Genomic DNA, 225,342 nt, shown 5'->3' with positions numbered 1-225,342 from the left:
GGACAACGTCATGCGGATGCGCCAGCTGAAGGACGGCATCGCCATTGCGGCGGGCGAGACCGTGAAGCTCGAGCCCGGCAACCTGCATCTGATGTTCCAGAAGGTGAAGACGCCGTTCAAGCAGGGCGACACGGTGCCGGTGACGCTGACCTTCGAGAAGGCCGGCAAGATCGACCTGGTGCTGCAGGTGCTGTCGGCTCAGGGCAAGTGAGTGGAAACTGATCAAAACAGAAAGGCCCGCGACGCGGGCTTTTCGTTGGAGGCAGCTGCTTCAGAAATCTTCGTAGGATTGCAGCGCCTGCTTCAGGCCGGCCTGCGGCTGGCGGTTGCCCTTCGTCATCAGGTCGAGCGCCACTTCGGTCGATTGAATGATGCTGGAGGGATCGTCCACCCCTTCGGTGCTTTCGGCCTTCAATTGCCGGTCCGCGAGACGGCGAGATTCGCGCGCGGCGGTGCTCGTCGCAACACGCTGCGGTATTCTCAGCGTTTCTGCGGCAAGGGCGGCGGTGTTTGCCGAAATGGAAAGGAGCTGGGTCATGCCGGCACAGTATCGGCAGGATCTTGGCGCCAGCATAAGAAAACCTCTGGCATTTTACTGAATTATAAGAATTTATTCCGTCACGATTGAAAGCGTTCTCAAGTCAGGATGTTCCGCCCATGATCCAGGCTCTCCTCGTCGCCATCGGCGGCGCCATCGGTTCCGTGCTCAGATACTATGTCGGCCGATGGGCGCTGAAGCTCATGGGTCCGGCCTTTCCCTGGGGCACGCTCGCTGTCAATGTCGTCGGCTGCTTCGTCATCGGCGTCTTCGCCGAACTGATCGCCCGAAAATTCAACGCCTCCGTGGAACTGCGCCTGCTGCTCATCACCGGCTTCCTCGGCGGCTTCACCACTTTTTCGGCCTTCTCGCTCGACGCCATCTCGCTGTTCGAGGGCGGCGAGGCCGTCGCCGGCGGCATCTATATCGCAGCCAGCGTCGGCCTTTCTATGGCGGCGGTGTTCGCCGGGCTCGCCATCATGCGCGCTTTGGTCTGATTCCGGTTTCCGTTTTCGATGAAAATGCTCTAAAGGCTCCGGCAAGAACGCCGGCTTGGCCGCGCTGCAATTTCCGAAAGGCCGTTCATGGCTGGCATAGAACATATCAAGGTTGAACCCGACGAAGCGGGCATGCGGCTCGATCGCTGGTTCAAAGTGCATTTTCCCGGGCTTGGCTTCGGGCCGCTGCAGAAGCTCTTGCGCTCCGGCCAGGTGCGCGTCGACGGCGGACGTGTGAAGTCGGATGCGCGCGTACAGCCCGGCCAGATGGTGCGCGTGCCGCCGCTCGATGTCGATGCCAAGCTGAAAACCGGGCCGATCGCCGGCAAGGATCTCAAGCATTCGTCCGATTTCGAACTGCTGTCGCGCATGGTGCTGCATGAGGACGACAAGGTGATCGTGCTCAATAAGCCGCCCGGCATTGCCGTACAGGGCGGCTCCGGCGTCGCCAGGCATATCGACCAGATGCTCGAAGCCTGGACCAGCCCGAAGGGCGAAAAGCCGCGGCTCGTTCACCGCCTCGACCGCGATACATCTGGTGTTCTCGTCATCGCCCGCACCCGCGGCGCCGCACAGAAGCTGACGGCCGCCTTCCGCGAGCGCGACACCAAGAAGACCTATTGGGCGCTGGTCAAGGGCGTGCCACGTAAGCACGAGGACAAGATCTCGACCTGGCTCGTCAAGGAACCGACAGCCGATGGAGACCGCATGCGCATCGCCAAACACGGCGAGGACGGCGCCGATCATGCGATTTCCTTCTACCGCGTGATTGAGACGGCGGCTCAGAACCTCGCATGGCTGGAGATGGAACCTTATACCGGCCGCACCCACCAGCTGCGTGTCCATGCCCTGCATATCGGCCATCCGATCATCGGCGATCCGAAATATTTCGACGACGATCCGAACTGGCCTTTCCCCGGCGGCATCCAGAAGAAGCTGCATCTTCACGCGCGCCACATCGACATCCCGCACCCCTCGGGCGGGCGGCTGCGCATCAGCGCGCCGCTGCCGCCGCATATGGTGCAGACCTGGAACCTTCTCGGTCTCGACCTTGCCGGCGCCGAAAGGGATAGCGAATGAAGCTCGCTCTCTTCGATTGCGACGGCACGCTGGTCGACAGCGCCGGGCTGATCCACGAAACCATGCGCCGCACCTTCGCGAAGTTCGGCAAGCCGGAACCGCAATTTGAGGACACCAAGGCCATTATCGGCCTGTCTCTCGATATCGCGATCGCCCGCATGCAGAGCAAGCCGCATGTCGAGCAGGAAGATATCGAGATGACGGCGCATTACAAATCGCTGTTTTCGGTCGTGCGCCAGGATCTCGACTACAGGGAGCCGCTGTTTCCCGGCATCCGCGAGATGATCGACGCGATCTGCAGGCGCGAGGATCTGCTGATCGGGGCGGTGACCGGAAAATCCCGGCGCGGGCTGAACCTCGTGATGGAGACGCACGGGTTCGACAAATATTTCACCGTTGCGCGCACGGCCGACGACTGCCCCTCCAAGCCGCATCCGGCCATGGTCACGGAATGCTGTGACGAAACCGGCATGAATGCGCGCGATGCCATTGTCATCGGCGATGCGGTTTACGATATGCAGATGGCAAAGGCTGCCGGCGCCAAGGCGATCGGCGTTGCCTGGGGCTATGCCAGCGTGGATGAGCTGATCGCCAACGGCGCCGATGCGATCGCCTATCATCCGAACGAGATATTGCGCCATTTTTCCTGAGGTGACGCCATGCGCGATCTTCTGAACGATCTTTCCGAGGGACTGAGCCATCCCGATCCCATCCGCCGCGCGCAGATCCAGATGAAGAAGCCGCTGCCGAAGCGTTTCTATTCCGAGGTCGCCGTCGCCGAGCACGAGGATGGTTTTGCCATCACACTTGACGGCAAGCTGGTGCGCACGCCGGCGCGGCAGGCCCTCGCCGTGCCGACGGAGGCGCTTGCCAGGCTCGTCGCCGCGGAATGGGAGGCCCAGAGCGAGGTCATCGACCCGGTCACCATGCCGGTCACGCGGCTGGTCAACACCGCAATCGACGGGATCGCCACCAATACGCAGGCGATCTTCGAGGATATTCTGCGCTTTTCCTCGACCGACCTCATCTGCTACCGCGCCGAAGGGCCGGAACGGCTGGTCGAGCGTCAGGCCGAGCGCTGGGACCCCGTAATCGACTGGGCCGCCAACGATCTCGGCGCCCGCTTCATCCTCGTCGAAGGCGTGATGCATCACGAACAGCCGCGCGAGGCGACCGCCGCCTTCGCCGTCACGCTCAAGCGGCATGAGAGCCCGATGGCGCTCGCCGCCCTTCACACGATCACGACGCTGACCGGCTCGGCGATCCTGGCGCTTGCCTTCGCCGAAGGCCGGGTGACGATGGAGGAGGCGTGGTCGCTTGCCCATCTCGACGAGGACTGGACGATCGAGCATTGGGGAAGCGACGAGGAAGCCGAGGAGCGCCGCGCCAAGCGCTTTGCCGAGTTCAAGGCGGCGACGGATGTTTTTTTCACCCTAAGCGCCTGAAACATATTGCCTTCCCGGGCATTATGACGAAATCTGCGACTCCAATGGGGAGTGCGGGATTTTGCAATGAATTGGCTGAGGTCGTGTTTCTGCCGGGCCGCACTCATTTGTATTGCGCTCACGGCCTGCGTCAGCCTCTCGGCCAACAAGCCGGAGGCGCCGCTTTACGACGTGCGAAGCGCCGTCGTTCTCTCGGGCCCGAACATGCCCGCCGAATTGCTTTCCGGCATCAATGACCGCGTCAATGCCGCAATCAACGCAACCGTCCGCGACACCGTGCTGCCGAGGGTGGTGCTGACGATCCGCGTGGTATCGATCCAGAAGGGGCTCGGCTTTCAGAAAGACCGCAATGTTGCCTCGATCAGCATCGACGCGGCCTCAGTCGAAGACGGCTCGGTGATCGCCGTCAGCGCCTTCGACGTCACCAGCATGGCCGCCGACCCGAAGCTTGCCGACGAGATCATGGCCGAGGATGTCGCCGCACGCATTCGCTCGGTTTTCTCACTCAGCGGACGCAACCGCTAACCCACATCGACCACGGAGCGGCGAGGGGAGATCGCATGAAGGAAATTCTCGAAGAACTGGAACGCCGCCGCGGCGTCGCCCGCCTCGGCGGCGGCAAGGAGCGCATCGACGCCCAGCACAAGCGCGGCAAGCTGACGGCACGCGAGCGCATCGACCTCTTTCTCGACGAGGGCTCCTTCGAGGAATTCGACATGTTCGTCGAACATCGCTCCACCGATTTCGGCATGGACAAGAGCCGTATCGCCGGCGACGGCGTCGTTACCGGCTGGGGCACGGTCAACGGCCGCACGGTCTTCGTCTTCGCCAAGGACTTCACCGTCTTCGGCGGCTCGCTTTCGGAAGCGCATGCCGAGAAGATCATCAAGGTGCAGGACATGGCGCTGAAGAACCGTGCGCCGATCATCGGCATCTACGACGCCGGCGGTGCGCGCATCCAGGAGGGTGTCGCCGCACTCGGCGGCTATGCCGAAGTCTTCCAGCGCAATGTGCTGGCCTCAGGCGTCATTCCGCAGATATCCGTCATCATGGGACCCTGCGCGGGCGGCGACGTCTATTCGCCTGCCATGACCGATTTCATCTTCATGGTGCGCGACACGTCCTACATGTTCGTCACCGGTCCCGACGTGGTGAAGACCGTCACCAACGAGACCGTGACGGCAGAAGAGCTTGGCGGCGCCACCGTGCATACGACACGCTCGTCGATTGCCGACGGCGCCTATGACAATGATGTCGATACGCTCCTACAGGTGCGCCGGCTCATCGATTTCCTGCCGCAGTCGAACACGTCGCCGGTGCCGGAAATCGAATGTTACCAGTCGGTGACCGAGACGGACAATTCGCTTGACACGCTGATCCCGGCCAACGCCAACAAACCCTATGACATCAAGGAATTGATCCAGAAGGTGGCGGACGAGGGGGATTTTTTCGAGATCCAGGCGAGCTTTGCCAAGAACATCGTTTGCGGCTTCGGGCGCATCGAAGGATCGACGGTCGGCTTCGTCGCCAACCAACCGATGGTGCTCGCCGGCGTGCTCGACAGCGACGCGTCGCGCAAGGCGGCGCGTTTCGTGCGCTTCTGCGACTGCTTCAACATTCCGATCGTCACCTTCGTCGACGTGCCGGGCTTCCTGCCCGGCACAGCGCAGGAATATGGCGGGCTCATCAAGCATGGCGCCAAGCTGCTCTTCGCCTATGCTGAAGCGACGGTGCCGAAGCTTACCGTCATCACCCGCAAGGCTTTCGGTGGCGCCTATGACGTGATGGCGTCGAAGCATCTGCGCGGCGACTTGAATTATGCCTGGCCGACGGCGCAAATCGCCGTCATGGGCGCCAAGGGCGCGGTCGAGATCATCTTCCGCAAGGATATCGCCGATCCGGAAAAGATCGCGGCGCATACGAAGATGTACGAGGACCGGTTCCTCTCGCCCTTCGTCGCGGCCGAGCGCGGTTATATTGATGAGGTGATCATGCCGCATTCGACCCGGCGGCGGCTGGCGCGCGGCCTGAAGATGTTGCGCAACAAGGATCTCGCCAATCCCTGGAAGAAACACGACAACATCCCGCTTTGACATTTGTCGGTGAATAAAACCGTCCGCTCAAGTGTTTACCTGCTGTCGAACAGGTCTTTCCCGCTGTCGAAAAAGTGAACGGCCGTCAGTGATCCGTGTCTTCAAACCTTACCGGGGACAAGCTAACGCTCGGCTCTTATTCTTTTAAGGAGAGGTTTAATGTCAAGTTTCGAGCGTCTTTCCGCCTATCGCCCCCATGCGCTGGCCGCTCTCAGAATCATCACCGCGCTCTTGTTCATCGAGCACGGCACGATGAAGCTTTTCGGTTTCCCGGCTTCGCAGATGTCAGGCCCGCTGTCGCCGCTGATGATTTTCGCGGCCCTTCTGGAACTGGTCGGCGGCCTTCTAATTCTCGTCGGCCTGCTGACGCGCCCGGTCGCTTTCCTGCTGGCCGGCGAAATGGCGGTCGCCTATTTCATGGCGCATGCTCCGAGCAGCTTCTTCCCGGCCGTCAACCAGGGCGACGCCGCGATCCTGTTCTGCTTCGTTTTCCTTTATCTCTTCTTTGCCGGTCCCGGCGCTTTTTCCGTCGATAACCGCAAGACGGCCTGAACGATAAAACGAGGGGCGTCGGTGACGCCCCTCGGATCCCATCAAGCTGTAAGCTTGAGACCGGCGATACCGGCGACAATCAGCATGATGCAGGCAAGGCGGGAGACACTTGCCGAATCGCCGAGCAGCCAGATGCCGAGAATCACCGTGCCGACCGTGCCGATGCCGGTCCAGACCGCGTAGGCGGTGCCGATCGGCAGGTGCTTCACCGCAAGACCGAGCAGCACGATGCTCACCACCATGGATATGACGGTCAGCGTCGTCGGCAACGGCCGCGTGAAGCCTTCGGTGTATTTAAGACCGACTGCCCAGCCACATTCGAAAAGACCAGCGAGAAAAAGCAGAATCCAGGCCATGCGCCTCTCCTTGTTAAAGAGCGAGGCCGTCCCCGCGACGTTGCATCCTGAGATGCCGCAGTCGTCTGCGATGGCATCTATATGCGCGAGGAGACGGCCGTCTTCAAGGTAGGAATCGGCATGGCTGCCATGCCACCCGTTTCCTGGCGCCTTGCAGGGCCGGGCATCATCGCGGCCCGCCGGCCTCGCTGGAAAGACTCTTGGCGCGGCGGCAAAGGCGGTCGAAGGTTTCGAGGAAGCGCGAGCGATCCTTGGGGCTGAAAGCGGCGTTGTAGCCCTTGCTCTCGCCGGTTTCACGCAGGTGCGCGCCGAGATCGCGCATGGCGCTCGCCATGCCGATATTGGTCTCGTCGAAGACGCGCCCGGTCGGACCGCTGACGAAGGCGCCGCCGGCAACACAGCGCACGGCGAGCGGCACATCGGCGGTGACGACGACATCGCCCGCGCCGACGCGCTCGGCAATCCAGTTGTCGGCGGCATCGAAGGCGTTGGAGACGATGACGTTATGGACCATCGGATCGCGCGAAGGCCGCAGGCCGGAATTGGCGACGAAGGTGACTTCGAGGCCATGGCGCTCCGCGACTTTCAGGACTTCCGGCTTCACCGGGCAGGCATCGGCATCGACGTAGATCATGGCGATATCCTCATGCCGGCTGAGCGGCCGGCTGGCGGACCATATCGATATGGGGAATGCCGTCTTCCAGATATTCCTGCGATGTCCCGATAAAGCCGAAGGATTCGTAGAAGCGGCGCAGATGGGCCTGCGCCGACAAGGCGATGGGGTTTTCCGGATAAAGCCGCTCGCAAACGGCGATCGCTTCGCTCATCAGCGCGTCGCCCAGGCGCTTGCCGCGATGGGCAGGCGAGACGACCACGCGGCCGATCTTCGACGCATCCCGCGGTTCACGCGGTTTCAGGATCCGCGCCGCGGCCAGCAATTGCCCACCCTCCAGCAACCGCAGATGCAACGCATCGATATCCTTGCCGTCGAGCTCCGGATACGGGCAGTTCTGCTCGACGACGAAAACGTCGACGCGCATTCTCAGGAGATCATAGAGTTCCCGCGCGGAGAACTCATCGAAACCCTTGAGGTCGGTCGTGTAAGTCGTCGGAGCCATGAATAGAAACCACGCTTGGATGCCTCGCCGGAATGCACGAGGTCGAGGTTATATGTACGACGGGGCTGCTGACTTCAAGCGAGGAAGTGGCGGGCTGGCCCGCCCTGCCTCAGGCGAACTCCATGATCACGGCATCGACGGCCAGGCTTTCGCCGGGGGCGGCGTTGATCCTGGACACGACGAGATCCCGGTCGGCGCGCAGCACATTTTCCATCTTCATCGCCTCGACGACGGCGAGCGTTTCGCCGGCCTTGACCTCCTGGCCCTCGGCAACCGCGATCGCGACGACCAGCCCGGGCATCGGGCAGAGCAGCAGCTTGGAGGTGTCGGGCGGCAGCTTCACCGGCATCAGCCTGTCGAGCTCCGCATGGCGCGGCGAAAAGACCTTGGCGACAACCGAAAGCCCCTGCCAGGCAATGCGCAGGCCGTTCAAAACCGGGCGGATCTGCGCGGTGACATCGACGCCGCCGACCTTGCCGCTCCAGACCGGGTCGCCCGGTCTCCAATCGGTGACAACGCCCGAAGGCTCGCCCTCTATCGCCATCTCCATATCGAAGGGGATGGTGACGAGACCGTCGAGCAACTTGGCGGCGACATAATTTTCCCCGAGCTTGATCACCCAGTCCTCGCGCAGCGCGCCCGAGGCAACACGCAGACGATCGGCGAAACGCTCGCGGCGGTTCGTCTCGATCAGGAAGGCGGAGAGGGCGATTGCCGCAAGCACGGCCTCTTCGTCCCGATCCGGCGTCATCGGCGCGAAACCGTCGGGATATTCCTCGGCAATGAAGCCTGTGGAAAGCCGGCCCTCGCGCCAGCGCGGATGTTTCATCAGCGCCGACAGGAAGGGAACATTGTGCTCGATGCCATCGACGACGAAGCCGTCGAGCGCCTGACCCATGGCATCGATCGCTTCGCTGCGGGTCGGCGCCCAGGTGCAGAGCTTGGCGATCATCGGATCGTAATACATCGAGATCTCGGCGCCTTCGAAGACGCCGGTATCGTTGCGAACGACGACATCGCCGGTCCTGCCCTCCGCCGGCGGACGGTAGCGCGTCAGGCGGCCGATCGACGGCAGGAAGTTGCGGTAAGGATCTTCGGCATAGAGCCGGCTCTCGATCGCCCAGCCGTCGAGCCTGATCTCCTTCTGGGTGAAGGGAAGGGGCTCGCCTGCGGCGACGCGGATCATCTGCTCGACGAGATCGATGCCGGTGACGAGCTCGGTGACGGGATGCTCGACCTGCAGGCGGGTATTCATTTCGAGGAAATAGAAGTTGCGGTCGCGATCGACGATGAATTCGACGGTGCCGGCGCTCTGGTAATCGACCGCCTTAGCCAGCGCCACCGACTGTTCGCCCATGGCCTTGCGGGTCTTTTCGTCGAGGAAGGGCGAGGGCGCCTCTTCCGCCACCTTCTGGTTTCGCCGCTGGATCGAGCATTCGCGTTCGCCGAGATAGACGACGTTGCCATGCGCATCGGCCAGCACCTGGATTTCGATATGACGCGGCTCAACGACGAATTTCTCGATGAAGACGCGATCGTCGCCGAAGGAGCTTTTCGCCTCCGAGCGGGCGCGCTCGAAACCGTCGCGCACTTCCGCCTCGTTCCAGGCAATGCGCATGCCTTTGCCGCCGCCGCCAGCGGACGCCTTGATCATGACGGGATAGCCGATCTCGCCAGCGATCGTTTCGGCGTGGGCGGCATCCTCGATGATGCCGAGATGGCCGGGCACGGTGGAAACGCCGGCGGCACTGGCGAATTTCTTCGATTCGATCTTATCGCCCATCGCCATGATGGCCTTCGGCTTCGGGCCGATGAAGGTGATTCCCTGCTTTTCCAGCTCGGCGCAAAAGGAGGCGCGCTCGGAGAGGAAGCCGTAACCGGGATGCACTGCCTCGGCGCCTGTCGCCTTGCAGGCCGCAATGATCTTCTCGGCGACGAGATAGCTCTCGGCGGCGGCGGCAGGACCGATATGAACGGCCTCGTCGGCCATCTCGACATGCAGGGCATCCCGATCCGCATCCGAATAGACCGCGACGGTCAAAATACCCATGCGGCGCGCAGTCTTGATCACGCGGCAGGCGATCTCGCCGCGATTCGCGATCAGGATTTTCTTGAACATCGAGACTCCACCCAGAAATGCGTTCCGAAGTTTTACGCATAAAACACCGGAACGCACAATCGGGCTTGAGGCAGGCGCGCCAAAGGCAGCAGATTGCGCTTCGAAGGTCAGGCGACGGCGGCGGCCGAGACGGATTCCTCGTCGACGATGCGCAGCCAGCGGCTGCGCCGCGGCTCGGGACGATCACGCAGCTCGACGGCGGCCATGATGCCGGTCCAGTGCGGGTGATTCGCGCCCGGCAGGGTCGCCTGCTCGATCTGCTGGAGCACGCCATATTCGGCCGGCGAGACGGGGATGACACCGCCTGCCGAGATGCTTCTGAAGATGCGCATCGCGAAATCGACATCCTGGCGGGCGATACTCCTGCGGTCGACGGCGCGCGTCAGGTGGTAACCGCCGATGCCGTCGGTGATCGCCAGACGAAGCTGATCGAGGGCAAGCGCTCTCAGTTCACCCGGGACTTCGGCCGAAATCTCCATGACGTGGAGAATGAGCTCGAGCTCCAGCGCCGAGTTGACGACGCCGTCGGTCGTGAACATGCGCATGATCCAGGCAACGTTGATTTCATCAAGCGAGCCTTGCGGATAGGTGTGATTGACGATGAAACCGGCGAGTTGCTCCACGAAGAAAGCATTCCACTCGGCACATTTTTCAGGACATGAATTGTTGAGCGCCAACATCGCCACGACATCCTGGGATGTCCGGATCCCCTCGGGAAAAGCATGTTTGCGCAGCAGCACTATATCTTCGGCCGTCAGCCGATGCTTGCCGGCCACGACACAGGCCGGAAAAGCGAGACGGAATTCGCTCATGTTTTAACTCCAGGCTTCATCATGAAGCCGGCAACAGTTTTACCGCCCGCGAATTGACGATCCCTCAAGAAGGGGAGTTAACCCTCCCTTCCGCAAGTCAGGAAGATTTTAACGATCGCGCCTGCAGCCGCTCGCGCCAGATGATGAAGAGGCCGGAGGCGACGATGATGAAAATGCCGATCCATTTGGAGAAATTCGGGAAATCGTTGAACAGGGCATAGCCGAGCACTGTCGCCGAGATAATCTCGAAATACTGGAACGGCGCAAGCAGCGACAGCGGCGCGAGCCGGAAGGCCTTAACGACCAGGATATGCGCATAGCCCGAGATCGAGCCGAGGATGAGAAGCAGGACGAGGCCGAGCGCGGAGGAGGGCAGGGAAACGGCAAAATCGGCATTGCCGACACCGCTTCCGACGAGCAGGGCCGCGGCCATGAAGGCCGTTCCGCCGATGCCAGCCATCGTCTGCATGGTCAGCGGCGAATCGGCGACGCCGATCGCGCGGTTAAGGAAGAGATAGAGCGAGAACAGAAAGGCGCAGGCCACCGGCAGCAGTGCCTTCAGGCCGAAAATCTCGTAGCTCGGCTGAATCACGATCATCGCGCCGCCGAAGCCGACCACGATCGCCATCCAGCGCCGCCAGCCGACCTTCTCCCCGAGAAACAGCGCCGACATGGCGGTCAGCATGAAGGGCTCGACGAAATAGATGGCGAAGACATCGGCAAGCGGCATGTATTTGACGGCGACGAAGAACAGCAGGCTCGCCGCGCCATGCAGCACACCGCGCAGCAGGTTCATCCACGGCCGTTTGGCCGAAAGCGCCTTTCGTCCGAAAAGGGCGAAGAGAATCGGCACAGTACAGGCGATCTGGAAGAAGAAGCGGTAGAAAGTGACCTGGCCCGGCGACATCGCTTCGAAGGTCGCCATATATTTGGCGATGGCATCCATGATCGGCAGGACGAGCATGGCGCCGGACATGATGGCCATGCCCTGCAGGGTATTTTGATGGGCTGGATGCTCTGCCATGGCTGCCGATTCTTGCGGGGAACGGCCCCATCAATCACGGGAAACCCAAGCAGATCAAGCCACGGTTTCGCCGAAAACCGCCTCGAAAGCGGCGCGCAGCCGGATATCGACATCCGACATCATGACGGGCAGGCCGAGATCGACGAGGCTGGTGACGCCATAGGCGGATATACCGCAGGGCACGATGCCGCTGAAATGATCGAGATCGGGATCGACGTTGAGCGACAGGCCATGGAAGGTCACCCATTTTCGTAACCTGATTCCGAGGGCGGCGATCTTGTCCTCGGCCATGGCGCCATCCGGAAGCAGCGGCTTCTCAGGGCGGCGCACCCAGACGCCGACGCGATCCTCGCGCCGCTCGCCGCGCACGTTCATCATGTCGAGCGTGCGGATGACGACATCCTCCAGGGCGGCGACGAAGGCGCGCACGTCCTGGCGCCTGCGCTTCAGGTCGAGCATGACGTAAGCAACGCGCTGGCCGGGTCCATGATAGGTATATTCACCGCCGCGCCCCGTCGCAAAGACCGGAAAGCGGTCCGGCTGAACGAGATCGCTCGCATCGGCGCTGGTGCCGGCGGTATAGAGCGGCGGATGCTCGACGAGCCAGACGAGCTCGTCGCCGCCATCGGCGATCGCGGCCACCTCGCGCTCCATCGTCTCCACCGCTTCCTCATAGGGAACGAGTCCCTCGGCAATGCGCCAGCGCACCGGACGGGCGCCGGGTTTCGGAAGCATGGAGAATTCGAGATCGGTGCGAAGCATGGCCATTCCTTGCCGCCTCCTCGAAATGCCTGAAAAAAAGGGGCGGCAGAAGACCTATATGGACGCGTTTGGGCGGCAATTCAAATGCTGTGAAAGGTTTTGAAAAAAACTGTCATATCGCCCTTGTGCACCCCAAATGCTTTTGCTACATGCTGCCCCGCCGACGCAAATCGGCACCTACCACGATGCGGTCGTGGCGGAATTGGTAGACGCGCAGCGTTGAGGTCGCTGTGGGGCAACCCGTGGAAGTTCGAGTCTTCTCGACCGCACCATCTCCTTTCAGGAGAGCAATCGCCGAGTGATAACTCCGGCAGATCCCCCTCTATCTGATATGCTGCAACGGTGGCTGCCGACCTGTTGCCGCGGCCGCCTTCTGCGGCCGAAACGAAGTAACCAATCATCGCCATCGTGAGAATCGAGTCGGTTGCCTTAACCGACGATTAGCTGTCGCAAAGATATAGGTCAGCTTATTCCTATGGATGCGAAAGTTTGCGAACAATGAAAAAAAAGGCGGCGTCAAGCTGGTCACTCCTCGACGTCCATTTCGCTCTCGATATCGTCGAGAAGGTGCTTATCAGCTATTTCTTTGTCGCTATCGTCATGCGCGTGCTGCCGCAAATGCAAGACAATCGTGCAGTCATCGATTGCCTGCTGCTCATTTCCGAGGGCGCGGCCGCCTTCCTGATTCTGATGCGCCGGCCGACGAGAAATACGTCGCTTCGTCTCTTCGACTGGGCGGTCACGGCCGTCGGCACGCTTTTCCCGCTGCTGGTTTCGCCTTCCGCGACGCAGCCGCTCGCGCCTCTTACGCTCTGCGTGATGGTGATGGCCTTCGGCCTCGCTCTGCAGATCTCTGCAAAGCTGACATTGCGGCGGAGCTTCGGGCTGGTGCCGGCCAATCGCGGCGTCAAGATCGGCGGACCCTACAAGTTTGTCCGCCATCCGATGTATGCCGGTTATCTGCTAACCCATATCGGCTTCTTCCTAGCTCACCCGAGCCTTTGGAATTTTGCGATCTACGCGACGGCTCTCGTCGCGCAGTGCCTCCGCCTGCTGGCGGAAGAGCGTCTGCTCAAACAGGATGCTGCCTACACGGCCTTCATGGCCACGACGCGTCACCGACTCGTTCCATTCGTGTTCTGAGGCGCCAGCGGATAATCATCGACAAGAAAAAGGGCCGATTTCCGGCCCTTTCCTCCCGATCACGTGTCGCGGTCGATCAGTGGGTCGCACGGCATGCTTCCGTACGGGAAGCGCCGCTGTCGGCACCCTTGGTGTGGGAGCCGCGCGGGCCGATCATGCTGTGGCAATCGGGCAAGGACTTGATGCTGGCGGTTGCCGTCTTGTCGACGGAAGGAGCCGTCATGGCGACGGGGGCGAATCCATCGCTGTCATTGGTGTAATCGCTGGAATAGGCCGGGGCCTTGTGGTTGCTGCTGTAGTGAACGGGGGCAGGCTGCGCCATCTTGCTCGGCGCAAAGCCATCACTGTCATTGGTGTAGTCGTCGGAATAGGTCGGCTGGGCGAAGGCAGCGCCTGCAAGGCTGACAGCGAACAGGGACGCGGCGAGGGCAAATTTGATGCGCATGGTTCATCTCCTCAATCTGCTGTTGAATTCAACAACATAAACCAACCCCTGGCGCTTCAAAGTTCGCGCCCCAATTCTGGCAATTTTGTGAACGAAAAACGCGCGGCCCGCGACCTTTTGTCCAAATGAAATCACAGTCTTGTCAAGGATTTTGACGTTTTCGTTACAGGGACCACCTGGCGAAAGCAGGCGGCCATCGGCAGCTTTAGCCACAATCTGAAATTGTTAACTTTTGGTAATGTGGAAAGCGGATATCCGGGAGGCAGCGGAGTGCCTCCCGTTTAAGATTCTTGCTTTTTCCGGGGTGGGATCAGTCCTCATTCGGAATGTGCGCATCGACGCCGGTCAGCTGCAATTTGTTGCGGACATGATGAACGCCGTCGACCGAAAGCGCCCCGAGCTCGACCTTGCGAGCCATGCCGATCGTCTCCACAGAGCCCTCCAAAGTGACGACATGGCCATCGGCGTGAACTTCGATACTATCGATGTCGATGCCGGGGATGTTCTCGATATTGTCGTTCACCCGCGCCTCGAGATCGTCGCTTTCGTCGCGGTCGATCATACCGGCGCGCAGCGAATCCTTCAGACGGTTTTCGTTGCCGTCCTCATCCGTGCCGTCGATCCGGAAACCTTGGGTGGGATCGCTTTCGAAATTGGCCGCCGTCTCGCCATAGGGACGGTTGACAGGGTCGCTGGGGCCATTGCCGTCGGCATAGGGCCAGCCGTCATCGAGATTGCGTTCCTCAAGATCGCGATAATCTTCTTCGCGCGAAAGCTCCAGCTTTTCGCGAGAGGGCGAAGTCTTTTCACCTGTTCTTGCCATTGCATTCGCTCCTTGTTTCTCTGCTGGAAACGCCGGCAGCTGCGAATGGTTCGGCATGGAGCGGGCGATTTGTCAGCCCTGCGCCTTCTCCCATTTCTTGACGAGGCGCTCGCGTTTCAGCCGGGAAAGGCGCTGCAGCCAGAAAATGCCGTCGAGCTGGTCGACCTCATGCTGAATGCAGATGGCGAGAAACCCTTCGGCAGCATCCTCATGCACGGCGCCTCCGGCATCCTGATAGCGGAAGCGGATCGCCCGCGGGCGCGTAACCTCGTCTGTTGCGCCGGGCATGGAAACGCTGCCTTCGGCATGGCTCATCGTCTCCTTCGAAAACCATGTAATCTCCGGGTTGACGTAGAGGCGCACGCCGTCGTCCTTGTCGAGTTCCAGCACCGTCACGCGGCTCGCGACACCGATATGCGCGGCGGTGATGCCGACACCGGGAGCGGCGCGCATCGTCGCCAAGAGGTCTTCGGCGAGCTCGGCGAGCGACGAATCGAAGGCCGTCACCGGCGCGCAGACAGTCTTCAGGCCAGGATGCGGATAGCGCAGAATCGGACGGATGGGCATGTGACGGGCTCTCTCTGCATGGATGGCGGCGGAAACTATCGCCGGCCGCGGGCATTGTCATCACGAAGCATGGTTTGCCGCTTTACGACAAGCATGCTTTGAGCTAGCAGGAGCAGGAATCCGGCTGCGGGAACCCCGCGTAGGATTTGCTTATCCGCTTGTTGATAATGTGTTTTCCGCCGACATTTGCGAATGCGGGCGGCAGTCGTTGAAATTCGAACCATGCGAGGGCGGCAGATGACGACGACCGACACGGACGACCGCACCCGCAGGCGTCCCGACGACGAGGAAGCCGATATCTACGATGAGGACGGCAATGTCCGCAGCGATTTCCTGGCGCTCGTCGGCGCCGCGATCGCCGACCGCGACACGCTGTTCCTGCGCGAGAACGTCGCCCGCCTGCATGAATCCGAGATAGGCGACCTGCTGGAATCGATCCAGCCGGATCAGCGCCTTGCGATGGTGCGCCTGCTCGGCGACGATTTCGACATGACGGCGCTGACCGAGGTCGACGAGGCGATCCGTCGTGAAATCGTCGACCAGATGCCGAACGACCAGATCGCCGCGGCGATCGGCGAACTCGATTCGGACGATGCGGTCTACATTCTCGAAGACCTCGACAAAGAGGATCGCGAAGAGATCCTCGCCCAGCTGCCGTTCACCGAACGCGTGCGGCTGCGCCGGGCGCTCGACTACCCCGAAAGTTCGGCCGGGCGCCGCATGCAGACGGAATTCGTCGCCGTGCCGCCGTTCTGGACCGTCGGGCAGACGATCGACTACATGCGCGACGAGGAGGATCTGCCCTATTCCTTCTCGCAGATTTTCGTCATCGATCCGACCTTCAAGCTGCTCGGCGCCGTCGATCTCGACCAGATCCTGCGCACCAAGCGGCAGACGAAGATCGAGCAGATCATGCGCGAGACCAACCATCCGATTCCCGCCGAGATGGACCAGGAAGAGGCCGCGCAGCTCTTCGAGCAATACGACCTTCTCTCGGCCGCCGTCGTCGACGAGAACGGCCGGCTGGTCGGCGTGCTGACCATCGACGACGTCGTCGACGTCATTCATGAGGAGGCGGACGAGGACATCAAGCGCCTCGGCGGCGTCGGCGACGAAGAGTTGTCTGACAATGTGCTCTCGACGGCGCGCTCGCGCTTTCTCTGGCTGCTGATCAACCTCGGCACGGCGATGCTGTCGGCGAGCGTCATCGGCCTGTTCGACGCGTCGATCGAGAAGATGATCGCGCTGGCTGTGCTGATGCCGATCGTCGCCTCGATGGGCGGCAATGCCGGCACGCAGACGATGACGGTGACGGTGCGCGCACTCGCCACCCGCGATCTCGACATCTACAATGCCGGCCGCATCATCCGCAGGGAGGCGGGCGTGGGCATCCTGAACGGCATGGTCTTCGCGACAATCATGGGCGCGATCGCCGGCACATGGTTCCACGACTACCAGCTCGGCGGCGTGATCGCGGCGGCGATGATCATCAACCTGATGGCGGCGGCGCTTGCCGGCATTCTTCTGCCGCTGCTGCTCGACAAGATGGGGGCCGACCCGGCGATCGCCTCTTCCGTCTTCGTCACGACGGTGACCGACTGTACGGGCTTTTTCGCCTTTCTCGGCATCGCCACATGGTGGTTCGGCATCTAAGCCGGCTGCACAAATTGACTATTACGTAAAAGTCAATATTATGCCCCATGCAGATGGGGAATAAATGCCTGTGAACAAATATTATAGCATAACGGAGCTGACGCGCGAATTCGGTGTATCCACGCGCACACTTCGCTTCTACGAAGACGAGGGACTGATCCATCCGGAGCGGAGAGGGCGTACCCGTCTCTTCCGGCCCGCCGACCGGCGGCTCATCGCCGAAATCCTCCGCGGCCGGCGCATCGGTTTCACCATCGCGGAGATCCGCGAAATCATCCAGGTCTACAAGGAGCCGCCGGGCGAACTCGGCCAGCTGAAGCTCCTGATGAAGCGCGTGGACGAGAAGCGCGAGGACCTGCGCCAGAAGCGCAAGGATATCGACGACACGCTGACGGAACTCGACAATATCGAAGAGGCCTGCCTCGGCCGCCTCGCCGAAATCGGCGTCACCACCTGAATGCTCTCGAGCGCTCGCCGCCCTTTATTCCGCTTCCGCGCTGCATTGCGCGGCAATCGTCTGTACGCGATCGTCGTTCTGAACGTCGATCGTACCCGCCTGCAATGGTGTGAGCAGAGCCTGCGACTGCAATTTCTGCAGCGTGCATTCGCAGAAGCTGCGGCAGAGCGCTTCGCCCTGCTGCATCACGCAGGCGGCGTTGCATTGCTTTAGGTAAGTCTCGACCGGATCAGGCTTGGCCGGCGGGACCACGAGGGAAAGCCCGTAGGCAATGGCGATCAAAACCGGCTGGTGGATGAGGTAGAAGGCAAGGCTGTGACGGCCGAGCCTTGCCGGCCACGAGGAGCCGGTGCCGATGGCGGCAAGCCGGTGTGCGAACCCGGTTCTGAGCGCGATCGAGGCGAGGCTCAGCCCGACGAAAAAGGGCGTCGCCCAGGGAAAGAGCGGCACATAATCGTTGGACCGCTCGGGCATCTCGGCAAGACCGATCCAGGCAAGATATCGGGGATCGAAGAAGGATGACCGAAGCAGCCCCGGCGTTCCGAAATTGTCGGTGATCCAGGCGGCAAGGAGGGCGACCGTCATGACCAGCGTGAAAGCAAGCGGCAGCCGCACAAAGACCACGCCGATAAGCGTGAGCACCGCAATGCAATGCAGGATGCCGAAATAGATCCACTCGTTAGGCATGGCGATGCGCGTGGCGACTGAAATGAGCGCGGCCGCCGCCGCGATCATGCCGAAACGTTTCCAGAAGGAGCGCCAGCGGATCTCGGGCGTGCTGGAGAGCACCAGACTGATGCCGACGATGAAGATGAAGGTCGTGGCGATCGCCCGGGCATAGATCTTCAGCCAGCCGGTCTCCGCCGCGCCGGCCGGGAGATAGCCCATGAACTCCATGTCCCAGCTGAAATGGTAAGTCGCCATGGCGATCAGCGCGACACCGCGCGCGGTGTCCAACAGACCGATGCGCGGCGGCCTGGCCGCCGCGTCGGCTTCAAGTGCCGGCAATGTCATCAGAGGCCCTCGGGCAAATCGTTTCCGTCGCGCGACGGCATATCGCGGCGAATAGCAGAAAGGTGGAGATTTGATGGCGGGCCGGCATCCATGATCGCCAGTCTCGCCTCGGAAAAGAACTGCCGGCGTGCCAGCACGAAGATGACGACCGCCGTCGTCAGGATGAAGACATAGGGATTGATGAACCAGCCGAGATAACCGATCGACAGGAAGATCGCCCTGAGCCCCTCGTTGAAATTGCTGCCGGCGATGACATTCATGCGGATGACGCGTTCGGCGGCCCGCTCGGCGGCGATGACGTCGCTCTCGGTGTCGCGCATCATCGGAATGGAGCCGAAGAGGATCGTGCAATAGTTGAACAGCCGATAGGACCAGCCGAACTTGAAGAAGGCATAGCCGAAAAGCGCCGCCAGCCCGCCGACCTTGAGCTCGAACGCGGCGTGACCGCCATGGAAGACGAAGGGCAGGTCGGCGAAGACAGCGTCGACCTTCTCGGTCGCACCGAGCAAAGCAAAGCAGCTGCCGAGCGCAAAGATCGAGGTCGAAGCAAAAAAGGCGGTGCCGTTCTGCAGGCCGGACATGATCTGCGTATCGATCATTTTCAGGTCGCGGCGCAGCGAATTGTAGATCCACTCCCGGCGCCGTTCGGTCATCGCATGCGTCAGGCTGGTGCGTCCGAAGAAGGTGCGGCCCTTCAAAAGCCATGAATAGCCCGTCCAGACACAGGCAAAGAAGGCCAGAGCGAGGTAATCCGCCGTCGTCATCAGTGATTCAGTCTCCGCATGAACGCCGGCCACTCTACATATGCATTGAAATGCTGCAATGACTGGTAAGGCGGCTCGCCTGCATTTAGTGTTCAGCCGGAATGTCGCACCGGCTCCATGCGATGTCGGTACGCCACCCGGGTCGAAAACCGGCCTCGCTTAAGCTTACATCCTCCTGTTCAGAAAGCGCATCCATGTTTCTTTCGGTATTCGATGTCTTCAAGATCGGTGTCGGGCCATCGAGCTCCCACACGATGGGTCCGATGTCGGCGGCCAACCGGTTTCTCGAGCTGATCCTGTCGAACGAGTGGCCGCGTCCGTCATCGGGCGCGCAGGTCGCCGCGATCAAAGTCAGCCTGCACGGCTCGCTCGCCCATACCGGCATCGGCCACGGCACGGGCAGGGCCGTGATTCTCGGGCTGATGGGCGAGGCGCCCGACAGCGTCGATCCCGACAAGATGGACGGCATCATCGATACGGTGGAGCGCACCGGCCGCATCACGCCGGCCGGCCATCCCGGCTATCAGTTCCAACCGAAGACCGACCTGATCTTCGACAAGAAACAGCCGTTGCCCGGCCACGCCAACGGCATGTCCTTTTCCGCCTTCGACAAAGATGGCCGGCTGCTCGTCAAGCGAATCTATTATTCGGTCGGCGGCGGCTTCGTCGTCACCGACACCGAACTCGAGCAGATGCGGGCGAAGAAGAACGCCGCCGGCGGGGCGCGCGTACCCTATCCCTTCTCGACCGCCAAGCAGATGCTCGACATGGCCGAGCGCTCCGGGCTTTCGATCGCCCAGATGAAGCGTGCGAACGAGGAGAGCCAGCGCTCCCGCGAGGAGCTCGACCAGGGACTCGACCGCATCTGGGAGGCGATGCGCTCCTGCATCGAGCGCGGCCTCAAGGTCGAGGGCATCATGCCCGGCGGCCTCAACGTCAAGCGCCGCGCGCGGCGAATTCACGACAAGCTGCAGGAGGAGTGGCGCAGCAACCGTATCAATCCGCTGCTCGCCAATGACTGGCTGAGCGTCTACGCAATGGCCGTCAACGAGGAGAATGCGGCCGGCGGGCGCGTCGTCACCGCGCCGACCAACGGAGCGGCCGGTGTCATCCCGGCGACGATCCGCTACTACGAGCATTTTCACGAGGATTGGGACCAGAACGGTATCCGCGACTATCTGCTGACGGCCGCCGCCATCGGCGGCATCATCAAGCACAATGCCTCGATCTCCGGCGCCGAGGTCGGCTGTCAGGGCGAGGTGGGCTCGGCGGCCGCGATGGCGGCTGCGGGGCTTGCCGCCGTCATGGGGGGAACGCCCGAGCAGATCGAAAACGCCGCCGAAATTGCGCTGGAACACCATCTCGGCATGACCTGCGATCCGGTCGCCGGCCTCGTCCAGGTTCCTTGCATCGAGCGCAACGCGCTCGGCGCTGTCAAGGCGGTCACCGCGGCCTCACTCGCCGTCAAGGGCGACGGCCAGCATTTCGTGCCGCTCGACGCCTGCATCGAGACGATGCGCCAGACCGGCCACGACATGAGCGAGAAATACAAGGAAACCTCGACCGGCGGGTTGGCCGTCAATGTCGTCGAATGCTGAGTGTGTGGAGACTTTCGCTTCACACTTGACGCCCGCCGCCAAAAGGATTTCAACGGCGGCATGGCATTGCATCTCATCAAACTCTGTGTCGGCGCCGACTCGATCGACGATCTGCGCGAATGGGTGGCGGAACGGTCGCTGCGCGCCATCGCCGCCGGGCTAGAGCCGCATTCGGTGCACACGACGCGCATGGTGCCTAAGCGCATGGAGGAGCTGCTCGACGGCGGCTCGCTCTATTGGGTGATCAAGGGGCAGGTGCAGGCGCGCCAGAAGCTGCTCGACATTGAGACCTTCACGGACGGCGAGGGGATTTCGCGTTGCCGCCTGATGCTCGGACCGGAGGTCATCGAGACGGCGGTGCAGCCGAAGCGCCCTTTCCAGGGCTGGCGCTACTACGTGCAGGACGACGTGGCGCCGGACCTGACGAGCCTTGGCGCCGGCATTGCAGAAATGCCGGCCGACCTTCGCCGCGAGCTTACCGAACTCGGCCTGCTCTGAAACTCAGCGCAGGCGCAACTGCACCGGCGCGCTTCCGTCCGGCGAGGTCACGTGCAGATGGATGCGGGCTTCCGGCTGGGAATAGCGCCAGGCGCGGGCGCCATGGCAAAGCAGCAGATTGATGAGATCCCGGGTCTTTGGCGATTTCGCCCTTGGCCGCTGCAAACCGATTTCGGCGAGGCGCATAGCCGCCTCGTGCAGAGGATGCAAGGATGAACGCGTCCTGGCCGCAGCGCGGCGCTCTGAAGGCGTTCCCGGAACATTCTCATTGATCGCCATTGTTTTCCCCGTAAGCAATACTGATCGAGTTCAAAAATGGTGGCCGGAAACGCAAACACCGATTCCGGCCGTCACCGATGCCGCCGGCACTTCTGTGGGCAGCATCGAATTCCTCATTGGGCAGCCGCCCAGCACTTGACGCCGGCCTTCTTCAAGGCCTTGCAGGCGTTGACGGCATCACGCTGATCGTCGAAGCCGCCGAAGCGCGCACGGTATACCTGGTCGCTGCCGGCGCCGTAGGCGACTGCGAAGGGCTTTGCCGAGGCCAGCGCCTTGCCGCCCTTGCTCTTGGCGCCTTCCAGCAGGTCCATCGCCATCTGCCGGCTCGGCGAAACGCCTACCTGCACGACCCAGCCGGTCGGGCCGGCATTCGTCGAAGCGGCGTTGGTCGAAGCGGTCGTGACGTGGTCGACGCCGCTATCGCCCTGTTCCGTTGGAGCTGCGGCCGGAGCCTGCGGCTTGAAAGTGGTGGTCTTGACCTTGGTCGGCGCGGGCATCGCCTGCGTCACCAGCGGATTGTCCGATTTCGGAGCAGCGGTCTCGGCATAGGCGACTTCGGTCTCGGCGACCTGGTAGCGCGCATCCGGCAGCGGCCCCTTATGCGGCAGGCTGAGATCGGCGGCGGCTGCCGAAACCGGCGGCTGCGCCGATGTGATCGTCTTTGCGACCTGCTGCGGCGCCTTCTTCGGCATAACAGGGGCGGGCGTTTCGATGATCGCGAGCGCCGGGGCAGGGGCGGTCTGCGCGATCAGCGCCGAGGAGCCGCCGCGGCTCGATGCCTTCGGCAGATAGGTCGCGATCAGGTTGCGCATCTGGGCGTCGCGGGCAGGCGTGGAGGTGCCGCCCATCACGACGCCGACGATCGACTTGCCGTCCACCTGCACGGAGCTCACCAGATTGAAGCCGGCAGCGCGGGTATAGCCGGTCTTGATGCCGTCGACGCCGCGCACAGAACCGACCAGGCGGTTGTGGCTGCGGATCGTGCGGCTGCCGAACTTGAAGGCGCGGGTAGAGAAATAGCCGTAATATTGCGGGAAATGCTGGCGAAGGGCGATACCGAGACGAGCTTGGTCGCGCGCCGTCGTCATCTGCGCCGTGTTCGGCAGGCCGTTGGCATTGCGATAGGTGGTGCGCGTCATGCCGAGAGCATGTGCCTTGGCGGTCATCAATTGAGCGAAGCGATCCTCGCTGCCGGCGAGCATTTCGCCGAGGGCAGTCGAGGCGTCATTGGCGGACAGGGTGACAAGGCCGAGAATACCCTGTTCGACGGTGATGGTGCCGCCGGCGCGCACGCCGAGCTTGGTCGGCGCCTGGGCTGCAGCATGAGCTGAGAAGGGAACCGGCGTATCGAGACGGATGCGCCCCTGCTCCAATGCTTCAAAAACCAGATAGAGCGTCATCATCTTGGTCAGCGAAGCGGGATATTGCAGCCGATCGGCATTCTCGCTGTAGAGAACGTTGCCGGTCTTGGCGTCGACGACGATGCCGGCATATTTCGGATTGGCCGCCTTCGCTTCGGCGCCTGCCGAATCGACCAGGACGATCGTGACAGCCACCGAAAGGATCGCCAGCAGCTTTGCGACAAAACTGCCGGATCGGGACGATGATACGGAGGAGACTGACCTTGACACTATTCCACTCTTCGCTTGCATTTCAGTTATTTGGCGGGAACCGCACACACCCCCCGCCGCACAGTCCGTCTTTTGAAATTACCGATTGGGCGTTACCAATCCGTTTATGATGAATCGTTTATTTCACTGTCCGGGAGGCATTTAGGGACTTGTCGCAGAACGGTTCATAAGACGCGCCTCCACAAAGGTCCGGATAGCGGCATCAATATGTTCCCAGTCGCTGAGATGGCTGCTTGAGAAGCGGTAAAGCACACTAAGATCCTTGCCGACCTTGATATCGCGCTGGCAATCTCCGCTCGCAGCCTTGTCGGGGGCTGAAGGCAATATGCAGCGCACGACGTAATCCGGCCCATCCTTGACGGGGGCCGTCAGCAGCACCTCGTCGCCATAGCCCGCGTCGGCGCGCAGACGATGCAGCGTCAAACCGTCGCGAAAAAGCTCGGCCGCGCCTTCGAGCAGATGGGAATAGATCGGCTCCAGGCGTCCCGACATGTCGCGCGACATCGTGCTCTGGGCGATCTGCAGGAAGATCAGGCCTGAGGATTGGGACACATCATCGAATCGGAGATGGTTTTCCTTGCCGTAGCCCCGCATTTCCGGCCAGGCGAGATAGAGGTCGACGCGTTCGGCGGCGCCGTCATGTCTCTGGCTTGGAAAGCGGATGGCGTTCTCGGGGAATTTCACGGTGTCACGGCCGATAGTCAGCGTGATTTCAGCGGTGCTGTCGGTGTTGCCGGCAAGCGAGATGTGCCGGCCGAACCAGCGCCCGCCGATGCTGATCGCAACGGTCAGCACCGCAAGGACGGCGATCACCGCCATGGTGCGGAGGAGGAAGCCCATGGAAAGAAGCGGCTGCTCGTCGGGTGCGCTCTGCACGGCGTGGCTCATGGCGGTTCTTCGCGTTCCGGCCCGCCGCAGGAAGAACATGAGCCGCCGGCGCCGATGATGAATCTCATCGGAATGATCGGACCGGCAGGGTTAATATTTCGCTAAGATTTCAAGGAGCAGCCGTACGAGGAATGAAACGCCTGCGCCAAAAAAAAGGGCGAGCCGTTCCCGGGACAGCGGGAACGGCTCTTGGGCACCGGTCGGGGACGGGATGCGGGGACTGACCGGGCCGAGGCCTTCTGCCGGTATTGCCGGCGGCCTGTTCTTACTTGACGCTACCGACCGCCTCGGCGCGGCCGTCCTGAAGCTTCGACCAGCGGCCTGGATCGCTGGCCGACTGGCGCTTCAGATAGGTATATTCGGTATCCGACCAGAGCAGCACCTTGTTGCGCATATTGTCGAGGATGAAGTCGCCGTGATCGGTGCGGACCGTCAGCACGGCATGACCTTCGCCGTTCGGCTGCAATACGACGGTGATCAGCGTGTCGGACGGCGAGAAACCGTCCTCGATCAGCATCTTGCGCTTCAGCAGGACATAATCCTCGCAGTCGCCGACGGTGGTCGGATAGGCCCAGCGCTCTTCGACACCGTAGATCTGTTCGTCCGTTTCCGGCTGGATCGACGAATTGACGGTGTAATTGACCTTGAGGATTTCCTTCCAGCGGTCCTCGGTGAGGATTGCCGGCCCGGCATCGCCGCCGGAATAGGCGCATTCCTTCGGGTTCGCCTTGCAGAATTCGTAGTGTCCGATCGGCGGGCTGGCATTGCCTGCTAGGGCCATGCTGGCGGGCGTCGCCTGTCCCGAACCCGCCATTGCCATCATGATCGCACCGGCCAGAAAGCCGCCTTTCAGGATATTCGCACTTGTCATTGCCGTCTCCCCGTAAGTTGGGACGACAATGGCACACACGTTTTTATCTCACGGAAAATTACGCAATAGAATTAAAGGCTTAGTTGATTCAAATGCGGATAAATCTTGACTAAAAACAATCTCGAATGCGCATAAAATTTGAAGCTGATTTGTCTCGAATTCGATTAAAATTGAAACATACGCAACAAGGCTTTCCTTCGTGAAAGGCTTGCACTGCCATTCCCGCGTTAAGGATTTTGCTGAGCCGGATAAAATGCCGGTGCGCCGCCGATGGCAGCTGACAGGCGGGCGATATTATCGAAACAGACCGATTCGGCCGGTTCGGAACCGGAATATCGCTCACATCCGTGGTTTCGGCGGAAAATTATTTTTGAGAAAAATCGCGAAATCGATCGGTGGCGGCGACGATTGCCGCACTCATATCCGGATTTGATGTGGAATGGGCGGCACGCGGAAGGATCCTGAGCTCACTCTGCGGCCAGGCGCGCGCCAGTTCCCATGCGGTGACAAGCGGCGCTTCGATGTCGAATCGCCCCTGGAGGAGGATGCCGGGAATGCCGGCGAGCCGTCCGGCATTCTTCAAAAGTGCGCCTTCTTCCAGCCATGCGCCGTGCACGAAATAATGGGTGATGATACGGGCGCGCGTCAGCAAAAAGGCCGGATCGGACCAACGGGACGGCAGGCCTGCGGGGTCGGCAAGCAGGATCGGGGCTGCTTCCCATGCATGCCAGTCGCGCGCCGCCTTGAGACGCGTCTCTGGGTCCGGATCGTTGAGAAGACGGTAATAGGCGGCAACCATATCGTCCTCTCGCCCTCGATCGTCCAGCGGAATGGCCTCACGGAAACGGTGCCATTCCTCGGGAAAGAGGGGCGCCATGCCGCGATAGAGCCAATCGATTTCCGAGCGACGCGTCGTGGTCACGCCCGCAATCACAATGGCAGCGACGCGCTCAGGGTGGGTTTCGGCATAGGCGAGCGCCAGCGTCGAGCCCCAGGAATTGCCGAGAAGAAGCCAGCTGTCGATGCCGAGATAGGTCCGCAGCCGCTCGATATCGGTAACGAGATGCCAGGTGGTGTTGAGGGCGAGGTCGGTTTCCGAGTCGGCGGCACCTGGCAGGCTGCGGCCGCAATTGCGCTGATCGAAGAGGATGATGCGATAGGCGTCGGGATCGAACTGACGCCGCGCCGCGGCCGAACAACCGGACCCCGGTCCGCCATGCAGCACGAGCGCCGGTCTGCCTGCCGGATTGCCGCAGGCTTCCCAATAGATCAGGTTGCCGTCGCCCGTATCGAGCAGGCCTTGATCATATGGTTCGATCTCAGGATAGAGAGGTGACATCGGCGCGCCCGAACGAGGAGACGAGCCTTATCCGCCATATCGGTGACGATTGAAAGACAACTCAGAGGAATTCGCGCAACGTCTCGCGGGACTGGATCGAGAGGAATTCGATCGCGACGCCTTCGACGAAATGGCGCACGACACGGCCGCGCATATTGCCGAGACGCACCGCCGTGCCGATCGAAGGGCGCATTTCGACGTCGATGGCTGCGCCCGACAGCGAGAGGTCCATGATGCGGCAGGAATAACGCGTGCCGTCATCGAGCGTGAGTTCGGTCTTCACGTCGCGCGGCGTCAGACGGTCGTGGCGGCGATCCTCGGGCAGGCCGAGTTCATGTTTGTTGGCAAGCCAGGTGAGCTGGGCGGCGAGCTTCTCACGCTTGCGTTCGGTGGCGTTGATCGACATGGTGAAGCCGCGGCCATCGAGCGTCTGGACATAACCTTCGACGCGGCCGAGATGGTCGATATAGGCGACGACTCGCTCATTGGCGCGCGGCCGGCCGATGCAGGTGACGTACATGTCGCCGGGCGACATGTCGATCACCATGCATTCGAATTCCTCGTAGTTCGCAAGCATCAGCCGGCCCTGCATATTGATGGGCACACGCTGGAAAACGCCCTGTTCAGGGCGCGGCGCAGGTCGTTGCGTCTGTGCTGGCTGGAACGAGTGCATCAAAGGGCTTCTTCATCAAATCTGAGAGTCCGATCATTACCCGCAATCCATTAACAGAAGGTTGTTCCGCCTTATTTCCGTATAGCCGAAAACGAGTATGCCGGATGTTCCGAAACGGGACTGTCAGCGCGCCTCCGCGCTCAGCAGATGCGACACCATGCGGCGCATGACCTGCCCGAAACGGGCGCTTTTGCCGGCGGCGATCTTGTTGATCGGACGCATCTCAACCGACGCAGTCTTGCCGAAACGTGCCGGCAGCAGACGGCTGCGGTCGAGCGCCAGGAATTCGAGCGGCACGATCTCCAGCCAGCTCGCGGCCGCCGCCGGCGTGATTGCGCCGAGCAGCCGGTCGCAGGCGCCGTCCTGCGAACGCAGGGGCATCATGACGATCTCGAAGGAGGCCTGGTGACCAACGGTGCTGTAGCCGGTGGCATTGAACAGCGCCGGCATGGCATGGTCCATGACGCCCATCGCCGTGCGTTCGATATCCATATGCTGGCCATGCGCCCATAGCGACGAGAAGCGCTCGCCGCGCAGATCGCGTCCGAAGAGATCGCAGATGCGGGTGCCGGCAAGCCGGAAGCGGATGTCTCTCCCTTCGCGCATCTCCAGGATGAAGAGGCTCTGGAGAAGATGGGGGACGGCAGAGGGTTCGACTTGTGACTTCAACGGCGCATCCGCAGTGCCGCGGATGCGATTCCAGTAGTCGAAGATTTCGATGGTCGTTTGTAAACGCATTTCACACCAACCTGTCCCATTCCGGAGCAATTTCAGGCCCTCATGGCCCTTACAGGCTTTACCATGCGGATTTCATGCCAAAGCGGCGCCGGTAAGGTTAACGAATGGTTTCGGTTGAGCTGCGATGCCCGTCGTGACACTGTTTCACATCGCTTCGACTTTCGAAGTTCTGCACAGCCTGACCGGGCCAAAGTCTTTCCTTGGAATCCCGGTATGCCGTCCGACACTCCGGGCGGCTTTTTTTTTGACAGGCGCTCCTGTATGGCTGTGGCCTCAACGAGGCGAAATACAGATGAACGAGCAGACGGCCGAGCCGAATACGGCGCCCGAACTTCCAAGGGGCCAGCCGCCGGCACCGCCACCGCGCGTACCGGTCTTCAACCTTCCGCCGGCGCTGTTCTTCAGCCTTTGCCTGCTGGTCGCGATCTATGCGGTGCAGGCGCTCGTGCTGTCCGACGGTGCGGTGGAGTGGCTGTTCTTCACCTTCGGCTTCATTCCCGCACGTTATCTGATCCCGCTGTCGCAGCAGGGGCCGGAACTGTTCTGGACGCCCGTCACCTATTCGCTGCTGCATGGCGGCGTCGAACATATCGTCTTCAATGCCGTCTGGCTGATGGCCTTCGGCGCGCCGGTCGTGCGCCGCATCGGCACGCTGCGTTTCGTGCTCTTCTGGCTGTTTTCCTCGATTGCGTCCGCCGCCCTGCATGCGGCGCTGAACTGGGGAGACATATCGCTGCTGATCGGCGCGTCCGGCGTCATTTCCGGACTGATGGGAGCCGCATGCCGATTCGCTTTTCCGCCCGAACGGCAGCCGATGCAGCCGGCGCATCTCAATGCGCGGCTTTCCATTTTCGAGGCGATGAAGAGCCGCACCGTCGTCATCTTCATGCTGTTCTGGCTGTTCGGCAATGCGCTGATTGCCGTCGGCGTCCCGCTCGTCGGCGACGGCAGCCAGGAAATTGCCTGGGATGCGCATATCGGCGGCTTCGTCTTCGGCTTCCTCCTGTTTGCGTTTTTCGACCGGGCGCCGCGCCCGCCTGTGGAACCTGCCGAAGCGGAGAAGGATCTGTTGCAATCCTGAGCCCGGCGGTGCACCATCGAACAATCCGCGATGGGGGGAGAAACTGCCGCGGATGCCTGTGACAAGTGTTTCACGGACATAGGAGGTTCGAATGACCAGTTCAGTCAAAGCAATCCTCGACCTGAAGGGTAGGGACGTCGTCACCGCCGCGCCGAATACCACCGTTGCCGAGGCGGCCGCGATTCTAAGCAAGAAGAAGATCGGCGCCATCGTGGTCGTCGGCATGGAAAACCGGATTTCTGGCATGTTCACCGAGCGCGATCTCGTGCATGCCATTGCCAAGCACGGCAAGGAGAGCCTCGATCAGCCGCTCTCCCAGGTCATGACGTCGAAGGTCTATCGCTGTCACGAGGAGACGACCGTCAACGAGTTGATGGAGCTGATGACCAGCCGCCGTTTCCGTCACGTACCAGTGGAAAGCAACGGCAAGCTTGCCGGCATCATCTCGATCGGCGACGTGGTGAAATCGCGCATTGCCGCGGTCGAGCGTGAGGCCGAGGAAATCAAGGCCTATATCGCCGGTTGAGGTTTCGTTACCTCGTTGCGTGCCGTTGTCCCAAGCCGCCTTGGGACGACGTGTGCATCAGGGATGGCTGGCGTAGACTTCCTGCATGCGCTTGATTTCGGGGAGCCTCGCCCTGGCTTCCTCATAACCGCGTTCGATCGCTTCACCGGCCCGGTGAAACTCGGAAAGGCCGATGTCGCTCAGACGCGGCTGCAGCGAAATATCAGGCGGGTCGCCGGCAAGGCGGGCGCGGGCAATCCTATCCTGGATGATGTTGAAGGCCTGCACCATGACGCCGGTCATGCCGAGCCGCGCATAGGGCGCCTCTTCCTGCTTCTGAACTTCCTGCGGCGAGAGGCTGGCATTATGCCGGACGACGGCAGAACGGCCGTAGAGATCGTAATTGAGATTGACGGCAACCACGAGCAGCTGCTCGTAAGCGCGGCAGACGGAGACGGGAACGGGATTGACCAGCGCTCCATCGACCAGCGTGCGGTGATTGCTGCGCACCGGCTCGAAAATGCCGGGCAGGGCATAGGAAGCCCTGAGCGCCGTGATCAGCGAACCGTTGGCGATCCAGACTTCATGACCGGTATTGACCTCGGCCGCGACCGCGACGAAAGGCCGGTCGAGATCCTCGACGTTGAAGCCTTCGAGATGTTCCTGCATGCGTTTGGTCAGCCGCATGCCGCCGAAGAGGCCGCTACCGCCGATCGTGAGATCCAAGAGGCTTGCGATGCGGCGCATGGTCAGCGAGCGGGCGAAACTTTCGAGCTCATCGAGTTTGCCGGCGAGATAGCAGCCGCCGACCAGCGCTCCGATCGAGGTGCCGGCAATCATGCCGATCTCGATTTTGGCCTCGTCAAGGGCGCGCAGCACGCCGATATGGGCCCAGCCGCGAGCCGCTCCGCCGCCGAGCGCAAGCGCGATCTTGATTTTTTTTGCAGGCGCGGGGGGAGGGATCGTTTCGAGTGTGGTGGACATGCCGGAGCCGGAACCCTCGCCTTCAGAGCTTTGACGATGCAGACTCCAGCTCAGCATGGCGCTCTCCCCTCCCAGCAGAACACGTGATTTCCGATAGTGTGCCTGATCCGTTTCCAAATCGTATATAGAGGCGGTTTCTGGCGCAATAAGGGACAAATGTCCGGGAATTCGGCCTATTTTCCGTAGATGTCCTTGGGATCGAAATGACGCTCGTCGTCAACGATATCGAGCATCGGTTTTCCGTCCTGAAGGGTGACCGTCCGGTAGAAGCAGGAGCGCCGGCCGGTGTGGCAGGTGGCGTCGTGACCGGCGACCCCGACCTTCAGCCAGATGGCGTCCTGATCGCAATCGGTGCGGATTTCCTTGACCGTCTGGAGATTGCCGGAGGTCTCGCCCTTCTTCCAGATCTTGCCGCGTGAGCGGCTGAAATAATGGGCCGTGCCGGTCTGGATGGTCAGCGCCAGCGCCTGGGCGTTCATATGCGCCACCATCAAGAGCTCGCCGTCGCCGGCATCGGTCACGATCGCGGTGATCAGGCCGCGATCGTCGAAACGCGGCGTGAAATCACCGGCGTCTTCCAAGGCGGACTTGTCCTCGGACGGTTGATTGAAGATCAGTTGCCCCATCGCGGCCCTCCTGAGGGAGCCGGTATCAGCGGCTCCGCACCATGCTCATGAAACGGGCCTGGTCGGCCGGCTCGGTCTTGAACGTTCCCGTAAATGTCGTCGTCAATGTGGTCGAGCCCTGCTTCTGAACGCCGCGCATCGCCATGCACATATGTTCAGCCTCGATCATCACCGCGACACCGCGCGGATTAAGGGTATCATCGATCGCCCGGGCGATCTGCGCCGTCATGGTTTCCTGCGTCTGGAGACGGCGACCGAAAATCTCGACCACGCGGGCAATCTTCGAAAGGCCGAGCACGCGGCCATCGGGCATGTAGGCGACGTGGGCCTTGCCGATGATCGGCACCATGTGGTGTTCGCAATGCGAATAGAAAGGAATGTCCTTGACGAGGACCATGTCATCGTAGCCGGCGACCTCTTCGAAGGTGCGTCCGAGCACGTCTTCCGGCGCCATGTCGTAGCCGGAGAAAAGTTCGCGATAGGATTTGACGACACGGGCCGGCGTTTCGAGCAGGCCTTCGCGCGTCGGATCGTCACCGGCCCAGCGCAGCAAAACGCGGACGGCTTCCTCCGCCTCCTGCTGGGAGGGGCGGTCGGACTCGCGGTTCGTCTGCGGAAAGTTCTTCACGATGGCGTCCATGATCAATGGTCTCCTGGTCCGCACTGCGGACCCATCTGTCGGAATTGCCACTGGTCAGTCCCATTCGGGAATTCTTGCACCTTTGGCAGGCTCCGGGGCTTTCAGGGCCATTCAGCCCGTCCGGCACGGTTTCCCAATCAAACTTACACGAGGCCATTGCATTTTCATGGCCTTCGAACGACATACATATAGGAAGACGGCCGTGCTATGTAAGTATCCTTAGAGGACACGGTGTGTTTTTTGTTTCAACGACAATAACAGGCTGAAAAACGGCCAATCCGCAGCGATTTTGGAGCGGAATCCAGCATGGACGACATCTACAACAGCAAAATCCTCGAATTCGCCGGCAATATTCCACTGACCGGGACGCTCTCGGACGCCGATGCGAGCGCCCAGGCCCATTCGAAGCTCTGCGGCTCTAAGGTGCGGATCTGGCTGAAGATGGACGGCGATACCGTGACGGGTTTTGCCCATGACGTGAAGGCGTGCGCGCTCGGGCAGGCCTCTTCCTCGATCATGGCCCGCCATGTCGTGGGGGCGACATCGGACGAAGTACGCCAGGCGCGCCAGGACATGCTCGCCATGTTGAAGGCGGATGGGGAAGGTCCCGTCGGGCGGTTCGAAGATATGCGCTACCTGCTGCCGGTGCGGGATTACAAGGCCCGCCACGCTTCGACGATGCTGACCTTCGATGCGGTCGTCGACGCGATCGGGCAGATCGAGGCGAAACGGACGGAAGTTGTCGAGGCGTAAGCGAGATGTGCGAGTTCTGCGCCCAGCAGATCAGCGATGAGGACGACGGCGGCGCCGCCGGCCCAGAAAAGCCGCGCAAAGCGCCGGCACAGCGTTCCCGCAACTATGCCGGCCCCTTCCGGAAAACTCCCGACCGCCTGCTCGGCATGGGGCTCATCCGTTTCTATCAGCTGACGCTCTCCGGCTTTGTCGGCAATTCCTGCCGCCATATCCCGACCTGTTCCGAATATGGCTACGAGTCGATCGCCCGCCACGGCCTTTGGGCAGGCGGCTGGATGACGCTCTTCCGCGTCGGCCGTTGCGGCCCGGGCGGCACCAGCGGCCTCGACCAGGTGCCCGAGACGCTCAGCGACGATTTTCCCTGGTGGACCCCGTGGCGCTATCTCGCCCTCGGGCGCAAGAGAGGGTGAGGGCGATGAGCATGTTCGTGGCGCTTCTGCACAGCATCGTCCTGACGCCCGACCGGCGCGTCATCATGGAAGATTTGCGCGAACTTGCCAAAGAGCTTGGTTATCGCGACCCGCGCACGTTGGTTTCGACGGGCAATCTCGTCTTCGAAGCCGACGACGTGCGGCCGCACGAACTCGAGGTCGCGCTAGAAGAAGGCTTCGAAGAGAAGTTCGGCAAGCATGTCGATATCATCGTGCGCAGCGACTGCACCTGGATGGCGCTCTGCGGCACCAATCCCTTCAGGGATGGCAGCGGTGATCAGGTGATCGTGCGGGTGATGCGCCTGCCGATCGATCCCGAGAAGGTGGAGGCGCTTAAACCGCTGATGGCGGAGGGACAGCGCATCGCCGTCGTCGGCGGCGATCTCTGGATCGATTTCGCCGGCAAACCGAGCCAGTCCAAGCTGCTTTCGGCGCTGACGACCAAGCGGCTCGGCATCGGCACGATGCGCAATTGGAATACGGTCTGCGGCCTCGCTCAGATGATCATGTAGGCCGGCTTCTTCTTTACTCCCGCGGCAAATCTCAGTATCAGGCGACAGCGCATCCCACAGGGATGACGCTTCCATTTCAACCACCCGCATTCGTTGGCGGGACTGGACAAGGAGAATTTCGATGTCCCAATCCGTTTCCCTGACATTTCCCGATGGTTCGGTGCGCAGCTTCCCGGCTGGCGCGACCGGCAAGGATGTCGCCGAATCCATTTCCAAGTCGCTTGCCAAGAGCGCCGTCGCCATTGCGATCGACGGCACCGTGCAAGACCTTTCCGATGCCGTCACCGACGGCAAGATCGAGATCATCACCCGCAAGGATGGCCGCGCGCTGGAGCTTATTCGGCATGACGCCGCGCACGTGATGGCAGAAGCCGTGCAGGAACTCTGGCCCGGCACGCAGGTGACGATCGGCCCCGTCATCGAGAACGGCTTCTACTACGACTTCGCCAAGAACGAGCCCTTCACGCCCGACGATCTGCCGAAGATCGAAAAGAAGATGAAGGAGATCATCGCCCGCAACGCGCCCTTCACCAAGCAGGTCTGGTCGCGCGAGAAGGCCAAGGAAGTCTTTGCCGCCAAGGGCGAGCAGTACAAGGTCGAACTCGTCGACGCGATTCCCGAAGGGCAGGATCTGAAGATCTACCATCAGGGCGACTGGTTCGATCTCTGCCGCGGCCCGCATATGGCTTCCACCGGCCAGGTCGGCACCGCATTCAAGCTGATGAAAGTTGCCGGCGCCTATTGGCGCGGCGACAGCAACAACGCGATGCTGTCGCGCATCTACGGCACGGCATGGGCCGACCAGGCCGATCTCGACAATTACCTGCATGTGCTGGCGGAAGCCGAGAAGCGCGATCACCGAAAGCTCGGCCGCGAAATGGACCTCTTCCACTTCCAGGAGGAAGGCCCGGGCGTCGTTTTCTGGCATGGCAAGGGCTGGCGCATCTTCCAGACGCTCGTCGCCTATATGCGCCGACGGCTGGCCGCCGACTATCAGGAAGTCAACGCGCCGCAGGTGCTCGATACCTCTCTCTGGGAAACCTCGGGGCACTGGGGCTGGTATCAGGAAAACATGTTCGCCGTGAAATCGGCGCATGCGATGACCCATCCGGAAGACAAGGAAGCGGACAACCGCGTCTTCGCGCTGAAGCCGATGAACTGCCCCGGCCACGTGCAGATCTTCAAGCATGGCCTGAAGTCCTATCGCGAACTGCCGATCCGTCTGGCGGAATTCGGCCTGGTGCATCGCTACGAGCCCTCGGGCGCGCTGCACGGGTTGATGCGCGTGCGCGGCTTCACGCAGGACGATGCGCATATCTTCTGCACGGACGAGCAGATGGCCGCCGAGTGCCTGAAGATCAACGATCTGATCCTGTCGGTCTATGAAGATTTCGGCTTCAAGGAAATCGTCGTGAAGCTTTCGACCCGTCCGGAAAAGCGTGTCGGTTCCGACGCGCTCTGGGATCGCGCCGAAGCCGTCATGACCGATGTGCTGAAAACGATCGAGGCTCAGTCGGAAGGCCGCATCAAGACCGGCATTCTGCCGGGCGAGGGTGCCTTCTACGGTCCGAAGTTCGAATATACGCTGAAGGATGCGATCGGCCGCGAATGGCAGTGCGGCACCACGCAGGTCGACTTCAACCTGCCGGAGCGTTTCGGCGCCTTCTACATCGACAGCAACTCCGAAAAGACGCAGCCGGTGATGATCCACCGCGCCATCTGCGGCTCGATGGAGCGCTTCCTCGGCATCCTGATCGAGAACTTCGCCGGCCACATGCCGCTCTGGGTATCGCCGCTGCAGGCGGTGGTGGCGACGATCACCTCGGAAGCCGATGCCTACGGGCTTGAGGTGGCCGAGGCGCTGCGTGATGCCGGTCTCAACGTCGAGACCGACTTCCGCAACGAGAAGATCAACTACAAGATCCGCGAGCACTCGGTGACCAAGGTTCCTGTTATCATCGTCTGCGGCAGGAAGGAAGCCGAGGAGCGCACGGTCAATATCCGCCGCCTCGGCAGCCAGGATCAGGTTTCGATGGGGCTCGACGCCGCCGTCGAGAGCTTGGCCCTCGAGGCGACACCGCCGGACGTGCGTCGCAAGGCCGAAGCAAGGAAAGCCAAGGCGGCTTGAAAATAGCCGCAATTCGACAGCGCCGAACCTCGGCGCTGTCGAATAGGAAAGCGGGCATCCGAGACCGGCTGCTCTTCGAAGTATCTTCCAACCAGTGATGGAAATCGGCGCTTAAAGCGCTGGCCGATCCACGCGATCTTTCACGCGTCCAAGGCGCGCAGCAAAATCAATCCAGGCTGGCTCCGTCGCCGCCTTGCGGTGCGAGCTCTTCATAGGAGGGCAGCGGCGCTTCCGGTGCCGGCTGGACACCCGGCGGCGGCGGTGTGCCGGCCGGCACCTGCTGTACGGTGCGCGCCGCACTCTCCGGCTGCTGCGGCTGCTGGTCCTTCATCAGAACCTCGACATCGGTGTTCCTGCCGGCGACCACTTTGAAATCGCGCTGGTAGATCTTGTCCTTGTTGCGGGCGACGGCGGAATATTCGCCCTCGGCGAGAACCATGGTCGGAAAGGCGCTGACGCTTTCGCCGACACTGTCGCCGGCTGCCGTCAGGATCGACCAGGCCGTATCGGCGATCGCTTCGCCCCCGGTCTCCGAGACCAGCTTGAAGGTGATCTGGGCGGCGCGATGCTGGATCGTCGCTTCGGTGAGCTTGCCGGCCTCGACCTGGATGTCGGCGCGGATGACGGCGTTGACGCTGCCATATTCGGAAACGATGTGATAGGTGCCGGCATTGAGGCGTACCATGGTGTTCGGCGAGACATCGGCCACTACGAGACCACGCTCGCCATCGTCGCGCACTTCCGAAGAATAGATCGAGAAACTCAACTGATCCGGACGGATGCGGGAGTCGGTGCCGGAGACGGCGTTGAGCAGGAGACCGCCGGCATCGAGCACCATCACCTGCTTGTCGACCTCACCGTCGGCAGGCACGGTCAGCTTCTTGGTAACGCCGGCGCGGCCGAAGGAGACGTTGACGAAGTAGTCGCCGGGAGCAAGTTGAAAGGCGGCGGGTCCGCCCTTGGCGCTGGCGATCAGCGGGAGCTTGCCGTCCGTTCCGGCGATCGGGCTGAAGACGTACCAGGAAAGGCCATCCTCGACAGGCGTGCCATCGGCCGTCAGCTTGGCTTCCATGGCGACGTCGCGCAGCTTGGTGCCTTGGGACGCAGTGCCAGGCGCGATGAAGGCGTTGAGCTTCGGCATCTTCGATGTCGAATCGAGCTGTTTGAAATCCTTGAAGGCATCCTGCGCGCCGGCGCCGAAGGGCATCAGGACCATCAGGGCGATGGCGAGGCCGGTGCGTGCAAGAGGCGAAATGCCAAACATCTGTTTCGTGAACCGATTGACTTCTGAAATCGCAAAGGCCACTTCAAGACCAACGCGGTGGCAAATTCAAGACCCACCCTTTGCAGCAGCATAAAAATGAAAGTTTCTCCCGTATGAAATCCGATATCAAGCTGATCGACTACCTCGCGGTGCGCCGCTCCATCCCCGCTTTCCAGATGTGCGAACCAGGGCCCGAGAAGGCCGAGATCGAGGAGATCCTGCGGCTTGCCTCGCGGGTTCCCGATCACGGCAAGATCGCGCCCTGGCGCTTCATCGTCTTTCGCGGGGAGCAGCGCGCCGAACTCGGCGAAGAACTTCTGAAGCTCGCGCTCGAGACGAAGCCCGATCTGTCCGAGGAGATGATCCAGGTCGAGCGCACCCGTTTCACCCGCGCGCCCGTCGTCGTCGCCGTCGTCAGCAAGGCAGGGCCGCATATCAAGATCCCGGAATGGGAGCAGCTGATGTCGGCCGGCGCGCTTTGCCTCAATGTCATCCTCGCCGCCAATGCCAATGGCTATGTCGCCAACTGGCTGACGGAGTGGTTCGCCTATGACGAGCGCGCCTACCCGCTGCTCGGCGTCGAACCGGGCGAGAAGGTTGCGGGCTTCATCCATATCGGCTCGACGACATTTCCGGCGATCGAACGGCCGCGGCCGGAGCTTGCCGATACCGTCACCTGGGTCGGCGGAGAAGACTGATGTTCTACACCACCGACAGCAACCGGCACGGGCTCGCGCATGATCCCTTCAAGGCGATCGTGTCGCCGCGCCCGATCGGCTGGATCGGCAGCAAGGGCAGGGACGGGTCGATCAATCTTGCGCCCTATTCCTTCTTCAATGCCGTTGCCGACCGGCCGAAGCTGGTGATGTTTTCGTCCGCCGGACGCAAGGACAGCCAGCGCAATGCGGCCGAGACCGGGGTTTTCACCTGCAATTTCGTCAGCCGCGATCTTGCCGAGAAGATGAACCTCTCCTCGGCGGCGCTGCCCTATGGCGAGAGCGAATTCGGCTTTGCCGGGCTGACGCCGAAGCAGGCCGAACTGATCGACGCGCCTTATGTCGGCGAGGCTTTTGCGGCGCTCGAATGCAGGGTCACCGAGATCATTGAGCCGAAGACGCTGTCTGGCACGCCGTCCGAAAACGTCATCGTCTTCGGCGAGGTGGTCGGCATCCATATCGATGAGGCGATCGTCAGAGACGGCCGGCTCGATATGTCGATCGCCCGGCCTGTCGCGCGCATGGGCTATATGGATTACAGCGAAGGCAGCGATGTTTTCGAGATGTTCCGGCCGCAGATGCCAAAAGTGAATGTCTGAGAAGGCATACAAAGGCTTAAGAAATATGGTGAACCAATCTTAAACCTTTTGCCGCTACGGTCGCAGCAATGAAAGGAACGCGAAGGAATCGCGTTCAAGTGCTGGGGCGTCGCGTGATCGTAGAAGCTTTCCTTCGTTGGATCGAAACCGCCAAGACCGGCGACCGGGCTCGGGCAGCCAATGCACTCGGGCGAGCCTATCTGCAGTCCGAGATGTCCAGCGATGAAAAGAAGGCCGCCGAGATGGCGATGACCTTCCTGCTCGACGATCCGTCGCCGCGCGTGCGGCTTGCACTTGCCGAAGCGATCGCCTGGTCGCCGGATGCGCCGCGCGGCCTCGTGCTTTCGCTCGCCGAGGACCAACCCGAGGTCGCCTGCCATGCCATCACCTGTTCGCCGCTTTTGAGCGACGCCGACCTTGTCGACCTCGCCGCGCGCGGCAACGGCGCCACCCGCATGCTGATCGCAGCCCGAGCCCATGTCACGCGCCCGGTCGCTGCTGCCCTTGCGGAAGTCGGTGACGAAGAGGAACTGCTCTGCCTGCTCGAAAACGACGGTGCGGCTATCTCCAGCCAATCGCTGAAACGCATCGCCGAACGGCTCGGCGACAGCTGCGACATCCGCAACCTGCTGCTCGACCGCAGCGATCTTCCGGCTGATGCCCGCCAGCTACTCACCCAGCATGTCAGCAATGCGCTGGTCGGCTTGCCGTTGGCGCAGGCCGCGATCGGCCTGCAGCGGCTCCAGCGCATCAGCCGCGAGGCGACCGAGGCTGCCATCGTTTCGATCGCCGGCGACATCGCGCCGCGCGAAATACCCGATCTCGTCGAGCACCTGCGCCTCAACGGCCGGCTGACGCCGTCCTTCCTGATGCATGCGCTCTGCGCCGGCAAGGTGGATTTCTTCGCGGCTGCGATCGTCGACCTGACGGGTTGCGGCGAGCGCCGGGTGCGCTCGATTCTCGCGACCGGACGCATGCATGCGGTGCGCGCGCTCTATGAATCCGCCGGCCTGCCGCGAGACATCAGCGTCATCTTCGTCGAGGCGACGCTGCTCTGGCGCGACGCCGCCAGGAAAGCGCCGGGCAGCGTGCTCGGCAATGTCTGCGGCCGCCTGCTCAAAAAATTCCGCCATCCCGAGGGCGCACATGGCGCGATCGGCGAACTGCTCGATATGGTGGAAAAGCTGCATCTCGCTGAACAGCGGCAATCGGCCCGCGTCTATGCGGCGCTTGCTGCGGCCTAATTCCGCTACGGCAGCCGAACAAACCCTCGTCCATCGGCCAGATGGTAAAAATTGTTTCCAGCGTACGCGTCCACGTAAAGCCTGCCTCCGACCGAGCCTTTCGCAGATGACTTCAAGTCAGCGGTGGCGAAGAGCGGCGCAGAACGGACGACAACCATCATTGGATATTTTGGGCCCTCGCTCAATTGATCTGCAACCGTTCGGATCTGATCATCGTTCAACAATACAAAGCCATCGCCTCCCGATAAACGGAACCAATCGTCGCCTGCGTTGAAATCAACCCAGATTCTACCTCCAGCGGCACCTAGCGGCTGCGATTTGTCTGGGGACTGATAACGTTGAATGGACGGAACGACCAGCGGGATGGGCGCGGTAAAAAGTCCGGACTCTATTTCATTTGCTTTGCCGTCGTCGTTTTGAAGCCCTTTTATCTCATTTTGGGTGAGTTCTTGCCTTACTCTAACACTTTGATCTTGGCCGAGAGACGTCACTTCAATATCTGGCTGGATGACATTGGATGATATGAAGAAAAAAGCGCCATTGCTTACGCCCAGGTCCCGGAGTTGTGGCGTCAATGCGCGCTTCCAGTGAGCGGCCGCCTGCTCAAGCGCAACTTTGGTCTGTATATACTCGATAAGGCGGTGGAGACTTACGACTTCTCCCGGTGGAGCTGCTCCGCCTTTCGCTCCAGAAATAAAGGCATCTGTGAAGAGACTTCCATTCCAACGGCTGCCCGCTATCACCTCTTCTGTGCTTGTACCCGCAGTCAAAAGATGCCGAGATGGCTGTGCAAGCTGGTCCAATCTTGTCTGATTTGGTGGAGCGGATTTTCTCTGCAGGCCAGCTAGACCACTAAGGCATGCATCCAACACAAACAGAGCCTGTTTTGCGTCGAGATAGTTGTTCCAGCGTACGAGATCATCCATGCTGACCATGCTCGAAAACGCGCCCACTTTGGAATTGGCCAGAGGTAGGAAACCAAAGGCAATTCCCCCATCCGAACGAACGCGCTGGTCACCATGGCCCGACCAATAAAAAAGGAATCGATCGCGCTTCCCGACGACGTTCGGAATTGTATCCGTCATCAATTCGTCAATTCGTCAATTCGAGCCTTCGTGGCGCGTTCTTCAGTGAGCAAGTAAACATAGTCGAATCCGGCGCTATTTAATAAAAAGTCTTTCATTTTTATTGGGTCTTGCGATACTGTGTCTATTCTGGGGTAGCCGCCTTTGCCAGCACCCATGTATTCACTGATCCCCACGACCACTGCATAACTTTTAGCCGTTTGGAAGAGGCTGCCACTGGCTCTATTCCAATCGGGACTGGGGTTTCTATTCGTAATTAACTCATCAATTCCCGCCCCGAAAGTTGCCGTGGCGTATTCGGATAGTAGAAACAGCGCGAGAACTAGGCGAATTACGGCGTGCATAAGTCTGCTCCGCTCCAGCCGGTCATGGTATGCTATTACCGTCGAGTTCTTCGATTTCTCAGCTGTGCTATTCCTGTCAACAGTGCAGCTATGGCCCCGACCAGAGCAGCGATCGACGTAATCAGGGCAGCCAATGCTTGCACATCTTCAGACGTTCCTTTAGGCTCTACATTCGGAACGGGTAATTTCAAATAGTAGTAGTAGACTATTACCAGAAGAGCGACTATAGCCAAGACAAGCGCAACAAGAAACGGCTTCGGCAAATTTACCCTCCTCTTCAACCCAGAAAAAGAATATCTCAATCTAAATCGAATGCAAGTTTTACTTGCGGCCGGTCGACGCACCAACATGTTTTCAGCTAAGGAAACCGCGTCGGAACGCCGACGCTACAGCTCGACGGGTCCAAGCGCCTGCAAAATTATAGCGATTCGAAGCCGCCGAATTCAGTGCTTCTTGCGTTCATTCAAATGACCGCGTGGAATTTTGACTGAGCATTATATGTGTCTAATATTGCGCCCTCAGGAGAGTGCGACGTCGGTGTCACGTTCGATAAGCCTATTGGCTTTTCTAATCAGCGAGCCGCGTCACCACCCAGGAATAGCTGGCCGATACGAAGTGCACGGGCTTCGATAGGGTTTCTTTGACGTCGCGGCCGGATGGAAGATGCGCGCGGACCTGGCCGGCGATGTTTTCAGCGAAGCCGGCCAATCTTCCCACGGGCTCTTCGGCAGGCTCGGGAGCAGCTCCTGCCGCGGGCAAGGGCGCAGGTTTCGGCGGCTCGGCGGCGGCAAGCGCTTTCGGCGCCTCGCAAACGGCGATGACCGAGGGATAGCTGACATTGGCATAGGCTTTCAGCCGGCGTTCGGCTTCGGCATCGCAAGCGGCAACACTTTCCCAGCGCTTATCGACCGTCGCGACATAATTGCACTGGGTAACGGAATCGTCGCAACCGAGAATGGTCATCGCGATGAGCACCGCTTGCATATTCTGTTTCCTCGATTATTGAACCTGACATCGCCTTAGACGGCGCAATTCCAACCGAAACAAGGCGGTGACATTAACTCTTCGTCATGTCGGGGAAAAATTGCGCCTCTTGCAAACACCGGGAATCAGCATGTCCGTCACCATCGCCCAGGAGCCGCCGCGCCAGGACGGCGTCATTCGCCTTCTCGATCTGTCCGATGCCTATGCGCAATCGCTCTATCCCGCCGAAAGCAACCATCTGGTCGATCTCTCATCGCTGGAGAAGCCTTCGGTGAGCTTCTTCGTCGCCCGCAACGAGGGTGCGATCGTCGGATGCGCTGCGCTGGTCGAGGCAGGCGACGGCACGGCGGAGATCAAACGCATGTTCGTCGATCCCGGGGCGAGGGGATTGAGGATCGCCAGCGGGCTGATGAATGCGCTGGAGGCGATCGCGGGAGAAAAACAGCTGACGGCGATCCGGCTCGAAACCGGCATCTATCAGCCCGAGGCGATCGCGCTATACCGCAAATACGGATATCGGGACATCGAAGCTTTCGGCAGCTATCTGCCGGATCCGCTCAGCCTGTTCATGGAAAAGCGGCTGGGATAACGCTCGGCGGGGGCGGCTCAGCCTTCGGCGACCCGGGGAATCGGTTTGGACGGGGGCGGCGCCTGCTCGTCGATGAGGACTTGCGGTCCCGTGTCGATCTTTTCGGCATTGCGCGCTTCGTGGATCCATTCACGCCAGATCGCGACGATCAGCGCCATCAGCACGGGACCGATGAAGAGGCCGAGGAAGCCCATCGTCTTTACGCCGCCGACGAGGCCGAAGAAGGTCGGCAGGAAGGGCAGCTTGATTGGGCCGCCGACGAGTTTCGGCCTCAGCGTCTTGTCGACGATGAAGAGCTCGACGGTGCCCCACACGAAGAGGCCCACGCCGGCGACATGCGAGCCGCTCGCCAGGAGATAGATGGAGACCAGCGTGAAGGAGAGCGGCGCACCGCCCGGAATCAGCGCCATCACGCCGGTGAGCACGCCGAGCGTCACCGGCGACGGCACACCGGCGATCCAGTAAGCCACGCCGAGCACGATGCCTTCGCCGATCGCGATCAGCGTCATGCCCATGACGGTGGAGCTGATCGTCGCCGGCACGACACGGGAAATGCGCTCCCAGCGATTCGGCAGGATGCGCTCGCCGAGCATGTCGATCTGTTTGGAGAAGGAAAAACCATCGCGATAGACGAAGAACAGCGCGATCAGCATGAAAAGCAGCGTCAGAAGAAGGTGGAAGGCGCCGCCGCCGGCCGCCAGCACGGCGCGATAGATATTGCCGATATGGGCGCCGCTGACCGCCTGGATAAGTTCACCCAGCGCGCCGGGGCTACCGATATATTTTGTCCAGAGGTCATCGAGATAGGGGCCGGCAAACGGCAGCGCGACGATCCAGTCGGGCGTCGGCGCGCCGGCGCGGTTGGCATGGATCGCCCAGGCGAGCCAGGTGCGGACTTCGCCCGTCGTATAGGTGACCGCGAGCCCGATCGGAATGACCAGAAAGGTGACGATCATGACGATGGCGATGGTCGCGGCGATCGTCGTATTGCCGCCGACACGAGCGAGAAGCTTGCGATAGAGAGGCCAGCTGGCAAAGCCGATGACGAGGGCGGCAAGCACCGGCACGAGGAAGCCGTAGAAGAAATAAACGCCGGCCGCGACGACCAACACCAGCAGCCAGCGCGCCGCCGAGATGGATGGAATCAGCGGCGTGCGCGTTTGCGCTGACGACCCCAGCCATCGCGGTTCATGATTGGTTTTCTGACGATCGAACACACCCACGCGCGCCTCTTCTTTTTATACTCTGGTTATGGGCCATGATCCCGGCGGTTTCAAGGTGCGTGGCGTGAAAGCGTATACAAAGCGTCGCTATCCGTCCGTCAGACAGAGCATCTTACTGCCGCGGACGGCGCAGAACCTTGAAGGCGTAAAACTGCGTTTTCTGAGCGGCCGAGAAGTTGTTGTCGGAGCCAAGGATGAGAACGTCGGTGCCGTCCTTGCCCTTGCCGAGCGACATGGCCTCGATATTGTCGGGGACGAGACCGATCGCCCTCAGGTCGAGGACCTGGCTCTTGCGGACGGGGACGACGCGCTGGTCGTTCTTGGCGAGCGAGGCGATGGCGGATATGTCGGTCGCGTCGGCGAGATCCATCATCATGATCTTGACGTTATTGCCGAAGCCTTCGGCATAGCTGCGCTCGACGGCGAGCAGGCGGTGATCGTCGAGAGCGAGCATTTCCGACATGCCGTTATCATTGCCGCCGTCGGCCTTGGGGGCGGCCTGCGGAATCGGCGAGACAGGGTAGACATACTGCGCCTTCGGCTCGCCGGTTGCGCCGTCATAACGGATGATGCGCGACAGGCTGCCCGTCGTCAGCGACGGCTTCGGGCCATCCTGGTAGAGGGCGGCTTCGACGCCGACGAAAACATCGCCCGAGGGCGCGACGGCGAGATCCTCGAAGGCGAGGTTGTCGCGGATGCCGGTCGACTTGTCGACGGTCGGAGCAAAACCTTCCGGCAGCTTGAATTCACGCACGAACGACCCATCCGGTGCGGTGACGCGGACGAAGGGCGGCAACAGCACCTTGGCGTCGCCCTCGCTGCCCCAATAGATGCCGTCCCTGCCGAGGCGGATTGATTCCGGATCGACGGTCTTGGCCGCGAAGGGCTCGCCGGTCTTGTCCTTCAGCGTCACGTGCTTGACGACGGAAACACCCTTGAGACCCGATGCATCGACATCGACGTCGAGTTCATAGAAGCGAGCCGGGGCCTTGTCCGAACGATCGTCGCTGATGGCGATATAGTGGCCGGTGGCGGCATCGAAATCGAGGCCGGAAATACCGCCGAATTCGACGCCGTTTTCCATCTGGCCTGTGGGGATGACGAATTCACCGAGATAGGAGAGCGAAATGCCGGCGGCGCAATCGCCGAAAGGGCAGGCGGTCTCAAAGGTGGCGCCGATCTCGGTGGCGTTGACGGTGACGGTGCTGGACAGGAGAACGAAAGCGGCAGTCGCAAGAAAACGCTTGGTCATGACAAATATCCGGCAAGGGGTTGAAAAACGGTTCGAACGGGCGCGGACGTCACTCCAGGGAGGCCGCGCCGACCGCTTCATGCGCCGGTTGTTTGACGGAGTTGTTACGGTTCTTCGTCAGTTCCGTGAAATCGCAAATGCTAAAATGTAGCGCGCCGAACCGTACCAGTCCGGCTGTTCGGCGCGTCTATAACATTTAAATATCCAGGTTTTCGGCGAAAGCCGCACGCTCCTGGATGAAGCGGAAGCGGGCTTCCGGCTTGGTGCCCATCAGATCGTCGACGGCGCTGCGTGTGCCCTCGAAATCCACCTCGTCGATCAGCACCCGGAGCAGGGTGCGCTTGGACGGATCCATGGTGGTTTCCTTGAGCTGGGCGGGCATCATCTCGCCGAGACCTTTGAAGCGGCTGATCTCGACCTTGGCCTTGCCCTTGAATTCCGTCTGCATCAGCTCGGCGCGATGATTGTCGTCGCGCGCATAGGCGGATTTTGCCCCTTGCGTGATCTTGTAGAGCGGCGGCACGGCGAGGAAGAGATGGCCGCCGCGCACCAGCTCCGGCATCTCCTGATAGAAGAAGGTGATCAGCAGCGAGGCGATATGGGCGCCGTCGACGTCGGCATCGGTCATGACGATGATGCGCTCGTAGCGCAGGTCTTCCTGACGATACTTCGAGCGCGTGCCGCAGCCGAGCGCCTGGATGAGATCGGCGAGCTGCTGGTTGGCGCCGAACTTCTCGCGGCCGGCGCTGGCGACGTTGAGGATTTTGCCGCGCAGGGGAAGGATCGCCTGATTGGCGCGGTTGCGCGCCTGCTTGGCCGAGCCACCTGCCGAATCACCCTCGACGATGAAGAGTTCGGCGCCTTCGGCGGTGTTCTGCGAGCAGTCGGCAAGCTTGCCGGGCAGGCGCAGCTTGCGCACCGCCGTCTTGCGGTTGACTTCCTTTTCCTTGCGGCGGCGCAGCCGCTCCTCGGCGCGCTCGATCACCCAGTCGAGCAGCTTGGCCGCCTCGTTCGGGTTATCGGCGAGATAATGGTCGAAGGGGTCGCGCAACGCATTCTCGACGATGCGCTGGGCCTCGACGGTCGCAAGCTTGTCCTTGGTCTGGCCGACGAATTCCGGCTCGCGGATGAAGATCGACAGCATGCCGACGGCCGAGATCATCACGTCATCGGTGGTGATCTGCGAGGCGCGCTTGTTCTGCGTCAGATCTGCGTAGGCCTTCAGGCCCTTGGTCAGTGCGATGCGTAGGCCGGCCTCATGCGTGCCGCCCTCGGGGGTCGGGATGGTGTTGCAATAGGAATGCACCTGCGGATCGCCGCCATACCAGGTGATTGCCCATTCCATCGAGCCGTGGCCGCTCGCCTTCTCCGTCTTGCCGGCGAAGATTTCGCGGGTGACGGTGAACTCCTTGCCCATCGTCGCCTGGAGATAATCCTTCAGGCCGCCGGGGAAGTGGAAGACTGCCTTATCAGGCACTTCGGACCCTTCCGGCAGCACACCCGGCTCGCAGCTCCAGCGGATCTCGACACCGCCGAAGAGATAGGCCTTGGAGCGCGCCATGCGGAAGACGCGGGCGGCGTCGAACTTCATGTGCTCCCCAAATATCTGGGGATCGGGATGGAAGCGCACGCGGGTGCCGCGGCGATTGTGGACGTCGCCCAGCTCTTCGAGCCCGCCCTGCGGCAGGCCGCGGGAGAAACGCTGGCGGTAGAGCTTGCGGTTTCGCGCCACCTCGACTTCGAGGAAGTCGGAGAGCGCGTTGACGACCGAAACGCCGACGCCGTGCAGACCGCCCGAGGTCTCATAGGCCTTGCCGTCGAATTTGCCGCCGGCGTGCAGCTTGGTCATGATGACTTCGAGCGTCGATTTGCCCGGCACTTGCGGGTGGTTCTCAACCGGGATGCCGCGGCCGTTGTCAGTGACGCTCAGATAGCCCTGCAGATCGAGATGCACCTCGATGAAATTGGCGTGTCCGGCGACGGCTTCGTCCATCGCATTGTCGATGACTTCGGCAAAAAGGTGATGCAGCGCCTTTTCGTCGGTGCCGCCGATATACATGCCGGGGCGCATGCGCACCGGCTCGAGCCCTTCGAGGACGCGGATCGACGAGGCGCCGTAATCATCCGCATTCGAGGCGGCGGGCGCGGGGCGGGGGGAGGCGGGCGGTGCAGCCGCCGGCGCGCGTTCGGTCGCCGCGGCGGGCTTTTGTGCCTCCTCGCGTTTTTCAGAAAGGGGCATTCCGGAAAAAAGGTCGTTGCTATCGTCCATGGAGCCGTTCAGATCTTCATCCTGTCTTGCGCTGGCGCCGCCGGCCCAAAATCACCGCATTTCACGTCACGTTTGCGAATCAGGCAGATTCTGCCAGAAAGCACCTCTATACGCGACACCGCCTCATTTGGCGGGCTTTTCAGAAATGATTTGCGTTGCCGGGCGCGGAATGGCAAGCGGCGGCAGGCTTCAGGAAACCATCCGCATGCGAATGTCCACAAGTCATTGCACTGTTATATCAGCAATTGCGGCCTTTTTGCTGTCCGCAGCTCTCCTTTCCGCCGGCGGACCGGCGCGGGCGGCCGATGCGCTGCCGCCGTTCAAGGACGATCTCTTCTCGAAACAGACCGTGCTGCAGACAAGCGATGACGGCGCTTTCGAGGTGATCGACTATGACGAGATGCGCGATATCAACGGCCGCGACCAGATCCCGGAGAAGCGGGCGCAGCAGAAATATGTTTCGCTCGGCATCCGCAAAGCCCAGGCCGACGAAACCCTTTCTCTCGACGGCATCAGGCTCGATGTCACCAGGGTGGGACCGGCTCAGAATGCCGCGTTCACGGTGATCTTCATCCACGGCCGCGACGGCGACCGCCGGCTCGGCGCGAACGATTACAGCTTCGGCGGCAATTTCAACCGGCTGAAGAACCTCGTCGCTGGCAATGGCGGCGTCTATTATTCGCCGACGGTCAGGAGCTTCGACAGCAACGGCGTTGCCGCGATCGAAGGCCTCATCCGCTATGCAAGCGGGCAATCACCCGGCCGGCCGATCATTCTTTCCTGCGCCTCCATGGGCAGCCAGGTCTGCTGGGGCGTTGCGCGTGACGGCGACAGCGTCAAGCGGCTGAAGGGCATGTTGATCATGAGTGGCGTCACCGATCCCGATTTCACGAGGAGCGCCTTTTACAAGGCCAAGCTGCCGCTCTGGTTTGCGCATGGCAGCCGTGATCCGGTCTATGCCGCCAGCGATCAGCAGGCGCTGTTCGAGAGCCTGCGCAAGGCGAAATATCCGACGCGCTTCACCCTGTTTCAGACCGGAAACCACGGAACGCCGATCCGGATGATCGACTGGCGCAGGGTGCTGAACTGGATTCTTGCCCGCTGAAGACGATTTCGGCAGAAAATATGCGCGAGATCGCAGAGATTCCCGTTACGTCAAGGGCATAATGCTTTTCATTGCCGCAGGCTTTTGATAATGCGGCCGGGGATATGAAGTTAGGAAGGCCGGCATGACACCTGACGTGCGCCCGCTGGTGGCGGGAAATTGGAAAATGAACGGCACGCGTGCCTCGCTCGATCAGATCAAGGCGATCGCAGAGGGCGTTCGCCCGCCGCTCTCCGCCAAGGTCGAGGCATTGATCTGCCCGCCGACGACGCTGCTCTACGTGGCAACCGCGCTCTGCACCGACAGCCCGCTTGCGATCGGCGCGCAGGACTGCCACCAAAAGCCGTCAGGCGCGCATACCGGCGATATCTCGGCCGAGATGATCGCCGACAGCTTCGGCACCTATGTGATCGTCGGCCATTCCGAGCGGCGCACCGACCATGCCGAGACGGACCATCTGGTGCGCGCCAAGGCCGAAGCGGCTTTTGTCGCCGAGCTCACGGCGATCATCTGCATCGGCGAGACGGCCGACGAACGCCGCGCCGGGCAGGAGCTCGACGTCATCAAGCGCCAGCTTTCCGCCTCGGTTCCGGATACCGCGACTGCCGAGAACACTGTTATCGCCTATGAGCCGATCTGGGCGATCGGCACCGGCGTGACGCCGACATCGGCCGATGTCGAAAAGGCCCACGCCTTTATGCGCGCGGAACTCGTCGCCCGCTTCGGCGATGAAGGCCGCAAGATGCGCCTTCTCTACGGCGGCTCGGTCAAGCCCGCCAATGCCGTAGACCTGCTCGGCATCGCCAATGTCGACGGAGCGCTGATCGGCGGGGCGAGCTTGAAAGCCGCCGACTTCCTCGCCATCTACCGGGCCTATGAGGCGCTGCTCGCCTGATGCATTGTTTATTCCCGGGTTTATTCCTGGCCGAAGGGCTTGGAATAGGCGAGAGCCTCATGTAAAGAGCCGCCAGAATTCTTACTTATGTCCGTCTCCAGGCGGGCAGGACTGGACCCATGCAGACAGTATTGATTGTCATCCATCTCATGATCGTGCTCGCCCTCGTCGGCGTCGTGCTCATCCAGCGCTCTGAAGGCGGCGGCCTCGGCATCGGCGGCGGATCGGGCTTCATGTCGGCCCGCGGCACGGCCAATGCGCTGACGCGCACGACCGCGATCCTGGCGACCCTGTTCTTCCTCACTTCGCTCGGCCTCGGCATACTGACGCGATATGAGCGCCGTCCGACCGACATTCTCGACCGCATTCCGGCGACGAGCGGCCAGGGCAACGGCATTCTCGATTCGCTCGGCGGCGGCCAGGCTCCGGCAACTCAGCCGGCCGGCAACGGCGTTCCGAACGGCGGCGCTGCCGCTCCGGCACCGGCAGCCCAGGCTCCCGCAACGCCTGCGCCTGCAACCCAGGCACCGGCTGCCACTGCACCTGCGGCGACCGCACCGGCAGCTCCTTCGGCGACTGCTCCGGCAACGCCCGCTGCTCCGGCCACGCCGGCACCGGCTCAGCCCTCCGGCGTCCCGACGGGACAGTAACCCGGGCTTCGACATAAACCGCCGGCAGGCCCTCGGGTCTGCCGGTTTTCTTTTGTTCAGATTCCCGCGGCACGCTCCGAAAGTTCTGGAAAAGAATTTTTGGGCTGGTGGAATCGTTTTTGAAAAGGTATCCGGTGAATCCCATGGCGCGATACGTATTCATCACTGGCGGCGTGGTTTCCTCCCTCGGAAAAGGAATCGCGGCCGCGGCTCTCGGAGCGTTGCTGCAGGCCCGTGGATATCGGGTGCGGCTTCGCAAGCTCGACCCCTATCTGAACGTGGACCCGGGCACGATGAGCCCGACCCAGCACGGCGAGGTCTTCGTCACAGACGACGGCGCGGAAACCGATCTCGATCTCGGCCACTACGAACGCTTCACGGGGCGTTCGGCGACCAAGACCGACAACATCACCACCGGCCGCATCTACAAGAACATCATCGACAAGGAGCGGCGCGGCGACTATCTCGGCGCGACGGTTCAGGTCATCCCGCACGTCACCAACGAGATCAAGGATTTCGTCATCGAGGGCAATGACGACTATGATTTCGTCATCTGCGAGATCGGCGGCACGGTCGGCGATATCGAGGCGATGCCCTTCATGGAAGCGATCCGCCAACTCGGCAACGACCTGCCGCGCGGCACCGCCGTCTATGTCCACCTGACGCTGATGCCCTATATTCCGGCGGCCGGCGAACTCAAGACCAAGCCGACGCAGCATTCCGTCAAGGAACTGCAGGCGCTCGGCATTCATCCCGATATCCTGCTGGTGCGCGCCGACCGCGAAATTCCGGAAGCCGAGCGCCGCAAGCTCTCGCTGTTCTGCAACGTTCGCCCGTCCGCCGTCATCCAGGCGCTCGACGTCGCCAATATCTACGACGTGCCGATGGCCTACCACAAGGAAGGTCTCGACGACGAAGTGCTCGCCGCTTTCGGTATCGAGCCGGCGCCGAAGCCGCGTCTCAACCAGTGGGAAGAGGTCTGCAACCGCATCCGCACGCCGGAAGGCGAGGTGACCATCGCGATCGTCGGCAAATATACCGGCCTCAAGGATGCCTATAAGTCGCTGATCGAGGCGCTGCACCACGGCGGTATCGCCAATCGCGTCAAGGTCAAGCTCGAATGGATCGAGTCGGAGATCTTCGAGAAGGAAGATCCCGCACCCTATCTAGAAAAGGTCCACGGCATTCTCGTGCCGGGCGGCTTCGGCGAACGCGGCTCCGAAGGCAAGATCCTTGCGGCGCGCTTCGCCCGTGAGCGCAAGGTGCCGTATTTCGGCATCTGCTTCGGCATGCAGATGGCCGTAATCGAAGCGGCCCGCAACCTGGCCGACGTTGAGGCCGCATCGTCGACCGAATTCGGCCCGACGAAGGAGCCCGTGGTCGGCCTGATGACCGAATGGGTCAAGGGTAATGCGCTGGAGAAGCGCACGGCAGCCGGCGACCTCGGCGGCACGATGCGCCTCGGCGCCTACAAGGCGGCGCTGAAGAAGGGCACGAAGATCTCCGAGATCTACGGTTCGACCGATATTTCCGAGCGCCATCGGCATCGCTATGAAGTCAATGTCGATTACAAGGACCGGCTGGAAAACTGCGGCCTCGTCTTCTCCGGCATGTCGCCCGACGGCGTGCTGCCGGAGACCATCGAATATCCCGATCATCCCTGGTTCATCGGCGTACAGTACCACCCGGAACTGAAAAGCCGTCCGCTTGACCCGCATCCGCTGTTTGCCAGCTTCATCGAAGCGGCGACGGAACAGAGCCGTCTCGTCTGACGCATATGGTTCCAGATCGCGCGGTTACGCGCGATCTGGTTTCGACCAGTCAATCAACCTTCAGGCAGCGGCCGGCAACGGCCCGATATAGACCGAGCGGGGGCGGATCAGCCGGCCGTCGAGAGCCTGCTCGCGCGCATGCGCCAACCATCCGACCGTTCGGCCGATCGCAAAGACGCCGGTGAAAGCTTCACGCGGAAAGCCGAGCGCTTCGAGCAGCAATGCGGTGTAGAATTCCACATTGACGTCGAGCGGCCGATCCGGCTTGCGCGCCTTCAGGATCGCCAATGCGGCGGCCTCCACGGCCTCGGCCAGTGCGCCGCGGGCGCTGTCGACCTGTCCTGTCGCGATCAGCGGCTTCAGTGCGCCTTTCAGCGCGTCGGCGCGCGGATCGCGGACGCGGTAGATGCGGTGGCCGAAACCCATCAGCCTTTCGCCGCGATCGAGCGCTTCGCCGAGCCATTGGCCGGCATTCTCCGCCGTTCCGATCGCATCCAGCATGTCGAGCACCGGACCGGGCGCGCCGCCATGCAGCGGTCCCTTCAGCGCGCTCAGCGCCGCCAGCACGGAGGAGGTGAGGCCGGCCTGGGTCGAGGCGATGACGCGCGATGCGAAGGTCGAGGCGTTGAGGCCGTGGTCCGAAATCGTCACGAGATAGGCATCGAGGGCGGCCGTCTGCTCCTTGCTCGGCAGGTTTCCGGTCAGCATGCGCAGAATATCGGCCGCCTGTGACAGCGAGGCGTCGGGTGCGATCGGCTGTTCGCCGCGCTGAAGGCGCAGGATCGCAGGCAGGAAGACCGCCGGCGCGGCCAGAAGGGCGAGCGCTGTCTCGAAATCTTCGCCATCCGGCAGCCGGGCGATCAGCGCCCGCATTGCATCGACCGGCGGCAGCGTGAGCAGCGAAACATCGGCCGCCTTTACATGGTCGAAAACCCTGGTTCGCGCCTTCGCCAGCCATTCGCTCAACTGCGCCGCGTCGAAGCTTCGTTCCACCAGCCCGTCGAGCAACAAGGCGGCGACGCCCTCATAGCTGCTGCCCGCGACCAGCTGATCTAGCGATATGCCGCGGATGATCAGCCGTCCCGCTTCGCCGTCGACATCCGAAAGCTGCGTTTCGGCGGCAATGACATCTTCCAAGCCGTTTTTCATGATGTTTTCTCCTTTACGACAAGGATGATCCGATCTAGCGTTATTGACGTCAATCTTGATGCAATTGATCAATATGAGGCCCCGATGTCGTGGCTGACCTCCGAGGAGGCGCTGCAGGCGCTGAAGACCAAGCCGCAGACGCTCTACGCCAATGTCAGCCGCGGGCGCATTCGCGCCAAGCCCGATCCCGCCGACCCACGCCGCAGCCTCTATCAGGCCGCCGATGTCGAACGGCTGGCCCAGCGCCATGCCGGTCGCCGCAAGTCCGAGACCGTCGCTGCCGAGACGATCCGGTGGGGTGACCCGGTTCTCTCATCGGCGATCTCGACCATCATCGGCGGGCGCCTGTTCTATCGCGGACGGGACGCTGCCGATTTTGCCGCGGCGGCGACGCTGGAACAGACGGGCGCCTTGCTCTGGAACGGGGCGGAATCAGCTTCCTCGAACACCGCTGGGGAAAATGCGCCTCCATCGCTTCAGGCGGCCTTTCTGGCGCTGGCCGGGCGGGTGACGGCGGATCTGCCGTCGCTCGGCCGATCGCAGGCAGCACTTCGGCGCGAGGCGCATGGTGTCCTCTCCACGGTCGCCGATGCGTTGGCCCCAGGACCTTCGGACCAGCCGCTGCATGTCAGGCTGGCCGCAAGCTGGCAACGGCCGCAGGCGGCCGATTGTCTGCGTTGCGCCTTGGTGCTGCTTGCCGATCACGAACTGAATGCCTCGACCTTCGCGGCGCGGGTGACGGCATCGGCGGGTGCTGCCCTTTCGGCCTCCGTGCTTTCCGGCCTTTCGACGCTGACAGGACCGTTGCACGGCGCTGCCTGGCAGGGTGTCGACGCATTGATCGAGGCGACGGCTGCCCTAGGGGCGGAGCAGGCGATCCGCCGGACCCTTGCCCAGGGCAATTCCCTCTCGGCCTTCGGCCATCCGCTCTATCCCGATGGCGATGTCAGGGCCTCGACGCTGCTGTCGCATTTCCCTCTGCCGGCGAAATTCATCGAGCTCCGGGAGACCGGCGAGGCCATGGTCGGCGAGAAGGTCAACATAGATTTCGCGCTTGCCGCGATGGCCGCCGCCTTCGACCTTCCCAGGGAGGCGCCGATCATCGTCTTTTCGCTTGCCCGCACCACGGGCTGGCTGGCGCATGCGATGGAGCAGATCGAAAGCGGACAGCTGATCCGGCCGCGGGCGCGTTATGCCGGACCGGCGCCCGAAACCGTCGCCGGCCGCTAAGAGTTTGGGTAGTTTTTTCGCATGGGGAAATATCCGAATTCAGCTATCATGCCCCAAATGGAAGAAGACGGTTGGCGGACACTCTCGTAAAGCTGTTCCGCACGGTCAAAGGGGCTTTCCATGAACAAGATGCTTCGCAGTCTATTTGCCGCGGCACTCGCCGTCGGCCTGGTTCCTGAAGCGACCGCCTTTGCTCAGTCCGCCGGCTGCTCGGTGTCGCGCGATGCCAGCTCCCGTCAGGTCCTCGCTTGCCCGGGCGGCGTCAAAGTGACGGCGGAAGCTGGCGCGTCCTTCCGCTTGACCGACCGCAATCGCGACGGCAGCCCGGATTCCCTGTCGCTGCGCAGCAAGGCCGTCCTCGTCGATGTCGACAGCAGCCAGCATGCGGGCGGTTTCCAGGTCGTGACGCCGCAGGCGATCGCCGCTGTGCGCGGCACGCGATGGGCTGTCGACGTTGCAAGCGGCAAGACCTCGGTGCTGGTCGTCAGAGGCAGCGTCGCCGTCCGCCGGCCGGCCGGTGAGCCGGTGGTGCTGTCGCCGGGCGAGGGCGTCGATGTCAGCGGTGGAACCGAGCCGCTCGTCGTGCGCCGCTGGCCGGCGGAGCGTGCATCCGCGCTTCTTGCCCGCCTGGGCCAATAAATCCATGAGTCATCGCCTGCTGACGACGATCATGCTGCTGCTCGCCGGCCTTTGGGGGGCTGCGCTCGGCTATCTCAATCTCAATGGGGGAATCGGCCTTCTCGACCGGATGGAAGCTTCGCTCGCCGACATCCGCAGCGTCGTCGTCGGAGCGAAAGCGCCGCCGCCTATCGTCTCGATCGTCGCGATCGACGACCGCACCGCCGCCGCACACGGCTATCCGCTCGACCGGGCGACGCTTGCACGGCTCGTCGGCGCGATCAACGCGCTGAAGCCGAAAGCGGTGGCGCTCGACATCCTGCTCGTCGATCCCGGACCGGAGGAGGGGGACACCGCGCTCGCCTCCGCCCTCCGCGAGGGGCCTTCGGTGATTGCAGCGGCGGCCACTTTTGCTCGAAGCAGCCAGCAGGTTACGGATGCGGCCGGCGATCCGCTTGCCGCCATCCCCGAGGCAAACCATCTTCTCTTGCCGCTTCCTCGTTTTGCCGGGGCAGCCGCAGTCGGCGTTGTCAATGTCGCCACCGACCAGACCGGCACGCCGCGCTTCATTCCGCTGATCTCGCGCGCCGCCGACCGACTGGATCCGGCTTTTCCGCTGCGCGCCGCTTCGGTGGCGCTCGGCGTCGATCCCGCGATCGAACCCGATGCCATCATGCTCGGGAACCTGCGTATTCCGACAGATATCGGCCAGCGCCTGCCAGTGACCTTCTATGGCGGGCATGGCAGCATCGCCACATTCAGCGCCGTCGATGCGCTGGATGGCAAGCTGCCGGCGGATGCGGTTTCGGGCCGCGTCGTCGTCATCGGCTCCACCGTCACCGGCGGCGGCGATGTCTTCCCGACGCCGTTCGATCCCGTCATGCCCGGCGTGGAGGTGATGTCGACGGCGATCACCCATCTCATTGCCGGCGACGGCATGGTGCGGGACCACCGGATACGGCTGATCGACGCCGGCATCGCTGTCGGGCTGTCCGTCCTGCTCGTTTCGCTGATCGCATGGCGGCGCAGCGCTGCCGGCTATGTCGTCATCGTGCTGACGCTCATCGTCTGGGCGATGCTCAACCTGTCGGCCTTTGCGCATGGCTATTGGCTGAGCGCGGCGCTGCCGATCGCGGCAGCATTGCCGCCGGCCCTGATCTTCGGGGCGGCCGAGCTTTGGCTCGACCGCGGCCGCGCCCGCCATTTCGCGGCTCAGAGCGCGCTGCTGCAGCGCATCGAGGCCCCCGGCCTCGGAGAGTGGCTGGCGCACAACCCGGATTTTCTTGCCAAGCCGGTGCGCCAGGACGCCGCCGTCGTCTTCATCGATCTCTCCGGCTTTACCGGCCTCAGCGAAGACCTCGGGCCGGTAAAGGTCAGCGAGGTTCTGAGCGGCTTCTTCGAGCTGATCGACGAGGAGGCGCGCGCGCATGGCGGCGCCATCACCAGCTTCATGGGTGACGGAGCGATGATCCTGTTCGGCCTGCCGGAGCCCGCCGAGGACGATGCCGCCCGTGCCGTCGCCTGCGCGGTCCGCCTCTGCGACCGCACGCGGGCCTGGCTTGGAAAACATGCCGGTTTCGCCCAGAAGAAGATCGGCTTCAAGGTCGGCGCCCATTGCGGGCCGATCGTCGCCTCGCGGCTCGGCACCGGCGACCGGCAGCAGATCACGGCGGCGGGCGACACCGTGAATGTCGGCAGCCGCCTGATGGAAGTCGCCGCCCGTCACGGCGTCGAGCTAGCGCTCAGTGCCGAAATCGTTGCCGCCGCAGGCCAGGACAGCGTGCTCCTTCAATCGGGCCAGATCGAGGGCCCACTGGAAACGGAGCTGCGCGGCCGTACAAGCCATATCGATGCCTGGCTGTGGCGAAGCAGCACGCTTTGACAATCGCTGCGGGAGCGGCTAGGAACGGCGCAAATATCCCGCCGGCTGGCTCCGGCCATGGCGCAGTTCGCGCCTGACAGCTCCGAAAGATCGAACCCATGACAGAATTCAACGGCGTCGTTCCGGCGATCGCCAAGGCGTTGCAGAAGCGCGGTTACGCCGAACTCACCCCGGTGCAGCAGGCGATGCTCGATCCCGGCCTTGCGGCATCCGACGCGCTGGTTTCGGCCCAGACCGGCTCCGGCAAGACCGTCGCCTTCGGACTGGCGCTGGCCCCGACGCTGCTTGAGGGCAGGGAGCGCTTCGGCAGCGCCGGCGCGCCGCTCGCCCTCGTCATTGCGCCGACGCGCGAACTCGCGCTGCAGGTGAAGCGCGAGCTGGAATGGCTCTACGAGATGACCGGCGCGGTGATCGCCAGCTGTGTGGGCGGCATGGATATCCGTAGCGAACGCCGCTCGCTCGAACGCGGCGCTCATATCGTCGTCGGCACGCCCGGCCGCCTTTGCGACCACATCCGCCGCAATGCGCTTGATATGACGGACCTCAAGGCCGCCGTGCTCGACGAGGCCGACGAGATGCTCGATCTTGGCTTCCGCGAAGACCTGGAATTCATTCTCGAATCGGCGCCGGACGAGCGCCGCACGCTGATGTTTTCGGCGACCGTGCCGGCGGCGATCGCCAAGCTCGCCAAGAGCTATCAGCGCGATGCCGTGCGCATCAGCACCGCGGCCGAGGAAAAGCAGCATGTCGATATCGAATATCGCGCACTGGTGGTTGCTCCGAGCGACCGCGAGAACGCGATCATCAACGTGCTGCGCTATTACGAGGCGACCAATGCCATCGTCTTCTGTTCGACGCGCGCTGCCGTCAATCACCTGACCGCGCGCTTCAATAACCGCAATTTTTCCGTCGTGGCTCTCTCCGGCGAGCTGACGCAGAACGAACGCAGCCATGCGCTGCAGGCGATGCGCGACGGGCGCGCCCGGGTCTGCATCGCGACCGACGTCGCCGCCCGCGGCATCGACCTGCCGGGCCTCGATCTCGTCATCCATGCCGATCTGCCGACCAATCCGGAAACGCTGCTCCACCGCAGCGGCCGCACCGGGCGCGCGGGGCGCAAGGGTATCAGCGCCCTGATCGTGCCGCTGAACGCCCGGCGCAAGGCCGAACGGCTGCTTGAGAATGCCGGCATTTCCGCCACCTGGGCACGGCCGCCGTCGGCCGAGGAGGTCAGCGAGCGCGACGACGAGCGGCTGCTCGCCGATCCGATCTTCCACGAAGCGCCGCAGGAGGAAGAGCAGGGGCTGGTGCAGCAGTTGCTTTCGAGCCACGGCGCCGAAAAGCTCGCGGCCGCCTTCCTGCGTCTCTACCGCACCAATCATTCGGCGCCGGAAGACCTGATCGAGGTCACCGTGTATGACGACCGCAGCCGCAAGCGCCGTGACAATGCAGCACCCTACGAGCCGGCGCAGAAGGGACCTCGCGAAGATTTCGGCCCCAGCGTCTGGTTCTCCGTCTCGGTCGGGCGCAAGCAGAATGCCGAGCCGCGCTGGCTGATCCCGATGCTCTGCCGCAACGGCAATGTGACGAAGCGGGAGATCGGTGCGATCAAGATGCAGCCCGAGGAAACCTATGTGGAGATCGCCGCAGCGAATGCCGATAGCTTCCAGGAAGCGCTTGGTCCGAACAAGACGCTCGAACGCGGCATCCGCGTGACCCGGCTTGCCGGCACGCCGGATTTCAGCCGCGCGGCCTCGCCGAAGCCCTATGCCGGCAAACCGTCGCGTGACGAACGGCCGGGCGACTCCTTCCGGGACGAGCGACCGAAGAAGAAGTTCGGCAAGGGTTCTGGCGGCGGCTATGCCGCAGCCGACGCTGGCGGCCAGGAGAGGCGGGATGCCAAGCCCTGGAGCAAGAAACCCGGCAAGCCCGGTTTCGATGGCCCGAAATCCGATAAGCCCAGATATGACAAGCCGAAATTCGAGGGCGGCAAATATGAGGGCAAAGGCGGTGCCGGGGCGAAGGGCAAGTTTTCGAAGAATAAGCCCGGCTGATTTCGTCAGCTGCGATGACGAATCATCGGATTTCATGACCGGTGGAATGAGATGGTGATGAAACGCCCCGGCACGCTGCGTCCCGATCCGGCCACCTTCATCCAGGCCAATCTGCCGATCTCGCCGGTTCCCTCCATCCCCGAGATCCGGCTTCACACCGCGGGGCCTGCGAGCGGGCTTTGGCGGCTTGCCGGCCGTGGAGAAACCGATCCGCCGCCTTACTGGGCCTATCCCTGGGCAGGCGGCGCCGTCCTTGCCCGCCATCTGCTCGACCGGCCGGAAACGGTCGCCGGCCGCCGCGTCCTCGATTTCGGCGCCGGCTCCGGGCTCGTCGCCATCGCGGCAGCGAAGGCCGGAGCGCGCGCGGTGACGGCGGTCGATATCGATGCCAATGCGATTGCCGCGATCGGCCTCAACGCGGCGATCAACGATGTAAGCATCACAGCCATCGCTGCCGATATCATCGAGGAGCCGCCGCCTGAGACGGATGTCCTTGTCATCGGCGATCTGTTCTACGATCCCGCGCTTGCCCTACGGGTGATGGCCTTCTTGCGGCGTTGCCAGGCAGCCGGCATCCAGGTGCTGATCGGCGATCCCCTCCGTGCTCACTTGCCGCAAGGCGAACTCAGCCGAATTGCGAGCCATGCAGTCACGGATTTCGGCGCAGGCACGCGTGGCGGAGCGGTTCAGGCGGGCGTCTTCTCACTCTCGGCAATGACTGCGGACGCAACTAAACGAGAAGGTCCGGCCGCAACAGCATGACCGGGCAGGGCGCTCCGGCCGGCAGTTCCGGTGCGTGCGGCGGGCGGATGATGAGGCAGTCCGAACGGGCAAAGGTTTTCATCATCGAGGAATCCTGCTTGTCGAAGGGCTCGACCAGCCGGTTTCCGGCAGCGGATTTCGAAAGTTTCGCCCTGATATAGTCCTGCCGGTGGTCGTTGGCACGCAGCGTCACGGCCGCCTCCACCATTGTCTCTCGCTGCACCGGCGGCAAAGAGGCGAGCTTGCGGACCAGCGGCTCGAGGAAGAGCAGGGAACAGACGAGGCTCGAGACCGGATTGCCGGGCAGGCCGAGCACATGCGTCTCGCCGAAGCTGCCGACCATCAGCGGTTTGCCGGGGCGCATGGCGATGCGCCAGAAATCGAGTTGCATGCCGGCCTCGATCAGCGTCGCCTGCACCAGATCATGATCGCCGACCGAAGCGCCGCCGAGCGTAACGATAACATCCGCCTTGGCGCTCCGCGCAGCGTCGATCGCCGCGGTGATTCTGGCCTTGTCGTCGGGCACGATGCCGAGATCGAGCACCTCCGCGCCGGCTCTGCGGGCGAGGGCTGCGATACCGAACGTGTTGGATGCAATGATCTGCGAGGGGCCGGGCGTGCTGCCGGGCGGCAGCAATTCGTCGCCGGTTGCGAGAATGGCGATCAGCGGGCGGCGCAGCACCTCGACATCGGGCCGGTTCATGCCGGCGGCAACCGTCAACCGCGAGAAATCGAGCACGCTGCCGGCAGGGAGCACGGCTTCGCCTTCGACGAAATCCTGGCCTCGGGGACGCACATGCTGGCCCTGGCGGACGGGGAAATTGGTTCGGATGCCGCTTTCGGTCTTTTCAGCATCCTCCTGCAACAGGACGCTATCGGCGCCTGCGGGAACAGGGGCGCCGGTGAAGATGCGGACGGCTTCTCCCTGGCCGACGCTTCCCTCGAAGCCGTGCCCGGCGGAGGAGGTGCCGATGACCTTCAGCACGGCGCCCGGCTCCGGCGCATCCTCGCGGCGCAGCGCATAGCCGTCCATGGCGGACGCGTTGAAGGGCGGTTGGGTCAGGCCCGCCGTGAGATCGACGGCAAGGACGCGGCCTTCGGCCTCGGCGAGCGGCAGCGTCTCGGATACCGCGATCGGTTTTGCGCGGGAGAGCAAGCGGCTCAGTGCCTCGGCGACCGGCAGAAGGTTCATTTCGCCTCCGGATGGCGGAAATCGCCGGATTTGCCGCCGGACTTTTGGAGCAGCCTGATACCGCCGATCTCCATTGCTTTGTCGGCGGCCTTGGCCATGTCGTAGATCGTCAGGCAAGCGACCGAGACGGCGGTCAGCGCTTCCATCTCCACGCCGGTCTTGCCGGTCAGCTTGGCGGTGGCGGTGACGCGGAGACCCGGCAGGGCGGCGTCCTCCTCGATCTCGACCGTGACCTTCGTCAGCATCAGCGGATGGCAGAGCGGGATCAGATTGGCGGTCTGCTTGGCGGCCATGATGCCGGCAAGGCGCGCCGTCCCGATCACGTCGCCCTTCTTGGCATCGCCTTGACGGATGAGGGCAAGCGTTTCCGGCGCCATCTTCACATAGCCTTCGGCCGTGGCGATGCGCACGGTCTCGGCCTTGTCGGAGACATCGACCATATGCGCCTCGCCGGAGGCGCCGATATGGGTCAGGCCAGGCTTTTCGCCGCTCATGTCACTCGGCCGCGATGGCGGCTTCGCCCAGGAGCAGCGCGCGGGTGGCAGCCGCCACGTCGTCCTTGCGCATCAGGCTTTCGCCGACGAGGAAAGTATTGATGCCGGACACCTGCAGGCGCTTGCAATCCGCATTGGTGAAGATGCCGCTTTCGCCGACGAGGAGCCGGTCGTCCGGAACCATGGAGGCAAGCGTCTCGCTGACCGTCAGGCTGACCTCGAAAGTCCTGAGATTGCGGTTGTTGATGCCGACGAGCGGCGAGGAAAGCTTCAGCGCCCGTTCCATTTCCGGCGCGTCGTGAACCTCGACCAGCACGTCCATGCCGAGCGAAAAAGCTTCGTCCTGCAGGCGCTCCGCATCGTCATCCGTCAGTGACGCCATGATCAGGAGAATGCAATCGGCGCCCCAGGCGCGTGCCTCATGGACCTGATAGGTCTCGAACATGAAATCCTTGCGCAAAGCGGGCAGGACGCAGGCGGCCCGTGCCGCCGTCAGGAATTCCGGCGCGCCCTGAAAGCTCGGCGTGTCGGTCAGCACGGAAAGGCAGGCGGCGCCACCGGCTTCGTAGGCCTTTGCCAAAGCCGGCGGATCGAAATCCGGGCGAATGAGCCCCTTTGACGGGCTCGCCTTCTTGATTTCGGCAATCAGGCCGAAATTGCCGGCGTCGCGCTTGGCGGTAAGCGCCTTGTGGAAACCGCGCGGAGCGGACTGATCGGCCTGCATCGCTTTCAGCTCGGCAAGCGACACGGCGGCCTTCGCCGCAGCGATTTCCTCGCGCTTATAGAGTTCGATCTTCTTCAGGATATCGGTCATCGGCCAATCCTAGTCGATATCGTTCGAAACGGCGACGAGTTTGTCGAGGGCAAGTGCGGTGGCGCCGCTGTCCAGCGAATGCGCGGCAAGCGCCATGCCGTCGCGGATCGTCTCGGCCTTGCCGGCGATGACGAGCGAGGCGGCGGCATTGGCAAGCGAGACGTCGCGATAGGCATTCCTTGCGCCGCCGAGCACCTCGCGAAGCGCTGCGGCATTGGCGACGCCATCACCGCCCTTGATGTCGGCGAGAACGCAAGGGCTGACGCCGAAATCGGCGGGCGACAGCTCGAAGGTGCGGATCTTGCCGTCTTCGAGGGCCGCGACCTGCGTCGTTCCCGTCGTGGTGATCTCGTCGAGGCCGTCGCCGTGGACCACCCACACGCATTCGGAGCCGAGATCGCGCATGACTTCGGCCAGCGGCACTAGCCATTGCGGCGAGAACACACCGAGCAGCTGGCGGCGGACGCCGGCCGGATTGGAGAGCGGCCCGAGCAGGTTGAAGATGGTGCGCGTGGCGAGCTCGACCCGGGAGGGGCCGACATGGCGCATGGCCGAATGATGGAGCTGGGCGAACATGAAGCCGACGCCGGCTTCCGCGATGCAGCGAGAGATAGTCTCGGGACCAGCATCAATGTTGACGCCCAGTGCGGCCAGATTGTCCGCCGCGCCGGATTTCGAGCTCAGCGCCCGGTTGCCATGCTTTGCCACGGGCACGCCGGCACCGGCGACGATCAGCGCCGCCAGCGTCGAAATATTGTAGGTGCCGCTGGCATCGCCGCCGGTGCCGACGATGTCGATCGCATCGGCCGGCGCTTCGACGGTCAGCATTTTCGAGCGCATGGTGGTGACGGCGCCGACGATCTCGTCAACGGTTTCGCCGCGTACGCGCAGCGCCATCAGGAAACCGCCGATCTGCGAGGGGGTCGCCTGGCCCGACATCAGGATGTCGAAGGCAGCGCGGGCCTCGTCACGCGTCAGCGGCTCGCGGCTCGCGGCCTTGGCCAGGAACGGCTTCAGATCGGTCATGCGGTTTCAAGCCTCCCAGAGCATGATGCCGAAAAGTGTGAGCGGCTTTCGGCATCATGCTCTAACTCTCTAATTTAGAACAGAATTCAGATTTTAGGCCGACCTGGCCTAAAATCATCCTGTCCTAGCGGACGGTCGCCTGTTCGGCGAGCGTCTGGTTGATCTGCGCGCCATACTGCGTCTGCAGCAGGTTGACCATCTGATCGAGAATATCGTCGCCGGCGGCATTGGCCATGGCGGTGATCTGGGCGTCGCGGTTGTTCAGCACGTCGCCGGTCGGCTGGGAGTTGACCTCCGTCACCTTCATCAGGATCTGCGTGGAAGGATCGGCGCCGACGGCACTGGCCACCGTATCGATGGGACCAGAGAAGGCGGCGTTGATGCCTGCGCGGCCGAGAACCGGATCGTCGGTGGAGCGGGTGAAACCGCTCTTGCTTTCGACGGCGATGCCGAGCGGGGCTGCGATATCGGCAAGAGCGGTGCCTTTGGCCGCCTCGGCCTTCAATTCTTCGGCCTTCTTGGCGAGCGCAGCCTTCTGCTGTTCGGCCGTCCAATCCTCGACGGCCTTTTCGCGCACTTCGGCGACAGGCCGCTCGCGGTCCGGCGTGATTTCGCGGACGTTGAACCAGACATAGCCGTCATTGCCCATCGGGAGCGGCGGCGCATCGACGCCGACCTCGGTCTTGAAAGCTTCGCCGAGCAGCTGTTGCTTGATCGGAATATCCTTGACCTCGTTGCCGTCCTTGCCGGCGCCGGTCATATCGACGGCATCGACGGTCACTGCCTTGAGCTTCAGCTGGCCGGCGATATCTTCGAGCGTCGAGCCGCCGGCACGCATATCCTCGATGCGGTCATGAACGTTGATCACTTCCTGAGAGGCATTGGCGAGCGCCAGCTGCTTGCGGATATCTTCCTTCACCTCATCGAAGTTCTTGACGGTCTCAGGCTTGATATTGTTGATGCGCAGGATGACCGGGCCGAAGGAGCCGTCGACGACCGGCGTGGTGCCGCCATCCTTCGAAACCGCGAAGGCGGCATTGGCAACGGCCTGATCCGGGACCTTTTCCTTGGTGAATTCGCCGAGCAGCACGTCGCTCGCCGTCTTGCCCTGGTCGGAAACCAGCTGATCGAAGCTGGTGCCGCTCTTCAGCGCCGTTTCGGCTGCGGTGGCGAGATCCTTGCTCGCGAAGGTCAGCTGTTCGATCGTGCGGCTTTCCGGCGTGCGGTAGGCATCCTTGCCCTTGTCGAAGGCTTCGCGGATCTGATCGTCGGTGACGGTCGCAGCGTCGGCGATATCGGCGGGCTGCAGCTTCAGATAGATGATCTTTCGATATTCCGGTGCGCGATAGCGCTGCTTGACGCCTTCGAACCAGGCGGCCAGCACGTCATCGGCGGGCGCCTTGATCGGCTCGATATTGGCATTGGTGAGCAGGAGGTAGTCGACGCTGCGGCTTTCATCGCCGTAGAGCTTGAGCGCGTCGACCAGCGTCTTCGGCGCCGTGAAGCCGTTGGAGACGGCATCGACGATCTGGCTGCGGACCGCGACCTTGCTGCGCTCCTTGATGTAATCCTCCTGGCGGATCCCGGCATTGCGCAGGCGCGAAATGAAGAGCTCACGGTTGAACTTGCCGTTGACGGCCTTGAAGGCCGGATCGTCGCCGATCAGTTGGGCGAGGCGATCCTCGGACAGGCCGAGATTCATGTCTTCGGCGAGCTGATCGAGCGAGGCGCCGGCGACGAGCTGGGCGAGCACCTGCTGTTCGACGCCGAAGGCGCGGGCTTGCTCGGGGGTGAGGCGCATGCCGAACTGCTGGCTGACGCTTTGCACCTGGCGCTGATAAGCGAGATGGAATTCATTGACGCCCACCTGCTGATCGCCGACGGTCACGACCGTGGTGCTGCTGCCGCCTGTCAGCAGCTCTCGCGACACACCCCAGATGCCGAAGGAGGCGACGAGGAGAAGCAGGAGCAGCTTGGCAACCCAGGTCTGAGCAGCTCTTCTCAGAAAATGGAACATGAAAACGCAAACCTCGCAGTATCATTGACCCGCACGACGGGCAGACATTCGTCGTTCCTTAAAACAAACCCGACAGGAAATGAAGGGTTTGTCGCGCGAAAAGCTGCGTGGGGCGATGACCGGCGTAAACGGCCCTGGCGGGGAACAAAAGATCGGCTGGAGCGGAACCTTTCTGGCCGCCATTTCGTTGAAGCGGCATCCCATGAAACAGGAGCAGACCATGGCAGAATTGAAAACCGCTTCCGCCGAATCCACCGCTGCGCGCGTCAAGGCCGATATCGCAGCAGACGATCTGTCGGCGCAGGTCACGGCGCTGCGCGAAGACCTCTCCAGACTGACGGAAAGCGTGCGGGCGCTGGGGCAGGGGGCAAAGTCGGTGGTAACCGATGAGGCTTCGCTGATGACGGAACGGCTGCGCGACAAGGTACGCGAAGAACCGCTCATGGCGCTCGCGGTGACGGCGGGCGTCGCCTATCTTTTCGGCCTGCTGAGCCGCCGCTGAATTCGGAAATCGGACAAGGAAAAGCCGGACGCCATAAACGCCCGGCTTTCAGTCGTGTCTGTGACCAATTGGGTCAGCGGCGGATGACTCGCCCGAGCGCGATCAGGATGCACGCACCGACGAAACCGGTGATCAGGTAACCCAGCCAGCCGGCCAGCGGCTGAATGTGCAACAGACCCAGGATCCAGTTGGCGACGATTGCGCCGACGATGCCGAGCAATATGTTCATGAGCAGGCCCATATTGCTGCTCATGACCTTTTCCGCCAGCCATCCGGCGATACCGCCGATGATGATGGCCGCGATCCAACCCACGCCTGCGTTTTCCATATAATTTCCTCCTGATGAAATGCCTCGTCACTATGCACGAAATGAAAAAAAGTTCCACTCCTGGAGGAACTTAAGCATTCACGGCTGCAGCAGGGTGACCGGCGTTTCCAGCGCGTAAACGGCCAGCTGGAAAAGAAGGCCGGCAATAGCGAGCAGGGCGAAGCCGACCGGCATGATGAGGCTTTTGCTAAACATCTTCTTCTCCCCTTTTTTATGAAGCATAAACCCAAGAGGGAGACGCGCAAGGCTATTATTAATAGTTAGTTAAGCCTGGTTTTTAAGTAAAATTTAAATTATCAAAATGGCACATGGCGTTATTTTTCAGGACAATCGAATAATCACTGCGACAATTTGTACGGCTGTCTTTGCACTGAGTTGGAAATGTCTTTATCTGCCTGCACAGACGCGTTCATGGCGTAAAAGTCGTCAACTAATACTAGCCATTCCGGATTACCGCGTTGCAGACGTGCGGCCGGTGGTGCTGCAGACACAGCGGCGACAGGTGCCACAGTCCCTCTGGATAAAAAATTCCGGGAGCCGAAGAATGTGCCGAAGCTGTTCGGCAGCGGACTGAGATCCGGCAATTGCGCAGTCTTCACGTTCTGTGGATGAGCAGCATGAAGAACAGGAAGGATGCTGTTGCGACGGTTGCGGCGAAGGCGATTTGATAGTCCATATCGTTGACCCCGGTGGATGGCTCTCCTAAACGCCCGCGGCGTCACCGGGTTCCATGCCTGCGCTCGTGCTACCCCATCGGCGGATTGATTTTGCCGTGGAGTGTATCATTTTCTTCAGATCGCAATTCATCCGGGGAACAGAATTGATGCCAAATGCTGCCATCGCCATTGCCTGCATCTGCCTGCTGACGCTTTCCGGCTGCGGCAATACCGCATACGGACTGAAGAAGGATGGGCAGCAAACCAGCCACGCATTGGACAATGCGACACATCGGGTGCTTTCGGCCGGCGCCAAGAAGTGATGCCGCGCGACGGAATGACCGCGAAAAAAGCCCGCCTGGGGTGAGGCGGGCTTGCACTAACAGAGAGAAATAGCGGATAAACCGCTAGGAACCTAATAAAGCATCTCCTTAATCGCTGAGCTTTACGTCATTCGACGTAACCGCGACGCGATCGCCGGTATCAGGTCAGAAGTTGCCCCAGTTTTGAGCGCGGGCACGAGCGCGAATAATCCGGTATTCGCGACCGCCATAGAGCGAACCGATTGTCAGCAGAAGCGTAAGAACGTCCCAGATGATATGCATCGTACCCTCCTAAGGTTGGACGGCCCTGCCGTCGATCGGTGAAGCTACAATAGCAATCTTTCGAATCTGCTTATATGACAAGAAATCGGGATAAGCGCAGAAGCGGGCAGGGCGCTTCCAAGGGAGAGGCGGCATAGCCGCCTTGGAGCAGCAACGTGAACAGATTGCGGGGCGGCCCCCCATGACAATTTTCACCGTCCGCCATATCACCTCCTATCGCTACCTCAGAGAGGTCTATTTCGGCCAGCATCGCCTGATGTTTCGGCCACGCGACAGCTTCGACCAGCGGCTCCTGGAGGCGTCGCTGACGACCTATCCGGAGCAAAGCCGGGTGCGCTGGATCCACGACGTCTTCGGCAATTGCGTCGCGCTCATCGATATTCCGACACCCTCCGCCGAGCTTCGGTTCGAAACCTGGATCACGCTCGATCACACGCCTCAGGTCGCACTCGATCTCCGGGTCGACAATGCCGCCCTGACCTATCCGTTCCCCTACGACCAGGACGAGATCGCCGATCTCGCGCCCTCGGTACAGCGTCATTATCCCGATCCGAACAACGAGGTCGGGCGCTGGGCAAAGCGGTTCGTACGGCAGGGGCGGCCGACAGAAACCGGACATCTGCTGATGACGCTCTGTTACGCCATCCGGGAAAGCTTCGTCTATTCGCGGCGGCTGGAGCATGGGACGCAGCCGCCTCTCCAGACCTTGCAGCTTCGCTCCGGCACCTGCCGCGATTTCGCGCTTCTGATGATGGAAGCGGCACGCGCGCTCGGCCTCGCGGCGCGCTTCGTCACCGGCTATGTCTATGTTCCCGACCGGGACGGCTCCACCGTGCTCGGCGGCGGCTCCACGCATGCATGGTGCCAGATCTATCTGCCCGGCGCCGGCTGGGCGGAGTTCGATCCGACCAACGGGATCGTCGGCAACCGCGATCTCATTCGCGTCGCCGTCGCCCGCGATCCCCGCCAGGCAGTCCCGCTGAGCGGCAGCTACGACGGGGGGCAAGCGGATTTCGACAGCATGACGGTGCAGGTCAACGTCACGACCAGTTAGCCGCGGGGAGACGCCCGCAGCCCTTGGAACCGCGCCGCGCCGAGCAACGTTGATAGGCAGCCGCACATGCGCAATCGCGACGAGGAAGCCACTATGAGGATACGCGCCGGGTTTCATTTAGGGTACGAATGCGTACAGCCGACACCCATGCTGCTCGTCCTCAACATTCATCCTTCCCGGCGCGCCGATCTTTTAAGCGAGCAGGTACTGACATTCGACCGGCCGATCGAGGTCTGGGAGTATATCGACGTGTTCGGCAATGCCTGCAGCCGGATCGTCGCGCCGCCGGGACTGACGACGATTTCCACCGCGTTCGAGATCTACGACACCGGGCAGCCCGACATCGTTCCTGAGAATGCCGTTCAACACGCGATCAAGGACCTGCCCGACGAAGTGCTCGTCTTCCTGCTCGGCAGCCGCTACTGCGACACCGACAGGCTCTCGGATTTCGCCTGGGCAAACTTCTCGTCGACGCCGCTCGGATGGGCGCGGGTCCAGGCGATCTGCGATTTCGTCCATAACCACATTACCTTCGACTACCAGAAGGCCGACGTGCTGAGGACCGCGCATGGCGGCTTTACCGACAAGAGCGGCGTCTGCCGCGATTTCGCTCATCTCGCGATCGCGCTCTGCCGGTGCCTGAACATCCCGGCCCGCTACTGCACGGGCTATCTCGGCGATATCGGCGTTCCGATCGATCCCAATCCGATGGATTTCAGCGCCTGGTTCGAGGTCTTTCTCGGCGGCCATTGGCATACGGTCGATGCCCGCCACAACACGCCGCGTATCGGCAGAATACTGATGGCGACCGGCCGCGACGCCACTGACGTCGCGATGTCCACGGCCTTCGGGCCGGCGACGCTTTCCCGTTTCGAAGTGATCACGGAGGAAGTGCCGCAGGAGACCCCCGACGATCCTATGCCTTCTTCAGGAATTCCGTTTTCAACACCAGGCCCTTGACCTGCTTGGTGTTGCACTCGATCTCGCCGGGATTGTCGGTCAGACGGATACCCTTGACGAGCGTTCCGCGCTTCAGCGTTTCCGAAGTTCCCTTGACCTTGAGATCCTTGATCAGCGTGACGGAATCGCCGTCGTGAAGCTGGCTTCCGTTGCTGTCCTTTACAATGATGTCGGTCATGATGTCCTCGCTTGGTGATGCGAGAGGGGAAATCACGGCAGCACGGGATAGTCAACCGCTGGCACAGGGTCACTCTCGGGCTTCCAATCACGTTGCGGCACAGGCATCGCGAAGGCAGCCGCGCAGCCAGCGGTGGGCGGGATCGGCATCCATCCTCGGATGCCAGAGCAATGAAACCGTGATGTCAGGCATCGAGACGGGGAGCGGAAAACTGTGCATTCCCGCGCGCAAGACGCCGGTATGCCGTTCGGGAACAGCGGCGATCAGATCGGAAGCCCGCGCGAGAGCCAGAGCAGTCGAAAAGCCGCCGACGATCGTGACGATCTGCCGTTCCAACCCGAGCAGGTCGAGCGCCTCATCGATCGGTCCTTTCTCAAGGCCGCGCCTGGATACGCTGACATGCCGGCCGGCCGCATAGCGGGAGAGCGTCATTTCACCCTGGCAAAGCGGATGTCCCGCTCGCACGACACCGACGAAGCGATCCCGAAACAAGGCTTGCGCCCGCACTTCGGGTCCGGTCGTCTTGCCGACAACACCGGTTTCCAGATCGACAGTGCCGTCGCGCAAGGGGGCGCTGTCTCTATCCGGCTTGGCCACGAAGCACAGCCGTACGCCAGGCGCTTCTTCGCCGATCCGTGCGATGAGATCCGGCCCGAAGTTCTCGACGAAGCCTTCGCTGGTGCGCAGCGTAAATGTCCGGTCAAGCCGTTTCAGGTCGAGCGCCTCGACGGGACGCAACACGGCTTGCCCCTCCTCGACGATCCTGCCGACCCGCTCGCGCAGTTCGAGCGCCCGCGGAGTGGGAACGAGACCGCGTCCGGCACGGACCAACAGCGGATCACCTGTGGTTTCGCGCAATCGCGCCAATGCGCGGCTCATCGCCGAGGGACTGAGCCGCAATCTGCGGGCCGCGCGAGCAACGCTGCCTTCGGCAAGCAGCACATCGAGAGTGACAAGCAGGTTGAGATCGGGTGTCGACATAGGTCGACGATAACACGGCTTGTTCATGATGTGGCGTCAAATGCATCAATGAAATGCAAATCGTGCGCCTTCCGCCACATCAGGCCGGTCACTAGGCTTCGACGCTCCATTCCGGAAATCGCGAAAACGAGGTCATGATGAAACAGATCACTGCGGAACGAGGCGAGGCAATTGCCGGGCAGGCGCCCTCCGCCCGATGGACGCTCGCCAGCCTTTCCTTCTCCATGCTGCTGCCATCACTCGGCACGAGCATCGCCAATGTCGGCCTGCCGAGCCTGGCGCAGGCCTTCAACGCCGCCTTCCAGGATGTTCAGTGGATCGTGCTTGCCTATCTCCTCGCCATCACCACGCTGGTCGTCAGCGCCGGGCGGCTCGGTGATATCGTCGGGCGCAAACGGCTGCTGCTCATCGGCATCCTGCTCTTCACGATGGCTTCCATCCTGTGCGGCCTCGCGCCTACGCTGTGGGTGCTGGTTGCGGCGCGCGCCGTGCAGGGCCTGGGCGCGGCCATGATGATGGCTCTCACCATGGCCTTCATCGGCGAGACGGTGCCGAAGGTAAGGATCGGCAGCGCCATGGGATTGCTCGGAACGATGTCGGCGGTGGGAACCGCTCTCGGCCCTTCGCTCGGCGGCGTCCTGATCGCCTCGTTCGGCTCGCCGGCGATCTTCCTCGTCAACGTGCCGCTCGGCGTATTGACCTTCGCTCTCGCTTTTCGCCATCTGCCGGCTGATATCAGTGGAAGCAAGACGGATCGAGCGCGCTTCGACATTGCCGGCACTTTGCTGCTTGCGCTGACGCTTTCGGCCTATGCGCTTGCCATGACGATCGGGCACGGCAGGTTTGGTCCGCTGAACGCAGCCCTGTTGCTGGCCGCCGCTTTCGGCATCGGTTTCTTCGTCTTCGCCGAGGCGAGAACAGCATCGCCGCTGATCCGATTGGCGGCGTTTCGCGACCCGGCGCTCAGCGCCAGCCTCGCCATGAACATCTTCGTTTCGACGGTTATGATGGCCACGCTGGTGGTTGCGCCCTTTTACCTTTGCCGTACGCTCGGGCTCGACGAAGCCTTCGTCGGCATCGTCATGTCGAGCGGCCCCGTCATCTCCACTTTGAGCGGCGTGCCGGCCGGTCGCCTTGTCGACCGCCTTGACGCGCCCTTTGTGATTGTCGCAGGGCTCATCGCCATGGCGGCAGGCTCGATCGCCTTGGCCGTGCTTCCCGGTATTGCCGGCTACATCGCCGCCATCGCCATCCTGACGCCGGGCTACCAACTGTTCCAGGCGGCCAACAACACGGCCGTCATGGCGCATGTCCGGCCCGACCAGCGAGGCGTCATCTCGGGCATGCTCAACCTGTCGCGCAATCTCGGCTTGATCACCGGCGCATCCGTGATGGGCGCTGTGTTCGCTCTTGCATCTGCGACATCCGATATCGCCACGGCGCGCCCTGAAGCGGTCGCATCAGGAATGCGGATCACCTTCGCGGTCGCCGCGGCGCTGATTGCCGTTGCACTCGTCGTGGCGGTTGCGGTCTACCGTCACCTCCCACGCGCTGAGCGGCGATAGCGTGGGTCAAATCGTCGAAACTGAGACCAAGGTCCGATCCATCCCGGACTTCGTGCCCATACCAAACCGTGGATCGATGAAATAGATTTTCAGCGGGGCGCGTGGATTCGGAGTTTTTCAATGACAAAAGTCATCGTCCTTGGTTTGATACTTACGCCTATTGTCTTTTGGGGCTCCGTCGGCCTACTGATATACTCATTCCTGTCGTAAACATTCTTCATTTCCTGAAATATAAAGTGACCTTGAAGATGGCGCAGCGCCGATTTTGCGCGCTTGGGCGGGCCATGTCACGGAATGAGAATGATAGACCCTTGCGTTCGGCGCGCTTCCAAATCTTCGTGCACTCTGACCGCATCGCTGAGCCTGTATCTCGATATAGCAGGCGCCTTGACGATGCCGGCCTCGATGGCGCCGAAGAGATTGCTCGCGGCCGCCTCGTATTCGCGGCGGTCGGCCGTGTAATGGGCGATGGATGGACGCGTGACGAACAGCGATCCTTTTGCGCCCAGCGACGCAATGTTTAAAGCCGCAATCGGACCGGAGGCTTCCCCGAAACTGACAAGAGTACCGCGGGGGCGCAGGCAATCCAGAGATTTGGCAAACGTGTCGGCGCCGACCGAATCGTAGACGATACGCACGCCCTTGCCGTCGGTGATCTCGGCCACGCGGGCCTGGAAATCCTCCTTGGTGTAAACGATCGTGTGATCGCATCCATTGGCATGCGCGATCCTGGCCTTTTCCTCCGAGCCGACAGTCCCGATCACCGTCGCTCCGAGATGCTTCAGCCACTGGCAGGCGATCGATCCGACCCCGCCTGCGGCGGCATGGAAGAGGACGACGTCGCCTTTTGCCACCGGCGCGCAGCGATGGATCAGGTACTCGACGGTCAACCCCTTGAAAACCAGAGCCGCGACGGTTTCGCCGTCCAGCCCGTCCGGCACGGGTAAAGCGCGCGCGGCAGGCAAGTTTCGATGCGTGGAATAACCGTTCGGGGGTCCGCCGACATAGGCCACGCGGTCGCCGACACTGAAGGTTTTAACGCCGTCGCCAAGCGCGGTGACGATACCGACACCTTCCACGCCCAGCCCACTCGGCAAGGGAAGCGGCGCCGCGAAGACGCCTTTGCGGTGATAGATGTCGATGTAATTCACGCCGATCGCCAGATGCCGGATCTGGATTTCGCCGGCAGCGGGCAGGGCCAGCTCGATGCTTTCCTGGCGCAGGACGTCAGGCGGGCCGAATTCAGAAAATCGGAAAGTATCTGTTCTCGTTGTCATGCTCTGCCTCGCGAGAGAAGAATTAAGCGGCGGGTCAGTTCGGCCGGCCAAGGAAGATATCGACGGCGGCGGCGACCAGCGCGGCATTGCCGCTCGCGATGGTTCCATCTGGAAGATGCTTGCCATCTTCCAGGCCGATGCGGGTGGAAAAGCGCCGCTGGCGGGCCAATTCGACGAACGGCCAGACCGTTGCATCGAAGCCGTGCAGAAGAACGGGCCGGGTCACGCCGCCACGTTCGAGCACCTCGAGAATGCCGTCCTGAACAGCGCGGGCCCTTTGCCAATCCTGTTCGTGATCGAGTTCGATGAGCACGCGAAGCACCCGCTGGTGGTCTTCGAGGCTGACATAGCGCTCGGCATCGGCGACCGATGCCAGCCCGGCTTCGATCCCGACGCCCCTGTCGCGAAGCAGCTGCATTATAGCGGGCGCATCGTCTTCGGAGAGGTTCACCGACGCGTAATCCGGCAATACCAGCCATTGGCGGATGGCTTCCCGCGTCCGTTCCCGATCGCCCTCGATCCAGGCGCCCGTGGAAACGCCGACCAGCGTCCCCGGACAGACCCGGCGGATCGCGCTGACGGTTTCGTCGACAGCCGCGAGGCTTTCCTGGCCGTCGGCGCCGCGCGGATGAAGGTGAAGTTCGGCAGCGCCGGCAGCGACAGAAGCCGCAGCGTCGCGCGCCATGGCTTCCACCGTCAGGGGAATGTGCGGATGGAAATCGCTCGGCCTTGCGCCGTTGATGCAAGCTTGAACGATCATGAGAATTGCCTCGCGCCTTGTTGCGGAAGCACGGCGCTCTCGGATAGGTGCCGAAAACGCCGGGCGTAGCAAATTTGGAAAACCGAAGGATTGGAGGATGCCGCTCCTGCAACCATCCTGTTGCCGTTTCTGCTCCGATGATATCAAATCGGCGACAATAGACGACTGCCGTTTTGGGCAAGCGTCATTCCAAAAATGGAAAGCCTCATGGATTGGAATGACCTGAAATTCTTTCTTGCCGTCGCGAACTCCAGGTCGCTCAGCGCGGCAGCGCGCCGGCTGGGCGTCAGCACGTCCACCGTGTCGCGCCGAATAACGGCGCTCGAGCAAGCACTGGGGTCGACGCTGTTTCGGCATCACTTCGACGGATACGAGCTGACCGAAGCAGGCATCGATCTTCTGGCGCCGGCAGAAACGGCCGAAGCGTCTTTAAAGGCGTTCGAAAGGTCGGCCAGAGACAGCAGCGATAGTGTATCGGGCACTGTCCGCATCGACGCGCCCGAACTGCTGGGCCAGCAGATCCTCATCCCCAATCTCGGGGGCCTCATGCAGGATTACCCCGGCATTCAGCTCGACATCAGATCCAGCGTCCGGCCGGCGGCGCTCGCGACCCAGCAATCCGATATCGCCCTTCGGATCGTGCCGCCCGAGCGAGGCAGCTACCTCATGCGCACGGTGGGGAAGGTCATATTCGGCTTCTACATCAATCGCAGCTATCTGGAGACACATGGCAAGCCGTCGAACGAGCGCGACCTCCACTCCCACCGGGTGATCGGATGGAGCGACGATCTGCGTTATCTCTCGATGTCGATCTGGCTGGAAGAGATTTTCGCCGATTGCCAGCCGGCGATGCGGCTCAGCTCGTTCACCGCGCAGCTGACGGCGGTGGAAAACGGCCTCGGCATCGCGGTCCTGCCTTGTTTCGCCGCTTGCCGAACCGATCTCGTGCCGGTGCTGGAAGACGTGCCCAGGCTAACGCTCGATCTGTGGCTTCTCGTGCAGGACCAAGCGGCCCGGACGCCGAGGGTCCAGATCGTGAAGGAGCAATTGATAAAGATACTGACGGAGAACGCAGCCCGGCTGGAGGGCTGAAACGGCGCGATCGGAGAAATACGGCCAAAATGGCGGAAGAGGTGGGATTCGAACCCACGGTACGGTTTCCCGCACGCCGGTTTTCAAGACCGGTTCCTTAAACCACTCGGACACTCTTCCAGGCAAATTGAGACGCCCAAGGAAATTCCGTTTCGGCATTTCCGTTGGATCGGCGTTTTCGCCGATGTGCGACCCATTCACTCACAGGCCGGCTTTGTAGCAGCTTTGACCGCAGCGTCAACTTGTTCTGAAGCACTTGCTTCGGGGTAGGAAGCGGCTTTGCGGGCCGCTTGCCTGATGTTCTCAGACGAGGACGGTGAAGTTGTCGAAGGCGAGCTGCGGGAAGCCTGTGGGCTCCACGTCCGGGTCGATATCGAAGCGGACGAAGTCGACTGCGCCCAGCGCTTCCAGTGAAATATGCTGGCCGTCGGCAATGGTGTCGCCATAGACCTTGACGGTCATCTCGCTCACCTTGTTGCCATCGATGTAACCCTCGAAGGTGACGAGGGCATCGACCCCTTCGTAGCCGGGATCGAAAACGGTCGCGACGTCGACGCCCTCTACCTTGAAGAGCTTACCGTCGACACGGTCGAAAAAGGGATTGTAGGGATTGGTGACGACGTATTCGTTACCGCCGGCTTCTGCGACCGCCCAAAGGTTGCCGTCGACCTTGTCGCCGAACTTGAAGCCCGCGTAACCCGAAGCGATGTCCGGCTGCCCGGGATACTCCGTCGGCGCATTTTCGAAATCGATCGAATAGAGCCCTTGCGGCGGCGTGTTGACGGCGATGTGAAAGTTGGCGACGTCGGTGCCGCCTTTTCCATCGGAGACCTTAAAGGAGAATTTTTCGGAGAAGACTCCACCGGGCTCGAGGCTTCCCGGGTCAGTGACCGTGTAACTATAGCTGCCGTTGCTCCAGATGGTCAGCGTGCCGTGCTCGCCTTCGATGGTCAGATATCCGGGTTCACCTGCCTTGTTGGGAATTCTGACCCCATTGACGAACTGAACCTGAAGCAGATCGCCATCCGGATCCGATGCGCCGTCGAGAAGGCTTCCTTCAATGGCTTCCGTCGGCGAGTAGTCGCGGATCGACACGCTGGGCACTGCTGGTTTGTGATTTGCCATGACTCGTCCCCCTGAAGATGAACGTGGAAAGGACGCCGGGCTTCACCCGAACGCCCGCAACTAAACTTTCTACTTCACTTTGAGTCAAGCAACAAACTACACGGTGCAAGGGAAGCGTCGTCCATACGGCGGCGGGCCAGCAAGAACTTCAGAGCGATCGATTTAAAAGAAAACTACCAGTGGCTGAAACCCTCAACCTCTACCGGCACCCTTGATCGAAGGCCTTTTTGAGCGCGCAAATCCCCTCGGCTGTTTAATATGTGTCACGTATCGGCACGGCAATTCCGGGCCTCATTGCAGCGGCGGACGGGCAGGGCGCAGGTCCTATTGTTAGCAATTTATAAACCATAATTATCGGAATTGGCGCTATCGCTGCGAAATCGTTCGTAAATTTGCCACGAAGCTCACAAGATTAAAGTCTCGTTAGGCGGGTGGGGATAAGGCGCTATTGACCCATTATCGGGCAGGGTTCCTTAACCATATGAGCGGCGTGGGACATATGAGACTGGATTACGGGGCGGCGTCATTCGCAACGGCAGCGCGGTGGCTAGCGATATCGGCGATGTGTGCGACGGTTGCGGCGTGCGGCACGACGCAGGCGGTGCCGAAGAAGAAAGCCCACGGCAAGGAATATTTTTCCGAATCCGAATATGGCGTGAAGGCGAGCCCGCGGGTCGCCACCGGCAACAACATCCCGAAGGGCGGCGGCCGCTACATGGTCGGCAATCCTTACGTGGTGAAGGGTAAATGGTATTATCCGAAGGAAGACTTCTCCTATAGCAAGGTCGGCATCGCTTCCTGGTATGGTTCGGCCTTTCATGGACGCCTGACGGCGAACGGCGAGGTCTACGACCAGATGCATCTCTCCGCCGCGCATCCGACTTTCCCGCTGCCGAGCTATGCTCGCGTCACCAATGTAGAGAACGGCTCATCCATCATCGTGCGCGTCAACGATCGCGGTCCCTATCACGAAGGACGCATCATCGACCTTTCCAACAAGACGGCCAACATGCTGGATCTGCAGCACAGCGGCACCGGCAAGGTGCGCGTGCAATATGTCGGCCGCGCTCGTATGGACGGCCATGACATGCCTTATCTGATGGCATCCTACGTTCCGAAGGGCAGCCGCATTCCGGCAATCAATCCCGAGGGACAGATCGCAACCGGCGTGATGGTCGCCTCCAACAGCCGCAAAATGACGCGCGACCAGCTGCAGAGCTCGGACAGCTACGAGACGCCGGCCAACGTGCCGGTGCCGATGTCGGCGACCTCTTATGCGGGTTCGACGCCGAGCGCGCGCTACAATGCAGCGCCGGCGCTCGCCGCTCCTGCCAATGTTCTGGTCGCGCCGTCCGCGCAGTCCGCAGGCAATGGCGCTCCGGCCTTCGAACAGATGGTCGTGCTGCCTGAGATCGGGCCCATGCCCTATGAGCGGCCCTATGGCGGGCGTCAGGGTTCGCTTGCGCTCGGCTACCAGAACGAGGCGGTGAAGACGGTGACGGTCGATCTCGCCTTCGACGCGGTGATGGTGCGCAATGACGGGCTGACGCAACAGTCGATCCTGGCCTCTACCAAGCGTCAGCAGGCAAAATCCGCGGCGCGCTAAGCATGGCAATTGCAACGGATTCCCTCTCGCTCTAACCTCCTGAAATCCGCCGCTCGATCGATGGAAATTGCGATGCTGAAGCCCTTGCTTCGCCTTTTTGCATGCCTGATACCCCTGGCCACCGGCGCGCTCGCGGCCGATGGCGGCGCTGGCGGATTTGCCACGAAGGCCGCGCAGGCCTACATGATCGAGGCCTCCACCGGCACGGTGCTTCTCGCCAAGAACGAGGACCAGGGCTTTTCGCCGGCCTCGCTCGCCAAGCTGATGACGGTGGATCTCGCCTTCGAGGCGGTGACCAAGGGCCAGATCACGCTCGAAACCGAATATCCCGTTTCGGAATATGCCTGGCGAACGGGCGGCGCCCCGTCGCGGACGGCAACGATGTTTGCCGCGCTCAAATCGCACGTGCGCGTCGACGACCTGCTGAAGGGCATTACCATCCAGGGCGCCAATGACGGCTGCATCGTGCTGGCCGAAGGCATGGCGGGAAGCGAACAGCAATTCGCCGAATCGATGACCCGCCGCGCCCGCGAACTCGGCATGGATAAGGCGGTATTCGGCAATTCCACCGGCCTTCCCGATGGCAAGAGCAAGGTGACGGCGCGCGAAATGGTGGTGCTCGCTGCCGCCCTGCAGCAATCCTATCCGAGCCTCTATCCCTATTTCGCGCAGCCGGAATTCGAGTGGAACAAGATCCTCCAGCGCAACCGGAATCCGCTGCTCGGTCTCGATCTCGGCGCCGACGGGCTGGCGACCGGCTTTGCCGAGGGCGAGGGCTATTCGATCGTCGCCTCGGTCGAGCGCGACGGCAGGCGGCTGTTTCTGGCGCTTGCCGGCATCGCCTCAGACAAGGAACGGACGGAGGAAACCAAGCGCGTGCTCGAATGGGGACTGACGGCCTTCGAGAACCGGCAGATCTTTGCCGAGAAGGAAGTGATCGGCTCGGCCAGCGTCTATGGCGGCACAACACGCACCGTCGATCTCGTCGCCAAGGCGCCGGTCAGCGTCTATATCCCAGTCAGCAATCCAGACCGGCTCTCGGCACGCATCGTCTATCGCTGGCCGCTGATGGCGCCGGTCAAACCGGATTACCAGGCGGGCACGCTGAGGATTTTCGCGGGCAGCCGGCTGCTCCGCGAAGTGCCGCTCTATACCGTGCAGGCGGTGGAGGAGGGCTCGCTCAGCAGCCGGGCCGTCGACGCCATGCTGGAACTCGGCGAATCGCTGTTCTTCTCCTGGCTCTGGGATAAGTCCGCGCCCGGCTGAACACCTTCTTTCCGATGCGATTTACCGGGAAAGGTGAATATGTCGCCGCGGCGAAAGGTTTTCCTCTCTGGCATCTTCGGATAGATAGAAGGAACGAGGCGCGTATGGCGCCTGGAATGCGGGAAGCTGTCATTGTCGTCCGGTACGGGATTGTTCGTTACGTTTGAAGGCGGGGAAGGCGCTGGGAAATCCACGCAGATCCGCCGCCTCGCCGAGGCGTTGAAGAGCGAAGGCCACGACGTGCTGGTGACGCGGGAGCCGGGCGGATCGCCGGGCGCCGAGGCCGTGCGCCATGTGCTTCTTTCCGGCGCCGCCGAAGCGTTCGGCACGCGGATGGAGGCGATCCTGTTTGCGGCAGCGCGCAATGACCACGTAGAGGAAGTGATCCGGCCCGCACTTGCCGAAGGCAAGGTCGTACTCTGCGATCGATTCATGGATTCTTCCCGCGTCTATCAGGGCATCACCGGCAATCTCGAGCCGGATTTCATCGAGACGCTGCAGCGCGTCGCCATCAACGGCGTCATGCCGGATTGCACCGTGATCCTCGACATCCCCGCGAGGGTCGGACTGGAGCGGGCGCAGAAGCGCGCCGCGGCGGTGGGTCCCGACCGTTTCGAGAAAGAGCAGCTCGAAACGCATGAGAAACGGCGCGAAGCCTTTCTCGATATCGCCGCCCGCGAGCCGGAACGCTGCCACGTCGTCGATGCTCTGCAGACGGAAGAGGCGATCGCCGCCGAGATCCTGGCGATCGTCAGGCAGTTGAGGTCGTCGCCCGCAGGCCATGCCCGCACGCCGGAAGCCGCCCACCATGAGTGAGGAGAGGCCCGGACTGCTCGACGGCGCGATCTGGCCGGCGGAAAATACCAGGCTGTTCGGCCATGAGGAGGCGGAGGCATTTCTTGCCCAGTCCTACCGATCCGGCAAGGGCCACCACGCCATACTGATCGAGGGACCGGAAGGCATCGGCAAGGCGACGCTCGCCTTCCGCTTCGCCAATCATGTGCTCTCGCATCCCGATCCCCAAACAGCGCCGGAGACGATCGGCGATCCCGACCCGGCCTCGGCCGTCAGCCGGCAGATCGTCTCCGGCGCTTCGCACAATCTCCTGCACCTTGCCCGGCCGGTGGACGAAAAGACCGGCAAGGTGAAATCGGCGATCACGGTCGACGAGGTGCGCCGCGCCGGCAAGTTCTTCTCTCAGACCTCCGGCACCGGCAATTGGCGGATCGTCATCATCGACCCGGCCGACGACATGAACCGCAATGCGGCCAACGCCATCCTGAAAATCCTCGAAGAGCCGCCGAAGCGGGCGCTGTTCCTGGTGCTCTCGCACGCGCCGGGACGGCTGCTGCCGACGATCCGCTCCCGCTGCCTGCCGCTGAAACTGGCGCCGCTTGCCGACGACGCGCTCGTTTCCGCCCTTGGTCACCTCGGCATATCGGGCGAGGGCGGGGCAGTGCTTGCGGCCGCCAAGGGCAGCGTCGGCGAAGCGCTGAAACTCTTGAACTACGGCGGCGGCGAAATCATCGCCGCCTATGACGACATGCTTTCATCCGAAGGGCCGGCCGCGCGCAAGGCGATGCATCGATTGGCCGATGCCCTGTCCGGCAAGGAAAGCGACACGATCTTCGATTTCTTCGTCAGCCATATCGGCGACGACATCATGAACCGCGCCCGCGCGGCAGCGGCAGAGGGACAGATCGCGGCAGCCGAACGGCTGGCACGGCTCTATTCCGAGATCACTGAACGGCTGACCGTTTCCGATGCCTACAATCTCGATCGCAAGCAGACGATCATCAGCATTCTTTCCGACATCAAGCAGCCGGGCCTCTGATCAGCCGATCAACAGCTTCGATGCGACGACTGCCAGCGTCACGGCAAGGACGATGCGGATGGTGCGCTCGTGCAGCTTCGGCGCCAGAAGGCTTCCGGCGATGATGCCGGGGATCGAGCCGATGAGCAGGGCAAACAGCATCGACCAGTCTATCTCGCCGATGAACCAGTACCCCATGCCGCCGATCAGGGTCAGCGGCACGGCGTGGACGATATCGGAACCGACGATCTCGCGCACATCGAGCCTGGGATAGAGGACCAGCAGAATGGTCACGCCGAGCGCGCCGGCGCCGACCGAGGTCAAGGTGACTAGGACACCGAGAAGAAAACCCAGAACGACGGTGAAGGCGACGATGGTCGCCGGCTTTGGCGGCGTGCGGTCACCGATGGCGCGACGCGCCATTTCGAGTATCGGGCCTCGAAAGACCAGCATGATCGCGGTCATGACGAGAAGCCAGCCGAGCGCGGTGGTGATGGTGTTCGTTACGCCGATGCTCTTGCGATCGACGCCGGCCAGCAGCCAGAGCATCAGCAGGGCGGCCGGCACGCTGCCGGCAGCCAGGCCGCCGACGATCTTCCAGTTAACGCGCCCGTGCATGCCGTGAACGGCGGTGCCGGCCGTCTTGGTGATCGCCGCATAGAGGAGATCGGTGCCGACGGCGGTGGCGGGATGGACGCCGAAGAGAAGCACCAGCAGCGGCGTCATCAGCGAACCGCCGCCAACGCCGGTGATGCCGACAAGGGCCCCCACAACCAGGCCCGAAAGCGAATAGAGAGGCTCGAACGTCAATCAAGCGTCTCCGACGGCGCACGTCTACGGCGATTCCGATAGGTGAAAACTGGCACTTCGTTCTTGTCCCGCCCTCTTTTCCAAGACGGGTAGATTGCGTGCGAAGCTGAGTCAAGTTCACGAGCCCGTGTCCCGGAAATCATTGACGACTGGAAAGTTGAGGTTTCGCTTGACGGTGACATGCGCTAAGAGCGGCTGACCATTTATATAGAGTAAGCCGGACATTGGCCGCCATGACAGACAAGACACCTTTCTATATCACCACCGCGATTTCCTATCCCAATGGCAAGCCGCATATCGGCCATGCCTACGAGCTGATCGCGACGGATGCGATGGCGCGCTACCAGCGCCTGGACGGCCGGGACGTGTTCTTCCTGACCGGCACCGACGAACACGGCCAGAAGATGCAGCAGACGGCGCGCGCCGAGGGAATTGCGCCTCAGGCGCTCGCCGACCGCAACTCCGGCGAATTCCAGGCAATGGCGAAGCTGCTCAACGCCTCGAACGATGACTTCATCCGCACCACGCAGGAGCGTCATCACGAGACATCGCGCAACATCTGGAACCTGATGGCAGATAGCGGCGACATCTACAAGGACAGCTATGCCGGCTGGTATTCGGTGCGCGACGAGGCCTATTACCAGGAAAACGAAACCGAGCTGCGCGCTGACGGCGTGCGCTACGGGCCGCAGGGCACGCCCGTCGAATGGGTGGAAGAGGCAAGCTACTTCTTCAAGCTTTCCGAGTACCAGGACAAGCTGCTGAAACACTACGAAGAGAACCCCGACTTCATCGGCCCGGCCGAACGCCGCAACGAGGTGATCTCCTTCGTCAAATCCGGCCTCAAGGATCTCTCGGTCTCACGCACCACCTTCGACTGGGGCATCAAGGTGCCGAACGATCCGGCCCATGTCATGTATGTCTGGGTCGACGCGCTCACCAACTACATCACCGCGACGGGCTACATCGAGGACAGGAACGGTCCCAGGGCGAAATACTGGCCGGCGGATGTCCACATCATCGGCAAGGATATCATCCGCTTCCACGCGGTTTATTGGCCTGCATTCCTGATGTCGGCGAAGCTGCCGCTGCCGAAGCGCGTCTTTGCCCACGGCTTCCTGCTCAACAAGGGCGAGAAGATGTCGAAGTCGCTCGGCAACGTCGTCGATCCCGTCAATCTCGTGAACCACTTCGGCCTCGACCAGGTGCGCTATTTCTTCCTGCGCGAAGTCTCCTTCGGCCAGGACGGCAGCTACAGCGAAGAGGCGATCGGCACGCGCATCAATTCCGACCTTGCCAATGGTATCGGCAACCTCGCCAGCCGCTCGCTGTCGATGATCGTCAAGAACTGCGACGGCAAGATTCCAGAATGCGGGCCGCTGACCGAAGAGGACAAGGCGATGCTGGCGCAGGCCGACGCGCTGCATGCCTCGACGCGCGAGGATATGGGCAAGCAGCTCATCCACCGGGCGCTCGCCTCGATCATCGCTGTCGTTTCGGAGGCCGACCGCTACTTCGCCGGCCAGGCGCCGTGGGCGCTGAAGAAGACCGATCCGGCGCGCATGGGCACCGTGCTTTACGTCACGGCTGAGGTCGTGCGGCAGATCGCGATCCTGCTGCAACCCTTCATGCCGGAATCATCGGGCAAGCTGCTCGACCTCGTCGCGGCACCCGAGGACAAGCGTGACTTTGCCGCTCTCGGCGAAGCAGGCCGCCTCGTTGCCGGGACTGCGCTCGAAGCGCCTGCGCCGGTCTTCCCGCGCTATGTCGCTCCGGAGGCCTGAGTCCGTGCTGATCGATACGCATTGCCATCTTGATTTCGCCGACTTCGAGGCGGAGCGCGACGAGATCGTCGCGCGCGCCCATCAGGCCGGGGTCAAGCAGATGGTGACGATCTGCACGCGGGTGCGCAAGCTCGACGGGCTGCTCGCCATTACCGAGAAATATCCTTCGGTCTTCTGCTCGGTCGGAACGCATCCGAACAATGCCGGCGACGAGCTGGATATCCGGACGGACGATCTGGTGCGTCTCGCCAATGCCCATGAAAAGGTGGTTGCGATCGGCGAGGCCGGCCTCGATTACTTCTACGATACGCAGAAGCCCGAGGACCAGCAGACCGGCTTTCGCCGGCATATTGCCGCGGCCCGCGAGACGCAGCTTCCGCTCGTCATCCACAGCCGCAGCGCCGACGAAGACATGGCCGATATCCTGACCGAGGAGACAGGGAAGGGGGCCTTCCCCTTCATTCTTCACTGCTTCTCGGCTGGCACCGAACTGGCGAGGACCGGCGTCGAGCTCGGCGGTTATATCTCTTTCTCGGGCATCCTGACCTTCCCGAAATCGGAAGAGCTGCGCGATATCGCCAAGACCATCCCGCATGAGCGGCTGCTGGTGGAGACCGATGCGCCTTATCTCGCGCCGAAGCGCTGGCGCGGCAAGCGCAACGAGCCGTCTTATGTGGTGAACACGGCGGAAGTGCTCGCCGATACGATCGGCCTTTCCTATGCCGACGTCGCGCGGATCACGACGGAAAACGCTTTCCGACTGTTCTCGAAGATGCCGAGGATCTAGCGCGTGCTCTATCGGCGGCGTTTCACCATCCTCGGCTGTTCGTCGTCACCGGGCGTCCCGCGAATTACCGGCGACTGGGGCGCCTGCAATCCCGACAATCCAAAGAACCGACGCACGCGCGCCTCCTTCATGGTGCAGCAATTCGGGCCTGACGGCGGCGTGACGACCGTCGTCATCGATACCGGACCGGATTTTCGCGAGCAGATGATCAGGGCAAGGGCCGACCATGTCGATGCCGTGCTCTACAGCCATCCGCATGCCGATCATATCCATGGCATCGACGATCTGCGCGGCTATTTTCACAATACGCGCCGGCGCGTGCCGATCTTTGCCGACCAATTTACGATGGACAGGTTGCGAGATGCCTTCGGCTATTGCCTGGAAACGCCGCCCGGCAGCAACTATCCGCCGATCGTGCTGCCTATCGTCATCGAAAACCTCGATGAACCCGTCGAAATCCGTGGTCCCGGCGGCAGGATAAAATTTCATCCCCACATTCAGCAGCACGGGGATATTCACTCGCTCGGTTTCCGGATCGGCGATGTCGCTTATTGCAGCGATATCAGCGACTTCCCGCCGCAGACGGTCGAGAAGCTTCAAAATCTCGACGTGCTGATCATCGATGCGCTGCAGTACACCTACCATCCCAGCCATCTGTCGCTGGAACAGTCGCTCGACTGGATCGGCCGACTGAAACCGAAACGGGCGATCCTCACGCACATGCACACGCCGCTCGACTACGACGCGGTGATGGCGCAGACGCCGGACCATGTGGTGCCGGCTTATGATCAGATGAGCTTCGAGACCGAGTTCAGGACCGAGGGCTGAATCTACGACATCGCGTAGGGGCATCGGCCCGCAGCAAGACGCACGGGGCGTCAGCCCCGTTGCGTCATGCGAGCGTCAGCTCGCTGTTTAAACGTAGGGCATAATCTCGACGGCACCGCGATAGATCATGTCGAGCGAGACGTAGAGGATGATCAGCAGGCCGACATAGGCAATCCAGCGGTGGTTGTTGAGCAACCGTGCGATCAGGTTTGCGGCAAGGCCCATCAGCGCGATCGACAGGCCGAGACCGATGATCAGAACGCTCGGATGTTCGCGCGCCGCGCCGGCAACGGCGAGCACGTTGTCGAGCGACATCGAAACGTCGGCGATGACGATCTGGGTCGCAGCCTGGAAGAAGGTCTTTTTCGGCGCGCCCTGGGCGCTCGCCGATTCGTGATGCTCGCCGTGGCCGGCGCGAAGCTCGCGCCACATCTTCCAGCAGACCCACAGCAGCAGCAGGCCGCCGGCCAGCAGCAGACCGACGATCGCCAGCAGATAAACCGCGACGCTGGCGAAGAGGATGCGCAGGACCGTCGCGGCCAGAATGCCGACGATGATCGCCTTGCGGCGCTGTGCAGCTTCAAGGCCCGCAGCTGCGAGACCGATGACCACGGCGTTGTCGCCGGCGAGAACGAGGTCGATAGCAATGACCTGCAGCAGAGCCGTCATAGCGGCTGCCGAAAAGAAATCCATGATGAATTATCCCCGATACGTTGAAAGCGTGCTAGCGCCTCGAAGGTTTGACGTCAACCGCTGACGGCCCGCATCAGGCAGCGCAATCCACGAGACTTCATATCCGAACGAGAGCTCGGTACATTATGGAACCCAAGGCGAGGGCAGCTGATCGCCCGCGCCCTTGGAACATTCACCGCATCCGCCGGTTTTTCGAGTCAGGAAGCCAGACGTCCGATCGGCGGCTGGATCTGCACATCGAGAGGAGAGTCCCGTGAGCAGCATTTACAACGATACCAATCCGGCCTTTTCAGGTCCGACAGGCGGCAGCAGCCTTACCGCATTTTTCGATAGCCGGTCAGAAGCCGAGTCCGCCGTTTCGCGTCTTGAAGACGCCGGCGTGCCGGTTGCACGGATACGGCTGCTGCCGGGATATGAGGCCGACGGAAAAAAAGCCGGCACGATGAGTGACGACCGCAGCGGCTTCTTTGGCGCGCTGGCAGACTTCTTCTTTCCCGACGAGGATCGCGCGGTCTATGCCGAAGGGCTGCGGCGAGGCGGTTTCCTTGTCCAGGTCAATGATATCGACGACGCGCTCTATGAGACCGTCCACGATATCCTGGACGATGAAGGCAGCATCGACATGGATGAGCGGGCGGATCTCTGGTCGTCGGAAGGCGCATTCCAGGGCGCTTCGAACACCGGCTATGCCGGGTCGGCCCATGGCGGCAAAGCCTCGGAAAATCTCGCCGTATCGGAGAGCGCATTCGAGGATCCGCGTCCGGTCGCCACGCGCGATACCACGCATGGAAGCGCCAAGGTGCGTGCCTATACCTTTACCGGCTCGGCGCCTTCGAGCGATGCCGATCGGCGGTCGCAGACCCAGTCACAAGGCGGATCGCAGCAGAGCCAGGGTTTCCGGCGCGATCACTGATCTCCATGAGGCCCTGCGGTAACGCGGGGCCTCAATTCGTCCTGCTCGCATTTTCGAGGAAACGTCCATGCAATCATCCATCAACCGCCACGGCCTTCCGCCCGATCCCGACGAATTGATTGCCGAAGGCGAGCCGCCTTTTGCCGATGCCGCGCGCGACAACGCCGACGAGAGCCTGACCGCTTTGCGGCACGAGGTAAGACTGCTGCGCGCCCGCATCGGCATGCTGCGCGAAGATGCGGAAGCAGCGCTGAAAGCCAAGGCGACATCGATCGATGCAAACGCTCACGTCCAGCTCGGAGACTATCCCTGGGCAAAGCTTGCTCTGGCCACGGGCGCGGCCTTCGTTGCAGCCAGGATCATCCGAAGCCTTCCGCTCGGCGTCGTGCTTGCCGGCTTGGCGGGGCATATCTCGGATGCCAGACGGCGGTGACAAGTCGCGCGCATCGAATGTGGCTTCCGATGCGGATGACAAGGGAAAGAATTCGGCACAGTCGGCCGGCCAGTTCAGGGCAGAATGCTGTAAACACTGACCTATCTGGCATGGGCTGGCGTTCCATAATCTATCTTATGCGATATTTTGATGTAGCCGGGGTACGTTCTAATTTGAAGTGCAACATGCCCGTACAGAACGCCTTCCCGTTGGAGCTTTTGGAGTCTCCTGATGCTGTCCGCAACTGACCCTCCCCGTTGTTTTAGCGTTGCTTTAAAGAAGCTGTGCAAGGATACGGGCTTGTCATCGATACCGGCGAGCACCATACAGGCGCATTTGCTCCGGCGATCTTTGCGGCAATCATTGCGATAATCGTCGTCTGCATTGCAACGAACTGGCGGCTCGAACGATCGCTGGCCAATGAACGTTCGGTTGTCGCCGGTGAGCTTGCCACCATATCATCTCGGCTTCAGACGAACCTCAACAGCGATGTGAAGCTGCTGCAAGGCTTGGCGGCTGGTATCGCGGTCGATCCCGAGATGGGCCAAGAGGCTTTTTCCAAACTTGCCGCGCAGATCCTGCAGCCCGATTCACAATTGCGGAGCTTCGCCGCGGCGCCGGACATGGTCGTCAGGTGGGTTTATCCGGAAAAAGGAAACGAAAAAGCCATCGGGCTCGACTACCGGACGAACGAGAAGCAACGGGCTGCCGCCATGCTGGCGCGCAACACCCACAATATCGTTCTGACAGGCCCCGTGGAGCTCGTCCAAGGCGGAACCGGTTTCGTCGTCAGGTGCCCGGTTTACATCAATGACGGAAAAGGCCAGAAATTTTGGGGGCTGCTTTCTGGAATCATAGATATTCCAAGGCTTTATGGCGATAGCGGCCTTGGATCGAGCGAGCTTGAGGTTGCCATCAGCACCGTACCGGAGCCAAACTCGCCCAAACAGGTATTTTTCGGCGCCTTGGACACCTTTTCGAAGCAGCCGGTCGTCACGTTCATCGACATGACATATGGCCGATGGACCCTCATCGCGGTGCCGAAGCACGGATGGGGCCAGAATAGCGGGATTGGCGTCTTTGAGTTCTATGCGAGCCTGCTGTCATTCTGTGTCGTCGCGCCGATCATCTGGGTCGGCTTCCTGACAAAATCGCGCCAGAGAACCATCGAAAAGCTTCGCCTTCATAAGGAAAAGCTCGTTCGGGCGCGGCAGAGGCTGGAATATCTGTCCCTACACGACGCATTGACGGGGCTTCCAAACCGGCGCTTCGTCGATCAGATGATCCTGCAGCCGCCGAGACCGGCTCCAGAAGATTGTCTGATCCTCATTCATATCGACCTCGATCGATTCAAAGAGATCAACGACACTAAAGGGCATGCCGGGGGTGACATGGTCTTGCAGGCAACGGCTTCGCGCCTTGCCGACCTGGCCGGCCCACACGATGTAGCGGCCCGGATCGGCGGTGATGAATTCATCTTCGCCAGCTGGAGCGCCGATCCCGCACCCAAAGCAACCGAGTTGGCCAAACAGATTGTCGATGCGCTCGAGCAGCCCCTCCTCGTTGAAGGGACGGAGTGGGTGGTCGGAGCAAGTGTCGGTGTCGCTTGGGAGACCGACCCTGCTCACGGGCGCGAGCTCGGCCAATTGCTTCTGAATGCCGATCTGGCCCTCTACGAGGCGAAGAAGACGGGCCGCGGCCGGGCGGCCATTTTCACCGAGGAACTCCGCAGCGCGGCTATCCAGTCGAAAGAACTGGCGGACGAATTCGATCGAGCGCTCGACCGTGATGAACTCGTTGCATATTTCCAGCCGCAATTCGACGCCAATACATTGGCTATTTCAGGCGTCGAGGCGCTTGCCCGGTGGGATCACCCGCGAAAAGGCCTGCTCGGCCCGAACAGCTTTCTGGAGGTCGCGGAAAAGCTGGGACGTACCGGCGATATGGACACGCTGATCCTGCAAAAGGCCCTGTTCGAGCTTACGAGATGGGACGGCCTGGGGGATGCAGATCCCCCACGTCTCGGTCAATATTTCAGCCCGGCGGCTGGCGCAGACCAATCTGCTTGCCGAGCTGTCCGAGCTTCCCATTGCGAAAGGCCGCCTGTGTTTCGAGCTGCTCGAGACGATCTCCTTCGACGATCTTCAGCCTGCCCTCACCGAGATAATTCCGGCAGTCAAAGCGCTTGGCATTGAAATCGAGATCGATGATTTCGGCACCGAACATGCCAGTATCGTCAGCCTGCTTAGATTTGAGCCACGAAGACTGAAGATCGATCGGGAGATCATCAAGCCGATTATCGCGTCTCCATCTCAACGCCGCCTGGTCTCCTCCATTGTCGAAATCGGCCGCTCGCTGAACATCGATATCGTTGCCGAGGGCGTGGAGACGATGGAGCATGCGCGGATCCTGAAAGATCTCGGCTGCCATCTGCTGCAAGGTTACGCTCTCGCGCGGCCAATGACCTCGGAACAGCTGATCGAATTTTGCCGGATGAAGGAAGGGGACTTCCAGAGGCAGGCCGATCGCTGAACCACCCTGCTCCCATACATCGTCATTGCCGATTTTCGATAGCGGAGGCGAAAGCGCGTCCTCACCGCCCCGCCCTTCCCTTGCAGTCCGCGTCGGGCCGAATCCTCTTTGGCGTCAAACCTGTGGCGCGGTCAGATTGTCCGCCCGAGTGTCGACAGCGCATCATATAGTCTGAGGGTCGCCAAGGCCTTCGTCGCCTCTTCGGGAGGCCACCCAGCCTCCACGGCAGCGGCAAGAAGCGTCGACTCCGTCTGCATTTCCAGCTTCTCGTACAGCGGCTCGAGAGCCTCGCGGGCTGTAACGACGTGTTCATCAGGTGGCGTCACCTGCGTCGCTGCGAACGTAGGCATGAAATCCTCCTCTTCTTAACACCGAAGAGCGACAACGCGGACAGCGTGGACTTGTTCCGCACGCGATTGCTTTTTCTCACAATTGCAGCCGCAGGTGGTTTCCTCGCGCGCAACGCGGCCGTAACAAGCAAGAGAAGTTGCCTGAAAGGAGAGGTCGAGGCGGCATCCAAGCCCCGGCGTCGATCGGCCGCTCGTTTAATGCTTGCGGGCGCGAGGCAGCAGGTTCATGCTGGTCTCCGTTGAGGCCCACTGGTTGCGGCTGAAATTGCGCAACGCATCGGGTTTCGTGAGACGCGTCCGATGGAGTGTGCCGGCTGCGGTTTCGATATTCAGAGCGATTTTGCTTTCTGTCCGCGGTGCGGCGCAAGGCAACCGCTCTCCTGTGCTGCCTGCGGCTACCCCTGCCAGCCCGATTTCGCTTTCTGCCCAAGATGCGGCGCTTCGATATCAGGCAAAGTCCAACCTGCATCGAAGCCGAACATAGTCACGCTACAGCCCAGCTCGGACGGCGATGCCGACCGTCGGCCGGTAACCGTGCTCTTTGCCGATCTCTGCGGCTTCACGACGCTGAGCGAACAGATCGATCCCGAGGTCATGCGGGTGCTGCAGAACGAATTGTTCGAAGAGATGACGCAGGCGGTCGAGGCCTATGGCGGCTTCGTCGACAAGTTCGTCGGCGATGCGCTGCTGGCGCTGTTCGGTGCGCCGGTCGCCCATGAGGACGATCCGGTGCGGGCGCTGAGTGCCGCCCTCGACATGATCGACCGGGCCAGTCAGGTCGGCAAGCGCTGGCATACGCGCGCCGGCGTGCCGCTGCGCCTGCATATCGGCGTCAACAGCGGCCCCGTCGTCACCGGCGGCTTCGGTGCGGTCAGCACAAAATCCTACTCGGTGACCGGCGACACGGTGAATACCGCACAGCGGCTGCAATCGATGGCCGGCGAAAACGATATCCTCGTCGGGCCGCTGACCTACCGCCTCACCCGCCATGCCTTTGCCTTCGACAGTCTCGGCGCGCAGACGCTGCGCGGCAAAAGCGGCAACGTTCTCGTCCATCGGCTGACGGGGCTTCTGGAAGCGCCGCATACGGCCCGCGGGCTCGAAAGTTTCGGCCTTCAGGCGCCGATGATCGGGCGAGACGCGGAGCTCACGCGGCTGCTCGCATGCCTCGATCTTGCCTGCGGCGGCGCGGCGCAGCTTGTCCGCCTGATCGGCGAAGCGGGCATCGGCAAATCACGGCTGGCGAATGAATTCGTGACGATCGCCGGCGATACCGGCCGCTTTCCGGGCCTCGCCATCCGTAAAGCCACCTGCTCCCCCCTCGGCGAACAGTCCTACGGTACGCTCGCTGCCGTCGTGCGCAGTGCCTACGGCATCAGCGAGCGGGACGATCCCGACAGGACGCGGCAATTGCTGGCGACCGGCTTTCGTGCGCTCGATCTCACCCAGGAGGACGTCGAGGGACTTTTGCCGCTCTTCCTGCATGTCCTCGGCCTCGGCGATCCCGATGGCACGCTGCGGCACATCGAGCCGGAGCAATTGCGGCGGCAGATCTTCTATGCGGTTCGTACCGTCTTCGAGCGGCGGCTGGCGCAAGGCCCTCTGCTGCTCGTCATCGAGGACCTGCATTGGGCGGACGCCGCCTCGCTAGAAGTGCTTCGCTTCATGATGGACCGGCTGGAGCGCAGCCGGCTGATGCTGCTGGCGATCTACCGGACGACATCGCAAACCGACCCGCTGAATTCCGATCGCGTCAGCGTCACCGTACAGCGTCTCGGCCCGCTCGCAGCGGCCGACGGGCAGAAGCTGCTCGCCGCCTTTTTCGGCGAGAGCCATGCCAAGCTGCCGGTTGCGATGCGCAGGCGCATCCTCGAGCGCGCCGGCGGCAATCCGCTTTTCATCGAAGAATTCCTTCGAGGGCTGATCGACATGGGCACGCTGCGCAATGACGGTCAGCGCTGGCATGTTGCAGCCGAGGACACGGATGTCGATATACCGGTCAATCTGCATGCCCTGCTTCTTGCCCGCGTCGATCGTCTGCCGCAGGAGATAAGACGGTTGGCCCAGGAGGCGGCGGTGGTCGGCCCGAAATTCGACACCGCCCTGCTCCGCACCGTCGTAACCGATCCGGCCGCCATCGACGCCGCTTTGGATTATCTCTGCGATGCCAACATCATCGAGGAATTGCGCGGCCCCAGCGCCGGTCAGTCACGCGGCTATCGCTTCAGCCAGACGCTGATGCACGACGTCATCTACCACAATCTCCTCCAGCAGCGGCGCATGGAGCTCCATCGGCGGGTCGGCCAGGTTCTGGAGCGTCAATATGGCGAAGCGCCCGACCGGCCCGAGCATCTGGCGCAGCTCGGCCACCACTTCAGCCTGACCACCGAAAAGGCCAAGGGGGCGGCCTATCTGATGGCGGCCGGCGATCTGGCGCGCAAGGCCTACGCCAATGACGATGCAATGCGGCTCTACCGTCAGGCGCTTGCGGCCTTCGCCGACGAGGCGAAGGCGCCCCCGGAGCAATTGGCCCTGCTCGAACGTCTTGCCGATCTCTGCGGTCCCGCAGGCCTGCGCGAGGCCGCGCTGAACCACTATCAGCGCGCGCTCGCGATCCACCGCAGCAAGGACGACCCGATCGCGGCGGCGAGGATATTGCGCAAGATCGGCCGCTTGCACCTCGATGCGGGCCGCCGCGATCAGGCGGAGACGCATTGCGCCGAGGCCGAAGCGATGATCGCGACGATCGATGCGCCGGTCGAGCGTGCGCATGTCCTGCAGGAGCGCGGCCATCTGGCCTTCCGCATGGGAGATCAGGCCGCGGCCGCCGAATGGGCGACGCAGGCGCTGCAATGCCTGCAAACGCTGCCGATCGACGCAACGACGGAGGCCGGACGGGAGACCGCGCGGGCGATGGCGGAGGCGCTGAACACCAAGGGCGCCGCCTTTGCACGGCTCGGACGCCGCCGCGAGGCGGTGCAGGAGGTGGAGCGCAGCCTTTCCGTCGCCGAAAAGGCCGATCTGCAAAGTGCTGCCTGCCGCGCCTATTCCAATCTCGGCGTGCTCTACACGATCGTCGATCCGGCCACCGCCATCAGGATCTGCCGGCGCGGACTGGAGGTCGCCACCCGTATTGGCGATCTCGGCTTCCAGGCGCGCCTTCTCGCCAATCTCGCGGTTTCCTGCTGCACCTTCACCGACCGCTGCGCCGCGGAGGGCGTGCCGGCGGCGGAGAAGGCCGCCGAGATCGACCGGGCGCTTGATCAGCGCGACCATCTCTCCGTGCCGCTGATTGTCCTCGGGCAGATTCATCAATGCCACGGACAGCCGAAGCTAGCTCGTAAGTATTACGAGGAAGCCCTTGAGCTTGCGAAGGAAATTGACGAGCCGCAACTGCTCTTTCCGTGTTATGATGGCCTGGCGACGCTGAGCCTCGAACATGACGACATGGACGAGGCGGAACGGTATTTCACGCTGGCACAGGATGTGTGCATGCGCCACAACCTCGACCCCGGCACACTCGTCGTCTTGCCGTTTCTCGATTGAGCACCCTCGCCGCGATGTTCGATCGATATCGATTAGATCAAGCGATTCAGATAGATAAAGGGAGGAACGAACAATGCAGGAGAACCACGCCGATAGACCACTACAGCCTGGGGATCGCGCGCCGAATGTGGTGCTGGATGCGATCACCCGTCAGGGCAAGATCGCCATCGACGATTTTCGCGGCCAGAAGCCGGTGTTCGTCGGCCTGTTCCGCGGATTGCATTGCCCCTTCTGCCGCCGGCAGATCGCCGCCATGGCCGAACTTACCGATGCGTTGCAGGAGAAAGGCATCGACAGCCTGACCGTCGTCAATACGCCCATCGAACGCGCCCGTCTCTATTTCCGCTACCACCCGCTTCCCAATCTGCTGGCGGCCTCCGACCCGGAACGGGTATCGCACAGGGCCTTCGGCCTGCCGATGCTTCAGATGACCGAAACCGAGAATGACTGGCCGCGTAAAGTCAGCAGGAGCACGATGATGTCGACGCGCATCGACATGCCCGGCGAGCTTCCAGCACCCATGGACCTGCCGGCGGCGGTGGAATACCTCGATAGGGCGGACGGCTATGAATTCACCGAGGATGACATGAAGATGATCGCCACCGGCGAAGGACAACTCGTTGGTGAATTCCTGCTCGACCGCGATGGAGTCGTGCGGTGGTCTTTCACTGAAGTCGAAGACGGAGGCCGCCATATGTTCGGCGCCCCCGCCCCTCGGGAGGTGATGTCGGCAGCGTCGAACATGGCGGTCTGGCACTGACTATCGTTTGCTGGGCCAGGCTCGGAGTTTCTATTCCGGAAGACCGGCTTTGCGATAGCCGTCGACGAAATGTTCGAGCGTCCGAGCGTCGCGGAATGGTTCCGTCTCAGCCCAGTGGCGGGCCGAAAATTGCGGATTGGCGACAAGGAACAACTCGGCCTCGGCGCGCGCCTCGTCGAGCCGGCCGAGTTGGGCGAGGCTTGCCGCCAGGAAGCGGCGCGAGCTCGTGCGATAGGTCTCTTCGCTGCGAAGCGTTTCGACCGCGGCTTCGTATTGCCCTGCGGCATATTGCGCCTGACCGAGCGTCAGATAGTACCAGCTTGCCGGGAACGGGTTCAGCCGGAACGCCTTGCGAATGTGCTCAAGCGCCTCCTCGACCCGTCCGGCCAAGACCGTGATATCGGACAGTGCCGCGAAGGTATCGGCCTCGTTCGGGTCGAGTTCGATCGCCCGGGCGAATTCCGCATCCGCCTCGGCGAAGCTGCGCTCATAGGCAAGCAGGTAGGCCAGAACCCAGCGGCAGCCGGCGTCGCTGGGATCGATCGCCACGGCCTTGCGCGCCAATTCCAGGGCGAGGCGTCGGGTCGCATCCGTTGGTCCGCCGCTATGGACCCACCCCATCCAGTGGTTCATGGCAAGCCAGCGATAGGCCTCGGCATAATCGGGATCCAAGGAAATCGCCCGCGTCAGCAGCAGATGCGCTTCCTGCGCCGCCTGCGGGGCATCGTCCATCAGCTTGCGCGCCCGCACGCAGAGATCGTAAGCCTCGACGCTCTTCGGCCGATTGCGCGGCGGCGGCGCGCGCAGCCGGCCGAGCAAGGCCTCGACGATCTTGGCCGTCACCTCGTCCTGAACGGCGAAGATATCGTCCAGGCTGCGATCGAAGCGTTCGGCCCATAGGTGATCGCCGCTCATCGCGTCGACCAGCTGGGCGTTGATGCGGACGCGCCCCGCGGCGCGCCTTGCACTGCCTTCCAGCAGGTAGCGCACGCCAAGCTCCTCGGCGATCGCGCGCACATCCATCGCCTTTCCCTTGTAGGCAAAGGCCGAATTGCGGGCGATGACGAAGAGACCCGGTACCCTGGAGAGGTCGGCGATCAGGTCTTCCGTCAGCCCGTCCGCGAAAGATCCCTGCTCCGGATCATTGCTGATATTCAGGAAGGGCAGCACGGCGATCGACGGCTTGTCCGGCAGCGGCAGAGTTTTTCGCTTTGCGCCGGGGAGCTGATGTGTGGCGCCCGTAAAGCGGTAGCCGATGCGCGGAACCGTGGTGATCCATTCGCCGCCGCCGGCGGCCGGCCCAAGCAGTTTGCGCAGCTGCGCGATCTGGACGGTGAGATTGCCCTCCTCGACCGCCATGTCCGGCCAGGCGGCATCCATCAGCTCTGCTTTGCCGAGAATTTCACCAGGGCGTTCGACAAGCGCCACGAGCAACTTTATGCCGCGATGGCCTATGGCAACGGGCTCATCGTTCCGAAGGAGCGTCCCCGCATCCGGATCAAGCACGAACGGACCAAAGGCAAGACGCGATCCCTGCATAAGCGGATCTATAGTCCGTTTGGAAGTTTTTGAGAACTTTTTGGAAGCGCTTAATTACGCCGCCCCCTGTCTTCCGCAAAATCCATCCTCTCGCAGGCCGAGGGCTCTGCCCCTCCTATCATCCCGAGGATATCAGCATGACTGCCGCAAGCATGACATCGCCGAGAGAGGAGCGGATCGCATGGGCTGCGATGGCCGGGATCATCGCCACCGTGACGGTGTTCGCTGTTGCCCAAGGGCTGACCTACCCGCTGCTCAGTTTCATCCTGGAGCGGCAGGGAACGGCATCAAGTCTGATCGGCGTGTCGGCGGCGATGACGCCGCTGGGTTTCATCCTGTCCGCGCCGTTCATTCCGGCGCTTTCGCGGCGCCTGGGCGGCGCACGGCTGGCGATTGCCTGTTCGATGCTCGCCGCCCTCGCCCTGGTCGCGATTGCCTGCACAAGGGACACCCTGGTGTGGATGCCGCTGCGTTTCCTCCTCGGTTTCTTTGCCAATCCGCTCTACGTCGTCAGCGAAACCTGGCTGATCTCGATCACGCCGGCATCACGCCGGGGCCGCATCATGGGCCTCTATTCGTCGATCGTTTCGGCGGGCTTCGCTCTCGGCCCGCTATCGCTCCGCCTTGTCGGCACCGAGGGTTGGCCGCCCTTCCTGATCGGCATTGCCGCATTCGTTCTCTGCGGCCTGGTTGTGCTCGCGGTCTCCCGGCGCCTGCCGGATATTCCAGAGGACGGCAGGGCATCATCCGTCGGCGGCTTCCTCGCACAGGCGCCGCCTCTGCTGTTTGCGGTCTTCACCGCCGCTGCCTTCGAGCAGATCCTGCTTTCGCTGTTTGCGGTCTATGGCGCCGCGTTCGACAGCGCCGAAGAGCGCATCGCTTCGCTTATCACCTGTTTCATCGCCGGCAATGCCATGCTGCAGATCCTCCTCGGACGCATTGCCGAGCAATGGGGCGCAACACGGACCATGCTGTTCTGTGTCCTCGCTTGCCTGACCTCATGCCTTCTACTGCCGCTCACCTTCGATATATGGCTCATCTGGCCGCTGATTTTTATCTGGGGCGGGGTTTCGTTCGGGATCTACACACTGTCGCTGATCCAGCTCGGCGAGCGCTTCACCGGTCAGGCCCTCATCGCCGGCAACGCGGCTTTCGCGTTTGCCTGGGGCATTGGCGGCATCGTCGGCTCGCCCGCCGCGGGCTTGGCGATGCAAGCGGTTGGGCATCACGGCCTACCCTTCTCCCTCGGCCTGCTCAGCTTTGTGTTGGCGCTGTTGCTGGTGGTTCGGAGACGGCGGCCCTGATCAAGGGATTTGCCGCGTCCCAGCCTGCCCCAGGCTCGGCTACAGCCCGGCAAAGAATTGCCGATAAATACATAACATGTTATATAATGGCCAATGCAATGGAGGATCGGGATGGTCGAGGATGTGGTCCGGGCACTCGGATTTCTGTGCATGGGCAGCCGCCTGCGGCGGATCGGCGAGAGGCTGCAGGCCGACACGCAGCAGATCATCGACGCGGCTGGTCTCGGCATTCAGGCGGGCCAGTTTCCGTTTCTTGCCGCGATCGACCGAGCCGGGCCGCTGACGATCGGTGAACTTGCGCAGGCGGTGGGCATCACCCAGCCCGGCGCAACCCGTACCACGGGCCAGCTTCTCGAACTCGGCTTCGTCCACATGCAGCGGGCGCCGGATGATCAGCGCCGCAGGCTGGTCTCGCTGACCGAGAAAGGACAGGAACTGGTCGACGATGCGAAGAGATCGGTCTGGCCGCGTGTCGCGGCAGCAGTCGCGGATCTCTGCGGCAATCTCGACGGGCCGATCCTCGAACAGCTCGCAGCCATCGAGGACCGGCTTATCCAGGCGCCGCTCACGTTTCGCGGCGCGGCCAAGGAGGAAATAGGATGAGGCATGTTCTCGACCGGCCGATCTGGAGCGCGCTGGAAACCGCGCATGCGGATCTTGCCGAAGGCAATAAGCACGCGCGGCGATACCCGCCTTCAATCGTCCCCTTCGCCGCCTCCGCCGACGATACGCCGGAGAGCCTCGGCGCCCTGGAGAATCTGCCCTCGCCGGGAGAGAGCATGTTTCTCGTCGAAGCCGGACCGATCGCCATTCCACCGGGCCTTGTGGTCACCACGGAGGCATCGGTCGTCCAGATGGTTGCTGCGCGGCTCCACGAGCGGATTTCGGATTCCCGCATTCAGCCGCTGACGGAGGCCGATGCCGCCGACATGCTGGCCTTGGCGACATTGACCAAACCCGGTCCGTTCACCCTAAGAGCCCAGAGCCTTGGCAGCTTCTGGGGGATCAGAAGCGAAGGCCGCCTCGTGGCGATGGCGGGTCAGCGGATGCGACAGACGGGCTTCATCGAGCTCAGCGGGCTCTGCACCCATCCCGAATTCCAGGGACGCGGCCTCGGCAGCCTGCTCTTCCGCTTCGTCGCCGGCGAGATCGCGTCAAGCGGCGATACTGCCTATCTGCATGCCTATGCGGCAAACAGATCGGCGATTTCGCTCTACGAAACCCAGGGCTTCTCCGTCCGCTCGCAGATGAATATGCGCGTGGTCAAGCGCCGCTCCTGAGCGAGCATCACCCGACCTGTCAGATCACTGTCATCGAAAGCACCTAAGGAATTGCGCCTTGACGCAATCAAGGAGACGTTTTCGATGGCGACATTGGAGCAGGTCGCTTTCCGCGCAGGCTGTTCGCTGGCGACCGCGAGCCGCGTTCTCAACCGCAACGGGCCCGCCAGCGATCTAATGGTGCGCAAGGTGCGCCGGGCCGCCGCCGAACTCGGCTATCACGCCGCCGGCCGGCTCGGACGGCGACCGGTAATCGGCGTGCTGATCCCGAGCATCACCAATCCGGTCTTTGCCTCGTCGCTGTCGAGCATCCAGAACCGCATGCTGGTGGCCGGCCACGGCGTGCTGATCGCCCAGTCGAACTACGATCCGGCGCGCGAAGCCGATGCCGTTGCGGCACTCCTTAACGACCGGCCGACCGGGCTGATCCTCACCGTCTGCGATCCGTCGACCAGCGACGCGCTGCTGGCCCGGCTGCCGCCGACCGTGCTCCTCCACAACCTGCCGACAGCGCAGTTTCCGGCGGCCGTCACCGCCGACAATCGCGGCGCAGGGCGTGAGGTCACCACCTTCCTGATCGGCATGGGCCATCGCCGCATCCTCTTTCTTTCCGGCAATTTCGCCGCTTCCGACCGTGCGCGCCTTCGCTACAAGGGTTATCTCGACGCCATGGCGGAGAGCGGGCTGGAGCCACTCGATGCCGTGCAGATCCCCTTCGTCGGCGGCTACGACCAGCTCGATCTCAGTGATGTGATGACCTCGCTTTCGCCGACGGCCATCATCGCCTCCAACGATTTGCTTGCGCTCGGCGTCATCGGCGCGCTGAAACGAGAGGGGCTTTCAGTGCCCGGGGATGTTTCGGTCGCCGGCTTCGACGGCATCGCCATCGGCCGGCTGATCGATCCGCCGCTGACGACGATCGAGATGCCCGACGCCAGCATGGGTGCGACGGCCGCTTCGCTGCTCCTCGACATGGCGGAGAATGCCGCCCCTGCCCGCCATCTCGATGTCGCCTATACGCTGCGCCGCGGCGGCACGGTGCGCGCCATCTGAAAAGCCTCGAAAAGAAAAGACCGCCACGCGCTCGGCATGGCGGCCCTGCCCTCGTCCGGACGAGGATTATCAGCTGCGCGGCAGCATGCCCGCGACATCGGCGGCCGCGTCGTCAAGCGCTTCCTTCGGATCGGCCGACTGGTCGACGATGCGCGAGAGATTGTCGACGATCGTCTGCGTGACCTTGACGCCGTTGGAGCCCGGGAAAGCATACCAGGGGATCATCACCGGCATCTGGCTGAGGCCTGCCTGGAACAGCGGGTTCTGCTTGTAGAAATCGCCGAGATATTCGGGCGACTTGGCGGCAAGCTCGTTGTTCGGGACATACCCGGTGCCGGGCACGACCACCGAGGCGCCATAAGGGCCGGCGGCGAATTTGGCGAACTTCCAGGCGGCCTCCTGCTTGGCGGCGTCGTGCGTCAGGATGACGACCGCGTTGCCGCCCGTCGGCAGGCGGCCGTTCACCGGATCGATCAGCGGGATCTTGGCGGTGCGCAGATCGAACTTGTCACCGACATTCTTGATCGTGTTGCGCAGCGCGCCCGTCGTCTGGAATTCGAAGCCGACCTTGCCGGCCGCGAAGGCCTGCTCACCGGCAGGTTTGGTGAAGACGGGCATGCCGCCTTCGGTGGCGAGACGATGCAGGACTTCGACAGCCTTCTGGCCTTCCGCACCGTTGAAGGCGACCTTGCTTTCATCATCGCTCAGCATCTTGCCGCCGGCGCCGAAGAGCAGCGCGGAAAACATCCAGTCGTCGCCCTGCCAGCGGAAATCGATGCCGTCGACGCCGTTGCCGAGCGCCTTGATCTTGCCGCCGAGCGCGATGACCTCATCCCAGGTCTTCGGCGGATTGTCGGGATTGCCGCCGGCTGCCTTCACGAGATCGGCGTTGTAATACATGATCGGGTTGGACGTGGCGAAAGCGAGGCCGAACTGCTTGCCCTTGACCTGGGCGAGCTTGAGGATCGTGTCGGAGAAGCCCTGTTCGGCCATGTTGCCGTCCGTCTGGACGAGCGGGCCGAGATCGACGGCGACGTCGCGCTCGTCGAGCATACGCAGGCGGTTCAGGCCGATGAAGGTGATGTCGGGCATTTCGCTGGTGCCGGCTTGGCGAAGGATCGTCTGGATGCCTTCCTCATAGGTCGCGGACGGGCTGGCGAACTGGATCTTGATGTCGGGGTTTTCCGCCATGAACTTCTTCGAGATCGTGTCCATCACGTCCTTGAAGAATCCCGGCATCGGGTAATGAATCGTCAGCGTCGTCTCGGCATGCGCGGGAAGCGCGATTGCCAAGGATACGGCCGCTGCGGCGAGAAGCTGGGTGATATGTTTCATCGCTCGTTCTCCTGGGTTGAAGCCGGTCAGCCTTTGAGACCGGTCATGGTGATGCCCTCGACGAAACGCTTCTGCGCAAGCAGGAAGGCGGCGACGAGAGGAAGGGTAATCATGAGGGTGGCGGCCATCAGCGCGCCGTAATCGTCGCCGGCTTCGGCGGCGCGGAAATACATCAGCCCAAGCGGCGGCGTGGCGTAATCCTGCTTGCTGATGACGACCAGCGGCCAGTAGAGATCGTTCCAGTGCGCGACGACCGAGAAGATGGCGAAGGCGGTGACGGCCGGCCAAGCATTCGGCACGATGACGCGGGCGACGATGCCGAGCTCCGACATGCCGTCGAGACGCGCGGCATGGATGAGGTCATCCGGCATGGCGCGAAAGAACTGCAGGAACATGAAGATCGCGAAGACCGAAATGGTGAAGGGCGCAACGAGGGCGGCGTAGCCGTTGAGCAGCGAGGCGCGGTCGAAGGCGACATAGAGCGGCAAGGCGGTGGCATGGATCGGCACAAGCAGGCCGAGCATGACCAGCACCATCATGGCGCGCGCCGCGCCGAAACGCAGCTTCGCCATGGCATAGGCGCAAGGGATCGCCACCAGCACCTGGAAGAAGAAGATCAGCCCGCAGACGACGACGCCATTCCACAGGAGCCGTGCCATCGGCACCCGGCTCAGGGCCTTGGCAAAATTCTCCGCATAGGCGAAGTGCGCCGGGATCAACGACAGCGACGAAGTGAAAATATCGCTCTGCGCCTTGCCCGCCGCCGAAATCATGAAGACGTAGGGCGAGAGGAAGATGATCGCGCCGAGGGAAAGCAGCGTCAGGCGGATGATCCGGCCGAGGGAAAAAGCGCTCGTCATGTGTAATGCACCCGCCGATCGAGGATGCGGTACTGCAGGAACATCAGCACCACGAGGATCAGCAGAAAGACGACGGTCATCGCCGAGGCGTAGCCGACGCGCAGGTAGACGAAACCTTCCTGGTAGATCGTGAAGAGCAGCACCTCCGACGCCTTGTTCGGGCCGCCTTCCGTCAGTGTCTTAACCGTCTCGAAGACCTTCACGGCGTTGGTGATGCTGATGGTGATGACGAATAGCGTGGTCGGTCCGAGCATCGGCCAGGTGACGAGCAGAAAGCGATCGAGGGCGGATCTGGCGCCGTCCACTTCGGCGGCTGCGTAAAGCTCGCGCGGGATCGCGGTCAGCCCGGCCAGGAACAGCACCATGCTGAAGCCCGCCGACTGCCAGACGCCGATGATCGAGAGGCTGTAAAGCACCGTGCCGGAGCTGCCGAGCCAGTTCGGGCCAGGCAATCCCGCCAATGCCAGAAGCGCATTGATCGGGCCGATTGTGGGATGAAACATGTATTGCCAGACGGTCGCCATGGCGACGATCAGCGAGGCGACCGGCAAGAAATAAGCGGTGCGGAAGAAGCTGCGCGCGGCGGTCTCGCTCTCGATCAATATGGCGATGCCGAGGCCGAGAAGGATCGAGACGGGCGCGACGATCGCCGTATAGACCGTCGTATTCCACAGCGACTTGCGGAATGTGCGGTCGGTGATCAGGTGGGCGTAGTTCTCGAAGCCGACGAAACGGAACTTGCCGTAGCCGAGTTCGAAATCGGTAAAGCCGAGGAAGACGACAGCCGCGACCGGCAAAAGCACGAAGAGGAACAGCAGCACGATCGCCGGCAGCACCAACATCCAGGCGATGCGGGCCTCGCTGCGTCGATGCGCAACGGCGGGATTGGCTGGCATGGCCATGGAGACGACGCTAGCCATGCGCCCTCTCCCGCGCGATGTCGCCCGCGGCGAGCCCATTGGCGGCCTCGGCGCGAGCGGCCAGCCGGCTGCCGTCCTTGGCGAAGGCCATCGTCCGGCCTGTGGCAAGCCGCAGCCCGACCGGATCACCGGCGGCGAGGCCCGCGGCTTCGGGCGGCTGAACCTTGGCGATCACGGTCTCGCCGATCGCATCGAGGCGGCAGTAGAGGATGACCTCCGATCCCAGGAACTCGACTCGCTCGATCCGGGCGGCAAGCCCGTCCTGGCGGCTCCGCTCGACAGCGACGAACTCGGGGCGAATGGCGAGCGTGACCGGAATCTTGCCGGCAGGCGGGTTTTCCAGTGTCAGGCGCTGGTCGCCGAAGGCAACCACGCCGCCCTCGGCTTCCGCCGGCAGCAGATTGATGCGCGGCTGGCCGATGAAACGGGCGACCTCGACATGGGCAGGATCGTCATAGATGACCTCAGGGCTTGCAATCTGCAGCAACCGCCCGCCCATCATTACGGCGACGCGGTCGGCCATCGACAGTGCTTCCGCCTGGTCGTGGGTGACGTAGAGTGTCGGCACGCCGGCGCGGCGATGAAGGTCGACGATCTCGCCGCGGGCATGGACGCGCAGGTTGGCGTCGAGGTTGGACAGCGGCTCGTCCATCAGGAAGATGCTCGGCCGGCGCACCATGGCGCGGGCGAGCGCCACGCGCTGGCGCTGGCCGCCGGACATCTGGCCGGGCTTGCGGTCCAGCAGGTGTTCGATTTTCAGCGATGTCGCCATTTCCCTGACGTCGCGGGCGATCGCCGCGCGGATCGCGCGTTGGCCCGGCATCAACGAGCCGATGAATGGCAGCCGCTGCGTCGTCGACAGCCGGCGCATCGCCAGCGGCACGGCGATGTTCTCAGAGGCCGTCAGATGCGGATAGAGGGCGTAGGACTGAAAGACCATGGCGATGTTGCGGTCGGCGGCCGCGACCCCGGACATATCTTTCCCGCCGATCATGATCTCGCCACTATCGGCATGGTCGAGGCCGGCGAGGACGCGCAGCAGGGTGCTCTTGCCGCAGCCGGAGGGGCCGACCAAGGCGATGAATTCGCCAGGTTCGACGTCGAGGCTGACGCCATTCAGAATGTGGTTGCCGCCGAAGGCCTTGGTGATGCCGCGAAGCGAGAGCGCGCTCATTCGGCCGGCTCCCGCTGCTTGACCGCCTGGGGATAGACTTCCTGCACGACATCATCGAGCACATGCGCGGTCATGCCGGGAACGGCGACGATCGTGCTTGCGACTGATGCATCGAATTCATGGATGACGGCGCCGATCAGCCGTTCGCCCGGCATTTCCCGCTCCATCTTGTCGATGATGAAGGCGGCCGAGGGACCCCATGTCAGCGCGGTATTGCCGAAACGCCCCTGCCAGGCCCAGTGAAGATGGCCGCTCGCGAAAAGCGCCACGTCATGGGCCGCGATCAGATCATAGAGCCGCCGGCGCTGCGTGGGACGAACGCTCCAATATCCGGTATCGCCTTCGTCGGAAGCATCGACGAACAGCGGCTTGTGGGCGAAAATCGCCACGCGCCGCCCTGCCCTTTCGGAAAGCGCCTTGGCGAGCCATTCGAATTGGCTTTCCTCCTCCTCGTCCTCGTGACCGAGAAGCAGCGAGTTCAATCCGACGAAACGCCAGCCGGCCGCATCTTCGAGCCAACGGTCGTCGCCGGCAAGGCTGCGCCAACGCGCGAGCCGCTCGGCATTGACGGGCTGATCGGATTCCCTGAAATGGCCGACGTCGTGATTGCCGGGGACGATCAGCATCGGGATCGACACCTGACGCATCAGATCCATCGAGAAGGTGATGTCCTCGTCCTTGTCGGCTCCGTCGACGGTGAGATCACCGGTATGGACGATCAGATCGGCGCCTGTCCCTTCGATCCAGCTCAGAAGCGGCGCCCAATTGCCGTTGAAATGCGGCTTGTTCGGGCTGAAATGGGTGTCGGTGATCTGAATGATTTTCATGGGGCGCAAGCGTCTCCGAGACCTTGGAAGCGCGGCATGTACGCTTCCTTCTCGGGCCCTCTCTAGAAGGCTCCCATGTCAAACAGGTGCTGGCGGTTTTCAGCTGTTTTTCAGTTTCGACATCAAACTGTCATACGGGCAGACCTGCCGTCCGCAGATCAGCGCCGCGGAGCGCTGGCGGGGATGGACGAAACCGTTGCCGAAACCGGGTCGCTCGCCGGAAACGTATCCTCAAGCCCCTCCTCGAGTTCGTCCTCCAGCGTTTCCCGATCTTTGCTCAAGCGCGCGCTGGCCTGGCCGGTCAGGCCCTGGCTGCCCTCATCGAAGTTGCCGTTGCTCAAGGCATCGTAGCGGTTGACGCTGCCATCGGTGCCGGGCCCCGTAAAGGCCGTCAATTGAACCATCATGACCTTGGCGTGATCCACCGCTGTTTTCTCATCGAGCTCGCCATTGGAATTGTCGATCCTGACGGAAACCGATTCTCCTCCCTCGCCCAGGAATTCGACGGTGAGGAAGCCGTCGGCCTGTGTCACCCGAGTGTCTGTCAGTTGCATGGAAACCTCCTGTGCTCATCGACATCAACGGTGGGCAAGGTTCGGAGTTCCATCGAGACACCTTCGACGCCGTGACGGCGGCCGAGCGAAATGCGCGCTCCGCGTCACTTATGGTTAATTTATTAATAATTCAGGATTTATAAATGGAACCAACCGACCTGTCCGAATGTTGACGGTGCGCCTCGGAGGAAGCCCGATGATCCTGAAAATCCTTGCCCCGAAGATCGACACAGATTGCCATGACACCGGCACCTATGCCGATGGGATCTTTGCCGAAAACCGGATCGATCTTTCCAGCCGCCATCACGTCCGCCGACGCTCGCCCCATGAGCGCGATTATGGCGACGACCGGAAACTGGAAAATCTCCCGCTCGGCTTCGCCTGAGCGCTCAGCGGGCGGCGCTTCCGCACTTCATCCGCGAACATCCTGCTCGCCCGGCTTTTCGAGGACGACGCCAGATAGTAACTTGCATGATGATAGTCACTGATGTAGTGACTATCATCATGCAACGGACGAGCTTCAGTGACTTCAAATGCCCGGCGGCGCGCGCGCTCGACAGCGTCGGCGATTGGTGGAGCATCCTGATCCTGCGCGATGCCTTCCAGGGCCTGTCGCGTTTCGACGAATTCCAGAAGAGCCTCGGCGTGGCGCCGAACATTCTCACCCGGCGGCTCAAGCATCTGACGGATGAAGGGCTGTTCGAACGGCGTCTCTACCATCAGCGCCCTGCCCGCTACGAATATGTGCTGACGGAAAAGGGCCGCGATTTCTTCCCTGTCCTCATGGCGCTGTTTTCCTGGGGAAGCCGTCACATTCCGGAAGAGGATCTCGCCTTCCTGCTCGGCGACGCCTCCGGCAGAGAGCGTCGGACGATGCTGGTCGACGCGCAAACCGGAGAAGAAGTAACACCCGAAAACACCAGCCTGCTTGCAGGTCCAGCCGCCGATGATGAGGCGCGCGAGCGGATCGCCCGCATGCGCGCCTGGTATCTCGGCATCGACGCATAGAAAGGAAAGTGGAATGGATCGGATCGTTGTCACCGGCATGGGACTTATCTCGCCACTCGGCACGGGCGTCGAGCCCGCCTGGAAACGTCTCCTCGACGGCGCTTCGGGTCTGAGAGTGCTGGCAGACGATGTCGTCGGCGAGCTTTCGGCCAAGGTCGGCGGTGTCGTCCCTGGTATCGCGGAGGATGCGCAGGCCGGCTTCGACCCGGACCGGTATGTGCCGCCCAAGGACCAGAAGAAGATGGACCGCTTTATCCAGTTCGCCATGGCGGCGACGGAGGAAGCGGTGAAGCAGGCCGGCTGGACGCCGGCCGACCAAGGCGAACGCGAGCGCACGGCAACGATCATAGCCTCCGGCGTCGGCGGCTTTCCTGCCATCGCCGAGGCGGTGCGGATCGGTGAAACCCGTGGCGTGCGGCGGCTGTCACCCTTCACCGTGCCCTCCTTCCTCGTCAACCTCGCCGCCGGCCAGGTCAGCATCCGCTACGGCTTCAAGGGGCCGCTCGGCGCGCCGGTAACGGCCTGTGCGGCAAGCGTCCAGGCGATCGGCGATGCGGCGCGGCTGATCCGCTCCGGCGAAGCCGATGTGGCGATCTGCGGTGGCGCCGAAGCCTGCATCGACAAGGTAAGCCTCGGCGGCTTTGCGGCGGCGCGTGCCCTTTCCACCGGCTTTAACGAGACGCCGGAGCTTGCTTCGCGGCCCTTCGACACGGCGCGCGACGGTTTCGTCATGGGCGAAGGCGCCGGCATCCTCGTCATCGAAACGCTGGAGCATGCGCTTGCCCGCGGCGCCAAGCCGCTCGCAGAACTCGTCGGTTACGGCACGGCGGCTGATGCCTATCACATGACGTCAGGCCCCGAGGACGGCGACGGCGCGCGGCGCGCGATGGAAGCCGCACTCCGGCAGGCGAAGATTCCGGCTTCCGAGGTCAAGCATCTCAATGCGCATGCGACCTCGACACCGGTCGGTGACAAAGGTGAAATCGCGGCGATCGGCACGGTCTTCGGCCGCAATGGCGGCATCGCCGTCAGCGCGACGAAATCGGCGACTGGCCATCTGCTCGGCGCTGCCGGCGGGCTGGAGGCAATCTTCACCATTCTCGCGCTGCGCGACCAGGTCGCACCGCCGACCCGCAATCTGGATGAAGCTGATCCTGACGCCCACGGCATCGATATCGTCGGCAAGACGGCGCGGCCGCTGGCGATGGACTATGCCATCACCAACGGTTTCGGCTTTGGCGGCGTCAATGCCAGCGCCCTCTTCCGGCGTTGGTCGTAAAGTCCGCTTTTCTTGCGCTGAAATTGGCCTACACTTCCACTCCATCGGGGCTCACTCCCCGATGGAGCCGGAGATCAACCATGCGCGCTTTCTTCGCAGTTCTCATTCTGTGTGCCGCGTCCGCCCTTTCTCCTCTCTCGGCTCGCGCCGAAGACCCGATCGACACGACGCGGACGATGATCGAGGAGCAGATCAAAGCCTTCCTTCAGGACGACGCCGAGACCGCCTATTCCTTCGCCGCCCCCGGCATCAAGGCGATGTACCCCGACAAAAACCTGTTCTTCGCGATGGTGAAAAAGAGCTACGAGCCCGTCTACCATCCCGGCAACTACGCCTTCGGGCGCAGCCGCTCGATCGACAACGGCGCGCTGATCTATCATGAGGTGCTGATCTCCGGCCGCGACGGCAAGGATTGGACGGCGATCTACCAGATCACCCGGCAGCCAGACGGCAGCTACCGGATCAACGGTGTGCAGATCATGCCGGATGCCGACAGCAAGGGCATCTAGGCAGCGCCCACTCGGGATTACACGGGTTCCAGATCGCCCCTCGCCCACTCCTCCTGCGTCTCCGCCATGAAATCGGCGAAGCGGCCCTCGGCGATCGCCTTGCGGATGCCCTGCATCAGTTCCTGGTAATAGGCGAGATTGTTCCAGGAGAGCAGCATGCCGCCGAGCGCCTCGTTGGAGCGGACGAGATGGTGCAGATAGGCGCGTGAATAATCGCGCGACGCTGGGCAGTTCGACTGTTCATCGAGCGGGCGCATGTCCTCGGCATGGCGGGCATTGCGGATATTGACCTTGCCGCGGCGGGTGAAGGCCAGGCCATGGCGGCCGGAACGGGTGGGCATGACGCAGTCGAACATGTCGATGCCACGGGCGACCGATTTCAGGATATCGTCTGGCGTGCCGACGCCCATGAGGTAACGCGGCTTTTCCAAGGGCAGGACGGGAAGTGTCTCTTTCAGCATGTTCAGCATCACATCCTGCGGCTCGCCAACCGCAAGACCGCCGACGGCATAGCCCTTCAGATCGAGCTTGGTGAGCTCCTCAGCCGACCGGATGCGCAGCGCCGGGATATCGCCGCCCTGGACGATGCCGAACATCGCTTTGCCGGGCTGCTCGCCGAAGGCGACCCGGCAGCGCTCAGCCCAGCGCAACGACATTTCCATGGCGCGCTCGATCTCCTTCGGCTCGGCCGGCAGCGCCACACATTCGTCGAGCTGCATCTGGATATCGGAACCGAGCAGCCCCTGGATTTCTATAGAGCGCTCCGGCGACATATGATGCAGGCTGCCGTCGACATGCGACTTGAAGGTAACGCCCTGCTCATCGAGCTTGCGCAGACCAGACAGCGACATGACCTGGAAACCGCCCGAGTCCGTCAGGATCGGGTGCTCCCAGCGGATCAGCTTGTGCAGGCCGCCGAGACGGGCGACACGCTCGGCCGTCGGGCGCAGCATCAGGTGATAGGTGTTGCCGAGGATGATGTCGGCGCCGGTCTCGCGTACCTGGTCGAGATACATGGCCTTAACAGTGCCGACGGTGCCAACCGGCATGAAGGCCGGCGTGCGGATATTGCCGCGCGGCATGGAGATTTCGCCGAGGCGCGCGCCGGCGTCAGTCTTCTTGAGGGTGAACTGGAAGCTCTCGGTCATTGGTCTTTCCGGAAAAGAAGGCTGGCGTCGCCGTAGGAATAGAAGCGGTAGCCTGTCGAAATGGCATGTTCGTAGGCCGCGTGCATGGTCTCGAAACCTGAAAAGGCCGAGACCAGCATGAACAGCGTCGAACGCGGCAGATGGAAATTGGTCATCAGGATATCGACCGCCTTGAAGCGGTAGCCCGGCGTGATGAAGATGCCGGTCGCGCCCGCCCAGGGCTTGATCCTTCCCGTCTCTTCCGCAGCGCTCTCGATCAGTCGCAGCGAGGTCGTGCCGACGCAGATGATGCGCCCGCCCCTCTCCCGCACGGCATTCAGCCTCGCAGCGACCTCAGCGCTGACATAGCCGCTTTCGAGGTGCATCTTGTGATCGGCGGTATCATCGGCCTTCACAGGCAGGAACGTGCCGGCGCCGACGTGGAGCGTGACGAAATGGCGCTCGATGCCGGCCTTGTCGAGCACCTCGAACAAATCAGGCGTGAAATGCAGGCCGGCGGTTGGAGCGGCGACAGCGCCCTCCTCGCGGGCATAGATGGTCTGGTAGTCGGCACGGTCGCGCTCATCCTCCGGCCGCTTGGCGGCGATGTAAGGCGGCAGCGGAATGTGGCCGACGGCGGCGATCGCCTCGTCCAGAGCCGGGCCGGAAAGATCAAAGGCGAGCGTGACTTCGCCGGCCTCACCCTTTTCCTCGACGGTGGCGTCAAGCGAGCCGAGAAAGCAGCTTTCGCCGGAATGACCGAAGGAGATGCGATCACCTTCCTTGATGCGTTTTCCGGGCTTGGCGAAGGCTTTCCAGCGGCTCGCGCCGATGCGCATGTGCAGCGTCGCGGAAACCTGCTGGCCGCCGGCGCCCTCGCGGTAGCGGATGCCTTCGAGCTGGGCCGGAATGACCTTGGTGTCGTTGAATACGAGCGCATCGCCGGCCCGCAGGAACGACGGCAGATCGCCGACGCGATGATCCGAAAGGCTCTCCGCCGCATTGGGATCGACGACCAGAAGGCGTGCGCTGTCACGCGGCTCGGCGGGCCGCAGCGCGATGCGTTCATCGGGCAGGTCGAAATCGAAAAGGTCTACGCGCATAGTGGCACTTTCAGGCAAAGCGAAACCCGCCCCGCGCTCTCGCGCAAGGGCGGGTTTCAGCAGAAATCACAATCAGACGTCGGCGGCAACCCGCAGCGAGACGATCGAGTCCGGATCGGAAACCGGCTCGCCGCGCTTGATCTTGTCGACGTTGTCCATGCCTTCGATGACCTGGCCCCAGACGGAATACTGCTTGTTCAGCCAGGGAGCATCGGTGAAGCAGATGAAGAACTGAGAGTTGGCCGAGTTCGGGTTCTGCGAACGCGCCATCGAGCAGGTGCCGCGCACATGCGGGGTGGCGGAGAATTCGGCCTTCAGGTCCGGCCTGGAAGAGCCGCCCATACCGGCACGGCCGGGATTGAAGGTTTCCGAGCCCTTCTTGCCGAATTCGACATCCCCCGTCTGGGCCATGAAATCCTGGATGACCCGGTGGAAGACGACGCCGTCATAGGCCTTCTCGCGGGCGAGTTCCTTGATGCGGGCGACATGCTCCGGGGCGACCTGCGGCAGAAGCTGAATGACAACCTTGCCCTTGGTGGTTTCCAGAATGATGGTGTTTTCGGGATCCTTGATCTCGGCCATTGTCTTCTCCTCTTGTTTCTCTCGTGATTTACTTCTTGCCCAGGGTGACCTTGATCATCCGGTCGGGATTCTTGACTTCGCCGTTCTGGCCTTCGCCGCGCTTGATCTTGTCGACATTCTCCATGCCGGAAACGACCTTGCCGACCACGGTATACTGGCCGTTGAGGAAGGAACCGTCGGCGAACATGATGAAGAACTGCGAATTGGCGGAATTCGGATCCTGCGAGCGGGCCATACCGACCGTGCCGCGCACGAACGGCGTCTTGGAGAATTCAGCCGGAATGTCGGGCAGATCGGAAGAGCCGGTGCCGGCGAGGCTGGCATCGAAGCCCTTTTCCATATTGCCGTATTTGACGTCGCCGGTCTGGGCCATGAAGCCTTCGATGACACGGTGGAAGGCGACGTTGTCATATTCGCCCTTCTTTGCCAGCGCCTCGATCTGGGCGACATGCTTCGGCGCCACATCAGGCATGAGCTGGATGACGACCGGGCCGTTCTTCAGCTGGATGGTGAGGTAGTGGTCGGCCGATTGGGCGAAGGCATCCCCCGCGAAGGAGGCGAGATACAGCACGCCGGCAAATGCGAGATAAAAGAGTTTCATATGAGCTCCGTTGCGGCGATTTCCGCCTAGTTTTGGCGCTTGGATGTGAGGGCTTGCAAGACGGCGGCCGGCACGAAGGCACTGACATCGCCGCCCATGGCGGCGATCTGGCGGACCAATGTGGCGGTAATGGGCCGCGACGCCGTTCCGGCGGGCAAAAAGATGGTCTGTATATCCGGCGCCATCGTCCTGTTCATGCCGGCCATCTGCATTTCATAATCGAGGTCGGTGCCGTCGCGAAGGCCGCGGATCAGAAGCGAGGCGCCGTGGGCGCGGGCGGCATCGACGACCAGATTGTCGAAGGCGACGACTAATATGTCCCCGGTCTTGCCTGGCAGCGCCTCGGCCAGCGAATGGCGGATCAGCTCGGCTCTCTCCTCGAAGGAGAAGAGCGGCGCCTTGCCGGGATGAATGCCGATCGCAACGATGACCTTCTCGGCGACATTCAGCGCCTGAACCAGAACATCCACATGTCCGTTGGTGATCGGGTCGAAGGACCCCGGATAAAAAGCTGTCGTCATCTGACCTAGCCGTTGGTTTGACGCCTTTTGTCATGGATGCCGCCTTGCCGCAAGTCATTTGGCCGCAAGTGATTTCGCCGGCCGCTCCCGGCGGCTGAACGATGGATGAATGTGCCGTTCAAGGCAGTTTCAGACGCAACCTGCTTAACTCGGATCATCAAGTCGGCCGATGCCATTCCGGCATCCGGCGCTCCCGGAAAGACCAGGTTCATGCTGATCGTGCTCATTGCACTTGCCGTTGTTTTCTCCCTCGCCGCCGAGATGGCTTACAGCTATTTCGCCGAGCGCTACGAGATGAACTGGGTGCGGCCTGAGCTTGCCGAACACGCTGCGATCATGCGCGCCACACAGGGCCGGCTGCGCCAGAAACCGCGCTTCGAATCTGAACGCCAGATGAACGAGACATTCAAAGTCGCTTCAGATCGAGCTTGGTAAATCCCCCCTCAACATCCGGCGGAACCAATTTTAGACGGATGCGTTCATTCAACCGATACATAGATGCGACAAGCGCGCCAGGAAGGACCGAAGATGCCCGGCAAGATTACGATGATTAACGTGCTCTGGATGGCAATGATCACGGGCATGCTCACCGCAACCGTCGCGCTCTATGATCAGAAGGTCGATACGTCCAAGGTTTATGGCCCCTATGCTTCGGCCCGTACGGCCGTGGTGGGCCAGTACTGAGGGGCGAGAACGCAACTCCCCAGGAAAGGAATGCCTATGTTCACGATCTTGACAGTGTTCACAGCCCTCATCAGCGTCATGTTCATAGTGTCCGTGGCCTCGACGATCTCCGCGCTCAGGCGCGAAGGTGAAGAAGTAAAGGCGCTGAACGAGAAACATAGCGCATTCTGACCAACCTCTCTTCCCCACCTCGCGCGGCACCCTTCCGCCGCCGGGGCCATTCAAAGCCGGATGCACCCAGCATCCGGCTTTTTTCTGAGTTGCGTCGGCAGGCTTGCCAGTTTCTCTTCCGCCGAGGCCAGGCGGATTTCAGTTTTTATTCTGCGGCAATGTGGCTTTCCCAGAGGTCAGGCTGCCCTTCGGCTGGGGCCGCCGATCCTCCAGAAGGCGCATAAGCACGTTGCGTTTTCTCTGACGCGGCACAAGATCGATATCGCTGACCAGCTTTGCGCCGCCTTCGCGCCGCTCCAAGGTGATCTTGCGGCTATGAAAGGCCTCGAGTTCGGCACGGTGCGCCACGCTGATGATGGTGACCTTCGGCAATTCCCGGATCACCATTTCCATCATCTTGTCCTGGCTCTTCTCGTCGAGAGCAGAGGTTGCTTCATCGAGCACGATGATATCGGGATTGTGCAGGAGGAGACGCGCGAAGGCGAGCCGCTGCTTTTCGCCGCCCGACAAGGTCTGATCCCACGGCGCTTCTTCCTCGATTTTCTCGTTCAGGTAATCGAGCCCCACCTTGCTGAGGGCGGCCTTGATCTCATCAGGCGACCAACCGTCGGCCGCGCGAGGATAGGCGACGGCGCGGCGAAGCGTGCCGGAGGGAATGTAGGGCCGCTGCGGCAGCATGAACAACCGTCTGTCCGTGCGGAAACCGACGCTGCCATGGCCCCACGGCCAAAGACCTGAAATGGCGCGCACCAGTGTGCTCTTGCCCGAGCCGGATTCGCCGGCGACAAGCACCCGTTCGCCCGGCTCGATCTCGACCCGGGTTTCTTTGACCACGGCGGTGCCATCGTCCAGCGACACGGAGAGGTCATTCAGGCTCAGCATCGCATCGCTTGCCGTCTCGCCATGCTTGATCCGCCCCAGAGCATCGCTCTGTTCAGCACGCTCCAGCCCATCGAGCGACATCATCAGCGAAGCGACGCGCCGCGCGCAGGCGTTCCAATCGGCAAGGCGGGGATAGTTGTCGACCAGCCATCCGAAGGCAGACTGAACGATGGCGAAGGCGGAGGCAGCCTGCATGACTTCCCCCAGCGACATGCTGCCCTCGAGGAATTTCGGAGCGCACAGCAGGACCGGCACGACCGGTGCAATCAGCATCGACCCATGCGACACGAACGTCGTGCGCATATACTGGTGCGCAAGCAGCGCCCATTGCCGCAGCACATTGCCGAAGGTCTTGTGGAGATCGTTGCGCTCTTCCTCTTCGCCGCCGAGAAGCGCGATGCTCTCACCATTCTCACGCACATGCGTCAGCGTGTAGCGGAACTCGGCTTCCAGCTGGTTCTTGACCTCGGACACCTGGACGAAATGCCGGCCGATGATCGCGATGGTGGTCGACGTAATGACGGCGTAAAGCACGGCGGTGACGACGAGAAAGCCGGGAATGGTAACGGCGACCCCGCCGATCGGGAGAGTCAGCGCTCCGCCGATCGTCCACAGCACCACGATAAAGGTCGAGGCCGACAGGAATGCGGAGGTAACGCCGGCGAGGAAATCGACCGGGGCCTCGGTGGCGATCCTGAGATCCTCCGAGATACGCGCCTCAGGGTTCTTATGATCGCCGCCGATGAGGTTCAACTGATAATAGCGGCCATTTGCGAGCCAGCGCGCGATGAGCGCCGTCGCGAGCCAGGACCGCCAGCGGCGCTGGATCATCATGCGAAGGTAGACTTGCGAGGTGACAAGGGCGACGCTTCCGAGCACGAGCGGCGGAAAAACGGCGCTCAGATAATAGACGGTGCCGGCATCGTGCCGCTCTATGGCATCGAAAATCCCGCGGTTCCAGCGATTGATGCCGTACTGGAAACCGACATTCATGACGATTAGGAGCAGCAGTCCGATGCAGCACGGCCAGGCGAAGCCATCACCGCGGCGACTCCAGTAACCGCGTGCGCTGATCCAGAAGCGCTTCAGCAAATATTTCTTCCGCGCCTTCTCGGCGTCCTCGGGCGTCAGCTTTGGATCATCTTCGATGACATCTGGCGGCGGCGCGACTTCGACAGTCGATGCCTTTTCTTGGTGCGGCGGCTTTTCGGCACCGTGCGGCCTGGTGCCGTCGACCGATTTCGGGTCCAATCTAGCGTCGGTCATAAGCGCAATAACGGCTTAAAAATCAGAAGGTTTCATGCCCGTACCGAAGATGGCATTGGAAGTCTGCCCAAGAAGCAAAAATGCCATGGCTGGCAGGGTCCCAGGCCATCAAAAGAAAAGGGCGGCTCGAAGCCGCCCCTTTCTTAATCATTCCTCGGCAGGTCCTGCCGGATCGCCATCGGCAGCCGGCGCGTCGTCGGCAGCGCCGCCTTCGGCGGCCTCGACCGCCTCCTCGGTCTCGTCCTCTTCCGGCTCGCTGATACGCTCGACGGAGACGACCTTTTCGTCCTTGGCCGTCGAGAAGATGGTGACGCCCTTGGTGGCGCGGCTGGCGATGCGGATGCCGCCGACCGGTACGCGGATCAACTGGCCGCCGTCCGAAACCAGCATGATCTGGTCGCCGTCATCGACCGGGAAGGCAGCGACGAGTTCGCCGATCTCACCCGTCTTCGACGTATCGGTGGCGCGGATGCCCTTGCCGCCGCGGCCAGAGATGCGGAAGTCGTAGGAAGACGAACGCTTGCCGAAGCCCTTTTCGGAGACGGTGAGCACGAACTGCTCGCGCGCCTTCAGCTCTTCGTAGCGTTCGTCGGAGAGCTGTCCCTCCTCGGTGACTTCCTCGCCGACCAGAGCGATGTCCTCTTCATCCACGCCCGTCGCGCGACGTTCGGCGGCGGAGCGCTTCAGATAGGCGGCGCGCTCCCACGGCTCGGCATCGACATGGCCAACGATCGTCATCGAGATGATGCGATCGCCCTCGCCGAGATTGATGCCGCGAACGCCGATCGAATTGCGGCCGGCGAAGACGCGAACGTCGTCAACGGAGAAGCGGATGCACTGGCCGAGCGCGGTCGTCAGCAGAACGTCGTCATGTTCCGTACAGGTCTCGACGGAGAGGATTTCGTCGCCCTCTTCTTCGAGCTTCATGGCGATCTTGCCGTTGCGGTTCACCTGAACGAAGTCCGACAGCTTGTTGCGGCGAACCGTGCCGCGCGTCGTCGAGAACATGACGTCGAGATTGTCCCAGCTTTCCTCGTCCTCGGGCAAGGGCAGGATGGTGGTGATGCGTTCGCCGGGGGCGAGCGGCAGCATGTTGATCAGCGCCTTGCCGCGCGAGGTCGGCGTGCCGATCGGCAGGCGCCAGACCTTCTCCTTGTAGACGATGCCGCGCGAGGAGAAGAACAGAACCGGCGTATGGGTATTAACTACGAATAGCCGGCTAACGAAATCCTCGTCGCGTGTCGTCATGCCGGAGCGGCCCTTGCCGCCGCGACGCTGGGCGCGATAGGTGGTCAGCGGCACGCGCTTGATATAGCCGAGATGCGAGACGGTGACGACCATGTCTTCGCGGGCGATGAGATCCTCATCGTCCATTTCGAGACCGCCATCGACGATCTCGGTGCGACGCGGTGTGCCGAACTCGTCGCGCACGGCGGTGAGTTCATCCTTGACGATGGTCTGGATGCGGACACGCGAGGAAAGAATATCGAGATAATCCCGGATTTCCTCACCTATCTTATTGAGTTCATCGCCGATTTCGTCGCGGCCAAGGGCCGTGAGGCGGGCAAGACGCAGCTCGAGGATGGCACGAGCCTGCTCCTCCGACAGGTTATACGTCATGTCCTCGTTGATGCGGTGGCGTGGATCGTCGATCAGACGGATCAGGCTTTCGACATCTTCCGCCGGCCAGCGACGCGTCATCAGTTCTTCGCGGGCCGACTGAGGATCCGGTGCCTGGCGGATGACGCGGATGACTTCATCGATATTGGCGACGGCAATCGCGAGGCCGACCAACACATGGGCGCGCTCGCGGGCCTTGCGCAGCAGGAATTTCGTTCTCCGACTAACGACTTCCTCGCGGAAGGAGACGAAGGCGCGCAGCATGTCGAGCAGCGTCAGCTGCTCCGGCTTGCCGCCGTTCAACGCCACCATGTTGCAGCCGAAAGAGGTCTGCAGCGGCGTATAACGATAGAGCTGGTTGAGGATGACCTCGGCATTGGCGTCGCGCTTCAGCTCGATGACGACGCGATAGCCCTGACGGTCGGATTCGTCGCGCAGGTCGGAGATGCCCTCGATGCGCTTTTCGCGCACCAGTTCAGCCATCTTTTCGATCATCGTCGCCTTGTTCACCTGATAGGGAATTTCGGTGATGATGATCTGCTCGCGGTCGCCGCGCATCGGCTCGATCGCGGCAACGCCGCGCATGATGACCGAGCCGCGGCCGGTCTCGTAAGCCGAGCGGATGCCGGCGCGGCCGAGGATCTTGGCCCCTGTCGGAAAATCCGGGCCGGGAATGATCTGCATCAAGTCCGGCAGCTCGATCGCCGGATCGTTGATCAGCGCGATGCAGCCGTCGATCACTTCGGAGAGATTGTGCGGCGGAATATTGGTCGCCATGCCGACGGCGATGCCGCCGGCGCCGTTGACAAGCAGGTTCGGGAACTTGGCGGGAACCACGACCGGCTCGGAGAGCGTGCCGTCATAGTTGTCGCGGAAGTCGACCGTTTCCTTGTCGAGATCGTCGAGCAGCGAATGCGCGGCCTTCTCCAGCCGGCATTCGGTGTAACGTTCGGCCGCCGGCGGATCGCCATCGACGGAGCCGAAATTGCCTTGACCGTCGATCAGCGGCAGCCGCAGCGACCAGGGCTGCGCCATGCGGGCGAGCGCGTCATAGATCGCGGCATTGCCGTGCGGATGGTATTTACCCATCACGTCGCCGGTGACGCGGGCGCATTTGACGTATTTCTTGTTCCAGTCGATGCCGAGCTCGGACATGCCGTAGAGGATGCGCCGGTGCACGGGCTTCAGGCCGTCGCGCACGTCGGGCAGCGCGCGGCTGACGATGACGCTCATCGCGTAATCGAGATACGACCGCTGCATTTCCTCCATGATGGAGATGGGCTCGATGCCTGGCGGGAGCTTCCCGCCGCCGGGGGGTGTTTGCTCAGTCAAAACAGATCACGATCTCTTCTAGAATCACTTGAAGATTTATAGCGGAAAGCCCGTTCCCGCGCCAATTTCCGAGCGGGTTTTGAACAGGCTTTTGCGGTTTAAAAAGGGTAAGGCAAGCGGTTTTCACGCTTGGAGCGGACAATCCACCGAGGGCTATTTGCCAAATCGGAATCCCCGCTTCACAATCATGAAAACCCAGGCATTCATCTGGGGTTCGGGAGAGACGATGGCAAGCGCCGACCAACTGATCAACGCCTTTACGACGCTCATCGTCACCATCGATCCGCCTGGGCTGGCGCCCATCTTCCTGGGGCTGACGATCGGCATGAGCCGAGCCCAGCGCACCCAGGTGGCGCTGCGCGGCTCGACCATCGCCTTCATCATCCTCGCCGTCTTCGCTCTGTTCGGTTCAAGCGTGCTCGGCGTTCTCGGCATCTCGATCGGCGCCTTCCGTATCGCGGGCGGGCTGCTGCTCTTCTGGATCGCCTTCGAAATGGTCTTCGAGAGGCGCCAGGAGCGCAAGGAGAAGGCCTCGGAGGCTGCCGTCACCAAGGATCATATCGAGAATGTCGCCGTCTTCCCGCTCGCCTTGCCGCTGATCGCAGGCCCGGGCGCGATCTCGGCGACGATCCTGCTTGCGGGCACGCTACCGACCACCGTCGAAAAAGCCCAGCTCATCGCGGTCATTGCCGCCAATCTGCTGCTGACCTTTCTCATGCTGCTCATCGCCGAAAGGCTCGACCGTTTCCTCGGCGTCACCGGCCGGGCGATCCTGACGCGGCTTCTCGGTGTCATCCTGGCCGCGCTGGCGGTGCAATTCGTCGTCGACGGTGCGAAATCGGCCTTCAATCTCATCAGCGCGACACCGCGCTGAGCGCAGATCCTTCAGTCTTTTAGGACTTAATCATCCCGATCGAAATCAACAAAAAGAGCATGACGCCGTTCAAGGCATCATGCTCTCAAGTCTTTCACTCGGGAAAGGCCGCCGATCAGAACGGGATGTCGTCGTCGAGATCGCGCGAGAAGTTGCCGCCGCCACCGCCGCGGCTGGACGATGAGGACGAGGACGGCGCGCCGTAGTCATCGCCGTAATCATTGTTGCTGCTGCCGCCGCCACGGCCGCCGCCGAAGCCGGAGCTCGCACCGCCGCCATCACCGCGGCCGTCGAGCATGGTCAGCGTCGAGCTGAAGCCCTGCAGCACCACTTCCGTCGAGTAGCGGTCCTGGCCCTGCTGGTCCTGCCACTTGCGGGTCTGCAGCTGGCCTTCGATATAGAGCTTGGCGCCCTTCTTCACATATTGCTCGACGACCTTGCACAGGCCCTCGTTGAAGACGACGACGGTATGCCATTCGGTCTTTTCGCGGCGTTCGCCGGAATTGCGGTCGCGCCAGGTCTCCGAGGTCGCGATACGAAGATTGGCGATCGGCCGGCCGTCCTGCGTGCGGCGGATTTCGGGGTCTGCACCCACGTTTCCAACCAGAATTACCTTGTTTACGCTACCAGCCATCTTCTCACCCTGCCTGCCGCCCTGCCCGGCGGCGTTTCAATCGATCGGCGCACCTTAAACCATCACGGAGCGCCGATGCGCGTAAATGGTCGTTAATCCACATGTTTCTCCCATCAGAAAGCGACATGCATTCATCAGGAATTTTGTTCTTTATTTGTTCTAGTTTATCCGTATGATCCTGTCAACAGAATCGAAAACCTTGAACCTTCCCGGATATTCAGCCTCGACTCGCCGGTCTGCATCACTAAATAAGGGCTGTTATCCAGAAAACCAAAGCAGAGACGATGAGCGAACTGAAGACGATCTCCATCCGCGGCGCGCGCGAGCACAATCTGAAGAGCATCGATCTCGATCTGCCGCGCAACAAGCTGATCGTCATGACCGGGCTTTCGGGCTCGGGCAAATCGTCGCTTGCCTTCGACACGATCTATGCCGAAGGCCAGCGGCGCTATGTCGAGAGCCTGTCGGCCTATGCCCGGCAGTTCCTCGAAATGATGCAAAAGCCCGATGTCGACCAGATCGACGGGCTGTCGCCGGCGATCTCGATCGAGCAGAAGACCACCTCGCGCAATCCGCGCTCGACGGTCGGCACCGTTACCGAAATTTACGACTATATGCGCCTGCTCTTTGCCCGCGTCGGCGTTCCCTATTCGCCGGCGACCGGCCTGCCGATCGAGAGCCAGACCGTCAGCCAGATGGTCGACCGCATCCTTGATTTCGGTGAAGGCACCCGTCTTTATATCCTCGCGCCGCTCGTGCGCGGGCGCAAGGGCGAATACAAGAAGGAACTGGCGGAGCTGATGAAGAAGGGCTTCCAGCGCGTCAAGGTGGACGGCCAGTTCTACGAGATCGCCGAGGCGCCCGCTCTCGACAAGAAATACAAGCATGACATCGACGTGGTGGTCGACCGCATCGTCGTTCGCTCCGACGTCTCGGCTCGTCTGGCGGATAGTCTTGAAACCTCGCTGAAGCTCGCCGACGGGCTTGCTATCGCCGAATTCGCCGACAAGCCGCTGCCGCCGGAAGAGACCTCGGCCGGCGGCGCGGCCAACAAATCGCTGAACGAAACGCATGAGCGCGTGCTGTTTTCGGAAAAGTTCGCCTGCCCCGTCTCCGGCTTCACCATCCCGGAAATCGAACCCCGGCTGTTCTCTTTCAACAACCCCTTCGGCGCCTGCCCGACCTGCGACGGCCTCGGCGCGCAGCAGAAGATCGATCCCGACCTGATCGTGCCCGAGCCCGAGCGGACGCTGCGCGACGGCGCGATCGCGCCTTGGGCCAAGTCGACCTCGCCCTATTACAACCAGACGCTGGAAGCGCTCGGCAAGCATTACGGCTTCAAGCTCGGCACCCGCTGGAAGGATCTTTCCGACGAGGCGAAGGACGTCATCCTCAACGGCACCGACGACAAGATCGAGTTCCACTACGCAGACGGCGCCCGCTCCTATACGACCCACAAGAATTTCGAAGGCATCATCACCAATCTCGAGCGCCGCTGGAAAGAGACGGATTCTGCCTGGGCGCGTGAGGATATCGAGCGTTTCATGTCGGCAGCCCCCTGCCCCGCCTGCAACGGCTTCCGCCTGAAGCCTGAAGCGCTGGCGGTGAAGATCAACACGCTGCATATCGGCGAAGTGACCGCCATGTCGATCCGCGTTGCGCGCGACTGGTTCGAGGCGCTGCCGGCAAGCTTCAATGCCAAGCAGAACGAGATCGCCGTCCGCATCCTCAAGGAAATCCGCGACCGGCTGCGCTTCCTCAACGATGTCGGCCTGGAATATCTCAGCCTGTCGCGCAATTCCGGCACCTTGTCGGGCGGCGAGAGCCAGCGCATCCGGCTCGCCTCGCAGATCGGATCGGGGCTGACGGGCGTGCTATACGTGCTCGACGAACCTTCGATCGGCCTGCATCAGCGCGACAACGCCCGGCTGCTCGACACGCTGAAGCACCTGCGCGATATCGGCAATACGGTCATTGTCGTCGAACATGACGAGGACGCGATCCTGACGGCCGACGACGTGGTCGATATCGGCCCGGCCGCCGGCATTCATGGCGGCCAGGTCATCGCCCACGGCACGCCGCAGGATATCATGGCCAATCCGAAGTCGCTGACCGGCAAATATCTCTCCGGCGAGCTCGGCGTGCCGGTTCCCGACGAGCGCCGCAAGCCGAAGAAGGGCCGCGAGATCAAGGTGGTCGGCGCGCGCGGCAACAATTTGAAGAACGTCACCGCCTCGATCCCGCTCGGCGTCTTCACGGCGGTGACGGGTGTTTCGGGCGGCGGCAAGTCCACCTTCCTGATCGAGACGCTGTATAAATCGGCGGCGCGCCGCGTCATGGGCGCGCGTGAAATTCCTGCCGATCACGACCGGATCGATGGTTTCGAACATATCGACAAGGTGATCGACATCGACCAGTCGCCGATCGGCCGCACGCCGCGGTCGAATCCGGCGACTTATACGGGCGCCTTCACGCCGATCCGCGATTGGTTTGCCGGGCTGCCGGAAGCCAAGGCGCGCGGCTACCAGCCGGGCCGCTTCTCCTTCAACGTCAAGGGCGGACGATGCGAGGCCTGCCAAGGCGACGGCGTCATCAAGATCGAGATGCACTTCCTGCCCGATGTCTACGTCACCTGCGACGTCTGCCACGGCAAGCGCTACAACAGAGAGACGCTGGACGTCACCTTCAAGCAGAAATCGATCGCCGACGTGCTCGACATGACGGTCGAAGAAGGCGTCGATTTCTTCGCGGCGGTGCCTGCCGTGCGCGACAAGCTGCAATCGCTGAAGGATGTCGGCCTTGGCTATATCAAGGTCGGCCAGCAGGCCAATACGCTTTCCGGCGGCGAGGCGCAGCGCGTCAAGCTCGCCAAGGAACTGTCGAAGCGCTCGACCGGGCGCACGCTCTATATTCTCGACGAACCGACCACCGGCCTGCATTTCCACGACGTCGCCAAGCTGCTCGAAATGCTGCACGAACTGGTCAACCAGGGCAATTCGGTGGTGGTGATCGAGCACAATCTCGAAGTCATCAAGACCGCCGACTGGGTGCTCGACTTCGGTCCCGAAGGCGGCGATGGCGGCGGCGAGATCGTCGCCACAGGCACGCCGGAGGCGATCGTCAAGGAGAAGCGCTCCTATACCGGTCAGTTCCTCAAGGAGTTGCTGGAGCGGCGGCCGGCGAAAAGGGCGGCTGCGGCGGAATGAGGATGAGGCTGGCGTCGCGCGACGATCTCCAAACGATCATGACGCTGACGGCAGCCGCCTATCTGCCCTATACCGAATTTTTCGGCGCTCCACCGGTGCCGGCAACGGAGGATTACGCGCCGCGCATCGAACGGGGCGAGGTCTGGCTGCGCGAGATCGGCGATGAAACGGCCGGCCTCGTGGTCGTCGAGCAGCATCCCGACCACCTCATGCTGTTCAGCATCGCGGTCTCGCCCGCCTTTCAGGCTGCCGGGCACGGGCTTGCGATGCTCAACTGGCTGGAAGGCAAGGCGCGGGAATGGGCCGTGCCGGAGATCCGGCTCTATACGAATGCGCGGATGGAGCGGAACGTCGCGCTTTATCTTGCCTTCGGATTTCAGGAAACGGGTCGCCGGCCAAATCCTTATCGGCCAGGATGGACGCTCGTCGACATGGCGAAAGAGATTGTTGCGGCCTGAGCGGCTGCCAAAGGGGAGGACGACATGACGAAATCCGGCACTATCCGCACCGGCATCGGCGGCTGGACCTTCGAGCCCTGGCGCGGGCATTTCTTTCCTGATGACCTCAAACAGAAGGACGAGCTGCATTATGCCAGCCGCCAGTTGAAGGTCATCGAGGTCAACGGCACCTATTACAGCACGCAAAAGCCTGCGGTCTTTGCGAAATGGGCGGCGGATGTGCCCGACGGGTTCATTTTTTCGCTGAAGGCGACGCGGTTCGTCACCAATCGGCGGGTGCTCGCCGAGGCCGGTGAATCGATGGAGCGCTTCCTCTCGTCCGGGATCAGCGAACTCGGCGACCATCTCGGGCCGCTGCTCTGGCAGTTCGCACCGACCAAGAAGTTCGATGCGGAGGATTTCGAGGCCTTCCTGAAGCTGCTGCCGGAAAAGCAGGACGGGCTGAAGCTGCAGCACGTCGTCGAGGTGCGCCACGATTCCTTCAAGGTACCGGAGTTCGTCGCGCTGCTGGCAAAATACGGCGTGGCGCCTGTTTGCGCCGAACATTTCGAATATCCGATGATCGCCGATGTGACGGCCGATTTCGTCTATGCGAGGCTGCAGAAAGGATCGGATGACATTCCCACCTGCTACCCCGACAAGGACCTGAAGGCCTGGGCAAAGCGGCTCGAGACCTGGGCCGAAGGCAAGGTCCCGGACGATCTGCCGCTGATCGATAAGGATGGCAAGGTGAAGGCCGAACCGCGCGATGTCTTCGCCTTCATGATCCATGAGGGCAAGGTCAATGCGCCGCATGGAGCGATCGCCCTGCAGCAGGCATTGGCGAAATAGTCAGTTCATCGCTGGGCGATGACCGCATGGGCAATCATCGCCGCATGCGGATCACTATTCGTCCGTTTCAAGCGCAGGCTGGATGGAACGTCGGGAAAGCCGCGGCATTTGAGACCGCTGAAGCATTTTGAGTTGCTTCACTTCTTCTCGTCCGCCAGCGCTTCTTTTTGCCGGCGGCGAGGCAGAAGCGATTTGAGATATCGCCACGCCGGCGAGACGACGTAGCCTGCGAGCGGGATTGCGACCAGACCGGCAACGATACCGATAATGCCCGCTCCCGCGGCCTCGACGATCCAGCGCAGCACGGATGGCAGAACGGGAACGGCATGCGCAATCGCCTCGCCGGCATCATGGATCAGATGCGCAAGGCCGCCGAACCCATAAGCTTCGAGGCCATGAACGATGATGCCGCCGCCGACCCAGATCATGGCGGCGGTTCCGACGATGCCGAGGAGTTTCAGGAAATAAGGCATGCCAGTGACAAGGCCCTTTCCGATCGAACGCAGGATGGCGCCCATCGCAGATGCGGTGCGCACGCGCGCCAGCATCAGGCCGAAATCGTCTGCCTTGACGATAAGCGCCACGCCGCCATAGACAGCGGCGGTTATGCCCAATCCGACGACGGCAAGGATGACGGCCTGCGTGAGCATGCTGCCTGGCGGCACCGCACTGAGCGTAATCGCCATGATTTCGGCCGACAGAATGAAATCCGTCTTGATCGCGCCGGCGACCTTCTCGTCTTCTATCGATTTGGCATCGAGGCTTGTCGCCTCAAGTGCCGACTCGTGGGCGTGAGCCGCATGCGGCATGACCAGCGCGTAGACTTTTTCCACGCCCTCGTAGCAGAGATAAAGCCCGCCGATCATGAGCAGCGGCGTGATCGCCTGCGGCGCGACAAGGCTGAGGATGAGGGCTGCCGGGAGCAGGATCAGAAGCTTGTTCTTCAACGAACCGATGGCGATCTTGCCGATGATCGGTAATTCGCGCGCTGCCGAAAAGCCGGTGACGTAGCGCGGTGTGACTGCCGCGTCATCGATGACGACGCCCGCCGCTTTCGCGCCTGCCTTGGCGGCCTGGCCGGCAATATCGTCGAGGGACGCCGCAGCCACCTTGGCCAAAGCCGCGACATCGTCAAGAAGGGCGATCAGGCCAACACTCATTCGAGCCTCCATCGGAAGACAGACTTACACAGAAAACCGGAAATCCATTACCCCGAGACCTACTGCATAATTCCTTAAATCGAAATCGATCTAAGGAATTATGCAGTAATTTAAACTGTTGCAGCGTCGTTTGTGTCTCTGGAAAGAAGCGAGGCGCTAAAGCGGCAACACCTCGGCTGCGAGTTCCTCCGCCGTCAGCCCCTTGCCGGCGCGACGGCCGGCCTCTCCATGTAGCCAGACGCCGGCAGCCGCAGCCTCGAAAGCCGGCAGGCCCTGTGCGAGCAATCCGCCGATGATCCCCGCAAGCACGTCGCCGGAACCGGCGGTCGCGAGCCAGACCGGGGCATTGGTATTGATGAGCGCGCGCCCGTCCGGCGAGGCAATGACGGTGTCCGCCCCCTTATAAACGATGGCGGCATTGGCGCGCCGCGCGGCGGCCACGGCCTTGTCCACCTTGCCGAGCGTCTCGTCGGCGCCAATATCGGGAAAGAGCCGCGCGAACTCACCTTCATGCGGCGTCAGCACCAGACGCGGCTCGCCGTGAAAAAGATCGTAAAGCTGCTCCGGATCGTCCTTGAAGGAAGAGATGCCGTCGGCATCGAGCAGGAGCCGGCGCTCGGCAAGGACCTTGACGAAACCCCGCGCCCTGGCGCCGACGCCGAAACCGGGGCCGAGAATGAAAGTCTGTATCCGCCGGTCGGAGAGCCAGTCTTCGAGTTCGGCTTCGTCATCCACCGCATGCAGCATGACGGCGGTCAGATGCGCCGCATTCGCAGCCATCGCCGCCCGGGGGGCGGCAATCGTCACCAGACCGGCGCCGGCCTTCAGGCCCGAGATGGCCGACATGCGCGCAGCCCCCGTCTTATCGGCCTCGCCGGAAAAGACGACCAGATGGCCGCGCTTGTATTTATGGGTTTCCAATTGCTCCGCCGGCAGCACGCCCTTCCAGGCATCGGGCGTGTTCTCGGCGATGAGACCGCTCGCCTCGGCCCTGATGATGCGGGCGGGAATGCCGATGTCGAAGACCTGCAAGTCACCGCCAAGCTCCCTGCCCGGCATCAGCAGATGGCCGGGCTTGCGGGTCATGAAGGTCACTGTGTTGTGCGCATGGAAGGCAGCGCCCAGCACCTTGCCGGTGCGGCCATCGAGGCCGGAGGGCAGATCAATGGCAAGTACGGGAATACCGACCTCGGTGACGCGGCGGATCAAGGCGCGCGCATCCTCCGGCACCTCGCGGCCAAGGCCCGCACCAAACAGGCCGTCGATGACGACATCGCCTGTTGCGGGCTGGTAGAGGCGGAGCTCCCGTCCCTCCAATGTGCAGCCGGAGCGCGCCCGGGCGGCATCGCCCTTCAGCCTGGAGGGATCGCCGAGATGGAAAAGCGCCACCGCCGCTCCGCTCTCCTGCAGATGCCTTGCCGCGACATAGGCATCGCCGCCATTGTTGCCGGGGCCGCAGAGCACGACGAAACGCAGAGAGCCGGGATGAAGCCGCAACGCGGCCGCGGCGACGGCAGCACCCGCCCGCTCCATCAGGCCGAACGAATCGATGCCCGATGCGGCGGCAGCCGCATCGACGGCCGCCATTTCAGCGGGTGTGAGAAGAAGGTCTGACAGATCGCTCATTGGCCTATTCAATTCAAAAAACGCCTAAAAAACAACCGACTGAAGCGAAAAACAACAGCACCTAATTTGTGCATTTGCCTATATTTTAATCTAGGCGTTCGGTATTTTCGCGATTGCGAATGCATCGGATTTTTGTGGTTTTCAATAGGATTTTGATGAAGTGACGCGGTTTTTCCCATATGTCCGTCACCAAAACGCCTTAGAATTCCCCGCAAACGCGCCGGTTTCGTCAAAAATGGCGTCTTTTTTCGAAAAGATGGATTTCAAACTGGCATGATATCTGCATCATATCGGCCAGCGGGAAAGATCCTGCCATAACGGGAGAAGCGGAGAGACATTTTCTCATGAAAAAGATCGAAGCGATCATAAAGCCCTTCAAGCTGGACGAAGTGAAGGAAGCCCTTCAGGAAGTCGGCTTGCAGGGTATCACAGTCACGGAAGCCAAGGGCTTCGGTCGTCAGAAGGGCCACACGGAACTCTACCGCGGAGCCGAATACGTCGTCGACTTCCTGCCGAAGGTCAAAGTCGAGGTCGTGCTGGCCGACGAGAACGCGGAAGCCGTCATCGACGCGATCCGCAAGGCGGCGCAGACCGGCCGCATCGGCGACGGAAAGATCTTCGTCTCCAACGTCGAAGAGGTTATCCGCATCCGCACCGGCGAGACCGGCATCGATGCCATCTGAGCCACTTTGCCAATCGCGCAAAGTCCGATACCGTCTACGAGCACCCACCAATTTTTATCGTAAATCGGAGGAACGTATTTAATGGCGACCGCAAGCGAAATTTTGAAGCAGATCAAGGAAAACGACGTGAAGTTCGTCGATCTGCGTTTCACCGACCCGAAGGGCAAGCTGCAGCATGTGACGATGGACGTTGCCTGCGTCGATGAAGACATGTTCGCTGACGGCGTCATGTTCGACGGCTCTTCGATCGGCGGCTGGAAGGCCATCAACGAGTCCGACATGGTGCTGATGCCCGACACCGAAACGGTGCATATGGACCCGTTCTTCGCTCAGTCGACCATGGTTATCGTCTGCGACATCCTCGATCCGGTCTCCGGCGAGGCCTATAATCGCGATCCACGCGGCACCGCCAAGAAGGCCGAAGCCTATCTGAAGGCATCCGGCATCGGCGACACGATCTTCGTCGGCCCGGAAGCCGAGTTTTTCGTTTTCGACGACGTCAAGTACAAGGCCGATCCCTACAATACCGGCTTCAAGCTCGATTCGACCGAACTGCCGTCGAACGACGACACCGACTATGAGACCGGCAACCTCGGCCATCGCCCGCGCGTCAAGGGCGGCTATTTCCCGGTTCCGCCTGTCGACAGCGCCCAGGACATGCGTTCGGAAATGCTGACGGTGCTCGCCGAAATGGGCGTCGTGGTCGAAAAGCATCACCATGAGGTTGCCGCCGCCCAGCACGAACTCGGCATCAAGTTCGACACGCTGGTGCGCAACGCCGACAAGATGCAGATCTACAAATATGTCGTGCACCAGGTGGCCAACGCCTACGGCAAGACGGCAACCTTCATGCCGAAGCCGATCTTCGGCGACAACGGCTCGGGCATGCATGTGCATCAGTCGATCTGGAAGGGCGGCAAGCCGACCTTCGCCGGCGACGAATATGCAGGTCTTTCCGAAAGCTGCCTCTACTATATTGGCGGCATCATCAAGCATGCCAAGGCAATCAATGCCTTCACCAACCCGTCGACGAACTCCTACAAGCGTCTCGTGCCGGGTTACGAAGCGCCGGTCCTGCTGGCCTACTCGGCCCGCAACCGCTCGGCCTCCTGCCGCATTCCGTTCGGCTCCAACCCGAAGGCCAAGCGCGTCGAAGTCCGCTTCCCGGATCCGACTGCCAACCCCTATCTCGCCTTCGCCGCCATGCTGATGGCCGGCCTCGACGGCATCAAGAACAAGATCCATCCCGGCAAGGCCATGGACAAGGATCTCTACGATCTGCCGCCGAAGGAACTGAAGAAGATCCCGACCGTCTGCGGCTCTCTGCGCGAAGCGCTCGAAAGCCTCGACAAGGACCGCAAGTTCTTGACGGCCGGCGGCGTTTTCGACGACGACCAGATCGATGCCTTCATCGAGCTGAAGATGGCCGAAGTGATGCGTTTCGAAATGACGCCGCACCCAGTCGAATACGACATGTACTATTCGGCCTGATCGGCCCGAACACGGAAAGCCCCGGTTCACCGGGGCTTTCACCTCCCAGGTCACGAACGGCAGATGGCGAGGAGATGACGTTCATGTGACGAACGGTGCTCAAAAATCTTGATTTATGGAGCGCCAATCACCAACTTGGGTGATGAAAGGAAGTCGTACCATGAAAGAAAGAATAGCAAAATTCAGTATTGGCGAAGTGGTCCGGCACAAGGTTTTTCCGTTTCGCGGCGTCATCTTCGACGTTGATCCGGAGTTCGCGAATACGGAAGAATGGTGGAACTCCATTCCCGCCGAGGTGCGTCCGAGCAAGGACCAGCCCTTCTATCACCTGCTCGCCGAAAACGACGAGAGCGAATATGTCGCTTATGTCTCCGAGCAGAACCTGGTGAACGACGAAAGCGGCACGCCGCTGCGCAACCCGCAGATCTACCAGATTTTCGATCAGGCCCCGTCAGGGCAGTTCAAACCCAAGATGAGCTTCGCCCATTAAGTCAGGCGTTCTGATCAATGAAACACGGCCTCGCCTCTCCCAGCGAGGCCTTTTTCTTTTGGCAGCTATCCGGCTGCTGCTTTTCGCTGGGAAGTCCCTATCCGGCTGCCGCCACCTTCTCCCCGTTCTCACGGGGCGAAGGAACCAAGCGGCGACCTCTCGGTTCCCACACCTCGCGCAGGGCACGTCCCCTCTCCCCGTCAAAACGGGGAGAGGGTTAGGGTGAGGGGCAAAACCGCGGCGCAAATCGTACAACCGTGGCGCACGGCGGAGGAAGGGCGGCGGTCTAGCAACAAAAAACCCGGCCTGAAGCCGGGTTTCTATTCGATATGGCAGCAGGATTACTGCGCCTTGGCGGCCTTCTGGGCTTCTTCCAGCTTCTTGCGGGCTTCGTCAGCCTTCTTCTGCATGCCTTCCTGGAGGCTGCGCTGGCTTGCGGCGAGCTTGGATTCGGAAACCGGTTCGCCGTCATAAGCGCCAGTGAAGCCTTCGAGCGAGATCTTGATCGGGTTCGGGGCGCGGCGGAAGTTGATCGAGGTGAAGATCACGTCGCTGCCCTTCTTGAGGCTGGCGATCATCGCGTCGGTCAGCGGAATTTCGGCGGTGCACTTGTCCGGCAGGCAGACGGCGTAGTCGAGCTTCTGGCCCTTGCCGCCATCGATCTGCATGCTGATGCCGGGGGGAATCAGACGTGCGGTGGGAACCGATACCTGCAGGAGCTTGCGGTTGATCTTGCCGGAGACCGAGATCAGGCCGACAGCCGTGACGAGCTGGCCGCCATTGGCAAGGATCAGGTTCTGGACGACGCAGATGTCGTTGTCTTCCTGCTTGCTGCAGGTCTTGTACCAGCCGAGCTTCGGCGCGCCAGCGGCCTGTGCCGGGGCATCGGCCGGAGCCTGTGCCGCCGCATCCTGTGCGAAGGAGGAGACCGGTGCCGAAGCGGCGCCGAACATCACTGCCAGAACGGACAGTGCTGCCCGCATTTTCTTTTCAGACTTGAACATCATAACGAATTCCGTCTCCTGATATCCGTTCGAGGCAGCGACCTGCCGCCCCAACCATCGGGTCGTTCGGCACTCCACCTCATGGAAAAATGAGGCAAATGCATGACCCCGAAACTTCGGGTTCACCTGTTACATCGCAGCGTTCAAGATATCCAGCATTTCTTTGGCAATTTCGGGGGCAATTTCGTCGCCGTGCCAAAGAAATGGCGCCGAAGTGTTGGAATCGGTCGACCAGATGATAATCTCGCGGTGAATCATGCCCGTTTTCACGGATCAAGGATTGCCGAATGCTCCGGATCATCGTCCCTCTCGTCTTCTCGCTTCTGTGCGGCACTGTCGCCGCCGAGCCGCTGCACGGTATCGCGATGCATGGCGAGCCGGCCCTGCCGCCGGATTACAAGCACTTCCCTTACGTCAATCCGGACGTGAAGAAGGGCGGCAAGATCACCTACGGCGTCGTCGGCACTTTCGACAGCCTCAACCCGTTCATCCTGAAGAGCATGCGCACGACGGCGCGTGGTATGTGGGACCCGGAATACGGCAATCTCGTCTACGAATCGCTGATGCAGCGCTCGCGCGACGAGCCCTTCACGCTTTATGGCCTGCTGGCCGAGACGGTCGAGTGGGACGACAACAGGAGCTTCATCCAGTTCAACCTCAATCCGAAGGCGAAATGGTCCGATGGCCAGCCGGTGACGCCCGAAGACGTGATGTTCACCTTCGAGCTGATGCGCGACAAGGGCCGCGTGCCCTTCTCCAACCGCCTCAAGGTGGTCGACAAGATGGAGAAGGTCGGCGAGCACAGCGTGCGCTTTACTTTCAACGACAAGGCCGATCGTGAGACGCCTTTGATTTTCGGCCTTTTCCCGGTTCTGCCGAAACATGCGATCGATCCCGAAAACTTCGACCGCACCTCGCTGACGCCGCCGGTCGGTTCCGGCCCGTATAAGGTCAAGACGGTCAAGCCCGGCGAAAGCATCACCTATGAGCGCGACCCAAATTACTGGGGCAAAGACATTCCCGCCAAGGTCGGCACCGACAATTACGACCAGATCACTGTCCAGTATTTCCTCCAGGACACGACGCTGTTCGAGGCCTTCAAGAAGGGCGATGTCGACATCTATCCCGACGGCAACCCCGGCCATTGGGCCAATGCCTACAATTTCCCCGCGGTCACCTCGGGCGCTGCGATCAAGGACGTGTTCACGCCGAAACTGCCGAGCGGCATGCTCGGCTTCGTGTTCAACACGCGCCGGCCGATCTTTGCCGATGCGAAGGTGCGTGAAGGCCTGTCGCTGGTGTTCGATTTCGAATGGGCGAACAAGAACCTCTATTCCGGCGCCTACAAGCGCACGCAGAGCTTCTGGCAGAATTCGGAGCTTTCGAGCTTCGGCGTTCCGGCCAATGCCGCGGAGATCGCCCTGCTCGGGCCGATCAAGGACAAAATCGCGCCCGATATTCTCGACGGCACCTATAAGCTGCCAGTCACCGACGGCTCCGGCCGCGACCGCAATGTGCTGAAGCAGGCCGTCGCACTGCTGAAGCAGGGCGGTTATGCGATCCAGGGCGGCAAGATGCTCGACGCCTCCGGCCGCCAGCTCGCCTTTGAAATCATGACGCAGAATGCCGACCAGGAGAAGCTCGCCGTCGCCTATCAGCGTTCGCTGCAGGCGATCGGCATCGCGGCCTCGATCCGCACCGTCGATGATTCGCAGTATCAGAGCCGGACGAACAGCTTCGACTATGACATGATCATGAAGTCCTACACATCCTCGCTCTCACCCGGAAACGAGCAGCTCGGCCGCTGGTCTTCGGCTGCACGTACGCGCGAGGGCACGGACAGCTTTGCCGGCGCCAACGATCCCGACCTCGACACATTGATCGATCGCGTCTTGCGGGCACGCTCGGCGGAAGATTTCACCGCAGCGGTGCGCTCTTACGACCGGCTGCTGCTTTCCAGCCATTATGTGCTGCCGCTCTATCATATGGACCAGCAATGGGTGGCCCGCAGCAAGCGCATCGGCCATCCCGACACGGTGCCGCTTTACGGCTACCAGCTGCCGGTATGGTGGGATACAAGCGCCCAATAGAAGCGGACGAACGCTTCGGCCCCGATGTTTCGGCCGGAGCCGTATAGAAATAAGGAAAATCATCATGGAGCGCATCACCATCGACGTCGTCTCGGATGTCGTCTGCCCCTGGTGCTATCTCGGCAAGGCGCGGCTCGAGCTCGCCATCGCCGAGGTGCAGGACGAGGTCGGCGTCGACATCAACTGGCGCCCCTACCGGCTCAACCCCGACTATCCCAAGGAAGGCGTCGACCAGAAGAAGGCGCTGGCTGCGAAGCTCGGCGGCGAGGAGCGCGTGGCGCAGGCGCACAAGATGCTCACGGATCTCGGCCGCGAGGTCGGCATCGCCTTCGATTTCGAGGCGATCAAGATCGGCCCGAACACGCTCGACGCCCATCGGCTGATCCACTGGGCGATGATCGAGGGCCGCGAAAAGCAGGACCGGGTCGTCGCCGCCTTGTTCAAGGCCAACTTCGAAGAAGGCCGCAATGTCGGCGATCATGCGGTGCTGCTCGATATCGCCGAAAAAGCCGGCCTCGACCGCTCGGTCATCGCCTCGCTGCTCGCCTCCGATGCCGATCGCGACCTGATCGTGGCCGAGATTCAAGCGGCACAGGAAATGGGCGTCAACGGCGTGCCCTTCTTCATCTTCGACCAGCAGTACGCGGTCAGCGGCGCCCAGACGCCCGACGTGCTTGCGGGTGCGCTGCGCGATATCGCCAAGGCGAAAGCCGAGGCGCGATCAGGGCTCAACTGAGGTTAGACCTCGTCACGATTAGCCGCGCCTCTCTGACGCCGCTCGCCCTAAAACCGGAATGCAACGCACCTCGGTCTTCACCGAATTGGCGATGAAGCATTCGTCGTGGGCGCGGTGGTGCAGGGTTTCGAGTTCGCTCAATGAGGGCTGCTTGTTACCTGAGAAGACGACGTTTGGATGGAGCGTCACGACAGTCATGGCAAGGCGGCCTTCGGCGTTCTTTTCCATGACGCCTTCCGCGGCATCGGTGTAGCTGTCGATGCAAAAACCCTGTTTGGCGGCGATCGACAGGAACCAGAGCATGTGGCAGCTGGAGAGCGAGGCGACGAAGGCCTCCTCCGGATCGATGGCGTCTTCGGCGGAATAAGGCAGCGGAACGACATGCGAGGATGAGGACGCCCTTACCTCGATGCCGCCGTCGAAGGTCCAGCGGTGGGCGCGGCTATAGCGGTTGTCTGTGAAGGTCTCGCCGTTTCGCTGCCAGGCGATCGTTGCGCCGTATGTCGCCATCTCGCTTTCCTCCGATCTCTTTGTCCTTACGCATTCCCGGCAAAAGCGCTTCGCGCTTTGCCTGGCAAAACCGCTGCGCACTTTTGCTGGAACTGCTTCTATTTCGCCATCTCGGCCAGTTGCGTCATGATAACGGCAGCGCCCTGCAGGCGTTTTTCCGGGGTCGGCAGGTCGCGGGTCAGGAACAGGCTGTGGTCGGGGCGGATCTTCGCCATCGTGCCCTGCTTGCCGATATAGCCGACGAGGTTTGCCGGGTTGGGGAATTCCTTGTTGCGGAACTGCACGACGACGCCCTTCGGGCCGGCATCGAGCTTTTCGACATTGGCGGTGCGGCAGAGCGACTTGATGTAGACGATCTTCAGGAGATGCTGGACTTCGACCGGCATCGGCCCGAAGCGGTCGATCATCTCGGCGCCGAAGGCGTCGATCTCCTTGAGTTCGGTGATTTCGCCGAGACGGCGATAAAGCGCCATGCGCAGATGCAGGTCGGGCACGTAACCATCCGGGATCATGACCGTCGTGCCGACGGAGATCTGCGGCGACCAGCCGGTGTCGTGAATCTCGTCGACACCCTTGACCTCGGCGACCGCCTCTTCCAGCATCTGCTGATAGAGTTCGAAGCCGACCTCCTTGATGTGGCCGGACTGTTCCTCCCCAAGCAGATTGCCGGCGCCGCGGATATCGAGGTCGTGGCTTGCCAGCTGGAAGCCGGCGCCGAGCGTATCGAGCGACTGCAGCACCTTGAGCCGGCGTTCGGCCGTGGCCGTCAGTACCTTGTTGACAGGCAAGGTGAAGAGCGCGAAGGCGCGCACCTTCGAACGGCCGACGCGGCCGCGCAGCTGATAGAGCTGCGCAAGGCCGAACATATCGGCGCGGTGGACGATCAGCGTATTGGCTGTCGGCACATCGAGGCCGGATTCGACAATGGTGGTCGACAGCAGCACGTCGTAGCGGCCTTCGTAGAAGGCGTTCATGATGTCTTCCAGCTCGCCGGCCGGCATCTGGCCGTGAGCGACAGCGACCTTCAGTTCCGGCACGTCGGACTGCAGGAAAGCGTGCACATCGGCGAGGTCGGCAAGCCTCGGGCAGACATAGAAGCTTTGGCCGCCGCGATAGTGCTCGCGCATCAGCGTCTCGCGGATGACGAGGCTATCGAAAGGCGAGATGAAGGTGCGCACCGCCATACGATCGACCGGCGGCGTGGTGATCAGCGACAGTTCGCGCACGCCGGTCATGGCGAGCTGCAGCGTGCGCGGGATCGGTGTGGCCGACAGCGTCAGCACATGCACATCGCTCTTCAGCTCCTTCAGCCGCTCCTTGTGCTTGACACCGAAATGCTGCTCTTCGTCGATAACAAGCAGGCCGAGATTGGCGAATTTGATGCCGGCGCCGAGCAGCGCATGGGTGCCGACGACGATATCGGTCTTGCCTTCGGCCACCTCTTTCTTGGTCAGCGCCAGTTCCTTCGATCCGACAAGGCGCGAGGCCTGCTGGACGCGCACCGGCAGGCCGCGGAAACGCTCGGAAAAGGTCTTGAAATGCTGGCGGGCGAGCAGCGTCGTCGGCACGACGACGGCGACCTGGACACCGTTCATCGCCGCGACGAAAGCGGCGCGCAGCGCCACTTCCGTCTTGCCGAAGCCGACGTCGCCGCATACGAGGCGGTCCATCGGCCGGCCGGCGCCGAGATCGGAGCGCACGGCGTCGATGGCGTTGTCCTGGTCCTCGGTCTCGTCATAGGGGAAGCGGGCGGCAAATTCGTCGTAGAGGCCGTCCGGCGCCGTCAGCATCGGCGCATGACGCGTCAGGCGCTCGGCGGCGATGCGGATCAGCGCATCGGCCATGTCGAGCAGGCGCCGCTTGAGCTTGGCCTTGCGCATCTGCCATGCGCCGCCGCCGAGCTTGTCGAGCTGGGCCTCGGTGCCCTCGCCGCCGTAGCGGGAGAGAAGATCGATGTTTTCGACCGGCAGGAAAAGCTTGGCTTCGTCTGCATATTGCAGTTCGAGACAGGCATGCGGGGCGCCTGCCGCTTCGATGGTCCTGAGGCCGACAAACCGGCCGATGCCGTGTTCGGCGTGGACGACGATCGAGCCCTCGTCCAGGCCCGCAACCTCCGAGATGAAATCGGCGGCACGCTTGCGGCGCTTGGAGCGGCGCACCATGCGGTCGCCGAGGATATCCTGTTCACCGATGACGACGAGATCGCCGGCCTCGAAGCCGGATTCGAGATTGAGCACGGCAGCGGCCGCCTCGCCTCTCGCCAGGGAGCCGATATCCTTCAGCGCCTCGATCGGCTTGACCTTTTCGAGGCCATGTTCGTTCAGCACCTGCAGCAGGCGTTCCAGCGAGCCCTCGGTCCAGGCGGTAACGAGAACCTTGCCGCCGCCGGCACGGCGGTCGGCAATATGCTTGACGACCGCATCGAAGACGTTGACGCGTTCCGCATCGCCGCCGCCTTCGGCATTGGAACGCGCCCAGCGCTGCCCCTGGCGGGCGTCGACATTGATTACCCGCCGCGCCTCGCCCTCATGCTCGTTGAAGGGGCTGATGCGGATCGCGCCGAGCGCGTCCAGGGTTTTCGTGAAGAGCTTGCTGTCGAGATAGAGCTGGCCCGGCGTCACCGGCTTGTAGGGCGTGCCCTGCGCCATCTGGCCCTTGGCCGGCTGGCCGGAATTCAGGCGGGCATCATAGTAATCGAGGACAAGCTTGGAGCGCTCCTCGGCCGCCTCGCGCACCGTATGGTCGGTGACGATGCGGAAGCCGCTGAGATAATCGAAGACGGTATCGAGCTTCTCATAGAAGAACGGCAGCCAATGCTCCATGCCGGGATAACGGCGGCCTTCGGAGACTGCGAGATAAAGCGCGTCGTCGCGTGTCGCCGCGCCAAAGGCCGAGAGGTAATTCTTGCGGAAGCGGCTGATCGTATCCGGCGTCAGCGTCACCTCGCTCATCGGGTTGAGATCGAGGGAGCGCACCTGCCCGGTCGTGCGCTGGCTCGCCGGATCGAAGCTGCGGATCGATTCCAGCGTATCGCCGAAGAAATCGAGGCGGACCGGCTCTTCCGAACCCGGCACGAAGACATCGAGAATGCCGCCGCGCACGGCATATTCGCCGACCTCGCGAACGGTCGCGACGCGATCGAAGCCATTGCGCTCCAGCCGGCCGGCGAGATCGTCCATGCGCAACTGGTTGCCGGGGCGAGCCGAAAAGCTCAGGCTCTCGATGACGTCGTGCGGCGCCACCTTCTGCAGCATGGCATTGGCGGTGACGAGCACGATCGCCGCATGCGGTTTCTTGCGATGGGCGATGAGGCCGCCGAGTGCGGCAAGCCGGCGGGCGGAAGTATCGGCGCTCGGCGAGACGCGGTCATAGGGCAGGCAGTCCCAGGCCGGCAGGGTGAGAACCGGAATGTCGGGGGCGACGAAGCCCAGCATCTGCTCGAGATCGGCCATGCGGTGGCCGTCGGACATGACATAGGCGACCGGCTCTCCCGTGCGGGCGAGTTCGGCGAGCAGCAGCGGTTCGAGGCCGGCAGGCACATTGCCGATCGTCAGCGGCTCGGCAATGGCCGCAAGCTTCTTCGCATCGAAACTAGGGATCATTCCGGGGTCCTGAGGGGCTTATCGAAATCGGGGGTGTAGGCGGCGAGGCGGGCAAACATCGGTGTCTGGAAACGCTCGGGAACCGGCCATGTTCCCATGATCCAGCGAAGAAGGTCGTTGTCCTCTTCCGCCATGATCGTCTCGAACTCGTCAAGCTCGGTTTCCGAAAGCGTCGCGATCTCGGCCTCGGCGAACTGGCCGAAGACCAGGTCCATTTCCCGGATGCCGCGATGCCAGCAGCGGAAAAGGATGCGGCGGCGGCGCGGGTCGAGACCGGCACTCGTGAGCGTGACACCTGTCATGGCATTACCTTCCTGTTGATGCGCCTCTATAGACCCTGGAAAGCGGCTTGTCAGCCTTGCCAAGGCCGCATTGTTCATCGCATTTTGGCCGCATGCGCCCCGCCATTCTCGATCCTCTGTTTTCTCCCGTTTCGGGCCTTCCGGGCGTTGGCCCGAAGATCGCCGAACTGCTGGTCAAGCTGCTCGGGCGCGAGACGCCGGAGGATTGCCGGACCATCGATCTCCTCTTCCACGCGCCCTTTTCACTGATCGACCGGCGCAACCAGCCGGGAATCGCCCGTGCGCCGCAGGGGGCGATCGTGACGATCACGGCACGCGTAGACCGGCACCAGCCAGCGCCGCGCGGCAAGAGCAATGTTCCCTACCGCGTCTTCCTGCATGACGAGACCGGCGAACTGACGCTGGTCTTCTTCCGCGGACAGGCAGCTTGGCTAGAAAAGCAGCTGCCCATCGACGCGGACGTGACCGTCAGCGGCAAGGTCGACTGGTTCAACGGCCGCGCCTCGATGGTGCATCCCGACTATATCGTCAAAGCGGAGGAAGCGGAGAACCTGCCGCTGGTCGAGCCGATCTATCCGCTGACGGCGGGGCTTTCGCCGAAGACATTGCGCAAGATCATCGACGCCGCCCTGCCGCGCTTTCCCGAGCTGCCGGAATGGATCGATCCGGCGCTGGCGCAGAAGCAGGGGCTGCCGCCGATCCGCGACAGCTTCCATATGCTGCACGAGCCGCGCGACCCCTCCGATATCGATCCGCAGGCCCCTGCCCGGCGGCGGCTCGCCTATGACGAATTCCTCGCCGGCCAGCTTTCGCTGAGCCTGGTGCGCCAGAGGCTGCGCAAAGTGGCGGGCCAGCCGGTGCATGCGACGGGTGCGGTCAGCGGCAGAATCCTGAAAACGCTGCCCTTCTCGCCCACATCAAGCCAGAACGAGGCGATCGCCGACATTCTGAAGGACATGGCGGGTACCGAGCGCATGCTGCGGCTGCTGCAGGGCGATGTCGGCTCCGGCAAGACGCTGGTGGCGCTGATGTCGATGGCGGCGGTGATCGAGAGCGGCGGGCAGGCCGTGCTGATGGCGCCGACCGAAATCCTGGCGCGCCAGCACCACGCGACGATTTCGAAATTCGCCGCCTCCGCCGGGCTCGGCATCGAGGTGCTGACCGGGCGCACCAAGGGACGGGAACGGGAGGAGATCCTGGAGCGCATCGCCTCGGGTGCCGCGCAGATCATCATCGGCACGCATGCGCTGTTCCAGGACACCGTTTCTTACGCCAATCTGATGCTCGCCGTCGTCGACGAGCAGCACCGTTTCGGCGTGCACCAGCGGCTCAGGCTGACGGCCAAGGGGATCTCGCCGCACATGCTCGTCATGACGGCAACGCCGATCCCGCGCACCCTGGTGCTTGCCGCCTTCGGCGACATGGACGTTTCCAAGCTCACCGAGAAACCGGCCGGCCGCAAACCGATCCAGACGATCACCGTACCGATGGAGCGGACCGGCGAGATCGTCGGGCGGCTGCAGAGCGCGATCGCCGAAGGCAAGAAGGCCTACTGGATCTGCCCGCTGGTCGAAGAATCCGAAGAGCTCGACCTGATGTCGGCCGAGGAGCGGCATGCGACACTGGTTGCCGCCCTCGGCCCCGACATCGGCCTCATCCACGGCCGCATGAGCGGACCGGAGAAGGATGCGGCGATGATGGCCTTCAAGAACGGCGAGACCCGGCTTCTCGTCGCCACCACCGTCGTCGAAGTCGGCGTCGATGTGCCGGATGCTTCGATCATGGTGATCGAACATGCCGAACGTTTCGGCCTGGCGCAGTTGCACCAGCTGCGCGGCCGGGTCGGGCGCGGCGACGAGGCCTCGACCTGCATCCTGCTCTACAAGGGACCGCTCGGCGAGACCGGCCATGCCAGGCTTTCGATCATGCGCGAGACTGAGGACGGTTTCCGCATCGCCGAGGAAGACCTGAAGCTGCGCGGCGAAGGCGAGTTGCTCGGCACCCGCCAATCCGGCACGCCGGGCTTCCGCATCGCCAGCCTCGAGGCGCATGCCGACCTGCTGGAAATCGCCCGCAAGGATGCGGCCTATCTCATCGAGCGCGATCCGGAGTTGACGAGCGAAAGAGGACAGGCGATCCGCACCCTGCTCTATCTCTTCCGCCGCGACGAGGCGATCCGGTTCTTGAGAGCGGGATAAAGCGCGCCAAAACCGCTAAACAGGTTTGGGCGACATGCATCAATCTGCCTTCGAGACCGCCACCGGCTTCGGCCGCGGCAGATGCTTCTGCTTCGTCTCGGACGGCTTGTGCTCGGGGGCGACGAGGCCGCCCGATATCAGGAACTTGGCGGCATCTTCCGGGCTCATATCGAGCATGACAATCTTCTCGCGTGGCACGAAGATCAGGAAGCCTGCCGTCGGTACGGGCGTCGGCGGCAGGAAGACGGCGACCATATCCTGGCCCATGGCGTTGAATTTCGAGGCTATCTCGCCCTTGGCGTCGGTGGCGACGAAAACCAGCGCCCAGAGGCCGGGACCGGGATATTCGATGAGGCCGACCTTCTTGAAGGAATTCGACTGCTCCTTCAGCACGGTTTCGAAAATCTGCTTCACGCTTCTGTAGATCGTTCGCACCAGAGGCATGCGCTGGACGATCGATTCGCCGAAGCGGACGATGCTCTGGCCAATGAGGTTCTTGCCGAGGAAGCCGACGACGGTGATCAGCACGACAGCGATCAGCAGGCCGAAACCGGGAATGGCGAAATTGAGATAGCTTTCCGGATTCCAGCGCGCCGGAATATAGGGTCGGACCCAGCTATCCGACCAGTGGATGAAGGTCCAGGTCAGCCAGATGGTAATCGCGATCGGCGCGCAGATGATCAGGCCTGCGAGAAAATTGTTCCTCAGCCGGGTCGCGACCGGCATTCTGGGGGCGTTGTCGGCCATCATCTCCCGATGAACTCCATCTCAGTCCTGGACGGGTCGGAACGCCGGCCCTTCCCCCTTGTCCGCACACCAAAATTGCCAGAATTCGGGGCGTCGCACAATATGTTTCGACGCGAAGGTCCGGTCCTCAAAGCTTATTCCACGGTCACGGATTTCGCCAGATTGCGGGGCTGATCGACATCGGTGCCCATGAAGACGGCGGTGTGATAGGCGAGCAGCTGGATCGGCAGCGAGAAGATCATCGGCGCGATGATTTCGTCGACGACAGGCAGGGTAATCGTCGCCATGGTCGGCAATTTGGAGGCCGCCGCCCCCGCCTCGTCGGTGATGAAGATGATGCGGCCGCCGCGGGCTGCGACCTCCTGCATGTTGGAGACGGTCTTTTCGAAGAAGCGGTCGTAGGGGGCGATGACGATAACAGGCATGTTCTCGTCGATCAGCGCGATCGGCCCGTGCTTCAGCTCGCCGGCAGCATAGCCTTCGGCGTGGATATAGGAAATTTCCTTGAGCTTCAGCGCGCCTTCCATGGCGAGCGGGAAACTGGTGCCGCGGCCGAGATAAAGCACGTCCTTGCACTTCGACAATTCGCGCGACAGGCTTTCCATCTGCGGCTGGATGAGGTTCAGCACCCGGCTCATGATGCGCGGCATCTCGGCGAGATGGCGCACCAGCGCCCTCTCCTCCTCAGTGCTGACCGTGCCGCGCGCCTTGCCGGCGCCGATGGCGAGCGAGGCCAGCACGGCAAGCTGGCAGGTGAAGGCCTTGGTCGAGGCGACGCCGATTTCCGGACCCGCCATGATCGGGAAGACGGCATCGGATTCGCGGGCGATCGTCGATTCGCGGACATTGACGACCGCGCCGATCTTCAGGCCGTTGTCGCGGCAATAGCGCAGCGATGCCAGCGTGTCGGCGGTCTCGCCGGACTGCGAGATGAAGAGCGCTGCCTGCGAGGGCGAAAGCGGCATTTCGCGGTAGCGGAATTCGGAGGCGACGTCGATCTCGACCGGCAGGCGGGCATAACGCTCGAACCAGTATTTGCCGACGAGGCCGGCGAGATAGGCGGTGCCGCAGGCCGAGATCGCCAGGCCGCTCGCCGCCTTGAAGTCGATCGCCGCGGCATTGGCGCCGATCGTGTTCTCGGCGAAATCGACATAATGGCTGAGCGCATGGGAGATCACCTCCGGCTGCTCGTAGATTTCCTTTTCCATGAAGTGGCGGTGATTGCCCTTGTCGACGACATAGGCGGTCGCCTGCGAGATCTGGCGAGCGCGCTTGACCGGCTTGCCGGTGAAATCGAGCACCGAGACGCCGTCGCGGGTGATGACGGTGCAGTCGCCGTCGACGAGATAGGTGATCTCATTGGTGAAGGGCGAGAGCGCGATCGCATCCGAACCCAGGAACATCTCGCCGCGGCCGTAGCCGACGGCAAGTGGCGGGCCGGAGCGGGCGGCCATGATCGTGCCGGGATCGGCCTTGAGCATGACGGCCAGCGCATAGGCGCCGGTCACCCGGTTCAGCATCTTCAGCATGGCGGCGCGTGGCTCGAGGCCCTCGCGCAGATATTTCGCCATCAGCTGGGCGACAACCTCGGTGTCGGTCTGGGTTTCGAAGACCGCGCCCTCCTCCGTCAGTTCGTCGCGAAGCTCGGAGAAATTCTCGATGATGCCGTTATGGACGACGGCAACACCTTCGACGAAATGCGGATGGGCGTTGGTCTCGTTCGGAACGCCATGGGTCGCCCAGCGCGTATGGGCAATACCGACGGTGCCGGGCAGCGGTTCGGCGTCGAGGCGCTTTTCCAGGTTGAAGAGCTTGCCCTCGGCGCGGCGGCGATCCATCACGCCCTCGTGGATGGTGGCGACACCGGCGGAATCATAGCCGCGATATTCGAGACGCTTCAGCGCATCGACCAGGCGCCCGGCAACAGGCTGAGTTCCGACGATCCCCACAATTCCGCACATATAACATCCCCACAAGGCTTCGATAGCGAGGCCAGTCCTACTGATTTCTGCTTATTTCTCAATGGCCTCGGCGGTCACTTTCAATTTCCGCCGGTTACGCAAAGCGTCCCTCAGACTTTCGCCTTCTTCGCGGCCTTGATGGCGAGCGCACGCTCGCGCAGCAGCGTTGCGCGGCCGGGCTTGATCTCCTGCCGGGCGCGGCCGAGGGCCAGCGCGTCGGCCGGCACATCGGCGGTGATGACGCTGCCGGAGCCGACATAGGCGCCGTCGCCAATCGTCACCGGCGCCACCAGCGACGAGTTGGAGCCGATGAAGGCGTTCTCGCCGATCACCGTCTCGCTCTTGTTGACGCCGTCATAATTGCAGGTGATCGTGCCGGCACCGATATTGCTGCCGGCGCCGACGACGGCATCGCCGATATAGGTCAGGTGGTTGACCTTGGCGCCCTCGCCGATCCGGCCGTTCTTGACCTCGCAGAAATTGCCGACCTTGGAGCCATTGGCGAGGTCCGCGCCCGGCCGCAGCCGCGCGAAGGGACCAACGGTCGCGCCCTCACTGACATGGGCGCCTTCGATATGTGAGAAGGCATGGATGACGGCGCCGCTGTCGATCACCGCGCCTGGACCGAAGACGACATTCGGCTCGATCAGCGCATCCTGGCCGATGACGGTGTCGTAGGAGAGAAAGACGGTTTCCGGCGCGATCATGGTGACGCCCGCCAGCATCATCTCGCGGCGGCGGCGCTCCTGCCAGAAGCGCTCGATGACGGCGAGCTCGGCGCGGTTGTTGCAGCCGGTCATCTCGATTTCCGGCGCATCGACGGCGGTGACGCGGCCGCCCAGCGAACGGGCGATCTCGACGAGGTCGGTCAGATAGAATTCGCCCTTGGCGTTGGCATTGCCGATACGCGAGAGAAGATCGAGCGCCTTGCGGCCGTTGATCGCCATCAGGCCGCTGTTGCACCAGGTCACGGTGCGCTCGGCATCGGTCGCGTCCTTCTCCTCGCGGATGGCGATGAGTTCGCCGTCCTTGACGAGCAGGCGGCCATAGCCGGTCGGCCGGTCGGTGTGGAAGCCGATGACGACGACGTCGCTGCCTTCGGCAAGACCCTGGCGGGCGGCTTTCAACGGTCCGTCGGTCTGGAGCGGCACGTCGCCATAGGTGACCAGGATATCGTCATAGCCCTTGGCGATTGCTTCACGCGCCGCCAGCACCGCATGGCCGGTGCCGAGGCGTTCCTTCTGCAGATAGGATTCGATGCCGACGCCGCCTATGCTCGCTGCCTTCGCGACGTCCTCGGCATCACGGCCGACGACGAGTGCGACGGACGAGATGCCGGCGGAGGCAACTGCCTCGACCACATGGGCGATCATCGGCCGTCCGGCGACCGGATGCAGCACCTTCGATTTCGAGGATTTCATCCGCGTGCTGTCACCGGCGGCGAGAATGACGGCAAGACAAGTGCGTTCCATGATTTGCTCCGCGAATCCGCGCCATGAGGCGGCTTTCCTGCCTCATACTGCATAATTTCTTAAATCGGAATCGATTTGCGGATAAATTATGCGGCAGCGACAGCGTCCCTTGCGCGTCTCAAAGATGCGCGGCGCCGTAAGTACGCAAAGCCTTCACAAAGGTGAAATTGCAGCCGAGATCGGACCTGTAACGGCTTCGGACCCGCGGGCCGCGAAGGCCTCGCGCACATGATCGCGGCCGTCCACGATCACATCTTCCATCGCACGCCGCGCGGCAGCGCTGTTGCCGGAAACGATCGCATCGACGATGCGCATGTGCGTGTCGGCAATATTGGCGAAACCGTTCTCCGACGGCGGCGTGCTCATGCGGAACATGCCGACGAGGGCCGCCTCGATGAGGCTGCCGAGGGTCCGCATGAAAGGGTTGTGCGAGGCTTCGGCGATCGCCAGATGAAAGCGCAGATCCGCGAGCGCCATGCTGTCGGCGGTATGGCCGCTTGCCGCCATCTCGAGCGCCAAGCTGCGCAGCATCTCGATATCCTCGGCATTCGCCCGTTCGGCGACGAGGCCGGCCGCGAAGGGCTCAAAGGCAAGGCGGATATCGTAGAGCTGCAGCAGAAATTCTTCCGTCACGCCATTGTCGAAGTGCCAGGCGATGATCTCGCTGTCGAACATGTTCCAGAGGTTCTTCTCGGTCACCCGGGTGCCGACACGCGCCTTGGCAACGACCATGCCCTTGGCGGCGAGCGTTTTCATCGTCTCGCGCAGCACCGTGCGCGACACCTTGAAGCGCTGCGCAAGCTCGGTATCGCCCGGCAGGATCGAGCCGACAGGATAGGTGCCGGCGACGATCGCCTTGCCGAGCTCGTCGACCACCTGCGCGTGGCTCGTGCGGGTTCGGCGCCCTGTCTTGCTTGTCTCGATCAATTTGTTGCGCAAGCGACCCGCCTCCCCTAGGCATACCTCTTGTTCAGACTGGAAAGGAACAGGATGGCTTTCTGCATCAGGATGAATGCAAACAGCAGAAGGCCGATCAGAATCTTGGTCCACCAGCTCGACAGCGTACCGTCAAAGGTGATGTAGGTCTGAATAAGCCCCTGGATCAGGATACCGATCAAGGTTCCCGCCACAAATCCCGCTCCTCCCGTCAGCAGCGTCCCCCCAATGACGACCGCCGCGATAGCATCGAGTTCGACGCCAACTGCCGCAAGAGAGTATCCGGCAGAGGTGTACAGCGAAAAAACGATTCCGGATAGGCCCGCCAGAAAGCCCGACAGCGCATAGATCTGGATCGTCGTGCGGCCGACCGGCACGCCCATCAGCCGGGCCGTCTGTACGCCGCCGCCGAGCGCATAGACATTGGTTCCGAAGCGGGTGCGGTGGGCAATGAAGATGCCGGCCGCGAAAACCAGAAGCATGATGGCACCGATCAGCGTCAGCCGGCCGCCGCCGGGCAGACGGTAATAGAGGCTCGTCAGCGTGGAATAATATTCGTGATCGATCGGAATGCTGTCGATGGAGAGCACGAAGGCAATACCGCGCGCCAGGAACATGCCGGCAAGCGTGACGATAAAGGCCGGCATTTCGAGATAATGGATGATGGCCCCCATGACGGCGCCGAAGGCCGTGGTGATCACGAGGACGAGCGCGAAGGCCAGCAGCGGATGGATCGCGGTCTTCTGCAGGATGACCGCGAGGAACACGCCGGTGAAGGCGATGATCGAGCCGATCGACAGATCGATGCCGCCGGAAATGATGACGAAGGTCATGCCGACCGCGGCGATCCCGAGGAAGGCGTTGTCGGTCAGGAGATTGCCGATCACGCGCGTCGACAGCATGTTCGGATATTGCAGCGTGCAGCCGGCATAGGCGAGCACGAAGATGACGATCGTCGCAAGCAGCGGCAGGTATTTGGAGTTCATTTCGGCTGCTCCCTTCCGCCCTGCCGGCGGCTGGCGAAGATGGCGAGCGACTGCACCGCCGGCGACTGGATGAAGAGGATCACGATGATGATGACGGCCTTGATGATCAGGTTGAATTCCGGCGGGAAGCCGGAGGACAGGATGCCGGTATTCACCGCCTGGATGATCATCGCGCCGATCAGCGATCCAAGAATGCTGAACCGCCCGCCAAGCAGCGAGTTGCCGCCGACCACCACCGCCAGAATGGCGTCGAGTTCCAGCCAGAGGCCGGCATTGTTGGCATCGGCGCCCTTGATGTCGGCCGCGACGATGATGCCCGCGATCGAGGCGCAAAGCCCGCTCAGCATGTAGACGGCCATCAGCAGCACCGGCGTCTGAATGCCCGAAAGGGTGCTGGCGCGGCGGTTGATGCCGACTGCCTCGATCAGCATGCCGAGCGCCGTGCGGCGAACGAGCAAAATGACGAGCAGGCCGACGAGCAGCCAGATGACGACTGGCATCGGCAGGAGGGCCATGGAGCCGCTGCCGAAGAAGACCAGGCCGTCATCGTTGAAGGTCAGGATGGCGCCTTCGGTGATGAGCTGGGCGATGCCGCGGCCGGCGACCATCAGCACCAGCGTGGCGATGATCGGCTGGATATTGAGCACGGCCACCAGGAAACCGTTCCAGACGCCGCAGGCAAGCCCGATCGCAAGCGTTAGGATAACGGTGTAGGTGACTGAATTTCCTGACACAATCGACGAGGCGGCGACGGCGCCGCAAATGGCGATGACTGCGCCGACGGAGAGGTCGATGCCCTTGGTGGCGATCACCAGCGTCATGCCGATCGCCAACAGCGCCACCGGCGCGCCGCGGTTCAGCACGTCAATCAGGCTGCCATAGAGGCGCCCGTTTTGAACAACAACATTAAAAAACTGCGGCGACGTTATGAAATTCAACAGAAGAATGACAACGAGCGCGATCAATTGCGGCGCCAGGCGATAGGCCAGCGCGTTCCGGGAGGATTTCATGCGTCCTCCGTCTTGTGTTCGGCGGCGGCAATGGCATCGACGATACCGGCGGCCGTGATGCGCTCGCCGGTGAGTTCGGCGATATGCTGCCTGTCGCGAAGCACGATGACACGTGAACTATAGGCGACAAGCTCTTCAAGTTCCGATGAAATTACGATCAATGACATGCCTTCGGCGCAGAGCTGTTCGATGAGCCGGATGATCTCGGCATGGGCGCCGACATCGATACCGCGGGTCGGCTCGTCGAGGATGAGAAACTTCGGATTGGTCGCCAGCCAGCGGGCGAGGATCGCCTTCTGCTGATTGCCGCCGGAGAGCAGCCGGATCGGCTTTTCGCGGTCGGTGGTGCGGATATCGAGCGCCTTGATGTAGCGATCGGCCAGCGCATTCTGTTCGGCGCGCGAGAGCGGCCGCGTCCAGCCGCGGCGCGCCTGCAGCGCAAGCGCGATGTTTTCCCGGATCGACAGGTCGCCGACGATGCCGTCGGTCTTGCGATCCTCGGGGCAGAAGCCGAAGCCCTTTTCGATCGCGGCCCGCGGGCTGGAAAGCGTCGCCGGCTGGCCATCGATCGTGGCGCTGCCGCTGTCGGCATGTTCGATGCCAAAGAGCAATTCGGCGGTTTCGGTGCGGCCGGAGCCGAGCAGTCCGGCAATGCCGACCACCTCGCCTGCGCGCACATCAAGATCGAAGGGTTTGACCTTGCCGCGTTTGCCGTAGCCAGCGAAACGATATCTGATGTCGCCGGCCGCCAGGCTATGTTTCCTGACCGTCTCTTCGGTCTGCGCCAGTTCACGGCCGAGCATCATGGCAATCAGGCTCTGGCGCGGCAGATCGGCGGCATCGCGGGTGCCGACAAGCTTGCCGTTGCGCAGCACGGTGATGCGATCGCTGATCGCGTAAACCTGCTCGAGAAAATGGGTGATGAAGACAATGCCCAGGCCGCGCTTCTTCAAATCCTCGATGATGCGGAAAAGCAGCGCCACTTCCTGATTGTCGAGGCTAGCCGTCGGCTCGTCGAGGATCAGCACCTTGCCGGAGAGATCGACGGCGCGGGCGATGGCGACAACCTGCTGGACCGCAACGGAGAAACGGCTGAGCTCGGCGGTGACGTCGATATCGATGCCGTAGCCGGCGAGCAGCTCGCGCGCCTTGCGGTTCATCGCGCGCACGTCGGTCATGCCGAAACGCCTTGGCTGGCGCCCGAGAAAGAGATTTTCGGCAACGCTCAGATTGGAGAGGAGATTGACCTCCTGGTAGACGGTGCCAATGCCGAGCTTCTGGGCGGCGAGCGTATTGGCCGGATTGATCTCCTGGCCGTCCAGCATCAGGCTGCCTTCATCACGATGGTAGGCGCCAGTGATGCATTTGATCAGCGTCGACTTGCCGGCGCCATTCTCGCCGAGAAGCGCGTGCACCTCTCCCCTGCGAAGCGTGAAATCGACCTTATCCAGCGCCACCGCGCCGGGAAAAAATTTCGATATTCCGGAGGCCGCGAGAATATTCTCGAAATTGTGAACCATGAGGGTTGCTGTTTCCTGATATTGCGCCTTGCGCCTGTGCCAGGGCCGGATATGACGCCCGGCCCGACATCGGCAGTTCCGCACCGGTCCATGATGGGCCGGTGCGGTTCCAGGTTCAACTCAGTAGCCCTGGCTCTTCTTCTCTTCGTAGATCTTCATCGGCTCGTCGGCAGGCGTGTAGAGCTTGGATTCCGTCTGGATCCACTTCGCCGGAGCCTTCTTGTCCTTGAGATAGGCTTCGAGCGCATCGAAAGCCGGACCCGCCATGTTCGGCGTCAGTTCGACAGTCGCATTGGCTTCGCCTTCCGACATGGCCTTGAAGATATCGGGCACGGCGTCGATGGAGACGACGAGGATGTCCTTGCCGGGCTTCAGGCCGGCTTCCTTGATCGCCTGGATGGCGCCGACGGCCATGTCGTCGTTATGGGCGTAGAGAGCGCAGATATCCTTGCCGCCATTCTCGGCCTTCAGGAAGCTTTCCATGACTTCCTTGCCCTTGGTGCGGGTGAAGTCGCCGGTCTGGCTGCGAACGATCTTGAGGTTATCGTGGCCGGCGAGAGCTTCCTCGAAGCCCTTCTTGCGGGCGATGGCCGGCGAGGAACCGGTCGTGCCCTGCAGTTCGACGACGTTGCACTTCTTGTCGCCGACATTCTTCACCAGCCAGTCGCCGGCGACCTTGCCTTCGTGGACCAGATCGGAGGTGACCGCCGTCAGGTAGAGATCGTCGGGGGCCTTGATGGTACGGTCGAGAAGAATGACTGGAATATTGGCTTCCTTGGCTTCCTTCAGAACGTCGTCCCAGCCGGTTTCGACAACGGGAGCGACGAGGATGGCATCGACGCCCTGAGCGATGAAGGAACGCAGCGCCTTGATCTGATTTTCCTGCTTCTGCTGCGCATCGGCAAACTTCAGATCGATGCCGCGCTTTTCAGCCTGCTGCTTCGTCACGGTCGTTTCAGCCGCGCGCCAGCCCGATTCCGAGCCGATCTGCGAGAAGCCGACGGTGAGGCCGGCGGCCGAAGCCGAACCGAACATGCAGGCAGCCAGAATCGTGGCACTCAAAAGTGCAGTCTTCAATTTCATGATTTCCTCCCAATGCCGCATCTCGCGGCGCAGGGTCAAAAAATCATATAGTATTACTTTTGTAAATCAGAATCTTTGCATGCACCGCAGCAAAAAAGGGCGCCCCCAGAGGAGCGCCCTTCGCAACTGCGAATTGATTGCAGCTTATTGTGCCGGCAGCTTGTCGTCGACGCCTTCGACGTAGAAGTTCATGCCGAGAAGCGTGCCGTCATCGGCCTTCTCGCCGGCCTTCAGCCAGGGCGTGCCGTCCTGCTTGTTGATCGGACCGGTGAAGGGGTGCAACTCGCCCGACTTGATCTTGGCTTCGGTTTCCTCGGCAAGTTTCTTCACGTCATCGGGCATGTTCGTGTAGGGCGCCATCGTCAGAATGCCGTCCTTCAGTCCATCCCAGCTCTGTTCCGACTTCCAGGTGCCGTCGAGAAGCGCCTTCACGCGCTTGACGTAGTAATTGCCCCAGGTGTCGATGATCGCGGTGAGCTGTACGTTCGGACCAGCCTTGATCATGTCGGACGCCTGGCCGAAGGCCTTGATGCCGCGTTGCTCGGCAACCTGCATCGGAGCGGTCGTGTCCGTGTGCTGGGTGAGAATATCGACGCCCTGGTCGAGCAGCGCCTTGGCGGCATCGGCTTCCTTGCCCGGGTCGAACCAGGTATTGACCCAGATGACCTTCATCTTGAAGTTCGGGTTGACCGACTTGGCGCCCGTTTCAAAGGCGTTGATGCCCATCACCACTTCGGGGATCGGGAAGGAGGCGATATAGCCCGCCGTGCCGTTTTTCGACAGCTTGCCGGCGATGATGCCGCTGATGTAGCGGCCTTCATAGAAGCGCGAATTGTAGGTCGCGACATTGTCCGCTGCCTTGAATCCCGTCGCATGCTCGAACTTCACTTTCGGGAACTTCTTGGCGACGGCGACAGTCGCGTCCATGTAGCCGAAAGATGTGGTGAAGATCAGCGAGCAGCCGGAACGAGCCATGCGCTCGATCGCGCGCTCGGCATCCGGACCTTCCGGAACACTTTCGAGGTAAGGCGTTTCGACCTTGTCGCCGAATTCCTTCTCGACCTGGAGGCGGCCGTTTTCATGGGCCTGCGTCCAGCCGCCATCGGTGCGGGTGCCGACATAGACGAAGCAGACCTTGGTCTTGTCGGCAGCCTCGGCAGCCGAGCCGATGCTCAGGAAGAGGGCAGCTGTCGCTGCGAGAGCAAGTGCAAGTTTTTTCATATTGATCCCTGTTGGTTGGAAGTTCGAAACCCGTCTTTTTTGTTGTTGCTCACCGGTCAGGCACGAAGGCCTTGCCAAGCGAGGCCGGCGTATTGATCAACGTCGTGCGCCGATTATGCGAGATGATGATGAGGACCACAACTGTCGCCGCATAGGGCAGCATCGACAGGAACTGCGACGGAATGCCGATGCCGAAGGCCTGCGCGTGCAGTTGCAGTATCGTCACCGCCCCGAAGAGGTAACCGCCGGCCAGGAGACGCCAAGGCCGCCAGGAGGAAAAGACGACAAGCGCCAGCGCGATCCAGCCCCGCCCGGCCGACATATTCTCGGTCCATTGCGGCGTGTAGATCAGCGACAGCTGTGCCCCTGCAAGGCCTGCGCACGCACCGCCGAACATCACGGCGAGATAGCGCGTACGGATGACGTTGATGCCGAGCGCATGCGCAGAGGCGTGGTTGTCGCCGATGGCGCGTATCTTGAGGCCGGTACGGCTCCTGAAGAGGAACCAGTTGACAGCGATAACGAGCAGGATCGACAGGTAGAAGATCAGATCCTGCTTGAAGAGAACCGTTCCGACATAGGGAATGGCCGAGAGCACCGGGATTTCGATCGGCAGAAGCCGGATGCCGGGCGCGCCGACGAAGGATTCGCCGAGCATGCCGGACGCGCCCAGACCCAGGATCGTCAGGGCAAGGCCTGTCGCCACCTGATTGGTGACGAGCGTCAGCGTCAGGAAGGCAAATAGCAGCGAAAACAGCGCGCCGCTGACGATGCCGCCGACAATGCCGACATAGGCCGATCCGCTCAGCTGGGCTGCGGCAAAGGCGCCGACGGCGCCCATGATCATCATGCCTTCGACACCGAGGTTCAGAACGCCGGAGCGCTCCGTCACGAGTTCGCCGAGGGCTGCGATGACGAGCGGCGTCGAGGCTGTGATGACAGTCAGGAGAATGGCTTCGAAGATGCTCATGCCGCGCCGCCCCTGACCCGCGACCAGACAATGCGGATTTTGTAATAGATCAGCGTATCGCAGGAGAGCACGAAAAACAGCAGCAGCCCCTGGAAAACGCGGGTGACCTTATCGGAAATGCCGATCGAAAGCTGTGCGGCCTCGCCGCCGAGATAGGTCAGCGCCAGCACCAGTCCCGATGCGATGATCCCGAGCGGATTGAGACGGCCGAGGAAGGCGACGATAATGGCGGTGAAACCGTAGCCGGGCGAAATCGCCGGCTGCAGATGGCCGATCGAGCCGGAGACTTCGGCTATTCCGGCAAGCCCGGCAAGAGCGCCCGAGAAAAGGAAGCTGAACCAAATCATCTTCTTCGAGGAGAAGCCGGCGAAGCGCCCCGCCCGCTCCGACTGGCCGAGCACGACGATCTCGAAGCCCTTCAGCGTATAACGCAGCATGAACCAGACGCCGATCGCCGCGACGATGGCGAAGATGAAGGCCCAATGAGCGCGGCCCGATTCCTCCCAGATCGCCGGCAGCACCGCTTCAGGCGCGAAATCGCGCGAGACCGGGAAGTTGAACCCTTTCGGATCGCGCCAGGCGCCGCGAACCAGCCAATCGAGGAAGAGCTGGGCAATATAGACCAGCATCAGCGACGTCAGGATCTCGTTGGTGTTGAAATGCGCCTTCAAGAGCGCCGGAATGGCGGCAAACAGCGCGCCGCCGACAGCACCCATGATCAGCATCAGCGGCAGCACCAGCGGCGAATGCCAGTCGTAGAAGACGATCGGCAGATAGGAGCCGGTGATGGCGCCGATGGTGAACTGGCCTTCGGCGCCGATATTCCAGTTGTTCGAGCGATAGCAGACGGCGAGGCCGACGGCGATCAGGATCAGCGGTGCCGCCTTGATCGCCAGCTCGTGCAGCGACCAGACCTCGAGCAGCGGCTCGATGAAGAAGGCGCTCAGCGCCTCGACCGGATCCTTGCCGAGCAAGGCGAACATGATGGCGCCGAAGGCGAGCGTCAGGACAAGGGCCAGCAGCGGCGAGACGAAGCCGAAGAGCTTCGAGACGTCGGGGCGTTTTTCAAGTTCAATGCGCATGGGCTGCCTCCGAGGCAGAACTGCTCTCATGCAGGCCGCCCATCAGCAGGCCGATTTTTTCGCGCGTCAGTTCGCCCGCAGGGAACGGCCTGGAAAGGCGGCCTTCGGAGATGACGGCGATATCGGTCGCAACTTCGAAGATCTCGTCGAGATCCTGGCTGATGACGACGACGGCCGAGCCGCTTCTGGCGAGATCGACCAGAGCCTGGCGGATGCGGCTTGCCGCTCCGGCATCCACGCCCCAGGTCGGCTGGTTGACGACCAGCACCGCCGGCTGGCGGTCGAGCTCGCGGCCGACGATGAATTTCTGCAGATTGCCGCCGGAGAGCGAGCCGGCCGCCGGATCATCGCCGCTCTTGCGGACATCCATCGCTTCCGAAATGCGCCTGGCGGCAGATTTCACCGCACCGTGGCGGATAATGCCGAGCAGGCCGAGAAACGCCTTGCGATCAGACTGGCTGCGGGCAAGTACGAGATTGTCAGACAGTTTCATGGCCGAGACGGCGGCATGGCCGTGGCGCTCCTCCGGCACGAAACCGGCGCCGAGAAGACGGCGGGCGGTAATTCCCTGATTGCCGACCGGCTTCCTGCGGATGACAATCGCCTCGGCCGACGCGACCGGATATTCGCCGGAGAGAGCATCGAAGAGTTCGCTCTGCCCGTTGCCGGCCACGCCGGCAATGGCGAGAATTTCGCCTGAGCGTACGGCCATGGAGACATCGCGCAGCGGCATGGCGAAAGGCGTGCGAGCGGCGACGGAAAGGTTGGCGACGGCAAGCTGCACCTCGCCCTTGTCGCTGCGCTCCGGATGCGTAACGGCGGCCACCTCGCTGCCGACCATCATGCGGGCGAGCGAGGCGGGCGTCTCCTGCTTCGGATCACAGGCGCCGGTCACGCGGCCGTGGCGCAGCACGGTCGCCCGGTCACAGATGCGCTGCACCTCTTCCAGGCGATGGCTGATATAAAGAACCGAACGCCCCTCCGCCCGCAGCTTGAAGAGGGTTTCGAACAGCTTGTCGGCCTCCTGCGGCGTCAGCACCGAGGTCGGCTCGTCAAGGATGATGAGCTTCGGGTTCTGCAGAAGGGCGCGCACGATCTCGATGCGCTGGCGCTCGCCGACCGAGAGATCGGCGACATGGGCATGCGGATCGAGCGGCAGGCCGTAAGCAACCGACAGCGCCCTCGCCTCTTCGGCGATCCTGTCGATCGGGATGGAGTCATCAAGCGACAGCGCGATGTTTTCGGCGACCGTCAGCGCCTCAAACAGGGAGAAATGCTGAAAGACCATCCCGATGCCGAGCTTGCGGGCCTCGCCGGGCGAGGTGATCGAGACCGGCCGGCCCTGCCAGAGAATTTGCCCGTCCGTGGCCTCCAGGACGCCGAACAGCATCTTCACCAGCGTCGATTTGCCTGCGCCGTTTTCGCCGAGAAGCGCGTGAATTTCGCCCGGCGCGATATCGAGATCGATTTGATTGCAGGCGGCAAAGCCGCCGAAGAACTTGGTCAGCTTCTGGACCGATAACAACGCACCGGAATCCGGCACATTCAATGGCGACACGTTCCCCTCATTTCTTCTGCCAACCGGTCCGTTCGGATCTCATGGAATCAGCAGCGTCGTTCCTGTTGTTTTTCTTGTTTCCAGATCCGCGTGAGCCCGCCCAACCTCACGCAGCGGATAGGTTTGATTGACATTGATACGCACTTTGTTGCTTTGCACAACATCAAATAGCGCTTTCGCACTGTCGATCAGTTCCTGGCGCGCGGCGATATAGGTGAAGAGCGTCGGGCGCGTCGCAAAGAGCGAACCTTTCTGTGCCAGCGCGGACAGGGTGAAATTCTCGATCGGCCCGGAGGATTGGCCGAAAGAGGCGAAAAGCCCGCGCGGTTTCAGGCAGTCGAGCGACTGTGGAAAAGTATCGCGGCCGATTGAATCATAGACCACATCGACGCCCTTGCCGCCGGTGATCTCCCGGACGCGCGCAACGAAATCTTCGCTCTTGTAGTTGATCACGTGATCGTAGCCATGGACGAGCGCCAGCCCGACCTTGTCTTCGGAGCCCGCCGTGCCGATGACGGTGGCGCCGAGCGCCTTTGCCCACTGGCCGGCGATCAGCCCGACGCCGCCGGCCGCCGCATGGAACAAGAGCACCGTCTCGGGGCCGACCCTGAAGGTGCGGTTGAGCAGATATTCTGCGGTCATGCCCTTCAGCATCATCGCGGCCGCCGTTTGAAGCTCTATGCCATCGGGCACATGCACCAGATGGCGCGCCTCGATATTGCGCTCGACACTATAGGCGCCATCGGCGCTGGCATAGGCGACACGGTCGCCGACCTTGAAATCCGCAACCCCGGGACCGACCGCGGTCACGGTGCCGGCTCCTTCCTTGCCGGTGACGAAGGGCAGGTGCGGCACCTTGTAGGTGCCGTTGCGGAAATAGACGTCGATGAAATTGAGGCCGATCGCCGCCTGGCGGATCTGCACCTCGCCTGCCGAGGGCGGCGGGAGATCGACTTCGACATAGTCGAAAACCTCCGGACCGCCTGTCCTAGAGAATGAAACCGCCTGTGTTTTGGTCATCTTGCCTGTCCTAAGCGTTGCGTCCGAGGGCGGGGAAGAATTGCAGCACCGCGCCGATGACGTAAAGATAGATTCCGGTCACGATGAAGAGAATGAGAGCCCATTCCGGCGTTTCGAAATGCATCAGCAGCGAATAGACGCCAAGCGCCGACCACAGGAGAAAAATACCGAGATTGAGCGGCCGCAGCCTCTTGACGCGGACCGGATGCAGGAAATTGATCGGCAGGAAGGTCAGCACCACCGAAACGGTCACGACGATGAGCGCCGTCGTCGCGCTGGCATCGATGACGAACAGCGTGAAGACGATCATGTTCCAGACGACGGGAAAGCCGGAGAAGAAATACTCCTCCGTCTTCATGCCCATATCGGCATAATAAATGGCGCTGGAGACGACGATCATGCCGGCGGCGACAAAGGACCATGGCTCGCCGATCATGCCGCTCTGATAGAGCGCAAAGGCCGGCAGCAGCACATAGGTGACGTAATCGATAATATTGTCGAGCGTATCGCCGGACCAGTTCGGCAGCACTTCCTTGACGCGCACCTTGCGGGCGATCGGCCCGTCAATGCCGTCGACGAGAAGCGCAAGGCCGAGCCACCAGAACATGTCGATGAAGCGATGCTCGGCGGCGGCCACAACGCCGAGAAAGGCGAGGAAGGAACCCGATGCCGTCAGGATATGGACGGAAAAGGCGCGCATCTCCGCGTAAGGAACACGCTTGTAATTGAAAATCTTCATATTCCCCCGACCGCTTTATCGCGCTCGCCCCGGCAAGCGTCTTTCGCCACGATCACCCGACCCCGTCTCTGAATCGGGCTCAATGTCGTAGGTCTTTGTTGTCGCACCGTTTTTTCCGAAAACCGGCATCCGGCCCCGGCGCGCCGCTCTAATATGCATCCTTTGCCGGGCTTCGCCAGCGGGAAATGTGACATTCGCCACAGGCCATTGAATCCTGACAATGACATGCATATTTCCCTTCAGGAGGGCTGCGTGGAATGGAATGCCTTTAATTCCGGCCGGATATGTAATATCTGCCTCGCATCCGATCAGTTCATCGACGAAACGGGATCCTCTACCGCAATGAACGCGCCTGCAAAGACCGAAGACTTCGCCTCGTCCATCCCTGCCGGCGTCTACGCCGAGACGGTGCTTGCCGTGACGCATTATACCGACCGGCTCTTCCGTTTCACCATGACCCGGCCGCAGGGCTTCCGTTTCCGTTCGGGCGAATTCGCGATGATCGGCCTGATGGTCGAGGGCAAGCCGGTCTTCCGTGCCTATTCGATCGCCAGCCCCGCCTGGGCCGAAGAGCTCGAATTCTTCTCGATCAAGGTGCCGGACGGCCCCCTAACCTCGCATCTGCAGGCGATCAAGCCGGGCGACCAGGTACTGATGCGCAAGAAGCCGACGGGCACGCTGGTGCTCGACGCGCTGACCCCCGGCCGCCGCCTCTACATGTTCTCGACGGGAACGGGCGTTGCGCCTTTCGCCAGCCTGATCCGCGATCCCGAGACCTATGAGAAGTTCGAGGAAGTCATCCTCACGCATACGACGCGCGATGTCGCCGAATTGAAATACGGCTTCGACCTCGTGCACGAGATCCAGAACGACGAACTGCTGAAGGAAGTGGTCGGCGACAAGCTGCGCCATTATGCGACCGTCACGCGCGAGGATTTCGAATATCGCGGCCGCATCACCGACCTGATTTCCTCGGGCAAGCTGTTTACCGATCTCGGCGTGCCGCCGCTCGACCCGGCGATCGACCGCGGCATGATCTGCGGCTCGTCGGCCATGCTGAAGGACACCAAGGAACTGCTGGAGCAGGCCGGCCTCAACGAAGGCGCCAACAGCAAGCCCGCCGAATTCGTCATCGAGCGCGCTTTCGTCGGCTGAGATCTTTCCGACGATCAGATCTGACAGCGGCTCCGGAAACGGGGCCGTTTCTATTTGTGGGCGAGATAATCGATCAGCACCGCCATGGCGGCGCGCGCCTCATCCGCCCTGCCCTGATGAATGGCGCGGATGACGGTGACATGCAGCGCGATGGCGCGGTCCATGCGTTCCGGGCTTGCGGTGGAATACCAGAGGCGGCGCGAATGCGTCTGTACCGGGCCGAGCGCCGCCATGATGAAGCCGTTCGGACAGGCATCTTCCAAGAGTTCGTCGAAGGCCTTGTCGGCGGCGAAGAAGCCGGCGAGATCGCCGGTCAGCGCGCAATCATCCATCGCCCGGGCGCAATCAATGAGACGCGCACGCTGTTCGTCCGTCGCATGTTCGGCAGCAAGGCTTGCGGCGATCGGCTCCAGTTCGCGGCGCACCTGCATGACATTGGCATGATCCTCCGGCGCGATCTCGGCAATCTGCAGCCCGACACGCGGCTTCACCAGGATCAACTCCTGCCAGGCCAGCTTCTGGATTGCCTCACGCACCGGCGTGCGCCCATGACCGGCCATATCGATCAGCTGCTTTTCGGTGACGAGCGCTCCGGGTTTCAGCGCCAGCGTGACGATCAGATGCTCTAGCGCCAGATAGGCGAGATGGCTCTGTGAAGTCTGCATGCCCGAAATCCGCCCGAAACTGATATATCACATACTGACACGCCCGAAAACTCAAGGCAAGCCATGGCTATATCGTCAAGGAGACAAACAGATAACGTGGATACGGAGCCTCGCTGAAAATCGGCCGCTTATCTCACTCATGCCGTAGCGCCTCGATCGGGTTGAGCTGGGCGGCCCGTCTTGCGGGGAAATAGCCGAAGATCATGCCGATTGCGGCGGAGAAGAGGAAGGCGACGGCGATCATCATCGGGCTGAAGACGAAGGGGACTTTCAGGAGCGTTACGGCCCCGAAGCCGAGGGTCAGGCCCAATACGATCCCGGTGATGCCGCCGAAGAGCGATAGGGCCACGGCTTCGACCAGGAACTGCGTGAGCACCTGGTTTTCGAGCGCGCCGATCGCCAGCCGGATGCCGATCTCGCGGGTGCGCTCGGTAACGGAGACCAGCATGATGTTCATGATGCCGATGCCGCCGACAAGCAGGCTGATGGCGGCGACCGCGCCGAGCAGGCCGGTCAAGAGCGTCGTCGTGCCGGTCATCGCCTCGGCGATCTGAGTCATGTCGTTGACGTTGAAATCGTCCTGGCGGCCGGGAATGATCTTGCGGCGTTCGCGCAGAAGATTTTCGACGTCGGATTGCACTTTGGCTGTGGAGACACCGTCGCGCGCGGAAATGACGATGGTCGGCACGTTGGAGCTGCCGCTGATGCGCCGCTGGAAAACTTTCACCGGCATAATCACGACATCATCCTGATCATTACCCATGCCGGACTGGCCGCGCTTGGCAAGCACACCGATGACGGGGCATGAGACCTTGCCGACGCGGATCTGCTGGCCGATCGGATCGGCTCCGCCGAAGAGCTGCTCGCGCACCGTCCCGCCGATGATGCAACGCGATTGGCCGCGTTCCTCGGCAGGCGTGAAATTGCGCCCGACCGTCAGGCTCCAGTCCTGGGCCACGAGATATTCGTTGGTCGTGCCGTAGACCGTGGTGGAATGGTTTTGACCGCCGAAGATGACCGTCGCCGTCGACTGGTTGGCGGGCGCGACCGCCCGCAGGCCGGAAACCTGATCGCGGATCGCCGCCACGTCCTTGAGCGAGAAGCGCCGCGCCTCGGAACTCGCGCGGCCGGGGCCGAACTGGCCGGGGCGCACGAACAGCATGTTGGTGCCGAGCCGCGACAGCTCGGTCGAGACCTGCGCGGTCGTGCCGTTGCCGATCGTCACCAGCGCGATGACCGCGGCAACGCCGATGACGACGCCGAGCACTGTCAGGAAGGAGCGCAGCAAGTTGCGGCTGATGGCGCGCAGCGCGAGCTTCAGCGTCTCAAAGAACATGATCCGCCCTCCTCCGGTGCTCGAGCTCAGTCTCCAGCTTGCCGTCGACGAAACGCAGCAGCCGTTGGGCATAGGCGGCAATATCGGGCTCGTGCGTGACCATGACGATGGTGATGCCCTGCTCGCGGTTTAGCCGCGTCATCAGATCCATGATCTCGACGCTGGTTTTCGTGTCGAGGTTGCCCGTCGGCTCGTCGGCGAGCAGCAGCGCCGGCTCGGTGACGATGGCGCGAGCGATGGCGACGCGCTGCTGCTGGCCGCCTGACAGTTCCTGCGTCTTGTGATGTTCGCGGCCGGAGAGGCCGACCAGCGCCAGGGCTTCCCGCGCCCGCTCCCGCCGCTCGCGCACCGCCATGCCGCGATAGATCAGCGGCAGTTCGACATTTTCGACCGCCGATGTGCGCGACAGCAGGTTGAAGCCCTGGAAGACGAAACCCAGCATGTGGCGGCGCAGGAGCGTCAGCTGGCTGCGGTCGAAACCGCTGGTCGGGATGCCCTGGAAGATGTAATCGCCGCCGCTCGGCACGTCGAGACAGCCGAGGATGTTCATCGCCGTCGACTTGCCGGAGCCTGATGGCCCCATGATCGCGACGAATTCATGGGCGTCGATCGCAAGGTCGACACGGTCGAGCGCGCGGATCGCCGCCTCGCCCTCGCCGTAGATTTTCGAGACCTGCCTGAATTCGATGAGCGGCGGGCTTGCCATCCGTGTCTCCGCCTAGTTCGTCCGCACCGTGGCGTCGGTCACCAGCGCGTCGTTTTCCTTGAGTTCGCCGGAGACGACCTGGGTGAACTGGCCATCGGACGAACCGGCCTGGATGACGACGGGCGCGGGGCGGCCGTTGCGCAGCACCCAGACGCGGCGCTCGGCGCCCGTCAGCGCCGGACCGGCATTGCGGCGCTGGCGCGGCGGACCGAAGAGGCCGAAAATGCCGCGGCCGCGCATTTCGGTCTGCTGCGGAGCATAACGCAGCGCGCTGTTCGGCACCATCAGCGTATTCTTGATGGCCTCGACGGTGATATCGGCCGTCGCCGTCATGCCGGGGCGCAGCAGCAGATCGGCATTGTCGACGGAGAGTACCGCCTTGTAGGTCACGACATTGTTGACCACTTCGGAAGCAAAGCGGATCTGCTCGATCTCGGCGGGAAAGGCCCGGTCGGGATAGGCGTCCACGGTAAACTTCGCCTTCTGGCCGACCGCGATCTGGCCGACATCGGCCTCGTCGACATCGACCTGCAGCTCCATCTTCTTCAGGTCGCCGGCGATGGTGAAGAGGACCGGCGCCGAAAGCGAGGCAGCGACCGTGGCGCCCGGATTAACGGAGCGGGTCAGGATCACGCCGTCGATGGGCGAGACGATCTTCGCCTTGGCGAGATTGACCTCGGCAAGCTGCAGATCTGCTTCCGAGGCCAGGACCTCGGCTTCGTTGATCTGTTTGGCGGCAACGGCGGAATCATATTTGTAGGTGGCGTCGTCGAGGCTCTGCTGGGTGGAGACATTGCTCCGGACAAGGCTCTTCAGCCGCTCGAGCGAGGTGCTGGCCGATTCCAGATCGGCATTCGCCTTGGCGACGTTTGCCTTGGCCGAATTGACCTTGGCACGTGAGCTCTTCACATCCGCCTCAAGCTTGTTGGTGTCGAGCAGCGCCAGCACATCGCCTGCCTTGATCGAGCTGTTGTAATCGACGTTGACGTCGCGGACCGTACCGGAAAGTTCGCTCGATATATCCACCTGCTCGGTCGGCTGCACCGAGCCGGTGGCGGTGACGAGCACCGTCAGGTCGCCACGTTTAGCCGGCTGGGTGGCATAGCTCATTTCGCTGCGCCCGCGGCCCATATAGGCATAGGCTGCGATTGCAGCGGCGGCGATGACGACGAGGAGGATAAACAGGCGCCCGCGCCAGCGGCGGCGTTTGCCTTGCTTTCCCGACGCGGCAAGAACCGCTGCGAGGTCGGGCGTTGCGCCAGCCTTTGCTCCGGTTTCGTTGCCGCTTATAATTTTGTTCATGTCGTCCTCGATCAGTCAGGGCCGTCTCGGCCTCAGCAGCGAAATAATCACACTGCAGATGAACCGACGATTAGCGTTGCCGCCGAACTGGCACGGAATTGCGGATGGGGGAAATGAAATATTGGTAAGAAAAGTCAAGTTTCGGTAGGACAAGCACCCGTCAGTCCGAATCCTGGTCAAATTGACCCGCGCCGGGCAAAGGGTGCAGCCATGGTTCGCGCCGTTTGATCCAGATCTCATGATCGGGCGCTAGGTCGGTCGGCGGACTGTCGAGCGATCCCAGGCGGATTTCAGCCGCCGCTTCCTGGAGACAAAATAGCCTGCTGCTGCAGACGGGACAGAAGCTGCGGCCGGAGAAGGTGGCGATCTCGCCGCTGTAAGAGAATGCCTGGCGCGGCCAGACGGCAAAGAAGACGAAGGCGGAGCCGCTCGATTTGCGGCAATCGGCGCAATGGCAGAGACCAACGCGAAGCGGCTCGCCTTCCACCGTGTAGGCGACCGCTCCGCAAAGGCAGCGTCCGGTTCGGATCCTCATCGAAACCGTCAGGCGTCCAGACTGGTCGGCAGGCCGGGCGGGCGCCGCTTTGCGGCCATCAACAGGTCGAGCTCGGTGGCGGATGGGCCGAACTTTTCGTAGAGCCGCTTCGCCTCCTTGTCGTCGAGCCGGTATTTTCTCGCAAACTCGCCGATGCTGTAGGGGCGGCCACGCAAAACTCTTCGCGCCGGGGTCGCCGTGTTCGGTGCGTCGGTCATGGTTTTCCTCCTTTCGTAGGTGCCCTGTAAGCTAGAGCACCCTGTCCATTTGGAAAGAGCCCGCAGGCCGCAGGGCGGGTCGCAGCGCGAGCGGATGAGGTTGATTTTCCTGGAACCTTCGGCTGAAAACCGCATTCCCACATGGAGGTGGCGGACCGCGCCAAGCGGACGCGGCGGAGCTGGAGAATATCGGGATTTTTCCGCTTTCTTCCGATGGCCAACGAATGGGCAGACGAGCTCCCTACCCGCCCGGTCCGCTTCCTCGATCACGAAATATTAAAATGCGGAACGCATGCACTGACGCGGGATTAGGCCTAGCGAGGTCGACGTGGCCTCAAATTGAAGAAACCAAGGAGAAACCAAATGGCAAACCAAGGTGGAACCCACGAACAGCACGTCAAAGCCGGGCAGCAGAGCCACAAGAACGACTCCAAAACCCGCAGCGCCTCAGGCGGCCGCGACGCGCAGTCCAGCGGATCCCGCGGCGGCAGCCATGAGCAGCATGTAAAGGCTGGTCAACAAAGCCACAAGAACAGCCACTAACGCTGTCTGATGTGAAATTTCGCCCGCGCTTCGGCGCGGGCTTTCTTTTGGTTGCCTCAGACAGGCGTGGTCCTTGCTCGCCACAGAATACGACACCCGCTGAAAAACTCCGGCGCCGCCCTTAAGCTTCCATAAAGCTCGCCTCGAACAGCTCGCGCGCATAGGCATGATGCGTGGTGCCGGCCTGCAGATCCGCCTTGGTGAGTTCGTCGACGAAACCGCCGTTCTTCATAATCAACACCCGGTCGCACATATGAGCGATGACCGCGAGATCGTGGCTGACGAGCAGATAGGTCAGCCGCTTTTCTTCGCGCTGATCGGCAAGCAAGTTGAGGATTTCGGCCTGGATCGAGACATCGAGCGCCGATGTCGGCTCGTCCAGCAGCAGGATCGGCGGCGACAGGATCAGGGCTCGGGCAATCGCCACCCGCTGCCGCTGGCCGCCGGAAAGCTCATGCGGAAAGCGGCTCGCAAAACTCGCCGGCAAGCCCACCTGGACCAATGCCTTTTCGACCTTGGACCAGATATCGGAATGCCGCATGGCGCGCAGCGGCTCGGCGAGCGCGGTGCCGATGCGATGGCGAGGATGCAAGGACCCGTAGGGATCTTGAAACACCATCTGGGCGAGCGTCAGTTCCTCGCGGGAGCGCTTCTTCCCGATCGGTTTTCCGCCGAGTTCGATCTCGCCTGTCCAGCCGGCCTCCATGCCGGCAAGGCAGCGCAGCACCGTCGATTTGCCGCAGCCGGATTCTCCGACGATGCCGAGCGTCTCGCCGGGCTTGACCTGAAAATTGATGCCCCTGACGACATGGTTGCTGTTCTTGCCCTGGGAAAAGACGACATCGAGGTCACGGACATTGATCATTGTGCCGCCTCCAGATCGAGTTTCGTCCTGTCGAGAACCGCAAGCCGGCGGACAGGGTTCTTCGGGTCGGGCAGCGCCGATATCAGCCCGCGCGTATAGGGATGGCGAGCATCTTCCAGGCTGGTCAGGGTTTCGACGATCCGGCCGGCATACATGACGATGATGCGCTCGCAGAAGGCCGCGACCATGCGAATGTCGTGGCTGATCAGAAGCAGACCCGAATTGTTTTCGCGCACCAGTTCGTCGAGCAGCAGCAGCACGTCCTTTCGCACGCTGACATCGAGAGCCGAGGTCGGCTCGTCGGCGATGACGAGCTTCGGCCGCGCCAAGAGCATCATCGCGATCATCACGCGTTGGCCCATGCCGCCGGATATCTGGTGGGGATAAAGCGCCATGACCCGGTCCGGATCGCTGATGCGCACGCGCTCCAGCATAGCGCGGACAGCATCCTGCACCGGCTTGCCGCGCAGGCCGAGGTGAAGGCGCGCGGCTTCCGCGATCTGCTTGCCGATGGAGAGAACCGGATTCAGCGAATAGCGCGGGTCCTGCATGATCAGCGCGATATCCTTGCCGCGAAGCGCGCCCATCTGACGCTCGCTTTTCGAGAGAAGCGAACTGCCGGCAAGATCCAGACGCTCGGCAGAGACTACGGCTGCCGGCGGCAGAAGACGCATGATGGCGCGGCCGGTCGTCGACTTGCCGGAGCCGGATTCTCCGACGATGCCGACACGTTCGCGCCCCACATCGAAACTGACGTTGGAAACGGCCGGCACCGCGCCCCGCCCGAAACGGACGCTCAATTCCTTGACCGAAAGAACGGGCTGGAGATCACGATCTTGCATTTCACGACCTTGCATGGCGGGGATCCAGAATGTCGCGCAGAGCATCTCCGGCGATGTTGAAGGCAAGGCTCGTCAGCAGGATGGCGATACCCGGCATGACGGCGACCCACCAGTAATCGAGCATGAACTTGCGGCCGTTGGAGATCATCGCGCCCCATTCCGGCGCGGGCGGCTGGGCGCCGAGGCCGAGGAAGCCGAGCGAGGCTGCCGTCAGGATAATGCCTGCCATGTTGAGCGTCAGGCGAACGATCACCGACGGAATGCACATGGGGGCAATATAGAGAAGAAGAATGCGCATCGGTGACGCGCCGTAAAGGCGGGCGGCGACCACATAATCGGCGTTTCTGACGACGAGCGCCTCTGCCCGGGCAAGTCTTGCGATCGGCGGCCATGCGGTGAGCGAGATCGCGATGATCGCCGTGCCCAATCCCGCGCCGAGGGCGGCGGCAAAGGCGAGCGCCAGGATCAGCGACGGGAAAGATAGCACGATATCGGTGGCGCGCATCAAAAAGGCATCGGTATTGCCGCCGAAGAAACCGGCGACGACGCCGATCAGCAGCCCGATCGGCCCGACGATCAGTGAGACCGCAAGCACGGTCTGGATGGTGATGCGCGTGCCGAAGATGAGGCGGCTGAGGATGTCCCGACCGAACTCGTCCGTACCCGCCGGATGAGCGAGGCTCGGAGGCTGCAGGGCGTCGCCAAGCGCCTGAATGGTCGGATCATAGGGCGCCAGAAGCGGCGCGAAGATCGCGACCACGCAGAGGATGCCGAGGACGATGAAGCCGGCAAGACCGAGCGGCTCGTCGGCCAGTTTCCGGCCGGCGCGCGCAAAAGAGGCTGCAACGCGGCTCGGCACGCTCGGAGGACGGATCCTGATTTCGCTGTGAACGGCATCGCTCATCGGGCAGCCTCCCGCATGCGCGGATCAAGCACGGCGTAGGCGACGTCGGCCAGGAAATTCAGGAACATGAAGATGAATCCCACGATGATGGTGGCTGCGACGATGGCGTTCATATCGCCGATCATCAGCGCGTTGGTCATATACTGGCCGATGCCCGGCCAGGAGAAGACGATCTCGGTCACGACGGCGCCCTCGAGCAGCCCGCCATAGGAAATGGCAAGAATGGTGATCAGCTGCACTGCGATATTGGGCAGGACGTGGCGCAGAATCGTTCCGGTCGGGCTGACGCCCTTGGCGCGGGCGGCGATCACATAGTCCTGGCTCAACTGCTCCAGCGTGAAGCTGCGGGTCATGCGGGTGATATAGGCCATCGCGGCGTAAGCGAGGATGATGGCCGGCAGGATGATGTGGCCGAGCGCGTTCCAGAAGATTTCCGTCTCGCCCTGCAGCAGGCTGTCAATCAGCAGCAGCCCGGTCTGCGGGGTGACGAGGCCTTCATAGAAGACATCGACCCTGCCCGGTCCGCCGACCCAGTTGAGCCCGGCATAAAAAATGACGAGTCCGACGATGCCGAACCAGAAGACCGGTATCGAATGGCCAACCAAGGCGACAACCCGGGCGATCTTATCGATCAGGCTGTCGCGAAACAGCGCCGCGACCAGGCCAAGCGGTACACCGACGAAGGTGGAAATGATCACCGCCAGCGTTGCAAGTTCGAATGTGGCGGGGAAGGCCTGCGCGAGGTCCGAAGAGACGGGATTGCCGGTGAGCACAGCCGTGCCGAAATCACCATGGGCGAGCCCGTTCAGATAGAGGAAGAACTGCTGATAGATTGGCAGATCGAGCCCCAGGCGCGTCCGCATCGCGGCATAGGCGGCGGGATCGGCGAGTTCGCCGACGATCGCGCCGACGGGATCCGTGGGCAGGACGCGGCCGATCACGAAGGTCACACATAAGAGGATGAACAGGCTGACCAGCAAATGCGCCAGGCGTCGGCCAAATTCGGCTACAGAGAGTTCCTTCATGATCGGCTGCCTCGGGAGTATTACTGGGTTTTTTCAGACTTCATGACGTTCTCGAGACGCGTCAGCTGAGTGGGATGCCCGACATATCCCTGGACCTTGCTCGACAGGACGATCGGCTCGAAACGCTCGAACATCGGAAGCACTGCCGGCTTCTGCTCCACGAACATCTTCTGCATCTCGACATAGAGTTCGCCGCGCTTCTTCGGATCAGGCTCCATCGATGCCTTGGCCGTCAGGGCCGTCAGCTCGGGAATGTCCCAGGCCGAGCGCCAGACGAAGTTTCCGGCATTGTTGGCCTCCTTCGAATTGTCGGGATTGGAAGAGAACTGCTCCATCGAGCCGAGCACATTCGGCATGTAGGCGCTGGTCTGCGGGATCAGCAGATCGAAATCCCGGGCTCGGTGGGCGGCAATGATTTCCGAGCCGTTGCCCTGCTGGATGTCGATTTTGATACCGACCCGGGCGAGCGATGCCTGGATGGCCGTTGCAAGGTCGATGCGCGGCGTTTGCGCGATCGTCTTCAGCGACAGCGTAAAACCATCCTTGAACCCTGCCTCGCTCAACAGCTGCTTGGACTTTTCGACGTCGAGATGCCAATCGGGGTTCGGAATGGCATATTCGAAATTCTCCGGAACGGGAACGTTTCTCGCCCGTCCGTACGGCCCCATGATCGTCTTCTCGATGCCCTTGTAGTCGATGCCGTAGGCAATGGCCTCGCGAACCTTCGGATTGGACAGGTATTTATTGCCGGCATTCATGGACAGCACGTAGAAACCGCCAGTCGGAATACGCTGGATGGTAAAGCCCTGCTTGTCGTTGAACGTCGCAAGGTCGGATGCCGTCAGCGCGCTGGCAATATCGATATCGCCGCGTTCGAGCATCAGGCGCTCGACCTGGCTTTCCGGAACGTGACGGACGATGACCCGCTTCATCTTCGGAGCGCCGGCCACGTAGTCCTTATTGGCATCGAGAATCACCAGTTCGTTCGGAGACCAGCGATTGAGGGTGAATGGGCCTGAGCCGGCCGAATGCGTGCGCATCCAGGCATTTCCCCAATCGTTGTCGGCGACATGCTTCTGCACTTCGACACTGTCGACGACGCTGGTCGTCGATGCCGCGAGCCGGTAGAGCAACATCTCGGCCGTGACCTGGCCGGAAAAATCGATGCGTACGGTTTTGTCATCGACTGCCGTGGCGAGCTTGTCGATATTGTTCTTGTCATAGCCGACGCGCTTGAGGTTGGCGGCAGCGGCCTGGTCGAGCTTCAACAGCCGCCCCAGAGAATAGACGACATCCTTCGATGTCACCGGATTGCCGGAGGCGAAATTGGCCTGGCGCAGCGTGAAGGTGATGCCCTTGTCGTCAACCTTCCAGCTTTCGGCGAGCTGCGGCACGATCTCGCCGTCAGCCGTGCTGTTGACCAGCCGGTCGTAGAGGTTCGACATGATCTCGACCGCCTTGCCTTCGGTGGCCTGATGCGGATCGAGGGACAGAACCTGCGCCAGCGACGTTCCGATCACCAGCTGGTCTTTCGGCGTGGCTGCCTGCAGCTGCGGTGCAGCGACCGTCAGAGCGCCGATGACGGCGCCGACGAACAAGCCTTTAGAAAAATGCTTCATTGTGGCTCCTCCCTGGACTACTATTGAGAGACATATTATGTCGTCCGTATGTCGTATTATGATTTATCCAAGTCCGATACGATTTGCAAGACCCGAACGGGCGACTTGATGGAAGCGGATTGGGGAACGGAAAATGACGACATTCAGCCGGGGTCGGCAAAGACTGGCGCAGCAGGTCATCGATCAGCTGCGAGCGCAAATCGAAACGGGAAAGCTGCGCGTCGGTGACCAGCTGCCGACCGAGCCGCAGCTCGAATCGGCATTCGGCGTCAGCCGCACCGTGGTGCGCGAGGCCATTGCCGATCTCAGAGCGGCAGGCTTCGTCAAGCCGATCCAGGGCAAAGGCGTTTTCGTCGCCGATCCCAAGGCGCATTCGGCGTTGTCCTTGACGCCCGTCGAAATCAAAAGCATTCCGGAAACCCTGGAATTGCTGGAGTTTCGCATGGCGGCCGAGGGTGAAGCCGCAGCCATCGCAGCCTATCGCCGCACGGCCGAGCAGGAGGCGGCGATTCGCGAAGCCAACCGCAGAATGGCGCAGCTCATCGAGACAGGACAGCAGACGGTGGAGGCGGATTACGCCTTCCACATGGCGATCGCCGCCGCCACGAACAACCGATTCTACGTCGACGTCCTGCGCCATTTCGGCCCGCGCGCCATCCCTCGGGGCCAGTTTCCGACACTCCCCGAAGCCAATGACCGCGATTACCTCCAGAAGGTTTACGCCGAACATGTCGAAATCCTCTCGGCCATCGCCGACCAGGATCCGGAGCGCGCCCGCCAGGCGATGCGCGCACATATGATGGCAAGCCAACGTCGCTATCGCATGCTCGCCGAGCAGCAATAGGGCTCGACTCTCTCAAAAATTCATATTATGTCATATGACATCACTGAATTTGAGAGGGTCTCTGATGTATCTGGGAACACAGGTGGCAGCGCGCGACGATGACGATTATCGCATCTTCGCGCAATTGGGCGTCAAACATATCAGCGCCGATCCGCCGGGAAAGCCGAGCAGCTGGACGCTTGCCGATATCGAGCGCCATCGCGACAAGGTCGAAAGCTTCGGCCTGATCCTCGACATGATCCAGCTGCCCCTGCCCTCGCAGCCGATCGAGAAGGCGTCCTATCCCGACATCCTGCTTGCCGGCCCCGAGCGTGACAGACAGATCGATGCCGTCTGCAAGATGATCGAGAATGTCGCGGCCGCCGGCATTCCCGCGGTCAAATATAATCTCAACCTGATCGGCATCCCGCGCACGCCAGACGAGCCGGGACGCGGCGGCTCGCTGAACGCCAGCTTCCGCTGGGACAAGACCGATCAGCAGGCAGCACCCGGCCTTGCCGGCGTTCTCTCCGAAGATGAAAACTGGGAACGGATCGACTATTTCCTCGAGCGCGTCGTGCCGGTCGCCGAAAGCAATCGCGTCAGGCTCGCCTGCCATCCGCACGATCCTTATACGCCGCCGGGTTATCGCGGCGTCACCCGTGTCCTCGGCACGGTGGAAGGCCTCAAGAAGTTCGTGCTGATGCGCGAAAACCCCTATCACGGCCTCAATTTCTGCCAGGGATCGATCGGCGAGATGCTCGAAAATCCCGGCGAGGAGATCGACGACATCATTCGCTGGTTCGGAGAGCGCAACAAGATCTTCAACGTCCACTTCCGCAATATTCGCGGCGGCAAGCTCTCCTTCATGGAGACCTTCCCCGACGAGGGCGACATGGACATGGTCCGCTCGGCCCGGATCTACAAGGAAGTCGGCTACAAATACATGCTGATGCCCGATCACGTGCCGACCGTCAGCGGCCAGGACCCTTCCGCCACCGCATTCGCCTTCTGCTACGGTTATATCGCAGCGCTTCTGCAAGTGCTCGACAACGCCTGACACGGCCGATTTTCAACACCTAAGGAATAGGACTTGATGATGAACCCGATTGAATTGAAGAAGGCCGTCGGCAGTGGTCTGCTATCGTTTCCGGTGACGCATTTCGACGACCAGCTGAAATTCGACGAGGCGAAGTACCGCCGTCACGTCGAGTGGCTTGCCGGCTACGACGCCGCCGCTTTGTTTGCCGCCGGCGGCACCGGCGAGTTCTTCTCGCTCAATCCCGCCGAGATCCCTCAGGTCGTCCGCGCCGCCAAGGCATCGGCCGGCAATACGCCGATTATCTCCGGAACCGGCTACGGCACGTCGCTTGCCATCGAGATCGCACAGGCGGCCGAAAGGGCCGGAGCCGACGGATTGCTGCTGCTGCCGCCCTATCTGATGTTTGCCGAACAGGCCGGGCTGATCGCCCATGTCAAGGCGGTCTGCCAGTCGGTCGGCATCGGCGTCATCGTCTATAACCGCGACAACGCCATCCTGACGGCCGACAGCATCGCGCGGCTTGCGGAGGAATGCCCGAACCTGATCGGCTTCAAGGACGGCGTCGGCGATGTCGACAAGGTCATCGAGATCACCACGCGGCTCGGCGACCGCCTCGTCTATGTCGGCGGCATGCCGACCCATGAGGTCTATGCGCAAGCCTATTTCGCCGCCGGCGTGACCACCTATTCCTCGGCGGTATTCAACTTCGTCCCGGCCCTCGCCCAGCGCTTTTATGGCGCCTTGCGCACCGGCGACCAGGCGACCGTCGACGAAATCCTCAAGGGCTTCTTCTTCCCCTTCGTCGCGCTCCGCAATCGCAAGAAGGGTTATGCCGTCTCGATCATCAAGGCGGGGCTTCGCGTCCTCGGCCAGAATCCAGGCCCCGTTCGCCCGCCCTTGACGGATCTCACACAGGAAGAGCTCGCGCTGCTGGAAAAGATCGTCCAGGCCAACGGCGTCTCGCAAATCGCGGCGGAATAAAGCAAGCGCTGATCGAGGACGGTCAGTCCGCGATCAGCCACTCGCCGCCAGCGTCGCAAGCGCCCGCTGGCGGTCGAGCGATCCGATCTGTCTGCCGCCGGCATCGAGGACCGGCAAAGCGCCGGTGGCAGAGACGAGCTCCGGCGCGATCTCGGAAATCGTCGAACCGGCCCTCACTCCGAAAGTGGCATTCTGCCCCTGCCCAGGGGTCATCAGCGAGGATACCCGCACGACGCGGGCCGGCGGCACCTTGGCGACGAAGCGGCGGACATAGTCGGTCGCCGGCCGCGTCACCAGCTCTTCCGGCGTTCCGATCTGAACGATGCGCCCGCCTTCCATGATGGCTATCCGGTCGGCAAGCCGAATGGCCTCATCCAGATCATGGGTGACGAAGACGACGGTGCGCGTCTGGGTCTGCTGCAGCCGCAGCACCTCCGCCTGGAGATCGGCACGGATGAGCGGATCGAGCGCCGAAAACGGCTCGTCGAGAAACCAGAATTCCGGATTGGTGGTGAGCGACCGGGCGATGCCGACGCGCTGCTGCTGGCCGCCGGAAAGTTCGGCGGGAAAGCGGGCCTCTCGCCCCGCCAGTCCCACGGTATCGATCAGCTCCCGCGCCCGCGCCTCGGCCTTGGCGCGCGGCATTCCCTGGACCTCCAGGGGGAAAGCGATGTTGCCGAGAACGGTGCGATTGGGCAGCAGCGCAAAATGCTGGAAGACCATGCCCATTCGGCGGCGGCGAATCTCGACCAGCGCCTTGTCGCTCAGCTTCAGAATATTCTCGCCGTGACAATGAACCTCACCTCCGGTGGGCTCGATCAATCGGGTGAGACAGCGAAGAAGCGTCGATTTTCCCGAGCCGGACAGGCCCATGATGACGAAGACCTCGCCGCGGGCGATCCGGAAGGTCGCATCCTGCACCGCGCCGACGATCTTGGCGGCGGCCAGTGCTTCCGGCGTGCGGGCGGAGGCGGGACGCCGGGCGAAAGAGGCGGCATCAGCACCGAAGACTTTCCAGACGCCGCTCGCTTCGAGCGCGGCAGGCGCAGTCCGGCCCGGTGAGTGGTGATAGGCATCAGACATGGACATCTCCTTCACGCCCGGCAGCACGCGCGGCTCCGGATTTCAACAATGCATCGGCAATCAGTGCGATGCAGGCGACGCAGAGACCGGCGACGATGCCGGGCCCGGTCTGGCCCCGGGCGAGCGCGGTATAGACCTCCTGCCCCAGCTCCCGCGTGCCGACGAGAGCGGCGATAACAAGCATCGACAATGCCATCATCACCGTCTGGTTGACCCCGAGAATAAGCGTCGGCAAGGCGGACGGCAGGCGCACGAAGCGAAAGGTCTGCCACGGGGTGCAGCCCGACATCAGCCCGGCCTCGATGCGTTCATGCGGCACATGCGCCATTCCCGCCATGCCGTAGCGTACGGCCGGCGCTATGGCATAAGAGGCAATGGCGATCAGCGCCGAAAAGTCGCCATTGCGGAACAGCATGACAGCCGGCAGCAGGTAGACCAGGGTCGGCAGGGTCTGCAGCGTATCGAGCACTAACTGCACGGGCCCGTGCAGCCTCGGATACCCCGCAACCCAGATTCCCAGGGGCAGACCGATGGCAAGGGCGATCGCCACCGACAAAACCGTCAGGTAGACGGACGACATCGCCGCCTCCCAATAACCGGTCAGAGCGATGAAAAGGATCAGCAGCACGACCAATGCGGCGGTGCGCAGACCGCCCAGGGCATAGGCCGCCGCGGCCAGCAGCAGCATGATGACGCTCCATGGTGCCGATTGAAGCAGATCGCGGAACGGGTTCATCACGCCGAGCAGCATGGCGGTGCGCATGGCTTCCAGCGGCCCATAGAAGGTCTGATTGATGAAACTCACCGCGCCGTTCCAGAAAGGTGCCGTCGTCAACGTCCATCCGGCCGGCCAGGCGGCAAGTGCCGGCACCGCGAAGCTGAGCGCCGTCGGCACCGCGAGCAGCGACAGGGCGAGAACGGTATCGCGGCGGCGCCAAAGCCTGTGGCGGCCCGTCGACTGGTTGCGGGCGGCCGCCTGCGTCAGCCGGTCGAGCACGACGGCCAGCGCGACGATCCCCATGCCCGCCTCGAAGCCGGCGCCGAAATCGAGACGGCGCAGCGCGCGCAGCACGTCGTAGCCGAGGCCGCCGGCGCCGATCATCGAGGCGATGATCACCATGTTCAGCGTCATCATCACCACTTGGTTGAGGCCGATCGCAAGCTGCGGCATCGCCACCGGCAATTCGACCTTCCACAGGGTCTGCCTGCGGCTGCATCCGGTCATCCGCGCCAGTTCGAGCGTTTCGGCGGGTACGGAGCGCAACGCCAGCACGGTGGCATGCACCATCGGCGGCAGCGCATAGACCACCGTGGCAAACAGGGCAGCACTCGGTCCGTAGCCGAACAGAAGCAGCGTTGGCAGAAGATAGGAAAAGATCGGCACGGTCTGCATGATATTCATGACCGCCCGCAAACCGGCTTCCGCGCCCGGCGAACGATAGGCCCACATGCCCATCGCCAGTCCCAATGCGAGACCGGAGACCACGCATAGCAGGACGGAGGCGAGCGTGATCATCGCCGAGATCCAGAGGCCGAAGACAACAAGATAGGCGCCCGCCGCCAGCGTCAGGATTGCCAGGGAACGTCCTGAGACCCGCAAGGCGATCAGCGCGGTCACCAAAATCACGCCGACCCAGCTCAAGGGCGGAGCGATATGCACCTTGTTGAAGCCTGCGCCTTTCACCCAGCCATCGACAAGCAGCATCTTCAGCCACAGGATCGGCGCCTCGGCGATTGCGGCCAGCGCCCGGGTGGCGTCGGCGATCTTCATCTCTCCGATCGCCGCGTCGCGCGCGAACCAGTTCAATCCTCTGCCGACGTATTCAGACAGCGGCAGAACCGCCCAATCGGGCAGATGCACCAGTGGTCCGGGGAGAAAAAGCGCCGCAGCCATGATCGCCAGCGGCACGGCGACATAGGTCCAGTGGCTGCGCCAAAGCGACATCTCCCTGGGGTGTGCGAGGCTATGGGTCATCTCGTTCTCCCAAATCGACAAAGCATGTCGCGCAAAAGTGTGAAGCGGTTTTGCGGCAACGACATGCGCAAAGACAAAGAGCTAAAGCGCGTCGCATGAATCAAGTTTGACGCGACGCGCTTTAGCGGGAGCCGGGTCCGCCGGCTCCCGCCGCTATCCTACTTTTCCGCGCAGGCAGCCCAGGAACGCCAAGTGGCTTCGTTCTTCTTCGCCCATTCCATCGCGACATCCTCGACGGTGCGGCCGTTGACGTCGACCTCGTAGACCAGCTGGCCAAGTTCCTTGCCGTCTACGGTGAACTTGCGGGTGATGTCGTAAGCGCAAGGCCAGACCTTTTCGCCGCCGGCCCAGGCCATCTTCTTGATCCAGCCTTCCGGCTTGCTGCAATCGTAGGCGGCTTCCGGGTTTACGCCCCAGGACGGATCCGAATAGCAGGCCGACTCATAGGGCGGAAATTTGATGAAGGAGCCCTTGAAGACCGTCGGCGCCCAGTGCGGCTCATAGACCCACAGAATGATCGGCGCCTTGCGCTCATAGGCCGATTTCAGTTCGGCGAACATCGCCGCGTCCGTGCCGGCATGAACGACCTCGAAGGGCAGATCCAGCGCCTTGATACGCTCTTCGTCGTAGCCACCCCAGCTCACGGGCGCGCCGAGATACCGTCCCTTCGGCGCGGTCTCCGGCGTCGAGAAAGCTTCGGCGCACTTCTTCAATGCCTGCCAGTCCGGCAGCCCCGGGCACTTCTCCTCCATCTAGGCCGGATACCACCAGTCCTCCTTGGCATGCGGGCCGAGCTCGCCCATGTCGAGAATCTTGCCCGTCGCGAGCGAAGCGGCAAACACCTCGTTCTGCGTGGTCTGCCAAGTCTCCAGCGCGATCGTCAGGTCGCCCGCCTCGAAGCCCGGATAGCGGGCGGTATCGTCGGCGACCACCTTTTCCACCTTGTAGCCGTAGGTCGACAGGATGATGTTGAGAATCTCGGTGTCGATCGCCATTGACGACCAGTCGGCGATCATCAGCTTGATCGTCTGGTCGGACTCCGGCTGAAAAGCCATCGAGGGAGAGGCGGTCGCGACGCTGAGCGCCATGATTGCAGAAGTCATAAGCCGTTTCATTGCATTCCCCTTTTCGTGTTGTGTTGCAGTTCAACCCTTGGCGTACCAACCGTTGTCGACGTAGAGCGCCAACCCGTTGACGAAGCTCGCCTCGTCCGAAGCAAGCCAGAGTGCGGCCGCGGCCACCTCCTCCGGCTCGCAAAGCCTGCCCTGCACCGAATGCAGGTCCGCCTCGTTCCACTTCTGGCCGAGCCCGTCGAGCTCGTCGATTTCGCGAAGTCCGTGGGCCGTCTTCACGAAGCCCGGGCAGACGGCATTGGCCCGAATTCCCCTGTCGCGATATTCGATGGCAATGGAACGGGCGAGCTGCAGGACCGCACCCTTGGTCATGCAATAGAGGCTTTCGAGGCCGAAGCCCTTCTCGCCGCCGATCGACGAGGTGATGACGATCGAGCCGCCGCCGTTTTCAAGCATGTGCGAAACCACTTCTCGGCAGACCACGAAGGATGAGCGAACGTTGATGTTCATCAGACGCTCGTAATCGCTGTCGGTGCTTTCATGCAGCGACTTGACGATGATCGTGCCGGCATGACTGAAAAGCGTATCGACGACGCCCCATTTGGCGACGACTGCCGCAAGCGCGGCGCGGACCGCCGCCGTATCCGAGGCATCCGTCTGCAGGAACATGGCCTGCCCGCCCGCCGTTTCGATTTCGGCGACAGCGCTGCTGCCGGCCTCCGCCTGGATATCGAGGATCGCCACTCTGGCGCCGGCAGCCGCGAACATGCGCGCGGCAGCGCGGCCGATCCCGTTTGCGCCGCCGGTGATGATGGCCGTGCGCCCTCGCAGCCGCCCGTTCACCACCAGTTCCCTAGACATGCTCGCCGTGACGTTCATGATGCCTCCCGCATTGGATCAATGGTATGAGGTTAATACCATTAAATCGGAAGGCAGTTGTCAAGCGCATTTTGAATGCGGGAACAGGATGAATCCCGAGCCGGATCAGCCGGAAATCTGAATCCTTTTTTGGATTAAAGAGTTAGAGCAGATGCCGTCGGAAGGGACCGCTCGCACTTTTCGGCATCCTGCTCTGAAGAAATCAGGCGGCGTTCCGGGTCAATCGACGGACGGTGTCCCACAGCTGGGCGTGCAGGTCCGCCATGGCAGCCTCGGAGGAAGCGGCGTCCTCGCTGCCGAGGGCTTGGAACAGATGCTCGAAGGATTTCAATGCGTTGGACGCGGACGCTTCGGGGGCCGCCTTTTCGAAGGGCAAAAACAGCTCGGCCAGCCCGTCTTCGATGGCGCGTGACAGCAGTGGGTTCTGCGTCGCATCGCCAAGGGCAAGAAAGAACAGGGCTTCGGACTGTTTGCGCTGCGGCCCGTTTTCCGCCGATGTCATCATATCCATCGCCTGGCGCATGCGCTTGAGATCGGCCGTACCACGCCGAACCGCCGCCAGCCGGGCGGCCGCCAGCTGATTGACGGTGAGGAACTCGACCACGCGCATCGTCATCGCCGGCGCCCGGCTCATGCGGCGGCGCGCGAGCTGGCTCAGCCGCTCCTCATCGCTGACGAAGGCGCCGCCCTGGGCGCCCCGGCGAACCGTAATATATTGATTGGTTTCCAGCACCCGCAGCGCTTCTCGGAGCGTCACGCGGCTGATTCCGAAGCGATCGGACAGCTGGCGCTCGGCCGGCAGCCGCTCGGCCGGGAGCAACAAACCGGAGTGGATCTGGCGCTGCAGCAGATCGACGGCGAGGCCGTGCGCCGCCTGAGGTTCGACTTGTCTCAATCCCCAAAGCACGATTCACACCGCCGTGAATGTGTTGTCGACGAAGATCTCGGCGCCGTTGACGAAGCTGGACGCATCCGAAGCAAGGAAGAGCGCGACTTCCGCCACTTCTTCGGGCTCGCAGATGCGCCCCTGCATGGCGTTGACATCATTTTCCGAGGCAAAGACGCCATAGCTGCGCAATTGTTCGATCTCATGCTCGCCATGGTGGGTCCGCACGAAACTGGGGCAGATCAGATTGGCTCTGATCCCCTGATCCCGATATTCCACCGCCAGGGCGCGCGCCATCTGGTGCATTGCCGATTTCGAGGCGCAATAGAGAGCCTCCAGATGCGTCGCCGCGCGCACGCCAGTCGTCGAGGTGAAGATCAACACGCCCTTGCCGCGCTCCAGCATTTCCGGCAGCACCAGCCGAGTCATCAGGAACGCCGATTTGGCGTTGTTGTCCATCAGCTCGTCCCATTCCTCAAGCGTGCACTCCAGGAACGGTTTGACGATGATGATGCCGGCATGATTGAAGAGGATGTCGACGCGACCGAAGGCGTCATGGGCCGCCCGATAGGCGGTTTCAGCCTCTTGCGGCCTGGAAATATCGGCATGGACGAAACGGACGTCGAGATCGCGGGCCTGCAATTCAGCCACCAGCGCCCCCGCCGCTTTTGCATCCCGGTCGGCGATCATGACGCGGGCGCCTTCTTCGGCAAACAGCTTTGCGCTCGCCGCGCCCGCACCATTGGCGCCGCCCGTGATCAGGACCGACTTATTCTGAAGCCTACTCATGGTATAGGCTATAGACCATTGCTCGCCATGCGTCCAGTATCGGCCGCCTACAGCGCCACCCCGCTCCCACGGTCGAAGACGTGCACCTGATCACTGGCGATGCTTGCCTCGAACACGGCGCCATAACGGGCGGGATACTCGCCGTCGACGATTGCCGTCACCTGCTGGCCGGCGAGATCGAAGACGACATGGGTCTGGGCGCCGGTCGGCTCCACCAGCATGGTGCGGCCGGCGAGCGGCGTGCCGGCCGACAGGCCGGGAACGAGATGTTCGGGGCGCAGGCCGATGATGACGGGCTGGCCGCGCCTGACCCTGCGGTCCGGTGCGATGCGGATCGCCGTGCCATCTTCAAGACGGGCGGCGGGCGCGCCGTTTTCACCGTCGACTGTACCGTCGAGCATGTTCATCGCCGGCGAACCGATGAAGGCGGCGACGAAGAGATTGGCTGGCTTCTTGTAAAGTTCGAGCGGCGTGCCCGACTGCTCCACCCTGCCCTGATTGAGCACGACGATGCGGTCGGCGAGCGTCATCGCCTCGATCTGGTCGTGGGTGACATAGATCGAGGTCGTCTTCACCTTCTGGTGCAGCGTCTTGATCTCCGAGCGCATCTGCACGCGGAGCTTCGCATCGAGGTTGGAAAGCGGCTCGTCGAACAGGAAGACGGCAGGATTGCGCACGATGGCGCGGCCCATGGCGACGCGCTGGCGCTGGCCGCCGGAAAGCTGGGCCGGCTTGCGGTCGAGCAGCTTGGCGAGATCGAGCATGCGGGCGGCCTCACCGACGCGGGCCTCGATTTCAGGCTTTTGAACGCCGGCGAGCTTCAGGTTGAAGCCCATGTTTTCGGCGACCGTCATATGCGGATAGAGCGCGTAGGACTGGAAGACCATGGCAATGTTGCGCTCGCGCGGCGTCATGCCGTTCACGACATTGCCGCCGATGGCGATCTCGCCGTCGGTGATCTCTTCGAGGCCGGCGATCATCCGCAGCAGCGTCGATTTTCCGCAGCCGGACGGGCCGACCAGGGCGACGAATTCGCCATCCTCGATATGAAGCGAGATGCCGTGGATAACGTCGACGGCGCCATAGGCCTTAGTTACATCGTGCAGTGAAACGGATGCCATGATTGCAGCTCCAAAGGTTCGGCTCAGGACTTGACCGCCCCGGCGGTCAGACCGGCGATGATGTGCCGCTGGGCGACGAAGAAAACGATGATCGTTGGCAGGATGGTGAGCGTGATGAAGGCCAGCACCAGCTGCCACTCCGTGCCGTATTCGCCGCGATAGACCATGATGCCGAGCGGCCAGGGATATTTCGACTCCGAGTTCAGCATGATCAGCGGCAGGATGTAGCTGTTCCAGCTGCCGACGAAGGAGATGATGCTGACGGTGGCGACGATCGGCCGGGACAGCGGCAGCGACACGTGCCAGAAGAACCTGAGATAACCGCAGCCATCGACAAAGGCCGCCTGAAACAATTCTTCCGGGAGGTTGCGGAAATAGTTCCGGAACAACAGGATGCTCATGCCGAGCCCGAAGGCCACCTGCGGCAGCACCACCCCCCAATAGGTATTCAGCAGGCCGAGATCGCGGATGCGGATGAAGAGCGGCAGGATCGCGGTCGCGGCCGGAAACATCAGGCCGAGCAGGAAATAATTGAGCAGGAAGGACGAGCCGAAGAAGCGCACATGGGCAAAGGCGAAGGCCGCCATCGACGAGACGATCAGCGTCAGCAGTACGGTGAGGGCCGCGATGACAAGCGAGTTGCCGATCTGCAGCCAGTAACGCTCGCCGAAGAGAATGTCGGTATAGTTCGCCCACTGCCACTCCGTCGGCAGGCCGAAGGGGTTGGTGCGCAGATCGCCCAGCGTCTTGAAGCCGCCGAGCGCCGTCGTCAGCAACGGCACCAGCACGATCGCCGCGATCAGGCTCAGCGACACATAGAGATAGATGCGTGTGGAGGTGCGCATGCGGATGGAAGAGCTCATATCAGTCATGGCGCATGAAGATCCTTTTGTAGCCGAAGGCGAGCGTCACGCAGATGATGAAGAGCACCACGCCGACGGCGCTGCCGAGACCGATCTGCATGCGCATGACGCCATAGGTGTAGAGGAAGGTGACCATCGTCTGCGTCGAGTTGGACGGCCCGCCACCGGTCAGCGGCATGATCATGTCGAAGAGCTGCAGCGAGCCGACGACGGCGAAAAAGATGGACAGGCGCAAGGTCGAGCCGAGCAGCGGCAGCGTGACGTAGCGGAATTTCTGCCAGCCGGTGGCGCCGTCGATTTCGGCCGCTTCCAGCACGCTCTTGTCGACCGATTGCAGGCCGGCGATGAACAGCATCATGTGAAAGCCGAAATATTTCCAGACGATGACGCCGAGCACGGCATAGATCGCCATGTCCTTGTCGGCGAGCACATAAGGATTGGCGAAACCGAAAAAGTTGGAAACGGCGGCAAACAGGCCGTAGTCGCCGTCATAGACGAAGCGCCAGATCAGGCCTGCGGCAACGTCCGCCAGCACGTAGGGCAGGAAGAAGATCAGCCGGTAGCCGACCACGCCTGGAATGCGGTGGGCGAGCATGGTCGCAAGCCAGATGGCGAGCGGCACCTGGATGCAGATCGAGATGACGATGATCAGGCCGTTATTGAGGAGCGCCTGGGTGAAAGCCGCATTGCGGAACAGCACCTGGAAATTGCGCAGGCCGATGAACTCGGTCGGCGTGCCGTAGCCGTTCCACTTGTAGAGGCTGTACCAGGCCGCTTCGCCCATCGGCATGATGACGAAGAGCGTGAAGAGCAGCAATGCCGGCGGCAGAAAGAGCAAGAGCACGGTCAACCGGTCATGGGCGACCGAACTTTTCTTGTTTGCCGTTCGCCTTGCCGGGCTGGCGGCTGATGTCATCGTCGATACTGAAATATTGGCCATGGGTCCTGCTTTCGTTCGTCGGCAGCAATACCGGCGCTCCGCTCGCGACGGAGCGCCTCTGCAGGCGCTGGTTATTGTTCCAGTTCGAAAGCGTCCTGGATCATCTGGGCGCCATCCTTGGAATTCATCTGGCCGGAGACGATTTCCACCGAGACGTCGTTGACGACACGGCCGACGGCCGCGCCAAGATCCTGGTCGAAGAAGTTTTGATGCCATGTGGAACCGGCAAGCTGCTTGCCTGATTCGGCCAGGAGCGGATTGACGACGCCGTCATCAGCTCCGACGGCAACGGGAAGCAACATGCCGGCCTTCGCCATCACCCGCTCATTTTCGGCATTCGTCAGGAAAGCGAGGAAATCGATCGCCTCCTTGGAGGCCTTCTTGGTGACGGCCCAGCCGTTCAGGCCGCCGAGCGTATCGGTCGGCTTGCCGGTGCCGCCTTCGACCGTCGGGAAGACGAAACGGCCGATATTGTCGGACGAAAGCCCCTTGCCGTCGCCGGCGTTCTTGCGCTGATTGGCCTCGGTATTCTCAAAACCGAGGATCATCGCAGCCTTGCCGTCGCCGAAGACGCCGAGCGTCTGCGGCCAGGTGGCGCCGAGATAGCCGGGCTGGAAAGGCTCGAGCTTGCCGAGCTCGGCAAGGTCGTCGCCGGCCTTGATGATCGCCGGATCGAGGAAACCTTCGCCCTCGCCCGTCTTGGCCGCTTCGAAAACCTTCTGGCCGCCTTCGCGCATGACGAGATAGCTCCAGTAAAAATGGATCGGCCATTTCTCACCGCCGCCGCCGGCGATCGGCACGATGCCGGCCGCCTTGATCGTCTTCACCGCGTCGAGAAAATCAGCCCAGGTCTTGATGTCTTCGGCCTTCACGCCCGCCTTGGCGAACAGCGCCTTGTTGTAGAAAAAGCTGACCAGACCGACCTTGTAGGGAATGGCCCAGGTCTTACCCTCGAAAGTCAGGCCATTGACGGATGCGGGGGTATAGGCCTTGCGCAATTTGCCGCCATCGGCATCGAGCGCCGCCGTCACGTCCTGGAGCGCGCCGGTCTCGGACTGCTGCTTCAGGACACCGCCACCCCAGCTGAAAAAGAAATCCGGCACGTCGTCGGATTGCAGCAGCGTGGGAAGCTTGGCCTTGAAGGCCTCGTTTTCGAGAAATTGCATCTGGATGTCGACGTCGGGATGCTGGGCTTCGTATTTCTTGACGATGTCCTCCCAGACCGCGATGAATTTCGGATCCAGTTCAAGATGCAGCCATTTGACCACCGTCGTCGCCGAGGCAGCACCTGCTCCGGCCAGCAACATGCCGGCTGTTGCGGCCATCAATGCAATGCGCCTGCCGCCAAGGACGGCGCTCTTCAGCATAAAATTCATGATTTTCCTCCCAGGGGACCTATCCTCATAATTTTTCCCCAATGCGGATTAATTCAGCGGAGCTTTCGCCGGATGTCAACCCAATGCGTTAATTTTTACCAAATTCGCTTGACAGGGGCGCCGGATTGCCTGCTATTTATTTCGTAACCCGTTAAAAATATTGACTTCCGTCCACTGACACGACCGCCGGCTAATTTTCATGAAGACTGCAGATCCAGAATTGATGCGCGCGATCAATCGCTTGAACGTGCTCGACACCGTCCGGCGCCATGGACCGATTTCACGTATCGAGATCAGCGAGCGGACGGAACTTTCCACCACCACGGTTTCCGCCATCACCGCCTCGTTGCTCGACGACGGGCTGATCCTGCCGCGTCACGAGGGCGACATTCGCAACGAGGCCGTGCGCGGCAGGCCGCGCGTGGCGCTGGAACTCAATCCCGATGCGGCCCGCGTTGTCGGGGCCAAGATCGCCGCAAACAGAATGGTCTTCGTGGTCACCAATTTCCGCGGCGACGTGCTCTCGAAGCTTGCCCTGCCGATCCGCATCGACCGGCAGCCGATCGGCGTCATTGCCGATCTCGTCGAAGACGGCGTCCGGCGCTGCGTCGTCGACGCCGGGCTTTCGCTTGAGGATGTCGACAGTATCTGCCTCGGCTTCCCCGGCGTCATCGAGCACCGCACCGGCTATATAAGAAGCAGCCCGATCTTTCGCGACACCAATGTCGATTTCGCCGCCGAGATGTCGGCGCGGCTTGCAACGCCGACCATCGTCGAGAGCGACGCCCACGCCATCACGCTCGGCCATCACTGGTTCGGAAAGGCGCGCGATCTCGAGGATATGGTGTTGATTTCGCTGGAACAAACGCTGGGACTCGGCGTCCTGCACGGCAACAGCCTATTCCGCGGCGCCGGTGGCCTCAGCCACAATCTCGGCGATCTCGTGCTCGGCATGGGACCGCAGGGCGTGGTGCGGCTTTTCAGCCAGGCCGGCGAAAGCGCGATCCTCGGCGAACAGCAGGCCGATGGCCGCTTTGCCGAAGCGATCCGCCTCGGGCGCGGCATGACCCATGCCCAGGCGCTGATCAAGGCCGATGACGACCGGCTGATCGGCGCCGCCATCCGCGCCGGCGAAGCGGTGGGATTGACCATCGCCAACATCGTGACGCTGTTTGCACCGCCGCGAGTCATCCTTGTCGGCTCCAGCCTGGCGCTCGGCGAACCCTTTTTGAACAGCCTGCGCGATGCCTATGCGCTCGCCATTCCGCCCTCGCTGCGTGGGGTGAGCGAACTCGTCTTCGACGATTCGAGCGACGATTTCTGGGCGCAGGGTGCGGCCGCGGTGGCGCTCTACGAGCTCTACGAATCGCCCTGGAGCACCACCGGGCCGGCGCTCTGACAGGCAGCGCAATCAAATCAATGGAGGAGTTCATGGACAAAGTCGGTATCGGCATCATCGGATGCGGCAATATTTCGGGCGCCTATCTCAAAGCGATGGCATCCTTTCCCATTCTCGACATTCGCGGTGTCGCCGATCTCAACCGGGAGCTGGCAGAGGCGAAGGCTCGCGAATTCAACGTTCCCGCCAGGACCGTCGAAGAGCTTTTCGCCGATCCCAAGGTCGAGATCATCGTCAATCTGACGATCCCGAAGGCACATGTCGCCGTGGCGCTGCAGGCGCTCGAAGCCGGCAAACATACCTATTCGGAAAAGCCGCTCGGGATTAATTTCGCGGAAGGGAAAAAATTGGCGGAGGCTGCAAAGGCCAGGAACCTGCGCATCGGCTCCGCCCCCGACACCTTCCTCGGCGGCGGCCATCAGACGGCCCGCGCGTTGATCGACCAGGGCGTCATCGGCCAACCGGTCGGCGGCTCGGCGACCTTCATGTGCCCAGGCCATGAGCGCTGGCATCCGAACCCGGCCTTCTATTATGAAGTCGGCGGCGGCCCTATGCTCGACATGGGGCCTTATTACATCACCGATCTCGTCAATCTTCTCGGACCGGTTGCTCAAGTCGCTGGCTTTGCGATGACGCCGCGGGCCGAACGGTTGATATCAAGCGAGCCGCGCAACGGCGAGCGCATTCCCGTCCATGTACCGACCCATGTTGCCGGCATGATGGCCTTTGCCAACGGCGCCGTCGTCCAGATCGCCATGAGCTTCGACGTCGCCGGTCACAAGCATGTGCCGCTGGAGGTCTACGGCACCGAGGGCACGTTGATCGTGCCCGATCCCAACAAATTCGAAGGCCCGGTCGAATATCTGCGCAAGGGCGGCCAATTCGAGGACCAGCCACTCACATCACCCTATGCCGATGGTAACTATCGCTCGCTCGGCGTTGCCGACATGGCACATGCGATCCGCTCCAACCGGCCGCATCGCGCCAATGGCGATCTGGCACTGCATGTGCTGGAGGTTATGGAAGCGTTCCACACCGCGTCTGCGACCGGCCGGACGGTCGCGATCTCAACGGCGGTGGAGCGCCCTGCCCCCTTATCGCAATCCATCGTCGACGGACGGCTGGCGAAATAAATTCAGGAGGAATGACTATGCGTGAAGCACTGATCGTCTGGGGCGGCTGGAGCGGCCATGAGCCGCAGGAATGCGCCGAAATCATCAAGTCCATGCTCGAGGAGGACGGCTTCAAGGTCTATCTCGAACACGGCACCGAGGCGCTGGCCGACCCTTCCGTCCATGACCTCAGCCTCGTGGTTCCGATCATGACGATGTCGAAGATCGAGAAGGAGGAGGTCAAGAACCTCGCCGCCGCGATCGAAAGCGGTGTCGGCATCGCCGGCTATCACGGCGGTGCGGGCGATGCCTTCCGCGACTCCGTCGACTATCAGTTCATCATCGGCGGCCAGTGGGTGGCTCATCCCGGCAACATCATCGACTATACCGTCAACATCACCCGACCCGACGATCCGCTGATGGAGGGGATTTCCGATTTCCCCTATACGTCGGAGCAATATTACATGCATGTCGACCCCTCGAACGAGGTCCTGGCGACGACGAAGTTCACCGGCGATCATGCCTACTGGATCGACGGCGTCGTGATGCCTGTGGTGTGGAAGCGCAAATACGGCAAGGGCCGCGTCTTCTATTCCTCGCTCGGCCACCAGGCCAAAGAGTTCGACGTGCCGGAGATGAAAACCATCTTCCGCCGCGGCGCCAATTGGGCGGCGCGGTGAGGCGAAGTTCGAACGGTAAGTTGCCCCTCACCCTAGCCCTCTCCCCGTCCTGACGGGGAGAGGGGACGTGCCGGGCGAGAGCTTGGCTGGGAATGGAAAGGTCGCGACTTGCCTCCTTCGCCCCGCGTGCGGGGAGAAGGTGCCGGCAGGCGGATGAGGGGCAATCGCGCCAATCTCAGCGCAGAATCAACGCCGTCCCATAAAGCCCAAGCGCAAACACCGTATGCGCGAGCAGATTGAAGCACCGGACCTTCATCGGTTTCGGATGTTTCGAAGCGGCCCAGCCGAGGCCGAGGCCGGGCTGGAGCAGGAACCACCCTGCCCCGACTGTGACGATGCCGAAGATCCAGGCGGGAAGGAATGTCGGCGCGGCGAACCATCCCTGCCCCATGATGATCGCAAAGATCAGGCCGTAGAGAATGCCGACGGCGTAGTGGCTGAACCAGCCGAGCGCCAGTTCATGCTCATAGGGTTCGGCATCGGCGATGCTCTCATGAAAGATCTTGCCGCGTCCGAGATGCCAGAACCAGCGGCCGACCGGCGCCCAATTGGCCGGCGGCTGGCCGAAGACCTTGGCGAGCACGATCGCCCAGAGATCCATGAGGATGGTTGCGCCGGCGCCGATCGCCAGGCCGCGCCACAGAATATCGAACATCGGGAATCACCGGAAAGCGTTGACGTGAAGGGGTGCTAGAAGACCATTGCAAACGTCTTCGCGCAATGGGTTCGACGCAAGTAGGACCTTGCCTCCTCCGTCAGCCGTCCCCGCCATGGGTTTGGCGCGGATCTTGCGCGCTGCCGGCAATATCGCCACTGATATCATTGGCGAACTTCCGCATCAGCCGCACCAGCTCATTGAAATCATGCTCTTCCCAGTTCTCGAAGATGGCGCGTCCAATCTTCTCGCGGGCGGCGTCGATGCGGTCTGTCATCGCCTTGCCTCTGGGGCTGATGACTGCCTCGCGGACACGGCGATCTGCGGCGCTTCCGCGGCGCTCCACCAGTTCCAGGCTCTCGAGCTTGGCGACCTGACGGCTGACGGTGGTGTAGTCGCGCCCGGCGCGGTCGGCGAGTTCGACCACCCCGATCGGCCCGAGACGCTCCACCGCGACCAGCAGCGGAAACAGCGCGCGATCGAGCGAAATCCCGGCCTCGCGGACCATCTGCTCGTCCCGCTGAGGGCGGTTCATGACGCTGACGATCTCGATCAAAGCCCCATGCAGCTCGCGCAGCTTCTCGGATATATGTGTATTTTGCACATTATTTCTTGACGGCATCTCGATTCTCCTATTATGTGCATAATACACATATGGAGATGAAGATGACAGAACATTCTACAGTCGACGTGCTGATATCGGGGGCCGGCGCAACCGGTCTGACGATGGCGATCGAGCTTGCGCGGCGCGGCATATCCTTTCGCCTGATCGAAAAACTCGACGACCCGTTCCGCGGCTCGCGCGGCAAGGGCATCCAGCCACGAACCCAGGAGGTTTTCGAGGATCTCGGCATCCTCGACCGCATCGTCGCACTCGGCGGCTTCTATCCCCGGCAGCGGGAATATAACGACGACGGAAGCTTCACCGAGTCCGACGCCATGCTGCGCGAGGAGCCGACGCCGGCCGAGCCCTATCGTCTTCCGCTGATGGTGCCGCAATTCCTGACTGAAGCCGCGATGCGAGAACGCCTCATCGAACTGGGACATCGGCCGGAATTCGGATGCGAACTCATCAATTTCGAACAGGACGAGACGGGCGTGACGGCGCGGCTCAAGAGCCGATCCGGCGAAGAAACCATCCGCGTGCGCTGGCTGGTTGGCGCCGATGGCGGCCGCAGCTTCGTGCGCCACGCGCTCGGTATCGGCTTTCCCGGCAAGACGCTCGGCGTGCGTGCGATCGTTGCCGACGTCGTGCTGACGGGACTGGATCGCGATGCCTGGCACCGCTTCGGCGAAGGCGACATGCAGCGACAGATCGCCCTTTGCCCACTGGCGGGAACCGAGCTGTTTCAGATCCAGGGACCGATCCCGCTCGAAGGCGAGATCGATCTCTCGGCGGCGGGCTTGACGGCGCTGGTGAGCGAGCGCACCGGCCGCGATGATATTCACGTCCACTCGGTTTCCTGGGCATCGGCCTTCAACATGAACGCCCGGCTGGCCGATCGCTACCGGCTTGGCCGCGTGTTTCTGGTCGGCGATGCCGCGCATACGCATCCGCCGACCGGCGGACAAGGTCTCAATACCAGCGTCCAGGACGCCTATAATCTCGGATGGAAGCTGGCGGCAGTCGCTGCCGGCGCCCCCGATGCGCTGCTCGACAGCTATGAGGAAGAGCGCCGTCCGATTGCTGCGGCGATGCTCGGCCTCGCGACCAAACTGCTCGACGCTCTGAAGCGCGACGATATCAAGCGCGGCCGCGAGGTTCATCAACTCGATATCGGCTATCCCGCCTCCTCCTTTGCACTGGAAAAGCCGGAACGGCATGGCGGCCTGCTGGCCGGCGACCGTGCCCCGGATGCGCCACTGACGGGTGCGGCCGGTCAGCCGATACGTCTGTTCGACCTGATCAAGGGCGCGCACTGGACGCTGCTGGGCTATGAGGTGGAGCAAGCAACGACACCACCGCGTCCAGGACTGCACATCCATAGGGTTGGCCGGCGCGGGGATGTCATCGACGAAAGTGGGCATTTCCGCGACGCCTACGCCCCGGCCTCGGGCGACTGGGTGCTTGTGCGACCGGACGGTTATGTCGGCGCCATCGTTTCGTCCCGCGACGCCTGGGCGCTCGAGGCTTATCTGGACAAGGTCGGTCTCGGTCCGGCTGCGGCACGGTCATGATGTACGAGGAAGGATGTTCGACCGGCGCTGCCGCAAATGCCACTTCGCACCGGCTTGACTGGCGGCTGATGCTGCCGGTCTTCATCATCGTCAGCCTCGATGCCGCCAGCAGCGGCGCCATCCTGCCGATCCTGCGTCGCCGTCACCGTTATCGTCACACCGGTCCTTGCCGGCTTCATTGTCGGGCAGAGCTTGTACGGCGCCTGGATCGGCGCAGTGGTGGCGATCGCGGTGACGGGGGCGGCCATCGCACGCAGCCGGCTCCCAAAGGTCGATCCGGAAACCGCAGGCGGCTGACGGCCCAACGGATCCAGCTCCCGATCCCGACAGAGGCCGCCGCCGCACGGTTCTTTAGAGGGCGTCGCTGGCGCAGATGTTTGCAGTCATTGAGCAGCGAGCGTATCGCCGCCTTGGCGTTGTCGTCATGCCAGGCAAGCACGGCTTCGACTTCCCAGGTTTGATCGGACCGCGCTTGATCGCGTTCCGAGGTCTTGCCGGCTGCATCAGTTCAACGCCAGCGGCAACTGAACCGGGCGAGGCAATGGCGGCAACGGCCGGCTGATGTCGACTTTTTTCTGCCATTCGGCACGCCGCAACTGGTCCCGCTCGCGGGTCGCACGGGATGCTTCGACAAGGGCTAGGGCGTTGGCGATCACCTGTTCGGTATGCGTCATGATCATCTCCAATGTTCCTGTTTTGTTCTAATTTAGAACTTTGGCCGAAGAAGTCAAGCACTCGATGATCTTGTGTGTCAGAGAGTGGATCGAGCCGCCAGCTGGGATCGAAGCGCGGCCGGCTTTCAGTCGGCAGCTTCTATGACGGCGATACCCGCTTCGTGGGCCGCTCTTACGAATGCCGCGCGAACCTCTTCCGGCCTGAGATCGCCAATGATCGCGTCAAGGCACGCCTTTACCGCTTCGAAATATTCTTCGCCGTCGTCCACCGGCCAATCGTGGAGCAGTGTGCGCGCGGCGTCCCATACAGAGTTAATGACGGCATAATGACCTAGCCCCATTGAGGCCAAGCCGAGCGGTCGAAAATTTGCCGTCTGTCTCACTTTCCTACAGCTTTTCCTAGTTTCGGTGAGCTCATCTCTATCGTGCAATTTGCGTGCCGAATGCGCGCCGAGTCAATGCGGGTCGGGGCGAAGGTTCGGAAGATTATCTTGCTCAGCGCTGGCGATGACAGCCATGTCTCCCGGATCCCCTGTAGGCCTTCGGCGCACCTGATAGAGCGTCGAGCTTTCGAAACGCCCTAAATGCAGCCGAGGTTCCAGCGTCGGCGAAGGCTTTCTGATTAAAATCCCGGCATTCCCTCAGAACTTGCAGCAATCTCCGACACAATCATGTATCTGCCTTTCATATCCCTATTTGACAATGTAATTCATCGGCAAAATCAAGAAATCATTCGGATCTTTCGATGATCTTTGCTTTGACGGAAGCATCGTCAAGATTTCAATGCTGCTCCTCGACTGGGCCCGATGTAGACGGAACAGCCTTCACACCGTACAATGCCCATATCCATATGGTTCAGATCCGGAGGAGCGCGCGATGCCCATCTTCATGGACCGGCACTATCTCGAGGGAACCTCGCCCGCCGAGGTTGCCCAGGCGCATCGCATGGATATCGACATTCAGGATCGATATGGCGTCAAGTTCCTCACCTACTGGTTCGACGAGCGGCGCGGGACGGCCTTCTGCCTGGTGGATTCACCCGATATAGAAACCGTCCAATGCGTGCATCGCGAGGCGCACGGTTTTGTCGCCAACGAGATTGTCGAGGTGGCTCTGTCAGCGGTCGAAGCCTTTCTCGGCCGCATCAACGACCCTGATCCGGCGCCTGGCCAGACATCGCCGCAAATGGATCCAGGCCACCGGGCGATTCTCTTTACCGATATTGTGGGCTCGACCGAGATGACGGCGCGCCTCGGCGACCGCATGGGGACAGAGCTGGTCCGGGCCCATGACGCGATCGTGCGCCGATGCCTCGGCAAAAATTCAGGCCGCGAAGTCAAACACACCGGCGACGGCATCATGGCAGCCTTCGCGGCGACAACGGCGGCCGTCGAATGCGCCATGGCGATCCAGCAGGAATTCCAACATTACAACAGCGGCAACAACGCCCAGCCGATCCATATCCGCATCGGCCTCGATTGCGGCGAGCCGGTCGAGGACAGCAACGATCTCTTCGGCTCTACCGTGCAGCTTGCAGCGCGCCTGTGCGCGGCAGCGGCCGGCGATCAGATTCTCGTGTCGGAGAACATATTCCGGGAATATGGCACCGCCGATCTTTTCGCTCACGCGACACGGCGGCGGCTCAAGGGATTCTCCAAGCCCATGCTGGCCTTCCGATGCGACTGGGCTCAGGCCGGCCCCGGCGGAAGATCGCCGTCCGCTGGATAGCCCTATGCCTCCAGCAGTTGGCAATGCACATCGTGGCTACTAAAGATGCGACTATCCGATCAGCGGGAACGCGCCGCGGTTGATAGCGGCGCGGTATATAGCTTCAAGCGTTGCCGATCGACCGCTCGAATTTGGGGCCACCCTCAAGCACGCCCGACATCTTTAGAAAACGCCGGAAATTCTCGCGCGCGGCGCTGAGCGGGAAACGGCCGCTCGCCGTATCCCTGCATGCCTTCAAGAGAGTGTCATATGCCAAGCCCCGTTTATCCATCGGCCATTCGTCCAGGACATCGAAGATCTCATCGAGACATGTGATCTGATCGATGAAATGATTTCGATGAAGAAAAACCGGATCGAACCGAGCTTCCGACATAGTAACCTCCCATTTATATTACTTTTTTATGCTTTAATTCTAATGAAAAACCATGATCCATTCAAGACAAAATCGGGTCAACATAACTTCAGGCGCCGTGACACTACTTCCATAATCGCAGAATAGCCCGATCAGATTATGCTGAAATCAATTGATCACCGGCCAGGGATAAATGCGCGCACACAGGCAAGCCGTGCCGATCAGATGCGCGTGATCAAACGACCCGGTCCTCGCATACGCTTGTAATGACATGATAGATTGCATCGAAAACCAACCTGCCAAGGAGAAGCTCGGATGAACAGATTTCTCACATTTGTCGCTGCCGGCGCGCTGATGGGCATGTCCACGGTGGCTTCCTCCTGCACGTCGCCTGGAAGGCCGGAGAGCCAAGATTACCAATATCAGCGGGACACGTCGGTAAACCCGGCATGTGCCGGCGGATTTAGACCTGGCAATGCTCGCTCGTGCAGCTATTGAAAGATGTGACCTCGACAAGCACGCGAAGCTTACGACAGGGCGAAAATCTTGACTTCCCTGCCGATGCCCTGGAGTTCCGCCATCCGGGAAGCCGATGTGACGCCGCTGTCGCGCAGGATTTCGGAGACATTGCTATCCTCGACAATCGCCTCCGTCGTCATGATCACGTTGGGGTCGGCAAGGCCCTGGACGCGGGAGGCGATGTTGACGGTCTGACCGAAATAATCCTGCCGGTCGTTGAGGTTGACGGCAAGGCACGGCCCCTCATGGATGCCGATCTTCAAGAGCAGGTCTTCGCTTCCATGTTCCGTATTCAACCGACGCATCGCCTCGCGCATTCTGAGCGCTGCCGCCACCGCGCGGTCCGGGCTCGGGAAGGTCGCCATGACGGCATCGCCGATCGTCTTGACGACCGCACCGGCCTCCGTAGCGACGATCTCGTGAAGAACGCGGAAATGCGCGCGCACCAGATCGAAAGCGGCGAGATCTCCCACGCGCTCATAAAGCGCGGTCGAGCCCCTCAGGTCCGTGAAGAGGAAAGTCAGGCTGGTAATCTTCAGGCGCTGATCGACATCGAGCGTGTCGGTCCGGTAGATGTCGCGGAAGCTCTGGTTCGTCAGCAGACGCTTGGCCGTCAGGAAAGGCCGGCGGCGGCCCAGCAGATCATGCAGGTCGTCTCCGGCAATGCAGACGTTCGGCACCACCCTACGGTCGGTGTGGTTCTCAAGGGTGAGGCGCAGCAAGCCGGGACGCATCGTCACGGTTTCGTTCAGTGCATGCCCGCGGCTGATGACCATCGAGAGGTTCTGGCGTTCGTTGGTGGGGTCACCCTGCACATCGATGAACTGCGCCGAATGTGTCACCGCATCGAAGATGATGATGAATTGCGCGGGTAACTGCATTGACACGAATGCTTTCTCGCCGGGCGCCAGCTCGATCATCTCAAGAAGGATGTTGGCGAACTTCGCTTCCAGATCCTCCGGCAGGTCGACACCGGAGCTGAAGAATATCTGGCGGTAATATTCGAGCGGCGGCAGCCGGTCGGGCTCATGTGCCGCGATCCTGCGCACGCGCGGACTGACGGTGAAAGTGACCTCGACCATCTCGTCGAGCGTCGGTTCGTATCCGGCCGCGCAGAGCGCGCAATGGTAGGTGTCCTGGACGACCCCTTTGAGCGTTGCGCCGCTGTCGAGGACGCCGCCGCATCCCGGGCAAAGGACATTCCAGGTCATCTCGAATGCGCCGATGCGGGCTGCGTGCAGAAACGCCGCGATGGTTTTTTCTTCGTCGAGATGATGCTTCTCGGCGAAGGCGAGCGCGTTGATGCGATTGAGATCGCGATCGGCGCCGCGCCGGACGACGTCTTCGATACACTTGACCGTCTGCGGGTCAGCCGCCTGTCGCAGGGTGGCAAAAAGCACGTCCACTTCACTCATTAGACAAGTCTCTGTGCAGGCAACACGGCGGACGACGCCAGGACCGAAATCATAACACGGGAATTTGCCAATAGAAATCTATCGGTGCGGCGAGCCAATCGGATGATTTTACGACGGCCCTCACTGCGGAGCGATGGCTTTTTCCGGAATCGTTTCAGCCGCCGACGGCTGGGTGGGATCGGCGGGGTGACCATAGATCGTGTAAGCCGCACCTGCCAAAATGCCCAGGACGAGAAGAGCCAATACATACAGCATCATTCCGCGGATTGCGGTTTTGGGTGTCTCATCCATGAGGAATCTCCAAGACTGCTCAATGGTCAAATCGAATGCGCGCGGATTTGGTTCCAAAATGGAAATCTGCGGAAGGCAAACGCCCTGCCGATGGCCATTATAAGGGAACAATCAAGCACGGATCTGGTTTAACGCTCACCCCTGTCCCTAGCGGAGGCGACGATGTGGGCAATCCTGATCGGTGCCGCTCTCATCATTGGCGGACTTCTTTTTCTGTTTCAATCAGCGCTCGGTCGAAGGCCGAGTAATCCGCATCGCATGCCGCAAGGCGGCGCGACGCTGGAACCCCGGCGCCAAGGCCTGAGGTTTCTCGGCCTCTCCCAAAACTGGCCGGCCCTGGCGGTGATCGCAATTGGTGTGCTTCTCTTGGCTTTTGGCGCGTATTCCTGACCAAGCGCGGCGTTGGCAGAACACGACCGCCTGTCATTAGGCTAAGAGAAGTTTGCAGGCGTCACTCCATCTGGTCGTGCGGACAATATTCCGCATGAACCGTGGATATCGACATGTTTTGTGTTGATGTACAAGTCTACTTGTTGCACGGTAAAAAAACCGAAAAAGGGAGAATGGGTGCAACCATTCTCCCTCCTCGCGGGCATAGCGCCAGTAGCTAAGGACGATCACTATAGCGTTGTCGGCGCCGATCGTTCCTTGGCTGCGGCATCATTATGGCTGAAATCACTAAAGCCGTGCGCGTGACCTGCTTTTAATCCACATGTTTATTAAGCCGCAGGTTTCTTGCTCAGTCACCTTCGAGCATCGTTATTTGCGAAAGCGGCCCTTCTCGCACCAGTACCGAACCTGAACGCCCGGCTGACTGGCGAAAAGACTTGCTGCAATTTGGCAGTTTTCGGAGTTGTATGCATCACCGTCCGCACTGTCGAACGATGCGACATGCAAGCGCATTTTTGTGTCCAGTACACTGCTTCGATATAGCGTATATTGGCTGCTGTCTTCATTGCAGCCAGCCACAGCCAACAAGACAAGAGGTAGGCACAGCGCCAGGCGTAAACTAACCGAACAGCGCTCAAACGCAGCAGCATGACACGGCTTAGCGATTGGGAGTGCAAACCACCCGCGAGCGCCCAGTCGAGTCCCGTGGGTCCCCAGCCCCTCTATGTTCATGTGTCTTGCGCCCATCGTCTGCGTAACCGCAGGTCACAATTGCCGCCACTCAAGTCTACCACATTGAATTCTTATATTTTTATGGTGAGAGCGTCGGGGTTCGAACCCGAGACCTACTGATTAAAAGTCAGTTGCTCTACCGGCTGAGCTACGCTCTCCCGCTCCGCGGGTGAAGCACCCCGGCTGGAAGTGGGCGGAACATAGGCAGGCGACCCATTGCGGTCAACCGAAAAATTTGGCTTTTTTCGGCGATCGGCACATTTCTTGCGCGCTCAAGCCCATTGCTTGCCCATGCGAAAGGGGATTTCTGCCGAGCGCAAAAAGGTGATTGGCAATCAGGGGCCCGGAAAGCTACGAACAGGGCGCAGATTGCAGCCGGAGAGAATGCGTGTCGATTGCCGATATTTCCCTGTGGAGCGCGTTGATTGCAGGGGCGCTTTCCTTTCTTTCGCCCTGCGTGCTTCCCCTCGTCCCGCCTTACCTGTGCTACATGGCCGGCATATCGGTCGAGCAGTTCCGCGGCGGCGGCGCGGTTGCGGTGGCGCCTGACGTCAGGCGTGGGATTCTCTTTTCCGCTCTGCTCTTCACGCTCGGCTTCGCCACCGTTTTCGTGGCGCTCGGCGCCGGCGCGTCCAGCATCGGCATGGCGCTCCGCCAGCATCTCGATCTGCTTTCCAAGATCGGCGGGCTCATCATCATCGTCATGGGGCTGAATTTCCTCGGCCTGTTCCGAATCGGCGTGCTAGCCCGCGAAGCGCGTTTTCAGAGCGGCGGCAAACCGGCGACGCTGACGGGCGCCTACATCATGGGTCTTGCCTTCGCCTTCGGCTGGACCCCCTGCATCGGCCCGGTGCTCGGCGCCATCCTCGGCGTTGCCGCTTCGCGCGAAACGGTCGGCTCCGGCGCCGGACTGCTCGCCATCTATTCGCTCGGCCTGGCCATTCCCTTCTGGATCGCCGCCGGCTTTTCAGGCGCTTTCATGCGCTTTCTGTCGCGTTTCCGCCGCCATCTCGGCACGGTCGAGAAGATCATGGGCGTTTTTCTCATCCTCACCGGCCTCGCTTTCCTGTTCGGCTGGGTCAGCGACGTGGCGATCTGGTTCCAGCAGACCTTTCCGATCCTGATGCAAATCGGCTAAACAGCTCTTACCCCCGCCGATCATCCCCGCGCATTGGAAGACCTCTTTGGCCGATATCGTCAGCCTGCTCCTGCCGTTCTTCGGCCTGATCCTGATCGGTTACATCGCCGCCAGCGCGACGAAGCAGCCGGCCGAGGCACTCGGCTGGCTGAACACCTTCATCATCTACGCCGCCCTGCCCGCTCTCTTCTTCAAGCTGGTCTCGCGCACGCCGATCGAAGAGCTGACGCGGATCGATTTCATCGTCACCGATATCGCTGCGACCTATGCGGTCTTCATCCTGCTCTTCGTCGTCGGCCGGGTGCTGCGCGGCAATTCGCTCGCCGATTGCACCATCCAGTCCTTCGCCGGCTCCTACGGCAATATCGGCTATATGGGGCCGGGCCTGGCGCTCCTGGCGCTTGGCGAAGGGGCGGCCCTGCCGGTGGCGCTGATCGTCTGCTTCGAAAACGCGCTGCATTTCATCGTGGCGCCGGCGCTGATGGCGGTGGCCGGCGGCGACAAGCGTTCTTCCGGCCGACTCGCCGCCGATATCGCGCGGAAGGTGGCGCTACATCCCTTCATCCTGTCGACGGCGGCGGGCTTTGCCGTGGCTGCCCTGCATCTCGACCAGCCGCCGGCGTTTCTGCGCCTCGTCGACTACCTCGCCCAGGCAGCTGCTCCCTGCGCCCTTTTTGCCATGGGCGTGACGCTGGCGCTCAGGCCGCTAAAGCGCATCCCGGCGGAGATCGGCTATATCGTGCCGGCGAAGCTGATCCTGCATCCGATCGCGGTTTTCCTGGCGCTGACGGCGATCGGCGGTTTCGAGCCGGTCTGGATCCAGGCCGCCGTGCTGCTCGCCTCGCTGCCGACGGCGACCAACGTCTTCGTCATCGGCCAGCAATACGGCGTGTGGCAGGAGCGCGCCTCGGCGACGATCCTGATCACGACGGTGTTTTCGGTGGTGAGCGTTTCCCTCTGGCTGATCGCGATCCGCTCAGGCCTTCTTCCGTTTGAGCTTTTCCCTTAGGGAATCGGGAATATCGCGAAAGCCGCGGCCCGGCTCGATCCCCTCGCGCATGACGATATTGCGCAGCGGCGGAATGGCCGAGAGGATATGCAGCCCGGCGGCGCGCAGCATCTGCACGGGCAGGAAATCCGAAAGCAGCGAGCGGTTGAGAAGATCGACGCTTGCCGTGCGCGTCATGATATCGGCGCGGCGCCGGCGGTCGAAGCTGTCGCCGGCATCGGCCGGCACCGGCAATTCGGCCCTGTCGCAGAGGATATCGGTCAGCACCATGATATCGCGCAGGCTGAGGTTCAGCCCCTGCGCCCCGATCGGCGGGAAGACGTGGGCCGCTTCGCCGATCAGCGCAATGCGCCCCTTGCCGAAGCGATGCGCCATCATGCCGGAGAGCGGCCAGACCTGGACGCCGTCCTCGACGCTCACCATGCCGAGCATGGACTGCATACGCGCCTCGACGAGAAGCCCAAGTTCGGCAAGGGGCAGTTCCATGCCGGCCGCCGCTTCGGCAGGGTCCTGCACCCAGACGAGGCTGGAACGGTTTCCCGGCAGCGGCACCTGGGTGAACGGGCCGTGCTTGGTATGGAATTCCGTCGAGATGTTCTGGTGCGGCAGGGAATGCGCGAAGTTGAGCACCATGGCCGATTGCGGATAAGACCAGTTGCGCACGCCGATGTCAGCCGTCTCGCGCAGCTTCGAACCGCGGCCGTCGGCGCCGACGGCGAAATCGGCTGACAGCGTGTCGCCTCCGGCAAGCGTGATCGACACGGCATCCGGGGCAATAGCAATCGATTCGGCCATATCGGTGAAGCGGGTGATATTGCCCTCGCCGGACGCGGCCTCCTCAAGCACGTCGATCAACGTCTTGTTGGGGAAATTATAGCCGAAGGCATCGAGGCCGACTTCGGCCGCACGGAACGTGGTCGTCGGCGCCCGCAGCAGCCGGTCAGTGCCGTCGATGATTCGCATGCTGGTGAGCGGTGCTGCCGCAGGGCGCAGCTTCTCCCAGAGCGCCAGGCGGTCGAGGAAGCGGATAGACTGATCCATCAGCGCCGTTGTGCGCCGGTCCTCTTTCGCGGCAACGGGCGCGACAAGCGCCACGCTGCGGCCGTCGCGGGCAAGTGAGATCGCAGCAATCATACCGGCGAGACCGCCACCGATCACCGCCACTTCGAATGTCTTCATGCTACCGTTCCGTCATCGTAAAACGGCGGATCGGTCGCTTATGCGGCCGGCTTCGCCTGACGGCGCCAACTATAGCCCTTGCCGGCTTCGGCGTCACGCACCGCCGGCTGATAATGATGGGGAATGGCGGGAAGACGATTTTCGGCCAGCCGCTTCAGCGCCGTGGCGTTGCTGACGGCAAAGCTGTCGATGCCGACGCGCAGCATCAACGGGACCTGATCGATCAGTACGTCGCCGATGGCGCGCAGCTCGTTGGTGTAACCCAAGCGCTGGCGCAGCAGCGAGGCATGGCTGAAGGCGCGGCCATCATTGAAGGCCGGAAAGGCGACAGCGACGATTGCGAGGCGATCGAGATAAGGCTCCAGGCGGCGCACGTCGTCGGCCGGCTTGATCAGCACGCCGAGGCCGACATCGTTGCTTTCGTCGGCCTTGGCAATCAGCTCGTCGAGGCCGAGCAGCGGTTTCTGCTCTCCGGTCGCCTTCACCTCTTCGGTTTCGATCACCCAGGGATCGTTTTCGACAAAACCGGTTTCTCTCCAGATCTTCGTCATCATCGCCTCCTTATGCCGCTTCCGCGGCCGAGCCATAGAGCGCGGCCTTGAAAGGCTGCGGCCCGACGCGGCGATAGGCGGCAAGGAAGGTTTCGGAAGCATTGAGGCGCAGGCCGAGATAGGTGTCGACGATCGTCTCGATCGCGTCCGTCACCCGGTCCGGCTCGAAGCCGCGCCCGATGATCTCGCCGATCGACGTATGTTCGTCACCGGAACCGCCGAGCGTGATCTGGTAGAGTTCGGCGCCCTTCTTCTCCACACCGAGCAGGCCGATATGGCCGACATGGTGGTGGCCGCAGGCATTGATGCAGCCGGAGATCTTGATCTTCAGCTCGCCGATCTCGGCCTGGCGTTCGGGATTGCCGAAGCGGCGGGAGATTTCCTGCGCGACCGGAATGGAGCGCGCATTGGCGAGCGCGCAGTAGTCCAGCCCAGGACAGGCAATGATATCGGTGATCAGCCCGGCATTGGCCTCCGCTAGGTTGATGGCGACGAGGCCGCGATAGACGGCTTCGAGATCGGCAAGCGCCACATGCGGCAGGATGAGGTTCTGCTCGTGGCTGACGCGGATTTCGTCGAAGGCATATTCCTCGGCGAGATCGGCGACGGCCTCCATCTGCGCGTCGGTGGCGTCGCCCGGAATACCGCCGATCGGCTTCAGCGAGATCGTCACCATGCCGTAATCGGGGTTCTTGTGCGGCTGCACATTCTGCTGGACCCAGCGGGCAAAGGCCGGATCGGCCTTCTTCCAGCGGGCAAGGTTTTCCCAGCCCTCGGCGCGCTCGGGCAGAGCGGGCGGCGCGAAATAGGCGGCGATCGCCTCGACATCCTGTTCCGGCAGCTTGAGCTCGCTGTCCTTCAGTGCCGCGAATTCGGCCTCCACCTGGCGCGCCAGCTCCTCGGCGCCGGTCTCGTGCACGAGGATCTTGATGCGGGCCTTATACTTGTTGTCGCGGCGGCCGTGCAGATTGTAAACGCGCACGATCGCCGTGGTGTAGGAGAGCAGGTCTTCCTCGGGCAGGAAGTCGCGGATCAGCTTGGCGATCATCGGCGTGCGGCCCTGGCCACCGCCGACATAAACTGCAAAACCGATTTCACCCTTGTCGTTCTTCTTCAGGTGCAGGCCGATGTCATGAACCTGGATGGCCGCGCGGTCGCGCTCGGCGCCGGTGACGGCGATCTTGAATTTGCGCGGCAGGAAGGAGAATTCCGGATGGACCGACGACCACTGGCGCAGGATTTCCGCATAGGGCCTGGGATCGGCGACTTCGTCGGCCGCTGCACCGGCAAAGTGGTCGGCCGTCACGTTTCTGATGCAGTTGCCCGAGGTCTGCAGCGCATGCATCTCGACTCTTGCTAGGTCGGCCAGCGCATCGGGGATCTCCGACAGCTTCGGCCAGTTGAACTGCAGGTTCTGGCGGGTGGTGAAGTGGCCATAGCCGCGGTCATAGGTGCGGGCGATATGGGCGAGCATGCGCATCTGGCGCGCGCTCAGCGTGCCGTAGGGAATGGCGATGCGCAGCATGTAGGCATGAAGCTGCAGGTAGACGCCGTTCATCAGGCGCAGCGGCTTGAACGCATCCTCGGCAAGCTCGCCGGAAAGGCGGCGCTCAACCTGGTCGCGGAACTGCTCGACGCGCTCGGTGACAAAGGCATGATCAAATTCGTCGTAACGGTACATCGTCTTCCTCAGACTGCAATGAATTCGGGATCGGCGGGAGCGTAGCCCGGTGCATATTCCATGGTCGGGCCCTGCGCGCGGATGCGCTCGCGGAGGCGAAGCGGCCAGAGAATGCCGTTGGTTTCCTGAACTTCGACAACGGCGACGTCAACAACCTCGTTGTCGGCATAGGACTTCTTGCCGATTGCCTCCAATGCTTCGACGGCTTCGTTGTGACGGGCGACGAGCGCCTCCTGCAGCGAGGTCGACCACTTGCCGTTCGCGTCCAGCCAGACGGCAATGCCGTCCGTCAGCCGGTTGGCGGTCAGAACCTTGTCTACCATATTCAGCTCCTTGCAAATTCCTCGAGCCGGGCGTTCGCACGCACCAGCGGCTCGGACAGTTCGAAATTGGCGCCCGCGACCGCATCGCCGATAATGACCATGACCGGGCCGGTCAACTCATCGCGGTGCTGCAGATCGGGCAGATCGGCAAGCGTGCCATGCAGCAGGCGGCGCTCGGTACGGCTGGCGTTCTCGATAACGGCGACCGTCGTTTCGGCGGGAATGCCAGCCTGCATCAGCCGTTCGGCGACGGAGGCGGCAACGGTGCGGCCCATATAGACGGCGATCGTCGCGCCGGAGACGGCAAGGCTCGCCCAATCGGGCAGCACATCGCCGGTCAGATCATGGCCGGTGGTGAAAACAAGCGAGGAGGCGACGCCGCGCAGCGTCAGCGGCAGTTCGAAATCAGCGGCGGCGGCGAAAGCCGAGGTGATGCCGGGCACGACTTCATACGTGATACCGGCGGCGCGCAATGCGGCCATTTCTTCCCCTGCCCGGCCATAGACCAGCGGATCGCCCGACTTGAGCCGGACGACGCGCCTGCCCTGACGGCCGAGCTCGACCAGCAGCTCGTTGATCTCTTCCTGCGACTTCGAGTGGCAGCCCTTGCGCTTGCCGACCGAAAGCCGCTCGGCGTCGCGGCGGCCCATATCGACGATCGCCTGCGGCACGAGCGCGTCAAAGACGATGACATCGGCTTCCATCATCACGCGCTGGGCGCGCAGCGTCAGCAGATCCTCGGCCCCCGGACCGGCGCCGACCAGCCAGACGTGGCCGGCGGCGACCTTGTCCATCGCGCCCAGTAACCGGTCGGCGGCCTGGCGGGCCTGCGGCAGGTTGCCGTTGGCGACCGCATCGGCAACAGCGCCCGAGAAGAAACGGCGCCAGAAGACGCGGCGGGAAACGCCACGCGGAATGAGCTGCTCGACGGCCTTGCGATAGCTCGTCGCCAACGCCGCCAGGCGCCCGAGTGAGGGGGAAAGAAGCTGGTCGATCTGCGCGCGGATCATTTGCGCCAGAACCGGCCCCGCCCCTTCCGTGCCGATTGCAACGGCAACAGGGGCGCGATTGACCAGCGCCGGGGTGAAGAAATCGCAGTAATCGGGCTGATCGACGGCGTTGGCCGGAATTTTCGCGGCACGGGCGGCATCGACGATCTCGCGGTCTTCGGCTTCATTGCCGGTGGCGGCGAAGACGAGCGCGGCCCCTTCGACCTGCTCGGCGGAAAAGCCGGCGCGCACGGTTTCGATGCGATTGGCGATGAGGAAGGCATGATAATCGGCTTCCGGCCTCCCAGCATAAGCGACGATCCGCGCCCGCGTATTCAGGAGCAGCCGCACCTTGGCAAAAGCTTCGTCGCCATTGCCGAAGATAGCCGTCTTCTGGCCTTCCACGCGAAAGAAGGCGGGAAATACCGAAAGCTGTTCAGTCCTGGGAGGCATCATCAATCCACTTCGAAGTTGCCAGAATATGCCCTTGATCGACAAGGGATTGAAGAAACAGAAATTCGAAAGCCCGAGCATGCGCGTATTCTTTTGCTCGTCCTCTCAATGATTTGAGAAAAGTCACCCATGCTGACCAAAACAGCACACCCCGCGCATTTGCTGCAGCGCAGTGTAAAGCCTGTGGCAAATGACGTCCACCGGCGTTTGGCGCATTTCACTCGGGCCGCCAAGACGGTAGACTGGGAAAAACCGGAGACGCAAATGCCTGACAAGACGATCGCCTCTCGCCTGCTTTCGGTCATCGAAGATGATATCCTGCCACTGACCGAGCGCGGCGTTTCCTTGGGCAACAAGGTGTTCGGCGCGGCGATCCTGCGCAAATCCGACCTGTCGCTCGTTGTCGCCGAGACCAATAACGAGTTGGACAATCCGCTCTGGCATGGCGAGGTGCACACGCTGAAGCGCTTCTACGAACTTGGCGACAAGCCGGCGACCAAGGATCTGATCTTCCTTTCCACCCACGAACCCTGCACCATGTGCATGTCGGCGATCACCTGGGCGGGTTTCGACAATTTCTATTACTTCTTCAGCCATGAAGATTCCCGCGATGCCTTCGCCATTCCGCACGATCTGAAGATCCTGAAGGAAGTCTTCGGGCTTGAACCCGGCGGCTATCGCAGGCAGAACGCCTTCTGGAACAGCTTTGCCATCGCCGATCTCGTCGAGACCGAAGAGGCGCAGCTAAAGACCGCGCTGAAGGCGCAGACCGCGCGCATCAAGGCACGTTATGACGCGCTTTCCACCACCTACCAGTCGTCGAAGAGCGCCAACGACATTCCTCTTAACTGAGGCTCTCAACCGAGGCACCATGGAACCTTCCAAAGACATTTCGCGGCTGATCGAGATCATGGCGGCGCTGCGCCATCCCGAGACCGGCTGCCCCTGGGACATCGAGCAGAATTTCCAGACGATCAAGCCCTATACGATCGAGGAAGCCTATGAGGTCTCCGACGCGATCGAGCGCGGCGATATGGACGATCTCTGCGACGAGCTGGGCGACCTGCTGCTGCAGGTGGTCTTCCATGCCCGCATGGCCGAGGAGGCCGGCGAATTTTCCTTCGGCGACGTGGTCAACGCCATCACCACCAAGATGATCCGCCGCCACCCGCATGTCTTCGCCCGCTCGGCAGCCGATACACCAGACGCCGTGAAAATCCAGTGGGATGAAATCAAGCAGGCGGAAAAACGCGAGCGCGCCGAGCGCCGGGCAAGACGCGGCATCACCGAGGACTTCAAAGGCGGTTTCTTGGGCTCCGTCCAGCGCAGCTTCCCGGCCTTGACGGAAGCGCTGAAGCTGCAGGAACGCGCCGCCAAGGTGGGATTCGACTGGTCCGCCCCCGAGCCGATCCTCGACAAGATCGAGGAGGAGATCGACGAGCTAAGGGTGGCACTGCGGGACGGCGACCGGGCAAAGGTTAGCGACGAACTCGGCGACCTGATCTTCGCCGTCGTCAATATCGGCCGGCATGTGAAGGCCGATCCGGAACAGGCGCTGCGGGGAACCAATACAAAATTCAGGCGTCGATTCAATCACATCGAGAATGTTCTTGATGCGGAAGGTGAGACGCTGGAGGCGGCCAGCCTAGAGCGGATGGAGGAGATCTGGCAGGCGGCGAAGGCGATCGAAAGAGCGCTCGTGGCTGGGTAGGTCAGGCTGAGTCTGGCGAGGAGCCAACTCCACTCTCCGTCGTCCTCGGCCTTGAGCCGAGGACCCATGCCACGACTGTTGGCGGATGCGGCGTGGACGCTCGGCTCAAGGCCGAGCATGACGGAGGGTAGGTAAAGTCGCCGGAGATAGATCGCCTAAGTGCAAGCGAAGGCCAATGAATGGCGTGCCGTGCGCGCCCTCATCCGACCCTTCGGCCACCGACCGGGGTCGAGCCACAGGTCTCGACCCGTCCTTCGGACCCCCGCTGGGGAGAAGGGGTAGCTCACCGCTCCCAATCCTCGCGCTGCGGCTTCGGGCCGTTGCCGATGCGGCGTTCGAGTTCGGCGGCTTCGGTTTCGGAGAGGCGCAGATCAAGCGTGATCGAGCCGTCCTCATTGTCCTCGCGACCATCGACGATCGCGTGGTCGTAGAGCCAGGGCAGCAGCGCCAGCTTGTCGACGGGAAGGCGGATCGTGGTTTCGGTCATCACGCCGGACAGCCTGCGGCTGATCTCTTCCATCAGCGTGTCGACGCCCTCGCCGCTGACGGCCGAGACCGCCACCACGTTGCTGGCGCCGGCGGCCTTCTGCACCATGGTGTCGTGCACCTCTGGCTCCAGCCGGTCGATCTTGTTCCAAACTTCAATCAGCCGTTTGCCAGCTTCGGCCTCGTCGATGCCGAGGTCGGTCAGGATGCGCATCACATCGGCGCTCTGCGCCGGGTTGTCGACATCCGACATATCGCGAACATGCAGGATGAGATCGGCTTCCAGCACCTCTTCCAGCGTCGCGCGGAAGGCAGCGACGAGGTGGGTCGGCAGATCGGAGATGAAGCCGACGGTGTCGGACAGGATGACGGTGCGGCCATGCGGCAGCTTCATGCGGCGCAGCGTCGGGTCGAGCGTGGCGAAGAGCATGTCTTCGGCGAGCACGCCCGCGCCCGTGATGCGGTTGAACAGCGTCGATTTGCCGGCATTGGTATAGCCGACGAGCGCCACGATCGGGTGCGGCACCTTGCGGCGCTTGGCGCGGTGGAGCTGTCGGGTGCGAACGACCTGCTCCAGCTCGCGCTCGAGCTTGATGATGCGATCCTGCAAGAGTCGCCGGTCGGCTTCGATCTGGGTTTCGCCGGGACCGCCCATGAAGCCGCCGCCGCCGCGCTGGCGTTCAAGGTGGGTCCAGCTTCTGACCAGCCGGCCCTTCTGATAGTTCAGGTGGGCGAGATCGACCTGCAGCGTGCCTTCCTTGGTGGAGGCGCGGCGGCCGAAGATTTCGAGGATGAGGCCCGTCCGGTCGATGACCTTGGCGTTCCATTCCTTTTCGAGATTGCGCTGCTGCACCGGCGTCAGCGGATGATCGACGATGACGAGACCGGAATCGCGCTCGTCGAGCAGCGCCTTGATCTCCTCGATCTTGCCGGTACCGAGCAGTGTCGCCGGCCTCGGGTCGTTGACCGGCACGACCTGGCCGTTGACGACATCGAGGTCGATCGCCTGGGCAAGGCCGGTCGCTTCTTCCAGCCGGCTTTCCGGCGTGCGGGTGGAGGCCGATTCGGTCTGGCCGCCGCGACTGCGGGATTTCAGAACCGGCACGACGACGGTCGCGCGCATATCGTCCCTGTGCTTGGCGGCCTCAGGGATGATCGAATCGTTCTTGGTATCGCGTGTCGAAATGACGGCTGATCCTGTTAGGACGCTGCTTCTTCACTCTCGAACATCTGCATCGGCTGACCCGGCATGATCGTCGAGATCGCATGCTTATACACCAGCTGCGAATGGCCGTCACGGCGAAGGAGAACACAGAAATTGTCAAAAGACGTAACAACGCCCGTGAGTTTCACGCCGTTGATCAGAAAGATTGTCAGGGAAATCTTTTGCTTGCGAACAGTATTGAGAAATAAGTCCTGCAGATTCTGAGAACGTTCCGCCATCGCGCCGCTTCTTTCTTTATTGCCGGCCTGAACTGGCCGGTAGAATATCAATCAACCTCTCCATGCAAGACCGGCGGCACCCTCATTCCACCTGTCCAGCAAATCTTGGTATCAAATCGCAATCTTTTCCGCAACGTCGAAAAAGGCTTCGCGGACTTTCTGCGAGACGCTGCCGGGATGGCCGTTGGCGATGGTCTGGCCATCGACGGAAACGACCGGAAAACAAATACTTGTGGCTGCGGTGAGAAAGACCTCGCGGGCTGCGAGCATCTCGGAAACGGAGAAGTTCCGCTCGGCGATCTTCAATCCCAGCTGGGCGGCCACATCCATCAATGTGGTGCGGGTAATGCCGCGCAGAATGCCGTGTTCGGCCGGGCGCGTCACCAGCGTTCCATCCGAATCGACGATCCAGACATTGGTCGCCGCCCCCTCCTTCACCATGCCGTCGGCATCGACATAGATCGCTTCCTGGGCACCGGCCTCCTTCGCCTGCTGGCGGGCCATGGCGTTCGGCAGCAGACCGACCGACTTGATGTCGACGCGGTCCCAGCGGTTGTCGGTCACGGTGATCGCCTTGATGCCGTTGGCGTTCTTGGCCGCGATGATTTTGGGATCGGTGCTCTTGGCAGTGATGACGAGCGAAGGCGGCGTGCCCTCGGCCGGGAAGACATGATCGCGGCGCGCAACGCCGCGCGTCACCTGCATGTAGAACAGGCCGTTGCGGACATGGTTGCGGCGCAGCGTCTCGCGGATGACCTGCGTCAGCGCCGCCCTGCTCATCGGCCAGGCGATGCGCAGCTCGCCCAGCGAACGGTCGAGACGGTTCAGATGACGGGTGAGGTCGACGATATAACCGTGGCGCACCTCGCAGACCTCGTAGACGCCGTCGGCGAACTGGTAGCCGCGGTCCTCGATATGTACGCTGGCATCGGAATGCTTGACGTAACGGCCGTTCACATAGGCAATTCTCGGCATGGGAAATGGTCTTCCGGGAAGCGATGGAGGGATGCAGCGTCTGATATCAGACGCCGAGCGACTTCAGCTTGCGGTGCAGCGCCGAGCGCTCCATGCCGACGAATTCGGCGGTGCGCGAGATATTGCCGCCGAAGCGGTTGATCTGGGCGATCAGATAATCCTTCTCGAACATCTCGCGGGCTTCGCGCAGCGGCAGCGTCATGATGTGATAGTCGTTCTTGGCCGAGACCTTCGGCAGCATGTCGCCGAGATCGGTCGGCAGCATGTCGGCGGTGATCGGCGCATCCGGGCCGTCGGTGCGGGCAAGGATCATTAGCCGCTCGATATTGTTGCGGAGCTGGCGGATATTGCCCGGCCAGTCATGCGCCTGCAGCACGGCCATGGCGTCGTCGCCGATGCGGCGCGGACGGATGCCGGCCTGTTCGGAAATCTGGCGCATCAGCTGATCGACGAGGAAGGGAATGTCCTCGCGCCGTTCGGCAAGGGCCGGCACGCGCACCGGCACGACGGCGAGGCGATGATAGAGATCCTCGCGGAACCAGCCTTCGGCGATGCGGCTCTCGAGATTATAGGCGGTCGAAGAGATGATGCGGACGTCGACCTTGACGCGCTTGGAGCCGCCGACGCGCTCGAACTGCTGGTCGACCAGCACGCGCAGGATCTTGTTCTGCGTCTCGCGCGGCATCTCGCCGACTTCGTCGAGATAGAGGATGCCGCGATGCGCCTCTTCCAGCGCGCCGATCTTGCGCGCCTGGCCGGGCGTACCCTCGGTGCCGAAGAGCGCCACTTCCATGCGATCGGGCGTGATGTTGGCGGCATTCAGGGCGACGAAGGGGCCATTGGCGCGCGTCGACTTCTTGTGGATCATCCGCGCCACCAGCTCCTTGCCGGAGCCGGAGGCGCCGAGGATCATGATGCGGCTGTTGGTCGGCGATACTTTCTCGATCGTCTGGCGCAGCTGCGAAACGGCGACCGAGGTGCCGATCAGCTCCAGGGCGTCGCCGGTGCGCCGCTTCAGCTCGGAAACCTCGCGCTTGAGCTTGGAATTTTCCAGAGCCCGTTCGGCAATCAGGATCAGCCGGTCGGCCTTGAAGGGCTTCTCGATGAAATCGAAGGCGCCGCGCTTGATCGCCGAGACGGCCGTCTCGATGTTGCCGTGGCCCGAGATCATCACGACGGGCAGATCCGGGTGGCGGGTCTTGATCTCGTCGAGCAGCGACAGACCGTCGAGCTTGCTGCCCTGCATCCAGATATCGAGGAAGATCAGCCGCGGCACACGATCTGATATCGCCGCCAGCGCGCTGTCGCTGTCATGGGCCGTGCGCGTCTCGTGTCCCTCGTCCGAGAGAATGCCGGAAACGATCTCGCGAATATCGTGCTCGTCATCGACGACGAGAATATCAGAGGCCATAAACGCTTTCCTTGTCATTGGCTGCGGGAGCGGCGGGCGTCGGATCCCGGCGTGGCAGATGCACGCGGATCATGGCCCCTCTTCCCCGGTCAAAATCGGCGGGCGCATCGTGCAACTCGAGCTGCCCGCCATGTTCCTCGATGATCTTCTTGACGATGGCGAGGCCAAGGCCCGTGCCCTTCTCGCGCATCGTCATATAGGGTTCCAGAATGCTGTGGCGGTTCTCCACCGGCAGACCGCGGCCATTGTCGATCACGTCGACAGTGAAGCGGTCGCGACCGGCATCGAGTGCCGCGCGCACCAGAATTTTGCGTTCGTCGCGTTCGTCGCTCGGGACGGCTTCGATCGCCTCCACGGCATTCTTGATGAGATTGCCGAAAGCCTGGCCGAGCATGCGGCTGTCGAACAGGCCCTCCAGCGGCTGATCGCCGAAATCCTGCTGGAAGGTGACGTGATGGTTGCCCATCTCGCGCAGGAAGATCGCGTCGCGCAGAATATCGCGCAGGTCGCTCGGCTCCTTGGTCGGCTTCGGCATGCGGGCGAACGCGGAGAATTCGTCGACCATACGGCCGATATCGCCGACCTGGCGGATGATCGTATCCGTGCACTGGTCGAAAACGGCCCGGTCGCCCTGGTCGATCTGCTTGCCGTAGCGCCGCTGGATGCGCTCGGCAGAAAGCTGGATCGGCGTCAGCGGGTTCTTGATCTCGTGGGCGATGCGCCTTGCGACATCGCCCCAGGCGGTCGAGCGCTGGGCGATGACGAGGTCGGTGATGTCGTCGAGCGTGATCACGTAGGATTCGCTCATGTCACGCACTTCCTCGCGGGTGACCTGGACGCTCAGCGTCCTGACCGTGCCGCCGCGCACGAGCGCGATCTGCTTGCGGAGATCGCCGCGATGGCGCACCGCCGCCTCGGTCAGCACCTGATCGACCTCCGGCGCGATGTCAGCGAGCTGCTTGCCGAGCATCTGGTCGGCCGACAGCGACATCAGCGTCTCGGCCGAACTGTTGACGATGGCAATACGGCGGTCCTGCTCGACGCCGATGACGGCGGCAGTGACGCCCGAGAGCACGGCTTCGATGAAGCGGCGGCGGTCGTCGACCTCGTCCTTGGCTTCAAGGATCTCATCGCGCTGAGTGCGGATTTCCGAGATCATCTTGTTGAAGGTGCGCGACAGATTGGCGACGTCGCCATCGACGGAATGCACGGGCACGACGATATCCATATTGCCCGAGGCGACGCTGTCGGCCGCCGTGATCAGCAGCCGGATCGGCCGGACGATGCGGTCGGCGACGGCGATCGCGGTCCAGATCGCCGCCAAGAGCACGATCAGCGCAAAACCGATGTAAAGCACGGCGAAGGCGATCTGCAGCGAGAAGCGGTTGGCCTCCATCGAGCGGTACTCGGTGGCGTTCTCCTCCATCATGCGCATGGCGCCCATGACCTTGGGATCGACGGCACGCACCGTATAGAGGAAGGTGCCCTGGATGGCATCGAGCTTGATGATGGCGCCGACAAGGTTGGTGACGCCAGGCGGAATCAGCGTCGGCTGGCCGGCCGCCGCTTTCTCCAGAGCATCCTGCGGAATGGCCGGCAGCGGCTTTTCGGTGGCAATATCGGCCTGGACGATCACCGAGCCGTCGCGCTCGACGAGGAAGGCCCCGAGCAGGCCGCGGCCCCTCGCCTGGCGCGTCATCAATTCGGCGAAACCCGTCCTGTCGAGGCTGTAGAGCGCGCGGTTGCGCTCCAGGTCGTTGGCCATGGAAACCGTCTGCCCCTGGAGGTAGCTGGCGTTCTCCATCATATAGGCCTGGCCGATATTGCGGGACGAGCTGACGATCGACTGGGTGCGCAGCGCAAACCAGCGGTCGAGGCCGGCATTCAGCGTAATACTGGCGAAGATGGCGACCAGGATCGCCGGCGTGATCGCAACGATCGAAAAGAGCACGACGATGCGGATGTGCAAGCGTGCCGCCGCACGGCCGCGCGTGCGCGCCTTGAGCAGCCTTGCCACCTCGCGGCCGATGAGCGCCAGCAGCGTCAGAACGAAGAAGGAGTTGACGATCACCGAGGTGATGACGACATGCGAGGTCGGCGCGATCGGCGTCAGACCGAGCAATACGAAAAGCGTGATCGTGGCGCAGAGAAGCGCACCGCCGGCGAGCACGAGGCCGGGCACGGCAAAAAGGGCACGGCGATCGGTCACCGTCGTCACCGCCTCGCCCGCCGCCGGCGATACCCCATCCTGCGTCATTCGGCCTCTCTTCAGACGGCACTTTGCCGCCCCGCCATCCGATCGAAATCAAACAACGCCGGCTCAAAAAGCCAGCGCCGCAACGACTCGATCGGGAGCGAAATGTCCAAAACCCTTGCGTGACCTTTAAGCAACGCAATGTGGCGAAAATGCAACGCGGCTTGTCACGTTGTCAAGCCGCACGGCACTCGCCATCATCGCGGTTTTGCGCCAAAGCTAGAAGCGACGCGGGCCTTCCGGCTTGTTGCCGGCAATCGTGTCGATCCGCGCCAGGACGTCGGAGGTCATCTTGTGCCGGTGCGAGAGCGCCGCGAGATTGTCCTGCAATTGGCTGGCGCGCGATGCGCCGAGAATGACGGTCGAGACGTTTCGATTGGCAAGGCACCACAGAAGCGCGAGATGGGTGATCGATATCCCGATCTCGTCCGCGAGTTTTGCAAGCTCACGAACTTTTCCGAGCTGGGCGCGGCCGGCATCGCTCGACCACTTTTCCTTCAGCCATTCGTATCCGGGCAGGTTCATCCGGCTGTCGGCCGGCACGCCGTCGCTGTATTTGCCGGTCAGGACGCCCGAGGCTAGCGGTGACCAGATCGTCGTTCCAAGGCCGATCAGATCGTAGAGCGGGAGATAATCGGCTTCGACCTTCTGGCGTTCGAAGATGTTGTATTGTGGCTGCTCCATCGTCGGCGGCGTGATGCGTAGGTCCCGGGCCACGGCGTAGGCTTCGGTCAGTTGCTGGGCGGACCATTCCGATGTCCCCCAGTAAAGCACCTTGCCCTGGGCGACGAGATCATGCATCGCCGGGACCGTTTCCTCGATCGGCGTGTCGATGTCAGGGCGGTGGCAGAAATAGAGGTCGAGATAATCGGCCTGAAGCCGCTTCAACGCCGCATGGCATGCGTCGGTCACATGCTTGCGCGACAGGCCGCGCTGCGTCGGCTTCTGACCGCCCCAGAAGACCTTGCTCGAGACGATGAAGCTGTCGCGGCTCCAGCCGAGGGACTTCAGCGCCTCGCCCATGACAATCTCGGACTTGCCGCTTTCATATCCTTCGGCGTTGTCGAAGAAGTTCACCCCGTTATCGTAAGCAAGCTTCATCAGCTCGACGGCATCGCCTCCTTCGACCTGCCTGCCGAACGTGACCCACGAGCCGAAGGAGAACTCGCTCACCTGCAGGCCAGATTTTCCCAAACGACGATATTCCATCATGCAGCTCCCGAAAAGTATGACCATGTGCCGGCCGCTCGCCGGCGTCGACGCCGCAGGTATGATCGGCGAGCGATTTTGCGTAATCTATGGCACGAGCAATGATAATGCGAGGCTTGGCGCAGACAGCCTCCCTAGGTGGCCGCTTCTGCTTGCGCAAAGCTCAATTTGAGACAATTTGATACGCGGGCGCTCTATCGACCAAAACGACCGCAATGGCGCTGCGTTTTCGAAGATCCAACGCAGCCCATCACCCCCAATCACGCTGTTCTTGGCACTCGCGCCGATTGCCATACGAGCGGAACGAGCACCAGGGCGGACGGCAGGAACGCCAAGCCCCGTCCTCGGGATGAACCGCCAAATCACTCAATCTCCAACATTGAACATTTCGGCCGCCTCGGGCAGCACCGTGTCCGAATGCAAGAGCAATCGCACGGCGTCCTGCATGATGAGAGGAGGAGACATCTGTGAGGCGAGTTCGATCACTCGCGCTTGCAGTTTCTGCACCATTTCGGGGTTTTGATCGGCAAGATTTGTGGTCTCGGACCTATCTTTCGAAAGATCGAAGAGTTCGGTTTTCGGCGGCAATGCCACCTTCCACACAAGCTTCCAATCGCCCTGGCGGACGGCGGCTGTCATTGGCTCGATGTTGTAGACGATCTCGGTGCGTGGCGATGGCTTTCCCTGGCCAAGCATCTCCCACATGTTCAGCCCGTCGAGCGGCTTGTTCTTGCCAAGTTCAGCGCCGGCCAGAGCCGCGAAGGTCGGATACATGTCGACGACGTGCATCATTCCGTCGGCGGCGCCAGGCTCGATCGTTCCCGGCCAGTTGATCAGGCCGACGACGCGCGTGCCGCCTTCATAGGTCGTCCCCTTGCCCTCCCGGTAAGGAGCGTTGTCGGCCGGAAGCTTGCCCTTGACATCGCTTTCCCCTGCAAAGAAAGGATTGACCACGCCACCATTGTCGCTGTGAAACACAATGAGCGTATTCTCGCGCATGCCGCGCATTTCGAGAGCTTCGACGACCCTGCCAATGCCATCGTCCATCACCGAGATCATCGCTGCATAGCTTCGCCGGCTTTCGTCGGCGATGTGGCTGTTGCGTTCAAGAAATTCCTTTGGCGCCTGGAAGGGCGTATGCGGTGAGGTAAAGGCCAGATACAGGAACAAAGGTTTCGACTGGTCGTGTTCGTTGATCACTCGCACGGCTTCGGTAGCGAATAGGATGTTGTCGAATCCTTCCTCCTCGATGGCTTCGTTGTTCCGATACCAATCAGCATTGCCGTTTGCCGACTTATGCGTGAAGTGATCAATCTCGCCAAGCAGAGCGCCATAGAATGAATCGAAGCCGCGCTGGCACGGCCAGAACGCCGTTTTGGCGTGGCCGAGGTGCCATTTGCCACTCGCAGCGGTGGCGTAGCCTGCTTCCTTCAGCATTTCCGGCAGGAGATAGTCATCGAGCGCCAAGCCGTAGGTGCCGCCCTGGGGAATGACGGCGGTCTGCATGCCGTAGCGGAACGGATAACGCCCCGTCATAAACGCCGCCCGGGTCGGCGTGCACATTGGCTGAGCGTAGTATTGCTCAAGCCGGCCCCCCTTTTCCGCCAGTTGGTCGATGTTTGGCGTCTTTATGTCAGAGCCGTGAAACCCGACGTCCTTCCAACCCAAATCGTCGGCGAGGATAAAAACAATGTTCGGCTTGGTCGACTGTGCCAAAGTCGCCGTTCCGGAAGCAAGCGTGGCGGCCAATCCGCTAACGCCAATCCTGCCAGCGATTTGTGCCGCCGCCAGCGAACCGCCAGTCGTAAGCATTGTCCGGCGCGTAAACTTTTTTGGACCGATCTTGTTGTCAGTGTCCTCGTCCATCAGTTCTGTCTCCCCTTTGCTCACCGGTTTGTCCGGCATTTTGCGCAAGAACAGTTCGTTGATGATCAAGCCTCCACCGGCAGGCGTTATTGCGGACCGGCATGTCGGCATTTCTAATTGATTTGCGATGGAGCGAGTGCATGAACGCCCAGGCTTCCAGATCTCATATTAGATCGGCAAAGCTGCCGACGCACAACTTTCTGATGTAGCCTGACGCGTGCTACCGCAGACCGACATCCGCTGAGATGGGTGCGACTCTCAAGCGCCGGACGAGTTGGCGTGTCTTGGGCAATGTGCGGTCGATGTAATCGCAATCAATTGTCATGTCCGAGCGCGCGACGATCTGCTTCCTTGTCATCATGTTCGTCTCAATGACGCACCGTTTCAATTAGTCTTTTAGGATGACAGGGGTGCCCCTTGGTGTGCCAAAGATTTCGCGAGCCCGTCCGGCATCGCGCTGGAAATCGATATGAGACGTCTCTGAAGCTCGCACGGACATGATTGTAAGCGCTTCGGAGCGCGGGCTTCTCGACATCCTTCGTCAAATGTCCTTACTGCACGCAATTTCTGGCGCTGGTCGCAAACTGCGATTTTCGTTCCATGATTGTCTCAACCACTCCCATTATCGGTTGCACCCATATGAGGTAGTTGCCTCCGGTATTGGTGTAACTATCCCTAGTTTAGCTTTCTATTTATAATTCCACCCGGCACGCAGCCATAGAGCAGCTATGTGCACAGGGGATACATCAACAGATCCGTTCGCATTTCACCTGATCTTAGCAACGGGAGGACGCAATGCGTGCACTGACGAATGATGACGGAAACCTACTCTGCAAATTAAGACCGGCAGCTTTTCTCGCTCTTGGCCTCGCGGCTTTTTCGATCGGCGCGGCAGATGCGAACTCCATCAGCGAAGAAGAGGCGCATGAGATAGGCGTGGAGGCGTATGTTTATTTCTATCCACTGCTATCTATGGACATCACCCGAAAGCAATTGACCAACGTCGATGCCAAGAAGGGTGCGATCGGCGGCCCGTCCAATCAGTTCAACAACATCCTCGAGTTTCCTCCGGCGGACATGAAAGTAGTGGTCCGACCGAATTTCGACACTCTGTATTCGAGCGCCTGGCTTGATTTGACGAAAGAACCGGTCGTTGTTTCGGCCCCCGACACCGGCGGACGTTTCTATCTGCTGCCCATGCTGGACATGTGGACGGACGTGTTTGCGGCACCGGGCTGGCGGACCACCGGAACTGCGGCCGGCCATTTCCTGATTACCCCTCCTGGCTGGCGGCCTGATCTCAGTGAAGGGTTCGATGAGTTCAAGCTGCCGGCGGGAACCCAACGGATCAATGCTCCGACGCCCTATGTATGGGTCATCGGACGGACAAAGACCGATGGACCGCCTGACTATGACGCCGTTCATAAGGTCCAGGACGGTTACACCGTAACCTTGCTTTCGGAGTGGGGAAAGGAGGCAAAACCGGTATCGGTGAAAATCGACCCGTCGGTGGATATGAAGACCCCACCCAAGACCCAGGTCGATACCGCCCCGGCGGGAGCCTATTTCGCCTATGCTGCCGAGCTCCTGAAACTTCATCCGCCGCACCTCACTGATCAGCCCTTACTTGCCCGAATGAAGAGGATCGGCATTGAACCAGGCAAGAGTTTCGATCTTTCCAAAGCAGATGCAGTCGTCCAGAAGGCGCTCGAGACCGTTCCACAGGATGCTCAGGCGCTGATGGCGTGGAAGGTGAAGACACTGGCACGCGTCGCAAATGGCTGGTCGATGAATACCGACACGATGGGAGTATATGGCAATTACTATCTAAAGCGCGCTATCGTTGCACAGCAAGGTCTCGGCGCCAACCTTCCCGAAGACGCCATCTATCCGCTTAATCTTGCCGACGAAACCGGCCAGCCGCTTGATGGCAGTAACAACTACGCGATCCACTTTGAGAAGGATCAAATTCCGCCGGTCCAAGCCTTCTGGTCTGTGACGCTATATGACGACGAAGGATTCCAGGTTGCCAATTCCCTTAACCGCTTCGCAGTCAGCAGCTGGATGCCGTTCAAGTACAACGCCGACGGTTCACTCGATCTCTATTTCCAAAACGAGAGCCCCGGCAAGGATATGGAATGGAACTGGTTGCCAGCGCCCCAAGGGCGGTACAACCTGACAATGCGGCTCTATGCGCCAAAGCCCGATGCTCTGACAGGCAGATGGAACCCACCGCCAGTCACCAAGGCAAGCGCAGCATCTCCTCTGGCGGCGCAATAGCCGACAGCAAAGAAAGTGAGCTGATTCGAATGCTCACAGCCCAAGAAATTCCTGATGGAACTCTTCTGTCAGAGGAAACCCGTTAGAACCGGATCGCAAGGCCCAGAATCGGGCCTTGCTGGACGGCATCGAATATGAAGCCGTCATTGCGATAATTGACGCCGAGGGCGCGGTAGCCCGCGACGGCGGAGATGGTGTCGTTGAACTTGTAGCCGAGCCCCGCCATAACATCCCAATCGATGTCTGCACCGCCGCCGCCGACAAGTCCCCAGCCCGTCAGGTAGACTTTCGGTGTGAAAAAGTAGGTGCCCTTGACGCCGGCCAGGGCGTCCACCCATGTGGCGCCGTCGTCCTCGGAGACCCCATCAAGAATGCCGCCGTTGAAAGATATATTGGTGTCAACGGACCAGAGCCTAACACCGCCCACGACATCGAGACGGCCGTCGGGACCGTCAAGGACCGAATAGCCCACGCCGAGCAGACCGGCAAAAGTCTTGGAGGTAACCTCGACGTTGTTCACGATGATGCCCCTTGGCGTCTCGGCGTTATTGGAGAGCTTCGTGTACATGATGTCGCCGAAGATGCTGAAGCGATCGTAGCGCGCTTCGCCAATGGCCATCATGGCAAAATCGAGGTTCTCAAAGATATCGCCGAAGCTTGCGTCGACATGCACCTGAGGAAGGCCAAACTGCGCCATGTCTCCGGACATGCTCGCACCCCAGAAATAAGGGGCAAACGTAAAATTCCATCCGCTCCGGGTCTCTATAGGTTTCGCCTCCGGGTTCAAAAGCGACGTCATATCCGCCGCCTCGAGTGAGCCACAAGCGGTCATTGCGCCTAAAAGGATGGCGGCATACCCAATGTAGTATTTCATGTTCTTATCCCCCAAGAGATGCGCCGCCTCTCCGCGGCGATTCAGATCATGCTTGCATAGACCTTTCGTTCGCTCAGCGAATATCGCGGAGCGCAAAGCCATCCAGCACGGCCGGCGGCCGCGATAGCTGTAGTTCGGAAATATATGCTGATCAGGTACTTAACCGAGATAATACGAGCCCCCGCCGCGGTTAGTCGCCGATAATTATATTAGCATCCCCTTACCATTCAATGGTATGATTTGAAAATAGACCTTGGTCAAGGCGTGGGAGCGGTGACCTCTGATTGATTTCGCGGTTCAACTCAACAATCCAAGGATGTACGAGATCTTCGCCGCAGACTTTCCGCAGTGGCTGTGAATGGATGCTCAAGTCGGCCTTTCGGCTCCGGCGGCAGTATGCGCCGGCACCAAAAGGCAAGGAGCAGTCGACGGACAATTGGAGGTCACGGTGCTACGAGCAACAAAGCACGAGTTTCCAAGGCAAAAAAGATCCAAGGCTTCCATGCTTCAACGAGGCGAGACGCCCTTGAGCAAGCCAGCCGTGAGGGCCGCGCATCCCCGGGAATTGACTATGGCCTACATACCGGGCGGCACATTTCGGATGGGCTCAGACAAGTGCTATCCTGAGGAAGCGCCCATGCGTCGCGTGACCGTCAATGGCTTTTGGGTGGATCGGACACCGGTCACGAACCGCCAATTTCGAGAATTCGTCGAAGCCACAGGTTACGTGACTTTTGCCGAGATAGCTCCTGATCCAAGAGATTATCCTGGTGCACTCCCACATCTTCTCAGGGCCGGCTCCGCAGTATTCTTGCCTCCGGACCACTCGGTTGACCTCCGTGACATTTCGAAGTGGTGGACGTTCACCTTCGGCGCGAACTGGCGTCATCCGTATGGAAAGGGCAGTTCGATCCGTAAACTTGACGATCACCCTGTCGTGCATGTCGCGTATCAGGACGCCGCAGCCTATGCGGCCTGGGCCGACAAATCGCTTCCAACGGAAGCTGAATGGGAGTTCGCGGCCCGTGGCGGCCTCGATGGTGCCGAATTTGCCTGGGGTGACGAACTCACCCCTGGAGGCAGACACATGGCAAACACCTGGCAAGGACAATTCCCACACCAAAACAGTGCGGACGACGGCTTCGAGCGGACGTCTCCAGTCAGGGCATTTCCGGCGAATGGCTATGGCGTGTACGACATGATCGGCAATGTGTGGGAATGGACAACCGATTGGTATTCACCACGGAATAAAGGCGACGCGTCCAAAGCCTGCTGGATTCCACAAAATCCGCGCGGTGCATCTGAAAGTGACAGCTATGATCCCGGCATGCCCGAAATCAGAATTCCCCGGAAAGTGATTAAGGGTGGATCGCATCTTTGCGCGCCCAACTATTGCCGCCGTTATCGCCCCGCCGCACGACATCCTGAGCCGGTCGACACGTCGACGAGCCACTTGGGTTTTCGATGCATTGTGCGACACTCAGAAACCGAGGTGACTGAAGACGTTAATTCCAATGGCTGACTAGGCGCTGGTCACTTGCGAGACCACAGCAATATTTCCTAAATGGCCCCCCGCCACTAAGCCGACAGAAGCAACGCGCGAATTAGAACGGATTAGCAACATCCGAGCGAAAGTGGGACGTTATCGCCCACCGACCACCGCGCACCATCAACATATTATCCACAGCTTATCCACAGGCGCGGTGGCGGCGAGCGCAGCAACTTCAATGACATTTGCCGGGCAGCCAACAATAGCTCGCAAATACTGTGTGACCGTCAAATGACACTGCGCTTTAGTTTGCCAGCGCAGATACAAACCGTGACGGGGCTGGGATAGATTTATTCTTGTTCCCGACCGTGGCGGCGGATACTGGGAGGAGGTGGCGGTGGGCAAACGAGGGGCCTACCGCCTCTTTTCAGGCGGTGCGGGAGCTTCTATAAACAGAGACGCCCAATTCCCTGATCTTCTTGCGCAAGGTGTTGCGGTTGAGGCCGAGCAGATCGGCCGCCTTGATCTGGTTGCCGCGCGTTGCCGTGAGCGCGGCGAGAATCAGCGGATATTCCATTTCGGTCAGCACACGGTCATAGAGGCCGGGCGGCGGCAGGTTTTCGCCGAAGCTTGCGAAATAGGTGCGCATATTCTCCTCGACGGCTTGCGCGATCGTCATCGAGCCGTTGCGGATCGGCCCCTTGTCGATTGGGCTGTCGGGCACGTCAGAGCGCAGCTCGGCATCGATGATCTCGCGGGTGATGACATCCTGCGGATAGAGCGCCATCAGGCGGCGGATGAGGTTCTCCAGTTCGCGGACGTTGCCCGGCCAGGCATAGGCCTTCATCAGTTCCAGCGCTTCCTGGTCGAATCGCTTGGAGCCAAGGCCCTCCTTTTCGGCCTGCTGGATGAAATGGCGCACGAGATCGGGAATGTCCTCGGCACGGTCGCGCAGCGGCGGCAGGCGCAGCGGCACGACGTTGAGGCGGTAATAGAGGTCCTCACGGAAGAGGCCCTGGTTGATCGCCTGCTTCAGGTCCTTGTTGGTGGCGGCGACGATGCGCACGTCGGTGCGGATCGGCGTGCGGCCGCCGACGGTGGTGTATTCGCCCTGCTGCAGGACGCGCAGCAGCCGGGTCTGCGCATCCATCGGCATGTCGCCGATTTCGTCGAGGAAGAGCGTGCCGCCTTCGGCCTGTTCGAAGCGGCCGGTCGAGCGGGTCTGTGCGCCGGTGAAGGCACCCTTCTCATGGCCGAAGAGCTCGGATTCGATCAGGTCGCGCGGGATCGCCGCCATGTTGATCGCGACGAAGGGGCCGTTGCGGCGCTTGCCATAATCATGCAGGGCGCGGGCGACAAGCTCCTTGCCGGTGCCGGATTCGCCGGTGATCATCAGCGTCAGGTCCGTCTGCATGAGGCGGGCGAGCACGCGGTAGATTTCCTGCATCGCCGCCGAGCGGCCGACGAGCGGCATGCCGTCCTGCATATCTTCTTCGAGCTTGGCGGGTTTGCGCTTCGGCTCGGCGAGCGCCCGGCCGATGATGCCGATCAGCTCGGTCAGATCGAAGGGCTTCGGCAGATAGTCGTAGGCCCCCTTCTCGGAAGCCTTGATCGCCGTCATGAAAGTGTTCTGCGCGCTCATGACGAGGACCGGCAGATCGGGACGCGCCTTCTTGATGCGCGGCAGCAGATCGAAGGCGTTTTCGTCAGGCATCACCACATCGGTGACGACCAGATCGCCCTCGCCCGCCGAAATCCAGCGCCAGAGGGTAGCGGCGTTGGAGGTGATGCGAACGTCATAGCCGGCGCGGCTCAAAGCCTGGTTGAGCACGGTCCGGATGGCCGCATCATCATCTGCAACGAGGATCGTAGCTGTCATCGAGAAGGTCCTGTCGAGCTTACGGTAGAGGCGTCTTCAAGCGAGGCATCCTTCGATGCCGGCATGAGAACGCGGAATGTCGTGCGGCTGTTCTGGCTGTCGCATTCGATGATGCCGCCGTGATCGCCGATGATCTTGGCGACCAGCGCCAGGCCGAGGCCGCTGCCGTTCGTCTTGGTGGTGATAAAGGGATCGAACAGATGCGGCAGCAGGTCGGCGGGAACGCCGGGGCCATTGTCGTGGACGCAGAATTCCAGCGGCAGCGAAATCTTTTCGCGCGTGCCGGCGACGGAAAGGCGGATGCCCGGGCGATAGGCCGTCGTCAGCAGGATCTCGCCGTCCGGCCGGTCGCCGACCGCTTCGGCCGCGTTCTTCACCAGATTGAGGAAGACCTGGACGAGCTGATCGCGATTGGCATAGACCGCCGGCAATGACGGGTCGTAGCTCTCGGTAATGCGGATATTGCGGGCAAAACCCGCCTTGGCGACGGCCTTCACGTGATCGAGCACGGAATGGATATTGACCGGCATGCGATCGACGGGACGTTCGTCGGAAAAGACCTCCATGCGATCGACCAGCGAGACGATGCGGTCGGTCTCGTCGCAGATCAGCCGGGTCAGCGCCCTGTCGTCGTCGATTGCCGACTGTTCGAGCAGCTGGGCGGCGCCGCGGATACCCGAAAGCGGGTTCTTGATCTCATGCGCCAGCATGGACGCAAGCCCGGTCACCGAACGGGCAGCAGCGCGATGCGTCAGCTGCCGGTCGATCTTGTCGGCCATCGAGCGTTCCTGGAAGACGATGACGACGGCGCCCGGCTCGCTGAGAACGGGAGCGACGTAGAGATCGACGAGCTTGTCCTGGCCGAGCCGGGGCGAGCTCAGGTCGACGCGATATTCGTTGACCGGCGCCTTGCGCTCGCGCACCTGATCGATCAGGGCAAGCAGCGGGCTGCCGAAGGGAATGAAGGTCGAGATCCGGTAACGCGCCAGATGCGAGGCGCTGGCGCCGAAGAAGGCTTCCGCCTCCCAATTGGCGAAGGCGACGAAGCCGGATTCATCGACCATGACGACCGGGTTCTGGATGGCGTTCAGCACGGCCATGGCGACGGTTCCGCCGGCGTGATCGGGCGGAGATATCGTATCCTTCGTCATGCCGCCTCCCGGCTGTCGAGCGCACCTGCATTCAGCGCATCGTAAAGGCGCGCGGCAACCTCACGCGGGTCACGCGAGGTCATGATCGCGGCCTTTTCAGTGCCGGCAAGATCGGGGGCGAAACGCTCCAGATACCAGCCGAGATGCTTGCGGGCATGGCGGATCGCCACCGCCTCTCCGTAGAAATCCAGCATCATCCGGTAATGTTCGACAGCGATATCGGCAATCTTGCCCGGCAACGGCCCTGCCGCGCCGGCAATGACGCCGGCATGCCACGGCCTGCCCTGGCAACCTCGGCCGATCATGACGGCATCGGCGCCGGAACGGCGCAATATTTCCTGGGCATCGTCAGCAGTCTCCACATCGCCGTTGGCGATCAGCGGAATGGAGATCGCCTCGCGGACGGCGCGGATCGCATCCCAATCGGCGCGGCCTTCGTAAAATTGCATGCGGGTACGCCCATGGATGGTCACAAGCTGGATGCCGGCCGCTTCGGCGCGGCGCGCAATATCGGGTGCGTTGATCGAATTCTCATCCCAACCGAGGCGCATCTTCAGCGTCACCGGGATGTCGACGGCCTTGACCGTCGCTTCGATGAGACCGAGCGCGTGATTGGGATCGCGCATCAGCGCCGAGCCGGAATAACCGCCGATCACCTTCTTTGCCGGACAGCCCATGTTGATGTCGATGATATCGGCGCCATGGCCGGCGGCGATCTTTGCCGCCTCCGCCATCCAATGGGCCTCGCGGCCCGCAAGCTGCACCATATGCGGCCGGAAACCGGCGGCCCTGAGCCGCGACCAGGATTCGGCCGTGTCGTTGACCAGTTCGCGGCTCGCCACCATTTCCGTGACCACGAGGCCAGCGCCGAAGCGCCAGGCAAGCTCGCGAAAGGGCATGTCCGTGACGCCGGACATTGGCGCGAGCACGACGCGGTTCCGCACGGAGACAGGTCCGATTCGGAAAGGCGCTGCGAGGTCCTTGGAAATCAACTGATTATCTTTCGGGCACACCATAGAACTGCATTATTTTTAGCCATTGTTCCGCGGCTTGCCAAGAGGGCTGGGATCGAAATCGATATTTTTCGGGCAGATGCTGGAAAAGGCCAAAGCAAGACGTTAGAGCACTCGGGTCAATTCCGGATCTTTCGGGGATTTATGCTGCAAATGCCGTCCAAGCAACCAATATCGGCCGGAATTGTCATCGTCGCCGCCGGCCGCGGCGAGCGTGCAGGAGCCTCGACGGAAGGCCCGAAGCAATATCGCATGATCGGCGGCAAGCCGGTTATCGCGCATACGCTTGAAAACTTCGTGACATGGGAACCGGCCGGGCAGATCGTCGTCGTCATCCATCCCGACGACGAGGCGCTGTTTGCGAGAGCCTTCCGCCACATCGTTTCGGCAACGCCGATCGAAACGGTGCTCGGTGGCGCGACCCGGCAGCAATCCGTGCTCGCCGGCCTTCGGTATCTCAAGGACAAGCACGTCAGCCATGTGCTGATCCACGATGCCGTGCGCCCCTTCTTCGATCATGTGCTTCTCGACCGCATTGCCGAGAGCCTCGGCGATGGAGCACCGGCGGTCCTGCCGGTCATGCCCGTCACCGATACGCTGAAACGCGCCGACAGCGCCGGCACCATCTTGACGACGGTTTCGCGCGAGCAGCTCTACGCGGCGCAGACGCCGCAATCCTTCGCCTTCGAAGCGATTCTCGATGCGCACGAGAAGGCGGCGGCGAGCGGGCGCAGCGATTTCACCGACGACGCCTCGATCGCGGAATGGATGGGCATTCCGGTGACGATCGTCGAAGGCACGGCAGACAACGTCAAGCTAACCGTCAAAAGCGATATCGCCAAGGCCGACGACAAGCTCTCGGCGCCGCCGCTTCCCGATGTTCGTACCGGCAACGGCTACGACGTGCACCAGCTCGAAGCCGGCGACGGCGTCACCCTCTGCGGCGTCTTCATTCCTCACGATCAGAAGCTCAAGGGGCACTCCGATGCCGACGTCGCCCTGCATGCGCTGACGGACGCCCTGCTCGCCACCTGCGGCGCCGGCGATATCGGCGACCATTTCCCGCCATCCGACCCGCAATGGAAGGGCGCGGCTTCGCGCATTTTCATCGAGCATGCCGCCCGGATCGTGCGCGAGCGCGGCGGCACGATCATGAATGCCGATGTCTCGCTGATCGCCGAGGCGCCGAAGGTCGGGCCGCATCGCGAGGCCATGCGGGCGAAGCTTTCGGAATATCTCGGCATCGATATCGAGCGCTGCTCGGTCAAGGCGACCACCAACGAGACGATCGGCTTCGTCGGCCGGCGCGAAGGCATTGCGGCGATCGCGACGGCGACCGTCGTCTATCGCGGGAGGAAATGATGAGCCTGTTTCCGCGGGATATAGTTTCGGCGGCCGAGGCGATCATCCGTGACTTCACCGCCGCCGGGCTGATGATCTCCACCGCCGAATCCTGCACCGGCGGGCTGATATCAAGCGCGCTGACCGAGATATCCGGCTCATCGGCCGTCGTCGATCGCGGCTTCGTCACCTATACGAACACGGCGAAGATCGAGCTGCTCGGCGTACAGGAAGCAACGCTCATCCGCTTCGGAGCGGTCTCCGAGGAGACCGCGCGGCAGATGGCGCACGGCGCCCTCTTCCGCTCGCGCGCAGACATCGCCGTTGCCGTCACCGGCATTGCCGGCCCCGGCGGCGGATCGGCGGAAAAGCCGGTCGGCCTCGTGCATCTCGCCGCCAAATCGCGCACCGGCGCGCTCATTCACCGAAAAATGCTCTATGGCGACATCGGCCGCAGCGAAGTTCGGCTGGCGACAATCCGGACGGCGCTGGACATCGTGCGCTCGCTCTTTTCAGGCAGATAGAGGTCGCTCAAACCGGAGCGTAGATCTTGCTTGCGCGCGTCTCGAAGGCCTCGGTGAACATGCGGAAGGCCCGATCGAACATCGAGCCCATCAAAGCGCCGAGGATGCGGCTCTTGAACTCGTAGTCGATGAAGAAATCGATGGTGCAGCCGCCGGACGGCGTCTCGGCGAAGTGCCAACGATTGTCGAGATATTTGAACGGGCCATCGATATATTTGACCTCGATGACGCGTTCGGCCCGGTTCAGCAGCACCTGTGTCGTGAAGGTTTCCCGGATCGCCTTGTAGCCGACCGTCATGTCGGCGACGAGCAGGATCCTGCCATCGCGCTCCCGGCGGCTCTTGACGACCAGCGCCTCGCAGAGCGGCAGGAATTCCGGATAGCGCTCGACATCGGCAACGAGGTCGAACATCTGGTCGGGTGTGTGCGGGACGGAACGGTGCGTTTCGAATTGCGGCATAGGCGGCACTTAAGCGGGCCGGTCCAGAAGATCAAGGAGCTCGCGCATCTGGCGGCGGGATTTTAGCTGGAGAACCGGCACATCGGGGCCATGTTCGGCGATGCCGGCGGCGACGCGCGGGGCAAATTTCTCTTCGAAGGTCCAGATGTAGCGCAGGAATTCCAAATCGAGCTTCTCAAAGCAGCCCGGGGCCATTTCCGGGCGCGTGCGGCCGATCCATTTCGCCCATCGGCTGATTGCACCCCAGATGCACAGCAGCCGTGGCATCCGGACCCATATGACGAAATCGGTCCGCGGCAGCCGAATATCAAAGGACGAGGGGTTGGTGCCGTCCATGATCCAATGCTCTTCGAGGATCCGCCCGGCGATGATATTTCTTTGCTCGCACCTGTCGCGCGCCACCCAGCCGGGAAGCCAGAACACGTCGCGATCGAGGGAAATGTACGGAAGCCCGAAACGCTTGGCGATCTCTAGAGAAAGAGTTGATTTCCCGCCACCCGAGCAGCCCACGACGAGAATGCGCCGAGCTATACGAATGCCCTTGGCCGCCTGATCAAGGTCGGTGATCTGCTGACGTAGCGGCAGCTCCGCTCTCCTGTCCATCATGCAACACCCTCGTGTCCGTGCGCGGTCGCATCCTTGCGTGCGAAGAGCGGCGAGCTACGTTGCGTGATCTTATGTGCAGCGGATTCGTCGGCCACTCAAAGAAAAACCGCGGCGAAAATCGCCGCGGTTCGATCAAAAAGCAAGGTCCGAACCCTACTCGGCTGCGATCAGCAGCTTCTTCTCCCGCGCCGCCCTCAGCCTTGCGAAGTCGTCGCCGGCATGGTGCGAGGAGCGGGTCAGCGGGCTTGATGCCACCATCAGGAAGCCCTTGCTATAGGCGACCGTCTCGTAGGACTTGAACTCCTCGGGCGTGACGAAGCTTTCGACCTTGTGGTGCTTGCGGGTCGGCTGCAGGTATTGGCCGATCGTCAGGAAATCGACGTCGGCGGTGCGCAGGTCGTCCATCAGCTGGAGAACTTCATTCCGCTCCTCGCCGAGGCCGACCATGATGCCCGACTTGGTGAACATGGTCGGGTCGAGCTCCTTCACCCGCTGCAGCAGGCGGATGGAATGGAAATAGCGGGCGCCGGGGCGAACCGTGAGGTAATTGCCGGCAACCGTTTCCATGTTGTGGTTGAAGACGTCGGGCTTGGCGGCGACGACGCGCTCCAATGCGCCGGGCTTCTTCAGGAAATCCGGTGTCAGGATCTCGATCGTCGTTGCCGGCGAAGCGGCGCGGATCGCCCAGATCACCTTTTCGAAATGTTCGGCGCCGCCGTCCTCCAGGTCGTCACGGTCGACCGAAGTGATGACGACGTGGCTGAGGCCCATCTCCCTGACGGCCTTGGCGACATTCTCGGGCTCGGCCATGTCGAGGGCGTTCGGCTTGCCGGTGGCGACATTGCAGAAGGCGCAGGCGCGGGTACAGATCTCGCCCATGATCATGAAGGTGGCGTGCTTCTTGTCCCAGCACTCGCCGATATTCGGGCAGCCGGCCTCCTCGCAGACGGTGACGAGCTTGTGCTCCTTCACGATCGCCCGCGTTTCGGCATAGCCCTTCGAGGTCGGCGCCTTCACGCGGATCCAGTCCGGCTTGCGCATGACTTCCGTATCCGGCCGATGCGCCTTCTCGGGATGGCGCACGCGCTTGGCGTCGGGATTGATCGTGTCGAGAATGGTCACCATTGCAGTATCAGCTTTCCGCCGCCCCTACGCGGCCTCGTCTCTAGCGCCGCACCAGCCGCGCAAGGAATATCAGCAGGCAGGCGCCAAGGAAACCCGTCACGAAATAACCGAGACGCCCTCCAACCAGCTGGACATGGAACTGGGCAAGGATCGCGGTGGCGACGACGGAGCCGACGATGCCGAGCACGATGTTCAGGAAAATCCCGTATCGCGCATCCATCAGCTTGCCGGCCAGCCAGCCCGCAAGCCCGCCGATGATGATTGCCGAAATCCAGCCCACGCCTGCCATACCTGCCCTTGCCCCTAAGCGACCGCCCTTGCGATCAGAACCACGATGATGGCGCCGACGGTAGCGTGGATGATCTGCACGACCAGCGCGTTGTCAATGCCCAGCGAAATGCCGAGCGTGCTGAACAGATAGCCGCCGACGAAGGCGCCGATGATGCCGCTGAGCAGGCACCTGATCAAACCACCGCCACCGACGACGAGGCTAGCGAGGAAGCCCGCGACTAGGCCAATCAGCAAAAACACCAGCAACGCCTGCGTCTCCATAGACATGATGATTTCCTTTCATCTTTTCCACCCCGGACAAAGAGGGCGGCCCCGGAAATTATCAAGCGTTCAGCACACGGCCATAGGCATCGAGCACT

Annotated in this window: 219 protein-coding genes, 3 tRNA genes and 2 pseudogenes (1 of these 224 only partly in view); 92 read left to right on the top strand and 132 right to left on the bottom strand. The window is 62.0% G+C overall.

Annotated elements, in window-relative coordinates:
• On the top strand, positions 1–211 hold the final stretch of the coding sequence (locus tag CO670_RS04715; protein WP_097589184.1) for a copper chaperone PCu(A)C. 803 nt of this gene lie to the left of the window's left edge; only the last 211 of its 1,014 coding nucleotides appear in the window; its start codon lies off the left edge, out of view; its stop codon occupies positions 209–211.
• Positions 212–271: 60 nt separating this feature from the next.
• Here CO670_RS04715 and CO670_RS04710 read toward each other — a convergent pair whose 3' ends face one another.
• Complete coding sequence (locus tag CO670_RS04710) at positions 272–538, bottom strand: hypothetical protein (RefSeq protein WP_097589183.1); 267 nt, start codon at positions 536–538, stop codon at positions 272–274.
• A gap of 119 nt (positions 539–657) precedes the next feature.
• On the opposite strand from CO670_RS04710, the gene crcB reads away from it, so the two are divergent.
• The 7 genes from crcB to CO670_RS04675 all read left to right on the top strand — a co-directional run bounded on the left by crcB (position 658) and on the right by CO670_RS04675 (position 6,205).
• Positions 658–1,035, top strand: coding sequence for a fluoride efflux transporter CrcB (gene crcB, locus CO670_RS04705; protein WP_097589182.1), 378 nt, complete (start codon positions 658–660; stop codon positions 1,033–1,035).
• 87 nt (positions 1,036–1,122) lie between these two features.
• Positions 1,123–2,115, top strand: a complete 993-nt coding sequence (locus CO670_RS04700) for an RluA family pseudouridine synthase (RefSeq protein ID WP_097589181.1) — start codon at positions 1,123–1,125, stop codon at positions 2,113–2,115.
• The gene (locus CO670_RS04695; protein WP_097589180.1) at positions 2,112–2,765 is read left to right on the top strand and encodes an HAD-IA family hydrolase; all 654 of its coding nucleotides are present in this window, start codon (positions 2,112–2,114) and stop codon (positions 2,763–2,765) included. Before CO670_RS04700 ends, CO670_RS04695 begins: the two co-directional genes overlap by 4 nt.
• Before the next feature lie 9 nt (positions 2,766–2,774).
• On the top strand, positions 2,775–3,560 hold the full coding sequence (locus tag CO670_RS04690) for an ATP12 family chaperone protein (protein ID WP_097589179.1): 786 nt from the start codon (positions 2,775–2,777) through the stop codon (positions 3,558–3,560).
• 66 nt (positions 3,561–3,626) lie between these two features.
• Complete coding sequence (locus CO670_RS04685; RefSeq protein ID WP_097589178.1) at positions 3,627–4,085, top strand: hypothetical protein; 459 nt, start codon at positions 3,627–3,629, stop codon at positions 4,083–4,085.
• A gap of 35 nt (positions 4,086–4,120) precedes the next feature.
• A complete protein-coding gene (locus CO670_RS04680; RefSeq protein WP_097589177.1) occupies positions 4,121–5,653 on the top strand; it encodes an acyl-CoA carboxylase subunit beta in 1,533 nt (510 codons plus the stop codon).
• Between the two features lie 159 nt (positions 5,654–5,812).
• Entirely contained in the window at positions 5,813–6,205 is a 393-nt protein-coding gene (locus CO670_RS04675) for a DoxX family protein (protein WP_088674293.1), read from the top strand.
• Between the two features lie 41 nt (positions 6,206–6,246).
• On the opposite strand, the gene sugE is transcribed toward CO670_RS04675, so the two are convergent.
• From sugE to lipB, 7 genes are all read right to left on the bottom strand, one after another.
• Positions 6,247–6,561 (bottom strand): quaternary ammonium compound efflux SMR transporter SugE, encoded by a 315-nt coding sequence (gene sugE / locus CO670_RS04670; protein ID WP_088689494.1) that lies wholly within the window; start codon positions 6,559–6,561, stop codon positions 6,247–6,249.
• Positions 6,562–6,727: 166 nt separating this feature from the next.
• Positions 6,728–7,195 carry a YaiI/YqxD family protein gene (locus CO670_RS04665; RefSeq protein ID WP_097589176.1) on the bottom strand — a complete coding sequence of 156 codons (468 nt, stop codon included), beginning with the start codon at positions 7,193–7,195 and terminating at the stop codon, positions 6,728–6,730.
• 10 nt (positions 7,196–7,205) lie between these two features.
• Entirely contained in the window at positions 7,206–7,679 is a 474-nt protein-coding gene (locus CO670_RS04660) for a GNAT family N-acetyltransferase (protein ID WP_097589175.1), read from the bottom strand.
• 109 nt (positions 7,680–7,788) lie between these two features.
• The gene (locus CO670_RS04655; RefSeq protein WP_097589174.1) at positions 7,789–9,798 is read right to left on the bottom strand and encodes an acetyl/propionyl/methylcrotonyl-CoA carboxylase subunit alpha; all 2,010 of its coding nucleotides are present in this window, start codon (positions 9,796–9,798) and stop codon (positions 7,789–7,791) included.
• Positions 9,799–9,905: 107 nt separating this feature from the next.
• Positions 9,906–10,610 (bottom strand): hypothetical protein, encoded by a 705-nt coding sequence (locus CO670_RS04650; protein ID WP_097589173.1) that lies wholly within the window; start codon positions 10,608–10,610, stop codon positions 9,906–9,908.
• A gap of 97 nt (positions 10,611–10,707) precedes the next feature.
• Positions 10,708–11,634, bottom strand: coding sequence for a DMT family transporter (locus CO670_RS04645; protein ID WP_097589172.1), 927 nt, complete (start codon positions 11,632–11,634; stop codon positions 10,708–10,710).
• Between the two features lie 54 nt (positions 11,635–11,688).
• The gene (gene lipB, locus CO670_RS04640) at positions 11,689–12,402 is read right to left on the bottom strand and encodes a lipoyl(octanoyl) transferase LipB (protein ID WP_097589171.1); all 714 of its coding nucleotides are present in this window, start codon (positions 12,400–12,402) and stop codon (positions 11,689–11,691) included.
• A 181-nt stretch (positions 12,403–12,583) separates the two neighbouring features.
• Between lipB and CO670_RS04635 the strand changes: the two genes are divergently transcribed.
• Both CO670_RS04635 and CO670_RS04630 read left to right on the top strand, forming a co-directional pair.
• Positions 12,584–12,668, top strand: a tRNA-Leu gene (locus tag CO670_RS04635).
• A gap of 226 nt (positions 12,669–12,894) precedes the next feature.
• Complete coding sequence (locus CO670_RS04630; RefSeq protein ID WP_097589170.1) at positions 12,895–13,539, top strand: methyltransferase; 645 nt, start codon at positions 12,895–12,897, stop codon at positions 13,537–13,539.
• 76 nt (positions 13,540–13,615) lie between these two features.
• Here the strand turns inward: CO670_RS04630 and CO670_RS04625 are convergent, their stop codons facing one another.
• From CO670_RS04625 to CO670_RS04615, 3 genes are all read right to left on the bottom strand, one after another.
• Positions 13,616–13,984 (bottom strand): hypothetical protein, encoded by a 369-nt coding sequence (locus tag CO670_RS04625; RefSeq protein ID WP_097589169.1) that lies wholly within the window; start codon positions 13,982–13,984, stop codon positions 13,616–13,618.
• A 310-nt stretch (positions 13,985–14,294) separates the two neighbouring features.
• Entirely contained in the window at positions 14,295–14,807 is a 513-nt protein-coding gene (locus CO670_RS04620) for a BON domain-containing protein (RefSeq protein WP_097589266.1), read from the bottom strand.
• 72 nt (positions 14,808–14,879) lie between these two features.
• Complete coding sequence (locus CO670_RS04615) at positions 14,880–15,374, bottom strand: peptide deformylase (RefSeq protein WP_088689487.1); 495 nt, start codon at positions 15,372–15,374, stop codon at positions 14,880–14,882.
• A gap of 237 nt (positions 15,375–15,611) precedes the next feature.
• Here CO670_RS04615 and mgtE point away from each other — a divergent pair, with 237 nt between their 5' ends.
• Together mgtE and CO670_RS04605 are read left to right on the top strand one after the other, a co-directional pair.
• On the top strand, positions 15,612–17,027 hold the full coding sequence (gene mgtE, locus CO670_RS04610) for a magnesium transporter (protein WP_097589168.1): 1,416 nt from the start codon (positions 15,612–15,614) through the stop codon (positions 17,025–17,027).
• Between the two features lie 64 nt (positions 17,028–17,091).
• On the top strand, positions 17,092–17,484 hold the full coding sequence (locus CO670_RS04605) for a MerR family DNA-binding transcriptional regulator (RefSeq protein ID WP_037171273.1): 393 nt from the start codon (positions 17,092–17,094) through the stop codon (positions 17,482–17,484).
• A gap of 24 nt (positions 17,485–17,508) precedes the next feature.
• On the opposite strand, the gene CO670_RS04600 is transcribed toward CO670_RS04605, so the two are convergent.
• A complete protein-coding gene (locus CO670_RS04600; RefSeq protein ID WP_097589167.1) occupies positions 17,509–18,498 on the bottom strand; it encodes a heparan-alpha-glucosaminide N-acetyltransferase in 990 nt (329 codons plus the stop codon).
• Positions 18,498–19,262 carry a DUF599 domain-containing protein gene (locus CO670_RS04595; RefSeq protein WP_097589166.1) on the bottom strand — a complete coding sequence of 255 codons (765 nt, stop codon included), beginning with the start codon at positions 19,260–19,262 and terminating at the stop codon, positions 18,498–18,500. The genes CO670_RS04600 and CO670_RS04595 overlap by 1 nt, the downstream gene beginning before the upstream one ends.
• A 194-nt stretch (positions 19,263–19,456) precedes the next feature.
• Between CO670_RS04595 and CO670_RS04590 the strand changes: the two genes are divergently transcribed.
• Positions 19,457–20,860, top strand: coding sequence for an L-serine ammonia-lyase (locus tag CO670_RS04590; protein WP_097589165.1), 1,404 nt, complete (start codon positions 19,457–19,459; stop codon positions 20,858–20,860).
• A gap of 60 nt (positions 20,861–20,920) precedes the next feature.
• A complete protein-coding gene (locus CO670_RS04585; protein ID WP_097589164.1) occupies positions 20,921–21,358 on the top strand; it encodes a DUF1489 family protein in 438 nt (145 codons plus the stop codon).
• 3 nt (positions 21,359–21,361) lie between these two features.
• Here the strand turns inward: CO670_RS04585 and CO670_RS04580 are convergent, their stop codons facing one another.
• The 7 genes from CO670_RS04580 to CO670_RS04550 all read right to left on the bottom strand — a co-directional run bounded on the left by CO670_RS04580 (position 21,362) and on the right by CO670_RS04550 (position 27,807).
• Complete coding sequence (locus CO670_RS04580; protein ID WP_088674308.1) at positions 21,362–21,637, bottom strand: hypothetical protein; 276 nt, start codon at positions 21,635–21,637, stop codon at positions 21,362–21,364.
• Between the two features lie 113 nt (positions 21,638–21,750).
• Positions 21,751–23,289: a D-alanyl-D-alanine carboxypeptidase gene (locus tag CO670_RS04575; RefSeq protein ID WP_097589163.1), complete on the bottom strand. Its 1,539-nt coding sequence runs from the start codon at positions 23,287–23,289 to the stop codon at positions 21,751–21,753.
• Positions 23,290–23,409: 120 nt separating this feature from the next.
• Positions 23,410–24,195: a hypothetical protein gene (locus CO670_RS04570; protein ID WP_097589162.1), complete on the bottom strand. Its 786-nt coding sequence runs from the start codon at positions 24,193–24,195 to the stop codon at positions 23,410–23,412.
• A 226-nt stretch (positions 24,196–24,421) separates the two neighbouring features.
• Entirely contained in the window at positions 24,422–25,027 is a 606-nt protein-coding gene (locus CO670_RS04565; protein WP_088674311.1) for a transglutaminase-like cysteine peptidase, read from the bottom strand.
• A gap of 364 nt (positions 25,028–25,391) precedes the next feature.
• Positions 25,392–26,366 carry a prolyl aminopeptidase gene (pip, locus tag CO670_RS04560; protein ID WP_097589161.1) on the bottom strand — a complete coding sequence of 325 codons (975 nt, stop codon included), beginning with the start codon at positions 26,364–26,366 and terminating at the stop codon, positions 25,392–25,394.
• 61 nt (positions 26,367–26,427) lie between these two features.
• The gene (locus tag CO670_RS04555; RefSeq protein ID WP_088674313.1) at positions 26,428–27,039 is read right to left on the bottom strand and encodes a PilZ domain-containing protein; all 612 of its coding nucleotides are present in this window, start codon (positions 27,037–27,039) and stop codon (positions 26,428–26,430) included.
• Positions 27,040–27,162: 123 nt separating this feature from the next.
• Positions 27,163–27,807, bottom strand: coding sequence for a PAS domain-containing protein (locus CO670_RS04550; protein WP_097589160.1), 645 nt, complete (start codon positions 27,805–27,807; stop codon positions 27,163–27,165).
• A gap of 262 nt (positions 27,808–28,069) precedes the next feature.
• On the opposite strand from CO670_RS04550, the gene CO670_RS04545 reads away from it, so the two are divergent.
• Both CO670_RS04545 and CO670_RS04540 read left to right on the top strand, forming a co-directional pair.
• Positions 28,070–28,858 carry a rhomboid family intramembrane serine protease gene (locus CO670_RS04545; RefSeq protein ID WP_097589159.1) on the top strand — a complete coding sequence of 263 codons (789 nt, stop codon included), beginning with the start codon at positions 28,070–28,072 and terminating at the stop codon, positions 28,856–28,858.
• Positions 28,859–28,949: 91 nt separating this feature from the next.
• The gene (locus CO670_RS04540) at positions 28,950–29,384 is read left to right on the top strand and encodes a CBS domain-containing protein (RefSeq protein WP_088674316.1); all 435 of its coding nucleotides are present in this window, start codon (positions 28,950–28,952) and stop codon (positions 29,382–29,384) included.
• A gap of 57 nt (positions 29,385–29,441) precedes the next feature.
• Here CO670_RS04540 and CO670_RS04535 read toward each other — a convergent pair whose 3' ends face one another.
• From CO670_RS04535 to folE, 3 genes are all read right to left on the bottom strand, one after another.
• Positions 29,442–30,404, bottom strand: a complete 963-nt coding sequence (locus CO670_RS04535; protein WP_088674317.1) for a patatin-like phospholipase family protein — start codon at positions 30,402–30,404, stop codon at positions 29,442–29,444.
• A 116-nt stretch (positions 30,405–30,520) separates the two neighbouring features.
• The gene (gene hisI / locus CO670_RS04530; RefSeq protein WP_097589158.1) at positions 30,521–30,973 is read right to left on the bottom strand and encodes a phosphoribosyl-AMP cyclohydrolase; all 453 of its coding nucleotides are present in this window, start codon (positions 30,971–30,973) and stop codon (positions 30,521–30,523) included.
• Positions 30,974–30,998: 25 nt separating this feature from the next.
• Complete coding sequence (folE, locus tag CO670_RS04525) at positions 30,999–31,613, bottom strand: GTP cyclohydrolase I FolE (RefSeq protein ID WP_097589157.1); 615 nt, start codon at positions 31,611–31,613, stop codon at positions 30,999–31,001.
• A 306-nt stretch (positions 31,614–31,919) separates the two neighbouring features.
• On the opposite strand from folE, the gene CO670_RS04520 reads away from it, so the two are divergent.
• The 4 genes from CO670_RS04520 to thrS all read left to right on the top strand — a co-directional run bounded on the left by CO670_RS04520 (position 31,920) and on the right by thrS (position 35,437).
• Positions 31,920–32,366, top strand: a complete 447-nt coding sequence (locus CO670_RS04520) for an iron-sulfur cluster assembly scaffold protein (RefSeq protein WP_097589156.1) — start codon at positions 31,920–31,922, stop codon at positions 32,364–32,366.
• A 5-nt stretch (positions 32,367–32,371) separates the two neighbouring features.
• On the top strand, positions 32,372–32,776 hold the full coding sequence (yidD, locus tag CO670_RS04515) for a membrane protein insertion efficiency factor YidD (RefSeq protein WP_097589155.1): 405 nt from the start codon (positions 32,372–32,374) through the stop codon (positions 32,774–32,776).
• A 5-nt stretch (positions 32,777–32,781) separates the two neighbouring features.
• Positions 32,782–33,309, top strand: coding sequence for a DUF1697 domain-containing protein (locus tag CO670_RS04510; RefSeq protein WP_097589154.1), 528 nt, complete (start codon positions 32,782–32,784; stop codon positions 33,307–33,309).
• Between the two features lie 121 nt (positions 33,310–33,430).
• Positions 33,431–35,437: a threonine--tRNA ligase gene (gene thrS, locus CO670_RS04505; protein ID WP_097589153.1), complete on the top strand. Its 2,007-nt coding sequence runs from the start codon at positions 33,431–33,433 to the stop codon at positions 35,435–35,437.
• A gap of 166 nt (positions 35,438–35,603) precedes the next feature.
• Here thrS and CO670_RS04500 read toward each other — a convergent pair whose 3' ends face one another.
• On the bottom strand, positions 35,604–36,701 hold the full coding sequence (locus tag CO670_RS04500; protein ID WP_097589152.1) for a hypothetical protein: 1,098 nt from the start codon (positions 36,699–36,701) through the stop codon (positions 35,604–35,606).
• Between the two features lie 113 nt (positions 36,702–36,814).
• Here CO670_RS04500 and CO670_RS04495 point away from each other — a divergent pair, with 113 nt between their 5' ends.
• The 3 genes from CO670_RS04495 to CO670_RS04485 all read left to right on the top strand — a co-directional run bounded on the left by CO670_RS04495 (position 36,815) and on the right by CO670_RS04485 (position 39,260).
• Complete coding sequence (locus CO670_RS04495) at positions 36,815–37,399, top strand: nitroreductase (RefSeq protein ID WP_097589151.1); 585 nt, start codon at positions 36,815–36,817, stop codon at positions 37,397–37,399.
• Positions 37,399–38,016: a flavin reductase family protein gene (locus CO670_RS04490; protein ID WP_097589150.1), complete on the top strand. Its 618-nt coding sequence runs from the start codon at positions 37,399–37,401 to the stop codon at positions 38,014–38,016. The genes CO670_RS04495 and CO670_RS04490 overlap by 1 nt, the downstream gene beginning before the upstream one ends.
• A gap of 98 nt (positions 38,017–38,114) precedes the next feature.
• The gene (locus CO670_RS04485) at positions 38,115–39,260 is read left to right on the top strand and encodes a DUF2336 domain-containing protein (RefSeq protein WP_097589149.1); all 1,146 of its coding nucleotides are present in this window, start codon (positions 38,115–38,117) and stop codon (positions 39,258–39,260) included.
• 5 nt (positions 39,261–39,265) lie between these two features.
• Here the strand turns inward: CO670_RS04485 and CO670_RS04480 are convergent, their stop codons facing one another.
• The 3 genes from CO670_RS04480 to CO670_RS04470 form a co-directional block, all read right to left on the bottom strand.
• Positions 39,266–40,345, bottom strand: a complete 1,080-nt coding sequence (locus tag CO670_RS04480) for a caspase family protein (RefSeq protein WP_097589148.1) — start codon at positions 40,343–40,345, stop codon at positions 39,266–39,268.
• Positions 40,345–40,689, bottom strand: a complete 345-nt coding sequence (locus CO670_RS04475; protein ID WP_097589147.1) for a hypothetical protein — start codon at positions 40,687–40,689, stop codon at positions 40,345–40,347. The genes CO670_RS04480 and CO670_RS04475 overlap by 1 nt, the downstream gene beginning before the upstream one ends.
• A 567-nt stretch (positions 40,690–41,256) precedes the next feature.
• Positions 41,257–41,673 (bottom strand): hypothetical protein, encoded by a 417-nt coding sequence (locus CO670_RS04470; RefSeq protein WP_097589146.1) that lies wholly within the window; start codon positions 41,671–41,673, stop codon positions 41,257–41,259.
• A 130-nt stretch (positions 41,674–41,803) separates the two neighbouring features.
• Here CO670_RS04470 and CO670_RS04465 point away from each other — a divergent pair, with 130 nt between their 5' ends.
• Positions 41,804–42,262 (top strand): GNAT family N-acetyltransferase, encoded by a 459-nt coding sequence (locus tag CO670_RS04465; RefSeq protein WP_097589145.1) that lies wholly within the window; start codon positions 41,804–41,806, stop codon positions 42,260–42,262.
• A gap of 17 nt (positions 42,263–42,279) precedes the next feature.
• Here CO670_RS04465 and CO670_RS04460 read toward each other — a convergent pair whose 3' ends face one another.
• From CO670_RS04460 to parE, 3 genes are all read right to left on the bottom strand, one after another.
• Positions 42,280–43,485: an AI-2E family transporter gene (locus CO670_RS04460; protein WP_097589144.1), complete on the bottom strand. Its 1,206-nt coding sequence runs from the start codon at positions 43,483–43,485 to the stop codon at positions 42,280–42,282.
• Positions 43,486–43,597: 112 nt separating this feature from the next.
• Positions 43,598–44,737: an esterase-like activity of phytase family protein gene (locus tag CO670_RS04455; RefSeq protein ID WP_097589143.1), complete on the bottom strand. Its 1,140-nt coding sequence runs from the start codon at positions 44,735–44,737 to the stop codon at positions 43,598–43,600.
• A gap of 196 nt (positions 44,738–44,933) precedes the next feature.
• Positions 44,934–47,006, bottom strand: coding sequence for a DNA topoisomerase IV subunit B (gene parE, locus CO670_RS04450; RefSeq protein ID WP_097589142.1), 2,073 nt, complete (start codon positions 47,004–47,006; stop codon positions 44,934–44,936).
• Positions 47,007–47,211: 205 nt separating this feature from the next.
• On the opposite strand from parE, the gene CO670_RS04445 reads away from it, so the two are divergent.
• The 4 genes from CO670_RS04445 to CO670_RS04430 all read left to right on the top strand — a co-directional run bounded on the left by CO670_RS04445 (position 47,212) and on the right by CO670_RS04430 (position 51,428).
• Positions 47,212–48,111: a phospholipase gene (locus CO670_RS04445; RefSeq protein ID WP_097589265.1), complete on the top strand. Its 900-nt coding sequence runs from the start codon at positions 47,212–47,214 to the stop codon at positions 48,109–48,111.
• Positions 48,112–48,235: 124 nt separating this feature from the next.
• Positions 48,236–49,006 carry a triose-phosphate isomerase gene (gene tpiA, locus CO670_RS04440; RefSeq protein WP_097589141.1) on the top strand — a complete coding sequence of 257 codons (771 nt, stop codon included), beginning with the start codon at positions 48,236–48,238 and terminating at the stop codon, positions 49,004–49,006.
• A 119-nt stretch (positions 49,007–49,125) separates the two neighbouring features.
• A complete protein-coding gene (secG, locus tag CO670_RS04435) occupies positions 49,126–49,656 on the top strand; it encodes a preprotein translocase subunit SecG (protein ID WP_097589140.1) in 531 nt (176 codons plus the stop codon).
• Positions 49,657–49,799: 143 nt separating this feature from the next.
• The gene (locus CO670_RS04430) at positions 49,800–51,428 is read left to right on the top strand and encodes a CTP synthase (RefSeq protein WP_097589139.1); all 1,629 of its coding nucleotides are present in this window, start codon (positions 49,800–49,802) and stop codon (positions 51,426–51,428) included.
• Between the two features lie 60 nt (positions 51,429–51,488).
• On the opposite strand, the gene CO670_RS04425 is transcribed toward CO670_RS04430, so the two are convergent.
• On the bottom strand, positions 51,489–52,577 hold the full coding sequence (locus tag CO670_RS04425) for a citrate synthase/methylcitrate synthase (RefSeq protein ID WP_097589138.1): 1,089 nt from the start codon (positions 52,575–52,577) through the stop codon (positions 51,489–51,491).
• Between the two features lie 84 nt (positions 52,578–52,661).
• On the opposite strand from CO670_RS04425, the gene CO670_RS04420 reads away from it, so the two are divergent.
• The 5 genes from CO670_RS04420 (at position 52,662) to CO670_RS04400 (ending at position 59,123) form a co-directional block, all read left to right on the top strand.
• On the top strand, positions 52,662–53,807 hold the full coding sequence (locus CO670_RS04420; RefSeq protein ID WP_176538867.1) for a citrate synthase: 1,146 nt from the start codon (positions 52,662–52,664) through the stop codon (positions 53,805–53,807).
• A gap of 120 nt (positions 53,808–53,927) precedes the next feature.
• On the top strand, positions 53,928–54,446 hold the full coding sequence (locus tag CO670_RS04415) for a FecR domain-containing protein (protein WP_097589136.1): 519 nt from the start codon (positions 53,928–53,930) through the stop codon (positions 54,444–54,446).
• A 4-nt stretch (positions 54,447–54,450) separates the two neighbouring features.
• On the top strand, positions 54,451–56,307 hold the full coding sequence (locus CO670_RS04410) for an adenylate/guanylate cyclase domain-containing protein (RefSeq protein WP_097589135.1): 1,857 nt from the start codon (positions 54,451–54,453) through the stop codon (positions 56,305–56,307).
• 98 nt (positions 56,308–56,405) lie between these two features.
• On the top strand, positions 56,406–58,361 hold the full coding sequence (locus CO670_RS04405) for a DEAD/DEAH box helicase (RefSeq protein WP_097589134.1): 1,956 nt from the start codon (positions 56,406–56,408) through the stop codon (positions 58,359–58,361).
• A 57-nt stretch (positions 58,362–58,418) separates the two neighbouring features.
• Positions 58,419–59,123 carry a 50S ribosomal protein L11 methyltransferase gene (locus CO670_RS04400; RefSeq protein WP_097589133.1) on the top strand — a complete coding sequence of 235 codons (705 nt, stop codon included), beginning with the start codon at positions 58,419–58,421 and terminating at the stop codon, positions 59,121–59,123.
• Here CO670_RS04400 and glp read toward each other — a convergent pair.
• From glp to CO670_RS04375, 5 genes are all read right to left on the bottom strand, one after another.
• Positions 59,092–60,315 (bottom strand): gephyrin-like molybdotransferase Glp, encoded by a 1,224-nt coding sequence (gene glp, locus CO670_RS04395; protein WP_097589132.1) that lies wholly within the window; start codon positions 60,313–60,315, stop codon positions 59,092–59,094. The genes CO670_RS04400 and glp overlap by 32 nt on opposite strands.
• Positions 60,312–60,809 carry a cyclic pyranopterin monophosphate synthase MoaC gene (gene moaC / locus CO670_RS04390; protein WP_097589131.1) on the bottom strand — a complete coding sequence of 166 codons (498 nt, stop codon included), beginning with the start codon at positions 60,807–60,809 and terminating at the stop codon, positions 60,312–60,314. The genes glp and moaC overlap by 4 nt, the downstream gene beginning before the upstream one ends.
• Position 60,810: 1 nt before the next feature.
• Positions 60,811–61,623: an indole-3-glycerol phosphate synthase TrpC gene (gene trpC / locus CO670_RS04385; protein WP_097589130.1), complete on the bottom strand. Its 813-nt coding sequence runs from the start codon at positions 61,621–61,623 to the stop codon at positions 60,811–60,813.
• A gap of 9 nt (positions 61,624–61,632) precedes the next feature.
• The gene (gene trpD, locus CO670_RS04380) at positions 61,633–62,649 is read right to left on the bottom strand and encodes an anthranilate phosphoribosyltransferase (protein WP_097589129.1); all 1,017 of its coding nucleotides are present in this window, start codon (positions 62,647–62,649) and stop codon (positions 61,633–61,635) included.
• Between the two features lie 124 nt (positions 62,650–62,773).
• Positions 62,774–64,666, bottom strand: coding sequence for a SurA N-terminal domain-containing protein (locus CO670_RS04375; RefSeq protein WP_097589128.1), 1,893 nt, complete (start codon positions 64,664–64,666; stop codon positions 62,774–62,776).
• A 220-nt stretch (positions 64,667–64,886) separates the two neighbouring features.
• Here CO670_RS04375 and CO670_RS04370 point away from each other — a divergent pair, with 220 nt between their 5' ends.
• Positions 64,887–65,168 (top strand): hypothetical protein, encoded by a 282-nt coding sequence (locus CO670_RS04370; RefSeq protein ID WP_088674374.1) that lies wholly within the window; start codon positions 64,887–64,889, stop codon positions 65,166–65,168.
• A gap of 73 nt (positions 65,169–65,241) precedes the next feature.
• Here the strand turns inward: CO670_RS04370 and CO670_RS04365 are convergent, their stop codons facing one another.
• Positions 65,242–65,496, bottom strand: coding sequence for a GlsB/YeaQ/YmgE family stress response membrane protein (locus CO670_RS04365; RefSeq protein WP_088674344.1), 255 nt, complete (start codon positions 65,494–65,496; stop codon positions 65,242–65,244).
• 823 nt (positions 65,497–66,319) lie between these two features.
• Between CO670_RS04365 and CO670_RS04360 the strand changes: the two genes are divergently transcribed.
• The 3 genes from CO670_RS04360 (at position 66,320) to CO670_RS04350 (ending at position 68,771) form a co-directional block, all read left to right on the top strand.
• Entirely contained in the window at positions 66,320–66,475 is a 156-nt protein-coding gene (locus CO670_RS04360; RefSeq protein ID WP_097589127.1) for an entericidin, read from the top strand.
• A gap of 463 nt (positions 66,476–66,938) precedes the next feature.
• Complete coding sequence (locus tag CO670_RS04355) at positions 66,939–67,811, top strand: transglutaminase family protein (RefSeq protein ID WP_097589126.1); 873 nt, start codon at positions 66,939–66,941, stop codon at positions 67,809–67,811.
• Positions 67,812–67,904: 93 nt separating this feature from the next.
• Positions 67,905–68,771 carry a transglutaminase family protein gene (locus CO670_RS04350; RefSeq protein ID WP_097589125.1) on the top strand — a complete coding sequence of 289 codons (867 nt, stop codon included), beginning with the start codon at positions 67,905–67,907 and terminating at the stop codon, positions 68,769–68,771.
• Here CO670_RS04350 and CO670_RS04345 read toward each other — a convergent pair.
• Both CO670_RS04345 and CO670_RS04340 read right to left on the bottom strand, forming a co-directional pair.
• On the bottom strand, positions 68,728–68,949 hold the full coding sequence (locus tag CO670_RS04345) for an alkylphosphonate utilization protein (RefSeq protein ID WP_168272188.1): 222 nt from the start codon (positions 68,947–68,949) through the stop codon (positions 68,728–68,730). The genes CO670_RS04350 and CO670_RS04345 overlap by 44 nt on opposite strands.
• A gap of 87 nt (positions 68,950–69,036) precedes the next feature.
• Positions 69,037–69,930: a LysR family transcriptional regulator gene (locus CO670_RS04340; RefSeq protein ID WP_097589124.1), complete on the bottom strand. Its 894-nt coding sequence runs from the start codon at positions 69,928–69,930 to the stop codon at positions 69,037–69,039.
• Between the two features lie 137 nt (positions 69,931–70,067).
• Between CO670_RS04340 and CO670_RS04335 the strand changes: the two genes are divergently transcribed.
• Positions 70,068–71,495, top strand: a complete 1,428-nt coding sequence (locus CO670_RS04335; protein WP_097589263.1) for an MFS transporter — start codon at positions 70,068–70,070, stop codon at positions 71,493–71,495.
• 287 nt (positions 71,496–71,782) lie between these two features.
• Here the strand turns inward: CO670_RS04335 and CO670_RS04330 are convergent, their stop codons facing one another.
• Together CO670_RS04330 and CO670_RS04325 are read right to left on the bottom strand one after the other, a co-directional pair.
• The gene (locus tag CO670_RS04330) at positions 71,783–72,772 is read right to left on the bottom strand and encodes a quinone oxidoreductase (protein ID WP_097589123.1); all 990 of its coding nucleotides are present in this window, start codon (positions 72,770–72,772) and stop codon (positions 71,783–71,785) included.
• A gap of 34 nt (positions 72,773–72,806) precedes the next feature.
• Positions 72,807–73,532 carry a 3-keto-5-aminohexanoate cleavage protein gene (locus CO670_RS04325; RefSeq protein WP_097589122.1) on the bottom strand — a complete coding sequence of 242 codons (726 nt, stop codon included), beginning with the start codon at positions 73,530–73,532 and terminating at the stop codon, positions 72,807–72,809.
• A gap of 207 nt (positions 73,533–73,739) precedes the next feature.
• Here CO670_RS04325 and CO670_RS04320 point away from each other — a divergent pair, with 207 nt between their 5' ends.
• Positions 73,740–74,624, top strand: a complete 885-nt coding sequence (locus tag CO670_RS04320) for a LysR family transcriptional regulator (protein WP_097589121.1) — start codon at positions 73,740–73,742, stop codon at positions 74,622–74,624.
• A 30-nt stretch (positions 74,625–74,654) separates the two neighbouring features.
• On the opposite strand, the gene CO670_RS04315 is transcribed toward CO670_RS04320, so the two are convergent.
• Both CO670_RS04315 and CO670_RS04310 read right to left on the bottom strand, forming a co-directional pair.
• Positions 74,655–74,744: transfer RNA gene (locus CO670_RS04315), tRNA-Ser, on the bottom strand.
• A 183-nt stretch (positions 74,745–74,927) separates the two neighbouring features.
• Positions 74,928–75,749: an Ig-like domain-containing protein gene (locus tag CO670_RS04310; protein ID WP_097589120.1), complete on the bottom strand. Its 822-nt coding sequence runs from the start codon at positions 75,747–75,749 to the stop codon at positions 74,928–74,930.
• 499 nt (positions 75,750–76,248) lie between these two features.
• On the opposite strand from CO670_RS04310, the gene CO670_RS04305 reads away from it, so the two are divergent.
• From CO670_RS04305 to CO670_RS04290, 4 genes are all read left to right on the top strand, one after another.
• Positions 76,249–77,355 carry a septal ring lytic transglycosylase RlpA family protein gene (locus CO670_RS04305; RefSeq protein ID WP_097589119.1) on the top strand — a complete coding sequence of 369 codons (1,107 nt, stop codon included), beginning with the start codon at positions 76,249–76,251 and terminating at the stop codon, positions 77,353–77,355.
• Between the two features lie 72 nt (positions 77,356–77,427).
• Positions 77,428–78,621, top strand: coding sequence for a D-alanyl-D-alanine carboxypeptidase family protein (locus CO670_RS04300; protein ID WP_097589262.1), 1,194 nt, complete (start codon positions 77,428–77,430; stop codon positions 78,619–78,621).
• A 132-nt stretch (positions 78,622–78,753) separates the two neighbouring features.
• Positions 78,754–79,437 (top strand): dTMP kinase, encoded by a 684-nt coding sequence (gene tmk, locus CO670_RS04295; protein ID WP_097589118.1) that lies wholly within the window; start codon positions 78,754–78,756, stop codon positions 79,435–79,437.
• Positions 79,430–80,455: a DNA polymerase III subunit delta' gene (locus CO670_RS04290; protein ID WP_097589117.1), complete on the top strand. Its 1,026-nt coding sequence runs from the start codon at positions 79,430–79,432 to the stop codon at positions 80,453–80,455. The genes tmk and CO670_RS04290 overlap by 8 nt, the downstream gene beginning before the upstream one ends.
• Here the strand turns inward: CO670_RS04290 and CO670_RS04285 are convergent, their stop codons facing one another.
• Positions 80,456–81,244, bottom strand: a complete 789-nt coding sequence (locus CO670_RS04285) for a sulfite exporter TauE/SafE family protein (protein ID WP_088674355.1) — start codon at positions 81,242–81,244, stop codon at positions 80,456–80,458.
• 233 nt (positions 81,245–81,477) lie between these two features.
• Here CO670_RS04285 and metG point away from each other — a divergent pair, with 233 nt between their 5' ends.
• From metG to CO670_RS04270, 3 genes are read left to right on the top strand one after another with little or no spacing between them, the layout of a single operon-like run.
• Complete coding sequence (gene metG, locus CO670_RS04280; RefSeq protein ID WP_097589261.1) at positions 81,478–83,028, top strand: methionine--tRNA ligase; 1,551 nt, start codon at positions 81,478–81,480, stop codon at positions 83,026–83,028.
• Positions 83,029–83,032: 4 nt separating this feature from the next.
• Positions 83,033–83,815, top strand: a complete 783-nt coding sequence (locus CO670_RS04275; RefSeq protein WP_097589116.1) for a TatD family hydrolase — start codon at positions 83,033–83,035, stop codon at positions 83,813–83,815.
• Positions 83,816–83,818: 3 nt separating this feature from the next.
• A complete protein-coding gene (locus CO670_RS04270) occupies positions 83,819–84,643 on the top strand; it encodes an MBL fold metallo-hydrolase (RefSeq protein ID WP_097589115.1) in 825 nt (274 codons plus the stop codon).
• Positions 84,644–84,730: 87 nt separating this feature from the next.
• Here CO670_RS04270 and CO670_RS04265 read toward each other — a convergent pair whose 3' ends face one another.
• Positions 84,731–85,336, bottom strand: a complete 606-nt coding sequence (locus CO670_RS04265; protein ID WP_097589114.1) for a TerC family protein — start codon at positions 85,334–85,336, stop codon at positions 84,731–84,733.
• Between the two features lie 253 nt (positions 85,337–85,589).
• Here CO670_RS04265 and CO670_RS04260 point away from each other — a divergent pair, with 253 nt between their 5' ends.
• From CO670_RS04260 to CO670_RS33320, 4 genes and pseudogenes are all read left to right on the top strand, one after another.
• Positions 85,590–86,249, top strand: coding sequence for a hypothetical protein (locus tag CO670_RS04260; RefSeq protein ID WP_097589113.1), 660 nt, complete (start codon positions 85,590–85,592; stop codon positions 86,247–86,249).
• 67 nt (positions 86,250–86,316) lie between these two features.
• A complete protein-coding gene (locus tag CO670_RS04255) occupies positions 86,317–86,682 on the top strand; it encodes a hypothetical protein (RefSeq protein ID WP_097589112.1) in 366 nt (121 codons plus the stop codon).
• A gap of 539 nt (positions 86,683–87,221) precedes the next feature.
• Positions 87,222–88,706 (top strand): annotated as a pseudogene (locus CO670_RS04250) (diguanylate cyclase); the annotation flags it as partial.
• Positions 88,687–89,214: an EAL domain-containing protein gene (locus CO670_RS33320; protein WP_245425744.1), complete on the top strand. Its 528-nt coding sequence runs from the start codon at positions 88,687–88,689 to the stop codon at positions 89,212–89,214. The pseudogene CO670_RS04250 and the gene CO670_RS33320, both read left to right, overlap by 20 nt.
• 131 nt (positions 89,215–89,345) lie before the next feature.
• Here CO670_RS33320 and CO670_RS04245 read toward each other — a convergent pair whose 3' ends face one another.
• On the bottom strand, positions 89,346–89,564 hold the full coding sequence (locus CO670_RS04245) for a hypothetical protein (protein WP_097589111.1): 219 nt from the start codon (positions 89,562–89,564) through the stop codon (positions 89,346–89,348).
• Between the two features lie 300 nt (positions 89,565–89,864).
• Between CO670_RS04245 and CO670_RS04240 the strand changes: the two genes are divergently transcribed.
• Positions 89,865–93,110 (top strand): adenylate/guanylate cyclase domain-containing protein, encoded by a 3,246-nt coding sequence (locus CO670_RS04240; RefSeq protein ID WP_097589110.1) that lies wholly within the window; start codon positions 89,865–89,867, stop codon positions 93,108–93,110.
• Positions 93,111–93,183: 73 nt separating this feature from the next.
• Entirely contained in the window at positions 93,184–93,870 is a 687-nt protein-coding gene (locus tag CO670_RS04235) for a peroxiredoxin-like family protein (protein WP_097589109.1), read from the top strand.
• Positions 93,871–93,900: 30 nt separating this feature from the next.
• Here CO670_RS04235 and CO670_RS04230 read toward each other — a convergent pair whose 3' ends face one another.
• Positions 93,901–95,409, bottom strand: coding sequence for a winged helix-turn-helix domain-containing tetratricopeptide repeat protein (locus tag CO670_RS04230; protein ID WP_097589108.1), 1,509 nt, complete (start codon positions 95,407–95,409; stop codon positions 93,901–93,903).
• 137 nt (positions 95,410–95,546) lie between these two features.
• Between CO670_RS04230 and CO670_RS04225 the strand changes: the two genes are divergently transcribed.
• From CO670_RS04225 to CO670_RS04210, 4 genes are all read left to right on the top strand, one after another.
• Positions 95,547–96,713 carry an MFS transporter gene (locus CO670_RS04225; protein WP_097589107.1) on the top strand — a complete coding sequence of 389 codons (1,167 nt, stop codon included), beginning with the start codon at positions 95,547–95,549 and terminating at the stop codon, positions 96,711–96,713.
• 111 nt (positions 96,714–96,824) lie between these two features.
• The gene (locus CO670_RS04220) at positions 96,825–97,316 is read left to right on the top strand and encodes a MarR family transcriptional regulator (protein ID WP_097589106.1); all 492 of its coding nucleotides are present in this window, start codon (positions 96,825–96,827) and stop codon (positions 97,314–97,316) included.
• The gene (locus CO670_RS04215) at positions 97,313–97,993 is read left to right on the top strand and encodes a GNAT family N-acetyltransferase (RefSeq protein ID WP_097589105.1); all 681 of its coding nucleotides are present in this window, start codon (positions 97,313–97,315) and stop codon (positions 97,991–97,993) included. The genes CO670_RS04220 and CO670_RS04215 overlap by 4 nt, the downstream gene beginning before the upstream one ends.
• Before the next feature lie 84 nt (positions 97,994–98,077).
• Positions 98,078–99,046: a substrate-binding domain-containing protein gene (locus CO670_RS04210; protein WP_097589104.1), complete on the top strand. Its 969-nt coding sequence runs from the start codon at positions 98,078–98,080 to the stop codon at positions 99,044–99,046.
• Between the two features lie 69 nt (positions 99,047–99,115).
• Here CO670_RS04210 and CO670_RS04205 read toward each other — a convergent pair whose 3' ends face one another.
• The 6 genes from CO670_RS04205 to CO670_RS04180 form a co-directional block, all read right to left on the bottom strand.
• Positions 99,116–100,381 carry an ABC transporter substrate-binding protein gene (locus CO670_RS04205; RefSeq protein ID WP_097589103.1) on the bottom strand — a complete coding sequence of 422 codons (1,266 nt, stop codon included), beginning with the start codon at positions 100,379–100,381 and terminating at the stop codon, positions 99,116–99,118.
• 26 nt (positions 100,382–100,407) lie between these two features.
• On the bottom strand, positions 100,408–101,241 hold the full coding sequence (locus CO670_RS04200) for a carbohydrate ABC transporter permease (RefSeq protein WP_088685032.1): 834 nt from the start codon (positions 101,239–101,241) through the stop codon (positions 100,408–100,410).
• Entirely contained in the window at positions 101,238–102,161 is a 924-nt protein-coding gene (locus tag CO670_RS04195; RefSeq protein ID WP_097589102.1) for a sugar ABC transporter permease, read from the bottom strand. Before CO670_RS04195 ends, CO670_RS04200 begins: the two co-directional genes overlap by 4 nt.
• Positions 102,154–103,335: an ABC transporter ATP-binding protein gene (locus CO670_RS04190; RefSeq protein WP_097589101.1), complete on the bottom strand. Its 1,182-nt coding sequence runs from the start codon at positions 103,333–103,335 to the stop codon at positions 102,154–102,156. Before CO670_RS04190 ends, CO670_RS04195 begins: the two co-directional genes overlap by 8 nt.
• The gene (locus CO670_RS04185; protein ID WP_097589100.1) at positions 103,332–104,162 is read right to left on the bottom strand and encodes a metallophosphoesterase; all 831 of its coding nucleotides are present in this window, start codon (positions 104,160–104,162) and stop codon (positions 103,332–103,334) included. Before CO670_RS04185 ends, CO670_RS04190 begins: the two co-directional genes overlap by 4 nt.
• Positions 104,163–104,320: 158 nt before the next feature.
• Complete coding sequence (locus tag CO670_RS04180) at positions 104,321–104,716, bottom strand: hypothetical protein (protein ID WP_097589099.1); 396 nt, start codon at positions 104,714–104,716, stop codon at positions 104,321–104,323.
• Between the two features lie 196 nt (positions 104,717–104,912).
• On the opposite strand from CO670_RS04180, the gene CO670_RS04175 reads away from it, so the two are divergent.
• From CO670_RS04175 to CO670_RS04160, 4 genes are all read left to right on the top strand, one after another.
• The gene (locus tag CO670_RS04175) at positions 104,913–105,101 is read left to right on the top strand and encodes a hypothetical protein (RefSeq protein ID WP_097589098.1); all 189 of its coding nucleotides are present in this window, start codon (positions 104,913–104,915) and stop codon (positions 105,099–105,101) included.
• A 119-nt stretch (positions 105,102–105,220) separates the two neighbouring features.
• The gene (locus tag CO670_RS04170) at positions 105,221–105,724 is read left to right on the top strand and encodes a helix-turn-helix domain-containing protein (RefSeq protein ID WP_097589097.1); all 504 of its coding nucleotides are present in this window, start codon (positions 105,221–105,223) and stop codon (positions 105,722–105,724) included.
• Between the two features lie 13 nt (positions 105,725–105,737).
• Complete coding sequence (fabF, locus tag CO670_RS04165; protein WP_097589096.1) at positions 105,738–107,003, top strand: beta-ketoacyl-ACP synthase II; 1,266 nt, start codon at positions 105,738–105,740, stop codon at positions 107,001–107,003.
• A gap of 80 nt (positions 107,004–107,083) precedes the next feature.
• On the top strand, positions 107,084–107,512 hold the full coding sequence (locus CO670_RS04160) for a DUF4864 domain-containing protein (RefSeq protein WP_088685040.1): 429 nt from the start codon (positions 107,084–107,086) through the stop codon (positions 107,510–107,512).
• A gap of 17 nt (positions 107,513–107,529) precedes the next feature.
• Here the strand turns inward: CO670_RS04160 and tgt are convergent, their stop codons facing one another.
• The 5 genes from tgt to coaD form a co-directional block, all read right to left on the bottom strand.
• Complete coding sequence (tgt, locus tag CO670_RS04155; protein ID WP_097589095.1) at positions 107,530–108,660, bottom strand: tRNA guanosine(34) transglycosylase Tgt; 1,131 nt, start codon at positions 108,658–108,660, stop codon at positions 107,530–107,532.
• Complete coding sequence (queA, locus tag CO670_RS04150; RefSeq protein WP_097589094.1) at positions 108,657–109,742, bottom strand: tRNA preQ1(34) S-adenosylmethionine ribosyltransferase-isomerase QueA; 1,086 nt, start codon at positions 109,740–109,742, stop codon at positions 108,657–108,659. Before queA ends, tgt begins: the two co-directional genes overlap by 4 nt.
• Positions 109,743–109,814: 72 nt before the next feature.
• Positions 109,815–110,324 carry a peptidylprolyl isomerase gene (locus CO670_RS04145; RefSeq protein WP_097589093.1) on the bottom strand — a complete coding sequence of 170 codons (510 nt, stop codon included), beginning with the start codon at positions 110,322–110,324 and terminating at the stop codon, positions 109,815–109,817.
• A 28-nt stretch (positions 110,325–110,352) separates the two neighbouring features.
• Positions 110,353–110,925 (bottom strand): peptidylprolyl isomerase, encoded by a 573-nt coding sequence (locus CO670_RS04140; protein WP_088685044.1) that lies wholly within the window; start codon positions 110,923–110,925, stop codon positions 110,353–110,355.
• 26 nt (positions 110,926–110,951) lie between these two features.
• Positions 110,952–111,446: a pantetheine-phosphate adenylyltransferase gene (coaD, locus tag CO670_RS04135; protein ID WP_097589092.1), complete on the bottom strand. Its 495-nt coding sequence runs from the start codon at positions 111,444–111,446 to the stop codon at positions 110,952–110,954.
• Between the two features lie 105 nt (positions 111,447–111,551).
• Here coaD and CO670_RS04130 point away from each other — a divergent pair, with 105 nt between their 5' ends.
• Together CO670_RS04130 and CO670_RS32860 are read left to right on the top strand one after the other, a co-directional pair.
• The gene (locus CO670_RS04130; RefSeq protein ID WP_097589091.1) at positions 111,552–111,881 is read left to right on the top strand and encodes a hypothetical protein; all 330 of its coding nucleotides are present in this window, start codon (positions 111,552–111,554) and stop codon (positions 111,879–111,881) included.
• 93 nt (positions 111,882–111,974) lie between these two features.
• Complete coding sequence (locus CO670_RS32860; protein WP_164736368.1) at positions 111,975–112,130, top strand: hypothetical protein; 156 nt, start codon at positions 111,975–111,977, stop codon at positions 112,128–112,130.
• A 309-nt stretch (positions 112,131–112,439) separates the two neighbouring features.
• Here CO670_RS32860 and CO670_RS04125 read toward each other — a convergent pair whose 3' ends face one another.
• Positions 112,440–114,449, bottom strand: coding sequence for an ABC transporter ATP-binding protein/permease (locus tag CO670_RS04125; protein ID WP_097589090.1), 2,010 nt, complete (start codon positions 114,447–114,449; stop codon positions 112,440–112,442).
• 147 nt (positions 114,450–114,596) lie between these two features.
• Positions 114,597–117,401 (bottom strand): DNA gyrase subunit A, encoded by a 2,805-nt coding sequence (gene gyrA / locus CO670_RS04120; RefSeq protein ID WP_097589089.1) that lies wholly within the window; start codon positions 117,399–117,401, stop codon positions 114,597–114,599.
• Positions 117,402–117,627: 226 nt separating this feature from the next.
• Here gyrA and CO670_RS04115 point away from each other — a divergent pair, with 226 nt between their 5' ends.
• Positions 117,628–118,275 carry a MarC family protein gene (locus tag CO670_RS04115; RefSeq protein ID WP_088674026.1) on the top strand — a complete coding sequence of 216 codons (648 nt, stop codon included), beginning with the start codon at positions 117,628–117,630 and terminating at the stop codon, positions 118,273–118,275.
• Between the two features lie 115 nt (positions 118,276–118,390).
• Here the strand turns inward: CO670_RS04115 and CO670_RS04110 are convergent, their stop codons facing one another.
• The gene (locus tag CO670_RS04110; RefSeq protein ID WP_097589088.1) at positions 118,391–118,909 is read right to left on the bottom strand and encodes a single-stranded DNA-binding protein; all 519 of its coding nucleotides are present in this window, start codon (positions 118,907–118,909) and stop codon (positions 118,391–118,393) included.
• 284 nt (positions 118,910–119,193) lie between these two features.
• Between CO670_RS04110 and uvrA the strand changes: the two genes are divergently transcribed.
• From uvrA to CO670_RS04095, 3 genes are read left to right on the top strand one after another with little or no spacing between them, the layout of a single operon-like run.
• Positions 119,194–122,115: an excinuclease ABC subunit UvrA gene (uvrA, locus tag CO670_RS04105; RefSeq protein WP_097589087.1), complete on the top strand. Its 2,922-nt coding sequence runs from the start codon at positions 119,194–119,196 to the stop codon at positions 122,113–122,115.
• Entirely contained in the window at positions 122,112–122,573 is a 462-nt protein-coding gene (locus CO670_RS04100) for a GNAT family N-acetyltransferase (RefSeq protein ID WP_097589086.1), read from the top strand. Before uvrA ends, CO670_RS04100 begins: the two co-directional genes overlap by 4 nt.
• 24 nt (positions 122,574–122,597) lie before the next feature.
• Entirely contained in the window at positions 122,598–123,404 is an 807-nt protein-coding gene (locus CO670_RS04095) for a DUF72 domain-containing protein (protein ID WP_097589085.1), read from the top strand.
• A 137-nt stretch (positions 123,405–123,541) separates the two neighbouring features.
• Here CO670_RS04095 and CO670_RS04090 read toward each other — a convergent pair whose 3' ends face one another.
• Together CO670_RS04090 and CO670_RS04085 are read right to left on the bottom strand one after the other, a co-directional pair.
• Entirely contained in the window at positions 123,542–124,564 is a 1,023-nt protein-coding gene (locus CO670_RS04090) for a DUF808 domain-containing protein (protein WP_097589084.1), read from the bottom strand.
• A gap of 156 nt (positions 124,565–124,720) precedes the next feature.
• Positions 124,721–126,190 carry an NAD(P)H-hydrate dehydratase gene (locus CO670_RS04085; RefSeq protein ID WP_097589083.1) on the bottom strand — a complete coding sequence of 490 codons (1,470 nt, stop codon included), beginning with the start codon at positions 126,188–126,190 and terminating at the stop codon, positions 124,721–124,723.
• A 344-nt stretch (positions 126,191–126,534) separates the two neighbouring features.
• Here CO670_RS04085 and CO670_RS04080 point away from each other — a divergent pair, with 344 nt between their 5' ends.
• The 3 genes from CO670_RS04080 to hspQ all read left to right on the top strand — a co-directional run bounded on the left by CO670_RS04080 (position 126,535) and on the right by hspQ (position 128,854).
• Positions 126,535–126,873 carry a P-II family nitrogen regulator gene (locus CO670_RS04080; protein ID WP_003539626.1) on the top strand — a complete coding sequence of 113 codons (339 nt, stop codon included), beginning with the start codon at positions 126,535–126,537 and terminating at the stop codon, positions 126,871–126,873.
• A gap of 81 nt (positions 126,874–126,954) precedes the next feature.
• Positions 126,955–128,364, top strand: coding sequence for a type I glutamate--ammonia ligase (gene glnA / locus CO670_RS04075; protein ID WP_088674033.1), 1,410 nt, complete (start codon positions 126,955–126,957; stop codon positions 128,362–128,364).
• A gap of 160 nt (positions 128,365–128,524) precedes the next feature.
• On the top strand, positions 128,525–128,854 hold the full coding sequence (hspQ, locus tag CO670_RS04070) for a heat shock protein HspQ (RefSeq protein WP_008526562.1): 330 nt from the start codon (positions 128,525–128,527) through the stop codon (positions 128,852–128,854).
• Between the two features lie 341 nt (positions 128,855–129,195).
• Here the strand turns inward: hspQ and CO670_RS04065 are convergent, their stop codons facing one another.
• Together CO670_RS04065 and CO670_RS33625 are read right to left on the bottom strand one after the other, a co-directional pair.
• The gene (locus CO670_RS04065) at positions 129,196–129,861 is read right to left on the bottom strand and encodes an invasion associated locus B family protein (protein WP_097589260.1); all 666 of its coding nucleotides are present in this window, start codon (positions 129,859–129,861) and stop codon (positions 129,196–129,198) included.
• 126 nt (positions 129,862–129,987) lie between these two features.
• Positions 129,988–130,116 (bottom strand): hypothetical protein, encoded by a 129-nt coding sequence (locus tag CO670_RS33625; RefSeq protein WP_280951318.1) that lies wholly within the window; start codon positions 130,114–130,116, stop codon positions 129,988–129,990.
• A 29-nt stretch (positions 130,117–130,145) separates the two neighbouring features.
• Between CO670_RS33625 and CO670_RS04060 the strand changes: the two genes are divergently transcribed.
• Both CO670_RS04060 and CO670_RS04055 read left to right on the top strand, forming a co-directional pair.
• Entirely contained in the window at positions 130,146–131,948 is a 1,803-nt protein-coding gene (locus tag CO670_RS04060; RefSeq protein WP_097589082.1) for an extracellular solute-binding protein, read from the top strand.
• A gap of 64 nt (positions 131,949–132,012) precedes the next feature.
• The gene (locus CO670_RS04055; protein WP_097589081.1) at positions 132,013–132,684 is read left to right on the top strand and encodes a DsbA family oxidoreductase; all 672 of its coding nucleotides are present in this window, start codon (positions 132,013–132,015) and stop codon (positions 132,682–132,684) included.
• Positions 132,685–132,702: 18 nt separating this feature from the next.
• Here CO670_RS04055 and CO670_RS04050 read toward each other — a convergent pair whose 3' ends face one another.
• From CO670_RS04050 to CO670_RS04040, 3 genes are all read right to left on the bottom strand, one after another.
• Entirely contained in the window at positions 132,703–133,194 is a 492-nt protein-coding gene (locus CO670_RS04050; protein ID WP_097589080.1) for an OsmC family protein, read from the bottom strand.
• Positions 133,195–133,292: 98 nt separating this feature from the next.
• Positions 133,293–136,796: a transcription-repair coupling factor gene (gene mfd / locus CO670_RS04045; RefSeq protein WP_097589079.1), complete on the bottom strand. Its 3,504-nt coding sequence runs from the start codon at positions 136,794–136,796 to the stop codon at positions 133,293–133,295.
• On the bottom strand, positions 136,793–137,098 hold the full coding sequence (locus tag CO670_RS04040; RefSeq protein ID WP_097589078.1) for a succinate dehydrogenase assembly factor 2: 306 nt from the start codon (positions 137,096–137,098) through the stop codon (positions 136,793–136,795). The genes mfd and CO670_RS04040 overlap by 4 nt, the downstream gene beginning before the upstream one ends.
• Before the next feature lie 92 nt (positions 137,099–137,190).
• Here CO670_RS04040 and recG point away from each other — a divergent pair, with 92 nt between their 5' ends.
• Positions 137,191–139,296, top strand: a complete 2,106-nt coding sequence (gene recG, locus CO670_RS04035) for an ATP-dependent DNA helicase RecG (protein ID WP_097589077.1) — start codon at positions 137,191–137,193, stop codon at positions 139,294–139,296.
• Positions 139,297–139,335: 39 nt separating this feature from the next.
• On the opposite strand, the gene CO670_RS04030 is transcribed toward recG, so the two are convergent.
• The 14 genes from CO670_RS04030 to pcsA all read right to left on the bottom strand — a co-directional run bounded on the left by CO670_RS04030 (position 139,336) and on the right by pcsA (position 155,601).
• Positions 139,336–140,043, bottom strand: a complete 708-nt coding sequence (locus CO670_RS04030; protein ID WP_097589076.1) for a DUF502 domain-containing protein — start codon at positions 140,041–140,043, stop codon at positions 139,336–139,338.
• Between the two features lie 134 nt (positions 140,044–140,177).
• Positions 140,178–142,004 carry a glutamine--fructose-6-phosphate transaminase (isomerizing) gene (glmS, locus tag CO670_RS04025; protein WP_097589075.1) on the bottom strand — a complete coding sequence of 609 codons (1,827 nt, stop codon included), beginning with the start codon at positions 142,002–142,004 and terminating at the stop codon, positions 140,178–140,180.
• 110 nt (positions 142,005–142,114) lie between these two features.
• Positions 142,115–143,476, bottom strand: coding sequence for a bifunctional UDP-N-acetylglucosamine diphosphorylase/glucosamine-1-phosphate N-acetyltransferase GlmU (gene glmU / locus CO670_RS04020; protein WP_097589074.1), 1,362 nt, complete (start codon positions 143,474–143,476; stop codon positions 142,115–142,117).
• 153 nt (positions 143,477–143,629) lie between these two features.
• Positions 143,630–144,415 (bottom strand): FadR/GntR family transcriptional regulator, encoded by a 786-nt coding sequence (locus tag CO670_RS04015; RefSeq protein ID WP_097589073.1) that lies wholly within the window; start codon positions 144,413–144,415, stop codon positions 143,630–143,632.
• Between the two features lie 14 nt (positions 144,416–144,429).
• Complete coding sequence (gene yjfF / locus CO670_RS04010; RefSeq protein ID WP_097589072.1) at positions 144,430–145,398, bottom strand: galactofuranose ABC transporter, permease protein YjfF; 969 nt, start codon at positions 145,396–145,398, stop codon at positions 144,430–144,432.
• A complete protein-coding gene (locus tag CO670_RS04005; protein ID WP_097589071.1) occupies positions 145,395–146,408 on the bottom strand; it encodes an ABC transporter permease in 1,014 nt (337 codons plus the stop codon). The genes yjfF and CO670_RS04005 overlap by 4 nt, the downstream gene beginning before the upstream one ends.
• Positions 146,405–147,928: a galactofuranose ABC transporter, ATP-binding protein YtfR gene (gene ytfR, locus CO670_RS04000; protein WP_097589070.1), complete on the bottom strand. Its 1,524-nt coding sequence runs from the start codon at positions 147,926–147,928 to the stop codon at positions 146,405–146,407. Before ytfR ends, CO670_RS04005 begins: the two co-directional genes overlap by 4 nt.
• A gap of 120 nt (positions 147,929–148,048) precedes the next feature.
• Positions 148,049–149,011, bottom strand: a complete 963-nt coding sequence (gene ytfQ / locus CO670_RS03995; protein ID WP_097589069.1) for a galactofuranose ABC transporter, galactofuranose-binding protein YtfQ — start codon at positions 149,009–149,011, stop codon at positions 148,049–148,051.
• A 144-nt stretch (positions 149,012–149,155) separates the two neighbouring features.
• The gene (locus tag CO670_RS03990; protein WP_097589068.1) at positions 149,156–150,232 is read right to left on the bottom strand and encodes a BMP family ABC transporter substrate-binding protein; all 1,077 of its coding nucleotides are present in this window, start codon (positions 150,230–150,232) and stop codon (positions 149,156–149,158) included.
• A 49-nt stretch (positions 150,233–150,281) separates the two neighbouring features.
• Entirely contained in the window at positions 150,282–151,202 is a 921-nt protein-coding gene (locus CO670_RS03985; RefSeq protein ID WP_097589067.1) for an ABC transporter permease, read from the bottom strand.
• On the bottom strand, positions 151,199–152,284 hold the full coding sequence (locus CO670_RS03980) for an ABC transporter permease (protein ID WP_097589066.1): 1,086 nt from the start codon (positions 152,282–152,284) through the stop codon (positions 151,199–151,201). Before CO670_RS03980 ends, CO670_RS03985 begins: the two co-directional genes overlap by 4 nt.
• Positions 152,274–153,842, bottom strand: coding sequence for an ABC transporter ATP-binding protein (locus tag CO670_RS03975; protein WP_097589065.1), 1,569 nt, complete (start codon positions 153,840–153,842; stop codon positions 152,274–152,276). The genes CO670_RS03980 and CO670_RS03975 overlap by 11 nt, the downstream gene beginning before the upstream one ends.
• Before the next feature lie 39 nt (positions 153,843–153,881).
• A complete protein-coding gene (locus CO670_RS03970; RefSeq protein WP_097589064.1) occupies positions 153,882–154,862 on the bottom strand; it encodes a quinone oxidoreductase in 981 nt (326 codons plus the stop codon).
• Positions 154,863–154,872: 10 nt separating this feature from the next.
• Positions 154,873–155,601, bottom strand: coding sequence for a phosphatidylcholine synthase (gene pcsA / locus CO670_RS03965; RefSeq protein ID WP_097589063.1), 729 nt, complete (start codon positions 155,599–155,601; stop codon positions 154,873–154,875).
• A 342-nt stretch (positions 155,602–155,943) separates the two neighbouring features.
• Between pcsA and CO670_RS03960 the strand changes: the two genes are divergently transcribed.
• The gene (locus CO670_RS03960; RefSeq protein WP_004673785.1) at positions 155,944–156,756 is read left to right on the top strand and encodes a ferredoxin--NADP reductase; all 813 of its coding nucleotides are present in this window, start codon (positions 155,944–155,946) and stop codon (positions 156,754–156,756) included.
• Between the two features lie 50 nt (positions 156,757–156,806).
• Here the strand turns inward: CO670_RS03960 and CO670_RS03955 are convergent, their stop codons facing one another.
• From CO670_RS03955 to CO670_RS03930, 6 genes are all read right to left on the bottom strand, one after another.
• Positions 156,807–157,421: a GntR family transcriptional regulator gene (locus tag CO670_RS03955; RefSeq protein ID WP_097589062.1), complete on the bottom strand. Its 615-nt coding sequence runs from the start codon at positions 157,419–157,421 to the stop codon at positions 156,807–156,809.
• 133 nt (positions 157,422–157,554) lie between these two features.
• Positions 157,555–158,757 (bottom strand): ABC transporter permease, encoded by a 1,203-nt coding sequence (locus tag CO670_RS03950; RefSeq protein WP_097589061.1) that lies wholly within the window; start codon positions 158,755–158,757, stop codon positions 157,555–157,557.
• Positions 158,747–159,463 carry an ABC transporter ATP-binding protein gene (locus CO670_RS03945; RefSeq protein ID WP_097589060.1) on the bottom strand — a complete coding sequence of 239 codons (717 nt, stop codon included), beginning with the start codon at positions 159,461–159,463 and terminating at the stop codon, positions 158,747–158,749. The genes CO670_RS03950 and CO670_RS03945 overlap by 11 nt, the downstream gene beginning before the upstream one ends.
• 12 nt (positions 159,464–159,475) lie before the next feature.
• The gene (locus CO670_RS03940) at positions 159,476–160,765 is read right to left on the bottom strand and encodes an efflux RND transporter periplasmic adaptor subunit (protein WP_097589059.1); all 1,290 of its coding nucleotides are present in this window, start codon (positions 160,763–160,765) and stop codon (positions 159,476–159,478) included.
• 160 nt (positions 160,766–160,925) lie between these two features.
• On the bottom strand, positions 160,926–161,300 hold the full coding sequence (locus tag CO670_RS03935; protein WP_097589058.1) for a GFA family protein: 375 nt from the start codon (positions 161,298–161,300) through the stop codon (positions 160,926–160,928).
• An 8-nt stretch (positions 161,301–161,308) separates the two neighbouring features.
• Positions 161,309–161,518 carry a hypothetical protein gene (locus tag CO670_RS03930; protein ID WP_064838439.1) on the bottom strand — a complete coding sequence of 70 codons (210 nt, stop codon included), beginning with the start codon at positions 161,516–161,518 and terminating at the stop codon, positions 161,309–161,311.
• Positions 161,519–161,881: 363 nt separating this feature from the next.
• Here CO670_RS03930 and CO670_RS03925 point away from each other — a divergent pair, with 363 nt between their 5' ends.
• Positions 161,882–162,061 (top strand): hypothetical protein, encoded by a 180-nt coding sequence (locus tag CO670_RS03925; RefSeq protein ID WP_097589057.1) that lies wholly within the window; start codon positions 161,882–161,884, stop codon positions 162,059–162,061.
• Positions 162,062–162,182: 121 nt separating this feature from the next.
• On the opposite strand, the gene CO670_RS03920 is transcribed toward CO670_RS03925, so the two are convergent.
• The 5 genes from CO670_RS03920 to CO670_RS03900 are packed head-to-tail and all read right to left on the bottom strand — an operon-like array spanning position 162,183 to position 167,316.
• On the bottom strand, positions 162,183–162,926 hold the full coding sequence (locus CO670_RS03920; protein ID WP_097589056.1) for an ABC transporter ATP-binding protein: 744 nt from the start codon (positions 162,924–162,926) through the stop codon (positions 162,183–162,185).
• Complete coding sequence (locus CO670_RS03915; protein WP_097589055.1) at positions 162,923–163,768, bottom strand: ABC transporter ATP-binding protein; 846 nt, start codon at positions 163,766–163,768, stop codon at positions 162,923–162,925. Before CO670_RS03915 ends, CO670_RS03920 begins: the two co-directional genes overlap by 4 nt.
• Position 163,769: 1 nt before the next feature.
• On the bottom strand, positions 163,770–164,672 hold the full coding sequence (locus CO670_RS03910) for an ABC transporter permease (RefSeq protein ID WP_097589054.1): 903 nt from the start codon (positions 164,670–164,672) through the stop codon (positions 163,770–163,772).
• Entirely contained in the window at positions 164,669–165,697 is a 1,029-nt protein-coding gene (locus tag CO670_RS03905; protein ID WP_097589053.1) for an ABC transporter permease, read from the bottom strand. Before CO670_RS03905 ends, CO670_RS03910 begins: the two co-directional genes overlap by 4 nt.
• A gap of 20 nt (positions 165,698–165,717) precedes the next feature.
• Positions 165,718–167,316 carry an ABC transporter substrate-binding protein gene (locus CO670_RS03900; RefSeq protein WP_097589052.1) on the bottom strand — a complete coding sequence of 533 codons (1,599 nt, stop codon included), beginning with the start codon at positions 167,314–167,316 and terminating at the stop codon, positions 165,718–165,720.
• A gap of 133 nt (positions 167,317–167,449) precedes the next feature.
• Between CO670_RS03900 and CO670_RS03895 the strand changes: the two genes are divergently transcribed.
• From CO670_RS03895 to kdgD, 3 genes are all read left to right on the top strand, one after another.
• Positions 167,450–168,160: a FadR/GntR family transcriptional regulator gene (locus CO670_RS03895; protein ID WP_097589051.1), complete on the top strand. Its 711-nt coding sequence runs from the start codon at positions 167,450–167,452 to the stop codon at positions 168,158–168,160.
• Between the two features lie 64 nt (positions 168,161–168,224).
• Positions 168,225–169,199, top strand: coding sequence for a mannonate dehydratase (locus CO670_RS03890; protein ID WP_097589050.1), 975 nt, complete (start codon positions 168,225–168,227; stop codon positions 169,197–169,199).
• A 36-nt stretch (positions 169,200–169,235) separates the two neighbouring features.
• Complete coding sequence (kdgD, locus tag CO670_RS03885) at positions 169,236–170,162, top strand: 5-dehydro-4-deoxyglucarate dehydratase (protein WP_097589049.1); 927 nt, start codon at positions 169,236–169,238, stop codon at positions 170,160–170,162.
• A 33-nt stretch (positions 170,163–170,195) separates the two neighbouring features.
• Here the strand turns inward: kdgD and CO670_RS03880 are convergent, their stop codons facing one another.
• The 10 genes and pseudogenes from CO670_RS03880 to CO670_RS03835 form a co-directional block, all read right to left on the bottom strand.
• Positions 170,196–171,245, bottom strand: a complete 1,050-nt coding sequence (locus CO670_RS03880) for an ATP-binding cassette domain-containing protein (protein WP_097589048.1) — start codon at positions 171,243–171,245, stop codon at positions 170,196–170,198.
• Positions 171,238–173,220 carry an ABC transporter permease subunit gene (locus CO670_RS03875; protein ID WP_097589047.1) on the bottom strand — a complete coding sequence of 661 codons (1,983 nt, stop codon included), beginning with the start codon at positions 173,218–173,220 and terminating at the stop codon, positions 171,238–171,240. Before CO670_RS03875 ends, CO670_RS03880 begins: the two co-directional genes overlap by 8 nt.
• A gap of 158 nt (positions 173,221–173,378) precedes the next feature.
• A pseudogene (locus CO670_RS03870) lies at positions 173,379–174,335 on the bottom strand (ABC transporter substrate-binding protein).
• Positions 174,336–174,365: 30 nt separating this feature from the next.
• Complete coding sequence (locus CO670_RS03865; RefSeq protein WP_097589046.1) at positions 174,366–175,172, bottom strand: SDR family oxidoreductase; 807 nt, start codon at positions 175,170–175,172, stop codon at positions 174,366–174,368.
• A gap of 202 nt (positions 175,173–175,374) precedes the next feature.
• Positions 175,375–176,067, bottom strand: a complete 693-nt coding sequence (locus CO670_RS03860; RefSeq protein ID WP_245425741.1) for a GntR family transcriptional regulator — start codon at positions 176,065–176,067, stop codon at positions 175,375–175,377.
• A 15-nt stretch (positions 176,068–176,082) separates the two neighbouring features.
• Positions 176,083–176,847, bottom strand: a complete 765-nt coding sequence (locus tag CO670_RS03855; RefSeq protein ID WP_097589044.1) for an SDR family oxidoreductase — start codon at positions 176,845–176,847, stop codon at positions 176,083–176,085.
• Between the two features lie 47 nt (positions 176,848–176,894).
• Entirely contained in the window at positions 176,895–177,968 is a 1,074-nt protein-coding gene (ugpC, locus tag CO670_RS03850) for a sn-glycerol-3-phosphate ABC transporter ATP-binding protein UgpC (RefSeq protein WP_097589043.1), read from the bottom strand.
• A gap of 23 nt (positions 177,969–177,991) precedes the next feature.
• Positions 177,992–178,840 (bottom strand): carbohydrate ABC transporter permease, encoded by an 849-nt coding sequence (locus tag CO670_RS03845; RefSeq protein WP_097589042.1) that lies wholly within the window; start codon positions 178,838–178,840, stop codon positions 177,992–177,994.
• Positions 178,833–179,771 (bottom strand): sugar ABC transporter permease, encoded by a 939-nt coding sequence (locus tag CO670_RS03840; protein ID WP_097589041.1) that lies wholly within the window; start codon positions 179,769–179,771, stop codon positions 178,833–178,835. Before CO670_RS03840 ends, CO670_RS03845 begins: the two co-directional genes overlap by 8 nt.
• A 71-nt stretch (positions 179,772–179,842) precedes the next feature.
• Positions 179,843–181,147, bottom strand: coding sequence for an extracellular solute-binding protein (locus CO670_RS03835; protein ID WP_097589040.1), 1,305 nt, complete (start codon positions 181,145–181,147; stop codon positions 179,843–179,845).
• 199 nt (positions 181,148–181,346) lie between these two features.
• Here CO670_RS03835 and CO670_RS03830 point away from each other — a divergent pair, with 199 nt between their 5' ends.
• Genes CO670_RS03830 through CO670_RS03820 form a run of 3 tightly spaced genes read left to right on the top strand, consistent with a single transcriptional unit; the run spans position 181,347 to position 184,338 of the window.
• Positions 181,347–182,546 carry an ROK family transcriptional regulator gene (locus CO670_RS03830; protein ID WP_097589039.1) on the top strand — a complete coding sequence of 400 codons (1,200 nt, stop codon included), beginning with the start codon at positions 181,347–181,349 and terminating at the stop codon, positions 182,544–182,546.
• A gap of 32 nt (positions 182,547–182,578) precedes the next feature.
• The gene (locus tag CO670_RS03825; protein WP_097589038.1) at positions 182,579–183,679 is read left to right on the top strand and encodes a Gfo/Idh/MocA family oxidoreductase; all 1,101 of its coding nucleotides are present in this window, start codon (positions 182,579–182,581) and stop codon (positions 183,677–183,679) included.
• 17 nt (positions 183,680–183,696) lie between these two features.
• Entirely contained in the window at positions 183,697–184,338 is a 642-nt protein-coding gene (locus CO670_RS03820) for a ThuA domain-containing protein (protein WP_097589037.1), read from the top strand.
• 175 nt (positions 184,339–184,513) lie between these two features.
• Here the strand turns inward: CO670_RS03820 and CO670_RS03810 are convergent, their stop codons facing one another.
• Together CO670_RS03810 and CO670_RS03805 are read right to left on the bottom strand one after the other, a co-directional pair.
• Positions 184,514–184,993: a DUF2938 domain-containing protein gene (locus CO670_RS03810; RefSeq protein ID WP_097589036.1), complete on the bottom strand. Its 480-nt coding sequence runs from the start codon at positions 184,991–184,993 to the stop codon at positions 184,514–184,516.
• A gap of 100 nt (positions 184,994–185,093) precedes the next feature.
• Entirely contained in the window at positions 185,094–185,615 is a 522-nt protein-coding gene (locus CO670_RS03805; protein WP_097589035.1) for a MarR family winged helix-turn-helix transcriptional regulator, read from the bottom strand.
• A 44-nt stretch (positions 185,616–185,659) separates the two neighbouring features.
• Here CO670_RS03805 and CO670_RS03800 point away from each other — a divergent pair, with 44 nt between their 5' ends.
• Both CO670_RS03800 and CO670_RS03795 read left to right on the top strand, forming a co-directional pair.
• Positions 185,660–187,171 (top strand): FAD-dependent oxidoreductase, encoded by a 1,512-nt coding sequence (locus CO670_RS03800; RefSeq protein WP_097589259.1) that lies wholly within the window; start codon positions 185,660–185,662, stop codon positions 187,169–187,171.
• A 99-nt stretch (positions 187,172–187,270) separates the two neighbouring features.
• The gene (locus CO670_RS03795; protein ID WP_245425738.1) at positions 187,271–187,468 is read left to right on the top strand and encodes a hypothetical protein; all 198 of its coding nucleotides are present in this window, start codon (positions 187,271–187,273) and stop codon (positions 187,466–187,468) included.
• 206 nt (positions 187,469–187,674) lie between these two features.
• Here CO670_RS03795 and CO670_RS03790 read toward each other — a convergent pair whose 3' ends face one another.
• Both CO670_RS03790 and CO670_RS03785 read right to left on the bottom strand, forming a co-directional pair.
• Complete coding sequence (locus CO670_RS03790; protein ID WP_176538864.1) at positions 187,675–187,845, bottom strand: hypothetical protein; 171 nt, start codon at positions 187,843–187,845, stop codon at positions 187,675–187,677.
• Positions 187,846–187,970: 125 nt separating this feature from the next.
• Positions 187,971–188,228: a DUF982 domain-containing protein gene (locus tag CO670_RS03785; RefSeq protein WP_088674087.1), complete on the bottom strand. Its 258-nt coding sequence runs from the start codon at positions 188,226–188,228 to the stop codon at positions 187,971–187,973.
• 493 nt (positions 188,229–188,721) lie between these two features.
• On the opposite strand from CO670_RS03785, the gene CO670_RS03780 reads away from it, so the two are divergent.
• Positions 188,722–189,573: a nickel-binding protein gene (locus tag CO670_RS03780; protein WP_097589033.1), complete on the top strand. Its 852-nt coding sequence runs from the start codon at positions 188,722–188,724 to the stop codon at positions 189,571–189,573.
• A gap of 103 nt (positions 189,574–189,676) precedes the next feature.
• On the opposite strand, the gene CO670_RS03775 is transcribed toward CO670_RS03780, so the two are convergent.
• The 3 genes from CO670_RS03775 to CO670_RS32855 all read right to left on the bottom strand — a co-directional run bounded on the left by CO670_RS03775 (position 189,677) and on the right by CO670_RS32855 (position 192,150).
• Positions 189,677–189,946 carry a DUF982 domain-containing protein gene (locus tag CO670_RS03775; RefSeq protein WP_097589032.1) on the bottom strand — a complete coding sequence of 90 codons (270 nt, stop codon included), beginning with the start codon at positions 189,944–189,946 and terminating at the stop codon, positions 189,677–189,679.
• A gap of 506 nt (positions 189,947–190,452) precedes the next feature.
• Complete coding sequence (locus CO670_RS03765) at positions 190,453–191,859, bottom strand: adenylate/guanylate cyclase domain-containing protein (protein WP_097589030.1); 1,407 nt, start codon at positions 191,857–191,859, stop codon at positions 190,453–190,455.
• A 120-nt stretch (positions 191,860–191,979) separates the two neighbouring features.
• Entirely contained in the window at positions 191,980–192,150 is a 171-nt protein-coding gene (locus tag CO670_RS32855) for a hypothetical protein (RefSeq protein ID WP_176538866.1), read from the bottom strand.
• A gap of 162 nt (positions 192,151–192,312) precedes the next feature.
• Here CO670_RS32855 and CO670_RS03760 point away from each other — a divergent pair, with 162 nt between their 5' ends.
• Positions 192,313–192,540: a hypothetical protein gene (locus tag CO670_RS03760; RefSeq protein WP_097589029.1), complete on the top strand. Its 228-nt coding sequence runs from the start codon at positions 192,313–192,315 to the stop codon at positions 192,538–192,540.
• A gap of 814 nt (positions 192,541–193,354) precedes the next feature.
• Here the strand turns inward: CO670_RS03760 and CO670_RS03755 are convergent.
• Positions 193,355–193,430, bottom strand: a tRNA-Lys gene (locus CO670_RS03755).
• A gap of 230 nt (positions 193,431–193,660) precedes the next feature.
• Between CO670_RS03755 and CO670_RS03750 the strand changes: the two genes are divergently transcribed.
• Both CO670_RS03750 and CO670_RS03745 read left to right on the top strand, forming a co-directional pair.
• Positions 193,661–194,410 carry a cytochrome c biogenesis CcdA family protein gene (locus tag CO670_RS03750; RefSeq protein WP_097589028.1) on the top strand — a complete coding sequence of 250 codons (750 nt, stop codon included), beginning with the start codon at positions 193,661–193,663 and terminating at the stop codon, positions 194,408–194,410.
• A gap of 46 nt (positions 194,411–194,456) precedes the next feature.
• Positions 194,457–195,419, top strand: a complete 963-nt coding sequence (locus tag CO670_RS03745) for an AEC family transporter (protein ID WP_097589027.1) — start codon at positions 194,457–194,459, stop codon at positions 195,417–195,419.
• Here the strand turns inward: CO670_RS03745 and CO670_RS03740 are convergent.
• From CO670_RS03740 to cysG, 5 genes are read right to left on the bottom strand one after another with little or no spacing between them, the layout of a single operon-like run.
• On the bottom strand, positions 195,387–196,598 hold the full coding sequence (locus tag CO670_RS03740; protein WP_097589026.1) for a UbiH/UbiF family hydroxylase: 1,212 nt from the start codon (positions 196,596–196,598) through the stop codon (positions 195,387–195,389). The two genes, CO670_RS03745 and CO670_RS03740, sit on opposite strands and share 33 nt — an antisense overlap.
• A 38-nt stretch (positions 196,599–196,636) precedes the next feature.
• On the bottom strand, positions 196,637–197,149 hold the full coding sequence (locus CO670_RS03735) for a DUF934 domain-containing protein (protein WP_088674096.1): 513 nt from the start codon (positions 197,147–197,149) through the stop codon (positions 196,637–196,639).
• Between the two features lie 10 nt (positions 197,150–197,159).
• The gene (locus tag CO670_RS03730) at positions 197,160–198,830 is read right to left on the bottom strand and encodes a nitrite/sulfite reductase (RefSeq protein ID WP_097589025.1); all 1,671 of its coding nucleotides are present in this window, start codon (positions 198,828–198,830) and stop codon (positions 197,160–197,162) included.
• Positions 198,831–198,838: 8 nt separating this feature from the next.
• Complete coding sequence (locus tag CO670_RS03725) at positions 198,839–199,153, bottom strand: DUF2849 domain-containing protein (protein WP_049735587.1); 315 nt, start codon at positions 199,151–199,153, stop codon at positions 198,839–198,841.
• A gap of 2 nt (positions 199,154–199,155) precedes the next feature.
• The gene (gene cysG / locus CO670_RS03720; RefSeq protein ID WP_097589258.1) at positions 199,156–200,595 is read right to left on the bottom strand and encodes a siroheme synthase CysG; all 1,440 of its coding nucleotides are present in this window, start codon (positions 200,593–200,595) and stop codon (positions 199,156–199,158) included.
• Between the two features lie 264 nt (positions 200,596–200,859).
• Between cysG and CO670_RS03715 the strand changes: the two genes are divergently transcribed.
• Together CO670_RS03715 and mazG are read left to right on the top strand one after the other, a co-directional pair.
• A complete protein-coding gene (locus CO670_RS03715) occupies positions 200,860–201,447 on the top strand; it encodes a nucleoside deaminase (protein ID WP_097589024.1) in 588 nt (195 codons plus the stop codon).
• A 19-nt stretch (positions 201,448–201,466) separates the two neighbouring features.
• Entirely contained in the window at positions 201,467–202,306 is an 840-nt protein-coding gene (mazG, locus tag CO670_RS03710) for a nucleoside triphosphate pyrophosphohydrolase (protein ID WP_088674099.1), read from the top strand.
• Positions 202,307–202,589: 283 nt separating this feature from the next.
• On the opposite strand, the gene hflX is transcribed toward mazG, so the two are convergent.
• The 7 genes from hflX to CO670_RS03675 all read right to left on the bottom strand — a co-directional run bounded on the left by hflX (position 202,590) and on the right by CO670_RS03675 (position 211,950).
• Positions 202,590–203,915: a GTPase HflX gene (hflX, locus tag CO670_RS03705; RefSeq protein WP_097589023.1), complete on the bottom strand. Its 1,326-nt coding sequence runs from the start codon at positions 203,913–203,915 to the stop codon at positions 202,590–202,592.
• A gap of 77 nt (positions 203,916–203,992) precedes the next feature.
• On the bottom strand, positions 203,993–204,235 hold the full coding sequence (hfq, locus tag CO670_RS03700) for an RNA chaperone Hfq (RefSeq protein ID WP_003539403.1): 243 nt from the start codon (positions 204,233–204,235) through the stop codon (positions 203,993–203,995).
• Positions 204,236–204,346: 111 nt separating this feature from the next.
• The gene (locus tag CO670_RS03695; RefSeq protein ID WP_088674101.1) at positions 204,347–205,210 is read right to left on the bottom strand and encodes a D-amino-acid transaminase; all 864 of its coding nucleotides are present in this window, start codon (positions 205,208–205,210) and stop codon (positions 204,347–204,349) included.
• 46 nt (positions 205,211–205,256) lie between these two features.
• Positions 205,257–206,621, bottom strand: a complete 1,365-nt coding sequence (locus tag CO670_RS03690; RefSeq protein WP_004674822.1) for a sigma-54 dependent transcriptional regulator — start codon at positions 206,619–206,621, stop codon at positions 205,257–205,259.
• Positions 206,611–208,878: a PAS domain-containing sensor histidine kinase gene (locus tag CO670_RS03685; protein ID WP_097589022.1), complete on the bottom strand. Its 2,268-nt coding sequence runs from the start codon at positions 208,876–208,878 to the stop codon at positions 206,611–206,613. Before CO670_RS03685 ends, CO670_RS03690 begins: the two co-directional genes overlap by 11 nt.
• A 216-nt stretch (positions 208,879–209,094) precedes the next feature.
• On the bottom strand, positions 209,095–210,084 hold the full coding sequence (locus CO670_RS03680; protein ID WP_097589021.1) for an aldo/keto reductase: 990 nt from the start codon (positions 210,082–210,084) through the stop codon (positions 209,095–209,097).
• Positions 210,085–210,450: 366 nt separating this feature from the next.
• Complete coding sequence (locus CO670_RS03675) at positions 210,451–211,950, bottom strand: arylsulfatase (RefSeq protein ID WP_097589257.1); 1,500 nt, start codon at positions 211,948–211,950, stop codon at positions 210,451–210,453.
• Positions 211,951–212,745: 795 nt separating this feature from the next.
• Between CO670_RS03675 and CO670_RS03670 the strand changes: the two genes are divergently transcribed.
• Positions 212,746–214,230: a DUF1254 domain-containing protein gene (locus tag CO670_RS03670; protein ID WP_097589020.1), complete on the top strand. Its 1,485-nt coding sequence runs from the start codon at positions 212,746–212,748 to the stop codon at positions 214,228–214,230.
• A gap of 82 nt (positions 214,231–214,312) precedes the next feature.
• On the opposite strand, the gene CO670_RS03665 is transcribed toward CO670_RS03670, so the two are convergent.
• Entirely contained in the window at positions 214,313–215,104 is a 792-nt protein-coding gene (locus tag CO670_RS03665) for a hypothetical protein (RefSeq protein ID WP_097589019.1), read from the bottom strand.
• Between the two features lie 571 nt (positions 215,105–215,675).
• Here CO670_RS03665 and CO670_RS03660 point away from each other — a divergent pair.
• On the top strand, positions 215,676–216,626 hold the full coding sequence (locus CO670_RS03660; protein ID WP_176538865.1) for a formylglycine-generating enzyme family protein: 951 nt from the start codon (positions 215,676–215,678) through the stop codon (positions 216,624–216,626).
• Between the two features lie 394 nt (positions 216,627–217,020).
• On the opposite strand, the gene ntrC is transcribed toward CO670_RS03660, so the two are convergent.
• The 3 genes from ntrC to dusB are packed head-to-tail and all read right to left on the bottom strand — an operon-like array spanning position 217,021 to position 220,639.
• Positions 217,021–218,472, bottom strand: a complete 1,452-nt coding sequence (gene ntrC, locus CO670_RS03655) for a nitrogen regulation protein NR(I) (protein ID WP_064802342.1) — start codon at positions 218,470–218,472, stop codon at positions 217,021–217,023.
• On the bottom strand, positions 218,469–219,623 hold the full coding sequence (locus CO670_RS03650) for a nitrogen regulation protein NR(II) (RefSeq protein WP_097589017.1): 1,155 nt from the start codon (positions 219,621–219,623) through the stop codon (positions 218,469–218,471). Before CO670_RS03650 ends, ntrC begins: the two co-directional genes overlap by 4 nt.
• Positions 219,620–220,639: a tRNA dihydrouridine synthase DusB gene (dusB, locus tag CO670_RS03645; RefSeq protein WP_097589016.1), complete on the bottom strand. Its 1,020-nt coding sequence runs from the start codon at positions 220,637–220,639 to the stop codon at positions 219,620–219,622. Before dusB ends, CO670_RS03650 begins: the two co-directional genes overlap by 4 nt.
• Positions 220,640–220,780: 141 nt before the next feature.
• Between dusB and CO670_RS03640 the strand changes: the two genes are divergently transcribed.
• Both CO670_RS03640 and CO670_RS03635 read left to right on the top strand, forming a co-directional pair.
• Positions 220,781–221,998, top strand: coding sequence for a bifunctional 2-C-methyl-D-erythritol 4-phosphate cytidylyltransferase/2-C-methyl-D-erythritol 2,4-cyclodiphosphate synthase (locus CO670_RS03640; protein ID WP_097589015.1), 1,218 nt, complete (start codon positions 220,781–220,783; stop codon positions 221,996–221,998).
• Complete coding sequence (locus tag CO670_RS03635) at positions 221,998–222,501, top strand: CinA family protein (RefSeq protein WP_097589014.1); 504 nt, start codon at positions 221,998–222,000, stop codon at positions 222,499–222,501. Before CO670_RS03640 ends, CO670_RS03635 begins: the two co-directional genes overlap by 1 nt.
• 7 nt (positions 222,502–222,508) lie before the next feature.
• Here CO670_RS03635 and CO670_RS03630 read toward each other — a convergent pair whose 3' ends face one another.
• The 5 genes from CO670_RS03630 to CO670_RS03610 all read right to left on the bottom strand — a co-directional run bounded on the left by CO670_RS03630 (position 222,509) and on the right by CO670_RS03610 (position 225,250).
• Positions 222,509–222,961 carry a type II toxin-antitoxin system RatA family toxin gene (locus tag CO670_RS03630; RefSeq protein ID WP_088674118.1) on the bottom strand — a complete coding sequence of 151 codons (453 nt, stop codon included), beginning with the start codon at positions 222,959–222,961 and terminating at the stop codon, positions 222,509–222,511.
• 9 nt (positions 222,962–222,970) lie between these two features.
• Positions 222,971–223,567 (bottom strand): AAA family ATPase, encoded by a 597-nt coding sequence (locus tag CO670_RS03625; protein ID WP_097589013.1) that lies wholly within the window; start codon positions 223,565–223,567, stop codon positions 222,971–222,973.
• A 153-nt stretch (positions 223,568–223,720) separates the two neighbouring features.
• Positions 223,721–224,692 (bottom strand): lipoyl synthase, encoded by a 972-nt coding sequence (lipA, locus tag CO670_RS03620; RefSeq protein WP_097589012.1) that lies wholly within the window; start codon positions 224,690–224,692, stop codon positions 223,721–223,723.
• Between the two features lie 40 nt (positions 224,693–224,732).
• Entirely contained in the window at positions 224,733–224,981 is a 249-nt protein-coding gene (locus tag CO670_RS03615; protein WP_088674122.1) for a GlsB/YeaQ/YmgE family stress response membrane protein, read from the bottom strand.
• 14 nt (positions 224,982–224,995) lie between these two features.
• Entirely contained in the window at positions 224,996–225,250 is a 255-nt protein-coding gene (locus CO670_RS03610; protein ID WP_097589011.1) for a GlsB/YeaQ/YmgE family stress response membrane protein, read from the bottom strand.
• Between the last annotated feature and the right edge of the window lie 92 nt (positions 225,251–225,342).

This window comes from Rhizobium sp. J15 (assembly GCF_002531825.1).
Taxonomy (GTDB): domain Bacteria; phylum Pseudomonadota; class Alphaproteobacteria; order Rhizobiales; family Rhizobiaceae; genus Rhizobium.
This window is presented reverse-complemented; position numbering and strand designations above follow the sequence as displayed.

Bases quoted from the DNA above. Each gene is read 5' to 3' on its own strand.
- CO670_RS03805 (WP_097589035.1), bottom strand. From the start codon at position 185,615: ATGCCGTCAAGAAATAATGTGCAAAATACACATATATCCGAGAAGCTG.
- CO670_RS32855 (WP_176538866.1), bottom strand. From the start codon at position 192,150: ATGGATGAGACACCCAAAACCGCAATCCGCGGAATGATGCTGTATGTA.
- CO670_RS03955 (WP_097589062.1), bottom strand. From the start codon at position 157,421: ATGCAGACTTCACAGAGCCATCTCGCCTATCTGGCGCTAGAGCATCTG.
- ugpC (WP_097589043.1), bottom strand. From the start codon at position 177,968: ATGGCATCCGTTTCACTGCACGATGTAACTAAGGCCTATGGCGCCGTC.
- CO670_RS04605 (WP_037171273.1), top strand. From the start codon at position 17,092: ATGCCTGTGAACAAATATTATAGCATAACGGAGCTGACGCGCGAATTC.
- CO670_RS04055 (WP_097589081.1), top strand. From the start codon at position 132,013: ATGGAGCGCATCACCATCGACGTCGTCTCGGATGTCGTCTGCCCCTGG.
- CO670_RS04490 (WP_097589150.1), top strand. From the start codon at position 37,399: ATGTTCTACACCACCGACAGCAACCGGCACGGGCTCGCGCATGATCCC.
- CO670_RS04050 (WP_097589080.1), bottom strand. From the start codon at position 133,194: ATGGCGACATACGGCGCAACGATCGCCTGGCAGCGAAACGGCGAGACC.
- CO670_RS04330 (WP_097589123.1), bottom strand. From the start codon at position 72,772: ATGACAACGAGAACAGATACTTTCCGATTTTCTGAATTCGGCCCGCCT.
- hspQ (WP_008526562.1), top strand. From the start codon at position 128,525: ATGAAAGAAAGAATAGCAAAATTCAGTATTGGCGAAGTGGTCCGGCAC.
- hisI (WP_097589158.1), bottom strand. From the start codon at position 30,973: ATGGGGCAACTGATCTTCAATCAACCGTCCGAGGACAAGTCCGCCTTG.
- CO670_RS04415 (WP_097589136.1), top strand. From the start codon at position 53,928: ATGAACAAGATGCTTCGCAGTCTATTTGCCGCGGCACTCGCCGTCGGC.
- CO670_RS03845 (WP_097589042.1), bottom strand. From the start codon at position 178,840: ATGACTGATATGAGCTCTTCCATCCGCATGCGCACCTCCACACGCATC.
- CO670_RS03990 (WP_097589068.1), bottom strand. From the start codon at position 150,232: ATGAAAAAACTTGCACTTGCTCTCGCAGCGACAGCTGCCCTCTTCCTG.
- CO670_RS04085 (WP_097589083.1), bottom strand. From the start codon at position 126,190: ATGAGCGATCTGTCAGACCTTCTTCTCACACCCGCTGAAATGGCGGCC.
- CO670_RS04425 (WP_097589138.1), bottom strand. From the start codon at position 52,577: ATGAAAAACGGCTTGGAAGATGTCATTGCCGCCGAAACGCAGCTTTCG.
- CO670_RS03875 (WP_097589047.1), bottom strand. From the start codon at position 173,220: ATGACCCATAGCCTCGCACACCCCAGGGAGATGTCGCTTTGGCGCAGC.
- CO670_RS04230 (WP_097589108.1), bottom strand. From the start codon at position 95,409: ATGCAGGGATCGCGTCTTGCCTTTGGTCCGTTCGTGCTTGATCCGGAT.
- cysG (WP_097589258.1), bottom strand. From the start codon at position 200,595: ATGCCTCCCAGGACTGAACAGCTTTCGGTATTTCCCGCCTTCTTTCGC.
- hfq (WP_003539403.1), bottom strand. From the start codon at position 204,235: ATGGCGGAACGTTCTCAGAATCTGCAGGACTTATTTCTCAATACTGTT.
- CO670_RS04140 (WP_088685044.1), bottom strand. From the start codon at position 110,925: ATGAAACTCTTTTATCTCGCATTTGCCGGCGTGCTGTATCTCGCCTCC.
- CO670_RS04240 (WP_097589110.1), top strand. From the start codon at position 89,865: ATGGAGTGTGCCGGCTGCGGTTTCGATATTCAGAGCGATTTTGCTTTC.
- CO670_RS04600 (WP_097589167.1), bottom strand. From the start codon at position 18,498: ATGACATTGCCGGCACTTGAAGCCGACGCGGCGGCCAGGCCGCCGCGC.
- CO670_RS04130 (WP_097589091.1), top strand. From the start codon at position 111,552: ATGAATGTGCCGTTCAAGGCAGTTTCAGACGCAACCTGCTTAACTCGG.
- CO670_RS04665 (WP_097589176.1), bottom strand. From the start codon at position 7,195: ATGATCTACGTCGATGCCGATGCCTGCCCGGTGAAGCCGGAAGTCCTG.
- CO670_RS04310 (WP_097589120.1), bottom strand. From the start codon at position 75,749: ATGGCAAATCACAAACCAGCAGTGCCCAGCGTGTCGATCCGCGACTAC.
- CO670_RS04365 (WP_088674344.1), bottom strand. From the start codon at position 65,496: ATGGAAAACGCAGGCGTGGGTTGGATCGCGGCCATCATCATCGGCGGT.
- yjfF (WP_097589072.1), bottom strand. From the start codon at position 145,398: ATGAACTCCAAATACCTGCCGCTGCTTGCGACGATCGTCATCTTCGTG.
- CO670_RS03800 (WP_097589259.1), top strand. From the start codon at position 185,660: ATGACAGAACATTCTACAGTCGACGTGCTGATATCGGGGGCCGGCGCA.
- CO670_RS03890 (WP_097589050.1), top strand. From the start codon at position 168,225: ATGTATCTGGGAACACAGGTGGCAGCGCGCGACGATGACGATTATCGC.
- CO670_RS04545 (WP_097589159.1), top strand. From the start codon at position 28,070: ATGAACGAGCAGACGGCCGAGCCGAATACGGCGCCCGAACTTCCAAGG.
- CO670_RS04475 (WP_097589147.1), bottom strand. From the start codon at position 40,689: ATGCACGCCGTAATTCGCCTAGTTCTCGCGCTGTTTCTACTATCCGAA.
- uvrA (WP_097589087.1), top strand. From the start codon at position 119,194: ATGAGCGAACTGAAGACGATCTCCATCCGCGGCGCGCGCGAGCACAAT.
- CO670_RS04220 (WP_097589106.1), top strand. From the start codon at position 96,825: ATGGTCGAGGATGTGGTCCGGGCACTCGGATTTCTGTGCATGGGCAGC.
- recG (WP_097589077.1), top strand. From the start codon at position 137,191: ATGCGCCCCGCCATTCTCGATCCTCTGTTTTCTCCCGTTTCGGGCCTT.
- CO670_RS04595 (WP_097589166.1), bottom strand. From the start codon at position 19,262: ATGACGACGGCGGATTACCTCGCTCTGGCCTTCTTTGCCTGTGTCTGG.
- tpiA (WP_097589141.1), top strand. From the start codon at position 48,236: ATGACACCTGACGTGCGCCCGCTGGTGGCGGGAAATTGGAAAATGAAC.
- CO670_RS03690 (WP_004674822.1), bottom strand. From the start codon at position 206,621: ATGGCCTCTGATATTCTCGTCGTCGATGACGAGCACGATATTCGCGAG.
- CO670_RS03980 (WP_097589066.1), bottom strand. From the start codon at position 152,284: ATGCGCATTGAACTTGAAAAACGCCCCGACGTCTCGAAGCTCTTCGGC.
- CO670_RS33625 (WP_280951318.1), bottom strand. From the start codon at position 130,116: ATGATTCACCGCGAGATTATCATCTGGTCGACCGATTCCAACACTTCG.
- CO670_RS04570 (WP_097589162.1), bottom strand. From the start codon at position 24,195: ATGTTCTTCCTGCGGCGGGCCGGAACGCGAAGAACCGCCATGAGCCAC.
- CO670_RS03825 (WP_097589038.1), top strand. From the start codon at position 182,579: ATGGACAAAGTCGGTATCGGCATCATCGGATGCGGCAATATTTCGGGC.
- CO670_RS04040 (WP_097589078.1), bottom strand. From the start codon at position 137,098: ATGACAGGTGTCACGCTCACGAGTGCCGGTCTCGACCCGCGCCGCCGC.
- kdgD (WP_097589049.1), top strand. From the start codon at position 169,236: ATGATGAACCCGATTGAATTGAAGAAGGCCGTCGGCAGTGGTCTGCTA.
- CO670_RS03945 (WP_097589060.1), bottom strand. From the start codon at position 159,463: ATGGCAAGCCCGCCGCTCATCGAATTCAGGCAGGTCTCGAAAATCTAC.
- CO670_RS04675 (WP_088674293.1), top strand. From the start codon at position 5,813: ATGTCAAGTTTCGAGCGTCTTTCCGCCTATCGCCCCCATGCGCTGGCC.
- pcsA (WP_097589063.1), bottom strand. From the start codon at position 155,601: ATGAAGATTTTCAATTACAAGCGTGTTCCTTACGCGGAGATGCGCGCC.
- CO670_RS04585 (WP_097589164.1), top strand. From the start codon at position 20,921: ATGGCATTGCATCTCATCAAACTCTGTGTCGGCGCCGACTCGATCGAC.
- lipB (WP_097589171.1), bottom strand. From the start codon at position 12,402: ATGGCCATGCTTCGCACCGATCTCGAATTCTCCATGCTTCCGAAACCC.
- CO670_RS04575 (WP_097589163.1), bottom strand. From the start codon at position 23,289: ATGCAAGCGAAGAGTGGAATAGTGTCAAGGTCAGTCTCCTCCGTATCA.
- CO670_RS03680 (WP_097589021.1), bottom strand. From the start codon at position 210,084: ATGGAATATCGTCGTTTGGGAAAATCTGGCCTGCAGGTGAGCGAGTTC.
- ntrC (WP_064802342.1), bottom strand. From the start codon at position 218,472: ATGACAGCTACGATCCTCGTTGCAGATGATGATGCGGCCATCCGGACC.
- CO670_RS04355 (WP_097589126.1), top strand. From the start codon at position 66,939: ATGACAATTTTCACCGTCCGCCATATCACCTCCTATCGCTACCTCAGA.
- CO670_RS03625 (WP_097589013.1), bottom strand. From the start codon at position 223,567: ATGATGGACAGGAGAGCGGAGCTGCCGCTACGTCAGCAGATCACCGAC.
- CO670_RS03970 (WP_097589064.1), bottom strand. From the start codon at position 154,862: ATGACCAAAACACAGGCGGTTTCATTCTCTAGGACAGGCGGTCCGGAG.
- CO670_RS03730 (WP_097589025.1), bottom strand. From the start codon at position 198,830: ATGTACCGTTACGACGAATTTGATCATGCCTTTGTCACCGAGCGCGTC.
- pip (WP_097589161.1), bottom strand. From the start codon at position 26,366: ATGTCACCTCTCTATCCTGAGATCGAACCATATGATCAAGGCCTGCTC.
- CO670_RS03810 (WP_097589036.1), bottom strand. From the start codon at position 184,993: ATGTTCGATATTCTGTGGCGCGGCCTGGCGATCGGCGCCGGCGCAACC.
- dusB (WP_097589016.1), bottom strand. From the start codon at position 220,639: ATGGTGTGCCCGAAAGATAATCAGTTGATTTCCAAGGACCTCGCAGCG.
- CO670_RS04445 (WP_097589265.1), top strand. From the start codon at position 47,212: ATGCGAATGTCCACAAGTCATTGCACTGTTATATCAGCAATTGCGGCC.
- CO670_RS04375 (WP_097589128.1), bottom strand. From the start codon at position 64,666: ATGTTCCATTTTCTGAGAAGAGCTGCTCAGACCTGGGTTGCCAAGCTG.
- CO670_RS03950 (WP_097589061.1), bottom strand. From the start codon at position 158,757: ATGTTCTTTGAGACGCTGAAGCTCGCGCTGCGCGCCATCAGCCGCAAC.
- CO670_RS03725 (WP_049735587.1), bottom strand. From the start codon at position 199,153: ATGGTAGACAAGGTTCTGACCGCCAACCGGCTGACGGACGGCATTGCC.
- CO670_RS03630 (WP_088674118.1), bottom strand. From the start codon at position 222,961: ATGCCGCAATTCGAAACGCACCGTTCCGTCCCGCACACACCCGACCAG.
- CO670_RS04300 (WP_097589262.1), top strand. From the start codon at position 77,428: ATGCTGAAGCCCTTGCTTCGCCTTTTTGCATGCCTGATACCCCTGGCC.
- CO670_RS04265 (WP_097589114.1), bottom strand. From the start codon at position 85,336: ATGGATTTCTTTTCGGCAGCCGCTATGACGGCTCTGCTGCAGGTCATT.
- CO670_RS03895 (WP_097589051.1), top strand. From the start codon at position 167,450: ATGACGACATTCAGCCGGGGTCGGCAAAGACTGGCGCAGCAGGTCATC.
- CO670_RS03880 (WP_097589048.1), bottom strand. From the start codon at position 171,245: ATGTCTGATGCCTATCACCACTCACCGGGCCGGACTGCGCCTGCCGCG.
- CO670_RS04245 (WP_097589111.1), bottom strand. From the start codon at position 89,564: ATGCCTACGTTCGCAGCGACGCAGGTGACGCCACCTGATGAACACGTC.
- CO670_RS04345 (WP_168272188.1), bottom strand. From the start codon at position 68,949: ATGACCGACATCATTGTAAAGGACAGCAACGGAAGCCAGCTTCACGAC.
- CO670_RS04565 (WP_088674311.1), bottom strand. From the start codon at position 25,027: ATGACAAGTGCGAATATCCTGAAAGGCGGCTTTCTGGCCGGTGCGATC.
- CO670_RS04645 (WP_097589172.1), bottom strand. From the start codon at position 11,634: ATGGCAGAGCATCCAGCCCATCAAAATACCCTGCAGGGCATGGCCATC.
- crcB (WP_097589182.1), top strand. From the start codon at position 658: ATGATCCAGGCTCTCCTCGTCGCCATCGGCGGCGCCATCGGTTCCGTG.
- CO670_RS04480 (WP_097589148.1), bottom strand. From the start codon at position 40,345: ATGACGGATACAATTCCGAACGTCGTCGGGAAGCGCGATCGATTCCTT.
- CO670_RS03775 (WP_097589032.1), bottom strand. From the start codon at position 189,946: ATGTCGGAAGCTCGGTTCGATCCGGTTTTTCTTCATCGAAATCATTTC.
- CO670_RS04215 (WP_097589105.1), top strand. From the start codon at position 97,313: ATGAGGCATGTTCTCGACCGGCCGATCTGGAGCGCGCTGGAAACCGCG.
- glmS (WP_097589075.1), bottom strand. From the start codon at position 142,004: ATGTGCGGAATTGTGGGGATCGTCGGAACTCAGCCTGTTGCCGGGCGC.
- CO670_RS03615 (WP_088674122.1), bottom strand. From the start codon at position 224,981: ATGGCAGGCGTGGGCTGGATTTCGGCAATCATCATCGGCGGGCTTGCG.
- CO670_RS04430 (WP_097589139.1), top strand. From the start codon at position 49,800: ATGGCGCGATACGTATTCATCACTGGCGGCGTGGTTTCCTCCCTCGGA.
- CO670_RS03795 (WP_245425738.1), top strand. From the start codon at position 187,271: ATGCCGCCAGCAGCGGCGCCATCCTGCCGATCCTGCGTCGCCGTCACC.
- mfd (WP_097589079.1), bottom strand. From the start codon at position 136,796: ATGATCCCTAGTTTCGATGCGAAGAAGCTTGCGGCCATTGCCGAGCCG.
- CO670_RS04190 (WP_097589101.1), bottom strand. From the start codon at position 103,335: ATGAGCGCGCTCTCGCTTCGCGGCATCACCAAGGCCTTCGGCGGCAAC.
- CO670_RS04005 (WP_097589071.1), bottom strand. From the start codon at position 146,408: ATGAAATCCTCCCGGAACGCGCTGGCCTATCGCCTGGCGCCGCAATTG.
- CO670_RS03610 (WP_097589011.1), bottom strand. From the start codon at position 225,250: ATGTCTATGGAGACGCAGGCGTTGCTGGTGTTTTTGCTGATTGGCCTA.
- fabF (WP_097589096.1), top strand. From the start codon at position 105,738: ATGGATCGGATCGTTGTCACCGGCATGGGACTTATCTCGCCACTCGGC.
- CO670_RS03920 (WP_097589056.1), bottom strand. From the start codon at position 162,926: ATGATCAATGTCCGTGACCTCGATGTCGTCTTTTCCCAGGGCAAGAAC.
- CO670_RS03840 (WP_097589041.1), bottom strand. From the start codon at position 179,771: ATGGCCAATATTTCAGTATCGACGATGACATCAGCCGCCAGCCCGGCA.
- CO670_RS04160 (WP_088685040.1), top strand. From the start codon at position 107,084: ATGCGCGCTTTCTTCGCAGTTCTCATTCTGTGTGCCGCGTCCGCCCTT.
- mazG (WP_088674099.1), top strand. From the start codon at position 201,467: ATGGAACCTTCCAAAGACATTTCGCGGCTGATCGAGATCATGGCGGCG.
- mgtE (WP_097589168.1), top strand. From the start codon at position 15,612: ATGACGACGACCGACACGGACGACCGCACCCGCAGGCGTCCCGACGAC.
- secG (WP_097589140.1), top strand. From the start codon at position 49,126: ATGCAGACAGTATTGATTGTCATCCATCTCATGATCGTGCTCGCCCTC.
- CO670_RS03760 (WP_097589029.1), top strand. From the start codon at position 192,313: ATGTGGGCAATCCTGATCGGTGCCGCTCTCATCATTGGCGGACTTCTT.
- CO670_RS03835 (WP_097589040.1), bottom strand. From the start codon at position 181,147: ATGAATTTTATGCTGAAGAGCGCCGTCCTTGGCGGCAGGCGCATTGCA.
- CO670_RS04210 (WP_097589104.1), top strand. From the start codon at position 98,078: ATGGCGACATTGGAGCAGGTCGCTTTCCGCGCAGGCTGTTCGCTGGCG.
- CO670_RS04060 (WP_097589082.1), top strand. From the start codon at position 130,146: ATGCTCCGGATCATCGTCCCTCTCGTCTTCTCGCTTCTGTGCGGCACT.
- CO670_RS03900 (WP_097589052.1), bottom strand. From the start codon at position 167,316: ATGAAGCATTTTTCTAAAGGCTTGTTCGTCGGCGCCGTCATCGGCGCT.
- sugE (WP_088689494.1), bottom strand. From the start codon at position 6,561: ATGGCCTGGATTCTGCTTTTTCTCGCTGGTCTTTTCGAATGTGGCTGG.
- CO670_RS03910 (WP_097589054.1), bottom strand. From the start codon at position 164,672: ATGAGCGATGCCGTTCACAGCGAAATCAGGATCCGTCCTCCGAGCGTG.
- CO670_RS33320 (WP_245425744.1), top strand. From the start codon at position 88,687: ATGCAGATCCCCCACGTCTCGGTCAATATTTCAGCCCGGCGGCTGGCG.
- metG (WP_097589261.1), top strand. From the start codon at position 81,478: ATGACAGACAAGACACCTTTCTATATCACCACCGCGATTTCCTATCCC.
- CO670_RS04125 (WP_097589090.1), bottom strand. From the start codon at position 114,449: ATGACCGACGCTAGATTGGACCCGAAATCGGTCGACGGCACCAGGCCG.
- CO670_RS04470 (WP_097589146.1), bottom strand. From the start codon at position 41,673: ATGCAAGCGGTGCTCATCGCGATGACCATTCTCGGTTGCGACGATTCC.
- CO670_RS04115 (WP_088674026.1), top strand. From the start codon at position 117,628: ATGGCAAGCGCCGACCAACTGATCAACGCCTTTACGACGCTCATCGTC.
- ytfR (WP_097589070.1), bottom strand. From the start codon at position 147,928: ATGGTTCACAATTTCGAGAATATTCTCGCGGCCTCCGGAATATCGAAA.
- CO670_RS04520 (WP_097589156.1), top strand. From the start codon at position 31,920: ATGGACGACATCTACAACAGCAAAATCCTCGAATTCGCCGGCAATATT.
- CO670_RS03935 (WP_097589058.1), bottom strand. From the start codon at position 161,300: ATGAGGATCCGAACCGGACGCTGCCTTTGCGGAGCGGTCGCCTACACG.
- CO670_RS04405 (WP_097589134.1), top strand. From the start codon at position 56,406: ATGACAGAATTCAACGGCGTCGTTCCGGCGATCGCCAAGGCGTTGCAG.
- CO670_RS04655 (WP_097589174.1), bottom strand. From the start codon at position 9,798: ATGTTCAAGAAAATCCTGATCGCGAATCGCGGCGAGATCGCCTGCCGC.
- CO670_RS04555 (WP_088674313.1), bottom strand. From the start codon at position 27,039: ATGCACTCGTTCCAGCCAGCACAGACGCAACGACCTGCGCCGCGCCCT.
- CO670_RS04685 (WP_097589178.1), top strand. From the start codon at position 3,627: ATGAATTGGCTGAGGTCGTGTTTCTGCCGGGCCGCACTCATTTGTATT.
- CO670_RS04500 (WP_097589152.1), bottom strand. From the start codon at position 36,701: ATGTTTGGCATTTCGCCTCTTGCACGCACCGGCCTCGCCATCGCCCTG.
- CO670_RS04350 (WP_097589125.1), top strand. From the start codon at position 67,905: ATGAGGATACGCGCCGGGTTTCATTTAGGGTACGAATGCGTACAGCCG.
- CO670_RS04455 (WP_097589143.1), bottom strand. From the start codon at position 44,737: ATGACCAAGCGTTTTCTTGCGACTGCCGCTTTCGTTCTCCTGTCCAGC.
- CO670_RS04580 (WP_088674308.1), bottom strand. From the start codon at position 21,637: ATGGCGATCAATGAGAATGTTCCGGGAACGCCTTCAGAGCGCCGCGCT.
- CO670_RS04400 (WP_097589133.1), top strand. From the start codon at position 58,419: ATGAAACGCCCCGGCACGCTGCGTCCCGATCCGGCCACCTTCATCCAG.
- CO670_RS04695 (WP_097589180.1), top strand. From the start codon at position 2,112: ATGAAGCTCGCTCTCTTCGATTGCGACGGCACGCTGGTCGACAGCGCC.
- CO670_RS03665 (WP_097589019.1), bottom strand. From the start codon at position 215,104: ATGAAATACTACATTGGGTATGCCGCCATCCTTTTAGGCGCAATGACC.
- CO670_RS04340 (WP_097589124.1), bottom strand. From the start codon at position 69,930: ATGTCGACACCCGATCTCAACCTGCTTGTCACTCTCGATGTGCTGCTT.
- CO670_RS03855 (WP_097589044.1), bottom strand. From the start codon at position 176,847: ATGAGTAGGCTTCAGAATAAGTCGGTCCTGATCACGGGCGGCGCCAAT.
- CO670_RS04090 (WP_097589084.1), bottom strand. From the start codon at position 124,564: ATGAGTGTTGGCCTGATCGCCCTTCTTGACGATGTCGCGGCTTTGGCC.
- CO670_RS04255 (WP_097589112.1), top strand. From the start codon at position 86,317: ATGCAATCATCCATCAACCGCCACGGCCTTCCGCCCGATCCCGACGAA.
- CO670_RS03735 (WP_088674096.1), bottom strand. From the start codon at position 197,149: ATGACGAAGATCTGGAGAGAAACCGGTTTTGTCGAAAACGATCCCTGG.
- CO670_RS03675 (WP_097589257.1), bottom strand. From the start codon at position 211,950: ATGGACGAGGACACTGACAACAAGATCGGTCCAAAAAAGTTTACGCGC.
- CO670_RS03930 (WP_064838439.1), bottom strand. From the start codon at position 161,518: ATGACCGACGCACCGAACACGGCGACCCCGGCGCGAAGAGTTTTGCGT.
- glp (WP_097589132.1), bottom strand. From the start codon at position 60,315: ATGAACCTTCTGCCGGTCGCCGAGGCACTGAGCCGCTTGCTCTCCCGC.
- CO670_RS04680 (WP_097589177.1), top strand. From the start codon at position 4,121: ATGAAGGAAATTCTCGAAGAACTGGAACGCCGCCGCGGCGTCGCCCGC.
- CO670_RS04625 (WP_097589169.1), bottom strand. From the start codon at position 13,984: ATGCGCATCAAATTTGCCCTCGCCGCGTCCCTGTTCGCTGTCAGCCTT.
- CO670_RS04200 (WP_088685032.1), bottom strand. From the start codon at position 101,241: ATGACGAGCGCTTTTTCCCTCGGCCGGATCATCCGCCTGACGCTGCTT.
- CO670_RS04305 (WP_097589119.1), top strand. From the start codon at position 76,249: ATGAGACTGGATTACGGGGCGGCGTCATTCGCAACGGCAGCGCGGTGG.
- CO670_RS04185 (WP_097589100.1), bottom strand. From the start codon at position 104,162: ATGAAAATCATTCAGATCACCGACACCCATTTCAGCCCGAACAAGCCG.
- CO670_RS04290 (WP_097589117.1), top strand. From the start codon at position 79,430: ATGAGTGAGGAGAGGCCCGGACTGCTCGACGGCGCGATCTGGCCGGCG.
- CO670_RS04145 (WP_097589093.1), bottom strand. From the start codon at position 110,324: ATGGCCGAGATCAAGGATCCCGAAAACACCATCATTCTGGAAACCACC.
- CO670_RS32860 (WP_164736368.1), top strand. From the start codon at position 111,975: ATGCCCGGCAAGATTACGATGATTAACGTGCTCTGGATGGCAATGATC.
- CO670_RS04690 (WP_097589179.1), top strand. From the start codon at position 2,775: ATGCGCGATCTTCTGAACGATCTTTCCGAGGGACTGAGCCATCCCGAT.
- CO670_RS03830 (WP_097589039.1), top strand. From the start codon at position 181,347: ATGAAGACTGCAGATCCAGAATTGATGCGCGCGATCAATCGCTTGAAC.
- CO670_RS04030 (WP_097589076.1), bottom strand. From the start codon at position 140,043: ATGGCCGACAACGCCCCCAGAATGCCGGTCGCGACCCGGCTGAGGAAC.
- CO670_RS04320 (WP_097589121.1), top strand. From the start codon at position 73,740: ATGGATTGGAATGACCTGAAATTCTTTCTTGCCGTCGCGAACTCCAGG.
- CO670_RS04370 (WP_088674374.1), top strand. From the start codon at position 64,887: ATGGCAGAATTGAAAACCGCTTCCGCCGAATCCACCGCTGCGCGCGTC.
- CO670_RS04615 (WP_088689487.1), bottom strand. From the start codon at position 15,374: ATGCCCATCCGTCCGATTCTGCGCTATCCGCATCCTGGCCTGAAGACT.
- glmU (WP_097589074.1), bottom strand. From the start codon at position 143,476: ATGGAACGCACTTGTCTTGCCGTCATTCTCGCCGCCGGTGACAGCACG.
- moaC (WP_097589131.1), bottom strand. From the start codon at position 60,809: ATGAGCGGCGAAAAGCCTGGCCTGACCCATATCGGCGCCTCCGGCGAG.
- CO670_RS04170 (WP_097589097.1), top strand. From the start codon at position 105,221: ATGCAACGGACGAGCTTCAGTGACTTCAAATGCCCGGCGGCGCGCGCG.
- CO670_RS03940 (WP_097589059.1), bottom strand. From the start codon at position 160,765: ATGAACAAAATTATAAGCGGCAACGAAACCGGAGCAAAGGCTGGCGCA.
- CO670_RS04100 (WP_097589086.1), top strand. From the start codon at position 122,112: ATGAGGATGAGGCTGGCGTCGCGCGACGATCTCCAAACGATCATGACG.
- CO670_RS04065 (WP_097589260.1), bottom strand. From the start codon at position 129,861: ATGATGTTCAAGTCTGAAAAGAAAATGCGGGCAGCACTGTCCGTTCTG.
- CO670_RS04495 (WP_097589151.1), top strand. From the start codon at position 36,815: ATGAAATCCGATATCAAGCTGATCGACTACCTCGCGGTGCGCCGCTCC.
- CO670_RS03915 (WP_097589055.1), bottom strand. From the start codon at position 163,768: ATGCAAGATCGTGATCTCCAGCCCGTTCTTTCGGTCAAGGAATTGAGC.
- trpD (WP_097589129.1), bottom strand. From the start codon at position 62,649: ATGACCGATCTGAAGCCGTTCCTGGCCAAGGCCGCGAGCCGCGAGCCG.
- parE (WP_097589142.1), bottom strand. From the start codon at position 47,006: ATGGACGATAGCAACGACCTTTTTTCCGGAATGCCCCTTTCTGAAAAA.
- CO670_RS04630 (WP_097589170.1), top strand. From the start codon at position 12,895: ATGAAAAAAAAGGCGGCGTCAAGCTGGTCACTCCTCGACGTCCATTTC.
- CO670_RS04420 (WP_176538867.1), top strand. From the start codon at position 52,662: ATGTCGTGGCTGACCTCCGAGGAGGCGCTGCAGGCGCTGAAGACCAAG.
- CO670_RS03960 (WP_004673785.1), top strand. From the start codon at position 155,944: ATGAACGCGCCTGCAAAGACCGAAGACTTCGCCTCGTCCATCCCTGCC.
- CO670_RS03685 (WP_097589022.1), bottom strand. From the start codon at position 208,878: ATGACGCAGGATGGGGTATCGCCGGCGGCGGGCGAGGCGGTGACGACG.
- CO670_RS04235 (WP_097589109.1), top strand. From the start codon at position 93,184: ATGCAGGAGAACCACGCCGATAGACCACTACAGCCTGGGGATCGCGCG.
- CO670_RS04650 (WP_097589173.1), bottom strand. From the start codon at position 10,610: ATGAGCGAATTCCGTCTCGCTTTTCCGGCCTGTGTCGTGGCCGGCAAG.
- CO670_RS03765 (WP_097589030.1), bottom strand. From the start codon at position 191,859: ATGAGTGAAGTGGACGTGCTTTTTGCCACCCTGCGACAGGCGGCTGAC.
- CO670_RS03660 (WP_176538865.1), top strand. From the start codon at position 215,676: ATGGCCTACATACCGGGCGGCACATTTCGGATGGGCTCAGACAAGTGC.
- queA (WP_097589094.1), bottom strand. From the start codon at position 109,742: ATGCGCGTAGACCTTTTCGATTTCGACCTGCCCGATGAACGCATCGCG.
- hflX (WP_097589023.1), bottom strand. From the start codon at position 203,915: ATGCGCGCGACCGTCGTCGTGCCGGTTCTGAAATCCCGCAGTCGCGGC.
- ytfQ (WP_097589069.1), bottom strand. From the start codon at position 149,011: ATGAAATTGAAGACTGCACTTTTGAGTGCCACGATTCTGGCTGCCTGC.
- CO670_RS04660 (WP_097589175.1), bottom strand. From the start codon at position 7,679: ATGGCTCCGACGACTTACACGACCGACCTCAAGGGTTTCGATGAGTTC.
- CO670_RS04205 (WP_097589103.1), bottom strand. From the start codon at position 100,381: ATGAAACATATCACCCAGCTTCTCGCCGCAGCGGCCGTATCCTTGGCA.
- thrS (WP_097589153.1), top strand. From the start codon at position 33,431: ATGTCCCAATCCGTTTCCCTGACATTTCCCGATGGTTCGGTGCGCAGC.
- CO670_RS03790 (WP_176538864.1), bottom strand. From the start codon at position 187,845: ATGACGCATACCGAACAGGTGATCGCCAACGCCCTAGCCCTTGTCGAA.
- CO670_RS03780 (WP_097589033.1), top strand. From the start codon at position 188,722: ATGCCCATCTTCATGGACCGGCACTATCTCGAGGGAACCTCGCCCGCC.
- CO670_RS03925 (WP_097589057.1), top strand. From the start codon at position 161,882: ATGGCAAACCAAGGTGGAACCCACGAACAGCACGTCAAAGCCGGGCAG.
- tgt (WP_097589095.1), bottom strand. From the start codon at position 108,660: ATGACCGAGAGCTTCCAGTTCACCCTCAAGAAGACTGACGCCGGCGCG.
- CO670_RS04180 (WP_097589099.1), bottom strand. From the start codon at position 104,716: ATGCAACTGACAGACACTCGGGTGACACAGGCCGACGGCTTCCTCACC.
- CO670_RS04620 (WP_097589266.1), bottom strand. From the start codon at position 14,807: ATGGCAAGAACAGGTGAAAAGACTTCGCCCTCTCGCGAAAAGCTGGAG.
- CO670_RS03640 (WP_097589015.1), top strand. From the start codon at position 220,781: ATGCTGCAAATGCCGTCCAAGCAACCAATATCGGCCGGAATTGTCATC.
- CO670_RS03635 (WP_097589014.1), top strand. From the start codon at position 221,998: ATGAGCCTGTTTCCGCGGGATATAGTTTCGGCGGCCGAGGCGATCATC.
- CO670_RS03905 (WP_097589053.1), bottom strand. From the start codon at position 165,697: ATGAAGGAACTCTCTGTAGCCGAATTTGGCCGACGCCTGGCGCATTTG.
- CO670_RS04095 (WP_097589085.1), top strand. From the start codon at position 122,598: ATGACGAAATCCGGCACTATCCGCACCGGCATCGGCGGCTGGACCTTC.
- CO670_RS04360 (WP_097589127.1), top strand. From the start codon at position 66,320: ATGCCAAATGCTGCCATCGCCATTGCCTGCATCTGCCTGCTGACGCTT.
- CO670_RS03865 (WP_097589046.1), bottom strand. From the start codon at position 175,172: ATGAACGTCACGGCGAGCATGTCTAGGGAACTGGTGGTGAACGGGCGG.
- CO670_RS04335 (WP_097589263.1), top strand. From the start codon at position 70,068: ATGAAACAGATCACTGCGGAACGAGGCGAGGCAATTGCCGGGCAGGCG.
- CO670_RS04195 (WP_097589102.1), bottom strand. From the start codon at position 102,161: ATGGCTAGCGTCGTCTCCATGGCCATGCCAGCCAATCCCGCCGTTGCG.
- CO670_RS03650 (WP_097589017.1), bottom strand. From the start codon at position 219,623: ATGACGAAGGATACGATATCTCCGCCCGATCACGCCGGCGGAACCGTC.
- CO670_RS03695 (WP_088674101.1), bottom strand. From the start codon at position 205,210: ATGCCGAGAATTGCCTATGTGAACGGCCGTTACGTCAAGCATTCCGAT.
- CO670_RS03820 (WP_097589037.1), top strand. From the start codon at position 183,697: ATGCGTGAAGCACTGATCGTCTGGGGCGGCTGGAGCGGCCATGAGCCG.
- CO670_RS03715 (WP_097589024.1), top strand. From the start codon at position 200,860: ATGCCTGACAAGACGATCGCCTCTCGCCTGCTTTCGGTCATCGAAGAT.
- CO670_RS04080 (WP_003539626.1), top strand. From the start codon at position 126,535: ATGAAAAAGATCGAAGCGATCATAAAGCCCTTCAAGCTGGACGAAGTG.
- CO670_RS03985 (WP_097589067.1), bottom strand. From the start codon at position 151,202: ATGAGCATCTTCGAAGCCATTCTCCTGACTGTCATCACAGCCTCGACG.
- CO670_RS04325 (WP_097589122.1), bottom strand. From the start codon at position 73,532: ATGATCGTTCAAGCTTGCATCAACGGCGCAAGGCCGAGCGATTTCCAT.
- CO670_RS04410 (WP_097589135.1), top strand. From the start codon at position 54,451: ATGAGTCATCGCCTGCTGACGACGATCATGCTGCTGCTCGCCGGCCTT.
- CO670_RS03670 (WP_097589020.1), top strand. From the start codon at position 212,746: ATGCGTGCACTGACGAATGATGACGGAAACCTACTCTGCAAATTAAGA.
- CO670_RS04225 (WP_097589107.1), top strand. From the start codon at position 95,547: ATGACTGCCGCAAGCATGACATCGCCGAGAGAGGAGCGGATCGCATGG.
- folE (WP_097589157.1), bottom strand. From the start codon at position 31,613: ATGGACGCCATCGTGAAGAACTTTCCGCAGACGAACCGCGAGTCCGAC.
- lipA (WP_097589012.1), bottom strand. From the start codon at position 224,692: ATGGTGACCATTCTCGACACGATCAATCCCGACGCCAAGCGCGTGCGC.
- CO670_RS04535 (WP_088674317.1), bottom strand. From the start codon at position 30,404: ATGCTGAGCTGGAGTCTGCATCGTCAAAGCTCTGAAGGCGAGGGTTCC.
- CO670_RS04110 (WP_097589088.1), bottom strand. From the start codon at position 118,909: ATGGCTGGTAGCGTAAACAAGGTAATTCTGGTTGGAAACGTGGGTGCA.
- CO670_RS03740 (WP_097589026.1), bottom strand. From the start codon at position 196,598: ATGAAGACATTCGAAGTGGCGGTGATCGGTGGCGGTCTCGCCGGTATG.
- coaD (WP_097589092.1), bottom strand. From the start codon at position 111,446: ATGACGACAGCTTTTTATCCGGGGTCCTTCGACCCGATCACCAACGGA.
- CO670_RS04700 (WP_097589181.1), top strand. From the start codon at position 1,123: ATGGCTGGCATAGAACATATCAAGGTTGAACCCGACGAAGCGGGCATG.
- CO670_RS04590 (WP_097589165.1), top strand. From the start codon at position 19,457: ATGTTTCTTTCGGTATTCGATGTCTTCAAGATCGGTGTCGGGCCATCG.
- trpC (WP_097589130.1), bottom strand. From the start codon at position 61,623: ATGACCGATATCCTGAAGAAGATCGAACTCTATAAGCGCGAGGAAATC.
- CO670_RS04465 (WP_097589145.1), top strand. From the start codon at position 41,804: ATGTCCGTCACCATCGCCCAGGAGCCGCCGCGCCAGGACGGCGTCATT.
- glnA (WP_088674033.1), top strand. From the start codon at position 126,955: ATGGCGACCGCAAGCGAAATTTTGAAGCAGATCAAGGAAAACGACGTG.
- CO670_RS04540 (WP_088674316.1), top strand. From the start codon at position 28,950: ATGACCAGTTCAGTCAAAGCAATCCTCGACCTGAAGGGTAGGGACGTC.
- yidD (WP_097589155.1), top strand. From the start codon at position 32,372: ATGTGCGAGTTCTGCGCCCAGCAGATCAGCGATGAGGACGACGGCGGC.
- CO670_RS04710 (WP_097589183.1), bottom strand. From the start codon at position 538: ATGACCCAGCTCCTTTCCATTTCGGCAAACACCGCCGCCCTTGCCGCA.
- CO670_RS04510 (WP_097589154.1), top strand. From the start codon at position 32,782: ATGAGCATGTTCGTGGCGCTTCTGCACAGCATCGTCCTGACGCCCGAC.
- CO670_RS04175 (WP_097589098.1), top strand. From the start codon at position 104,913: ATGATCCTGAAAATCCTTGCCCCGAAGATCGACACAGATTGCCATGAC.